This is a genomic window from Streptomyces sp. NPDC028368, from assembly GCF_055565615.1.
The window spans coordinates 171,181-345,028 of record NZ_JBVHTY010000009.1; the positions used below are offsets into that span (position 1 = coordinate 171,181).

Below are 173,848 nucleotides of genomic sequence, written 5' to 3' on the forward strand. Positions count from 1 at the left end.
TCTGCGCGTTGGACAGCCCGTCGGCGACGAGCTGGAGGACCTCGGTCTCGCGGCGGGAAAGGGCGGTGGCGGGGGTGCGCATGCGGTCCATCAGGCGGAGCGCGACGGTGGGCGCGAGGGCGGACTTTCCGGCGGCGGCGGTGCGAACGGCGGCGGCGAGCTCCTCGGGCGGGGCGTCCTTGAGGAGGTAGCCGGTGGCGCCGGCCTCGATGGCGGCGAGGATGTCGGCGTCGCTGTCGTAGGTGGTCAGGACCAGGACGCGGGGGGCGCCCTCGCGGGCGGTGATGGCTGCGGTGGCCTGGGAGCCGAGCATCTTGCCGCCGAACTGGAGGTCCATCAGGACGACGTCGACGTCGAGCCGGGCGGCGAGGCCGACGGCCCCTTCGGCGGTGGGGACGTCGGCGACGACCTCGAAGTCCGGTTCGGTCTCCAGGACGGCGCGCAGTCCGGCCCGTACGACGGGGTGGTCATCGGCGAGCAGCAGCCGGATGGTGGGGGCGCCTCCCTGCTCGAGCACAGGGGAATCCGCGGCGGTCACGAGGCGGCCTCCGGGGTGACGGGTGCGACGGGGCACGGCAGGGTGACGGCGATGGCGGTGCCCTCTCCGGGGGCGGATTCGACGGCGAGCGTGCCGTGCAGGGCGCGGGCACGGGCGCGCATGGCGGCGAGCCCGAAGCCGGTACCGGAGGCGGCCGCGGAGCCGGGAGCGGGGACCTTGGAGGGGACGAAGCCGGCGCCGTCGTCGACGACGTCCAGCGCGACCTCGGTGTCCATGTAGCTGAGGGTCAGCTCGACGCGGTCGGCGGCGGCGTGCTGGACGGTGTTGGCGAGCGCGGACTGGGCGATGCGCAACAGGGCGACCTCGTGCGGGGTGGGGAGCTCGGTGGGGGCGCCGGATACGTGGCAGTGCACGGCGAGGCCGGCGGCGTGGGCGGTGGTGGCGCAGAGCCGTTCCAGGGCGGCGGGCAGCGAGCCGGCCTCCAGGTCGGGCGGGCTGAGGGCGCGCACGAAGCGGCGGGCCTCGGCCAGGTTGTCAACGGCGGCGACGCGGGCCTGACGGACATGGCCGAGGGCCGTGCCGGGCCGCTCCGGCAGGGCGCGTTCGGCGGCCCGGAGCAGCAGCTGGATGCTGGAGAGACCCTGCGCGAGGGTGTCGTGGATCTCGCGGGCCAGCCGCTCCCGCTCGGCGAGGACCCCGGCGGCGTGTTCGGCGGCGGCGAGGTCGCTGCGGGCGGCGGTGAGCTCCTCGATGAGGCGGCGGCGGGCCTCGCTCTCCCGGTAGAGCGCCTCGTAACCGAGGACGACGGCGACCGCGACGGCCGCGCCGAGCGCGGGGCCGACGACCGTGCCGACGCCGAGCGTATGGGTGTGCCGGCCGAATCCGGCGATGGCGATGACGGTGGTGGCCACGACGGCGGGCAGCGCCGCGCGCAGCGGCAGCAGATGCATCTGTACGAAGAACAGCGGGAAGGCCAGCCAGACGCCGTCCGGGGTGAGGGCGAGCAGCACCATCCACAGGACCGTCACGGCCCCCAGCCAGAGGGCGGCGGCGGGGGCGGAGGTGCGGACCCGGGGCAGCGCGGGGCCCGCGGCGTAGAGGGCGAAGAGGGCCACGGCGGTGACGATGACGGCCGGGGCGTCGGCGGTGTGGTCGGCGACCGCCCGTACGCAGGCGAGCGCGAGCAGCGCGGCCACCATCAGGTGGAGGCAGGTGCGCAGCACCCGCAGCACGGGGGTGAGGGAGTGATCACTCCCGGTTCGTTCGGTCATGGCGTCTTCGGTCACGGCTTCTTCAGGCTAAGGGCCGGTCCGGCCCGCGGCATCAATCAAAAGGTGGAGCGCGGGCCGCATCCTTCGATCCCGGCGGACCACTCCCCGGCGCGATGCCCGATGCCGTGGCGGCGGGGAGTGTGGGGGCCAGCCGCCGGGCAGTGGGGTCCGGCGCCCGGATCCGAGGATGGCAAAGCCTGTGTTCGTCGCCTGGAGAGACCTGAGGTTCGCCAAGGGGCGGTTCGCCCTGATGGGCACCGTCATTGTGCTGATCACGGTGCTGGTGGGCCTGCTGTCGGGCCTGACGGCGGGCCTGGGCCGGGAGAACACCTCGGCGATCACCGGGCTGCCCGCCGACCACCTGGTGTTCTCGGCGCCCGCCGGGGGCAGCGCCGTCTCGTTCACCGATTCGCGGCTGCCGGAGCGGACCGTACGGGACTGGGCGCGGGTGCCCGGTGTGCGCGGCGCCGAGCCGCTGGGGATCGCCACGACGAAGGCGGAGGCGGGGAGCCGGACCGCGGCGGTGTCGGCCTTCGGGATACGTTCCGGGTCGCCGCTGGGGCCGGGCGGGGCGCCGGTCGGTGACGGCGAGGCGGTGCTGTCCCAGAAGGCCGCTGCGTCGCTGGGCGTACGGGCCGGGGGCTCGCTCACCCTGGGCGGCCGCACGGTGAAGGTGACGGCGGTGTCGGACGCGGCGATGTACAGCCACACGCCCGTCGTCTGGACGTCGCTGGGGACCTGGCGGCAGCTGACCGGCGGCTCCGGTGGCGCGACCGTGCTGGCGCTGTCCACCACCGGGGCGGCCGATCTGAGCGCCGCCGACAAGAGGCTGGGCACCGAGACCGTCACGGCCGGCGACGCCCTGAAGGCCATCGGCTCCTACAGCGCCGAGAACGGCTCGCTGCAGCTGATGCGCGGCTTTTTGTTCGCCATCTCGGCGCTGGTCATCGGCGCGTTCTTCACGGTGTGGACGATCCAGCGCAGCGGCGATGTCGCCGTCCTGAAGGCGCTGGGCGCCTCGACCCGGTATCTGCTCAAGGACGCGCTCGGCCAGGCCGTCGTCCTCCTGGTGACCGGTACGGGCCTGGGGACCGCCGTGGCGGCCGGGGTGGGCGCCGCCGTCGGGGGCACCGTGCCGTTCGTCCTCGATCCCGCCACTGTGCTGGTCCCGGCCCTGATCATGATCGCGCTGGGTGCCGTCGGGGCCGCGCTGTCCATCCGCCGCATCACGTCCGTAGACCCGCTGACCGCCCTGGGAAGTGCCCGATGAGCCTCGAACTGACCGATGTCACCCTGACCTACCCCGACGGCGGCGGCCGGCTGACCGCCCTGGACGCGGTCTCGCTGGCCGTACCGGCCGGCCGGATGACGGCGGTGATCGGCCCGTCCGGATCCGGCAAGTCGAGCCTGCTGGCGGTGGCCGCGACGCTGATCACCCCGGACCGCGGGCGGGTGGTGATCAACGGCACGGACACCGCGGGGCTGAGCCGCGGCGAGCTGACGACGCTGCGGCGCACCAGCATCGGCACGGTCTTCCAGCAGCCGAATCTGCTGCCGTCTCTGACGGCCGCCGAGCAGCTGCAGGTGATGGCCCACCTGGACGGCCGCTCGCCCCGTAAGGCCAGGCGGCGGGCGCTGGAGCTGCTGGCGGCGGTCGGGCTGCAGGAGCAGGCCGACCGGCGGCCGCACCAGCTGTCGGGCGGCCAGCGGCAGCGGATCAATATCGCGCGGGCGCTGATGAACGAGCCGGCCGTCCTGCTGGTGGACGAGCCGACCAGCGCGCTGGACCGGGAGCGGGGCGCCGCGGTGCTCGATCTGCTGACCACGCTCACCCGTCAGCGCGCGACCGCGACGGTGCTGGTCACCCACGACCGTTCGCATCTGGATGCGGTGGACGAGATCGCCGAGGTGCTGGACGGCCGGCTGAGCGCCCCGCTACGGGCGTGAGGCGGCGGGCCTGGGGGGGGGGGGCGGCAGGCTGAGGGGCGGCTAGCTCTCGCCGCCCTTGGCCGGCTCGTCGGGGGCGTGCGAGAAGAGCTTGAGCACGGGCACGCCGACCATGTGGCGGGCGCGGGAGGCCCAGTCGCGGTGGAAGAACTCCTCGACGAAGTGCGGCGCGGTCAGCACGATCACCTCGTCCGCATGCGTCTGGTCGACGACGGACCGCAGGAGGTCCAGCGGGTGCTCCTCGACCACCTGTCCGACGGCCTCCGCCCCGGTGGCGCGCAGCGAGGCCAGGGTGTGGGTCAGGGCGCGCTCGACGGGGAGCTCCGCCGTGATCTCCTCGCCCTCCCGTACGGCGTCGTCGAATTCGCCCAGTGCGACGTCGTCGATGGCCCGCAGCAGGACGTCCTGCTTGCCGCGCGGCTGCATGAGGACGACGAAGGATCCCTGCTCATCGCCGTGCAGGGTGCTCACAAACTCCACGTCGGCGGGCGTCAGAGGCTTCTCGATCATCAATACGCTCGTGAACACGGCGGACGCCCTTCTTCTCTTCGGGCCTCGCATGGCACGAAACCCACAGAAACCATCCTGCCCCGTCGCCACACGGGGCCTGTTGGCCTTTAGTGTGCCCAACGGAAGCTAAGCGGAACTGATAATTCCGATCATTGTCAGGACCGACGGTATCGGGTGAACAGGAACCCGGCCTCCTCCAGAACGGACGCCAGGACGAACCGCTCCGGAACCGGCACCGCGGGGCCGTTCATGACCCTCGGCGCATCGCCGACGGCGACCACCGGGGCCAGCGACAGGCACATCTCGTCCAGCGCCCCGGCCGCCGCGAACTGCCCCAGGAGCGACGGCCCGCCCTCGGTGAGCAGCCGGGTGTGCCCTCGCTCGGCCAGCACCCCGGCCACCCGCGCGGGATCCACGCCCAGCCCTTCGCCCGCGAAGAGCACCTCGGCGCCCGCGGCGCGCGCCTCGTTCACCCGGTCCGACGGGGCGGCGGCGCCGGTCAGTACGAGGGTGGGCACCAGGGGCGCGGTGAACAGCGGCAGCGTGAAGTCCAGGCCGAGGCCCGCGCTCACCACGGCGATGGCGGCGGCCGGGCTCTGGCCCGCGGCGGCCCGCCGGGCGGCGAACGCCTCGCGCGCGCGGGCCGGCCGGTAGCCCTCCTGCCGGACCGTTTCGGCGCCGACCACCACCGCGTCCGCCAGGCCCCGCAGGACGCCGAAGATCCGCATATCGGCGTCACCGGAGAGCGGCTGGGAGCGGCCTTCGTGATGGGCCGCGCCGTCCATGGAGGAGACCATGTTCGCGCGCAGCCAGCCGGTGCGGCCGGCCCGTACGGGATCGTCCGCCGCCGGATACGCATAGGCGTCGGCCAGCTCGTCCAGCGTCCACTCCCGGTCCGAGGTGTCCGCCGGCACCGGCCCGGACGTGGACTCGGGGGCGTCACTCGCCCCCGCGGACCGGCCGGTTTGCTGAGCGAATGGTGGATACAGGCATCGCATGGCGGCAGTGTGACATGCCTCGCTCACCGGGCCGAGGGGTGCCCGGGAGCGACTAGGCTGGACGGCTGTGTCGTCATCCCAGCCCTCGTCCTCCCAGCCCGCCCCGATAGCCGTAGCGCCGGCTGACGGGAGCGACGCGGCCCCCGCCGCGCTCACCGCACGCGCGCCGCATGTCCCGGCCGACCGCCTGGTCGCCGAGATGGTGCCGCCGCCGCGTTTCCAGGGCGCCCGCTTCGACACCTACATACCCGACCCGAACCAGCCCAGCCAGGACGAGGCCGTCCAGGTCCTGAGCGCCTTCGCCGCGAGCATCCACGACGGGGCGGGCGCGGGCGGTACGGCAAAGCGGCGCTGGTTCGCCAAGAAGCCCGCCGCCCCCAAGGGCCCGCGCGGCGTCTATCTGGACGGCGGCTACGGCGTCGGCAAGACGCATCTGCTCGCCTCCCTGTGGCACGCCACCTCCGCCCCGCCCGAGCGCAAGGCCTTCGGCACCTTCGTCGAGCTCACCAACCTCGTCGGCGCGCTCGGCTTCCAGCAGACCGTGCGCACGCTCGGCGACCACAAACTGCTGTGCATCGACGAGTTCGAGCTGGACGATCCCGGCGACACGGTCCTGGTCTCCACCCTGCTCGGCAAGCTGGTGGACGCCGGCGTGGCGCTGGCCGCCACCTCGAACACGCTGCCCGGCAAGCTCGGCGAGGGCCGGTTCGCCGCCGTCGACTTCCTGCGCGAGATACAAGGCCTCAGCGCCCACTTCCGTCCGCTGCGCATCGACGGCGAGGACTACCGCCACCGCGGGCTGCCCGAGGCGCCCGCCCCGTTCGACGACGAGACCGTCACCCGCGTCGCGTACCACACCCCCGGCGCCTCGCTCGACGACTTCCCCTCGCTGCTGGACCATCTGTCGAAGGTGCATCCCAGCCGGTACGGCGCGATGTGCGACGGCATACAGGCCGTCTGCCTCACCGATGTCCAGGCGGTGCCCGACCAGTCCACCGCGCTGCGTCTGGTCGTCCTCGCCGACCGCCTCTACGACCGCGAGATACCGGTACTGACCTCCGGCAAGGCCTTCGGCGAGCTGTTCAGCGACGAGATGCTGCGCGGCGGCTACCGCAAGAAGTACTTCCGCGCCATCTCCCGGCTGACGGCGCTGGCGCGCGACGCGGGGACGCTGGCGGCCGGTCAGGCGTAGTGCCGCGCCAGGGCGTGGAAGGCCTCCTTCGGCTCCCACGGCATACCGGGATACGTGGCTGACGGGGCCCCGTCGAGGACCTTCACGATGCCGTACGAACCCAGGTCCAGGTCGGTCCGCGGATCGTCGCGATGCGGCAGCGCGTAGCAGGCGAAGCTGAACCAGAAGGCGGTGTCGACGCCTTCCTCCTCGAAGAGGGGCAGCAAGTCGTCCATGTAGCGGACCTGTTCGCCCTCGTCCCGTACGGTCCCCGGCCGGACCGTGTCGTCCGCCTCGATCACCGTCCAGCCGGCCGCGCCGAGGTCGCCGCCGCCGCGGAAGGCGCAGCAGCCGACCTCGGTGATCACGACCGGCTTGCCGTGGGTGAAGTCCTTCCTGAGGTCTTCCCGGTAGGTGCCGGCGTTGCGGATGTTGCGGTAGGCGTCGACGCCGACGATGTCGAACGGGCTCCAGTCGATGTGCTCGATGGGGATCGAGGCATAGCTGAGGGGACCGCCGAACCGGGGGCGGACGGTCCTGGCGACCTCGCGCAGATACGCGTTGACGCGCTCCGGTATCGCGGCGAGCGCCGCCGCCCGTACCTCCGGCGCCGCCCGGAGCGTCTGCGTCCGGTCGTTGAAGGTCTCGCCGGGCAGAAAGCCGCGGGCGAACACGCTCAGCTCGCACCCCGTGGCGAGGACGACCTCGGCCCCGCCACGACGCAGCGCCTCGGCGCGGTCGGCGCACTCGGCGAAGTACGGGAGCATCTCCTCCTCCGTCATCTCGCAGGGGAACGGCGAGTACCAGACCGTCAGTCCGGCGGCGGCCGCGAACTCGGCCGCGGTGCTGATCCGTTCGGGGTCGCCGCCGGTGATGCGGACGGCGTTGCAGTGCAGGTCGTCGGCGATGATCCGCATTTCGCGCGCCACGATGCGGGGATCGAACGTGGGGCGGGTGGTGTCGCCGTTGGGGAACGTTCCGGTGTCGTACTGCAGACCCTTGCCGCGCATCGGCCCTCCATAAGGTGCGTCGCGTATCTTATCCGGGGAAGTAAGATACGCGTTGTGTCTAAAGAAGCCAAGGGCGGACCACAGCCCGCAGGACGCCGCCGCCGGGGCGCGGAGCTGGAGGCCGCTCTGCTCCAGGCCGCCTGGGAGGAGCTCCTGGCGGTCGGCTATCAGGAGCTGACGTACGAGGGTGTGGCGGCCCGTGCCCACACCAGCCGGACGGTGCTCTACCGGCGGTGGCCCCAGCGCCTCGACCTGGTCCTGGCCGCCCTGCGCCACCAGACACCGCCGCTGCCCCCGCTCGCACCGGATACCGGGTCGCTGCGCGGGGATGTGCTCGCCCTGCTGCGCGGCGTCGCCGCCCGGATGACCGACCTCGCACCGGTTCTCCAGGCGCTCACCGACGGCCGTATCCGCGACGGCGATCTCGGCGATTTCCTGGCGGAACGCACGCGGGACGGCGGCAGGGACGCGATGGCGGGCGTGCTCGACCGCGCGACGCGGCGTGGCGAACTCGGCGGCTCCGCCGTTCCCGCCCGCGTCGCCGCGCTCCCCGTCCGGCTCGTGGTCGGCGAGGTGCTGCTCACGCACCGCGCGCCTTCGGAAGCCGACCTCACGGAAATGGTGGACGAGATCTGCCTTCCGCTGATCGCCCATCACGGCGGGGCGAACGCCGCCGGGAAGCGGGATCACTGACCGGACCGCGCCGCTGGTTCCCGAAGGCCGGGGTGCGTGGTACACACAAGCGGGTCACATCACCTGTCCGCCAGCAGGGAGTTGCCCATGTCCGCGACACGACGTCAGATCCTGGCAAGAACCGGCGCGGTGGGGGCCACGATCGCCTTCGCCGGCAGCCTCTCGGAAATCTTCGCGGGGACCGCGACCGCCCAGTCCATGGGCACCAGCGGCTACGGACCGCTGGTCCCCGACCCCGACGGCCTGCTCGACCTGCCCAAGGGGTTCCGCTACAGGGTCCTCTCCCGGGAGGGCGATCCGCTCCCCTCCGGCGAGGGCAAGGTGCCCAGCAACTGTGACGGCATGTCCGCCTTCCCCGGTCCTCCCGGGCGCCGCGGCAGTACCTGCCTCGTCCGCAACCACGAGAACCGTACGCACTCCCGCTCCGCCGTCCCCCGGGTCCCTGACCTGACCTATGACCCCGGTGGCGAGGGCGGCTGTACGGCCCTGGAGCTGGACCGGGACAACCATGTCCGCTCCGAACGAGTCGCCATCGCCGGTACCTCCACCAACTGCGCGGGTGGCCACACCCCTTGGAACACCTGGCTGACCTGCGAGGAGACCGAATTCCGGGCCGGGGAGGAGAACTACACCAAGGACCACGGGTTCATCTTCGAGGTCGACCCCTACGACCCGCGGCGCACCGGAGCCGTACCGCTGACCGCGATGGGCCGCTTCCAGCACGAGGCCATCGCGGTGGACCCCGGCACCGGCGTGGTCTACGAGACCGAGGACGCCTTCGAGAAACCGTTCGGCCTCTTCTACCGTTTCCTGCCCGACAAGCCGATGGGCGGCCGCGGCTCACTGCGCGCGGGCGGCCGGCTCCAGGCGCTGCGGGTCCCCGGAGTGGCCGATCTGTCCACCGTCCAGCAGCCCGGCATCACCTTCGACCGCGTCACCTGGGTGGACGTCCCCGACCCGCTCGCCCGCCGGACCCCGATCCGCTTCCAGGACTTCGGCCCCCAGGGCATCACCCACGCCCAGAAGCTGGAGGGCTGCTACTGGGGCGGCTCGTGCGTCTACTTCGTCTCCAGCTTCGCGCACCGCGACGACGGCTCGGCGGCCGACCACTACGGCCAGGTCTGGAAGTACGACCCGAAGCGGCGCCGGCTCAGCCTGGTCGTGGTCTTCGGACCGGACACCGATCTGCAGCTCCCCGGCGAGTCCCCCGACAACATCTGCCTCGCGCCGAGCGGCGGCCTGATGATCTGCGAGGACGGGGCGGGCGCCCAGCATGTCTTCGGCCTCACCCGGCGCGGCGAGGTGTACGCGATGGCCCGTGGCCGCCAGAACATCGGCACCCCGGAGAAGCCGGAGTGGGGCGAGTTCGCGGGCGTGACCTTCGCCCCCGACAACCGGACGATGTACGTCAACTGCTATACGCCGGGGACGACGTTCGCGGTGACGGGTCCCTGGAATCACTGATCACCGGCATGGGGCGACCGGCCGCAGGCCCGCTCCGAGCCGTCGGCGCGTGGCCGTCAGCCGGAGCAGGCCGACCGCTGGGCTTCCTGCCACTCGCACACCGGGCAGAGCACGATGCCGGGGCGGTCGGCCGGATACTCGGTCGGCTTGCCGCACTGCACACAGTCCGCGTACGGCGGTCCCGCCTCGGGGCCGCCGTGCGCGGCGCCGCCGGGAGCGGCGCAGTAGCTGGTGTCGGCGTGCTCGTCGCTGACGCGGTCGGTGTCCGGCATGGCATCGAGCGTACGCCGGGGGCGCCCGGTCAGCTGCGCCGGGAGCTCAGCGCGCAGGCGGCCGCGACGGCCGCCGCCGCTATCGGGACGGTCCCGGCCAGCGGCAGCCACGGGATGCTGACCGTGCCGTGCGCGGAGCCGGTCACCAGGCCGGATACGGCGGCATTGGCGGGCGAGGCGCCCAGGACGGACAGCAGCAGCGCGGCGAGCAGCGCTGCCGGTATGGAGGAGCCGGGGCTGCGCAGGACCGGCCAGTTGCACAGCGCGCCGATCGCCGTACCCATCAGGACACAGGCCAGCGCGGTGAGCAGCGCGGCACCGGTCGCGGGCAGGAGCGGGACGGCGTGGTGGTCGGAGGAGCGGGGATCGGACACCACGGCGACGAACGCCGTACTCAGGAGGCCGAGCAGCAGCGCGGTGAACGTCGCGGTCAGCAGGCCGGCGAGATGGACGCGTCCGGGACCGGCCGCGGCCGCGGCGCAGTTGCGGGCGGCCGGTGGCTCATTGGTGACGCAGATCCGGGTCAGCCAGACGGCGATGGGCAGCAGCCCGGCGGCGGCGTAGCCGAAGGCGTCCAGGATGGGGCCGCCGGTCTGGATGCCGACGGCCACGAACGAGGCGTAGAGGATGACCGGCGGCAGCCAGCGGTGCGAGCCGATGAGCAGGGCCGCCTGATAGCGGAGCAGGGCGGTCATGGGCGGGGCCCCTCGTGGGAGTCGCGGTCGTGGGCGGCGCCGTGGCCGGGGTCCGCGTACGGAGCGCCGGGGGCGGGCACGGGCGGGGCGGCGGTGACGGAGCGGATGTGCCAGGGCGGGCGCGCCGTGAGCAGCGCCCGTAGCAGCGCGTCGGAGTGGGCGGCCGCCACGGTCAGCCGGGTCGTGCCGTCGGGGCCGGCCGAGGTCTGGGGTGCGCCGGGCAATCGGGGGACGGTGGGGCCGGAGTCCGGCGCACTGCCCGGCGCGCCCTCGACCTCGATGATCATCTGGAGGCCCGCGGCCGCCGCCGCGTCCTCGGCCCGGCCGCGCTCCTGCGGCACCAGCCGCCCGTCCGCTACGTGATAGCGCGCATCGGCCGCGCCGGCCAGGCGGCGCGGGTCGTGGTCGACGAAGACGACGGTGCCGCCGTCGGCGACCCGCTCGGCGACCGCGCGGTCGAGGACATCGCGCGCCCCCTGGTCCAGGCCGGTCCAGGCCTCGTCCAGGACGAGGAGCTCGGGCTCGGCGAGCAGCGCCTGGGCGACCGCGACCTTCTGGCTCGTTCCCTTGGAGAGTCTGGCCAGCGGGGTCGTGCCGTGCCCGGCCGCCTCGAACCGGTCGAGCCAGGAGGCCGCCCGCCGAGCCGCCTCGGGGTCGCGCAGGCCGTGGATGCGGCCCAGGTGGGTGAGGTAGCCGACGGCGGTGAAGGGCAGCGCCGCCGGGAACCGCTCGGGCACATACGCCGTGCGCGGGCGGCCGGTGATGCGTCCGGTGGTGGGCCGGTCGATGCCGGCGAAGAGGCGCAGCAAGGTGGATTTACCGCTGCCGTTGGCCCCCTCGACGCGCACCAGCGCGCGGGCGGGCACCTCGAGTTGAACCTCCCGCAGCACCCACGGCCCCCGCACCCCGTATCGCCGCCCGACCCCGTCCAGCCGCATCCTCTACGGCACCTCCCCCGTCCCCCGGAATTCCTTCACTCCCCCAACTCCGGCCGCACCCGGATTGGTTCCCCGCTCGCCCCCTCGATCCCCCGCGACCCCAGCCCGGTCCCCCCTCGATCCCCCGCTCAGTTCCCCGCGGACTTCTCCGGGCGCAGTTCACTCGGCCGTACGATCACGAAACCCTCGCCGTCCAGGCGCAGTTGGACGGCCTCGCCGGAGCCGCCGCGGAGCATCGAGCCAAGGCTCTGCGAGCGGTGCAGCGAGGTCTGCAGGGAGCTGCTCCAGCCGACCACCGCATCGGTGTCGACAAAGACCGGGGCCTGTGCGGAGACGGGTATGACGATGGGGTTGCCCTCACACATCACGCCGAGCTTGCCGGTGCCGCTGAAGACGGAGTTGAAGATTCCGCCACCGGCCATGCCGGCGCCCTTGACAACCTTGATCGCGTAGGAGAGGGACGGATCGAAGCACAGCACATTGCGGCCGTTGATGGTGATGCCGTCGGCGGGGGTGAGGTCCATGATGAAGCAGTTGGCGGCCTCGTGCGCGAACCACACCTCGCCCTGGCCCCGTACGGTCATCAGCGCCAGGCCCTCGCCGGTGACGGCACGCTTGAGGAAGTTGCCGACCCCCTGGCCCTGCTTCTCGAACTGCAGGTTTCCCCGATAGGCGATCATCGCGCCCTGCCGCGCGTAACACTCGCCGTTCACCGCGTACTTGATCGACTTCGCGTTCTGCTGCGTCATGCCGGGCGCGGTAGCCGGCTTGGCCATGTTCTCGGAAGCGAAGAGGTCACTGTTCATGGCCAGGATGCTAGGCCGTATCGGCCGGGCGGATGGCGGCAATCGCGTGGTGGACGACGGCTGGCAAACTGGGCCGAGTGACAGGAACCGATACCACCAGCCCCGACAGCCCCTTCCATCACGAAGAGACCGATCGGGACGCGGCGCCGCAGTTCGTCCTGCCGCTGGTCGCGCGGATCGAGCGGGCCGCGCCGCCGGCGCGTACGGACGCGCTGGAGACGGCGGCACGGGCGGTGCTGGTGCTGCTGTCGGACGAGCGGGCGGCCGGCGAAGGCGAGTGGGCCCAGGCGGTGCGCGACTGGGAGGACGCCCGGATCCGCAAGGTGGTGCGCCGGGCGCGCGGTGCGGAGTGGCGGCGGGCCGAGGCGCTGCCGGGCATCACGGTGACCGGCGGGCACGCCGAGGTACGGGTCTTCCCGCCGGTGCCTCTGGACGGCTGGCCCAAGGACCTGGCCCGGCTCCAGGTGTCGGGCACCGAGCTGGCGGACCCGGAGCCGCCGGCCGCGCCCGACACCGGCCGGCCGGTGCTGTGGTTCAACCCCGGGCTGGAGATGTCGGCCGGCAAGGAAATGGCCCAGGCCGGGCACGGTGCGCAGCTCGCCTGGTGGGAGCTGGGCGAGGAGGAGCGCGCGGCCTGGCGCGCGGCCGGGTTCCCGCTGGCCGTACGGACTGCGGAGCCGGCGGACTGGGACGCACTGACCCGCAGCGGGCTGCCCGTGGTCCGCGACGCCGGGTTCACGGAGATCCCCCCGAGTGAAACCGTCGTAGCTTCTGGGATCGACCGCATCCGCGCCCTGCCGCCCCGGCCACAATGAACCCCGCCCGGCGAGCGCCATGAGGCTCGGCCGGCGGGGCAAGCCATCGCCGTGCACGTTGGTGGTGTCGAAATGCCGGTCGCCGTACCCGCCCCCTCAGCACACCGCCGTACTGTGCCCCGGTGCCGCGCTCGCCTCGTCGAGGCCGAGGGGCGGCCCGGGATGCCGGGGCCCGAGCATCTGCTCACCCGCATCGTGACGATGAACGGCGCACTGGTATTCCCTGGCGTCGACGAGCCGCGCGGCTGGAACGATCCGGCGCCGCTCGGCATGGACGCCTGACGTCCGCGGGCGGACCGCGCCGGGCGGCCGGAACTCCGGTCACCCGGCCTCTCAAGCGGCCTCTCCCTTCGGTCCCGACGAACGAGGCCGGGTCCGTCTGGTGTGCAGGGCGGGGCGCAGAGCGAGATCACACCCGGGCCAACTCATGTACCCGAGTCGACTCTTGGGGTGGAGGGGAGCCACCGTGTCGGGTCTCTGCCGCGCCCACCACGGGCGTGACCCGCTATGACTGAGCGTCCTGGTTGGTCTCGTCGGCCTGGTTGGTCTCGTCGACCTCTTCGACCGACCAGGACGCTCACCTGCCAGTGCGTCCGCTTCAGTGCTGGACGGTGACGACGACCTTGCCGACCTGGCCATTGGCCTCCATATGACGATGAGCGTCGGCGATGTCGGACAGGTCGAAGACGCAGTCGATCACGGGTGAGAGGGCGCCGGTGCGCAGGCCGGCAGTGATGAAGGCGTGTGCTCGGCGGGTGCGGTCGGGATCCTGGGTGACGTGATGGACGCCGTAGCCATGGATGTTCAGCGGCCAAGCCATGGGCAGGGGGGCGGGGCGCGGATCGAGCCAGCCGTACACGATCAGAGCGCCGTCGCGGGCCACGAGTTGGGCAAGCTGGGCCAGTCCCGGGCCACCGATCGAGTCAAAGACACAGGCTGCGCCCTGCCCTGCGGTGATCTCCTGTACTCGGTCGGCCAGATCATCGCGGTCTGTCGCGATGACCTGGGCGGCGCCTGCTCGCAGCAGCTGCTCGGCCTTGGCCTCGGCGCGGGTCACGGCGATCGGTATGGCCCCGATCTGACCGGCGATCTGGATGGCGGCGATGCCCACGCTGCTGGAGGCCGCGGTGATGAGCACGTGGTCGCCCGGCCGGACCTTGCCGACCTCGATCAACGCGCCGTAGGCGGTGAGAGAGGACATCCACACAGCGGCCCCGGTGGGTGCGTCCATCCATGCCGGCCGGGGCAGCAATGCGTCCTCCCGCACGACGGCACGGTCGGCGTAAATGCCGTCCTCCGACATGCCGGCCCCGATGACCAGGACACTCACCGCGTCACCCGGCGCGAAGCGCGTCACATCCGGCCCGACGGCCTCGACCACCCCGGCAGCCTCGCTGCCCAGCCGCGAGCCGGGCAAGGTCGGCTGGTAGTAGTACCCGCCCCCACGGAAGAGCGCGTCGGCCCGATTCAGGCCGATCGCGTCGATACGCACCTGCACTTGGCTCCGGCCGAGCGTCGGGAGCGGCACTTCCGAGAACCGGAGGACGTCGGGACCGCCTATCTCGTCGAACAGCACCACATTCGCCATGTCGCCTCCTCGATTGTGAGCGCCTCACAAAAACCGTGCGCCGCTCAAGTTTCTTGCGGTGCACTGTAACGCAACGCTGTACGCTGACAACCATGGGACAGCAGACACTGGGGCGACGAGCACGGCTGAGAATCCAGACCACGGCCGAGATCAAGGCCACCGCGTTGCGGCATATGGCCGAAGGCGGGCCGGACGCCATCTCCCTGCGGGCGATCGCCCGGGAGATGGAGATGAGCGGCAGCGCCATCTACAGCTACTTCGACACCCGGGACGCACTGATCACGGAGCTGATCAACGACGTCTACACCGCACTGGTCGACCACGTGGAAGCCGCACGCGACGCGTTCCCGCCCGGTGATGCCACTGGCCGGATCATGGCCTGGGCCACCGCCCTGCGCGACTGGTCGCTGGCCAACCCGCAGGGCTTCCGGCTGATCTACGGCGATCCCGTGCCCGGCTACCAGATGCCCGACGGCGGCCCTGCCCCCGAAGCCGCCAAGCGCGCATGCATCGGCCTCACCGGATTGACCGCTGCGGCCTGGCCACACGCCAAGGCCGTCCAGGGCGGCGCTTACACCTGGGAGGACTTCGCCCCGGAACTGGTGGACACCGTCCGGCAAGACTTCCCCGACCTGCCGCCCGCCGCTCTCGCCCTGGCACTGCGCCTGTGGGGGCGCATGCACGGCCTGGTCGCCCTGGAGGTCTACGGGCACCTCAGCCCGCAGAGCCTGCGGCCCGGTGAGCTGTACCGGACGGAAATCCGAGACGTGATCAGGTCACTTGGGCTCTCACCTTCGCCCGGCGATCCGACGCCGAGCACATCACCGGCCAACTGAAGCGCTCCGTGGCCGCCTGCTGAACTTCGCGCCTGGAGGAGACAGCCGTCCGGCCCCGCGTCCGCGCGTACGGCGGCGGCTGAATCGGACCACCGGCAGGGTGCCGCTCGCGCTGGGTGCGGCGGTGAGGTTCGAGACCAGGTGCAGACCGAAACGGGACGGTCTCCGTACGGGCAGGAGATCCACCGCCCCGCGAAGGAAGCTCAAATCAACCTCTGAACACCGCAGGTACAGGGTTCGGCCCGCTGTCAGTGGCCATGAGTACCCTCACCACGGAGGGAGAGGGGGAACCATGGAGCGCCTTGGTACGGGTATCGGCTGGCGGCCGGAAATCGCCGCGGAGATTGCCCGGTTGCCCGGTGTCGACTGGGTGGAGGTCGTGGCCGAGAACCTCTGCCCCGGCCATCTTCCGCAGGCCGTACAGGAACTGCGCGAGCGCGGCACGACCGTCATCCCGCACGGGGTCTCGCTCGGCCTCGGCGGCGCCGACCGGCCGGATGCGGGCCGGCTGACCGCCCTCGCCGAGCGCGCCGAGGCGTTGGGGGCGCCGCTGGTCACCGAGCACATCGCGTTCGTCCGGGCCGGCGGGCCGCTCACCGCCTCGCCGCTGATGGAGGCCGGGCATCTGCTCCCGGTGCCGCGCACCCGCGACGCGCTGGACGTGCTCTGCGAGAACGTCCGGATCGCCCAGGACGCGCTGCCGGTGCCGCTGGCCCTGGAGAACATCGCCGCGCTCATCAACTGGCCGGACGAGGAGCTGACCGAGGGCCAGTTCCTGACCGAGCTCGTCGAGCGGACGGGGGTGCGGCTGCTCATCGATGTCGCCAACCTCCATACGAACCACATCAACCGGGGCGAGGACCCGGCCGTCGCGCTGGACGAGCTGCCGGTCGAGGCGATCGCGTACGTCCATGTCGCGGGCGGCGTGGAGCGGGACGGGGTGTGGCACGACAGCCATGCGCATCCGGTGACCCAGCCCGTGCTGGACGTCCTCGCCGAGCTCTGCGCCCGTACGACGCCGCCCGGCGTACTGCTGGAGCGGGACGAGGACTTCCCCGAGGGCGGGGAACTGGCCGGTGAACTGGACGCGATACGCGCCGTACTGAAGGAGGCCCGTCATGCCCAAGCGGCTTGAGGCGGTGCGGGGCGGGGCCGTGGCGGCCTCCGGCACCGATGCGGCGCGGCAGCGGCTGGCGCTGGCGCAGACCGCACTGCTGTCCGCGCTGGTCGCCGGGACGCCGGCCCCGGAGGGCTTCGACCGCAACCGGCTGGGGGTGCAGAGCCGGGCGCTGACCGCCAAGCGGGCCTCCGTCGTCGCCAAGGTCGCCCCCGAGCTGCCCGAGATCCTCGGCGACGGCTACCGAGCCGCCTTCCTCGGCTATGCGCGGCACCGCCCCATGAGCGGCGGCTACCGTCAGGACGCCCTGGACTTCGCGGCACATCTGCTGGCCGGCAATCGCCCCGAAGACCCGGACGCGCGGCGGCAGTTGACGCAATGGTGGCGGGACCGCGCGGGACCGAGGCCGCCGTCCGACGGGCCCGCTTCCCGGCTCGCCCGCGCCGTCCGGCTCGCGCTGCACAGGGGGTGAGGGGCATGTACACAACGGGGGTGTACGCGGCGGTCCTGGTGTCGTCGCTGGTTCTCGTCATCGGTACGGTCCGGGTCCGCCGGGCCACGCCGCGGGTCCGGCCGGCGGACGCGCCGACCCACGATGTCTGGGAGATGGCGTTTCTGGCCGGCGGCCCCGGCCGGGTGGTGGACACCGCGCTGTGCATGATGCACGCCGACGGCCGGGTGGCGGTCGGCGGCCCCGGGGTGGTGACCGTACGCCGGCCCGTCTCCCATGACGCGGTGGAGGCGGCCGTGCTGCAGGCGGTGGCGGGGACGCCCGGAGGGGCGCTGCCCACGCTGCGCACCACCGCCATGCAGAGCCCGGCGGTCCAGGCGGTCGGTGACCGGCTGGCGGCCCGCGGGCTGCTGCGGCATCCGCGCAACGGCAGCGGCTGGCGCCTGATGGCCCGGATCCAGACCGCGGCCTGTGTGGTGCTCTTCTTCGGCGGCTTTCTGCTGACGGTCATGGGGGTCACCGGGGACGCCGACCAGGAGATACCGACCGTCTTCGCGATCATGCCCATTCTCGCCCTGGGTCTGGCCGTGGGCTTGATCTGCAGGCAGGCGCTCAGCCGCCGGGTCACCAAGGCGGGCGCCTTCGCCCTGAAGGCCGCGCGGGCCGCCGAGGGCAGTCCCGGTGCGGCCGACGAGGCCGTGCGTGCCGACGGGACCATGCGGGCCATCGGGATTGCGGTGGCTCTCGGCGGTGTCGCGCTGATCGCGGACGAGGTACTGCGGGCGCAGCTGACGGAGGCTCAGCACGCCATGGCGTCCGCCGGCTCATCCTCCGCCGCCGGTTCGGCCGGCTCGTCCGGAAGCAGCTGCGGCTCGGGGACGTCCGGCGACGGCGCCTCCTGGTGCGGCTCCTCCGACGGCGGGTCGTCGTCCGGCTGCGGCAGTTCGTCGTGCGGCGGCGGAGGCGGTTCGAGTTGCGGTGGCGGCTCGTCGTGCGGGGGCGGGTCGTCCTGCGGAGGCGGTGGGGGCTGCGGCGGCGGGGGCTGCGGCGGAAGCTGACGCCGCGGCTCGCCGTACCCCCGTACCCAGCCCTTGCCCAGATGCTGAGAAACGGCGTGGCGGTCCGTGTCGGCCATCCCGTAGAACCTCCGCCATGTGGCTCCTCTTCCTGGTCGTCGCCTGGGCGGCGGCCGGCCTGTCCTGCGCACGTGTCTGCCGTGCGGCCCTCGCCGCCGCCCATGCCCCGCACCCGGCGCCCGACGCCGACCGGCGGCCCCCAGAGCTCACCCTGTACGAGACCGCCTACCTGGCCGGCGGCCCGCACCGGCTCGCCGATGTCGCGCTGGTGTCGATGGCCCGCCACCATCGGCTGCTGCTCGCGCACACCGGCTGGGCCTCGGTCGTCGACCCGGCCGGCCAAGATGCCGTCGAGCGCGCCGTACTGGCCGCCATCGGCCCCGACGGCCAGCGCCGGATACCGGCGATACGCGGCGCCCTCGCCGCAGCCGACGCGGTGCGGGCGCTCTCCGACCGGCTCGTCGCCGCGGACCTCGCGCTGCCCGCGCACGGCCGTTCGGGCGTCGGCGCGGCAGTCCGCCAAGTGCAGGGCGCCATCCTTCTGGTGCTGCTGACCGCCGGGGCGGCCATCTGGATGGCGCCCTCCGGCACCGAAAGCGGGCCGGTGCTCGCGTGGTTCGCGCTGCCGCTGGTCCTGACCACCGGCACCTGGGCGATGGCGCGCCTGGAGCTCCACCCCTACCCCAACTGGGCCACTCCGGCGGGCGAGCGGCTGCTGCGGCGGCACGAACAGGCCGGCTCCCCGGCCCTCACCGCGCTCGCCGTCCACGGCCGGGCCGCCCTCACCGACCCCAGGCTGCGGGCCGCCCTGCACTCTTCCGGGGCATAGCGCCCGACACCGGTGCCCGGTGCTTTACATCGGCAATCACCCACTCAAATATCCCTTTTGTATGCACACCGTGCGGCCCAGTGCACCGAGCCTCTCCTCGTGCGCCACGCATCCCGCACCCCACGAAGGGACGGCTCGTGAGAACACTTGCGTTGTACGGCACCATCGGGTCGCTGGTCCTGACCGCCCTCGCCACCGCCCCGGCCGGCGGTACCACCGCGCCACCGGTCGCACCGCCGGCCCCGGTGCCGCACCGGGTCGTCTTCGGCAAGTGCGCGCCGGTCGAGCATCTGCCCGCCACCGTGCAGTGCGGCAAGCTCGACGTCCCACTGGACTACGCCCGCCCCGAGGGCAAGAAGATCACCCTCACCGTCAGCCGGATCCGCGCCACGGTCCCCGGGGAGCGGCAGGGTGCCCTGGTCTTCAATCCCGGCGGCCCCGGCGCGAGCAGCATGGAATTCCCGCTCTACGGCGCGCTGCCCAAGTGGCGGCGCACCGCCCGCGCCTATGACTTCGTCGGCTACGCGCCGCGCGGCGTCGGCCGCTCGGCGCCGCTGTCCTGCCAGGACCCGCAGGAGTTCGCCAAGCAGCCCACCGACACCCAGCGCTATCCCACCGAGCAGTTCAAGCGGCAGAAGGTCGCTCAGGCGCAGGCATATGCGGAGGGCTGCGCCCGCAACGCCGGGGCGGACCTGCCGTTCTACAACTCCGTCAACAACGCCCGCGACCTGGACATGCTGCGGGCCGCGCTCGGCGAGCAGAAGCTGACGTTCATGGGCGCGTCCTACGGGACGTACTTCGGCGCCGTCTACGCGACGCTCTTCCCCGGCCACATCCGCCGGATGGTCTTCGACAGCGTCGTCAACCCCGACCCCCAGCAGATCTGGTACCGCAACAACCTCGACCAGAACGTCGCCTTCGAGCGCCGCTGGGGCGACTGGCTGCGCTGGGTCGCCGCGCACGACTCCACCTACCACCTCGGGGCGACCCCGAAGGCGGTGCAGCGCTCGTACGACACGGCCGTCGAACGGGTGCGGCGGGTGCCGGTCAACGGGAAGATCGGCCCGGCGCAGTTGCAGTCGGCTTTCCTCAAGACCGGTTACAACGACGCCTACTGGCCGATCAGCGCCCAGTCGCTCGCGGCGTATCTGCACGGCGACATGAAGCCGCTGACCACCCAGACGCTGCCCAAGGTGACCAACGCCAAGGCGGACGAGAACACCAACGCGGTCTATACCGCCGTCGAGTGCAACGACGCGCCCTGGCCGCGTGACTGGCAGACCTGGGACCGGGACAACACCCGGGTCGCGCGTACCGCGCCGTTCGAGACCTGGGACAACGCCTGGATGAACCTGCCGTGCGCCTTCTGGCCCGAGCAGATGGAGTCGGAGTCGGTCAGGCTCGAGGCCGCGATGGGCAGGGCAGGCGCCACCAGGGAAGGCGCCGGCGAGGATCTGGCGGACGCCTCCCTCCATACGGCGACGACCGCGGTCGACGGTGCGCTCGGGCGGCGCGGCCCGCTCGACATCCGTACGGCGCCCGGCGCACTTCCCCCGGTGCTGCTGCTGGCGGCCGAGCGGGACGCGGCGACCCCGTACACGGGCGCGGTGGAGCTGCACCGGCGGCTGGCCGGCTCCTCGCTGGTCACCGAGCGCGGCGCCGGTACCCATGGCATCGCGCTGGGCGCCAACGAGTGCGTGAACCGCTACACCGAGGCCTATCTGCTGGACGGAAAGGCCCCGGCGCACTCGGTGAGCTGCGCGCCGCGCCCCGAACCGGTGCCCAACCAGCAGCCGGAGGGCAAGAAGAAGTAACCGGCACGCAGCCGGAGCGGGAAGCAGCCGAAGAGAGCGCTACGGGCCGTCCCTCGGGGGGCGGCCCGTAGCGTTGCGTCAGGCGGCAGGTGTCAGGCCAGGCCCGCGACCAGCTCCGAGACCGGCTTGCGCCGCCCCGTGTAGAACGGGATCTCCTCGCGGACATGCATCCGCGCCTCGGAGCCCCGCAGATGACGCATCAGGTCGACGATGCGGTAGAGCTCATCGGCCTCGAAGGCCAGCACCCACTCGTAGTCGCCGAGCGAGAACGACGGCACGGTGTTGGCGCGCACGTCCGGGAAGCCGCGGGCCATCTTGCCGTGGTCGGCGAGCATACGGCGGCGGTCCTCGTCGGGGAGGAGGTACCACTCGTAGGAGCGCACGAAGGGGTAGACGCTCACATAGGCGCGAGGCTCCTCGTCGGCCAGGAAAGCCGGGATGTGCGACTTGTTGAACTCGGCGGGGCGGTGCAGCGCCATGTTCGACCAGACCGGCTCCAGCGTGCGGCCCAGACGGGTGCGGCGGAAGAGGTTGTAGGCCTCCTGGAGGGCGTCCGAGCTCTCCGAGTGCCACCAGATCATGATGTCGGCGTCGGCGCGCAGACCGGACACGTCGTATGTGCCGCGCACCACGACGTCCTTGGCGGCGAGCTGCGCGAACAGCTCCTCGACCTCGTCGGCGTAGCCGCCGCGGTCCTCGGGGAGGACGTCGCGCAGCTTGAACACCGACCAGAGGGTGTAGCGGATGACCTCGTTGAGGTCCTTCGCCTTCTTCCCGGCGTTCGGGGTCTTGTCGGGGGTGGTGGCGGGGGTCGAAGCGTCTGTCATGTTGTCCATTCTCACTCGCCGTCGGCGGCGCGCGGCGTCAGGGTGCCAAGGATCTCGTCCGCGGCGCGGCGCGCCGAGCCGATGCAGGCCGGGATGCCGACGCCGTCGTAGACCGCGCCGCACACCCGCAGCGGGCCCGGCGTCCCGGCGACGGCGGCGCGGATCCGCGCCACCCGGTCCAGGTGGCCGACGTCGTACTGCGGCAGGCCGTCGTACCAGCGGGTGACTGTGCTCGCCACGGGGCGCGCGGCCAGGCCGACCGCCGCACCCAGGTCGGCGAGCGAGAGACCGACCAGGTCGGCGTCGTCGCGCTCCAGGTCGGCGTCGTCCTGACAGCGGCCGATGGAGGTACGCAGCACGAACAGGTCCGGGTCGGCGTCGCCGCTCCAGCCCCATTTGTGGCCGGAGAAGGTGGCAGCCTTGATCCGGTGGCCGTCGACGGGCGGGACGAGGAAGCCGCTGCCGACGGGCACACGGTCCAGGTCCGCGCGGCGGAAGGCCATGGTGACCAGCGCCATCGAGGCGTAGTCGACGGTGGTCAGCTCGGTGGCGGCGGCCGGGCAGTCGTGGCTGAGGATGCGCGCCGCGTCGCCCGCCGGGGCGGCCATGATCACCGCGTCCGCCGTGAGCGGCCGGTCGCCGACGAAGACCTCCCAGCCGCCGTCGCCGGCCCAGCGCAGCTCGCGCACGGGCGCGTTGGGTACGATCTCGCCGCCGGCTGCACGCACCGCGTCGGCGACCGCGCCCGGCAGCGTCCCGATACCGCCGTCGATGCCCATGAAGACGGGCCCGTCGGGCGGTGCGGTGGCGGCCGCGCGCGCCTGGACAGCCCGGACACCCTCGAGCAGCGAGCGCTCGGTGCGGGCGGCCTCGAAGAGCTGGGGGACGGCGGCGCGCAGGGAGATCCGGTACGCATCACCCGCGTAGACGCCGCCGAGCAGCGGCTCGACGAGCCGGTCGACGACCTCGCGGCCCAGGCGCCGGGCGACATACTCACCGACGGCGACGTCCTCGCCGACCTCGGTGCGCGGCAGCTGGGCGTCCTGCTCGATACGGGCGAGCCCCGCCGCGGAGATCACCCCGGAGGCCGCGAGCGGGGCGAGGTCCCCGGGGACGCCCATGACATGGCCCTTGGGCATCGGGCGCAGCGCGTCACGGGTCCACAGCGACGCGGTGGCGGTGGTGGGCGGCTGCAGCCGGTCGCCGAGGCCGACGGCGCGTGCGAGGTCCACCGCCTCCGGCCGTCTGGCCAGCATCGATTCGGCGCCGAGGTCGACCGGTACGCCCTCGATGCGGCCGGCGCTCAGCTTGCCGCCGAGCCGGTCCGTCGCTTCCAGGACCGTCACCCGGGCGCCGCCTTCGAGCAGACGGTGCGCGGCCGCCAGGCCCGCGATGCCGCCACCGATGACGACTACGTGACCGACACCGCCGAGGCTGTCGATACTGCCGGGCGGCCGGACCGTACTGCTGTGCGCTGCGCTCATGTCTCCACTCTCTCAGAGCCCACTGACACGCCCCTCGGGGCCCACGGGCGCGACCGTGACCGGATCGCGATCTGCGGACGGCAACCCCGGGCCTCCTCCGTCCGTCGAAGAAGCACCATCAGCAGGCCACTTGGAGGGCGAGCAGCGCATGCGGGGAGCACGGGGAGTACGGGGAGCGGGGGCCGGGGGCTCGTCACCGGGGTATCGGGGGGCGGCTGCGGGGATGGTGCTGGCGGCGTCGCTGGCGGTGGCCGGATGCAGTGGGCCGAGCGGGGTGACCGCCGACTCGATGGCGGGGAGGGAGGCGGCGGTCGCGCCGTCGCGGGCGGCCTCCGGTGGCGAGCAGGGCGGCGCCGGTGCGGGGGACGCGGTCAAGGGCCGGGACGGGAAGGCGGCGAAGCTCGCCCCCGACCAGATCATCCGGACGGCCACCCTGACCGTGCAGACCAAGGACGTACCGGCCGCGCTGGCCAAGGCGCGGGCGGCGGTGGACGGCGCGGGCGGCTATGCCGCCGAGGAGAACACCGACCGGGACTCCGGGGGCCACGACCGGTCGCGGATCGTGCTGCGGGTGCCGCCGAAGGAATACGACGCGGTGCTGGGGCGGCTGGCCGGGCTCGGCAAGCTCGTCTCGCGCGAGGTCTCGGCGAAGGACGTCACCGGCCAGGTGGTGGACGTCGACAGCCGCGTCAAGACCCAGCGGGAGAGCGTCAACCGGGTGCGGGCGCTGATGGACAAGGCGACGTCGATCTCCGACATCGTCTCCCTGGAGTCCGAACTGAGCACCCGGCAGGCGAACCTGGAGTCGCTGGAGGCCGAGCTGAAGTCGCTCAAGGAGCGCACCGGCATGGCCACCGTCACCCTGCTGCTGCGGCAGCCGGACGCCGTCCCCGAGAAGAAGCCGAAGGACGACGACCCGACGTCCTTCGGGGATGCGCTCTCCGGCGGCTGGCACGCTTTTGTGACGGCCGTGCGCTGGGTGCTGGTGGCGATCGGCGCCTTGCTGCCGTTCGCGGCGGCCGCGGCGCTGCTGTACGGGCTGTGGCGGCTGGTCCACGGGCGGCTGCCGGCCGGGATCCGTGTCCGGCGGCGGGCGGACGGGGGCGACGGTCCCGAGGCCGGAGGTCCCAAGGCCGCGGACGGTCCCGAGGCGGCGCAGGAAGCGGGGGCCGATCCGGCGGACCACCCGGCGGCCGCCCCCGGGGCCGGGCAGTCCGGCGCGGCCGAGACGGCGGAGGAAGGTGACCGGGGACCCCGTTGACACCGGACAGCGGCGGGCAAAGACTCGGGGCCGGCGGCGACGATCTTCTTACCGGTTGTCGCTCGCCGGCCCCACCGACCAGCGAGCCGGGACAGCGAGGAAGCGCCTGATGACCGACCCACGCGTACGGGATGTCTACATCGTCGATGCCGTACGGACCCCCGTCGGCAAGTACGGCGGCGCCCTGGCCGGAGTCCGTCCCGACGACCTGGCCGCCCATGTGGTCAGGGCCCTGGTGGACCGCACCCCGGACCTCGATCCGGCGCGCATCGACGATGTCTGCTTCGGCGACGCGAACGGCGCGGGCGAGGACAACCGCAACGTCGCGCGGATGGCGGTGCTGCTGGCCGGGCTGCCGGTCACCGTTCCCGGTGTGACCGTCAACCGGCTGTGCGGGTCCGGCCTGGAGGCGGTCATCCAGGCCGCCCGCGCCATCGCGCACGGCGATGCGCACATCGCGGTGGCGGGCGGCGTGGAGTCGATGAGCCGCGCGCCCTACGTGCTGCGCAAGCCCGAACGGGCCTTCCCCGCGGGCCATCAGGAGATGTTCTCCTCGACGCTGGGCTGGCGGATGGTCAACCCGCGGATGGCCCCGGAGTGGACGGTGGCGCTGGGCGAGGGCGCCGAGCTGATCGCCGACCGGCACGGCATCACCCGCGAGCAGCAGGATGTGTTCGCGCTGGCCAGCCACCAGAAGGCAGCGCGGGCCTGGCGGGAGGGCGCCTACGACGCGGAGGTGGTGCCGCTGCCTGACGTGGACCTCGCACGCGACGAGACGATCCGGGAGGCCTCCTCCCTGGAGTCGCTGTCCAAGCTGAAGCCGGTGTTCCGTACGGCCGGAGGCACGGTCACCGCCGGGAACTCCTCGCCGCTCAACGACGGCGCCGCCGCGCTCCTCCTGGTCGACGAGGAAGGCTTGCGGGCCACCGGCCGCGAGCCGCTGGCCCGGATCCGCGCGAGCGCGGTGACCGGCATCGAGCCGCAGCTGTTCGGGCTCGGCCCGGTGGAGGCGGTGCGCCGCGCCCTGGAGCGGTCCGGTCGCGGCTTCGCCGATGTGTCGGCCTTCGAGCTCAACGAGGCGTTCGCCGCCCAGGCCTTGGGCTGCATCGGCCAGTGGCCGGAACTGGACCCTTCCGTGGTGAACCCCCGCGGCGGCGCCATCGCCATCGGCCACCCCCTGGGCGCGTCCGGCGCCCGCCTCGCCGGCTCGGTGGCCCACCAGCTCGCCGCCCTGGGCTCGGGCACGGGCCTGGCGGCGCTGTGCATCGGCGTGGGCCAGGGCATCGCCCTCGTGCTGGAGCGTTAGGCCGTGTCGGGAACGACACCGCTCGGCGGTGCCGCCGAGCGGGCGGACGCGCCGGCGCCGCCCCGCGGCCTGATCATTTTCCTGAACGGCACATCGAGTTCCGGGAAGTCGAGCATCGCCCAGGAGCTGCTGCGCACGCTCGACGAGCCGTGCTTCCACCTGCCCGTGGACGCCTTCCACGCCATGCGGTCCCGGCCTGAGCCGGCGCCGGACGCGCTGCGTGGCGTCCTCGAGCGCACCTGGCGGGGCTTCCACCGCGCGGTCGCCGGGATGGCCGAAGGGGGCAACAACGTCGTGGTGGACCACGTACTGAGCGAGCCCTGGCGGCTGCGTGACTGCCTTGGGCTGTTCGCTCCCGAGGACGTCGTCCTGGTGGGCGTGCGCTGTTCCCTCGAGGAGCTGCAGCGCCGCGAGCAGGCCCGCGGCGACCGCCCTCCGGGCCTGGCCGCGCGGCAGCTGGCGGCGGTCCACGCGCACGGGATCTACGACATCGAGTGCGACACGACCACCACCAGCCCCCAGGACTGCGCCAAGCAGATCAAGGACTTCTTGCCCCGGCGTCCGGCCCCCACCGCCTTCGAGCGGCTCAAGGAAAAGCTGTGAGGAAGAGGAGAAAGAGGAGGAAGAGGAAGCTGTACGGGATACGGACGGAATGCGGAATATAACGCCCCACTTTGCGACGTAACCTGATGGGGCGTCACATGAGGGAACGCATCGCAACACGGCGTAACGTGCTGAAACTGCACATGACATAGCCGGCGAAGGGACACCGATATGGCGGCGGAACGACTGGTGGTCATCGGTGGCGATGCGGCGGGCATGGCCGCCGCATCGCAGGCCCGGCGGCTGAAGGGGCCCGGCGAGCTGGCCATCACCGCGTTCGAGCGCAGCCATTTCACCTCGTACTCCGCCTGCGGCATCCCGTACTGGGTCGGCGGTGCGGTCGACGGGCCGGACGCGCTGGTCGCCCGTACGGCCAAGGAGCACCGCGCCCGGGACATCGATCTGCGGCTGCGCACCGAGGTCACCGAACTCGACCTGGACGGCGGCCGGGTGCGCACCCGTGATCTGGAGGACGGCGGCAAGGAGTCGTGGACCGGCTTCGACAAGCTGGTGCTGGCGACCGGTGCGCGGCCGATACGGCCGCCGCTGCCCGGTATCGACGCGCCGGGCGTGCACGGTGTGCAGAGCCTCGACGACGGCCAGGCCCTGCTGGACACGCTCAGCGCGGCCGAGGGGCGGCGGGCCGTGGTCATCGGCGCCGGCTATATCGGCGTGGAGATGGCCGAAGCGCTGATCAACCGCGGTTACCAGGTCACGGTCCTGGAGGCGCGGGAGCAGCCGATGTCCACCCTCGACCCGGACATGGGCGCGCTGGTGCACGGGGCGATGTGCGGGATGGGCATCGAGACGGTGCGCGATGCGGCGGTCACGGCGGTGCTGACGGATCCGGCCGGGCGGGCCCGCGCGGTCACCACGAACGACGCCGAGTACCCCGCGGACGTGGTGGTGCTGGGCATGGGCGTACGCCCCGAGACCACCCTGGCCGCCGCGGCCGGGCTGCCGCTGGGCGACTCCGGCGGGCTGCTCACCGATCTCGCGATGCGGGTCCGGGGCCACGACAACATCTGGGCGGGCGGCGACTGTGTCGAGGTCCTCGACCTGGTCTCCGGGCGCGAGCGCCATATCGCGCTGGGCACCCACGCCAACAAGCACGGCCAGGTCATCGGCACGAATGTGGGCGGCGGCTATGCGACGTTCCCCGGCGTCGTCGGTACGGCTGTCAGCAAGGTCTGCGATCTGGAGATCGCCCGTACGGGGCTGCTGGAGCGCCATGCCCGCGCCGCCGGGCTGCAGTTCGTCACCGCCACCATCGAGTCCACCAGCCGCGCCGGCTACTACCCCGGCGCCCGCCCGATGCACGTCAAGATGCTCGCCGAACGCCGCACAGGGCGGCTGCTGGGCATGCAGATCGTCGGCCGGGAGGGCGCGGGCAAGCGGGTGGACATCGCGGCGGTCGCACTGACGGCTGCGATGACCGTGGAGCAGATGACCACCCTCGACCTCGGCTACGCCCCGCCGTTCTCCCCGGTCTGGGACCCGGTCCTGGTGGCGGCACGCAAGGCCACGGCGGCGGTGCGGGCGGCGGGGGCCTGACGGGACGGCGGCCCGGACCTCACTTCTCGTCCGCCGCCTTGTCCCATCGCTCCGTCCACTCCAGCAACGTCTCGGCGGCCGGGGCGAGATTGCGCGGACAGGCCCAGGCGTCGAAGGGGTGGGCACCCTCGGGGGCCGGGAAGGCGTCGGGGTCGCAGAGGTGGGCGAGGTGGGCGCCGACCGCGTCGCCCAGCCCGTTCCCGGTTGCCGGATGCTCGCTGCGGTGCGGGCAGCTCACGGGCAGCGGCCCGGCGAGGGCGTCACGCAGGAGGGGGCGTATCTCGCGGTAGACGGACGGCGGTGGATCGGGGCAGGCCATGTCCAGGGCGCGGGTGACGGCCAGGAGGAGGAAAAGCCGTTCGCGGGTGTCACCGCTACCGCGCGCATGGCGGCGGGCGGCCCATAGCGCGAGGTCGTCGGCGTACCGCTCGTTGTCCGGGGAGGACACCAGCCGTTGCGCGATCTCCGCCACCGCCAGCTCCCCGTCCCCGCGCAGGTATGCGGCGTCCAGATGGTCCGTACGCCGCTCGCCGAAGAACCGCGCGCGGGCCTCGGTGAGCGGGCCGTGGGCCTCGCGGGCCAGGTCGCACAGCAGGACGGGACAGGTCCACGCGGCCGGCGGGGCTTCCTGGACACCGTCCTCGTACTCCTGCCGGAGCCGGGCGCGGCCGCCCGGGGTGAGGAGGTAGTAGCCGGTGGCCGCATCGGTGTCCGGGTCGTCCGCGAGTTCCGGGTGTTCACCGTCGGCGTGCGCACAGGACGCGCCGTCCAGCCTCGCCAGGGCGTCCTCAAGCGCCTCGATCGTGTCGTCGAACACCCAGCGCTGTCTGATCGTCCCCGAGGCGACGTGCCGGCAGGCGGCCCGGATCAGGACGATGTGCCCGGCGAGCGTCCCTTTGCTGGAGCTGCCGGGGATGCCGGTGGTGAGGTCGTACTGGGGGTCACCGGTGCGCGGATAGCCGTGCAGCACCGCCGCGAGGTCGCTGATGCGGCTTTCCTGGTACTGCGGCACGAGGTCCGGGATGCCCTCGACCGTACCCGGCGCGATGATCTCAGCGGCGATCCGCGCGAACATCGCGACGGTGTGCGGGCAGCGGTACTTCTCGGCGCTCTCGGTCCCTTCGGGCCCGGCGGCGGCCAGCCGGACCTCGTCGTCGTCCTCGGCCTCGAGGGCGTGCTCGTAAGGGTGTGTGGCGTGGTCGCACGGCGGGGCGTCCACGGCACCGGCCGCCGCCCGCAGTGCCTCGACGACCTCGTGAGCCACCTCGGCGCCGGCCCTCGTGGCCACGTAACGGGTCATCGAGAGCAGCCGGTAGACCTCCTCGTGGGCGCGCTCACCGCCGGGGTCGGCAGCGAGCGCGCGGGCGCTCGCAAGGACGACGGGATCCGGCACCTCGGCCGGGGCGCGCCTGTCGAGCCGCTCCTCGGCGGCGCGCATCTCGTCGAGGAAGGAGCCGATGTCGTCCTGTCCCGGCGGTGTCTCGGGCGTCGCGTTCACGATCTTTACGACGCCCGGCAGCCCCCTGGAGTTCCGCTCAGCGCGCCGTCTGCTCGTGCACGTACTCGACCAGGCGGGTCAGCGACTCCGGGTCGGTGGTCGGCAGCACGCCGTGGCCGAGGTTGAAGATGTGGCCCTCCAGGCCGGCGGCCGCGTCCAGGACCTCGCGGGCCTTGGTCTCGACGGCCTCGCGGGGGGCGAAGAGCACGGCCGGGTCGATGTTGCCCTGCAGGGCCTTGCCGGGGCCGACGCGGCGGGCCGCCTCGTCGAGCGGGACCCGCCAGTCGACGCCGACGACATCGGCGCCGGCCTCGCCCATCAGGCCCAGGAGCTCGCCGGTGCCGACGCCGAAGTGGATGCGCGGCACGCCGTAACCCTCGACGGCCTGGAAGACCTTGGTGGAGGCGGGCATCACCGAGCGGCGGTAGTCGGTGGGCGAGAGGGCGCCGACCCAGGAGTCGAAGAGCTGGATCGCGCTCGCTCCGGCCTCGATCTGGACCTTGAGGAAGGCCGCGGTGATGTCGGCGAGGCGGTCCAGGAGGTCGGCCCACAGCTGCGGGTCGCCGTACATGAGGGCCTTGGTGCGCTCGTGGTTGCGGGACGGGCCGCCCTCGACGAGGTAGCTGGCGAGGGTGAAGGGCGCGCCGGCGAAGCCGATGAGGGGGGTGCTGCCCAGCTCGCGCACCAGCAGGCCGATGGCCTCGGTGACGTAGCTGACGTCGCCGGGCTCCAGGGCGCGCAGCTGCTCCAGGTCGGCGCGGGTGCGGATCGGGTTCTCGACGACCGGGCCGATGCCGGGCTTGATGTCGAGGTCGATGCCGATGGCCTTGAGGGGGACGACGATGTCGCTGAAGTAGATCGCGGCGTCGACGCCGTGGCGGCGTACGGGCTGGAGCGTGATCTCGGTGACGAGGTCGGGCCGCATGCACGAGTCGAGCATCGCGATGCCCTCGCGGACCTTGCGGTATTCCGGCAGCGAGCGCCCGGCCTGGCGCATGAACCACACCGGGGTGTGCGGCACCGGCTCGCGCCTGCAGGCCTTGAGGAATGCCGAGTCGTACGTACCGGTCTGCTGCTGGCCCGCGGGCCCTACGTTGGCGCTCACGCCCCAAATCTTCGCATGCGGGGCCGCCTACCGATTCGGAAGGTTGCCCGCAATGACCGGCGCGCGCGGGCACACCTCCGAATGGGCGACGCGCGCACCGGGTGTCCTCCCGGGATGAGAGCCTCCTTCCGCCTAATCTTCCGGGCATGGCTGCGGCTCACGAACACCTCGCGGACAGCGCGGACGAGACCCCGATCCCCTTCCGTCAGGCGGTCGAGGCGCTCCGCGCGGCACGGCTGCGGCCGGAGATCGAGATCGACCCGACCCCGGCGCCCAAGCGGCTCGCCCCCTTCGCGTACGCCCTGGAGGCGGCGGTCGTCGAGCCCGGGGCGGGGCCGGACGGGGAGGAGACGGATCTGGCGGACGGGCGGCTGGTGCTGCTGCACAACCCGGCCGGTGACGATGCCTGGCAGGGCACCTTCCGCGTGGTGACGCTGGCGCGGGCGGAGCTGGAGCCGGAGATGGGCGCCGATCCGCTGCTGCCCGAGGTGTCCTGGTCGTGGCTCACCGGTGCGCTGGAGGCGCGCGAGGTGCACTACGGCGAGCCGAGCGGGACGGTGACCCGCGCCGCATCGCACTACTTCGGCGGCCTCGCCTCGCGCGAGCCCGCGACGCAGATCGAGATCCGGGCGTCCTGGACGCCGGCCGAGGGGCCGGGCGGGGTGCCGGACATGGCGGCGCATCTGGCGGCCTGGTGCGATCTGCTGTGCCAGGTCGCGGGCCTGCCGCCGGCCACCCTCGACATGGCCCCGCGCGGCGGGGTGGTGGCGCTGCCGCAGCGCCGCGGCCCGCAGCCCCGCTGACGGCGCTCCCCTCGCACACCGCCGATCATGTTCGCGCATGATCGGCGTCTTGGCGTGCCCAGGTGAAGGCCGGTGCACATTCGCTGCTCACTCGATGTTCACCCTTGATCGCTCAGGCGTCCGATTTGCCCGAATTGCCCCTAACTAAATCGTGATCAAAGTCTAAAGTCCCGCCGGATTGCTGCCGAAGAGGTCAGTGACCCTTCAAACACGGATCATTCCGGCTCTCCCCAGCCGGTTTCCGTCCCCCGCCACTCCCCCAGGAGGCCCGGTGTCTGTTCTCCTCGAGCAACCTTCGAGCCTGGTCGCCTACCGCCCGAACAAGCCGACGGCCATGGTCGTCGTGGCCGACCCTCGCGTCCGCTCCACCGTCACCCGCCACCTGTGGGCTCTCGGAGTACGCGACGTGATCGAGGCATCGTCCATCGCGGAGGCCCGTCCCCGCGTCGGCAACCCGCGCGACATCTGCGTTGCCGACGTCCACCTGCCCGACGGCTCCGGCCTCACGCTGCTGTCCGAGACCCGGGCGGCGGGCTGGCCCAACGGCCTCGCGCTGTCCGCCGCCGACGACATCGGCGCGGTACGCAACGCACTGGCCGGCGGCGTCAAGGGCTACGTCGTCACCGGCACCCGTACCAACCTCGGTCTGCCCGGCCGGCCGGGCGCCGCGCCGATCGGCGCCAACGCGGCCCGTATGCAGCGCCGGCCTCCGGGCGCCCCCGGGCACCCCGGTGGCTATCGCGAGCTGTCGGGCCGGGAGGTCGAGGTGCTGCGGCTGGTTGCGGAGGGCCAGTCCAACAAGGCCATCGGCGTCTCGATGGGGCTCTCGGCACTGACCGTCAAGAGCCATCTCGCCCGTATCGCCCGCAAGCTCGGCACGGGTGACCGGGCCGGAATGGTGGCGGTCGCACTACGCACCGGCATCATCCACTGACCCCTCAGCCCGACCGTCCCGCCCGTCGAGGGAACGTTCCCTCGACGGGCGGTGTGCATACACAGATACCCTTGACTGGTGACCGACGCCCAAAAGACCGCAGCAGACACGACACTGCGAGCATCCGGAGACTCGCCTCCGGACCCCCGACCGGCGCCGGTCCCGCTCCTGGAGCCCCGCGAGGGCATCCCCCCGGTGACCGCCACCGACGCGGCGCTCGCCGAGGTGATCGCCTCCTTCGCGGCGGGCCGCGGCCCGGTCGCCGTCGACGCCGAGCGCGCCTCCGGCTACCGCTACGGCCAGCGCGCCTATCTCGTCCAGCTGCGCCGTGAGGGCGCCGGCAGCGTACTGATCGACCCGGTCGGCTGCCCGGACCTCACGGCACTCGGCGAGGCCATCGGCGACACCGAGTGGGTCCTGCACGCCGCCACCCAGGACCTGCCCTGTCTGCGTGACATAGGGATGGTCCCCACCCGGCTGTTCGACACCGAGCTGGCCGGTCGGCTGGCCGGTTTCGCCCGGGTCGGTCTGGGCGCGATGGTCGAGAACGTTCTCGGCTTCGCCCTGGAGAAGGGCCACTCCGCCGTCGACTGGTCCACCCGCCCGCTGCCCGAGCCCTGGCTGCGCTACGCCGCGCTGGACGTCGAGCTGCTGGTGGACCTGCGCGACGCGCTGGAGGAGGAACTGGAACGGCAGGGGAAGCTGGAGTGGGCCCGGCAGGAGTTCGCGGCCATCGCCGCCGCTCCCCCGCCACCGCCCCGCAAGGACCCCTGGCGCCGTACGTCCGGGATGCACAAGGTCCGCCGGCGCCGCCAGATGGCCGTCGTACGGGAGCTGTGGACGGCCCGGGACCAGGTCGCCCAGCGGCGCGACATCTCGCCGGGCAAGGTGCTCGGCGACGGCGCGATCGTGGAAGCGGCGCTGAACCTCCCGCCGAACAGCCACGCGCTGGCCGCGCTGGCCGGCTTCGGCCACCGTATGGGCCGCCGCCAGCTCGAGCAGTGGCAGGCCGCCGTGGACCGCGCGCGTGCGCTGCCGGACAGCGAGCTGCCGCAGCCCGGACAGCCGCTCAACGGCCCGCCGCCGCCCCGCTCGTGGGCCGACAAGGACCCGGCCGCCGCGGCCCGGCTGTCGGCCGCCCGCGCGGCGGTGACGGCACTCGCCGAGAGCCTCAACCTCCCGCAGGAGAACCTGATCACTCCGGACACGGTGCGCCGGCTGTGCTGGGAGCCGCCGGCCGAGCCCGCCGAGGAGTCGGTCGCCGAGGTGCTGACGGGGCACGGCGCCCGCCCCTGGCAGGTCGAGCTGGTCGCGCCGATCCTCACCGAGGCGCTGCTGGCGAACGGCGAGTGACGTCACCGGCCGGCCCCCGGCCGGCCGGGACCATCGTCGTCCCGTTCCCGTCCTCGGCGGTCCCGGCGTCGGCGGACCGCGTCAGCGTGCCGCTGCCGGGGTCGCCGTCCGTATCGGTGTGTCCCCCTGCGTCACGGCACCACACCTTTTGGTGGCGATACGGCTACTTTGGGCGCGATATGCGCGTATCACGCCACCGCCTCATCCGGCCCCGCCCCCTTCACGAAGTGGCGACGGGGCCGTTCTCACGCGTGGCCACACCGCCGTTCCGGGGCTCTTGCGGTGTGATGTTCGCCGCTCCCGGCGGTGGGGGTGTGCAGCTTGGTTACCCGTAAGTAGCATGTGGGTGTGAAGCGTCCCCCGGGGCGCCCCGCAGCAGTGCCATCCCGCACCTGGAGGAGAGCCAACGTGCCTCGTACCGCTAGGGACGTCGTCTTCGTCGACGGCGTCCGCACCCCGTTCGGCAAGGCGGGCCCGAAGGGCATCTACCACGAGACCCGCGCCGACGACCTGGTCGTCAAGTGCATCCGGGAGCTGCTGCGCCGCAACCCGGACCTGGACCCGGCCCGGATCGACGAGGTTGCCCTCGCCGCCACCACTCAGATCGGCGACCAGGGCCTGACCCTGGGCCGTACCGCCGGCATCCTGGCGGGCCTGCCGCAGTCCGTGCCCGGCTTCTCCATCGACCGCATGTGCGCCGGCGCGATGACCGCCGTGACCAGCATCGCCGGTGGCGTGTCCTTCGGTGCGTACGACATCGCCATCGCCGGTGGCGTCGAGCACATGGGCCGCCACCCCATGGGTGAGGGCGTCGACCCCAACCCGCGCTTCGTGTCGGAGAAGCTGGTCGACCAGTCCGCCCTGTTCATGGGCATGACGGCCGAGAACCTGCACGACCGTCTGCCGCACCTCACCAAGCAGCGCGCCGACGAATACGCCGTGCGCAGCCAGGAGAAGGCCGCGAAGGCGTACGCCGACGGCAAGATCCAGGCCGACCTGGTGCCGATCTCGGTGCGCCGCACCAACGCCGAGGCGGGCGAGACCGGTTGGGGCCTGGCCACCGCCGACGAGCCGATGCGTCCGGGCACGACCCTGGAGAACCTCGCGGGCCTCAAGACCCCGTTCCGTCCGCACGGCCGGGTGACCGCGGGCAACGCCGCCGGTCTCAACGACGGTGCCACCGCCTCGCTGATCGCCGCCGAGGACGTGGCGCGCGAGCTGGACCTGCCGGTCAAGATGCGCCTGGTGGACTTCGCCTTCGCCGGCGTCGAGCCCGAGGTGATGGGCATCGGCCCGGTCCCGGCGACCGAAAAGGCGCTGGCCAAGGCCGGTCTGACGATCGATGACATCGGTCTGTTCGAGATCAACGAGGCGTTCGCCGTCCAGGTGCTGTCGCTGCTCGACCACTACGGCATCGCCGACGACGACCCGCGCGTCAACCAGTACGGCGGCGCGATCGCCTTCGGCCACCCGCTCGCGTCCTCCGGCGTCCGGCTGATGACCCAGCTGGCCCGGCAGTTCGAGGAGCAGCCGCAGGTCCGTTACGGCATCACCAGCATGTGTGTCGGCTTCGGCATGGGCGGCACCGTGATCTGGGAGAACCCGCACTTCGAGGGAGCAGGCAAGTGACCACCACCACTGAGCTGTTGAAGGGTGCGGCCGAGCTGTTCCCCGACGAGGTCGTGACGCAGGCGCACGTACGTCATCTCGACCTCCCCCAGGGCGCGGGCACGTTCGCGCTCATCACGCTGGACAACGGCCTGGACCACACCAAGCCGACCACCTTCGGCCCCCAGTCGCTGGCGAACCTCAACGCCGCCATCGACCAGGTGGAGAAGGAGGCCGCGGACGGCAAGATCGTCGGCGTCGGTCTGACCGGCAAGCCGTTCATCTTCGCGGTCGGCGCCGACCTCAAGGGCGTCGAGCTGCTCAAGCGGCACGACGACGCGCTGGCCATCGGCAAGGGCGGCCACGACGTCTTCAAGCGGCTGTCGGGCCTGGCCGTGCCGACCTTCGCGTACTACAACGGCGCGGCGATGGGCGGCGGCGTCGAGGTCGGTCTGCACTGCACCTACCGCACGGTGTCGAAGGCGCTGCCCGCCTTCTCGCTCCCCGAGGTCTTCCTCGGCCTGGTCCCCGGCTGGGGCGGCTGCGTCCTGCTGCCGAACCTGATCGGCGCGGACCGCGCGGTCTCGGTCATCATCGAGAACTCCCTCAACCAGAACAAGCAGCTCAAGGGCACGCAGGTCCACGACCTCGGGATCGCCGACGCGATCTTCGAGGGCGCGGACTTCCTCGAGCAGTCGCTGATCTGGACCGCCTCGGTGCTGAAGGGCGAGACCGAGGTCGTACGGCCCGAGATCGACCGCGGTGCGGCCTGGGACGCGGCCGTGGCGCGCGGCGAGGCCATCGCCGACGGCAAGGTGCACGGCGCGGCCCCGGCCGCCTACCGCGCGCTGGAGATCATCGCCGCCGCCAAGAACGGTGAGCTGCAGCAGGGCTTCGACGCCGAGGACCAGGCGCTGGCCGACCTCATCATGGGCGGCGAACTGCGCAGCGGCATCTATGCGTTCAACCTGGTGCAGAAGCGCGCCAAGCGGCCCGCGGGCGCCCCGGACAAGAAGCTGGCCCGTCCCGTCACCAAGGTGGGTGTGGTCGGCGCCGGTCTGATGGCCTCGCAGCTGGCGCTGCTCTTCGCGCGCCGCCTGGAGGTCCCGGTCGTCCTCACGGACATCGACCAGGCCCGGATCGACAAGGGCGTGGACTACGTCCACGGCGAGATCGACAAGCTGCTGCTCAAGGGCCGGGTCAACCAGGACAAGGCCAACCGCCTCAAGGGCCTGGTGAGCGGTCACCTCGACAAGGCCACCGCCTTCGGCGACGCGGACTTCGTCATCGAGGCCGTCTTCGAGGAGATGGGCGTCAAGCAGAAGGTGTTCGCCGAGGTCGAGGCGGTCGTGCCGGAGCACGCCATCCTCGCCACCAACACCTCCTCCCTCTCGGTCACCGAGATGGCCGCGAAGCTCCGGCACCCCGAGCGGGTCGTGGGCTTCCACTTCTTCAACCCGGTCGCGATCCTGCCGCTGCTGGAGATCGTGCGCGCCGAGAAGACCGACGACGCCTCGCTGGCCACCGCCTTCGCGGTCGCCAAGTCGCTGAAGAAGACGGCCGTGCTGGTCAAGGACGCCCCGGCGTTCGTCGTCAACCGCATCCTGACCCGCTTCATGGGCGAGATCCAGAACGTCATCGACGAGGGCACCCCCGTCGACGTCGCGGAGAAGGCCATCGAGCCGCTCGGTCTGCCGATGTCGCCGCTGGTGCTGCTGGAGCTGGTCGGCCCGGCGATCGGTCTGCACGTCTCCGAGACGCTGCACGGCGCGTTCCCGGACCGCTTCACCGTCTCCCCCAACCTGAAGGCGGTCGTCGAGGCCGGCAAGCGCGGCTTCTACGTCTACGACTCCGGCAAGCCGGAGCTGGACCCCGAGGTCGCCGCGCTCCTCAAGCAGGGCGACTCCGTCCTGACCGAGGCGCAGGTGCGCGACCGCGTCCTGGACGCCGTCGCCCAGGAGATCGGCCTGATGCTCGACGAGGGCGTCGTCGCCGAGGCCCAGGACATCGACCTGTGCCTGATCACCGGTGCCGGCTGGCCCTTCCACCTGGGCGGCATCACGCCGTACCTGGACCGCGAGGGCGTCTCCGAGCGCGTCACGGGCAAGAAGTTCCTGGCCCCGGGCGTCGCGAGCGTGCCCGCGTAAGCGGTCGCAGGAGGCCTCGCAGGAGGTGAGATGCGCGGGCCGTCCCGGTGGGGCGGCCCGCGCATCCGTGTGTTCACGGCCTGCGGCCGTGGCAGGCTGGCGCCATGGATTCCTTGGTCATTGTCGATGCCGCGAATGTGGTCGGCTCGGTGCCGGACGGCTGGTGGCGGGACCGGCACGGGGCGGCGGAGCGGTTGCGGGATGCGCTGCCGGCGTACGTCGAGGGCGGGCTGCCGGGGCTGGTGGCGCCGCCGCTGGAGATGGTGCTGGTCGTGGAGGGGGCGGCGCGCGGGGTGGCGTCCGTCGATGGCGTACGGGTGGAGTCCGCGGGCGGGAGCGGGGACGACCGGATCGTGGAGTTGGTGGCGGAGGAGGGCCAGGGGCGGGACTGTCTGGTGGTCACCGCGGATCGTGGACTGCGCGAGCGGGTCGAGGCGTTGAGGGCGCGGGTAACCGGGCCGCGCGCCGTCTGGGGCGGGCGGCGGGGCGGCCCCAGGGAGTAGGCGCGGGGCATGAGAAGGGGCCCGTACGGGCTGATGGCCGTACGGGCCCGGGGGTTGACGGGCGGGGTTACGGACGGGGGCCGGCCGTGCCCTCCTTGTCCTTCCGGCGCGAGCGGATGCCGAGGCGGCTGTGGGAGCGGCCGTACACGAAGTAGATGCCGAAGCCGACCACCATCCAGATTCCGAAGCGGATCCAGGTCTCGGTGGGCAGGTTGAGCATCAGCCACAGCGAGGCCAGGACGGACAGGACCGGGACGAGCGGGACGAGCGGGGTACGGAAGGAACGGGGCAGGTCGGGGCGGGAGCGGCGGAGGATGACGACGCCGATGGCGACGACCACGAACGCGAACAGCGTGCCGATGTTGACCAGTTCGGCCAGTACGTCGATGGAGGTGAAGCCGGAGGCGATGGCGACCACGACGCCCAGCAGGATGGTCGCCCGGTACGGGGTGCCAAAGCTCGGGTGGGACCGCGAGAAGACCCGCGGCATCAGCCCGTCCCGGCTCATGGCGAAGAACACCCGGCTCTGGCCGAGCAGCAGGATCATGCAGACCGAGGTGAGGCCGACGGCCGCGCCGAAGCTGATGATGTTCGCGTAGAAGGGATGTCCGAGGTCCTTGAAGGCGTCGGCGAGCGGGGCGTCGGTGGAGAGCTTGCTGTACTTCTCCATGCCGGTGACGACGACGGAGACGGCGACGTAGAGGATCGTGCAGATGGCGAGCGAGCCGAGGATGCCGCGCGGCACGTCGCGCTGGGGGTTGCGGGTCTCCTCGGCCGCGGTGGCCACGATGTCGAAGCCGATGAAGGCGAAGAAGACCACGGCCGCGGCGGCGAAGATGCCCATGGTGCCGAAGTTGGACGGGGTGAAGCCGAACATCAGCTGGACCAGCGGCGCGGCCAGCCCGCCGCCGCCCGTGGTGGGTTCGCTCGGCGGGATGAACGGCCGGTAGTTGGCGCCGCTGATGAAGAAGGCGCCGGCGATGATGACCAGCAGCACGACGGTGACCTTGATGCCGACGATCACGGCCGTCACCCGCGAGGACAGCTTCATGCCGAGGACCAGGATGCCGGTCAGGACGAGGACGAGGACGCAGGCGAGAAGGTCGAAGCCGAAATGCCCCTCGTGGGTGCCGGCCAGCCATGTGGGCAGATGCCACCCGGCGGAGTCCAGCAGGGAGCGGATGTAGCCGGACCAGCCGACCGCGACCACCGCGCAGCCCAGGGCGAGTTCGAGGATCAGGTCCCAGCCGATGATCCAGGCGGGCAGCTCGCCGAGGGACGCGTAGGAGAAGGTGTAGGCGGATCCGGCGACCGGGACGGTGGAGGCGAATTCCGCGTAGCACAGTGCCGCCAGTGCGCAGACCACGCCCGCGACGACGAAGGCGAGTGCGACGGACGGCCCCGCCTGTTCCTTGGCGATCTTGCCGGTGAGAACGAAAATGCCGGTGCCGATGACGACACCGACACCGAAGACGGTGAGATCGAGCGCTGAAAGGGACTTCTTGAGCGAGTGCTCCGGCTCCTCGGTGTCCTGGATCGACTGCTCCACAGTCTTCGTCCGGAACATGCCGCGATCGCGGCGCGAAATTTTCCCTGTGCCGTGCTGTGTGCTCATGGGCGAACCTCCGCCTGGACGACCCTCGCAACTCTCCTGAACTGACCGAGTCTCCGCAATGGGGAGAAACAGTCAGTGTCGGCGGGCCTTCGCACGGCGGTGATTCACCCGATGAGGTGTGGCGGCGGATATGCCGATGGGCCGGGCGGAACACCCGTACGGGTGGCCGGCCGGCCCATCGCGGTGCCGTGCGGCGGATCAGTCGCGGGCGACCTCGGCGGTCCGGCCGTTCGCGGCCTCCACGGGCTCGGCGTCGCCGGCACGGTTGTCGATCCGTGCGACGAGGCCCGTCACCTGGCGGGCGATGTCCGGCGCGGTGAGCCCGATCTCGACCATGACCTCCTTGCGGGAGGCGTGGTCCAAGAAGCGCTCGGGGATGCCGAAGTCGCGCAGCGGAAGGTCCACGCCGGCGTCGCGCAGCGCCTGCGCGATCGCCGAACCGACGCCGCCGGAACGGATGTTGTCCTCGACGGTGACCACGACACGGTGCTTGGCGGCCAGCCCCGGCAGCGCCGCGTCGACCGGCTTGACCCACCGCGGGTCGACGACGGTGGTGGAGATGCCCTGCTTGTCGAGCAGATCGGCGATCTCCAGGCACATCGGTGCGAGCGCGCCCACGGAGACCACCAGCACATCCGGCTTCGCGGCCTTGCTCTCGCGCAGTACGTCCATGCCGCCGGCCTTCCCGACCGCGGGAACGGCCGGTCCGACGACGCCCTTGGAGTAGCGCAGCACCGTCGGCGCGTCCTTGACCTGGACGGCCTCGCGCAGCTGGGCGCGCAGCTGCTCGGCGTCGCGCGGGGCGGCGAGCCGCAGCGTGGGCACGACCTGGAGCATGGACATGTCCCACATGCCGTTGTGCGAGGCGCCGTCGTCGCCCGTGACACCGGCCCGGTCCAGGACGAAGGTCACGCCGCACTTGTGCAGCGCGACATCCATCAGGACCTGGTCGAAGGCCCGGTTGAGGAACGTCGCGTAGACGGCGAATACGGGGTGTACGCCGCCGGTGGCCAGGCCCGCGGCCGAGGTGGCGGCGTGCTGCTCGGCGATGCCGACGTCGTAGATACGGTCCGGGAACGCCTCGGCGAACTTCTTCAGGCCGACCGGCTGGAGCATGGCCGCGGTGATCGCGACGAGGTCCGCGCGCTCCTTGCCGAGCCGGACCATCTCGTCGCCGAAGACGGAGGTCCAGCTGGCGGCCGCGGTCTTGACGGGCAGGCCGGTGTCCGGGTGGATCGGGCCGATGCCGTGGAAGCGGTCGGCCTCGTCCTGCTCGGCGGGCTTGTAGCCGCGGCCCTTCTCGGTGAGGCAGTGCACGATGACCGGGCCGCCGAACCGCTTGGCGCGGGCCAGCGCGGACTCCAGCGCCTCGATGTCATGGCCGTCGATCGGGCCGACGTACTTGAGGCCCAGGTCCTCGAACATGCCCTGCGGCGCGATGAAGTCCTTCAGGCCCTTCTTGGCGCCGTGCAGGGTCTCGTACAGCGGCTTGCCGACGACCGGCGTGCGCTCGAGGAGGTCCTTGCCGCGGGCCAGGAAACGCTCGTAGCCCTCGGTGGTACGGAGCGTCGCGAGGTGGTTGGCGAGGCCGCCGATGGTCGGGGCGTAGGAGCGCTCGTTGTCGTTGACGACGATGACGAGCGGGCGGTCCTTGGCGGCCGCGATGTTGTTGAGCGCCTCCCAGGCCATGCCGCCGGTCAGGGCCCCGTCACCGATGACGGCGACGACATGGTCGTCCTTGCCGCGCACCTCGTTGGCCTTGGCCAGGCCGTCGGCCCAGCCCAGCACCGTGGAGGCGTGACTGTTCTCGATGACGTCGTGCGGCGACTCGGCGCGGGAGGGATAGCCGGACAGGCCGCCCTTGGTGCGCAGGCCGGTGAAGTCCTGGCGGCCGGTGAGCAGCTTGTGGACGTAGGACTGGTGCCCCGTGTCGAAGAGGACCTTGTCCTTCGGGGAGTGGAAGACGCGGTGCAGGGCGATGGTCAGCTCGACCACGCCGAGGTTCGGGCCGAGGTGTCCGCCGGTCTTGGACACCGCGTCGACGAGGAAGGTACGGATCTCCCCTGCCAGCTGCTCAAGCTGCTCCGGCTCCAGCCGGTCCAGATCGCGCGGTCCCCTGATACGGGAAAGCAACGCCACCCCTGCCTCCTTGCGTTCTGCCTGCTGCCTGTGCCTGCTGCCGTGCATCGAGCTTGCCGATCAGATGAGTCTAATGTTCCGTCCGCTGAGCCGACGGCCGGGCCTTGCGATGTATGTCACCTGGGTGCTGCACCCAAACGGAGCCACCCGCGCACACGGACCGGCCCCCACCGGCGTATGCCTGGTGGGGGCCGGTCCGCGGTGGAAATCCGGCGCGGGCGTCTACCGGTCCTCAGGTGCGCCCGGTGCGCTGCTGCACTCGAAGAGCTACCCGGTCCTCAGGTGCGCCCTGCGGTCTTTTGGGTACGGCGGGAGACCGAGTCGATCACCACGGCGGCGAGCAGGACCGCGCCGGTGATCATGTACTGGATCTCGCTGGCCATGCCGAGCAGGTTCAGCCCCTGCTGGATCGCCTGGATGACCAGCATGCCCAGCAGCGCGGACCAGATCTTGCCACGGCCGCCGAAGAGGCTGGTACCGCCGATGACGGCCGCCGCGATGACGTTCATCAGCGTGTTTCCGGAGCCGAGGTTCTTCGTGGCGCCACCGGAGAGGCTGGCGATGAACAGTCCGCCGAAGGCCGCGAGCATCCCGGAGATCGCGAAGACGCTGATCCGGATCTTGTTGACGTTGATGCCTGCCCGGCGGGCCGCCTCGGCGTTGCCGCCGACCGCGAAGATCTGGCGTCCGTAGGTCGTACGGCGCACCACGAAGTCCGCGATGACCAGGACCGCGAGGAACAGCACCAGGGCCAGCGGCAGGCCACGGGCGCCGGCCGGCTCGTTGAGGACGTAGGCGACGACGAAGGCCATCACCGCGACCACGCCGGTGCGCAGCAGGATCTCGCTGAGCGGCCGCGACGGCAGCGCGGCGGTCTTACGGCGCTTGCTGTCCAGCAGCAGCGAGCCGGCGTAGGCGAGGACCGCGATCAGCGCGAGGCCGTAGGCGGCTGCCTTGTCCTCGAAGTAGTAGCCGGTGAGGTTCTCCACCAGGCTGCCGCTGGGCGTGTTGATGGAGCCTTCCTTGCCCATCATCCAGATCTGCAGGCCGCTCCAGCCGAGGAAACCGGCCAGGGTGACGACGAAGGCGGGCACGCCGACCTTGGCGAAAAAGAACCCGTGCAGGGCGCCGATGGCGATGCCGGCGCCGACGGCGATCAGGACCGCGAGGTAATCGTTGACGCCGTGGGTGACGCTGAGCACGGCCCAGACGGCCGCGCCGACGCCCGCCACCGAGCCGACCGAGAGATCGATCTCACCGAGCAGCAGGACGAAGACGATGCCGACGGCCATGATGCCGAGGCCCGAGGTGTAGACACCGATGTTGGCGAGGCTGTCGGCGGACAGGAAGCTGCTGTTCTTGAGCTGGAAGACGATCGCGATCACGATCAGGCCGATGACGACCGGCAGCGAGCCCAGCTCACCGCCGCGCACCCGGCGCTTGAAGTCGTTGAGATAGCCCGTGAAGCCCTGCTCGCGGACGAGCAGGCGGGGGTCGACGGCGGCCGGGGCGGTCTCGGTCTTCACTGCCTCGGTCTGCACGGCCCCGGACTCCTCGGCCGCACCCTTCTCGGCCACGGGCTTCTCGGCCCCGGACTTCTCGGCCGCGGGCCCCTTGGTGAGGTCACTCATGCTCCGACCTCCTTCTTCACCTGGTCCGTACGTGCCTTGCGGCGGGTGACGGCGTTGTCCGAGGCGCCGGTGATGGCGGCGACGATTTCTTCGTGGGAGGTGCCGTCGACGTCGAAGACACCGTTGTTGCGGCCCAGCCGCAGCACCGCGACCCGGTCCGCGACGGCCTGCACATCGGCCATGTTGTGGCTGATGAGGATGACGCCGAGCTCGCGCTCGCGCAGCCGCTCGACGAGGTCGAGGACCTGGGCGGTCTGCTCGACGCCGAGGGCCGCGGTGGGCTCGTCGAGGATGACGACCTTCGGGTCACCGATCAGCGCGCGGGCGATGGCGACGACCTGCCGCTGACCGCCGGAGAGCGCGGCGACGGGGATACGCACGCTGGGGATGCGGATGGACAGGGTGTCCAGCAGCTCCTTGGCGCGCTTTTCCATCGCGATCTCGTCGAGAACACCGGCGCTGCGGATCTCGTTGCCGAGGTAGAGGTTGGCGACGACGTCGAGGTTGTCGCACAGCGCGAGGTCCTGGTAGACGGTCGCGACGCCGAGTTCCTGGGCGTCGTGCGGCTTGTTGATGCGTACCGCCCTGCCCTCCCACTCGATGGCACCGTCGTCGACCGGGTGAACACCCGAGATGGTCTTGACCAGGGTGGACTTGCCGGCGCCGTTGTCGCCCACGAGGGCGACCACCTCACCGGGGTGGATCTCCAGGGTGACGTCCGTGAGTGCCTGGACGGCGCCGAACCGCTTGGAGATTCCGCGCAACGCCAGCACAGGCGTAGCGGACACGTGAATCATCTCCTTCGCCGCCGTCACAACGGCGGGGATGGTGGTGCGAAGAGCGCGGGGCTCTGCGAAGTGGGGGTGTGAACGGCCCGCGCCAAGGACGGGGCGGCGCGGGCCGGGGCCGGGGGCCGGGGGGCCTTTACTTGATGCCGGCCGCTTCGCAGGCCTTCTTGACGTCGCCGGTGCAGATCTGGCTCGCCTTGTAGACCTTGTCCTTGATGATCGTGGACGCGATGTTGTCCTTGGTCACGATCTGGGCGTCGTAGAGCTTGGCCGGGATGCCCTTGACCTCGCCGCTGAGGCTGTCGACCTTGGTGTCCGTCAGGGAGCCGATCTTCTCGCCCTTGAGCAGCTTGACCGCGATCTCGGCCGTGGAGTCGGCCTGCGGCTTGATCTGCTTGTAGATGGTGAACGCCTGGTCGCCCTTGAGGATCCGCTGCAGGCCCGCGAGCTCGGCGTCCTGGCCGCCGACCGGGACCTTGACGCCCTGCTGCTTGAGGGCGGTGATGATGCCGCCGGCCATGCCGTCGTTGCCGGAGTAGACGCCCTGGAAGCCGTCCTTGCCGAGCGAGTCGATGGCCGCGCCCATCTTCTTGTTGGCCTCGTCGGGCGACCAGTCCGGGATGTCCTGCTCGTAGCTGATCTTCTTGACCTGCTTGTCGAGGACGCTGTGGGCGCCCTTCTTGAAGAACGGCATGTTCGGGTCGGTGGGCGAGCCGTTGATCATGACGACATTGCTGTCCTTGGCCTTGTCGCCGAGCGCCTTGACCAGCGCCTGGCCCTGGAGGCGGCCGATCTTCTCGTTGTCGTAGGAGACGTAGGCGGAGATGTTGCCCTCGGCCAGCCGGTCGTACGCGACGACCTTGACGCCCTTCTTGGCGGCTTGGTTCACCCAGGACTTGGTGGCCTTGTAGTCGACCGAGTCCAGAATGATCACCTTCACGCCCTGGGTGATCAGCGCGTCGAACTGCTTCTTCTGGTTCTCGGTGTCCTGTGACGCGTTGTTGTACTGCACCTTGCAGTCGCTGCACAGCGCATTGATCTTCGCCTCGATCAGCGGGCGGTCGAAGGTCTCGTAACGGGTGGTCTTGTTCTCCGGCAGCAGCAGACCGATGGTCTTGCCGTCACCGCCGCCTGCCTTGGCGCCGTCACCGGCCTTGCCGCAGGCGGCCACGGAGAGTGCCATCGAGACGGCGGCGGTGCCTATAACGACGCGACGCGTCCAAACGTTCATTGGGGTTGCCTCCCTGACGTGGCCGCGTCGTTGCGGCCGAGGTGGCTGGAAGTCAACTCGGCCGCCAGCCCACCGTCAAGGAGTAAATTCTTAACGAGATGACAACGGTGCCATGCGTTAGCTGTGTGAACGCAGCGCTCTCACGCCAGGGCGGGTGCGTCCACGCTCTGCACGCCGTCGAGCAGGGTCGAATCGCCCATCTCGCTCAGCACCAGCGCGAGCGCGCCCAGCACCTCGGCGCGGCCGCCGAGAGTGCCGGGAACGATCCCCAACTGCCGTGCCGCGCTGGGAATTGCGTACCGCGATACCGACTCCCTGATCGGCGCCAGCACCAGCTCACCGGCCTCCGCGAGATCGCCACCGAGCACCACCCTGCTCGGATTGAGCAGATTGCACAGATTCGCCACACCACTACCGATATAACGGCCTACGTCCGCGATCACCCGTCGACAGCCGGGATCGCCTTCACGCGCCAGCTGCACCACCCGCGCCATGGTCAGATCCGCGCCATGGCTGGGCTGCAGCAGCGGGAGGACGTACCGGGCGGCGGTGAAGGTCTCCAGACAGCCGCGGTTGCCGCAGCGGCACACGGGTCCGGACTCGTCCAGCGTGATGTGCCCGATCTCGCCGGCGGTGCCGCCCGGCCCGCGGTAGATCTGCCCGCTGATCACCAGGCCCGCGCCGACACCGCTGGCCACCTTGATGTACGCCAGATCGGCGGCACCCCGGCCACCGCCCCACACCAGCTCGCCCAGCGCGCCCAGGTTGGCGTCGTTGTCGACGTATACGGGCACGCCGAGGCGGCCGGACAGCTCCTCGCTGGGGTTCGTACCGGACCAGCCCGGCAGAATCGCGGTCGACCCCAGGGTCCCGGATTCGACATCGATGGGGCCCGGCACGCCCAGGCCGACGCCGATGACCTTGCCGGCGTCGATCCCGGTCGCCTTGATCAACCGGTTGACCAGCCGCTCGGCCCGGTCGAAGCCCTCGGCCGCGGAGGCGTCCACATCGATCGGCTCGGCCTCCTCGGCGAGCACCTGGTGAGCCAGGTTTCCGACCGCCACCCGCAGATGGGAGTGCCCGAAGTCGACGCCCACGACGATGCCCGCGTCGCCCGAAAGGGAGACGCTGCGCGCCCGCCGGCCGCCCGCGGAGGTGGGGGTCACCTCGACGGTCCCGCCGTCCTTCAACTCGCGAACGATGTTGGACACGGTGGCCGCGGACAGCCCCGTGCTCCGGGCGATCTCCGCCTGGGTGAGTGAGCCCGCCATACGCACCGCCCGTACGACCCGCTCCAGATTGGCCCGGTGCAGCGAGGACTGCGACCCCGGAGTCTCCATCGACTCATCCACTCCCGCCTGGGGCGAACAGCACGACGACCGCCCGCCGCGCCGGGCCACGCCAGCGGGGCCCAGCACTGTCTCCAACATGTGAATCTAAGCTGACGCGTCTGGGCCGCCTCCCGTCAAGTCCTTGAGCGGCCAAGAGATCAAGCGGATATACGTGGGGAATGCCCGGGGCCTCCCGCGGCGAACCGGCGGGAGGCCCCAGTGACGCGCGGCCGCTATTTGAGCGCCCCGGCCGTCAGACCGGCCACCACCTGCCGCTGGAAGATGATGTAGGCCGCGAGCACCGGCAGCATCGCGATCGTCAGGCCGGCGAAGAGCCCCGACCAGTCCCCCTTGTACCCCTGGCTCACCGCCAGCGCCACCAGCCCCTGGGTCAGCATCTTCTTGTCCGGGTCGCCGACGTTGAGCACGGTCGGCAGCAGGTACTGGTTCCACTGCCCCAGGAAGTTGAAGATCCCGACGCTGATCAGGCCGGGCTTCGCCATCGGCAGCATCACCTGGAAAAAGGTGCGGGTGTGCGAGGCCCCGTCGATGAGCGCGGCCTCCGCCACCGATGTCGGCAGCGTTTTGAAGAAGCCGCTGAGGAAGAACACCGTGAACGGCAGCGAATAGGCGATATAGATCAGGATCAGTCCGTGGTACGTGTCCAGCAGCGTCATGTTCTTCATGACGAAGAACAGCGGGACCAGCGCCAGGATGACCGGGAAGCCCATGCCGCCCACGAACAGGAAGTACAGAAAGCGGTTTCCGGGGAAATCGAAGCGGGCCAGCACATACGCCGCCATCGACCCGAGCAGCATCGTGCCGATCAGCGAACCCCCCACCACGATGAGCGAGTTGAGGAAGTACTGGCCCATGTTCGCCTTGTCCCAGGCGCGGGCCCAGTTGTCGAAATGCAGGACCGCCGGGAGTCCCCAGGGCGAGCCGAAGATCTCGGTGTCGTCCTTGAAGGAGCTGACCACCGCCCACAGCAGCGGCATGGTGACCAGCAGACCCCAGATCACCAGGACGCCGTGCGAAAAGACATTGAGGACCCCGCCCTCACTGCTTCCGCCGCGGGTCTTCCTACCGCGGGGCGGCTCGGCGGGACCGGCGGGCGGCATCTCCTTCGTGACGCCCGGCAGCTCCGCGGGATCCGTCTGCGCACTCATCAGAACTCCAGTCGCTCACGTCGTCCCAGCCGCATCACAATGGCCGAGAAGATGAGGGTCACCAGCAGCAGGGAAACGCCGATCGCGGTCGCGTATCCGGCCTGACCGTCGCGGAAGGTCTTCTGGTACACGTACAGCGGAAGAACCTCGGTCGCATAGTCGGGGCCGCCCGGACCGACGCTCATGATCTGCACGAACGCGAAGGCCGAAACATCCAGGGCAAGGATGCCCATATAGATCCAGCCGGTCTGGACGGTGTCCCACAGCAGCGGCAGGGTGATCCGGAAGAACGTGTTCAAACGGTTCGCGCCGTCCAGCAGCGCGGCCTCGTAGAAGTCCTTCGGAATGGAGCTCATACCGGCGGAGAAGAGCACGACGTAGAAGCCGACATTGGCCCACACCATCGCACCCATCACGCACCACAGGGCGATCTGCGGGTCCCCCAGCCAGTCCGGCTGCACGTTGTCCAGACCGATCGCCTTGAAGAACGCGTTGAGCGCGCCGCTCTCCGGGTTGTACGCGAACTGGAACAGCAGCGCGACGATCGGGACGGACAACACCTGCGGGAAGAAATACAGAATCTTGTACGCGCCCGAGCCCCGTACGCCGCCGATCACCGCCTTCTTCCGCCGGCGGCCCCCGACATTGAGCATGAAGGCGAAGAAAAGCCCGAGCGACAGCGTCACCACCGGCAGCAGAAGCAGCAGCGTCACGCTGTTGCCCACGGCGGCCCAGAAGACATCGTCGTGGAAGAGCCGGACGTAATTGTCGAAGCCGACCATCTGCATGTCCGGACTCAGGCCGGTCCAGTCCGTGAAGGAGTAATAGATGGCCTGCACGAACGGCGAGATCACGAAGATCGCATAAATCGCCAGCGGGACGGCCAGGAACCCCGCGATGAAACGGTATTTACCGTGCTGCATGACTACCGATCCCGTTCTCTCCATGGGGGCATCTCCCGCACGTGGGGGTCCCCCGCGCGAACCAAGCCGAGCGTGGGGGAAAGCCGAGCGTGGGGAGGATGCCGCCGCTCGTGACGCGCCCCCGGCTATCGCCAGGAGATGCCCCCACGAACTCATCGGTCAGCGCTTGTACTTCTTGACACTGGAGTCGTCGCGGGTGTCGTCCGCGTACTTCTGGATCTTCTTTATGGCCTCGTCCGGCGTCATCCGGCCGGCCATCATCTCGCCCAGCGCGCCGACCCCGATCCGCTCCTTCTGCAGGGCCACATACCAGTCCTGCAGCCGCGGATTGACGATGTTCGAGCCGGCCTTCTGCAGCGCCGCCGTTGCCGAGGCCAGACCCGGCGGGAGCGTGATGCCCTCGGTGCCGCCGTTGAACGAGCAGAGCGAGGAGACCTGCTTGATGAAATTCTGCGCGGATTTCTTGCTGAGCATGACGCGCAGCAGTTCCATCCCGCCCTCGGAGTTCTTCGCCTTCCTGGGGACGATGTACGGCTCGCCGCCCGAGGCCCAGATCGCGCCGAACGGCAGCTTGTCCGAGGTGGAGAGGCTGGACGGCGCGCCGACCGCGAGGTCGAATTTCGGGTTCTTCGCGATCTGCTTGGCCGACTCGTTCTCCACCCACGATCCGTTGGGGATGAACAGCGCCTTGCCGTCGGCCCACGCCTTCTGCGACTGGAGGTGGTCCAGCCCCGGCGAGCCCTTGAGGACGTACCCCTTCTTGTACAGCTCGTAATAGGCGTCGAATGCCGCCTTGACCGCCGGGTCCTTCCAGGCGTTCGGCTCCAGATTGTCGATCCGCCGCAGCACCTCCGCACCGCCGATCTTGGCGATCATCGGGTACAGGCTGAAGGGCAGGTAGTAGGGGTACTTGCCCGGATAGGTCCAGCCCGCGATGCCCTGTTTCTTGGCCTTCGCGCACAGCGCGAGCATGTCGTCCCAGGTCTCGGGGTATTCCGCGTCCAGCTTCTGCAGATTCCCCTTGGAGTACCACACGCCGTACACCGTGTACGCGTAGTACAGGATCCAGGTCTCTTTACCACCGAACTGCCCCATCTCGATGACACCGGGGCGCAGCGTGTCGCGCACCTTCTTCTGCGGGTCATCGACCGAGGGGGCGTCCAGGAGCGGCGTCAGATCGCTGAGCTGGTCCTTGGCGACCAAGGTGCCGAAATCCATCTGTTCCGCACCGGAGTTGTCGACGAGATCGGGGGGATTTCCCCCGTTGAAGCGCGGCTGCAGCGTCGACTGAATCTTCTGCGTCGAGGAGAGCTTGACCTTGCCGGCGGCCTTGGGGAACGCCTTGGTGTACTCGGCCTGCGCGTCCTTGGCGTACTTGTCGCCGAATCCACCGTCGAAGATGACGACATCAAGCCCCGCGGATTCATTGACGGCGAGCGGATTCTTCGCCGTCTTCTTTCCCTTGGCGACCTTGTCACCGTCTCCGCTGGAGGCGCCGGCACACGCCGACAACATACTCATGGCCGGTACGGCGACGATCCCCAGGGCTGCGGCCCGCTTGACCAGATCGCGACGGTTGAATTCTGAGGTGGATCCCATGCTCAAGTCCTCGCCTTCTTCAGGACTCAGGCGGTGTACCGGAGCCACCCCGGCACCGCAGGTCAGATGAAGCTGAGTTGTACGGGATGTGCACCGGACGCGCGGGATACGCGCTAGAGAGACGCGGGGAAATCATCCATTCCCCCGCACCCTCCCGGATCCACGGCCCGGTCGCCCGGCCGCTCGGATGCCGACAGGTATAGTCCACTTCCGGCCGAAGGGGCAAGATCGAATGCAGGGTTGGACGGCGTCTTTCCCTAGTTGAGACCTCTCCGGCATGCAGGGCGGATCCCCTCTTGTCCGACGCGTCGGTTGCCCGGCCGGTACGACGACCCACCGGCCGCATCGGCACCCTTGACACCAATGCCCCCACCCCCCTTACTTATCTCTGCCTATCTCCACTCATCTCTGCGTATCTCAGCGCCATCCAACTGACAACGATGTCAACCACGTTGAGAGGGCTCGCGTGCGGCACAGACACCGGCACCGTCCATCGCGGGGATTCACCCGCCCCGCCGCCCTCGCGGCGGCCGCTCTGCTCGCCATCACCTTCCAGGGCCCGGCGCAGGCAGCGGCACCCCAAGCGCCTCCGGGGACAACGGAGTTCCGCTCCTCCTTCGAACCCGGCGATCCGTCGCCGACCTGGACCGACGCCGTCGAGACCGCCCCCGACGGCACACCCCGGGCCGCCGGCGTCACCCCGGAAGCCACCTCCGCGACACCCGGTATGACGAGCCGGCCCGACACCGGCCCCGCCGACTCCCCCACCGCCAAGCCGCACGCAGGATTCACCGGCACCCACGCCCTGCGCTACGCCGGCACCCACACCGGCCCCGCCCGCGGCTACTCGTACAACAAACTCTTCGACGTCAACGTTCGCGTCACGGCGTCAACGTCCCTCTCCTACAAGCTCTTCCCGCAGATGACCACGACCGACCTCGCCTATCCCGCGACCCATGTCGCCGTGGACCTGGCCTTCACCGACGGCTCCTACCTCAGCGACCTGCACGCCGTCGACCAGCACGGCGCCCCCCTGTCACCGCAGGGCCAGGGCGCTTCCAAAACCCTCTACGTCAATCAGTGGAACCACCGCGAGTCGCGCATCGGCGCGGTCGCCGCCGGCAAAACCGTCGACCGCATCCTCATCGCCTACGACGCCCCCGAGGCGCCCCGCACCGCACCGGCCTTCCGCGGCTGGCTCGACGACCTCACCCTCGCACCCCAGCCCCCGGAGAAGAGGCTCCCCCACCTCTCCGATTACGCCCTCACCACCCGCGGCACCCTCTCCAGCGGCAGCTTCTCGCGCGGCAACACCTTCCCCGCCACCGCCGTCCCCAACGGCTTCAACTTCTGGACCCCGGTCACCAACGCCGGCTCCTCCGACTGGCTCTATGAGTACGCACGGCGCAACAACGCCGACAACCTCCCCACCCTCCAGGCCTTCAGCGCCAGCCACGAGCCCAGCCCCTGGATGGGCGACCGCCAGACCTTCCAGGTCATGCCCTCCACCGCCGGCGGCACCCCGAACGCCTCCCGCACCGCCCGCGCCCTCCCCTTCCATCACGCCAACGAGACCGCGCGCCCCCACTATTACGGCGTCACCTTCGACAACGGCCTCAAGACGGAGATCACCCCCACCGACCACGCCGCCCTGATGCGGTTCACCTTCCCCGGCAACGACGCCAACCTCATCTTCGACAACGTCAGCAACAAGGGCGGCCTGTCCCTGGACACCGAGCACGGCGTCGTCACCGGCTTCTCCGACGTCAAGAGCGGCCTGTCCGTCGGCGCGACCCGGCTCTTCGTCTACGGCGTGTTCGACGCACCGGTCACCGGGGGCGGCAGGCTCGAGGGCGGCGGAGGCAAGGACGTCACCGGCTATCTCCGCTTCGCACCCGGCGTCGACCGCACCGTCACCATGCGCATCGCCACCTCCCTGATCAGCGTGGACCAGGCCAAGGCCAACCTGTCCCACGAAATCCCCGCCGACGCCACCTTCGCCGCCGTCATGCAGCGCGCCCGGTCCCAGTGGGATGCCCTCCTGGGCCGCGTCGAGGTCGAGGGCGCGAGCCGGGACCAGCTCACCACCCTCTACTCCAACCTCTACCGCCTCTACCTCTACCCCAACTCCGGCTCCGAGAAGGTCGGTTCACGCACCCGCTACGCCAGCCCCTTCTCCCCTCAGACCGGCCCCGACACCCCCACCCGCACCGGCTCGAAAATCGTCGACGGCGATATCTACGTCAACAACGGCTTCTGGGACACCTACCGGACCACCTGGCCCGCCTATTCTCTCCTCACCCCGAAACGCGCCGGGAAAATGGTCAATGGCTTCGTCCAGCAGTACAAGGACGGCGGCTGGATCTCCCGCTGGTCCTCCCCCGGCTATGCGGACCTGATGACCGGTACGAGTTCGGACGTGGCCTTCGCCGATGCCTACGCCAAGGGCGTGACATTCGACGCGGAGGCGGCCTACTCCGCGGCCGTCAAAAACGCCACCGTGGCCCCGCCCCACCCAGGTGTCGGCCGCAAAGGCATGAATACCTCCCCCTTCCTCGGCTATACGAGCACCGACACCCGCGAGGGCATGTCCTGGGCCCTGGAGGGCTACCTCAACGACTTCGGCATCGCGCGCATGGGAAAGGCGCTGTACGAGAAGACACACAAGCACCGCTACAAGGAAGAATCGGACTACTTCCGGCGGCGCGCCCAGAACTACGTCACGCTTTTCGACGACAAGGTCGGCTTCTTCCAGGGCAAGGACGCCAAGGGCAACTGGCGCCTCCCACCAGGCACGTTCGACCCCCGCGTCTGGGGCAACGACTACACCGAGACCAACGCCTGGACCTACGCCTTCACCGCACCCCAGGACACCCGGGGCCTGGCCAACCTCTACGGCGGCCGCTCCGCCCTCGCCCGGAAACTGGACGCGTACTTCGCCACCCCGGAAACCGCCGCCAAGGAATTCGCCGGCTCCTACGGTGACGTCATCCACGAAATGACCGAGGCCCGCGACACCCGCATGGGCATGTACGGCCACAGCAACCAGCCCGCACACCACATCGCCTATGTCTACGACGCCACCGGAGCGCCCTACAAAACCCAGCAGAAGGTCCGTGAGGCGCTCTCCCGCCTTTACCTCGGCAGCGAAATCGGCCAGGGCTACCCGGGCGACGAGGACAACGGCGAGATGTCCGCCTGGTACATCTTCAGCTCGCTCGGCTTCTATCCCCTGGTCATGGGCCAGGGCGAATACGCGGTCGGCTCCCCGCTCTTCACCAAGGCCACCCTCCACCTGGAGAACGGCCACGACCTGACCATCAGCGCACCCCGCAACAACGCCCGCAACATCTACGTACAGGCGCTCAAGGTCAACGGAAAGCCCTGGAATTCCACCGCCCTGCCCCACTCGGTGCTCTCGCGCGGCGGCACCCTGGAGTTCGCCATGGGTCCCAAGCCCTCGGCCTGGGGCAGCGGCAAGAACGCCGGACCGACGTCCCTCACCCACGGCGACCAGGTCCCCACCCCCGCACACGATCTGACCGTGCCGGGAGGCTCACCGCTGCTGGACAACACCTCGGATACGGACGCCGTCGTCGGCGCGGCCGCGGACCTGCCGGTGACCTCCGCCGGAAGCCGCGCCGTGCAGTACACCCTCGCCTCGTCCGAGCACCAACAGGCCCCCACCGGCTGGGTGTTGCAGGGCTCGCAGGACGGTTCGGCATGGACGGACCTGGACAAACGCGCCGGCGAGACCTTCACCTGGGACCACCAGACGAGGGTCTTCACCGTCGCCCACCCGGGTCCGTACGCGCACTACCGCCTTGCCCCCACCGGGGACGGGGCAACTGCGAGGCTCGCGGAGGTGGAACTGCTGTCCTGATACGGGGGGACGACGGCTGAGGGGCCGCTGGAAACGGCCAACGGGCCGCACCCCCTCCGAGGGGAGTGCGGCCCGTAGCTGCTCTGGGTGGTGCTTACTTGCGGATCAGCGACCGCAGCACGTACTGCATGATGCCGCCGTTGCGGTAGTAGTCCGCCTCACCGGGGGTGTCGATACGGACGACCGCGTCGAACTCGACGCCCGTGTCCGTCGTCACCTTGACGGTGCGCGGGGTGGTGCCGTTGTTCAGCTCGGTCACACCGGTGAAGGAGAAGGCCTCCTCGCCGGTGAGGCCCAGCGACTCGGCGGACGCGCCCTCGGGGAACTGGAGCGGGAGGACGCCCATGCCGATGAGGTTCGAGCGGTGGATGCGCTCGTAGGACTCGGCGATGACGGCCTTGACGCCGAGGAGCGCGGTGCCCTTGGCGGCCCAGTCGCGGGACGAGCCGGAGCCGTACTCCTTGCCGGCCAGGATGACCAGCGGGATGCCGGCGGCCTGGTAGTTCTGCGAGGCGTCGTAGATGAAGCCGACCGGCCCGCCGTCCTGGGTGAAGTCGCGGGTGAAGCCGCCCTCGGTGCCCGGCGCGATCTGGTTGCGCAGGCGGATGTTGGCGAAGGTGCCGCGGATCATGACCTCGTGGTTACCACGGCGCGAGCCGTAGGAGTTGAAGTCGCGACGCTCGACGCCGTGCTCGGTGAGGTACTTGCCGGCCGGGGTGTCGGCCTTGATCGCACCGGCCGGGGAGATGTGGTCGGTGGTGACCGAGTCGCCCAGCTTGGCCAGCACGCGGGCATCGGCGATGTCCTCGACCGGGGTCGTCTCCATCGTCATGCCCTCGAAGTACGGGGGCTTACGGACGTAGGTGGACTGCGGGTCCCACTCGAAGGTGTTGCCGGTCGGGACCGGCAGCGCCTGCCACTGGGCGTCGCCCGCGAAGACGTCCTGGTAGGACTTGTTGAACATGTCCTCGCCGATGGCGTGGGCCACAACGTCGTTGACCTCGGCCTCGGTCGGCCAGATGTCGGCCAGGTAGACCGGCTTGCCGTCCTGGTCGGTGCCGAGCGCGTCCTTGGTGATGTCCACCTTCATCGAACCGGCGAGGGCGTACGCGACGACCAGCGGCGGCGAGGCGAGGTAGTTCATCTTGACGTCGGGGTTGATCCGGCCCTCGAAGTTACGGTTGCCGGAGAGCACCGAGGTGACGGCCAGGTCGTGGTCGTTGACGGCCTTGGAGACCTCCTCCGGCAGCGGGCCGGAGTTACCGATGCAGGTGGTGCAGCCGTAGCCGACGAGGTTGAAGCCGACCTTGTCGAGGTAGGGGGTGAGCCCCGCCTTGTCGAAGTAGTCGGTGACGACCTTGGAGCCCGGGGCGAGGGTGGTCTTGACCCACGGCTTGCGGGTCAGGCCCTTCTCCACGGCCTTCTTCGCGACCAGCGCGGCGGCGACCATGACGTAAGGGTTCGAGGTGTTGGTGCAGGAGGTGATGGCTGCGACCGTCACCGCACCGTGGTCGATCTCGTACGTCGAGCCGTCGGGGGCGGTCACGGTGACCGGGTTCGACGGGCCGCCGTTGGGGTGGACGGCCGGGGAGTCGGAGGCCGGGAAGGACTCCTGGCCCGCCTCGTCCACGCTGTCGACGTAGTTGCGGACGTCCTGCTTGAACTGCTCGGCGGCGTTGGCCAGGACGATGCGGTCCTGCGGGCGCTTCGGGCCGGCGATCGACGGGACGACCGTCGACAGGTCCAGCTCCAGCTTCTCGGAGAAGTCGGGCTCGGCGGCCGGGTCGAGCCAGAGGCCCTGCTCCTTGGCGTACGCCTCGACGAGCGCGACCTGCTGCTCGGAGCGGCCGGTGAGCTTGAGGTAGTTCAGGGTCTCGTCGTCGATCGGGAAGATCGCGGCGGTGGAGCCGAACTCCGGCGACATGTTGCCGATGGTGGCGCGGTTGGCGAGCGAGGTGGCGGAGACGCCCTCACCGTAGAACTCGACGAACTTGCCGACGACGCCGTGCTTGCGCAGCATCTCGGTGATCGTGAGGACCAGGTCGGTGGCCGTCGTACCGGGCTTCAGCTCGCCGGTCAGCTTGAAGCCGACGACGCGCGGGATGAGCATCGAGACCGGCTGGCCGAGCATCGCGGCCTCGGCCTCGATGCCGCCGACGCCCCAGCCCAGCACACCGAGGCCGTTGACCATGGTGGTGTGCGAGTCGGTGCCGACGAGGGTGTCGGGGTAGGCCTGGCCGTTGCGCACCATGACCGTACGGGCAAGGTGCTCGATGTTGACCTGGTGGACGATGCCGGTGCCCGGGGGGACGACCTTGAACTCGTCGAACGCGGTCTGGCCCCAGCGCAGGAACTGGTAGCGCTCCTTGTTGCGGCCGTACTCCAGCTCGACGTTCTGCGCGAACGCGTCATTCGTACCGAACTTGTCGGCGATGACGGAGTGGTCGATGACCAGCTCGGCGGGGGCCAGCGGGTTGATCTTGTCGGCGTCGCCGCCGAGCTCCTTGACGGCCTCACGCATGGTGGCGAGGTCCACGACACAGGGCACGCCAGTGAAGTCCTGCATGATCACGCGGGCCGGCGTGAACTGGATCTCCTGGCTGGGCTGGGCCTGGGAGTCCCAGCTCCCGACCGCCCGGATGTGGTCGGCGGTGATGTTCGCGCCGTCCTCGGTGCGGAGCAGGTTCTCCAGCAGCACCTTCAGGCTGTACGGCAGACGGGCGGAGCCCTCGACCTTGTCCAGCTTGAAGATCTCGTACGACTCGTCGCCCACCTGCAGCGTGCTGCGGGCGTCGAAGCTGTTCGCCGACACGACAGTCTCCTTCATGCATGAATTCGCGCGTACCTCCGCGCTGTCACCAAATGCGGCTGCCACCACGTGGTGCCGTCACAGGTGCTTGCCCATCCGCTAAGGTGTGCCTAAGTTAGGCATGCCTTACTAGCGCGGCAGCGGTACGCCTCTTGGCAGATATCTCGATGTCGAGATAACTCTAATACATCGCCGCCTCGGGGTCATGCCCCGCCCGGGTGTCCCGTGACAGCAAACCTGGCCGCACCCGGACCGGACCACGGGGGACATCCCACGAAAAGGCTCATCGGATGGAACCTCGGGATCACCGCTCCGAGGATCACCGCTCTGAGGATCACCACTCTCGCGCTCTTCTCGGCGACAGCGGCATGCAGCCACCCGCACATCCAAAGCGCCTACGGCATCCGGAACGAAGGACTCACGGCGTGGGCGCAGCGGCCAGGCACAGCGGCCAGGCACAGCACCTTGACCGACCTCAGCGAAGAGTGAATGCCTGGACGGCGTTCACGCCTCGGCCGGGACCACGGCCAACGCATCAACCTCGACCCGGAAGGCCGGATTGACCAGCCCCACCACCTGCACCAGCGAGCAGGCCGGCGGACGGGCCGCGTCCTGGCGCTCATCCCGCACCCGGCGAAACGCCGGCAGATCCCGCAGATCGGTCAGGTACACGGTCAGCTTGACGATGTGAACCTACCCGCGGCCAACCTGCGAGGGGGGCCCTCGAGCCTGGGACAGGGCCATGAACACCGAAGCGACCCCCACCACCCACCACCCATCAACCCAACAGTGCTTATATAAGCACTGTTACGATGCCCGCATGGCCAAAGACCACTCCCGCGCCGCCTCACTCGATCCCACCCAGCACAGTCGCTGGCGGCCGCTGCGGCTTCTTCAGGCATCGATGGACGCGGACATCGACCGGATCTACTCCGAGGGCCGGATCGAGGGACTCAAGCCGAGCTTCGTCATGGAGTTGCTCCGGCTCCATGCCCGCGGGCCGATGACCATCACCGAACTGGCCGAGTCGGTCGGCCGGACGCATTCGGCACTCAGCCAGAAAGTGGCCGCGATGCGCGCGGCCGGCTGGGTCCAGACCGTGGCGGGCGACGACGCACGCAGCAAGAAGGTGACACTCACGGACGACGCCCGCCGCATCGCGGGCCGCCTGGCCGCGGAATGGCGTGCCACCGAGGCCGCCATCGCCGATATCGAGGCCGAGATCCCGTATCCGCTCACCCGGGTGGTCACCGACATCGAAGGGGCCCTGGAACGCAAGAGCTTCCACGACCGGATCGCCGAGAAGCTGGCGGAAGACCCCGCATGGGAGTGAGACACGCCCTGCTCGACGTCACCCCGCTGCGGTCGTCACCAGCGTTCCGACGACTGTGGATCGGCCAGACCCTCTCCGGGTTCGGCAGCCAGATGACGCTCGTGGCCATCATGTTCCAGGTCTGGCAGACGACGAGGAGCACCGCATGGACCGGCGCCGTCGGCCTGGCCCAGGCGGTTCCCCTCGTCGTGCTGGGACTGTTCGCCGGAACGGTCGTCGACTGTGTGGACCGGCGGAAGTTCTACCTGATCACGACGAGTGGGCAGGCGGTGTGTTCACTCCTTCTCGCCGTACAGGGCTTCCGCTTGCTCGGAGACTTCCCGGCCGCGGGTGTGCTGGCGCTGGTCGCGTGCCAATCCTGCTTCGTCGCCGGCGGCGGCCCGGCGGCCCGGACGTTCCTCCCCCGCCTTCTGCCCGAGCACCAACTGGCCGCCGGGCTGACGCTGAACCGGATCGCCTTCCAGGGCGCCATGCTGCTGGGACCGGCTCTCGGCGGGCTGACCCTGGCCGGGCTGGGTGTCGGCGGCTGCTATCTGACGGATGCGCTCACCTTCGCTGCGGCGTTCTGCGGTGCGTTCGGATTGCCGCGGATGAACCCTGACAACGAGTCGGCTCGGCCTGGTCTGCGCGGCGTCTCGGCCGGCCTGGCCTTCGCCGGCCTGGCCTTCCTGGTCCGCACTCCGGTCATCCGCGGAGCGCTGCTCACGGACCTGGCGACCACCGTGCTGTCGATGCCGATCAGCCTGTTTCCCTTGATCAACGCAGAACGGTTCGGTGACAACCCCCGCACTCTCGGGCTGTTCCTGACCGCCATCGCGGTCGGCGGCGTCGCCGCATCCCTCTTCTCCGGGACCTTCACCCGGCTCTCCCGGCCCGGCCTGGTCATGCTCGGCGGATCGGCCACCTGGGGTGCGGCACTCGCTCTGTTCGGCCTGTCGCCCGACCCGTGGTCCGGGCTGGCCTTCCTGGTTCTGGCCGGCGCCGCCGACACCGTTTCCGTGGTGTCCCGGAGCACCCTCGTCCAGCTGCACACGCCGAGCGAGCTGCTCGGCCGCGTCAGCGCCGCCGAACAGATCGCCGGACGGGCCGGGCCGGACCTGGGCAACCTGCGCGGCGGTCTCGTAGCGGACGCGACGTCCGGCGCGGCGGCCCTGGTCAGCGGTGGATTGCTCTGCATCGGCGCCGTCGTGCTGGTGTCGGCCACCACGCCGGGCCTGCGCTGGTTCCGCGCACTGTCTCCTCACCGGGCGGCAGCACCAACTGGCCAGTAGGGGTTGGCTCGCGGCTTGGTTGGGCGCTCGGTTCGCGGCTTGGTTGGGGGCCTGGTTGGGGCCGAAAGCCAGGTGCGGCGAAAGTCAGGTGCCGTCGCGCCGCTCCCGCCCTACGATCCGCTCCCATGACGACGCCTTATGTGCTCGACGGCAGGCTGATCCACACCCTGGAGGACTTCTGGCGGGTGATGGGCGAGGCGGTCAACGGTCCCGGCGGCTACTTCGGAACGAGTCTCGATGCCTTCGCCGACTGTCTCAGCGGTGGGTTCGGTGCACCCGACGATGCCGATTTCACCGTTGAGTGGCGCGATCACGCGTCGTCGCGGCGGGATCTCGGACATCCGGAGACGGCCCGCCAACTGGAGATCCGGCTGGGGCGCTGCCACCCCGCAAATCGCCCTCGGGTGGCGGAAGAACTGAACGCCGCCCGAGCGGGGCGCGGCGCGACGGTCTTTGACTGGCTGGTCGAGATCTTCGAGGACAGAGCCCCTGGGACGTTACGGCTGTGCTGAACCCAACGGTCCGGTGACCGGCGACCGGTGTCACTGCCACGGGCACGGCGCGCCCCGGCGGGTCGACCTCGGCCTCACAGCTGGTCCGATCAGGTCAGCCGGGGCGTGACGGGCACGCGGAACGGTCATTCCTCCGGTCATGAAGAAGACCGTCATCACCGCAGCCCTGGCGCTCTCCGCCGTCGTACTGGCCGGCCCGGCGCACGCCGACACCGGCCCCGGGGCGATGCCGAATGTGAAGGGCAAGGGCCTGGTCACCGCGTACCAGGAGCTGCACTACAACACCAGCGTCCGCTTCAAGGACGGGCTCGGCAGGGACCGCCATGTGCTGTGGCCCGCCTCCTGGAAGGTCTGCCACCAGCAGCCGGCCCCGGGGGCCCGCATGGACGAGCTGAAGATCACGCTGACCGTGGTCAAGAAGGACGAGAAGTGCGGCAAGGTGGCATAGCGGAATCGGCGACCCGGTGGGGGAACGAGGCCCGTGCGGCGTCACGGGTCAGGGCCCGGATCTGCCGCTCTCCGGCTCCGGCGCTCCGCCGAGGACCGCCCTCCGCGGGCCCGTAGGGCGCCGCCCCGTCACGTTCTCCCGCCGGGATCCGTCAGTGCGGTGACGGATGACATCAAGCAACGCACGAGACGCGGGGAAGCAAGGACACCAAGGAGAGCAAGGGGAGCACTGATGCAGGCACGTATGCGGTGCGCTGAGCGCCAAGAAGTCGGGGGAGACCGATGAGCGGCTGCACGCCGTGGCCTCGTGGCGGGAGGCGCCGTACTTCACCGATGATCCGCAGCTCGCCGCCGTGACCCTGATGATCGGCGTGACGAACCTCTTCAACCGCCTCAACGTCACCACTCGGCAGGTGGCGGGCGTGACCTGGTGGTCCGCCGGCTGGTTCGTTCGCCTGGTAGTCCGCCTGCCAGTTCGCGGGAGTCCGGTTCGGACGGCGTGATCATCCGCCAGGATGGGGTGACCGCGCCGGCCTGGGACGCCTTCATGTCACATGGGCCGGGGCTCGTTCGTCACTGCTGTGATGGACCGCAACGGAGGAATGTGCGCGATGGACGAGATCGGCAAGCAGACCGGCAACGGGGACGAGAACGAGGAGTTGGCCAAGCGGTTCGAGGAGAACCGCGGCCATTTGCGGGCGGTCGCCTACCGGATGCTCGGCTCGCTGACCGAAGCGGACGACGCCGTACAGGAGAGCTGGCTACGGCTCAGCCGCTCGGGAGCGGACGGCGTGGCGAACCTGGGCGGCTGGCTGACGACGGTCGTCGGGCGGGTGTGCCTGGACATGCTGCGCACCCGCAAGGCTCTGCGTGAGGACTCGCTGGACGCGCACGTTCCCGAGCCGGTCATCAGCCGCGAGGAGGGCATCGACCCCGAGCAGGAGGTGTTGCTGGCCGACTCGGTCGGGCTGGCGCTGCTCGTCGTCCTCGAAACGCTGGCCCCCGCCGAGCGGCTGGCGTTCGTCCTGCACGACATGTTCGCCGTCCCCTTCGACGAGATCGCCCCCATCGTCGAACGCACCCCGGCCGCCACCCGTCAGCTCGCCAGCCGCGCCCGCCGCCGGGTCCAGGGCACGGCCCCGGCACCCGACACCGACCTGCCCCGCCAGCGGGAGGTCGTCCACGCCTTCCTCGCCGCCTCCCGTAACGGCGACTTCGATGCACTGCTCGCGGTCCTCGACCCGGACGTCCTGCTGCGCGCCGACGTCGGCACGGTGTCCCCGAGGCTGTCGAAGGTGGTGCGCGGGGCGCGGGCGGTCGTGGAACAGGCGCTCATGTTCTCCCAGTACGCCCATTCCGCTCAGCCGGCGCTGGTGAACGGCGCGCCGGGCCTCGTCACGGTATGGGAGGGCCGGGTGTTCTCCGTCATGGGGTTCACGGTCACGGACGGCAAGGTCGTCGAGATCAATATCCTCGCGGATCCGGCGCGCCTGGAACGGCTCGATGTGACGGCTTTCCGGCCCGACAACTTTCTGACCTGACGACTTTCTGGCCTGACGGCTCCCAAGGCCGGCGACGGCGGGCATCGTCGATCCCGCTACCGCCCAAAAGACCGCCGCGGGCCCGGTCCGGGCGGCGACAATGCGGGTGTGCTGATCATGGAACCCGTACTGGAAACGTCCGAGGCCACGGCCGACTTCACGCTGTGGCCCCTGGCAGAATCGCCGCCCGCAGAAGGCTTCCTGGCCCTGACCGGCGGGCTGGGCGTACGGGAAGTGGGTACGGCGATGGCCGTGTTCGCCGCCTACAACGGTGCGCTGTGCGATGAGGACGAGCCGCCCGCCCAAGACCCGGCTGAGGTGATGCGGCGGCTCGTGGCGTCCGAATGCCTCATCGCTCCGGGCGGCATACGCATTCACGACTCCGCCACCGGCACCATCCTCCTCAACCCGGGCTGTTGCTTCGGGCTGGAAAGCTGGCGGGACTGGCTGGAGTTGACTCAGGGGAAAACCCCCTGGCTCGGCCATTCCCCCGAGCCGGATATCGACCGCCTCTTTCTCGCCTCGCGCTCGTTCCTCCATGATCTGCCGGATCTGCTGAGCGATGCACAGGAAAAGCTGCTGGAATTCCTGGGGCGGGTCGAGCGGTGGGCGGAGCGGTATGCGCCGTCATACGCCGCTGCTTTGGTGGCCAAGCTGGACGAAGAGCTGGGGGCCGGCGGGCCGTTGGTGCCGGAAGCGCGGCCACGGGAGGAACGCCCGTAGTCCCGCAGGTCGGCGCACCGGGCGGCGTGGGAGGGACGCCGTGCAGGGCCGGCCGACGGAACGCGGCTCGCGACGGGTTACGGGGACGGCGGCCCGGTCCTTCCGCCCCGCCCCTCATCTCCCCGTCAGCCCCACCCGCACCACCGTCACGATCTCCTCGTCCGAGAGCCCCAGTTGGCGTGCCTCGGCGATCAGCCGGTCGGCGGTCTCGCCGAGGCGGGCGCGGGCGGGGGATGCGGCGCCGGTGACCACCGCGCCGCGGCCGCGGCGGAGTTCGATCAGGCCCTCTTCCTTGAGGCGCTGATAGCCGCGCAGCACCGTATGGACGTTCACGCCGAGGGACGCGGCGAGCGCGCGGGCGGCCGGCAGTCGCTCCCCCGTGTGCACCGAGCCGTCGGCGATGGCGCCGCGGACCGAGGCCGCGATCTGGTCCCCCAACGGGACGGCGGAGCCGGGGTCGACCCGGAAAAGCACCTCAGCCTCCTTGCCGTACCCGCGCGCGGTCGAGATAGGTATTGAACAGTGCGGCGGCGGTGGCCGCGTCGTCGACCGTCACCACGAACTCCCGGCCATTGGTGAGCCGGAGCACCAGCCCGTCACCCGAACGGAGCACCAGGCCGCTGCGGCCGGACCGGACGCGATAGCCCCAGCCACCGAAGTCGGCGAACGGATCGATCTTCCGGCTGGTGGCCTCCTCGACCCGGTCCAGCGGGATGCGCCGGAAAGGGTACGGCACCAGCGTCGAGGCGAGCGCCAGTCCGCGCCGGTCCACGGTCACCCGGACGGAGGCAATCGCCCCGATCACCGGAGCGCCGATGAAGAGTCCGACCGCGGCGAGCCAGTCCAGCGTGAAACCGACCACCACGGAGGCGCCCAGCATCACCACACCCATGAGGGCCAGCAGCGGTGAACTGACGGAATGCGACCAGCCGGCCGTCTCGCCGCGCGCCAGGGCGAGCCGCTGCGCGTGCCCGACGGGCCGCTGGGACGTCGGCCGCTGGTCGGGGCCGGCGAGCAGCCAGCCGACCGCGCCGCACAGGAGGGCCCCGGCGATCGCCACCGCCGCCTGCCACGCCGGAAGCCGTACGTCCGCCGCGTCCGTGACACCGGCGTTGTCGAGCAGTGTCAGGCAAGCCAGGTAGCCGAACAGCGCGGCGATCCCCCATCCGACGGCTATCGCCCAGCGGGTGCCCGGTGCGGTACGGCGCAGATGGACGAAGACTCCCAGGCCGATGCCGAGGACGAGGAGCTCGATGAGCACCCAGGTCAGAAAGCCGTGGGTGGAGGAATATCCGTCGGTGCGGCCGTCGGGCCCGCCGAAGTGGGTGGCGAGGGGTTCGGGCAGCCGGTCGGACACCCCTGCATAGATGCCCGCGGTGGACGCGACGGCCGCGACGAAGGGGAATGCGGCCAGCCAATTCCGTAACGGACCGGCCGGGGTCTTGGGCGAAGCCGAGGACGACGTCGACGTCTTCTTGGCCTTCGTGGCGGCCATGGCAACCTCCAGTGGTGATTGTTCGCATAGTAGTAGAACAACCGGAAGAGAGGGAACGCAAGGGCGCAGGTGAGGGCGGGAGAGGAGGGGAGACGGCGTGACACATCTGGAGCCAACAGGCGATAGCGGAAAGGAGCATGATGTGTCGGGCATGACGGAAAAATGCGACAAGCGTCAATACAGGCATCCATCTCATATCTGAGATACGGTCAACCCATGGCAGACGACTACCTCGTACGCATCGGCAGGCTCATCCGTGACGCCCGACAGCACCGGGGCTGGACACAGACGCAGCTCGCGGACGCGCTCGGCACCAGCCAGAGTGCGGTGAACCGCATCGAACGCGGCAACCAGAACATCAGCCTTGAGATGATCGCTCGCATCGGTGAGGCTCTGGACAGTGAAATCATCTCGCTCGGCTACGCCGGGCCGATGCATCTGCGGGTGGTCGGCGGCCGCCGGCTGTCCGGCAGCATCGACGTCAAAACGAGTAAGAACGCCTGTGTTGCGCTGCTTTGCGCCACGCTCCTGAACGCCGGCCGGACAACTCTGCGCCGAGTGGCACGCATTGAGGAGGTCTACCGCATCCTCGAGGTGCTGGGCAGCATCGGCGTCCGCACCCGCTGGATCAACGACGGCAACGACCTGGAGATCATCCCGCCGGCCGAGCTCAACCTCGACGCGATGGACACCGAGGCGGCCCGCCGCACCCGCAGCGTCATCATGTTCCTCGGACCGCTGCTGCACCGGATGGACCACTTCAAGCTGCCGTACGCGGGCGGTTGCGACCTCGGGACCCGTACCGTCACGCCCCATATGACGGCACTGCGGCACTTCGGGCTGGAGATCACCGCGACCGACGGCACCTACCTCGGCGAGGTCGACCGCAGCGTCGCCCCCAAGCGCGCGATCGTCCTGACCGAACGCGGCGACACCGTCACCGAGAACGCCCTGCTGGCCGCCGCCCGCCACGACGGCGTGACCGTCATCCGTAACGCCTCCTCCAACTACATGGTCCAGGACCTGTGCTTCTTCCTGGAGGAGTTGGGAGTCAAGGTCGAGGGCGTCGGGACGACCACGCTCACCGTCCACGGCGTCGCGCAGATCGACCGGGACGTGGACTACGCGCCGTCCGAGGACCCGGTCGAGGCAATGAGCCTGCTGGCTGCGGCGGTTGTCACCGAGTCGGAGCTGACGATCCGCCGAGTGCCGGTGGAATTCCTGGAGATCGAGCTGGCCGTCCTGGAAGAGATGGGCCTCGACCATGAGCGCAGCACGGAGTACGCCGCCGACAACGGCCGCACCCGGCTGATCGACCTGACCGTACGCCCCTCCAAACTCCAGGCCCCGATCGACAAGATCCACCCGATGCCCTTCCCGGGCCTGAACATCGACAACGTCCCCTTCTTCGCCGCCATCGCGGCCAGCGCCCAGGGCCAGACCCTCATCCACGACTGGGTCTACGACAACCGCGCGATCTATCTGACGGACCTCAACCGCCTGGGCGCCCAGGTCAAACTGCTCGACCCGCACCGTGTGCTGGTCGAGGGCACCACCCGCTGGCGCTCCGCGGAAATGATGTGCCCCCCGGCCCTGCGCCCGGCCGTCGTCGTCCTCCTCGCGATGATGGCCGCCGAGGGCACTTCGGTGCTGCGCAACGTCTATGTCATCAACCGCGGTTACGAGGATCTCGCGGAGCGGCTGAACTCCATCGGCGCGCAGATCGAGATCTTCCGGGACATCTGATCCGACGGCCCCGGCCCGCGAGAGAGCGGGGGCCGGCCGCGCCGCCGGCCCCCGCTCCCCGCTCCCCGCCCCCGGCGCTCAGGCCGCGGCTGCCTGGGGCGTGAGCACCACGAACTCCGCGCCTGCCGGGTCGGTGCACACGGCCAGCCGGCCGACGCCCTCGGCGGTCTCCGGGCCCATGGAGACGCTTCCGCCGTGACGGGTCACCAGGCCGACCGTGGCATCGCAGTCCGCGGAGCCGAACACCGGGTGCCAGTACGGCCTTCCGCCGCCCTTCAGGAGATCGGCCGGGACGCCCATGATGCCGCCGTGCATCCGCTCCTCGCCGCAGCCCTTGGGGGCGATCAGGGTGTAGGTGCCGCCGCCACCGGGGAGGGCCATGTCCTGCGTGGTCCAGCCGAATATCGACTGGTAGAAGGCCTGCGCGGCGGGCGAGTCGGTGGTGTAGAGCTCGATCCAGCCGAGGCTTCCGGGACCGTCCGTCATCTCGAGGCCCGGGTACCTGCCGGGCTGCCAGATGGCGAAGTGCGCGCCCTGAGGGTCGGTGACCTGGGCGAACAGGCCGTCGGTGTCACCGACCTCGGACGGTGCCGTACGGACCGCGCCGCCGGCCTGCTCGACCGCCTTGACCGTGGCATCCGCATCCGGGGTGTTGAAATAGACGGTCCAGGCGGAGCGGGCGCCTTCCTCGGTGACCGGGCCGACCGCGCCGACGACCTTGCCGTCAAGGCGGAAGAGGGTGTACCCGCCCGCATCCTCGCTGTAGGGCGCGGCCTGCCAGTCGAACACGGCGCGGTAGAAGGCCTCCGCGGCATTGACATCGGGGCTGCCCAGATCGAGCCAGCACGGGGAGCCGGGGACGAAGTTAGTGGTGATCATGGCGGGCCCTTCCCTTCGCAATTCCCATTCCACGGTGACCAGTCCATCGAGTCCGTCCCGTCCGCGATGTGCGGTGCCCGGTGTGCAGCGCACGGTGTCCGGTCCGCGGTGCTCGTGCCGCGGGGTGCCGGCCGCTGTTTGCCACCCGGTATCCAGCCTGACATCCGCCACTGACAACCGCCCGTCGGCCGGTGCTCAGGCCCTGGTCCGGTACAGCTCCTTGGCGATGATGGAGCGTTGTACCTCGGTGGCACCCTCGTAGATGCGCGGTGCGCGGACCTCGCGGTAGAGGTGTTCGAGGAGATGGCCGCGGCGCAGGGCGCGGGCGCCGTGGATCTGGACGGCCGTGTCGACGACGTACTGGGCGGTCTCGGTCGCCAGCAGCTTGGCCATGGCCGAGCGGCGGGCGATGTCGGGGGCCGCCGTGTCATATGCGGAGGCGGCCGCGTACACCAGAAGGCGGGCGGACTCGACGCGGGTGGCCATCTCGGCGAGCTGGTGGCCGACGGACTGCAGGTTGCGCAGCGGGCCGCCGAACGCCGTCCGCGCGCCCGCGTGCGCCACCGCCGCGTCCAGCGCGGCCTGCGCCATGCCGACCGCGAAGGCGCCCACGCTCGGCCGGAAGAGGTTCAGGGTGGCCATCGCGACGCCGAATCCACCGTCGACGGAACCCAGCACATCCGCCCTGGTCACAGGCACCCCGTCGAAGACCAGCGTGCCGATCGGGTGCGGGCTGAGCATGTCCAGGTGCTCGCCGGTCAGGCCCGGCCGGTCGGCGGGGACCAGGAAGGCGGTGACGCCCCGGGCGCCCGCCGCGCCGCCGGTGCGGGCGAAGACGGTGGCGAAGTCGGCCTCGGGGGCGTTGGAGATCCAGCACTTCTCGCCGGTCAGCCGCCAGCCGTCGGGGCCGTCCGGCTCGGCGGCCAGGGACAGCGCCGCGGCGTCCGAGCCGGCGCCCGGCTCGCTGAGCGCGAAGGCCGCCACCGCCCGCCCGGCGGTCACCTCCGGTATCCACCGGGCACGCTGGGCCGCGGTCCCGGACTGCGCCACGGGGTAGGCACCCAGCCCCTGGAGCGCCAGCGCCGTCTCTGCCTCCGTGCACTCCTGGGCGAGGGATTCCCTCAGCAGGCACAGGTCCAGGGCGCGCAGAGCCCCTTCGGCGGGGAACAGGCGGCGCAGCAGGCCGAGTTCGCCGAGCGCGGCGACCAACGGGCGGTTCACCCGGCCCGCTTCCCCCTTCTCCGCCAGCGGGCGCAGCCGCTCGGCCGTCACCGCGCGCAGTTCGGCGCACCAATCCTGTTCGTCCGGTCCCAGCGCGAATACGGTCACGCGGCGGCTCCCTGGTAGCGGTCTGCCGATATCGCGGCCTAGGTACCGCGTATCGCGATCTGTTGACTGCCGTCACGAACACGTTACGCTGACGAAGGATCCGTACGGCAGTCCCTGAGCACCTCCCGAGTACCTCCTGAGTACCGCCCGAGCACTCCCGAGCACTCCCTCAGCAGTCCGCAACCCGGCCTTCGCCCGGTTCCCGTACCAGGCCTCCACAGTCCCCCATCCCTCCCCCGGCCGCTCGCCGGCCGCCTCGCCGCCAGGGGGCGCACCCGCCATGGAGCTACGGTCCTCGGCCCACGCCGACACCTTCGCGCGCGACCGGCTGCCGCCCCGCGAGCAGTGGCCGCACCTGACCGACCTGGGCTATCCGGACCGGCTGAACTGCGGCGCCGAGCTGCTCGACGCCACCATCGAGCGGCTGGGCCCGGACCGGCCCGCGGTGCGCGATGCGAGCGGGGTGGTCTGGACGTACGGCCGGCTGCGGGAGCAGGTCGATGCGATTGCCCATGCCCTGACCGGGCAGCTGGGCGTGCTGCCCGGCAACCGGGTGCTGCTGCGCGGCCCGACGTCGCCGTGGCTGGCCGCCTGCTGGCTGGCGGTGATGAAGGCGGGCGCGGTGGCGGTGACCGTACTGGCCACCCAGCGTCCGGATGAGCTCGCCACGATCTGCGGGCTGGCGCAGGTGCGGTATGCGCTGTGCGATATCCGCTGTGTGGACGACCTGGTCAAGGCCGAGGTTCCGGGGCTGCGGATCACCGCGTTCGGCGGGGACGGCCCGTATGACCTGTGGCAGCTCGCGAAGCCCGGAGCGGGGCCGTACGAGGCCGTCGCCACCTCGGCCGACGACGTCGCGCTGATCGCCTTCACCTCGGGTACCACCGGCCGCCCCAAGGGCTGTCTGCACTTCCACCGGGACGTGCTGGCGATCGCCGACACCTTCTCGGCGAAGGTGCTGCGCCCGGAGCCGGACGACATCTTCGCCGGCAGCCCGCCGCTCGGCTTCACCTTCGGCCTGGGCGGCCTGGTCATCTTCCCGCTGCGGGCCGGCGCCTCGGCGTTCCTGGCCGACTGGGGCGGGCCCGAGCGGCTGCTCGCCGATATCGCGGAGCACCGGATCTCGGTCCTGTTCACCGCGCCGACCGCCTATCGGGCGATGCTGCCCAAACTCGCCGAGTACGACGTCTCGACGCTGCGCCGCTGTGTGGCGGCCGGTGAGAATCTGCCCGCCGCGACCTGGCAGTCCTGGTACGAGGCGACGGGCCGGCGGATCATCAACGGCATCGGGGCCACGGAGCTGCTGCACATCTTCATCTCCGCCGCCGATGACGCCATCCGGCCCGGCACCACCGGGCTGCCGGTGCCGGGGTTCGAGGCGCGGGTGGTGGACGCGGGCGGGGTGCCGGTGCCGGACGGCGAACCGGGGCTGCTGGCGGTGCGTGGCCCGACCGGGTGCCGCTATCTTGCCGACGCCCGGCAGAGCGAGTACGTACGCGATGGCTGGAACCTCACCGGCGACACCTACATCCGGGAGCCCGACGGCTACTTCCGCTATGTCGCCCGCGCGGACGACATGATCATCTCGGCCGGGTACAACATCGCGGGGCCGGAGGTGGAGGACGCGCTGCTGCGGCACCCGGATGTGACGGAGGCGGCGGTGGTCGGGCGGCCCGACGGGGAGCGCGGGGCGGTGGTCGTCGCGCATGTGGTGCTGCGGGACGGCGTCCCCCACGGGGAGGACACCGTCGCGGCGCTGCGCGCCTTCACCAAGTCCCGGATAGCACCGTACAAATGCCCGCGCGAGATCGTCTTCCACACCTCGCTGCCGCGCACCCCCACCGGCAAGCTCCAGCGCTTCCGCCTGCGCGGGACCGCTCTAGAGTGACCCGGTGAGTGACCAGCAAGCGCAGCGCACCCCACGGTCCTTGATCGTCACGTTCTACGGCGCCTACGGGCGCGGCGGCCCCGGCGACCAGGGCGGCATCACCGGTCCGGTGCCGGTCGCCGCCCTGATCCGGCTCCTGGGGGTACTCGGCGTCGATCCGCCGTCGGTGCGCTCCGCCGTCTCCCGGCTCAAACGCCGCGGCCTGCTCGTCGCGGAACGCACGGCCTCCGGTGCGGCGGCGTACGGCCTGTCCGAGGCCGCCCGCCAGCTGCTGGAGGACGGTGACCGGCGGATCTACGAGCGGCCGGCCGCGCGCCTGGCCGACGGCTGGGTGCTGGCCGTCTTCTCGGTTCCCGAGGAGGAGCGGCACAAGCGCCATCTGCTGCGTTCCCGGCTGGCCCGGCTCGGCTTCGGCACCGCCGCGCCCGGCGTCTGGATCGCGCCCGCGCACCTCTACGAGGAGACCCGGCACACCCTGGATCGGCTCCAACTCGCCTCGTACGTCGATCTGTTCACGGGTGCGCATGCGGGCTTCGAGCCCACGGCACAGGCGGTGGCCCGGTGGTGGGATCTGGACGCCATCGCCGCGCAGCACCGCGCCTTCCTGGACGGCCATGAGCCGGTGCTACGGCAGTGGCAGCGTCGGCGCACGGTGCCCCCGGAGGGGGCGTACCGCGACTATCTGCTGGCGCTGGACGCCTGGCGCCGCCTGCCGTACGCCGATCCCGGACTGCCCTCTCCCCTCCTGCCCGAGGGCTGGCCGGGCGGGCACGCGGCCGAGGTGTTCGGCCGGCTGCACACCAAACTCCGGACGGCGGGCGCCCGTTACGTGCGGGAGGCGACGGACTGAGACGCCGGGCTCCAGGGGCTTCAGCGACGCCGCGGCGGCCCCGCCATCGCGGCGGCCGAGCGCGGCCGGGCGGCGGCGATCACGGAGACGACATCCTTGAAGGAGCTGCACATCCGGGTGCCGGCGACCCCGGCCAGCTCGCCGAACTTCCCGACGCCGTACGTCACCGCGACCGGCTCCATGCGCGCGGTGACCGCCATCCGCATGTCCCCCACGGTGTCCCCCACATACGCGCTCTCCCAGGCCGCGACCCCCAGCCGGCCGGCCGCCCGCAGCACCATCTCCGGGTGCGGCTTGCCGCGCCGGACCATGTCCTGCCCGATGACCGGGCCGACCAGGTCGCGGATGCCCATGACGTCGAGCAGCGCCTCGGCGCTGCGGGTGGTCTTGGAGGTGGCGACGGCCAGCTCGACGCCGTGGGCGCGCAGCGCGGACAGCCCCGCCGTGACGCCGGGGAAGAGCAGCTGCGGTCCCTGACACAGGACTTCGTAGGAGAACAGCTCGCGGTAGCGGTTGATGGCGGCCTGGACCCGGCCGTCGTCCTCAGGCTTGCCCAGCAGCCGGCCGAAGGCGGTGCCCGGGGGCTTGCCGATGGCGGCGACGGCCTGGCGTGCGGTGACCGAGCAACCCTGCTCCGAGGCGACTTTGACGAGCAGTTTGCTGATCGCGGGGAGGGTGTTGGCGAGTGTCCCGTCGAGGTCGAAGACAGCGGCCCTGATCGTCTCGCCGCCGGCGGCGCTCCGCACACCTCTGACGGGACGTTCGCGGAGTTCCGTGGATACACGCATGGCTGGAGACCTTTCCGGATTCCGGTGGATGCAGTGGCTCGGGTGGGGTGCTGGTTCGGCTTGCTCGAACGGCCTGCGGTCGACGGCGGACAGGGGCAGAGGCGGTCTCGTCATGGCGGACCGCCGTCCCAGCGGTACGCGACAGTCGATGCGGCTCATCGGAAGAGGATGTCCCGTTTATCGCCTCAGGAGATTTAAAAACCGTCCGCGCTGTTTGTCAATGTGCCTCCGTCACGGCTCATGGGTCGACACGACCACCACTCAAGGCCCAAACTGGGCGGCACACGGCGACGACGGACGGCTCGATCCGAGCCGGCGGCCCAGCGATGCCTTTACGCCGCGGCAAGCACTTCCGGCCAATCACTCGGAAAAGATAGAACCGCATGGTCGGTTTTTTTGTAGACTACAACCAGCTTGCAGCCGTACTAGAGACGGGACGGACACCGTGCCCACGCAGCATCGCGCCATCCAGAGCCGCCAGGCGCTCATCCGCTCGGCCGCAGAGACCTTCCTGGAGAAGGGAGTGCCCGCCGCGGGCATGGTCGAGGTCAGCCGCCGCGCCCGCCTGAGCAAGGGCGCGCTCTACTTCCACTTCACGTCCAAGGACGACCTCACCCTCGCGGTCCACGACAGCGCGCTCGCCACCCTGCAGGAGGTCGAGAGCGCGCTCGCCCGCTCCCCGCAGCCGCTGGTCCCCGCCGTGCGGGACTTCGCCGTCGAGCTGTTCGAGCGGGTGCAGGCCGATCCCGTGCTGCGCGCCGGGCTGAGGCTGCGGTCGGACACCGTCCCGGGGCTGGACATCCATGCCCTCGAGCACCGGTGGTACGCGCTCTTCCTCGACAAGGCGCTGGCCAATGGGGCGTACGGGGCGGCCTACGGTGGCGCCGAGCAAGACGGCGAGCCGGCGGCCGACGGCGAACCGCAGCGCACGGCCCAGCTGTTGACCACGGTCGTGACGGGCCTGCTGCATCTCGGCGGGGACGACCGCGCGTGGTGGGACAAGGACGCCATCGTCGCCCTGTGGGACCGGCTCGCGGTCACGCCGGCCGGGGGTGGAGCGGCGCTTGACGGCGTCCCGGCGACCGCCCCGGTCACGTCGGCCGCCCCCGTCTCACCGGTCTCACCCGTCTCACCGGTCTCACCGGTCTCACCGGCCGATGTGACGGCTCAGCCCGGCCTCACAGCTCGATCAGCACGGATCCGGTGTGACGCCCCTGGATGAGCTCGCACAGCGCGCGCGGCGCCTGCTCGATGCCCCGTAGCAGGGAGTGCGGGAAGACCAGCGAGCCGTCCCGCAGGCCGTGACCGAACTCCCGCGTCCATTCCTGGGCGAGGTCCGGGTGGGCGTGCAGCCCGAAGCCGCGCAGCGCCACCCGGCGCGTGATGATCAGCCCCGCGTCCAGCCCGACCGGGGAGGCCACCGAGCCGTCCCCGGCCAACTGGGTGGAGAGCGCCCCGACCAGCGCAAAACGGGCGTCGGGGCGGGCCGCCACGAGCGCCGCGGTGAGCTGCTCGCCGGCCACGGTGTCCAGCAGTACGTCGATGCCGTCCGGGGCCGCCCGGCGCAGCTGCCGCTCGATCGGCCCGGCGCCGCGCACGACGGTGTCGTCATAACCGAGTTCGGCGCGCAGCCGGACCGCCTTGCGCTCGGAACTGGTGCTGCCGATGACCCGGCCTGCGCCCAGCCGCCGGGCGATCTGACCGGCCAGGCTGCCCACACCGCCCGCCGCGCCGGTGACGAACACCGTGTCCCCGGGCCGGACCTCGGCCGCCCGGCGCAGCGCGCCCCATGCGGTGGCGCCCTGTGAGAGATGCGCGGCGGGGGTGGGCAGCGCATCCGGGTCGAGCCGCCGTACCCGCGACTCCTCGGCTACCGCGAACTCCCGCCATCCGTATGGGTGATGGACCAGCTCTCCGGGAGTGAAGCCGCCGCCGGGCGCCGCCACGACCTCGCCGACCGCCGAACCCCACAGCGCCTGGCCCGGCACGAACGAGGGCATCGGCAGCTCGGCACCGGTCATCTGCGTCCGCATCGCCGCGGTCACCGCCATCAGGCGGGTGCGCACCAGGACCTGACCGGGGGCCGGTTGGGGCACCGGCGCCTCGACGAGGTTGAAGTGATGGGGCGTCAGATCACTGTCGACGTGCGCGGCGAGCCGCACCTCCCGATGCGTGGCGGGCAGGGCGGTCAGCGACATCGGTCGGCTCCTCACACTCACGGGGGAACGGTGCCGGATTACTCCGCCGGACGGCGTCGCTATCCGATACCGCATGGTTGGCTTCTTTATCATGCGGAATGAGCCTGGGAGGCCCGGGGCGAGGGTTCCTGCTCAGAAACCACAACTCCAAGAGAGCATACGGAGAATGATCAGTGGCCAGGCAGGAACGCGCGGTGCGCACCCGGCGCGCCGTCCTCGAAGCAGCGGCCCACGTCATCGGCGCACATGGGTACCAGGCGGCCACCATGGCCGAGATCATCCGGCGGGCCGGGGTCACCAAAGGGGCCCTCTACTTCCATTTCACCTCCAAGGACGCGCTGGCCCGCGCGGTCGTCACGGAGCAGAGCCGGCCCTTCCTCCCGCAGGTGAGCGAGTCCCGGCTGCAGGACGCCATCGACTTCACCCACCGGGTGGCGCTGGCGCTGCGCAGCGACGCGTTGTTGCAGGCCGGGACGCGGATCGCGGTCGAGACGACCTTCAGTGAGGATCCGCTGATGCCGTACCGGAACTGGACCGACATCATCACGGCGATGTTCACCGACGCCCGGGGCAATGGCGAGCTGCTGCACAGTGTGGTGCCGGACCGGGCGGCCGAATTCTTTGTCGCCGCCTATATGGGCGTGCAGCTGTTCTCACGTGCCGCGACCAACCGCGCCGATCTGCCGGAACGCGTCACCGCCCTGTGGAGGCACACGCTTCCGGGGCTCGCGTCGCCCGGCGCGCTCAGTCACCTGGACCCGCACGGCCGGAGTGCTCCTACTCCCCGCTGCCGTCCCGCTACCGCAGGGTGAGGCGGGGTTTGGGGGCGTCGGTACGGCCGGTGGGCGGGGTGCGGCTGCCCGCCTGGTAGGGCATCGGCCAGGGGGCTCCGGGGCCCGCGTAGCCCTGTTCCGCGGCGGCGTGCAGGGTCCAGTGCGGGTCGTACAGATGCGGCCTGGCCAGCGCGCACAGGTCCGCGCGCCCGGCCAGGACCAGCGAGTTGACGTCGTCCCAGGAGGAGATGGCGCCGACCGCGATGACCGGTATGCCGAGGGTGTTACGGATGCGGTCGGCGAACGGCGTCTGGTACGAACGGCCGAACTCGGGGCGCTCGTCGGCCACGACCTGCCCCGTGGACACATCGATGGCATCGGCGCCGTGCTCGGCGAAGGCCGCCGCCATTGCCAGCGCGTCCTCGGCGGTGGTGCCGCCGTCGGCCCAGTCCGTGGCGGAGATCCGGACCGTCATGGGCCTGTCGTCCGGCCACACCTCCCGGACCGCGTCGAACACTTCGAGGGGGAAGCGGAGGCGGCCGGGCAGGGAACCTCCATAGGCGTCCGTGCGTTCATTCGTCAGCGGGGAGAGGAATCCGGAGAGCAGATATCCGTGGGCGCAGTGGAGCTCGAGGAGGTCGAAGCCACAGCGGGCGGCGCGGCGCGCGGCGGCGGCGAACTGCTCGCGGATGACGGTGAGTTCGCCCTCGGTCAGCTCGTGGGGACGCCGGCTGCCGGGCTTGTACGGGAGGGGGGATGCGGCGACGAGAGGCCAGTTGCCGTCGTCGAGCGGTTCGTCGATGCCGTGCCACATCAGCTTTGTGGAGCCCTTGCGGCCCGAGTGGCCGAGCTGGACGCCGATCGCGGTGCCCGGTGACCGCTCGTGCACGAAGTCGGTGATACGGCGCCAGGCCGCGGCCTGGTGCGGGGTGTAGAGGCCGGCGCAGCCCGGGGTGATGCGGCCCCGTTCGCTGACACAGACCATCTCGGTCATGACCAGGCCGGCGCCGCCCAGGGCGCGGGCGCCCAGGTGGACGAGGTGGAAGTCGCCGGGGACGCCGTCCTGCGCGGAGTACATGTCCATGGGCGAGACCACCACGCGGTTGCGCAGGGTGAGGCCGCGCAGCCGGAAGGGGGTGAACATCGGCGGGGTGCCGTCCGGGGAGCCGGATTCGCGCTCGACGGCCCGGGTGAAGTGCCGGTCGCGCAGCCGCAGATTGTCGTGGGTGACGCGGCGGCTGCGGGTGAGGAGGTTGAAGGCGAACTGGTGCGGCGGCTGGTCGAGGTAGGTGGCCAGCTCCTCGAACCACGCGAGGCTGGCGCGGGCGGCGCGCTGGGTGGAGGCGACGACGGGGCGGCGCTCCTCCTCGTACGCGGCAAGTGCGCTCGCTGTGTCCGGCTGCTCCTGGAGGCAGGCGGCCAGCGCGAGGGCGTCCTCGACGGCGAGTTTGGTGCCGGAGCCGATGGAGAAGTGCGCGGTGTGCGCGGCGTCGCCGAGGAGGACCGTATTGCCGTGTGACCAGCGGTCGTTGACGACGGTGCGGAAGGCGATCCAGCTGGAGTTGTTGGAGCGCAGTGAGCGGCCGCGCAGGGCGTCGGTGAAGGTCTTGGCACACCATTCGGCGGACTCGCGCTCGTCGGCCCGGTCGAGTCCGGCCGACCGCCAGACCTCCTCGCGCATCTCGACGATGACGGTGCTGGCGTCCGGCGAAAAGGGATAGGCGTGGAGCTGGGCGACACCGTGCTCGGTCTCGGCGATCTCGAAGCGGAAGGCGTCGAAGGCGAAGTCGGCGGCGAGCCAGATGTAGCGGCAGCGGTGAGTGGTCAGCTGCGGGCGGAAGGCGTCCGGGTGCGCGCTGCGGGTGGCGCTGTGCACCCCGTCGGCGGCGATCACCAGGTCGTACGAGCGGGCCAGCTCGGCGGCGGGCGGCGCCTCGGCGCGGAAGCGCAGGTCGATGCCGAGGTCGCGGCAGCGCCGGTGCAGTACGGCCAGCAGCCGGCGCCGGCCGAGCGCCGCGAAGCCGTGCCCGCCGGAGGTGAGGGTGCGGCCCCGGTGGACGATATCGATGTCGTCCCAGCGGACGAACTCCGCCTGGAGCGCGCGGTAGACCTCCGGGTCGGCATGCTCGATACCGCCGAGGGTCTCGTCGGAGAGCACGACGCCGAAGCCGAAGGTGTCGTCGGGGGCGTTGCGCTCCCATACGGTGATCTCGCGGGTGGGGTCGAGGCGCTTGAGGAGGGTCGCGGCGTACAGCCCGCCCGGCCCACCGCCGATGACGGCGACCCGCATTGCTACTTCCCCTGCCACTTCGGCGTCCGCTTCTCCGTGAAGGCGGCGTGGAATTCCGCGTAGTCGGCGCTGTTCATCAGCAGCGCCTGGGTGGCGGCGTCCATTTCGACGGCGGCGGCGAGCGGCATATCGAGCTCGGCGGTGAGCAGCGCCTTGGTCTGGGCGTGGGCGAGGGCGGGCCCCTGGGCTAGGCGCTCGGCAAGCGCCGCGGCCGCCCCGTCGACCTGCCCTTCCTCCGCCAACTCGCTGATCAGTCCGAGCCGTTCGGCCTCCGGTGCCCGTACGGTGTCGCCGAGCATCAGCAGCCGGGTGGCGTGGCCGAGGCCGATGACGCGGGGCAGCAGATAGGCCGCGCCCATGTCGCCGCCGGACAGGCCGACCTTGGTGAAGAGGAACGCGAAGCGGGCGGAGGGATCGGCGACGCGGAAGTCGGCGGCCAGCGCGAGCACCGCCCCGGCGCCCGCCGCGACACCGTGCACGGCCGCAATCACCGGGAACGGCGCCTCCCGCAGCGCCCGTACGACCTGCCCGGTCATCCGGTTGAAGTCCAGCAGCTGCCCGGTGTCCATCGCCAAGGTGGCGCCGATGATCTCCTCGACGTCCCCGCCGGAACAGAATCCGCGCCCCTCGCCACCGAGGACGAGGGCACGTACGGAGCGCTCCCTGGACAGCTCCGCCAGCAGATCCCGCAGATCCGCGTAGGCCTCAAAGGTGAGGGCGTTGAGCTTCTCGGGGCGCGCGAGGGTGACGGTGGCGACGCCGTCTTCCCTGGTCACACGGATGTGTTCCCAGGCGCTGGTGCTGTGGGCGGATCCTGCGAACGGGCTCATCGGTCTGCCTGCCCCCTTCGGCCGGACGGCTGGTGCGTGCGGTGGGCTGCGCTGGGTGTGCCGGGGCGTGCTGGGATGCTGCACTTTGAAGTTATCACTGGTTCGTTACTGTCGTCATGAGAACGCGATAACTCAGCGCCATGGGACAGGGCGCTGCACGGGACACTGCGCGGGGCGAGCGGAGCGTGCGGCACCCCTGAGTCGTCGCATCGCTGCGGACCGAGGCGGCCGGGGAGCGACGATCCGGCCGCGACCGCTTGGGCCAAAGGTCCCGACCGCCATGTGACACAGGTCCCACGGATCCCGGTCGCCCGGCCCTGCCCCCGCACACCGTGCGCTTTCTACCGTTGAGGCACCTCATCGGGCCTTCGTGAACGGATCAGCGTCATGCCTGACATGCCGGAATCGCCCCTCCCCCCTTCCTGGCGGATCGCCCTGCCGCACGCGCCCACCGCCGTCCCCATGGCCCGCGCACTGGTCCGTACGGCCCTGCTGGATCTACGAGCTGCCGTCGCAGGCCATACGGCCGAGCTCCTCACCGCCGAACTGGTCACCAATGCCGTCCAGCACTCCCGGGGAACGGGACCCATTCAGCTGGTGGTGGAGCGGGTGCCGGCCGGCTGCCAGGTGGAGGTGCACGACGGCGATCCGGTGCCGGGGGGCCGGCCGGCCGGCGCGCCGTCCGCCCTCGGCGGTCACGTCCCGACGCCGCGCCCCGGCCCGTATGGCGAACATCCCGGTGCGGGAATCGGCAACGACCGCGGCAAAGGCCCCGGCGGCAGCGAGAGCGGCCGCGGCCTGACGCTGATAGAGGCGCTCAGCTCGACCTCCGGCTGCCGGCCGACGCCGCACGGCAAGGCGGTCTGGTTCACCCTTCCCGCGTAGCCATGGCGGGAACCGCAGCCGCATCCGCATCCGCATCCGGGGACGCATCGGGAGCAGCCGCATCGGGAGCCGGGCCGGCGCTGCCCGCCACGACCGGGCCCGCCGCCTGCGCCAGCCGCGACCGCCGCCGCCCGTAACAGGCATAGACCAGCGCACCCACGGCCAGGAACACGGCGAACTGCAGCCAGGTCGCGAGCCCGGTCCCGTAGATCAGATAGACGCAGAAGCCGATACCGAGCAGCGGGCTGACCGGGAAGAGCGGCACCCGGAAGCGGCGCGGCAGATCGGGGCGGGTGCGGCGGAGCACCATCACACAGAGGTTGACCACGGCCATGATCGCCAGAGTCCCGATGGTGGTCAGGTTCATCACCACATCGAGCGGCACGACTGCGGCCGGGACCGCGAAGACGACGGCGACGATCCAGGTGTTGGCGACCGGTGTGGACGTGCGGGGCGAGATCCGCTCGAAGATCCGCGGGATCAGGCCGTCCCGTGACATCGACATCAGGATGCGGGTCTGGCCGTACATCACGGCGAGGACGACGGACGCGATGGCGACGACCGCGCCGAAGGCGATCACGCCGCCGCCGAGGGTCGAGTGGGTGACGTGGTTGACGATCAGCGAGAGCGCGGCGGGCCGGCCGGCGACCTGGTCGGAGGAGAGCGCGCCGATGGCGGCGACCGCGACCAGGCAGTACAGGACGGTGACCACGCCGATGCAGGTCAGGATCGCGACGGGGATGTTGCGCCGCGGGTTCTTGACCTCTTCGCCGGCCGTGGTGATCGCATCGAAGCCGATGTACGAGAAGAACGCGACGGAGGCACCGGAGGTGATCCCGGCGACGCTCTGCGGGGCGAACGGCGACAGGTTGCCGGCCCGGAAGGCGCTGAATCCGATCGCACAGAACAGCACCAGGACCGCGAGCTTGAGGACCGCCATCGCGGCGGTCGCGCGGGCGCTCTCGCGGATGCCGCGGACGAGGAGCAGCGCGGCGAGCAGCATCACGACCACGGCCGGGATGTTGACGATGCCGCCGTCACCGGGCGGACTGGAGAGCGCGGCGGGCAGCTGCCAGCCGGTCAGGCTACCCAGCAGCTCGTTCAGGTACTGCCCCCAGCCGACGGCGACCGCCGAGACGGAGATGCCGTATTCGAGCAGCAGACACCAGCCGACCAGGAAGGCGGTGCGCTCGCCGAGGGTGGCGTAGGCGTAGGAGTACGAGCTGCCGGACACCGGTATCGCACCGCCCAGCTCCGCGAAGGAGAAGGCGGTGAAGACGCAGGTGATGGCGGCGAGCACAAAGGAGACGATGACGGCGGGGCCCGCCTCGGCGACCGTGTCGGAGAGCCCGACGAAGATGCCGGTGCCGACGATGGCGCCGATGCCGAAACACATGAGCTGGAAGAGGCCCATGCTCCGCTTGAGGCCGTTGCCCTCGAGGTCCGCGCCGGATTCGGCGACGAGGAGGTCGGGGGACTTGATGCGCAGTCCGGACGGACCTGCAAGAGGCGCGGCGCGCAGCGCCTCCTTGGGGTGGTGGCGCAAGACGGGCGGGCGCATGGGTGGTTCTCTCTCTGGTGGTGCGGTGCGCGCGGCGGAGGGTGGGCCGCGCACAGACCGGGGTCCGGACCGGTGGGTCCGAACCCCGTGAGCGGCTCGATGGTAGCCGCTATGTCTGCATGATCGCCCGTTGAGCCGTATGGCTATGCAGGATAGGTCATGTGACGTTTCCTGCGATTCACCGCGGTGCGGCAGGATTGCATCACATTCCGCCGGATTTCATTCCGCCGAATTCAGCCCGCCGCCGCCCACTGAATCCCTACGAAGACCCCTACCGCCCCAGCGTCGCCACCAGCACGGCCTTGATCGTGTGCATCCGGTTCTCCGCCTCATCGAAGACAACGGAGTGCGCGGACTCGAAGACCTCGTCGGTGACCTCCAGCGACTCCAGCCCGTACTGCTCGTAGATCTCCCGACCGACCGCGGTGCCCAGGTCGTGGTACGCGGGCAGACAGTGCAGGAACTTCACATCCGGCTTCCCGGTGGCCCGCAGCACGTCCATGGTGACGGCATACGGGGCGAGCAAGGCGATCCGCTCGTCCCACACCTCCTTGGGCTCCCCCATGGAGACCCAGACATCGGTGGTGACGAAGTCCGCGCCGCGCACGCCCTCGGTGACGTCCTCGGTGAGCGTGATGCGGGCGCCGCTCCGGTCGGCCAGCGCGCGGGCCTGAACGATGACCGCCTCCTCGGGCCACAGCTGCTTGGGCGCCACGATCCGTACGTCCATGCCGAGCAGCGCGCCGGTGACCAGGTAGGAATTGCCCATGTTGTTGCGGGCGTCGCCGAGGTAGGCGAAGGCGGTCTCCTCCAGGGGGCGGCCCTCGCCGTGCTCGACCATGGTCAGTACATCGGCGAGCATCTGGGTCGGGTGCCAGTCGTCGGTCAGCCCGTTGAAAACGGGCACACCGGCGTGCGCGGCAAGCTCCTCCACGTCCGCCTGGCGGCTGCCGCGGAACTCGATGCCGTCAAACATCCGGCCAAGGACGCGCGCGGTGTCCTTGACCGACTCCTTGTGCCCGATCTGCGAGCCGGAGGGGTCGAGGTAGGTGGTCGAGGCCCCCTGATCGGCGGCCGCGACCTCGAAGGAGCAGCGGGTCCTGGTCGAGGTCTTCTCGAAGATCAGGGCGATGTTGCGGCCCTGGAGGCGGGCGATCTCGGTCCCGGCGCGCTTGGCTGCCTTGAGTTCGGCCGCGAGGCCGATCAGTCGGCGGAATTCCTCGGCGCTGAAGTCCAGCTCCTTGAGGAAGTGGCGGCCCGTGAGGTCTATCGCCATGGTGGACTCCTGGTTCGCGGCAATCGGGGACGGACGGATGCGGATCCTGGAAGTATATACGAGGGCACGTATCTCTATACGTAGCGTCTCTGCGCGTAGCGTCTCTGCACGTAGCGCACGTCGTATCTCTCTACGCCGCACCGTCCTATGCCTACCCGGCCCGCCGGGCGAGCCCGGACGGCCAGGTCCCGGTCGCGGGCCGCGCCTCCAGGACCGGCCCTCAGCCCATTCCCGGCACGGCGTCCCGCGTCACCGGGCAGCTCATACACCGCGGCCCGCCCCTGCCTCTGCCCAGCTCGCTCCCGGGAATGGTGATCACCTCGATGCCGCGCTTCCGCAGGAACGTATTCGTCGTGACGTTCCGCTCGTAGGCGACGACCACGCCCGGCTCCACCGCCAGCACATTGCAACCGTCGTCCCACTGCTCGCGCTGCGCCGAGTGCACATCCTGTGTCGGCGTCAGCACCCGGATGTCGTCCAGCCCCAGGGCGGCCGCTATCGCGCGGTGCATATGCTCCGGCGGATGGTCGGTGACCTTGAGGTCCTGTTCCCCCGAACCGGCCTCGATGGTGTACGAGCGGAGCATGCCCAGCCCCGCGTACTGCGTGAAGGTGTCTCCGTCGATCATGGTCATCACGGTGTCCAGATGCATGAAGGCCCGCCGCTTGGGCATGTCCAGCGCCACGATGGTACGCGCGGATCCCGCCGCGAACAGCCCGCGCGCCAGCAGCTCCACGGCCTGTGGAGTGGTCCGCTCGCTCATCCCGATCAGCACCGCCCCGCTGCCCAGCACCAGGACGTCGCCGCCCTCGATGGTCGAGGGGTAGTCGGCCTGGCCTTCGGACCACACATGGAAATCCGCGTCACGGAAGAGCGGGTGGTGCCGGTAGATCGCCTCGTAATGCACGGTCTCGCGCTGGCGGGCAGGCCAGCGCATCGAGTTGATCGAGACGCCGTCGTAGATCCAGGCGGAGGTGTCACGGGTGAAGAGGTGGTTGGGCAGCGGGTCGAGCAGGAAGTCGTCCATCTCCATGACGTGGAAGCGGACCGAGGTCGGCTCGGGATGCCGTTCCAGAAACTCCCGCTTGGTCATACCGCCCACCAGCGCCTCCACGAGCTCGGCCACCGGGAGCTCGTCGAAGGCCGCCCGGAGATGGTCGGTGGCCAGCGGCCCGTACTCCTTCTCGTTGAAGACCCGGTCAAGGACCAGCGACCGCGCCTCGGGGATCCGCAGGCTGTCCGCCAGCAGATCACCGAAGAGGTGGACGTCCACCCCACGGTCCCGGAGCACATCCGCGAACCCGTCGTGCTCGGCCCGCGCACGGCGCACCCACAGCACGTCGTCGAAGAGCAAGGCGTCCTTGTTCGAAGGCGTGAGCCGTTTCAGCTCGAGATCGGGGCGATGAAGGATGACCCGGCGCAGTTGCCCGGCCTCGGAGTCGACATGGAATCCCATCTCCCCATCTTGGCCGCTCCGGGGCGAGTACGAACCTCGTCGGGGGATGTCGGCCGATGATGACCGGGTGCGGGCGGAGAGGCGGACGGAGAGCGCGACGCTCGGGGTCGGCGTGATGCTCAGGACGCCGACCGGGGTTGCCGCGGTTTTCGCTTAGCCTCCTCCCAGTTTCGCCGCGGGCTTCCGCCGACCTGGCCCTGGACTTCCCCTGGTCTGGCCCTGGACTTCCCCCGGTCTGTCTCCGGCGTTCCCCCGGGGTTCTGCCGAGCCTTGTACGGCTCCCTTCGGCTCTCTTCGGCCCCCTTCGGTTTTCCTCCGGCTCCCTCCGGTGCTTGCTCCGTCGTCGGCGGGCCAGCCGGCCGACGGGCGCGTTGATCGCCGCCGATACCGTCCTCGTACCGGCCGGCCTCCTCGTGCCGGCCTCCGCCGACGTGCACGGCCATCCCCCGCCGAGCTCGTGACGGCGCTGCGCGAAGCCCACCGCCGCGGCGCGCGCCTGGTCTCGCTCGGTACGCGGCGCTGCTCGCCGAGCGCTACCTGGCCGTCACGATGGCCCCGGCGATCCTCCGTCGCGGTGGACCCGCCGGTCCTCTATGGCGACCACGGCGATGTGCTCACCGGCGCGGGCGCCACCGCCTCCATCGACGTCCGTCTGCCCTTGGCACGCAAGGACTTCGGCTCCGAGATCGCCAACTCCCGGGCCCGCCGGCTGGGCGTCCCCGCGCACCACCCCGGCGGCCAGGCCCAGTACGTCGAGACGCCGCTGCCCGAACCCGCGACGACTCCCTCGCCCCGCCGGGAACCACTTTCCTGCAGCAGCTACAGGCCCAACACATCGCCCGCACAGGCGAGTTACCCGAAGGCACCGACCTCGCGGTGGACCGAGTGGCGGAGATCAGCGGCCTGGGCACCGCCGTCGATCTCCGCCACCACTTCACCCGCACCAGGGGGCGCGCCGCCGGTCGACTACCGCCGGTCGTACCGGACGGCGCGGGTGGCCCCTGCGGCGTGCGGCGGACCGGTCCACCCGCAACCGCCGGTCCCTCCGCATCCGTCGCCGCCTCCATCCGCGGATCGCCGACAACCACCGACCGCCTACAACCGCGGGTCCACCGGCTCGGACTCCAGCGCGAGCACCGCGAAGACCGCCTCGTGTACGCGCCACAGCGGTTCGCCGTCGGCCATCCGGTCGAGGGCCTCCAGGCCGAGCGCGTACTCGCGCAGGGCGAGCGAGCGCTTGTGGCCCAGGTGGCGGACCCGCAGGCGCCGCAGGTTCTCCGGGCGGGTGTACTCCGGCCCGTAGATGATCCGCAGGTACTCGCGGCCGCGGCACTTGATGCCCGGCTGGATGAGCCGGCCGTCCTCGCCGCGTATCAGCGCCGCCAGCGGCTTGACCACCATGCCTTCGCCGCCGTCTGCGGTGAGGTCCAGCCACCAGGCGATACCGGCCGCGACCGATGCCTCGTCCTCGGTGTCGACGACGAGCCGGCGGGTCGGGGCGAGCAGCGCCGTACGGCCGCCGCCCGGCTCCGTGGCCACGGCCTCCGCCACGACCTCCGCCTCCGCCTCGATGAGCCGGTCGATCATGGCGAGCTGCTCGGTGTGCGCAAGCCCGGCCAGGCTGCGGCCCTGTACGGCGAGGATCTGGAACGGCGCGAGCCGGATGCCCGCCAACTCGTCAGATTCTGCCCCGGAGGGCAGTTCTGTGCCTGTCCCAACGGGCAGTTCCACGTCTATCCCGGAGGGCTGTTCCGCCTCCGCCCCGGTGGGCAGTTCCGCGCCGACGCGCCAGCAGTAGCGCCGGTAGGCGTCCGTGAACGCGGCGGCGTCCGAGGCCCGGTCACGCTGCCGGTCGAGCAGAGCCGCTACGTCGACGCCCCTGGCGGCGGCCCCCTCCAGCGCTCCGAGGGCGCCCGGGAAGACCGCTCCGGACGCCGCCCCGACGGCCGCGTACTGCTTGCGCAGCAGACCGGTCGCCTTCAGGGACCACGGCATCAGCTCGGCGTCCAGCAGCAGCCAGTCGGTCTCCAGCTCCGCCCACAGCCCGGCCCGTTCGGCACACTCGCGGACCCGCCGCAGAATGCGCTCGGTCTTCTCCGCGTCGTCGAAGAACGGCCGCCCCGTACGGGTGTAGAGCGCGCCCGATACACCCTGTGGCACCCCGAAGCGCTCGCGGGCCGCCGCCTCGTCGCGGGCGACCAGGACCACCGCGCGGGAGCCCATGTGCTTCTCCTCGCAGACCACCTCGCGCACCCCGTCCGCGCGGTAGGCGGCGAACGCCTCGACCGGGTGCTCCAGATAGCCTTCACCAGCGGTTTCGCCACCGGTCTCGGCCTTGGAGGTCGCACAGGGCGCCATCGTCGGCGGGAGGTACGGCAGCAGCCGCGGGTCGATCGCGAAGCGGCTCATCACCTCCAGCGCGGCCGCGGCGTTCTCCTCCTTGACCGCGAGCCGGCCCATGGAGCGGGTCTCCACGATCCGCCGCCCCGCGACATCGTTCAGGTCGAGCGGACGGCCGTCCGCACCGCCGGGCGCTTCCGTGGCGAGGGGCTTGGCGGGCTCGTACCAGACCTTCTCAGCCGGTACGTCCACCAGCTCGCGCTCCGGCCAGCGCAGGGCGGTCATGGTGCCGCCGAAGACGCAGCCGGTGTCGAGGCAGATGGTGTTGTTGAGCCAGTTGGCGCGCGGGGTGGGCGTGTGGCCGTAGACGACGGCGGCGCGGCCCCGGTAGTCCTCGGCCCATGGGTAGCGCACCGGCAGACCGAACTCGTCGGTCTCGCCGGTCGTGTCGCCGTAGAGCGCGAACGACCGCACCCGGCCCGACGTCCGGCCGTGGTACTTCTCCGGCAGTCCGGCGTGGCACACCACGAGCCCGCCGCCGTCCAGGACGTAGTGGCTGACCAGGCCCTGGATGAAGTCCGCGACCTCGGTGCGGAAGGTGTCGTCCTCCTTCCCCAGCTGCTCGACGGTCTCGGCAAGACCGTGGGTGTGCTGGACCTTGCGGCCCTTGAGGTATCGGCCGAGCTTGTTCTCGTGGTTCCCCGGCACGCACAGGGCATGGCCGGCTGCGACCATGCCCATCACCAGGCGCAGCACACCGGGGCTGTCCGGACCCCGGTCAACGAGGTCGCCGACGAAGACGGCCGTACGGCCCTGCGGGTGCGCGGCGTCCACGGCCCGGCCGAGCGCGTCGCGCTCCAGTGCATATCCCAGCCGGCCGAGCAGGCTCTCCAGTTCGGAGCGGCAGCCGTGGATGTCGCCGATGATGTCGAACGGGCCGGTGAGATGGCGCAGGTCGTTGAACCGCCGCTCGGTGACGATCTCGGCGGCCTCGACCTCCTCCGGGCCGCGCAGGAGGTGCACCTTGCGGAACCCCTCACGCTCCAAGTGCCGCAGGGAACGGCGGAGTTCGCGCTGATGGCGCTGGATGACCCGGCGGGGCAGCCCGGCTCGGTCGGCGCGCGCCGCATTGCGCGTGGCGCATACCTGTTCGGGTACGTCGAGGACGATCGCCACCGGCAGTACGTCGTGCTCGCGCGCCAGCCGCACCAGCTGGGCGCGGGCCTCGGACTGCACATTGGTGGCGTCGATGACGGTCAGCCGCCCGGCCGCCAGCCGCTTGCCCGCGATGTAGTGCAGCACGTCGAAGGCGTCGCCGCTGGCGCTCTGGTCGTTCTCGTCGTCGCTGACCAGCCCGCGGCAGAAGTCGGAGGAGAGGACTTCGGTCGGCTTGAAGTGCCGGGCGGCGAAGGTCGATTTGCCGGAGCCGGTGGCCCCGATCAGCACCACGAGCGACAGGTCGGGCACGGCGAGCGTGCGCGGCGCCCGCTCGGGCAGAGGCTGCGACTGCGGCTGGTGCCCGCTTTCCTGCTCGCGCCCGCTCTCCTGCTGGTCCTCGTGCTTGTGCTGGTTCTCGTCCTCGTACTCCGTACGGTCGGCGTCCGTCATGCCGCGGCCTCCTTCCCTCTCATCGAACTGCTGCTGTGCTCACTGCTACTGCTGTCTTCCTTGCTCCCGCCGTCTTCCCCGCTCCTGCCGTCATCGCCGGCGGCCAGGCGGAAGTGGGCGAGCTGGGTGGGCGGCCCGACCTCGGGGTCCTCCGGGCCCACGGGGCCGAAGGTCACCGCATAGCCGTGCCGGGCACCGACCTCCTGCGCCCATCGCCGGAACTCCTCCCGCGTCCACTCGAAGCGGTGGTCCGCATGCCGCACATGACCGGCGGGCAGCGACTCCCAGCGCACGTTGTACTCGACGTTCGGCGTGGTCACGACGACGCTCCGGGGTCTGGCCGCCCCGAAGACCGCGTACTCCAGCGCCGGCAGTCTCACCGGATCCACATGCTCGACGACCTCGCTCAGCACCGCCGCGTCATATCCCTTGAGCCTGCTGTCGGTGTACGCCAGCGACCCCTGGACGAGCCGTACGCGCTCCGACTGCCGCTCGGACATCCGGTCCAGCCGCAACCGACGGTGCGCCTCGTGCAGCGCCCGCATGGAGACATCCACCCCGACGATCTCGGTGAACTGCCGCTCCTTGAGCAGCGCACCGACCAACTGCCCCTGTCCGCAGCCCAGATCGAGTACCCGCGCCGCCTTGGCCGCATGCAACTCCTCCAGGATCGCCTCCCGCCGTTGTACGGCGAGCGGTACCGGTTTCTGCTCGGTGTCCACCTCCTCGTCCACCGCGTTGTCGATCTCCTCACCGTCCGCGTCGTCCGCCTCGGCGAGCCGTGCCAGCGCCAGCCGTTCAATGGCCTGGCGCGTCAGCGCCTCGCGCCGCGCGAGATAGCGGCCGACGATCACCCGCTGCTGGGGGTGATCCTCCAGCCAGCCCTCGCCGGCCCGCAGCAGCTTGTCGACCTCATCGGGCGCGACCCAGTAGTGCTTGGCGTCGTCCAGGACCGGCAGCAGCACATACAGATGCCGCAGCGCCTCGGCGAGCCTGCACTCCCCCTCCAGGACGAGCCGTACGTAGCGCGAGTCGCCCCACTCCGGGAACGTCTCGTCCAGCGGCAACGGCTCGGCCACCACCGTCCAGCCCAGTGGCTCGAAGAGCCCCCGCACCAGCTCGGCGCCGCCCCGGGCGGGCAGCACCGGCACCTCGATCCGCAACGGCATCGCCCGCTCGGTCAGCTCCGGCCGCGCCTTGCACTGCCCCTTCATCGCGCTGGAGAAGACGCCGCGCAGCGCCACCGCCAGCAGCGAAGACGCCGCGTACGGTCGGTCGTTGACGTACTGCCCGAGCGCCGAATCCGGTGCGCCACCACGGCCCTTGCCCTGACCCCGGCGGACCAGGGCGATGGGATCGACCTCCAGCAGCAGCGCCGCCGTGCACCGTTGCGCGTCGGCCTCTGGGTAGAGAACGTGCGCGACGCCGTACGCCGTCGAGAACTGCTGGGCGTTGTCGGGATGCTTATGCAGCAGAAATCCGAGGTCGGTCGCGGGACGGTCGGCGCTGCCGGTGGTGGTTATCGTCAAGAACACGCGTCCGAGTATGGACTCACATGCTCCGATCCCCCACCCGTTTTCCGGCAGTGCCCGCCCGTGACCGGACCCGGAATCCGCGGTCAGCTCAGCTGCGACTGCACCTGCGCGGAGATCAACTCCAGGTGATCCAGGTCGTCGAGGTCCAGCATCTGCAGATAGACCCGGGACGCGCCGACGGCGGCATACCGGCCGATCTTGTCGACGACCTCGGCGGGCGTGCCCGCGAGGCCGTTGGCCTTCAGTTCATCCACCTCCCGTCCGATGGCCGCGGCTCGCCGCGCCACCTCGGCGTCGTCCTTGCCGACGCAGGCCACAAGGGCGTTGGAGTACACCAGGTCGTCTCCCTTGCGCCCGGCGGCCTCCGCGGCCGCCCGCACCCGTCCGAACTGGCGCTCAGTGTCTTCGAGCGAGGCGAAGGGAATGTTGAACTCGTCGGCGTACTGAGCCGCCAGCTGCGGCGTACGCGTCGCGCCGTGCCCGCCGACCAGCACCGGCACCTTGCCCTGGGCGGGCTTGGGCAGTGCGGGCGACTTCTCCAGCTGGTAGTGCTTGCCGTCGTAGGAGAACTCCTTTCCTTCCTCGGTGGCCCACAGGCCGGTGATGATCGCCAACTGCTCTTCGAGCCGCGCGAACTTCTCCTTGGGGAACGGAATGCCGTACGCCTTGTGCTCTTCCTCGAACCACCCCGCACCCAGGCCGAGTTCGACCCGGCCGCCGGACATCTGGTCTACCTGCGCCACCTGGATGGCCAGCACACCCGGCAGGCGGAAGGTGCCCGCCGTCATGAGGGTGCCGAGGCGGATGCGCTTGGTCTCGCGGGCCAGTCCCGCCAGCGTGATCCAGGCGTCCGTCGGGCCGGGCAGTCCGTCGGCATTGCCCATCCGCAGGTAGTGGTCGGACCGGAAGAATGCGTCGAAGCCGAGATCCTCGGTGGCTTTGGCGACCGTAAGAAGGGTGTCGTAGGAGGCCCCTTGCTGGGGCTCCGTGAAGATTCGTAGGTCCATACCTCCATCCTGCACGCTGGACGGCGAGCCAACCGTCAGAGCGTGTCGATCACTGGGTCGGGTCACCGCAGCCGGAGCGGGCCGGCCGACGACGATGATGACGGCGCCAGGCGTGGTCGCGAGAGCGGTTGCTGCGGAAGCCGGAATGGCCGGCGCAGTGGCCGTGGCGGCTGCGGTAGCGGAGACGGGCGGGGCCGCCTCGGGCATGGGCGCGTGGGCACTACGGAACGAGGATGGCAACGACCGGCGCGCCTTTACCGGAAGGCATCTTGGACGGGCGTGGTCCGGGCAGGCCCGTCGGGTGTGTCGGATGTCAGGCGAGGTTCCGTTCGCGCGCCTCTAGTTTTTCCAGTATTCCGGCCACGTGGTCTCTCGACTCATCGGCCGTGTCCATGGCCTCGACGCAGGTCCAGTACGCCCCCTCCTCGTCTGCCGACGACACCACACTCACCAGTGCCTCGCACACCTCTTGCAGTAGTTGACACAGGCCGGTCAACGCGGCCTTGACATCGCGCACTTCGGACAGCTGGGCGGCCCGCAGCCCGCCAGTGGTCGGCGCCTGGCACAGCAGTCCCCCGCTGAACCGCCCGCCCGCGTCGCCCAAACCTCGAGCCCTGGACCGCACTTCATACGGCCCCGCTATCGCGAGATGGCTGCCTATCGCTTCGGCCAAGACTTGTGCCTGCCACGCCTCGACAACCACGTCCTGAATCGTGCTCGCCTGCGCCAGGCAGCGCCGACTGGCCGCGATGATCCGCACCGCGTCCATCCGCGCCCCCTCCCTTCACTGTCACTCGCCTTCACCCCGCACTCTTTCCACTACCCAGAGTGAGGGTGAACACCCAAAAACGCCAGAGGATTTCGCAAATCTGTGGACAAGCAAGGCGTTGTGGAAAGATCGATGACTCCGAAGAGTGACGATCGGTGCGCCCGGCTCCGCTCCTCCCCCTCGGGCCCCTCTGAACCCGCGAACAACACTGCCATCACAAGGCACTTGAATCTTCGACGACACTCCTGTCACACCGATCAACGTGATGCTCGTTGATCGCCTCCCGGCACGCGGCCGGGAGGCAGGGAAAGGAGTGAGGAGAGGAGAAGGGACGGCCCCTTCACTTCCCGCCCTCTCGCCCCTCGCTCCCCTGCGGCCGGTCCGGTCCGTCCTGCCGCGCCGGGCGGACCGGCGGAAAGCGCGACTCATTGCGCTCGATCTTCGCGGCAAGCGCCGTCAGCGCATCGATCCCCAGCGCCTCGCAGAACTGCAGAAGATAGGCCAGCACATCGGCGACCTCGTCCTCGACCCGGCCGGCCGCCTTCGGATCGGACATCACCTGCGCCGACTCCTCCGGCGTCAACCACTGGAAGATCTCGACGAGTTCGGCGGCCTCGACGCTGAGCGCCGCGGCCAGGTTCTTGGGCGTGTGGTACTGCTGCCAGTCCCGGGCGGCCGCGAATTCGGCCAGCCGTTGCTGGAGGGCATGAAGATCGTCACTCATGCCCCTAGGTGTAGCACCTGCACGCCGGGCAGCCCCTCGGCGACCGATGGGTCCCCCACCGCCCCCAGCAGCCGGACATGCCCGCGCTCGGCCATCCGTACGGCCAGCGACAGCAGCTCCCGCGCCTGCCGACGGTCCATACAGCGGTCGAGCCCGTCCGCCATGACCGTCAGCTGCTGATGGGCGGACGGGATCTCCCCCGCCGGATCCATCTCCAGCACCCCGGGCCCGGTGAGCAGGACCAACGCCAGCGCGAGAAACCGCATCTCACCGTCACCGAGCTGTTCGACGGGCATCATCCCGAGCGCGCCCCGGTCGACCAGAGCCTGCATCCCGGCAGCCGCAGGCACCTCCCGCGCCCCGCCCGCAGGGCGAGCCGTCCGCGTCGCCACTCCGCCCTGCGCACCCCGCCCCGCCTGCCCGCCGCCCGACGAATCCGGGGCCGCCGCACGCCCGGACGGCTGCTCCCCGGCCGCCCCGGCCCCGGCCCTCGCACCGGCCCCGTCGTCGGAGCCGCTCGCCTCTCGCGGCACCGCGTGCAGCCCCTCGACGGGCCCCGTGCAGGCGTCCCGTACCGCCGCCACCAGGAGTGCATGCCGCCGTGTGCACTCACGGCTCGTACGCTCCAGCACCGCCGCGAGGTTCTCGCAGGACGACCGCAGCCGCCCCTCGTCGGGCTCGCCGCCCCCGTCCCGGCCCCAGCCGCCGGCCGCCCTGCCCCGGCCCCCCGTCCGCTCCCGGGCCTTCGCGCCCCCGCTCCCCGCGCCCACCGTCGCCTTTGCCGCCTCTGGTTCCGGGGGCGTTCCCCTCCCCGTCTCCCGCATGGCCTCCGGCCGCGGATCGCACACGAAGGCGGACCGCAGGGCGACCACGACCTGCTCCGCCGCGGCCAGGACCAGTCGCTGTCCGGCCGTCTTGCCCGCGACGCGCAGCGGGAGGAGGGAGGTGCCCAGCCGGTCATCGGGCAGCGGCGCACGGGTGACGGGTGTCGCACCGGCCGTATGCCAGGCCGCCTGCACGGCGCGGCGGGCCGGGTCGGTGAGCGCCGTGGTGAGCAGCGTCTCACCGCCACCGGTCAACCGCTCGCCGACGATGCGGAGTTCGGGTTCGGCCTGAACGGCGAGATCGAGGCTGACGGGACCGGCCGGACCGTCGACCGTGCAGCCGATGCGGAAGCCGCGCCGTCCCTGTTCGTCGGGGCGTGCCCCCGCCGGAATGCACGCCGACGCGCCACCGGCCACCGCCCCCATCGCGTGCGCCAGGAGCTCTCCGCTGCCGAGCCGGGAGAGGATCTCGTACGCCTGCAACGCACTGGACTTGCCGCTGCCGCTCTCGCCGGTCAGCAGCGTCAGCGGGCCGATCGGCAGGGTGACGCCGCGATGGGTCTTGAAGGCGGAGAGCCGTAACTCGGTGACCGCCGGTCGTGCACTGTCAGTGTTCATACCGGGACGCTATGCAGCGGACCGGACGGAGAACCGTTACGCCCAACAGCTCTTCCTACGAACGGGGGACAGCTCCGGCGCGCGGTTCGGCAACCTCGGTACCGATCGGGGCGAGCAGGAAGACATTGGTGTCGACGCGGTGCATCCCGCTGCCGAGACCGAAGACGACACCACTGGAGAAGTCCAGGATGCGCTTGGCGACATCGGTGTCGGCGCTGCTGAGGTCCAGCAGGACCGGGATCTGCGCCATGAGGTACTCGGCGACCTCACGCGCGTCCGCGAACGTCTGGACACGGATGACCATGAACCGCCGTTTCTCCTCGGTCGGTTCGTCGTCGGGGAGGGCGCGGTGGTCGGGCCAGGACGGCCACTCACTGCTGCTGCGGAGCGGGACGACCTCGGCGAGCCCTTCCCACTGCTCGTCGGTGGCATCGGGGCCGTTCACCGAATCACCTCACTCAGAGGGTCGCTGGCTTTCTGCGGTATCTGCATCGCGCGAATTCTAGCGATAAACATACAAAGCTGGCCGGATGCGACACACGCGGCGTCACATCCCTGCCCCATCCTGCACCATGGCCCCTGACCTGTGCGGACAGCCTCGGCAGATCGTGCGTCGAGTTTCTGTGTGCCTGTTCATCCGCACTCGTGAGGGGAAGGGGTTCCGGCACACCTCCGCCCACGCGGCACAGGTCCTGCGCCGCCCGTGCAACCATCGAAAGCCCTTCGGTGTTTTTGTGAATGATGGACGAGACAGCCGAGCCACTCTGCGAACGCCTGGCGACGGATCTGGACGACGGTTTCACGGAACTGGTCCGGGTCCACGCCTCAGCGGTCCATGCCTTCTTGCTCCGGGTGACGGGAAACGCCACGGAGGCGGACGACCTGGGCCAGGAGACATTCCTGCGTGCTTACACGGCGCTGCAGGGGTACTCCGCGGAACGGCGCCGTGCGCTGCGTCCCCGTGCGTGGCTGATGACGATCGCCGCGAACGTGTGGCGCAACCATGTGCGCACCTGCATCCGCAGGCCCGTCGCCACCACTCGGGTGGAGGACTCCTGCGAGAGCTGGCCGGCCGAGGGGCCGGGGCCGCAGGAGCGGGCGGACACGGCCGCCGACCGGGCGCTGCTGGTCGCGGCGCTCGCTCGATTACCCGAGCGGGCCCGGGTGGCGGTGGTGCTGCGGCATGTCGTCGGGATGAGCTACGCCGAAGTGGCCGAGGTGCAGGGATGCCCGGTCGGGACGGTCAAGGCTCAGGTGTCGAGAGGGCTCGGCACACTGCGTGAATTGCTGGAACCAGAAGTCGCGTTGCTGAGGGAGGTGACGATGTGAACCGAGGTGGAGAATGGGCCACGCAGCCGGAGGGCGACGTGGAAGCCGCCCTGGCGGAGCTTGCCGGTCCGGCTCCGGGTGACTTCGCCGCGCGGGTGCTGCAACGGGTGGGAATCCCGAGGGACCGGTACGACATGTATCTGCACCTCGACGCGCCCGCCGGCGGGCTGTACGTCGCATACGGGGCGCAAGCCGTGACCGGAGCCGCGCTGGGCAGAACTCTGCCCGGACCCCAGGCGTTCGAGGAGGCGCACCTCGCCCGCACGGGACGGAGCGCGATCCCCACGACGCGGCCCCTGCCGGGGCTGCGGACCGCGCTGCGCACCGGGCGTGCCAAGAGCCTGCGGATCGATCTGCCGGAGCTCACCGAAGCGGAGCGGGCCGCGCTCGATGCGGTACGCACCATTCCACGCGGGCAGTTGCGGCCGCTCGCCTGGGTCGCGCGGGAGGCCGCGCTCCTTGACAATGCCGCGGTCACCGAGGCCCTGCTGGTCAATCCGGTGCCACTGCTGATCCCCTGCCACCGGGTCACGTTCGACGACGGCGGGCCGTGCGATCTGCGGTACGGCCCCATAGCGGGCGCGGCGCTGCGCAGCGCCGAGGGCATCGACGAGGAGTTGGTGGGGCTGTCGCGTTCGGGGACGGTGCTCCTCGGCAGTGACACCACACGGATCTACTGCCATCCCACGTGTGCCCACGCACGGCGGATCACCCGGCCCCATCAGGTGCCGTTCCGCTCGGCACGGGCCGCCCGCGAGGCGGGATACCGCGCCTGCAAGAGCTGCCGGCCGATAGCGGCGTGAGGCGCACGGCGGAGTGAGGTCCGCCGCGGAGTGAGGCCGGTCGCGGCGTGAGGTCCCTGGCGCCGGGCGGGAAACAGCGGCGTGCCGAAAGCCGCGGAACAAGGGACAGCCAGCCATGTCACCCAGCCGGGAGGAAGACGTCATGCATGCCAGGAGCCGCAGCGCAGCGAACGAAGTGGTGGGCGCCGTGGTCGTCGCGGAGCACCACACACCGATCGGGCGTCTGGCGCTCGCCGCCACCGATGAAGCCCTGCTCTACTGCGGCTTCTTCCCACCGGACGCCGTACGGCAGCGGCTCACGGCGGGTGCCCGGGAGTGCGTGGAAGAGGTCGGGGCCAGCCCCGGGCAGCTGGCGGTGATGGGCGAGACGCGCGGTCAGCTCGATGACTTCCTTGCGGGGAAGCGGCGCGCGTTCTCCGTTCCGCTGGACCCGAGTCTGGCCACTCCGTTCAGCAAGGAGGTCGTGCTGGCGGTCGCGGAGCACGTCCCGTACGGCGGGACGGCCACCTACGGGGAGCTCGCCGCCGCGGTGCACCGGCCCGGCTCCGCGCGGGCGGTGGGCAAGGCCCTGGGGGCGAACCCGCTGTGCGTCGTCCTGCCGTGCCACCGGGTCCTCGGTGCCTCGGGCCGGCCGACCGGATACGCGGGCGGTGTCCAGGCCAAGCGCTTCCTTCTCGACCTGGAATGTCAGGGCTGAGTGGGCGATGCGGCCACTCACCCGCCGAGCCCCAGTCGTACGGCGAACCCGATGAACACGGTCCCCACCACGGCCTCGACCACGCGCGCCGCGCCGGCGCCCGCGTCGGGCCGGCGCGCGGCCACCCGGCGGCGCAGCAGGTACACGGCGCCGCTCAGCAAGGCCAGCCACAGCGCCGCCAGCGACAAATGGACGGCGGCCAGCAGCGCGATGGTGCGCGCCGGGGGTGCCCCGGGCGGCACGAACTGCGGCAGGAACGCCAGCAGGAACAGTCCGACCTTGGGGTTGGCGCCGGTGCACAGCAGCCCCTGCAGCCAGCAGCGCCGCAGGGACACCGGGGACGGGCGGCCGGCGTCGGTGCCCGGCTTGTCGTCCGGCGGATGCGGGCGGCGCAGCGCGGACCGCAGGGCCCGTACGCCCCACAGCAGCATGACGGCCGCACCGCACCACCGGACGGCGGCGAACAGCTCGGGCCGGCCGGCCAGCACGAGGGACACCCCGCTGATGGCGAGCGCCGCATGGGCGGCCCCTGCCGTGAGCATGCCGGCCGCGGCGGCGAGCGCGGGAGCGCGCCGCCCGGTCCGCAGCACCAGCTGGGTGACCAGCGCCGCGTCGGGCCCCGGAGTGGTGATCACCAGAAGTGAGCTGCCCAGGAACCACCCGCTGATCATGGGCGGCTCCCGCGGCGCTGTGCAGCGCGGGCCCCTGGGGGCGGTGGACTCATGCCGCGTCCGCCTCCGGGTCCACGGTCAGCAGCGACTCGATCCGCCGGACCTCGGCATGATCGGCGTCGAGCTGGGCCGGGTCCTCGTGGGCGAGTACGGCGAAGCCGAGCGACAGGGTGCCCAGCAGGTCCTTGGTCGGGGCGATCCGGTCCCCGTTGCGGACCGGCACGGCCGAGACATGATGGCTTTTCACCTCCTCTATGGCATCGAGGACTTCGGCATTGCGGACCACGCCGGAGGACCGGCTGATCAGGAACACCACGCGCACCCGCCGGCGCAGCTCGTAACCGGCCGGCACGGGGCGACGGCCGGTGAAGTACGCCACCGCCCGGTCGACCTGGCTGTCTCCGGTCGCGGCGCGACAGAAGCGGGGGTGGCCGCCGCCGTGCGGCCGGGCGTTGACCTCGATCAGCCGCGGCCCGTCGGCGGTCATCATCACCTCGACATGCGCGGCTCCCCACCGGAAGCCGACCGCGTCCAGCACTCCCCGGGTGTAGCGGACCAGCTCCGGCACCTCGGGGCGGTCCTCGGGGACCCAGTCCATGGACTCGTACACCGCCATCTGCCCGCCGCTGTCGACCTTGCGGTAGCGGCACACATCCGTGACGGTGTGGGTGCCCTCGTGGCTGAAGACATCCACGACGTACTCGGTGCCGGTCGCATACTCCTGCACGAGCATCTGGTCGTTGCGGATCCCCCACTGGTTCAGCTGCCCGAGCTGGGCCTCGAACTCCTGACGCCAGCCGTGCCCGCCGGCGATCCGGGTCACACCGTCGGTGCTTGCGCTCTTCGGCGGTTTGACCACCAGGTCGTGGCCGGTAAGTCCCTCTTCGGCGAGCCAGGCGGCGACCTCGTCCGGATCGTCGGTGCACAGCTGCCGCAGCACCGGAAGGCCGGCCGCGGCAACGGCCTGCGACATCGCGTACTTGTGGCGCCGGGCCGGTGCCAGGGCCGGGACGTTCGCCACCTCGGGTACGACCTGGGCCGCCAGCCGGTCGGCGAGCTCCACGCCGATCTCGGCACCCGGCAGGACGCACCGCGGCCGCATCGCCCGCAGCCGGTCAGTCAGCGCCGCCTCGTCCCCGTCCCAGGTCAGGATCTCGTCGAAGTCCTCGGGGCGGAAGGACCCGGCGTAGGCCGGCGGGATCTGCGGATACGAGACGACCGCCACCGTCGGCACGCCTGCCGCACGGAAGGCCGGGGCGTACAGGCCTCCGGAGGAGAACGGATCGACGATGGCGGCGGGGCTGCCGGAAGGATACGGAGACACAGCTGCTGTTCCTTGTCCGCTCGGTGGATGGAGGGCTCGGGGTGCGGGTCGGCCGGCCGCGGCCGGGACCGTAGGGGCCCCGGCCGCACCGCGCGGTCAGCCCGCCAGGTCCGCCGACAGCGGGCGGTGCCCGATGCTGACCTCGGCCTCGGGCAGGCCGGGGAAGACCGCGGTGACGGTGTCGCCGCTGCGTACGGCGGGAACTTCCTGCCGCAGCCGGGTCAGCGACGTCTTGCGCTCGTGCCACGGGCACACCAGCCGGTTGCCCTCGGGGGCCAGTTCGGCCAGGTGCAGCGGGCCGCCGCGGTGCGGGCAGCGGGCCCGCATCACGAAGGAGCCCTCGTCGGTCCGCGCATACACATACGGTTCGCCGGCCACCACCGCGCAGTTGCCCCGGCCGGCCACGGAGAACGTCACTACATGCACTTCTTGTAGTCCCCCACCGAGTGGATCTGATAGACGCACTCCTCGGACTCGATGATCGCCCCGTGCAGCCGGTTGCGCTGGATGACGGTGCCTTCGCCCGCCTCGAGGATCTGGTGCGAGTCGAAGCCGGAGACGAACTTCATCGTGCCGGACACGATGTGGCACAGCTCGTCGCCGTCATGGCAGTGGGTGTTGGACAGTTCGCCGTACGGCTCGACGATGTCGGCAACCGGGGCGGTGACACGGCCGCTCGAGAGTGCGTCCCACACCGGCGCGTGCAGCTTCTTGAACTCGGGGCCGTTGTCCATCCAGGCGATCTGGGTGGCGAAGTCCTCGTCGGCGAGCTCCTGGATGCGGCGGTACTCCTCGATGCCACGGACGATCTCCGGGATGATCTGCTCGCCGTGCTCCGCGACCAGCGGGCGGATCAGCTTCTCCAGCGCCATCCGGCCGTGGTGCTGGTCGATGTGCACGTGCTCGGTGAAGTACTGGGTGTCGGCGCGGTCGCCGAAGACGTCCTTGAGCAGTGCGGTGGCCCGGCGGCAGAAGTCCACCAGCGTGGCCTCGGTGTAGTAGAGCGCGCCCACGTAACGGAAGAACAGTTCGTGGTTCTTGCCGAGGTAGTGGAAGTAGTTGTTCATCAGCAGGCTGCTGTTGAGGTAGTACTGCCAGTACCGGTGGACATCCGTCTCGAGTCCGACCGACTCCAGGGTGCGCTCGAAGAGCTGGCTGTGCTTGGTGTCGTGGACTCCGTAGCCGTACTCATCGATGATGATCTTGAACCACTCGGACTGGGCCGCGCCGTAGTAGCCGAGGACGTTGCGGATCATCGGTGAGGCCTCGGAGAGGAAGTCCGGGGCGAACTGGATGAGCCACATGCGGGCCGCGCGCTCGCGGTCGGTGGAGCCGGCGATGGCCTTTTCGGAGAGCGAAGGCCCGGCCGGTTCATGGGCGTTGAGCGACTCCAGGTAGGTTTCCAGGCTCTCGGCGGTCCACTTCCCGGAGGTCTCGACCTCCTTGTCGAGGAAGCCGAAGGCGTACCGCTCCAGGGCGGGCCGGATCACCTCGCCGAGAACCCGGTTGGTCGGGCTGTAGAAGCGCTTGAAGTCCTCCCACTTGCCCTCACCCTTCAGGCCGCCCTTGGGCAGGAAGACCAGGTCGGCCTCGTAGATGCTGGTCAGCAGGCGCTGCACGGCCAGGCTGCTGTAGTCCAGTATCTCGTCGCGGCCCGGGACCCGGTCGAGGTCCAGGTGCCGCAGCACCTGCGGGCGCAGCTGGCGCCGGTAGGGGTTGTCGCTGTTCTGCCACTCCTCGTTGTCGAGGTAGATGGGGTTGCTGGCGTAACGGACGACCGCGTCGCGCAGTTCCTGGCCGTGCAGCTCGAACGGTTCATAGGGGAACGGAGTGTGGCTCATCGGATCAGGTCGGCCTTCCTGTGAGATGGGTGCGGATGCTCAGCGTGCGGAGAGGCTGTAGTCCGTCCAGTGCAGCTCCACGTCCAGCAGGTCTCCCGGGCTGACGGGGACCGGCTTGTCGAACGGGATCAGCGCCTGCATCCAGTGGGACCCGACGTTGTCGGGAGAGTTGCGCAGTACGACTCCGGACCCGAGGTCCAGTTCGAACCAGGCGACCAGCGCGGTGGCCGGCCCCGCGGCGGTGGCGGGCACCCGGATCACCCGGCTCCCGGCCTCCAGCGGGTCGGTGAGCAGATCGAAGTCGAGCAGCTCGACGGGGCCGGAGAGGACCTCGTGCGGCCAAGTGTGCAGCCGTACGGGGAAATGGCCGCGGGTGGCGGCCATGTTCATCAGCGATACGTCGAATCCGCCGGCGTTGCCCACCCGGTTGAGGCCGTCGGCCACCTCGCTGTGGACGAGCTGGCCGTACACCCGCGCCGCGCCGGGGATCAGGACTCCGCCGGGGGCGAGGAGGTGCGTACGGGCATGGCGCATCGTGGGCAGCAGACCTTCGCCGATCAGTCCGCAGTCGACGATCTCGGAGATGAGGACATCGACCGGGCGCTCCAGGTCGCCGCCCATCTCCAGGTGGGTGGAGCGCTTGTTGACGACGGTGATGACATCGGACATCCCGTGCTCGGCGATGATCTGACGGGCTATCTCGGCGAGCAGCGGGTTCTCTTCGCAGGTGACGACCCGTCCGGCGCCGGCGCGGGCGGCGGCCATGGCCAGCAGGCCGGTGCCGGTGCCGATGTCGAGGACATGGGCGCCGGCCGGGATGCGGCGCTCCAGCGCCACGATGAGGGCGTCGTTGCGTTCGGTGTCGTTGAGCATGGCGAAGTGCCAGCGCGGGATCGTACGGGCGGCGATCTCGGCGAAGGCCGCGGAGTGCGGGGACAGGCTCTCGCGGGGCCGGGCCATGGCGTCGACCGTGGCGGTCACCAGCCGGTTCAGCTCCTGCGCCTGTGTCTGCAACGAGGCGAGCGCGAGACGCAGCCCCGGAGACGCGTCGAGGTCGAGCGCGGTGAATTCCTCGTCCCGGAATTCCGTATTCCCGTTGGTCAGGGAGTTGGCGGAAATACTCATGGCAGTGTGTGCACGCTCCTCCGGAATGAATTTCCGAATTGACGGCCGCTGGGGTGTGTATTGCCCATGGGGGCGAAGCGGGTCGTTCTCATCCTCAGGACACCATCCGCCGCGGGGGCCGGGCAAGGAACCTTTCGGAGTGCGGTCCTACTGCGGTACTTGGAGATTTCATGAAGGGCGGTGTGCGGGATTTGATGGAACTCCCTGCTGGTTACTCACGCGCACATGACCGTTCACTGATCGCTCATGTGCAATCAATCGGCCGGGCCATCACAAAAGAAATGGCGGCCTTGGGATTTCGGGCAGGCGTCATCCCGGCGCGCCGCCATGGGGCGTCGAACCGGGATGACGGGCAGGCGAATTCACCTGCCGGAAGAGGCGCCGGCCGGGTGCGGGCCGGCCTTGCTCAGTCGGCCCGGCCCAGGGCCACCGTATGGGCCGCCATGGCCAGGAGGGAGAGCGTGATGTGCCTGTACCAGGCGGTCCAGGTGCGGATCTCGTGCCGGTCGAGCCCGGTGTGCAGCCGGGCCGCGTCCAGGTGGCGCCGCGCCTGGCAGCGGGCGGATGCGGCCGTCACCATGACGTGGCCGCTGGTGCCCCGCGGGGCGTGCACCAGATAGCACTCGGTCCGCGGTGCGTCCGGGCGGCGGTGCAGCAGCAGTGAGCGGGCGAAGCCGTCGCGGAGGGTTTCCGCGGAACCCCAGTGCGAGGCGTCCGGCACCGTCAGCCGGGCCCATCGGCCGGGTGCGGCGCCGGACTCGCCCGGGGCTCCGGGCGACGGCCACCAGCGCTGCTTGGGGATGGCGGTGGTGACCGAGGCGGCGCCGAGCCGCCTGGCCGGCACGGCGAACACGTAGCCGATACCTGTCTCCTCCAGCCAGCGGCGCAGCGCCTCGTCCTGGCCGTAGTCCTGTCCGCCGCACACCCATTGGAAGGGTACGGACGAGTCCAGGGCGCGCTCGATCATCGTCCGGGCCAGCTCGGGTTTGGTCCGGTACGCGAGGCGCTCCTGGGGGACGCCGGCCTTGATGCAGCGTTGCGGATCGTCGGTCCAGGACTCCGGCAGCAGCAGTTCACGGTCCATCAGAGCGTCGCCGTGCGGGGAGATGTAGGCGGTCATGACCGCGGTCTGGCAGTTCTCGACGCGGCGGGTGAGTTCGGTGTACTGGCGGGCGGCGGCGACGGTCTTGGCGCCTTTCTTCAGGGCGTCCGTCTGCCCGAGGACGAGCATCGCCCCCGGATGGCCCAGGTTTTCCGAGAGGTAGCCGCGGACGGTGGCCTGGACCGCATCGGCATCCCACCGGGCGCGGGTGAGCAGTCGTTGCATCCGCCAGGGGGATGAGTCCCCGACCCGCTGGGCGAGCTGCCAGGTGTTGCTCCGTCCGCCGTCGGCGAGCAGGCCCAAGGCGTACTGCATGGCCTGCGCCCGTGGTTCGGGGCGGGCGAACAGCGGGCCGATCCGCTCCCCCAACTCGGCCAGGACCGCATTCAGTTGACTCCCGTCGGCGCGGGGACTCCGCCGCCCGACAGCGGCGGGCGGCTCCCAGCCGGTGTCCGCGGGCAGCGGGTCCGGCAGCCGGGCGGCGGCCGCCTCGGCGGGCGCGGGTTTTCGGACGGACTCCGTGGTGGATATTGCGGTCGGTAACACGGTATCCGGCAGTCTGGTAGCGCACTCGGTAACGATCACTAGAGCTCCTCCGTCGGGCGCACGGCCGTATGACCGCACGCCTGCTCTGGCGCGGTACGTGCTTCATTCCAGGTGGGGTGAATAACGATCAGCGGGCAGCAAGAAAGCGGACAGACGCCTTCCGGTATCCGCGGGCGGGCATGTTCGGTCACCCAAACCCCGGCAACTCCGGCCCAGTCCGTCGCGAACCCCCCGCTGCTTCAAATGGCCCGGTCGGCGACGGAAACAAACTATTCAGTCAGTTTGTTTCTTGATCGCCCGAAGCATGCCCCCCGCACACTTTTCGGACCAACCCCAGCGAACCTCACGTCCTGAATGCTCGGCAACTAAAAGATAGGTAAAGGAAAATTAAAGCACGAGTCATGGAAAGAGATCTTCAGGGGCCAAGTGGTGCAACATACCTGCAGGTAGGCGCACCGTCGACGGCTCAGCGGGCCGAGATATGCCCGGATCGGAGAAATGATCCCGTCGGTTTGTTTGACTCGAATGCCGTTCCTGAAGCAGGCCCTCCGCAACCTTCTGGGGCGCTGCGGTGTTCCAGAGGCGTAGGGCGGAGAATTGACGGCAGCGATCAACGGTGGGGCATGCGGGACCCCACCTCAGGAAACACCCTGGAAAGCTCTTTCCGGGTGACCGCGCGGGCCATCAGTGGCGCGGAGTGAATCCAGCCATATTCCATGGGCCGTACGGCGGGGAATCGGACGGCGGACATGCAGAAAAGGCCCGGCCCCCTGGAGGCCGGGAGCCGTCCAGGGGGCCGGGAGATCACGGCGGGAGATCGCGGCAGGAGATCGCCAAAGTAGATCAAGCCGGTGGATCAGCCCGATAGATCAGGCCGGCTGATGGCTCGCCAGGGAGCTTTCGACGTCGTAACCGTGAAGCCAGTCCTGCCGTTCCGGCGCGGGAGTGCCCATCGCCGCATCGCGCTCGTGCTGCGCCTCGCCGTCCGCCAGGTGGAACGCCGTGCTGTTGCCCCGGGAACGCTCCTGCACCAGCGTGGTCCGCGGCCTGCGCAGCGACTCGTAGCGCTGCAGTGCCGCGGGGAATTCCCCGGGGGCGGCGTCCCGTAGACAGGCCGCCAGGGCCACGGCATCCTCGATCGCCTGGTTGGCGCCCTGGCCCATGAACGGCAGCATCGGATGCGCCGAGTCGCCCAGCAGCGTGACGCGGCCGGTGCTCCACCGCTCGATGGGGTCGCGGTCGTGCAGCGCCCACAGGCTCACCTCGTCCGCCGCGCCGATGACCGACGTGACATCCGCGCACCACCCCTCGTAGGCCGCGGCCACGTCCTGCACCCGGCCCCGGCGCGACCACGACTCGTCACCGGAGCCGCTGGTGGGCACCGTCGCCACGAAGTTGACCAACCGCCCGCCCGCCACCGGATAGCAGACGAAATGCCGTCCCGGCCCCAGCCACAACTGCACCCGGGGCTCCGCCACCAGCGCGGGTATGCGCCGGCTGTCGACCAGCCCCCGGTAGACGGACTGGCCGGAGAACCGCGGCCGGTCGGCCACCAGAGCCTGGCGCAGTACGGAGTGGATGCCGTCGGCGCCGACGACCGCGTCCGCCACGGCCTCCGCGCCGTCCGCGAACCGCAGCACGACCTCGTCCGGGCCCTCCTCGGCCACGGTGCACCGGGCGTCCAGCCGCACCATGCCCGGCGGCAGCGCATCGACCAGCGCCCGGTGCAGATCGGCCCGGTGCATGGCGAAGTACGGAGCGCCGTACCGCTTCTCGCAGTGCTCCCCCAGGAGCCCGCGGCTGATCACCGATCCGTCGGCCCAGCGCCGGAACTCCATGGCCGCAGGCACCACGGCCGACGCGCGCAGCGCGGACTCCAGCCCGAGGCGGTGCAGCAGCCTGGTCGCGCTCGGCGCCAGCTGCAGGCCCGCTCCCACCTCCGCCAACCGGGGCGCCTGTTCGTACACCTGGCACTCCAGCCCGGCCCGGTGCAGCGCGAGCGCGAGCGTCAGACCCGCCAGCCCTCCTCCGACCACAGCGATGCGCGGCGGCGTGTCCTGCCTCATCGGCCCCTCCTCTACAGGCGCGGTGCCCCTTCAGGCACGGTCAACCGCAGAACACCGAAGAGCCCAACTCGGTTGCGTTCTCGGGGAAATTGGCCTCCCCGGGCGGCGAAGTACCGCTGTAGCCGCCAACTTCTTCTCCATTCGGCGCCGGAGCCCCGAGGATGTTGCTCCGGGCGCCGCCGGGACATAAGAATCTGTATCCGGCGGGAACGTACACGGGCTGAAGCCGGAGCGCTCCAAAATGCATTCATCCCGGCCTGCGTCGGCCCGTTTCCCAAGAGTTCATCATTCTCCGGGTCTTTATCAATCCGCAGTTGCGACTGACGGTTCCCGTATCACCCGTGCTTACGGAGGGTGCTGTGCCCCTACTACCTCTGAGCGGTAAATCGCTGCGCCTTACCCGACTTTCAAGGCCCGGCGACGGAAAATTTCTCATCGTACCCATGGACCATTCCGTGGCCGACGGCCCCATCGCCGACGCCGCCGGGTTCAGCCGGATCGTCGGTGACGTGGTGACCGCCGGTGCCGACGCCATCGTCGTGCACAAGGGGCGCGCCCGGACCATCGAACCGGCCCTGCTGAACGGCGCCGCCCTGATCGTCCACCTCAGCGCCAGCACTCCGCACGCACCCGACGGCGACGCCAAGGTCCTCGTCGGCGGCGTCGAAGAAGCGGTACGCGCCGGGGCGGACGCGGTCAGCGTGCACATCAACATCGGCTCGGACACCGAGCGGCGCCAACTCGCCGACCTCGGTGCGGTCGCCGCAGGCTGCGAACGCTGGGGCATGCCGCTGCTGGCGATGATGTACGCACGCGGGCCGCGCATCCAGGACCCCCGCGACCCCGCACTCCTCGCGCATGTCGTGAGCATCGCCGTCGACCTCGGGGCCGACCTGGTGAAGACCGTCGCGGCGGGCACGGCGGAGGACATGGCAGGCATCGTCGCCAAGACGCCGGTCCCGGTTGTCGTGGCCGGCGGCGCGGCCGACAGCCGTGGCCTCACCGAATTCGCCCACTTCGCGATGGACGCCGGCTGCCGCGGACTCGCCGTCGGCCGCCGGGTGTTCCACAGCCCCGACCCCGCGGAGGCGGTACGCGCACTGGCCGCCGCCGTCCACGAACCACGACCGGACACCGCCCCGAATTCAACCTCCCTACCCGAACTGGCAGGTGCGATGTGAAGTTCGCCTGGATTGACATTCGTTCCGTTTCCGCCGATCAGCGCGAGGCGCTGGTCGAGGCGGCCGTGCACGCCCGCATCGACGGCATCGTCGACGACGGACCGGAGATCCTGGCCACCCTCCCCCCGACCGTGCGCAAGGTGCTGGTCGCCAAGGGGCCCGGAGACGGGGCCGCCGCGGACTGGGACGGCTACGACGTACTGCTCACCGACGTCACGGACAACGGCGGTCTCGCCGTACTGCAGGGCCGCGCCCTTGAGGGCCAGGACTCCGTCGCCGCCCATGTGCCGGTCGTCGACGACGCCTCGCTGACCCTGGCGTGCTCGGCCGCACGGGCCCTGCCCTACACCGCGGTCACCTTCAAGGACCCCACCAAGATCCCGCTGGAGATCGTGATCGCCGCGGCCGACAAGGCCCCGGGGCAGCTGATCTGCCGGGCGGACTCCCTGGAAGAAGCGAAGATCATCCTCGATGTGCTGGAGAAGGGCTCGGAGGGCATCCTCCTCGCGCCGACCTCCGTGGCCGAGGTGCTGGAGCTCGCCGAGCTCCTCCAGACCGACACCCCGCCGCTGCAGCTGACCGAGCTGACCGTGGAGTCCATCGAGCACAGCGGACTCGGCGACCGGGTGTGCGTCGACACCTGCAGCTACCTGCACAAGGACGAGGGCATCCTGGTCGGCTCGTACTCCCACGGTTTCATCCTGTGCTCCAGCGAGACCCACCCGCTGCCCTACATGCCGACCAGGCCGTTCCGTGTCAACGCCGGTGCCCTGCAGTCCTACGTCCTGGGCACCGACAACCGCACCAACTACCTGAGCGAACTGGGCGCCGGCGACACCGTCCTGGCCGTCAGCACCACCGGCCGCACCCGCCGCGTCGTGGTCGGCCGCGTCAAGCTCGAGTCGCGCCCGCTGCTCACCATCAAGACCCGCGCCGACGACGGCACCCTGGTGAGCCTCGCCGTCCAGGACGACTGGCATGTGCGGGTGCTCGGCCCCGGGGACGCGGTGCGCAACGTCACCGAGCTCAAGAAGGGCGAGAAGCTCATGGGCTACCTCGCGACCGACCAGCGCCACGTCGGCTGGCCGGTGGGCGAGTTCTGCGTCGAGAAGTAGGCCAGCGCGCCGGCTCGGGCGCCCGCCGGTACGGGCCCGTCTCCCAGGGGCCCGTACCGGGGCACCCGAGCCGGCAGCGCGCTAAGTAGAGGGAAGTCGCACCATGGATGAACTCGCCTATCAGCCGGCCGCCCGCCTCGCCGGGATGATCCGCCGCCGTGAACTGTCGCCGGTCGAACTGGTCCAGGCCTGCCTCGACCGCATCGAACGCCGTAACCCGGCCGTCAACGCCTTCGTCACCGTCTGCGCCGACGAGGCCCTGGACGCCGCCCGGCGCGCGGAGCGCGAGGTGCTCACCGGCAACCCGCTGCCGCCGCTGCACGGTCTGCCCGTAGGCATCAAGGACCTCGACCCGGTGGCGGGGATCCGCACCACCCAGGCGTCCTACGCCTTCCAGGACACGGTGCCCGAAGCGAACGGCGTGAGCGCCGAACGGCTCCAGCAGGCCGGCGCCATCGTCATCGGCAAGACGAACACCCCGGAATTCGGGCACAAGGCCATCACCGACAACTTCCTGTTCGGGCCCACCAGCACGCCCTTCGATCTGTCCGCCAACGCGGGCGGCTCCTCCGGTGGCGCCGCCGCCGCCGTCGCCGAAGGCCTGGTGCCCATCGCCCAGGGGTCCGACGCGGGCGGCTCACTGCGCGTCCCGGGATCCCTGTGCGGGGTGTTCGCCCTCATGGGCACCTTCGGCCGGGTGCCCACCGTAGTGCGGCCCAATGCGTTCGGGCTGCTCAACCCCATGGTGTGCTACGGCCCGGTCACTCGCACCGTCGAGGACGGGGTGCTGATGTTCGAGGTGATGGCCGGCCCGCACGCCCGCGACCCCTATTCGCTCCCCGCCGCGCCCGAACGCCTCTCCGAGGCGCTGCGGCGCCCGCTCACCGGGCTACGCGTGGCCTACTCCCCCGACCTCGGCGGCTTCCCGGTCGAGCCCGATGTCGCGGCCGTCGTACGGGAATCGCTCGGGGCGCTCATCGACGACGGCGCCGAGGTCGTCGAGGTCGACATCAAACTGCCGCGTCCCCACCAGGAGTTCACGGCGCTGTGGCGGCGCATGCAGGCCGTCCGCCAGGTGGAGTTCCTCACCCGTATGCGGCGGGCCGGCGTGGACGTCCTCGCCCACCGCGACCGCATCGCCCCCACCTACCTGGAACTCCTCGAGATGGGAGCCCAGCCCTCGGCCGTCGATTACCGCCTCGAGGACGTCCTGCGCAGCGAACTCCTCGACTCGCTGGAGGACGTCTTCGACGAGTACGACCTCATCGTGAGCCCGGTGACCTCGGTGGCACGCATACCCAACGCCGCCGACCGCACCACCGTGGGCCCCTCCGAGGTCGCAGGCCAAAGCGTCAACCCGCTGGTCGGATGGTGCCTGACGGGCCTGTACAACTTCATCGGCAGCCCCGCCGCCACGGTCCCCGCCGGCTTCACCCCGGCCGGGCTCCCTGTCGGCCTGCAGGTCGCCGCGCGGCGTTTCGACGAGCCGCAGGTCGTCGCCGCATGCGCCGCCGTGGAACGCCGCCGCCCCTGGCACGAGGGCTACGAGCGCCTGGAGCTGCGGCGCGAGCGGGAAGGCTGAGTCACGGTGTCCCTCACCTCCCGTCGGGGCACCGACTGGTGGGGCGCCGGGCTGCTGGAGAACCGGCCGCCCGACGCCCCTTGGGCGGTCGCCCGCAGCGCGGTCACCTATGGTCAACTGCGCGCCCAGGTAGCCTCGTTACGGCACACCCTTCGGTCGTACGGCATCGGGGCGGGCAACACCGTCGCCCTGCAGGGCGCCCGCAGCTTCACCCAGATGTGGGCGCTGCTGGCGCTGTGGTCGTGCGGCGCCCAGGTGATGCTGATGGGGCCCGGCCTGCGCGGCCGCGAACTGGGCACGCTCCTGGACCGCTGCCGGCCCCAGTACCACCTGTCCTTCGACGCTCCCGGGTGGGCGGCAGGGACGTTCCACGACGAGTGCGAGGTCCTCGTCCGCCGGCTGATCGGCGGCCGGCCGGCCGAAACCCCGCACTGCCTGGTCCAGTTCACTTCCGGCAGCACCGGGATCGCCAAGCCGATCGGCCGCACGCCCGAGTCCCTCACCACGGAACTCGGGCGGTTCCGTGCGATCGGCGGGATGCCCCGGGCCGGTGAGAAGGCGCTGCTGCTGGCGCCGCCGGAGCACTCCTTCGGGCTGATCGGCGGTCTGCTGCATGCCATGAACACCGGAGCGGTCACGGTGTTCGCCCGGGACACGGGCCCCGAGGCAGTGCTCGAGGCCTGCCGCGCGCAGGGCGTCGATGCCGTCCTCGGGGCGCCCGCGCATTTCGCGGCCCTCGCCGCCCACGACGGCGTACCGCCGCTGCCTCGGCTGCGGGCGGTGATATCCGCCGGTGATGTGCTGGACCGGCAGGTGCCCACCCGCTTCGCCGAGCGCTTCGGGCTGCGGATCGGCCAGGCGTACGGCACGACCGAGACCGGCATCATCGCGGTCGACGCGGCCGGGGCACACGGGCCGGGCACGGTCGGGGTACCGGCGCCCGGGGTCCGGGTCCGGCTGGTCTCCGGGGAGCTCCAGGTTCGGCTGCCCGCTTCGCCGTATCTGGCGCCGGAAGAACCTCCGGCACGCTTCCTCGCGGACGGCGGGCGCGACCCGGGCGGCTGGCTGTGTACCCGTGACCTCGTCGAAGTCGATCCGGCCGGCGGGGCGCTGCGCCTGCTGGGGCGGCTCGATCCGCTGGCCGACCGGCGCGGGCTGACCGCCGGCGCCACTCAGCGCCAGGTCGCCGACCGCGCCGTCGTCCGGCATCTCGGCCGTGACGGCTCCCTCGCCATCTGAATCCGAAAGTGCATCCCGGGCTGCCTGTCGGCCCGGGATGCAACCGTTTCCGAACGGGCGGTGTTTCCCCTTTGCATGCCACTGAACCGGACGCTCCGCGTCACAGCGACTCCCTTTCCGTACTCACCCGAGCTGGAGGCCCCATGACCGAGGCAACGATGACCAAGGGAAAGGAAGACGACGACCCGGAGCGCCCCGCACGCGTACTCCACGTCCCCGCCGGAGAGGGCCCGACCGTCTGGGTCGACGGCGACACGTACACCATCAAGGCGAGCCATGCGAACACCGGCGGCCGACTGGCCTTCATGGAGGCATCCGTGCCTCCCGGCTGCGGTCCCTCCGCCCATGTGCACCGTGGCGAGGACGAGGCGTACTACCTGCTCTCCGGTGAACTCGAAGTCCTCGACTCGGGCCGTACGTTCACCGCCCAGCAGGGCGACTTCGTGTTCATACCGCGCGGGGTGACCCACCGGTTCAAGAACACCGGTCTGCACGTGGCCAAGATGGTCTTCCTGTTCACCCCCGCCGGATTCGACAAGTTCTTCCTCGAAGCCGGCGACCCGGCCCAGCCCGGCGTGCAGCCCCAGCCGTGGCCGGCAGAGCACTTCCCGCACATCGCCGAAATAGGCGCCCGCCATGGCTGGGAGCCAGGAGAAGAACCCGCCCGCTGACCCCGGCAGCCGCCAGAACCGCAGCCTCCGGCCCGAAGGCTGCATACGGACCACGTCCCCGCCGACCGTGCGCACACGCGAGGAGCGCGCGGGACGGAACGCAATGACAGCACGGAAGGTAACGATGGAAGAGACCGCGGCGACATCCCCGCCGGAAGTCGACAACGCCCCGCGCGCCGAGGCGCCCTCCGAGGGAAGCGAGCAGGGAGAAAAGGGCCTGCTGCCCATCGGTTCGACGCTGTCCCTGGGCGCCGTCATCGCCCTGCTCAGCACCACCATCGTGTCGGTGGGCATGGGACGCCTGGCCGAGGTGTTCTCGGTGCCCCTGTCCACCGTGCAGTGGGTGAGCACCGCCTACCTGCTGGCGATCGCCGTCGCCATCCCGATCGCCGGCTGGGCGATGGACCGCTTCGGGGAGAAGGCCCTCTGGCAGGCAGCCATCGTCGTCTACCTCATCGGCTGTGTGCTGGCCGCCGTCGCCACCACCGTCGGCACTCTGATCGGCGCCCGGGTCGTCCAGGGCATCGGCGGGGCCATGTTCGAGCCGATCATGCTCACGATGCTGGCCCGCGCGGCCGGCCCGAAGCGCGCCACCACCGTGCTGAGCATGGTCCAGATCCCCATCACGCTCGCCCCGGTCTTCGGGCCGATGGTCGGCGGCGTGCTCATGGACAACCTGGACTGGCGCTGGCTGTTCTGGTTCAACGTCCCGCTCGGCCTGCTGTGCGCCGTGCTGGCCCAGCGCATCCTGCCCACCGACCCGCCCCGTGAGGAGCGCGGTGTCTCCCGGCTCGATGTGAAGGGCCTGGCCCTGCTGCCCGCAGCGCTGGCCGGACTGCTGCTCGGCTTCTCCCAGCTGGCCAGCGGCGGCGGCATCGGCGCCCCGGTCGTCCTGGTCTCGTTCGGCGTCGGCGCGGTCCTGCTGATCGCCTACGTCGTTCACGCCCTCCGCATGCGGGGCGTCCCCCTCATCGATGTGCGGCTGTTCGCCACCGGCCGGTTCACCGCCGCCGCCCTGGGCTCGTTCCTGTTCGGCGCCTCGGTCTACGGCATGATGTTCCTGCTGCCGCTGTTCTTCCAGCAGGGCGGCGGCTTCGACGCATGGACCTCAGGTCTCCTGCTCGCCCCGCAGGGCGTCGGCACGGTCCTGATCCTGCCCGCCGTGGGACGCCTCGTCGCCCGGTTCGGGCCCCGTACCGTCGTGCTCGCCGGCATGGCGCTCGCGGCGGTCAGCACCATCGCGTACACCCAGTTCGACCCCGCCAACGACACCGCACTGCTGGTCGTCGCGCTCCTGGTGCGGGGCGTCGGCCTGGGCACCACGCTCGCCCCGGCGCTGTCCACGGGCTTCACCAGCATCGCCCCGGAGAACACCGGCCGGGCCAGCAGTGCCCTGATCGCCTCCATCCAGCTGGGCGGTTCGGTCGGCACGGCGCTGCTCGCCGTTGTCGTACAGCAGCAGCTGACCGACCGTCTGGGCCCGTCCGGTTCCGCCGCGTCGGTCGCCACCTCGCCCCATCTGGCAGGGCCGATCACCGAGGCGTTCGGCTCGGCCTTCTGGTGGACGCTCGGCCTCTGCGTGGTCGGCGCGATCGTCGCCCTCTTCCTGCCCAGCGCCGAGCGCGGGAGCACTCCGGCGGAAGCCTGACCCGGCGCGGCACGGCCGCCGCCATAACCAAGCCACCACCCGAGAAGACGCAACACCTGTCGATCGAAATACCTGTAAATCGAAATACCTGTGAGAGGACGCACAACGTGTTGGACACGCTCAACGGCAAGGTAGCTCTGGTCACCGGGGCATCCCGCGGCATCGGTGCGGCGATTGCGCAGCGCCTGGCGGCCGATGGTGCCGCCGTGGCACTCACCTACTCCCATTCCAAGGACCGCGCCGAGGAGGTCGTCGCCGGGATCCGCTCCGCAGGCGGACGCGCCCACGCCATCCAGGCCGACAGCTCAAAGGACGAGGACATCGCCGCGGCCGTCGACGAGACGGTGCGGGTCCTGGGCAGCCTGGACATCCTCGTGAACAACGCCGGCGGCGGCACCTTCGGCCCCGTGCAGGACCTGCCCATCGACGCCATCGACACCATGATCGATGTGAACATCCGTGGGGTGGTCGTCGGGATCCGGGAGGCGCTCCGGCATCTCCCGGACGGGGGCCGCATCATCACGATCGGCAGCATCAACGCCGACCGCATCCCCTTCCCCGGCGGTTCCGTCTACGGCATGACCAAGGCGGCAGTGGCCGGTCTGACCCGCGGCCTGGCCCGGGAGCTGGGCCCGCGCGGCATCACCGTCAACAATGTCCAGCCCGGTCCGACGGACACGGACGCCAACCCGGCGGACGGTCCGATGTCCAGCAGCATGCTCAGCTGGATGGCACTGGACCGGTTCGGCAAGTCCGAGGAAATTGCGGCGATGGTCTCGTATCTCGCCGGCCCTGAGTCCGGCTTTGTCACCGGCGCGAGCCTGGACATCGACGGCGGCTTCGGCGCCTGAGGCTCTTGACCGAGGTCCCGCTGCCGTCCCGCCCGGGGCAACCAGCTCCGGGCGGGACGGCATCACCGGGACGGCATCACCGAGGCCGCCTCACCGGGAAGGCATCACGGTGCGGCATCACGGTGCGGCAGGTGCACCTACGGCAGGCGTACCGACTGGCCGTGGTTGAAGCGGTTGCCCGGGTCCCATTTCGCCTTGACCTGCTGCATGCGGGGATAGTTGTTCCCGAAATACAGGGTGTGCCACGGCACTCCGGACGTGTTGTGCTGCGGGTCGTTGAGATCGATGTCGGCGTAGTTGATGTAGCAGCCGTCGGTGGTCTCGTCGAGGACCGGCACACCACCCGTCTTCTGGTATACGCCTTCATAGAAGGACCGCAGCCAGGAGATGTTGGCGTCGTCGTCGGCCGGGCTATTCCAGTACGTCTGGTACAGCAGCTTGAAACGTGAATCACGGTGCACGCTTGCGGTGTCTCCCGGCTTCACGCTGTTCACCGCACAGCCGAAGGAACTGAACTGCACCATGGCCCGCGGGTTTTCGAGATCCGTATGAGCCAGGTGCTCATACATCGCCTCGATCTGTGCGTCGGTCACATCCTGCTTGTTGTAGGCCGACTTGTAGTCCGCACGCAGCGTCGGGTCGACCAGCGTGCTGGTGGTGGTGCCGAAGTACCGCGTGGCCTGCAGCCATGGCAGCCGCTGCGGTTTGTGGTACTGGGGCATCGGCTTGTGTTCACCCATGGAGTTGGTGACGGGACCGTGCTCGATATCGACGCCTTCGGTCACCGCGGCGATATAGGCCTCCAGCAGCTTCTCCGCATTCGGAGTGGTGGCGTCGAACTGAGACACCAGACCGATCTGGCCGTTGGACTTGTGATTGAGCAGAAGGGAGCTCATCAGCCCGCTGTACGCACTGCCGGGCGCGGAGTTCTCGTCCGCAATGTGCCAGGCCGTGTAATTCCGGATGAGCCGGGTGAACGCTTCCTTGGTCATGTCCTCCCAGGGCCAGGCAAGGGCACTGATCAGCACCTCGCTCGGCGGCTTGATGAGCGCCTGCTCCGGCCGGCGGCCGGTGGCCTGCGGGGAGCGGAACCAATACCGGGTGATCACGCCGAAGTTACCGCCGCCGGCTCCGGTGTGGGCCCACCACAGATCGCGGTTGGGGTCGGACTCCTCGCGCGTGGCGACCACGGTACGGGCGGTGCCGTGAGCGTCGACCACGACGACCTCGACCGCGTAGAGGTGGTCGATGATCAGGCCGTTCCGGCGGGCGAGCATGCCCCATCCGCCACCGCTGACATGGCCGCCCACGCCCACCGAATAACACATGCCGCCGGGGACGGTGACGCCCCACACCTTGTACAGCCGCTCATAGACATCGAGCAGCGTCGCGCCGGCTTCCACAGCGAATGCGGAGAACCGGTCGTCGTAGTAGACCGAAGTCATCTCCGACATGTCGATCACTAATTGGGTTTCGGCGTTGAAGACGAAGTTTTCGTAGCAGTGCCCGCCGCTGCGGACCGTCAGTTTCTTGCCGGCCCGTACGGCTTCTTGCACCACGGTCTGCACCTGCTGAGTGGAATCGACCATCCGTACGGATTCCGGCCGCCCGACCCAGCGTTGGTTCATACCGCGGACCAGGTCCCCGTAACGCGGATCGGCCGCCCCGATCGTCGTCGCGGAAAACTCGGCCGCAGGAGGGTTCTCGGGCGTACGCCCCCTGGGCCCCCCGCCCCGTGCCTGATCCTCGTGTTCGTTCGTCATGATTGTTGTCGAGCCCTTCCTGAGTGAATTGCCCCGGACCTACTCGAACCCCTTGAGACAGGAATCCCTGCCGTCCGCAAAGCAGCAACGGACGATGGGCGCGAACGCCACCAGGGCCGAAGGTGCGACCGCCGCGATCACATGTCGTATCGCAAACAGAGAAAGCGCACGGAGCGCCAATGAACAGATCTCCCCCCGGATCCTGGACTCCCCCCAACACCCGACATGGGGAACTCAATGCCCCAGTCCTAAAAAGGAGTCACCGCGATAATGAGACGCGGGCCACAGGATTTCAAGCCGATCGGGGGTATCCCTGCGCAGTGTTTGCCATACCGACAAGAGGTCGTGACAGAACTGGCGCAAAACACCGCCCGGAGGGCGAAATCGGAGTTCCGCCCTCCGGCTACGGCACCTCAGTGGCGGCCGGGTGCCTGCTCGTCATGCTGTCCGGAAGACCCGCGTCGATGGCACCCCACCAGATGCGTATCGACCAGTCCGATGGCCTCCATGAGGGCGTAACTGGTGGTGGGGCCGACGAACCGGAAGCCGGATGACCGCAGTTCGGCCGCCAGTGCCTTCGACTCGGCGGTCTTGGTGGGCACTTCGGAAACCGTACGGGGCACCGGGGTGCGGCCGGGCTTATGGGACCAGATCAGCCGATCGAGCCCGCCGTTCTGCCGCAGGACCAGCACGGCGCGGGCGTTGGTGCGCGCCGCTTCGATCTTCGCCCGGTTGCGGACGATCCCGGCGTCGCCCATGAGGCGTTCGACATCCCCGTCCGTATACGCCGCCACGGCCTCCGGATCGAACCCGTCGAACGCCGCGCGGAAGGCCGGACGCTTGGCGAGGATGGTCAGCCAGCTCAGCCCGGACTGAAAGGCCTCCAGGGTGATCCGCTCGAAGAGCGCCTGTTCGCCACGGACCGGCAGCCCCCATTCGGTGTCGTGGTAGTCCCTGTTGAGCGGGTGCGAGACGGCCCACACGCAACGCCCGAGCCCGTCCTCCCCTACGACGGCTTCCCCTACGACGGCTTCCCCTTTCGCCGGACGGGCGGGTGTCTCGCTGCCGGTTGTACTGGTCACGCACTCACTCTCTTTCCGGGGCCCGCCCGCACCGGGCGGGCCCTCACGCTGCGCCGTCCCGGACCTTCCAGCGCGCGTACTGCCGGGGCAGACACACCGCGCACGGCCGGTACCCCGCCGCCACAGCCGTGGTTTCGTCGGCGAAGAAGATCCGGTGCCGTACGTAATGACCGCGGGCGATGGCGCGCAGCGCGGAGGGGCAGTCGAGCCGCCCGTACAGCTTTCCCGGCCGATAGCCGCCCAGAGAGCCGGGTGTGGCGCTCACGTAGGGACGGCCGTCACGCCCTATGAGCGTGTACGTCGCGTCCCCCGTGAGTCTCTCCATGGCGAAGCCGAGTCTGCCCGCACCGCACCCCAAGGTCCGGCGGTATTCGGACATCGTCCTAGCGCTCGGCATCCTCCGGGTACCAGCGCAGCTCAACGGTGTTGCCATCGGGGTCCGCTACGTAGATCGACTGCGCCTCGCCCCGCGCACCGTAACGGCCGACCGGGCCTTCCAGCACGGGGAAGATGCCCGAGTCGACGATTTCCTGCCAGTCCAGCGGCTCCACGACCAGGCAGATGTGGTCCACATTGGACTCGCCTCGGGGCCGGTCGACCAGATCGATGATCGTGGTCGGACTGACCCGGACCGACGGGAACGGGACCTTACCGGCCCGCCATTCGTCCACCCTGTCGGGCTCCAGGCCGAGCGGACCGCAGTAGAAGTCCAGCGCGCGCTCGACGTCCTGAACGTTGAGCACCAGATGATCGAAATCCTTGACTCGCATGGGGAAATGCAACCTTTCCATGGGGTGAATCGGTATCGGTATCGGTATCCGTAACAGCATCCGCCGCCGACCGTTCGGGATCGGCGGCAGATACGAGGAGGTGGTGACGGGCGAGGTCAGCCGAGGCGCGCCGTGACCTCACCGCCTGCGAGAGCCAAGCGGCCTGACGCTCAGGTGGTGACGCTTTCGGCCGTCTCCGCTGCCGGCGGTGGCGGTGGCGGGACCGTGTGCTCCTCCCCCAACTTCGCGCCGGTGGTGGTCAGCAGGAGGAGGTCACCGCCCGCGAAGGGGCCACCGACCCTGCCCTCGTTGGCTCGGAATTCCTCGATTATCGACTGGTTGAAGGGGTTGGACGACGGCTTTTTGGACCACGGCTTTGGGGTGGACGACGACTGCTTGGTCATGCGGTGTGGGTTCTCCAGACAGGCTGATGACGGCCTTCTAGCGGCCGGGTGCGCAGCAGTGCGGGTGGCGCGCCGCGATGCGGGTGAAGTGCAGGGATGCGGGTGATCTGCAGGCATGCAGGCGCTGTGCGGCACGTGGTGGTCGCGGGGTGGCCCTTGGCCCGGAACCGGGTGTCGCCAGGAAGCGGGGCGAACCGCCGGCCGCTGAGGCGGCGGCCTGAGGTGACGTACGGACGTCACATCGCCTCAGACACCGCAGACACCTCAGACACCGCAGACACCGCGACCATGGCAGACATGACAGACATGGCCATGTCAGACACCAGGAAGGGAACAGGAAGGGAAAGGGACGACGCGCGGACGCGCTCACATCGGATGCGGATGCGGATGCTCAGATGCGGATGATGCTCAGATGCGGGGTGCGGAGTATGAACTCATGGCGCGGTCCCTCGATGCATGGTGGTCGCCCAACACCGATCAGCCCACTGCTCTTTGGTCGGCGGCACGCGCCACGCGCCTCATTGCAGTCACCGTGGCGTCGTGTGTCAACGCGGAGCCCTGCGGTACCGGACCTGCGGTACCAGCCCAGCGGTCCCGGCTCTCCGGCCTGCGCGGCGGTCCTGCTGGCCTTGACGTCAGGGTCAAGGTCTACCGTCCATCGGAATCGGTCATGGACTTGCCGCAGGGAGGGTTCGCAGATGCGGATCGGCGATCTGGCACAGCGCGCGGGGACGACTACGCGCGCACTGCGCTACTACGAGTCGCGGGGGCTGCTCACCGCCGGGCGGGATGGCCACGGCTATCGCGAATACGGCGAGGACGATCTCCGGGTGCTGCGGCAGATCCAGGTGCTGCAGGATCTCGGTTTTGAGCTGGAGGACACCCGGCCGTTCGTGGAGTGCCTCCAGGCGGGGCATCCGACGGGCGACGCCTGCCCCGCCTCGATCGACGTCTATCGCAGAAAGCTCACCGAACTCGACCGCTGCATCGCGGAACTTCAGGACGTACGGGAGTCGCTGCAGCGGCAGTTGGGGCGTGCCCAGGCCGAGACGGATGCCGAGGCAGAGATAGAGGCGGAGGCAGAGGCAGAGGCAGCAGCCGAGGCAGGGGTAGCGGCCAAGGACAGCCTGATCGCTGGACCTGTACCGACGGCCGCCCCGCTGTGTGAGCTGTCGTCCTTCGGCCGGTCGGCCGCCCCCGTACCCCCACCACACCAGGAGCACTGATGCCGCAGACGTACGACGCCGCCGTTCTGTCCGTAACGGACGAGACCTTCGCAGAGGAGGTGCTGCGCTCGGAGCTTCCCGTCCTCGTGGAATTCACCGCCAGTTGGTGCGGGCCGTGCCGGATGATCGCGCCGGTGCTGGCGGCGATGGCCGAGGAAGAAGTGGGGCGCCTCAAGATCGTTGAGCTTGATGTGGACAGCAATCCGGTGACACAGAGCACGTACGGGGTGCTGTCGATGCCGACGCTGATGGTCTTCCGCGCGGGCGAGCCGGTGAAGTCGTTGGTGGGGGCGCGCCCGAAGCGGCGGTTGCAGCAAGAACTTGCGGATGTGGTGTGACGTGCGCCGTCGGCCACCTTGAGCAGCGGCCTTCGGGTTGCACTCCCTTGACAGCCATCAGCGGCCGGAGAGGCCTGAGGGGCTGAGTGTCCCGGTGGCCCCCGGGAAGCAGAGAAGTGCGGAATCCGGGGGGACCGGGGAACGGGGGAAGCATGGTGGGGATCGCGCCTGCGCCCATGTCAGTGTCCGCGGCTGCCTGTGGCAGCGCCGGACGGCGGATGAGGTGGCGGGCCGCCGGGCTCGCGTTAAGTCTGGTCCTCATAACGGCGCTGGCGGGGTGTTCGGCGGACGGAGGGAAGGACGGTGCCGCGGGCGGATCTGCGAGCCCGTCAGCCGCGGCAGCGCCGTCCGCCAGTGCGACCCCGGCCATTGAGCCCGCCGCCTATCGCCGCACGCTGACCACCGCGCTCGGACCGCTCAACAGTGCCCTGCGCGCGGTCGACCGGGCACACGAAGGCGGGGCGCTGAACAAGGCGCTGGAGGCTGCGGCCGGCACAGCAGAGGCTTCGGCCGAAGCGTTGGACGGCGCGCAGACCCCGGACAACGCCACCGCGGGAAACGGTCAACTTGCCGCCGCTCTACGCACATTGGCCGGCTGATCATCAACAACGGCACCGGCACCGACGCCGTGGTGACGCTGACCCGCGGCAAGCGGACGGCGTTCTCGGTGTATGTCCACCAGGGCGCCGATACGACCGTACGCAGCGTCAACAGCGGCTCGTACACGGTGTATTTCACCACTGGGGAGGACTGGGACGGCGGCAAGCGGTCCTTCACGCGCGGGTGCAGCTTCCAGAAGTTCGACGACACGGCGGACTTCCGGACGGTCCAGGTCGCGGGCGGGACGCAGTACACGGTGCTGAGCTTCACGCTGAACAAGGTGATCGGCGGCAATGCGACGACGAGCGAGGTTCCGCCGGGGCGGTTCCCCTCGTAACGGCACCTCGGCGGCAGACCCCCGCGGGGCGGCTGGGTATTGTGACGCGGCGTGGGCGACAGCACGATGTGGACTCTGGCGATCGCGGCGCTGACCGGGGGCACCGCGGTGCTCGCCAGCTGGGTCACCAGCCGCGGCAGCACGCGGGCCGCCAGGATCCAGGCGGAGATCGCCGCACGATCGCAGCGTGCCGAACGGCTGCGTGAGAGCCGCCGCGCCGCTTATCTCGATCTGATCGAACAGACCCACCTCATGGGCGAGTTGTTCTGGGAGATATCCGCCACGCTCCTCCTCCCGGACTCCACGGAACGCACCGCCGCCCTCCGCACGCAGTACGACCGCCAGGTCTCCGAGTACGTGAAGATCCGCCGCTGCGCTCGCGTCGTCGAACTGGAGGGCCCGCCCCGGGCGGCCGAGGCCGCGCTCGCCCTGCAAAAAGCTACCGGGCCTTTCCATGAGGCCCTCAAGGCAGGTCTTGACGGGGAACCGGACAGCCATCCCGCGTTCGACACCGCTTTCAGCCCTTTCTGGACGAAGTTGGAAGACTTTGTCGAGGCGGCCCGCGTCGCCCACCAGTGGGAGTGAGCGGCGGTAGGAAGTTGCAGCACGGACTTGCGGCAAGGACCTGCGGCACGGACTTGCGGCACGGACTTGCACCACGGAGTTGCGGAAAGAGATTGCAGCGGCATCCCGCACGCCCTGCGCAACATCTTGCGCAACGTCCCCCCGCCTCCGGTACGAGCATCGTGCGGAACTCCGCACCGCACGGCTGGGCCGCGGGGGCGGAAGTCCTCGGTCAGGCGCCGCAAAAAGGCCCGTAAACAGGCCGTTTTGGCGCCGGGGCGAAACCTCAATACGATCCGGCGATGATCATAAGAAAACGGCTGGCGGCCGGGGTGTGCGGCCTGCTCGCCGCCCTGGCCGTCGGACTCCTTCCCGGTTCCGCCGTCGCGGACGAGCCCGATGCGAAGCCATCCCCCAAGGTCGAGTTGGTGCTCGACGTCAGCGGCTCGATGCGGGCCCGCGACATCGACGGACAGTCGCGGATGTCCGCCGCGAAGCAGGCGTTCAACGAGGTGCTGGACGCGGTGCCGCACGAGGTGCGGCTCGGGATCCGCACCCTCGGCGCCAACTACCCCGGTGAGGACCGCAAGCGCGGCTGCAAGGACACCAAGCAGCTCTACCCGGTCGGCCCGCTCGACCGGACCGAGGCGAAGACGGCGGTGGCAACGCTCGCCCCCACCGGCTGGACGCCGATCGGACCGGCCCTGCTGGGCGCGGCCGATGACCTCAAGGGCGGCGACGCGACCCGCAGGATCGTCCTGATCACGGACGGCGAGGACACCTGCGCCCCGCTCGACCCCTGCGAAGTGGCGCGCGACATCGCGGCCCAGGGCATCCATCTCACCGTCGACACACTCGGTCTGCTGCCGGATGCCAAGACCCGTAACCAGCTCAGCTGCATCGCCGAGGCCACCGGTGGTACGTACACCTCGGTGCAGCACACCGGCGAACTCCGCGACCGGGTCCACCAGTTGGTGGACAGAGCAGCCCATCCCGTCGCGACCCCGGTGGCGGCCAAGGGCGCGCAGCAGTGTGAGGGTGCGCCCAAGCTCATGTCCGGGCTCTACAGCGACCGGGAGAAGTTCGCCGAGCACCGCTGGTACCGGGTGGATGTCCGGCCGGGGCAGGAGCTGCGGGCATCGGTGAGCGTCGGCGCGGACCGCGCGGTCAACAACGACTACGGGGTGTTGCTACAGGCCTCGACGGTCCATGGCCGGGAAATCGTGCGGGGCTCGGAGGCGGGCAGCGGACGGACCGATGTGATCTCGTCCGGGCTGCGTTACCCCAAGCCGCCGGCCGATGCCCCCGACGGCGCCGACAAGCCCGCGGCGGAGACCGTGTGTCTGCAGGTCAGCAACTCCTTCTCGGCGCCGGCCTCGGTCAAGACCGAGCCCGGTCTGCCGCTCGAGCTGACCGTCGACCTGGTGGACGCACCGCATGACGCCGCCGACGCGGCCTCCTTCGGCCTGGGACGCGGCTGGTGGCTGCTGGGCGCGCTGGTGCTGACCGGCCTGGTCGCCGGGCTGCTGTGGGGCTGGATCTCGCGCTGGCGCGTTTCCGTCTGGAGGACCAACTGATGCGTACCGTACGTGGGCTGACAGGCCGAGTACTGACCGGCCGAGTACTGACCGGCCGAGTACTGACCGGCCGTGTACTGGCAGGCCGGGTGCCGGCCGGACGAGCACTGGCCTCTTTCGTGGTGGCGGGGGCCGCGCTCTTCGGGGCGGCCGGCGTCGCCTCGGCGGAGAGCCCCACCCCGAGCTCCAGCGCCTCCGGTGCGGACGAAAGCGCCGACGGGCCGACCGAGGCGGGTACGTCGTTCCGTACCGCGACCGCGGTCCAGCCCGGCCGGCGGGCCACGGCCAGCGCCTCCACCGGCGACTACCTCTACTGGGTGGTCCCGGTGGACCAGGGGCAGCGGGCCACGGTGAAGGCCAAGGTGACGCTGCCCAAGGCCGCCCGGCACGGTGCCGCGACCTGGCAGCTCGATGTGTACGACGGGCTGCGGCGCCGCCAGCCGTGCCGGTACGGCGCCCAGACCCGGGCGGCGGCGCAGGACGCGGCCACCGTGGAGCTCTCCTGCACCCTGCGTACGGTCCGCGGCTGGGCGGAACCGTGGGCCAACGATCCGCTGCCGGGGAGCTACTACGTGCGGCTGACGGTCGTGGATCTGCCGCAGGCGGACCTCGGGCTGCCGGTGCACGCCGAGGTCCGGGCCGATACGGCCGATGCGGGCGGTGCGCAGGCCGTTGACGGCTCGCTCGCCGCGCCGCTCGTAGCGGGCGCGGGCGCCACGACACCGCAGGACGATGCGACACCGCAGGATGGCGTAACACCGCAAGATGACGCGACACCGCAGGATGACGCCAGCGCGTCGCCGGATCAGCCGACGGCCTTGGCCGGGCCGGACGACGGCTGGTCCTCCGGATGGTGGTCCGACCGCTGGATCTGGACGGCGGTCGGCGGGCTGCTCGCGGCCCTGGCCGGGATCGGGGGCTACTCCCTGACCCGCGGCTCGGGCCGTCCGGCACGGGTGCCGCCGGGCGCCTGAGACCTGCCACACCCCCCTACGGAAGTGACCGCGGCCCCGCGCCGCGGTCACTTCCGTAGGGGGTTCCGCGTCATCCGCAAGGGGATCGCCGCTCTCGGCCACGCCCTGCCCCGGACGGCATCCGGGACTCCGCGAGACCGCCCGCCGCCGTCCGGCGGCCCTCACCCCGGGGAGCGTGGCGACGAGGCAGGAGCGGGAGGAGTGGCTCACGTCGCGGGTGCGGAGGAAGGTAGAGGGTGTGGAACGGAGCGAGGCCATGAAGGACGTCATCACCGTCGGCCTGGACGGTACGCCCGAGTCACTGTCCGCGGCGCGATGGGCGGCGCAGGAAGCACGGCTGCGCAACGCCCGGCTGCGGCTGCTGCACGCGTGGGTGCTGCTGGCGCCGGAGCCGGCCCCCGGCACCCCCGACGAACAGGATCAGAACTACTGGCCGCACCGGATCATGACGGAGGCGCGGGAGACCGTACGAGCCCAGGAGCCGGACCTGCCGCTGGACGAGGCCCTGGTGACGAAGGACCCACTGGAGGGCCTGAAGGAGGCCGCCGCGGAGTCGGATCTGCTGGTGCTCGGATCCCGGGACCTGGGCCCGCTCTCGCGCTATGTGCTGGGCGAGATCGGTCTGCAGATGGTGGCGCGCACCGAGACCCCCGTCGTTCTCGTACGGGCCCGGCACGAAACGGCGGCGATCGAACGCAACGGCGATGTGGTGGTCGGGCTGAGCCTGCACGAGCCCTGCGAGGAGCTGCTGTCCTTCGCCTTCCACAGCGCCGCACGCCGGGGTGTCACGCTACGCGTCGTACACGGCCAGCACCTTCCGGCGCATGCGTACAACCGCGGTGGCGGTGTGGAGCCGTACGCGGCGGAGGTGGCGGCGAAGGATACGCAGCGGGACCTCGCCGAGGCGCTGCGGCCCTGGCGGGAGAAGTTCCCCGATGTGCGGGTGGACGCCCGGGTGGAGCTGGAGAGTCCGGCGCCGGCGCTGCTGCATGACGCGGTGGACGCCGGGCTGCTCATCGTCGGGCGCCGGCACAAGCGCCGGATGCTGGTGCCGCGGATCGGGCATGTGGTGCAGGCGGCCGTCCACCATGCCCCGTGTGCGGTGGCGGTGGTGCCGCACGAGTGACCGGCCGGCGGGACGAAGCGGGAGGCAGACCATGGCGACGACAGCGCAGTGGGACGTCCATCTGTACCTGTCCGAGGAGGACGGAACGACCAAGGCGCGGGTGGAGCTGGACACCGGCATCATCGCGCTCACCGGATACGGCACCGCCCGGTGCAGCCCCCAGGACGTGGATGTGCCGGTGATCGGGGACGAGCTGGCGGCCGGCCGCGCGATGCACGACCTGGGCGCGAAGCTGATCCGGGTGGCCGACCACGACATGGCGGGCATCGGCGCACCGCCGCCCGAGCGCGCGCCGCGGGAGGCGTACGGCTGGATGAACGAGATGGCCTGACGAGATGGCCCGAGGGAAAGCGAGCCGGCCTGCCGGCGACGTCCGGACGTGGACGTGGTGCCGGCGGGGCTGCGTGAGCGTCTGGCCGCGCTGAGCGGCCGCCCCGGCGCTCCGGCCGGTCTGCCGCTCGAAGCCGTGCTGCCGGTGGCAGTGAGCGGCCGGCGACGACGGCGCGTGGCGCGGTCACGCTCCGCCGGGCCCATGGGACCTGCGACGGTCGCTACACAGCGAAAGGCGGTGGTGCGCGATGCCGCTCCAGGCGTTCCTGTCGCGGTTCCGGCGCGGCCCGCTGCGGCGCGGCTGCGATGTGGCGGAGTCCTGGCTGGTATCGGCCACCGTGCTGCTGACGGTGGTCGCGGCCCCGGCTGCCGGGGTGACCGCGGCGAACGCGGTGGCCGACGCCGCCGCCCGGCAAAGCCGCGACCAGCACGGCGTCGCGGCCGTACTGACCGGAAATCCGCCCACCCCCGTCGGGGCCGACCCCACGGGCGGCGTCGGCGGCCGGGTGCATGCGACGGTGCGGTGGACCGCCGCCGACGGCACGTCGCGTACGGGAGAGACCACGGTGCCCGTCGCCCTGAGGGCGGGTGACCGGACCACGGTCTGGCTCAACGGGCACGGTGCACTGCTGCGGGACCCCGTATCCGGAGCGCAGGCCCTGGGGCAGGGCATCACGGTCGGCGCGGTGGCGGCGAGCGGCACCTGCCTGCTGTTCCTCGCCGTGGAGCGGGCCGGCGCCGCGCTGCTCAACCGCCGCCGTTACGCGCTGTGGGAGAAGGAATGGGCGGACAGCGACGCCCGGTCCCAGTGGGGCCGGCGCCGCGGGGCAGGCCCGTAGGCCGCCGGCCCCTCGCCGACGTCGATGAGCGGGCTCCAGCGGCATCGGGCCGCTGGGCTCCCCGCCCCTCAGGGCGACCGCTGTTCGAGGAGCGCCCGCGCGGCCCGTGTATGCGGATGCCTGGCGCCGAAAGCGCCCTCGCAGGCCCGCTCCGCTTCCTCGGCCAGCGTCCGCGCCTCGTCCCAAGTGAGTTTTTCCGGCCGGGACTTGGTGCCCACGGTACGGTCCAGAAAGCGCACCACCGGTGCCGGGAACATCCCCACACCCCGCGACCGGCTCGCGCCTTCTTCCCGCAGGGAGCGGACCGCCGCGGTCATCACCTCCGCATGGACGAGCCGGAGCAGCGCGGCGTCGCGCGGGTGGTCCCGGTCCAGTTCGGCCCGGTGCCGGTAGCTGAGGGCGTCGTGGGCCAGGGAGAGCGCCTCGTGCCACAGACGTTGGCGCCCCAGCGCGCGGGCACGCTGCATCTGGGCAAGCATGAACGCCGGGTGCAGCGCCCCCAGGACCCGCCACCGCAGGCCCACGGCCGAGTGCAGCAGCCGCTCGCTCTCCGCGTAGCGGCGCAGCCCGTACAGGGCGTCGGCCAAGGCGTGCTGCGCGTCGGCGATCTCCTCCAGCGCGTGACAGTCGGCCGAGGAGAGCCCGCTGGTGAACAGGCCTTCGGCGCTCTCCCGGAGGATCTCGGCGAGGGACGGTCCGACGCGGCCGGCCGGCGGCAGGCCGCGCCCGTCCGCCGTCTGCTCCGCCTGTGCGAGCACCGGGCGCAGCAGGGTTTCCGCCTCGTCGAAGTCCCCGCAGCCGACGCGGAGCCGGCCGAGTGCCAGGCCGTCCGCGATCCCGGCCGAGGGGGCCGACTCCGCGATCCGCAGGGCGAACGGCAGCGCGTCCTCGTAGCGCCCGCATCTCGTGTACGCGTCCCGCACCCGGCGTGCGGCGGCGGCCGCCCGCGCCGGGTCGCCGCCGGGGCGCCACAGCAGCGCGCTCACATGCACAGCGAGCAGGTCCAGGGCGGCGCCCTCGGGTGTGTGCAGCAGGGCGTGGACGAGCAAAGCGGCGGCGTACGTGGACAGTTGTGTGCGTTCCTCGTCCGTCAGTTCCCGGGCGTACTCCGCGGCATCCGCCAGGTCCGGCCGCACGCACGGAACGGCTTGCGGCCCGCCCGGCGCGTCCGGCAGCGCACCCGTCACGTCCGGTAGCGCGCTCAGCTCGGCCGCCACCCGGTCCGCCGGCAGCTCCGGCATCCGGACCAAGGCGACGGCCTCGGGAGACAGGACGGACACCGGCAGCGGGGCGTCGGCGAAACACGCCAGCAGATGCCGCAGCGAGAGCTGCCGAAGCGGGCGCCGGGCCGCCTCCCCCTGCTTGGGGGAGGCGTCGTGCTGACAGGTGATGTGCAGATCACGGGCGGCCTGATAGATCCGCGCCGTATCGTGCGCATCGGCCCGCCAGGACGCCTCCTCGCTCGTCAACCCTCCACCCGCAGGTCCCGCCCCGCCTGGTAGATCGTGGCGCCGCCGTCCGCGCGGGCCTGCAACTGCACACCACCCGCGGGGGTTTCGGACGGCAGCGTCCCGCGCGCCGCCTCCAGCACCCGCCGCAGCTCATCGGCGGCCTCCGGGTCGTCGCGCAGCACCCGGCGCAGCCGTCGCTGCCATTCGCCGACCAGTTCACGCTCCGTCTCCTCGCCGCCCGCCCCCGCTCCCCCGGCCTCGATGAGTTCGGCACGGGCCTCGTCGAGGTCCCGCCCGACGGCGTCGGCGTCCGCGGGCCGCAGCCGCCGCCACAACGCGACCACCCCGTCCCGGGCCTGCCCCCAGGCCTCGGTCACCATCAGCCCGACCAGCGTCGTACCCGCACCGGTAAGCATCGGATCCATCGTTCCACCGCCCCGTATCGCCCCTATCGACAACCGAACTCGTAGTCTGCAACGGCCGGTTGAGCCACTCAAGCCTCGCAGCTGGCGCACGGCGCGCCGGGTCGGCACCCGGTTCGGGGCGGCGGCGGGTGTGGCGTATGCGGGCTACAGGTTCCTGCTGCGGCTCGGCCGCGGGCGGTGCGCCAGGGATACGGCGTGAGCGGGCGCGGCCTTGCCCGGCCAACCGCGGCGCCATGCCGGTTTCAGCGGCGGGCCAGGCGCCGCCGGCCGACCTCCGCCCCGGTCACAAGCCGTACGGCACGCGACCTCGTCACCGCGGTCCTCGGCGGATCCCGACGAACGGGGTCGGCATTCGGTGAACCGTGGGACTCAGCGCTTTCCGGCACCGCTCACCGCTCACCGCTGACCGCTGACCGCTGACCGCTGACCGCCCACTGAGCCACGCCACACACCATGGCCGCGGCGAAGTCACCGATTCGGGTAGGCCCGTGCTCCAGTTGGCGTCGGCCGTTCTGCGGGCCGGTCGATTCGATGCTCGGCTGGCAGCACAAGCCGGCCACCGGCCTCCTTCGGTGTGCCCTTGTGTCTCGTGTCTTTGTCTCTTCGTGTCCTTGCGTCTTTGTGTCATCAGCGTGCAGGGAGCTGGATTCCGCCTGCCCGCGCAGCCCCACATCACCCCATCGCACCCCACCGCGCCCCACCTCGCCCCGCGAAGCCCCCCAGTAAAGGAGAGCAGTGACCACTACCTCAGTGCGTCCGACAGCGGTACCGGACACCGAGCGGATTCCCATGTCGCCGTTGTGCGCATCACGGGAAATCCAGGGCGGCATCCCCGCCGCATTCCCCCACACATCCCTGCACGAGAAGGACTGACGGCACCGTGGAGAACAACACCCGCAGGGAACACACCGGCGTCGAGCGCGCCCAGGCCAAGGCCTATCAGCAGCTCGCACGCGAAGTCCTGCTGATCGGCCCCGAGCCGGCCAATGAAGATCTGAAGCTGCGTTACCTCGACGTACTGATCGACAAGGGGCTGGCGCCGCCCGCCGCCCGAAAACGCGTACTGATCGTCGGTGCGGGCATCGCCGGGCTGGTAGCCGGCTCCCTGCTGAAGCGTGCCGGGCACGATGTGACGATCCTGGAAGCCAATGCGAACCGGGTCGGCGGCCGTATCAAGACCTTCCACGCCAAGAAGGGAGAGAAGACGCCGTTCGTCGATCCCGCGCAGTACGCGGAGGCCGGGGCCATGCGCCTGCCCAGCTTCCACCCGCTGACGCTGGCGCTGATCGACAAGCTCGGCCTGAAGCGGCGGCTGTTCTTCAACGTCGACATCGATCCGCATACGGGCAATCAGGACGCCCCCGTACCGCCGGTGGTCTACCGCTCCTTCAAGGACGGCAAGGTCTGGACGAACGGCGAGCCCAGCCCCGAATTCCAGGAGCCGGCCAAGCGCAACCACACCTGGATCCGCACCAACCGCGAGCAGGCCCGGCGCGCCCAGTACGCCAAGGACCCGTCCGCGATCAACGAGGGGTTCCACCTCACCGGCTGTGAGTCCCGGCTGACCGTCGGGGACATGGTCAACCAGGCGCTGGAACCGGTCCGCGACTACTACTCCGAGATCCGTAACGGCAAGCGGGCCAACAAGCCCTTCCAGCAGTGGCTGGACGGCTGGGCCGACGTCGTCCGTGACTTCGACGGCTTCTCGATGGGCCGCTTCCTGCGCGAGTACGCCGGGTTCAGCGATGAGGCCATCGAGGCGATCGGCACGATCGAGAACATGACGTCGCGGCTGCACCTCGCGTTCTTCCACAGCTTCCTGGGGCGCAGCGACATCGACCCGTCCGCCACCTACTGGGAGATCGAGGGCGGGAGCCGGATGCTGCCCGAGGCGCTCGCGAAGGATCTGCGGGACCAGATCGTGATGGGACAGCGGATGGTCCGGCTGGAGTACTTCGACCCGAGCCGGGACGGCCATCAGGGCGGGCTCGTGGGGCCCGGCCGGCCGGGCGGCTCCGCGGTCGCGATCCAGACCGTGCCCGAGGACGAGCCGTACGGCGAAATGGAGACCTGGACCGGTGACCTGGCGATCGTCACCATCCCGTTCTCCAGCCTGCGCTTCACCGCGGTGACCCCGCCGTTCTCGTACAAGAAGCGCCGCGCGGTCATCGAGACGCACTACGACCAGGCCACCAAGGTGCTCCTGGAGTTCTCGCGCCGCTGGTGGGAATTCACCGAGGCGGACTGGAAGCGGGAACTCGACGCCATCGACCCCGGTCTGTACGACTTCTACCAAGGGTCGGGAGAGGACCCGGCCGAGGCCGCCTTCGCCCTCCCCCAGGGCGTACGGGACCTGCCCACCGGGCTGCTCGGCGCACACCCGAGCGTGGACGAGAAACAGATCAGCCAGGAGCAGCTGGACTACTTCCGCAACTCCCCGCCGGCCGGCGGCGTACGGCCGGCCACCAACGCCTACGGCGGCGGATCCACCACCGACAACGCCAACCGCTTCATGTACTACCCCTCGCACCCCGTTCCCGGCAGCCCGGGAGGCGTGGTGCTGGCCGGCTACTCCTGGTCGGACGACGCCGCGCGCTGGGACTCCATGGAGGACGGCGAGCGCTACGGGTACGCGCTGCGCAATCTCCAGTCGGTGCACGGCCGGCGGATCGAGGTCTTCTACACCGGTGCGGGCCAGACCCAGAGCTGGCTGCGCGACCCGTACGCCTGCGGCGAGGCGGCGGTCTACACGCCGCATCAGATGACCAGCTTCCACCTCGACGCGATCCGGTCCGAGGGACCGGTCCACTTCGCCGGTGAGCATGTGTCCCTCAAACACGCCTGGATCGAAGGCGCGGTGGAGACGGCCGTACGTGCCGCCATCGCCGTCAACGAGTCCCCCGCGGCGCGCTGGGGCTCCGCCGCCGCGTCGGCCGAGGCGCTCGGCGGGCGCCGGGACGCAGCCGCGCCGTCGGACGAGCCGCGAGAGGAAGTGCTGACGTCATGACCACCACACAGACCTGCACCGTGGCCGAGTACCTGGCCATCCGGCTGGAACAGCTCGGCATCACCCATCTGTTCGGCGTCCCGGGCGACCACCTCGGTCCGTTCCTGTCGACGCTGCACGAGAAAACCACGGTCCGCTGGGTGGGCACCCCGACCGAGGGCGGCGCGGGCCAGGCCGCGGACGGCTACGCGCGGGTGAAGGCCGCCGATGCCGAGATCGCGCTCGGCGAGCAGGGCATCGGCGCGGTCGCGGTCACCTACGGCGTGGGCGCGTTCAACCTGCTCAACGCGATCGGCGGCGGCTACACCGAATACGTACCCCTGATCGCGATCAACGCGGCCCCCGCCTACGAGCAGTGGATCAACCAGCGGGCGATCGGGCTGCTCACCTCGCACATGTCCCAGCGCCCGGAGAGCAACCTGGACGTCTACCGGCAGGTGACGGTGGACGCCCAGGCCATCTCCCATCCCGGGATGGCGCCCACCCAGATCGACGGCGCCATCACCGCGTGTCTGTCCCATCGCAGGCCGGTCTACCTGGAGGTCATGGAGGACGTCTGGACGGCACGGTGTCCCGCGCCGCGCGGCCGTCTGACGCGTCGGGACCGGCCGCTCACCGCGCAGAACATGCGCATGCTCGATGCGGCGGTCAAGGCGTGCGTGCAACTGGTGCGGGACCACGAGAAGAAGCCGATCCTGTGGGCCGGCGAGGAGATCGACCGCTTCAACCTGTCCGAGGAATTCGAGAAACTGGTCCGCGATACCCGCATCCCGTTCTGCACCACGATCGGCGCCAAGTCCGTCGTCTCCGAGAACACCCCGGAGTTCTGCGGCGTCTACAACGGCAAGGCCAGCGATCCGGACGTGGCCAAGGTCTTCCACCACGCGAAGTGCCGCATCGGGCTGGGCTCGTGGGCGACCTCGAAGAACCTCGGCGGCATGAGGTCGATCGGCGAGGACTGGGCGGTCGCCGCCAACGAGGGAGTACAGGTCGGCGCCGCGTACTTCCCGGATGTGCAGCTCGCCCAGTTCATCCCCGCGCTGCGGGAGGGTCTCCTCAAGGAGTTCGGAGCCGGTGCCTTCGCCGCCGACTACTTCGCCGATGCCCACAAGGCGGGCCTCGACGTGCCCGCCGGCATCGGCGCCTATCTGGCGTCGCTGACCGGCGGCCCCTACCCGGAGACCGTGACCTACGACAGCTTCTTCCGGCACATCAACGCCTTCCTCGAGTCGGAGACCATCGAGGGCCCCGGTGCGCGCACCACCCCGTTCACCGTGGTCAGTGACGCCGCGTTCGCGCTGATCGGCTCGATGAATCTGCGGATGCCGGAGCGTGCCTCGTACGTGGCGCAGAACAGCTGGCTGTCCATCGGCTACTCGGTCGGCGCGGCCACCGGAGTGGCGCTGGGCCGCGGCAACTCAAGCAAACGCCCCCTGGTCTTCGTCGGCGACGGCTCGTTCCAGGAGACGTGCCAGGAGATGTCCACGCAGGTGCGGCACGGGCTGCGTCCGGTGGTGTTCGTCCTGGACAACGAGGGCTTCTACGGCATCGAGCAGATGCTCGTCCACCCCTGCTACTACAAGGACGGCGTACCGGACTCCGACGGCGCCGACTTCTACAACGTGCTGCACCCCTGGCGCTACGAGAAGCTCGCGGAGGTCTTCGGCTCCAAGAAGCACCCGATGCACGGCTTCGCCGTCGCCAAGCACAGCGAACTCGAAACGCTGCTCAAGCGGATCGCCGAGCCCACCGACGCGATCAACCAGGGCCCGATCGTCGTACGGGTGCAGTTCAAGCGGCACGACTACCCCAAGGCGCTCGCGTACAAGATCGCCGAAAACTGTCCGCCGCCCGTCGGCGCATCGTCGGAAGGGAATGCGGGATGACCCCGAAAGGAAAGCGGCAGGCGCCGGGGAGCGCCCTCCTCATCGACGACTCGGCCAAGGCGCTCCGGCACGCCATGAGCGGACTGTCCGGGCCGGAGGCCACCGGCTGGACCGGCGCCGTACGGCCCGCCGAAGCCCCCGGCCAGGGCGCGAAGGTGCTGGTCCTGGGGGCCGGCGTCGCGGGCCTGACCGCCGCGTACGAGCTGAGCGTGCTCGGCTATCAGGTCACCGTCCTGGAGGCGCAGAACCGCGTCGGCGGCCGCAACCGCACCGCACGCAAGGGCGACAAGCTCTACGAGCTCGACGAACGGGGTGACGCCAAGCTCACGCACACCTGCGCGTTCGACGACGAGCTGTACCTCAACCTCGGGCCCGGCCGGATCCCGTACCACCACCGCCGGGTGCTCATGTACTGCCGCGACTTCGGCGTGGAGCTGGAGCCGTACGTCATGGAGACCACCGAGAACCGCGTACGCCCACCCCATGCCCCCGTGACCTGGCCCAACCGCCGGGTGGCCAACGACACCCGCGGCTACCTCGCGGAAAAGCTCGCCGAGAACCTGCTCAGCCTCGATACCTTCACCGGTGAACTGCGCGCCCTGCTGCAGGTGTTCGGCGACCTGGACGGCAACGGCAAATACCGCGGCTCCACCCGCTCCGGCTATCTGGACCGGCCCGAGATCGAGGACTTCCCCGTAAAAGCCCCGCCGCTGTCCTTCGAGGACCTGGTGAACTCGGGCTTCTGGAAGGCCCGCTTCTACCAGCCGATCGACTATCTGTGGCAGGCCACGATGTTTCAGCCGGTCGGCGGCATGGACCACATCGTCAAGGCTCTGGCACGCGAGGCCAAACGGGCCGGCGCGACCTTCGTGCTCGGTGCCGCGGTCGAAGATGTCGAGATCATTGAGGGCGGCAAAGGCGTCGAAGTCAGCTACCGCAAGGGCGACGACGTATTCGGCGCGGAGGCACGCTACTGCGTCAGCAACATTCCGATCCCGGTGCTCCGCGACCTCCCCCTCACCAACTTCTCGACACCCTTCGACCAGGCGATCAACACCGTGAACTTCGAGGAGACCTGCAAGGTCGGCTGGCAGGCGAACCGCCGCTTCTGGGAAGGCGATCTCGGCGGCCTCGACGACACCGAAGGAATCTACGGCGGCATCAGCTGGACCGGCCACAACATCACCCAGCTCTGGTATCCGTCCAACGACTACTTCTCCGACAAGGGAACCCTGACCGGCGCCTACAATTTCCAGGAGCAGGCCCGCGTCCTCGGAAACCTCCCGACCCACAAACGCCTGGAGATGGCCCGGGAAGGCGCCATCGAGCTGCACCCGGAATTCGCCGACAAAAAGCTCGTGCCCGACGACAAAGGCGTATCCATCGCCTGGCACAAGGTGCCCTACCAACTGGGCGGCTGGGCGGCCTGGAAGCCGGAGAAGGAAGACCACAAAAAGGCCTACAAGCAACTGCTCCAGCCCGAGGGCACGGACGCGTTCTACATCACCGGCGACCAGATCTCCCCGCTGCCCGGGTGGCAGGAGGGCGCCATGATGTCGGCCCACTACGTCGTCCAGCAGATCATGGGAATCATGCCGCTCAGCGCGCCGGAGGAGGTCGCCGTACCCGACTCGGTCGCGCTGACGCAGGGTCTGCACTGACGCAGGATCTGCACTGACCGGCGGGAGGGGCGAGCGGCACCATCCACGTCTCCTCGGACGATTAGGATGCGGTCATGGCTGCCCCGGACCCCTCCCCCCGCACCCCACGGGATCCGGAACTCGGTTTCCCGCCACCCGGCGAGGTGCTGCACCGGCTCCGTACGCACAAGCGAATGTCGCTCCGCCAAGTGGCCGCGGAGTGCGGGCTGTCCGTGTCCTTCCTGGCCGCTCTGGAGCGAGGCGAAACCGATATCGCCCTGGAGCGGCTCGGCCGCCTCGCCAAGGTCTTCGACCACGATGTCGGCTCGTTCCTGGGTTTCTCCCGGGGGCGCGCCACCCCCTCGGTCTTCCCCCGGGAGAAGCAGGAGGTCCTGAACCGGGCCCCCGGCGTCGTCTACCGGGTGCTGCGCTCCCCGGAGCTGGGATATCAGGTCGTCACAGGCGACTTCGCGCCGCACAGCGGCCTCACCGAGGACCTTCAGCACGAGGGCTCCGACCTCATCACGGTCACCCGGGGCACCCTGGTGGCCCGGTACAACGGTGTGGACCATGAGCTGCGTGCCGGTGACTGCATCCAGTGGTCGGCCGGCCACCCGCACAGCTTCCGCAACGAGACCGACGAGCCGGCCCAGATGGTCGTTGTGCTGTTCTCCAGCCTCTACTGACTGCCGCTCTCCACCGACCTCGTTCGCTCCCCCCTCACCCCTCCCCTCCTCGCCCCTTCCCTCCCCAACTGCCCTGCGGACGCCCGTCCGTGGGGCTTTCCGCTGTCCGGGCCCTTCCTCTTCAATGCCTCGCTCTGAACTATATTTTGCTCTAGTGTGCAATTTACTGAACACGGCGAACACCCGAACACGCCGAACACACCACACACGGAGAGGGGCACCAGCGGTGCAGAGATCTCACCTGCCGATCGAGAGTTCCTTACGGCCCGCCGCCCGCGGCGCCGATCTGTCCGCCCGGGTAGCGCTCGTACTCGTCTGGAGTTCGGGCTTCATCTCGGGCAAGCTCGGCCTGCAGCACGCGGCGCCCTACACCTTCGCGGCGTTACGTTTCGCCCTCGCGGGCCTGGTACTGCTGGCCATCGCCGGGATCCGCCGCGAGCGGCTGCCCCGGGGACGCCCGCTCGTGCATCTGGCCATCGCCGGCACGCTCGTCCAGGCGGTGCAGTTCTCCAGCATCTACGTGGGCATGGACCTCGGCGTGCCCTCCGGGCTCGCGGCCCTGATCATCGCCCTCTACCCACTGACCGCATCACTGCTGGCGGTGCCGCTGCTCCACGAGCGGGTCTCGGCGGGACAGTACCTGGGGCTCGCCCTCGGACTCGGCGGAGTAGCCCTGGCGGTCGCCGAGGGGATCCACCTGTCCGGCGGCTCTCTGCTGGGCCTGGGATTCCTCACGCTGGGACTGCTGGGCATCTCGGTCGGCACCGTCTACCAGAAGCGGTTCTGCGGGCGGATGGAGCCGGTGAGCGGCAACGCCGTACAGCTCCTGACCGCCTCGCTGGTGGTGCTCGCACCCGCCGTCTTCGCCGAGGGCTGGGACGTGCACTTCACCGCCGCATACTGGCCCGCGCTGCTGTGGAGCGCGCTGATCAACTCCATCGTGGGCGTGGGCCTGCTCTACCGCCTTCTGCAGCGGCACGGGACGAGCCAGGTCAGCAGCCTGTTCCATCTGGTCCCGATGAGCACGGCGGCGCTCGGCGCCCTGCTGCTCGGGCAGCGGCTCGGGCCGCTCACCCTCGCCGGGCTCGCGCTCGCCACGGCCGGCACCCTCCTGACCCACCGCCTCCGCCGCGCCCCCTCACCGCGGGTCACGCAGATCGGGCTAAACGCGCCAAATCACCACAGCCTCAACGCCCAGGCGGCACCGCGTGAAGAGCGAAAGGAGCGGGGCGCTAGCATATGAGCACCGCCTAGCTCGAAAGTTAATTCTGTGACTGTCAACGACGACTCGTTCACCAACTGGAAGAACCGCGAGGAAATCGCGGAGTCGATGATCCCGATCATCGGGAAGCTGCACCGGGAGCGGGACGTCACGGTCCTGCTTCACAGCCGCTCCTTGGTGAACAAGTCGGTGGTCAGCATCCTCAAGAGCCACCGATTCGCCCGGCAGATCGCCGGTGCGGAACTCTCGGTCACCGAGACGCTGCCGTTCCTGCAGACTCTCGCCGCGCTCGATCTCGGCCCTTCCCAGATCGACATCGGCATGCTCGCCGCGACGTACAAGACCGACGACCGCGGTCTCTCGGTGGAGGAGTTCACCGCCGAGGCCGTCGCCGGCGCCACGGGTGCGAACAAGATCGAGAGCCGCGAGGGACGCGATGTCGTCCTCTACGGGTTCGGGCGCATCGGCCGCCTCGTCGCCCGCCTCCTCATCGAGAAGGCGGGCTCCGGCAACGGCCTGCGGCTGCGCGCCGTCGTCGTCCGCCAGGGCGGCGACCAGGACATCGTCAAGCGCGCCTCGCTGCTGCGCCGCGACTCGATCCACGGCCAGTTCCAGGGCACGATCACCGTTGACGAGGCGAACAGCACGATCATCGCCAACGGCAACGAGATCAAGGTGATCTACGCCGGCGACCCGTCGGAGGTCGACTACACGGCGTACGGCATCAAGGACGCCATCCTCATCGACAACACCGGTAAGTGGCGCGACCGCGAGGGCCTGTCGAAGCACCTGCGCCCCGGCATCGACAAGGTCGTCCTGACCGCGCCGGGCAAGGGTGACGTCCCCAACATCGTGCACGGCGTCAACCACGACATGATCAAGCCGGACGAGCAGATCCTGTCCTGCGCGTCCTGCACCACCAACGCGATCGTCCCGCCGCTGAAGGCGATGGCGGACGAGTACGGCGTCCTGCGCGGCCACGTGGAGACCGTCCACTCGTTCACCAACGACCAGAACCTGCTGGACAACTACCACAGCTCCGACCGCCGCGGCCGCTCTGCGCCGCTCAACATGGTCATCACCGAGACCGGTGCCGCCTCCGCCGTCGCCAAGGCGCTGCCCGACCTCAAGGCGCCGATCACCGGCAGCTCGATCCGCGTCCCGGTGCCGGACGTCTCGATCGCGATCCTCAGCCTGCGGCTCGGGCGCGAGACCACCCGCGAGGAGGTCCTCGACTACCTCCGCGACGTATCGCTGACCTCGCCCCTCAAGCGCCAGATCGACTTCACCACGGCCCCCGACGCGGTCTCCAGCGACTTCATCGGCTCGCGCCACGCCTCGATCATCGACGCCGGCCCCACCAAGGTCGACGGCGACAACGCGATTCTCTACCTCTGGTACGACAACGAGTTCGGCTACTCCTGCCAGGTCATCCGCGTCGTGCAGCACGTCTCCGGCGTGGAGTACCCGACCTACCCGGCCCCGGCGGTCTGATCTCGACAAACCGTCCGATCCGCTGCCGGTGGCAGGCGGAGCGACGGTGGGACGGCAGCCGATCCCGGTCAACATCCGGCTGCCCTCCCACCACCGCCCGCCACCTGCTACGGCTACCGGCTACCGGCTACCGGCAGCGGATCGGGGCCGTACGGTCGCACCGTCCGTCGGGTCCATCGGCGCCGTCGAGGTCGAGCTCCCGACATCGATGAACCACCCACAGCCCTCCGCCTGGCCTTCCTGCCGTAGCTCGCCACCGTGCGCACCCGGTCCGGTTGCCGGGCCGGCCGGCCGGCCGCCTCAGGTCATGTCCCGGCCCTCCCAACGATCCCGGAACCAGGCCAGCGTCTCGGACAGATGCTCCCGGTTACGGTCGTCGTCCAGCAGCGACAGGCGGAAGCTGGGCCGCAGTTCCAGCTTGCCCTCCGGGATCGAGACGCCCTCCATCCCGTTCAGCCGGTTGAGCAGCTCGGCGCGCAGCGCGCGCTCCGTGAAGGGCTCGCGGCTCGCGAGGTGCTGGAACACCACCTCCGCCACGCCGCCCCGCCCGCCGCCGGGATACACCGTAAGCGGCCACACCCCCGGCCCACCCGCCTGCCCCAGCATGAGGAACGCACTGGTCGTGACCTCGCCGGCGCCGTAACCGATCCAGCCCCCCAGCTTCTCCCAACGGGTGAAGAGCTCACGGACAGCGGAAACCGTCGCGGCGGTGTCATCCGCCGCAAGCTGGCGAAGGAACCGCGCGGCTCGGGTGTCCTCATCCTGCTGCTCCGTACCGCCCGGTGCGCCCGCCTCCGTCGTCTGGCCATCGGCACTGGCGAGGAGCAGGGCAAGGTCGTCCACGGTAAGTCGCTGGGCCGGGTCCGCGGCTCCGCTGACGGTGAAACCGACACCATCGGCACTGAGCCGGGCGCGGACGTCCCCGCCGTCCGCCCCGGACCACCGGAACCCGTCGGCGATCTTGCCGTCGGCGTTGAGCACCCGGTAGGCGTTGACCACTCCGGCGGTCCTGGCAAGGTGACTGCCCACGGCCTGGGCTCCGGAGCCGAGGAAAGCGGCGAGGTCTCCGTAGGACGTCCACGTGCCGTGCGGGAGCGCGGCGAGTACTTGATGGGCGAGGTGCCAGTCCCGGCTGCGCTCGGCGCGTCCGACCCCCCTCAGAGGGGCAGGCCACAGCCGGATGGCCCGGTCGGCGAGGTCGTCGGCTCGGGCCAGGATCTCCCGGGCCCCCCAGCGCTCGGTGGCGGCGATGCGACGGTTCATCTCCAGGTGACTGCCGTCGAGCAGCCCCTGCTTGCGCTCAAAGGGATGGTTCGACAGCTCCGAGTTCACGCCGGTCAGGGTCAGGTTGCCGAGCGTGTGCTGCAACCGGGAGTGCAGGTCTTCCGCGCTCTCGCCCTGCGCCGCGTCTTCCTTCAGCATCCGCATCCACGCGTCGCCGGGCGACTGCGGCATCACGTGCTCGATGGTCAGCTGCGCCGAGGCGAAGTCCACCGGCTCGGGGTGCCCGTGGCTCTCCTCCAGCCGCTGGAGCACCAGCCTGCGCTGGTTCGGCCGACCGTACTGGTAGAAGGGTGCGGTACGGATCTTCTCCCGCAGCTCTTCGTCATCCGGCCAGAGGCGGTTGTCGGCGGAGAGGAGCTGGTGGAGTCCGTCGGCGATGGGTATGTCGTGCGGCAGTTGAGCGGGCACGGCCTGGAAGATCCGGTTGAGGTTGTTCGTCGGCACCCGGCAGATCGTCCGCCGCACCAGGAAGCTCTCGATGTACGACATGGCGCGGGCTGCTTCCCCGGCGTCGAGCTCTCCTCGTTCCCGCCGGTCGAGCAGCAGCATGAGCGCGGGGTAGGTCACCACGGCCTGCCAGTCGTGCAACCGGCTCAGGTGCCCGCGGACCAGCGGGTCGGACTCCTCCTCCGGGCGGATCACCCTGCGGAAGTGGGCGCTGCGGCGGTGCAGTTCCTTGATGTAGGCCTCGATGTCCGCCTCGGTCTGTGTTGCGCCCACGTCCCGGCGCTCGAAGCGCTGCTGCTGGGCGGCGTACAGATCCTGGCGGCGCACCCGGTCGTCCCCGTCGAGCACCAGCTGGAGCCACATGAGCTGTTCGAGCTCGTCATTGCTCAGGCTGCCTTGCAGGGGCAGCCAGTGGGTCTCGTACACATGCTCACCGCGGGTCGGCAGGCGCATGAACAAGTAGTTGCGCAGCAGGTCTGCCTGACTGAGCTTCAGACCGGTGTTGTTAAGTGATTCGAAGATGCGGTGGACGTTGTCCCCTCGCTCGGCGGTCACCGACACCAGCGTGAGTCTGGAGGTGATCGCCTGCTCGATGCGCAGCACGTCCCCCGGGGCCGTCGGATCGTCCGCTTCGACGAGCTTGCGGCGGAAGAAGCGGTAGGCGGCGGCGACTCTGTCGCCCGTCGCGTGCTCCGACTGGACGCGGTGAATGTGCGCGGCGTACTGCGGCCTGTCCGCCTGGGTCGGCAGCAGACGGAAGTAGTCCTCGCCCTTCCTGCGCTTGTTGATGAGGTATTCCTCATCGATGCGCTCCGCCTCGTCCGGCTGCGATCCGACGATGTGGTCGCGGATGGCGGCCAGCGCGAGAGAGAGCGTGGTGAGCCGCTGCTGACCGTCGACGACAAGCCATCGTGGGAACGTCGCTTCGTTCTGCGGGGACGGGGCAAGCACGACCGAGCCGAGGAAGTGGGTGCTCACCGTCGCGCCGGACTCCACCAGCTCAGCCTGTTCGAGAATGTCGCTCCACAATTGGGCCAGCTGCTTCTCCGACCAGGAGTAGGTCCGCTGATAGAGCGGGACCTGGAACTGCTGAGCCCGCCCTTGCACCAGATCGGCGAACAATGTCTCTTTGGCCTGCATGCCGGTACCCGTCCTCCGATATCCCGCCCCGTCAGGGCCCTCTGACAGACGACGATATGGGCTGCCACTGACAACCGCGGGTGCATCGACGGAACCCGGCGCCCCAGTGCCTGTTTCACGCCAACCACCCGTGCGTCTCCGGAGAACAGGGCCACCGACAGCGTCCGCACCACTAGCCTCGCGAGCCCGGCGCGAGGCCCGCGAACTGCGGGCCGGGATCGCTGCCGCCGTGGTGCAGGCGCGGCTCGCGCGGGTCTGCCGTCCGGCGGATACGGGGCGGTCACGCCGGCGCAGCTGACCTGCAGTAATCGTTTGCCATCGCCTGTTGTCGTGGTCGAGTGCTCCCCCGAGCCAGAGAAATCGCAGGTCAGCGGCCCTTAGCCGCCCGCTCAAGAGTCACCACACACTCCACATGATGCGTCATCGGGAAGATGTCGCAAATTCCGACTTTCGGAAAACCCCAGGTCAGACCGCACTTTCGTCCCCATCCCCCTGCCCGAAACCCCCTTGGAGCGTCAAACGAGCGTCAGGCGACTGCGTCTGACCAGTCCCTAAGACGACGTTTCCTTTGGCGGGTAGCGTCGTTGTGTTGGTATGACGAGTCTTGCTGAGCATCTGGTCTCGGATGAGTTGTGGGAGTTGTTTCGGCGGGTGGCGCCGGAGACGGTGGTGGTACGCCCGCAGGGCGGGGGCCGTCGGCGAGCCGGGGATCGTGAATGCCTGACTGCGATCGTGTTCGTGGCCACGTCAGGCTGTTCCTGGCGGCAGCTGCCTCCGGTGTTCGGGCCGGCCTGGCCGACCGTCTACCGGCGTTTCGCGCGCTGGAGCCAGGAGCGTGTCTGGGCTCGTCTGCACCGCGTCATCCTCGACGAACTCGGTGCTCAGGGCGGATTGGACTGGTCACGATTCGCCGTTGACTCCGTCAGTGTCCGCGCCCTCAAAGGGGGCAACTGACCGGACCGAATCCGACCGACCGCGGCAAAGCAGGGTCGAAAATCCACCTCATCGTGGACCGGTCCGGACTGCCCGTCTCCGTTGCCATCTCGGCCGCCAACACTCATGACAGCCTGGCCCTGCAACCGCTGGTCATGGGGATCCCGCCCATCCGCAGCCCACGCGGACCGCGGCGACGCAGGCCGGCAAAGCTCCAGGCGACAAGGGCTATGACTATCCCTACCTGCGTCGATGGCTCCGCGAACGAAACATCATTCCTCGCATCGCCCGGCGCGGTGTCGAAAACTCGCAACGCCTGGGCCAACACCGCTGGGTAGTCGAGCGCACCATGTCGTGGCTCGGAGGGTGCCGCCGCCTCCACCGACGCTACGAACGCAAGCCCGAACACTTCCTGGCCTTCACCGCCATCGCGACCAGCCTCATCAACCACCGCCGACTCACCAACTGAAACGACGTCTAGGCACGCGCGTCTCTCGTGGATGCCGAGTGTGCTGTCGCCAGCACAGGCCCGAAAACGCTCAAGGCCGCTTCCTCATGTCCGAAAAGATGGCCTCCGACCGGCGTGAAACGCTGGTCGGGACGACAGGATTCGAGCCTGCGGCCCCTTGACTCCAGGATTGCGGGTGACCGGCACCGTCTGCGCATAACGGACAATTTCCGGGCGCATGTTGTGCATTGACGGGCATGCCGTGCGGTAACGCGCACATTGCACGGTTCCGAACCGGCCCCCAGACAGAGTCACCGCACTAGTCTCGACTGGGGCTGCCAGCCCCGATAGCGACCGACTTTCTCCGCTCCCCTGGCGCCCAGGATGCCTAGGAGAAAATCTTCGAGGTGACCGGATGACTCCGGTGACGCTGGTACTTCAGCAACACTTGCCCCTCGCTGTCTCTGTATCGCTCGAGCAACAACTCGCCGCGGCGTCCGGGAACGGGAACTCCCCCTGTCGCACTCATTCCCTCATGGGGCCGTGCAACTTTTTAGAGGCTGAAGGATCGACTTCGGTATGCACCACCGCCTGCCGTACTGGCACCCAGCCCCCCGTTCCCCTACTGCGCATGACCGCCGAGGACCGGTGCTCCCACCTGCACCCGGAGCGCCGCCTTGGGCACCGCTCCACCTACCGCCGCCTGCCGCAGGCCGGCCAGAAGCGTCGCCATGGCCCGCAGGCCATCTGGCACACCGTCGCCGGTCATGGACCGAAACGACAACCACCGCCCCCTCCATTCATTGCCGCAGTCGGAGTCAAGGTGTGTTGACATAGTCAACAGCACTTCACAGTCCATACTCTCACTTCTGGTGTACGCTCCCGCTAGATACCTTCCACCACGACGCGAGTGACGGGGAGCAGCAGTGGCACTGGAGCAGGTCGGTGGACGTTTCCGGATTACCGGTGACCTGGGTCGCGGAAACATGGGCGAGGTGCACCGGGCCGTGGACCTGGAGGCCGCACCCGCTTCGACGCAGTACGAGGTGGCGCTCAAGACGGTGCTGCGCAACCGCACCGGCCTGCTGGTCGAGGCTGCGGAGGGGAACAAGGAGACACAGCGCTTCCACCGCGAGGTGAAGATCATGCGCATGCTTTCCCAGGGTCACCCCAACCTCACCCATCTGATCGCAGGCGGCGTCGACGACGCACCGGGTGCCAGCGGTCTCCCTTATCTGGCAATGGAGTTGCTCGACGGCCACACCCTGGGCCTGCTTATGGATGAAGAGCCGCAGCTCCCGGTCTCCTGGGTCGCCGCGATCGGCGCGCAGATCGCGTCCGGCCTCGCCGCCGCGCACACGGCTGGCGTCGTCCACCGCGATCTAAAGCCGGCCAACGCGATGCTGCTCCGCGACGGCACCGTGAAGATCCTCGACTTCGGCATGGGCTCGATCGTCGACGACCCCGACCAGACGCGACTGACCAGCACCGGCGTGAGCGTCGGCACGGCACGGTACATGGCGCCCGAGCAGTTCCGCGCCGAGCCGGTCTCCGCCGCGGCCGATCTGTACGCGCTCGGCTGCGTCCTCTACGAGATGCTGATCGGCCGCCCCCCGTTCTCCGCGCGGACCGCCTACGAGCTGTCCGTGCAGCACCAGTACGACCCGCCGCCGCGGCTGACCATCGTCCGGCCCGATCTGCCGCAGGCCCTGGTGCGCCTGGTCTCCCGGCTCCTGGAGAAGGAGCCGGAGAACCGGCCGGAGAACGCCACCCTGGTCCGCGAGGCCCTGATCCCGCACGCGCTCGCCCCCGACGCGACGGTCGACCTGCTCGCCCCGGAGTGGACGGCGATGGACCCGGTGGCCCGGCTCCGCGCCGAGCTGCCGCAGCCCGCCGCCGTGAAGCCGGCCCCGGTACCGCGCCGTTCGCCCCGCCTGCCGGAGACCATGGACGTCTTCGGCATCCACAACAATCTGATCGAGGAGTACGAGAGCTTCACACGGAGCGCCACCGTCATCCGTGACGCCCGGATCGAGAACTTCGTCGAGGACGACCTGGCCTCGAAGTCGCAGTGGCCCGACCCCTGGCTCTCGCTGAATCCGTTCTTCGCCGACGGCGGCCAGGTCACCGATCTGGTCAGGGACGGGCTGCTGCATCCACGCTGTGCCGAGATCTTCCAGGCCGGCAAGAAGGAGGACGCCCGCCGTCCGGACGGCCGGCCGCTCACCTTCCACCGCCATCAGCGCGAGGCGATCGAGGCGGCCCAGGAAGGCGACTCGTACGTGCTCACCACCGGCACGGGTTCCGGCAAGTCGCTCTCCTACATCGTGCCGATCGTGAACCAGGTATTGAAGGAGCGGGACGCGGCCGCTCCGGGGGCTCCGCGACGGGTACGGGCGATCGTCGTCTACCCGATGAACGCGCTGGCCAATTCCCAGCTCAAGGAGTTGGAGAAGTACCTGCGGCACGGCTTCGGGGAGGGCCACGAGCCGGTCACCTTCGCCCGGTACACGGGCCAGGAGGACGAGGAGCGGCGCAAGGAGCTACGCCGGAATCCGCCGGACATCCTGCTCACCAACTACGTGATGCTGGAACTGATGCTCACCCGGCCGGACGACCGCGACGGTCTGATCCGGAACGCCGAAGGCCTGCAGTTCCTCGTCTTCGACGAGCTGCACACATACCGGGGCCGGCAGGGCGCGGACGTCGCGCTCCTGATCCGCCGGGTCCGCGAGGCATGCCGTGCGGGGCAGAACCTGCAGTGCATCGGCACCTCGGCGACCATGTCCACCGAGGGCACCTGGGAGGACCAGCGGCGGGAGGTCGCCCGGGTCGCGGGCCGGCTCTTCGGCACCACGGTGCTGCCCACCCGGGTGATCGGCGAGACGCTGGTCCGGGCCACCGATCAGCCCCCGGCGGCCGTTCCCCCCGAGCGGCTGCGGATGCCCGCGGCGCCCCGCGCGTACGAGGCACTCACCCGGGACCCCCTCGCCCGCTGGGTGGAGTCCCGGTTCGGCCTTGAGGAGGAGCCGGATACCGGGCGGCTGCGCCGCTGTGCGCCGCGCACTATCGAGTCGGCCGCCGAGGAACTGTCCACCGACTCCGGGGTCCCCGCCGACCAGGTCCGGGAGGCGATCCGCGCCACCCTGGAGGCCGGTTCCCAGGCCAAGCACCCGGTGACCGAGCGGCCCCTCTTCGCCTTCCGCCTGCACCAGTTCCTCTCCAAGGGCGACACCGTGTACACGACCCTGGAGAACCCGCTCACCCGCCCGCTGACCCGCACCTTCCAGCTGGAGCAGCCGGGCAGCGGCGGCATGCCGCTGTACCCATTGTCGTTCTGCCGGGAGTGCGGTCAGGAGTACCTCACGGTGTGGCGCACCGAGGGCCGTGACGGTGTCTTCCGTTACGAGCCCCGGCGTGGCACCTCGGCCTCCGGCGGCCGCGAGGGCGAGGGCTGTCTGTACGTCGGGGTGCCGGACGAGGACTACGTCTGGCCCGCCGATCCGCAGCGGGCCGTGGACGACCGGCGGATTCCGGAGTCCTGGCTGGAGCAGGATGCGAATGGTCTGACGGTGGTGAAGAAGACCTACCGGGAGCGGGTGCCCAGGCGCGTCGTCGTCGACCCTCTCGGCACGGAGAGCACGGAGAGCGGCAAGGGTCTCGAGGCGGCGTTCGTCCCGGCGCCGTTCCTGTTCTGTTTGCACTGCCAGGTGTCGTACGAGCAGACCCGCGGCCGTGACTTCGCCAAGCTGGCGACGCTCGACCAGGAGGGCCGCTCCTCGGCCACCTCCCTGATCTCGGCCTCCATCCTCAAGTCGCTGCGCGCGGTGCCGGAGAAGAGCCTGGACAAGGAGGCCCGCAAGCTCCTCACCTTCGTCGACAACCGTCAGGACGCCTCGCTGCAGGCCGGCCACTTCAACGACTTCGCGCAGGTCACCCAGTTGCGCGGGGCGCTGTACGCGGCGGTCGTGCGCTCCGGTGAGGAGGGGGTGCGCCACGACGACCTGACGGCGGCGGTGACGGAGGTGATGGGCCTTGCACCGCGCGAGTACACCGGTGTCGCCGACCAGCCGCCGTCCATGGAGCGCCGGGCGACGAAGACCTTCCGGGACGTCGTCGGCTACCGCCTCTACCGCGACCTGGAGCGCGGCTGGCGGATCACCATGCCCAACCTGGAGCAGACGGGCCTGCTACGCATCGACTACGAGGACCTGGAGTGGGTGGCCGCCCGCGCCGAGCGCTGGGAACCGGCGCACCCGGTGCTCCGCGAGATCGACGCGGAGCTGCGTGCCGAGATCGCCCGCACCCTCCTGGACTTCCTGCGCCGGGGCCTGGCCATCGATGTGCAGTACTTCCGGGACGACTTCGACGCATTGAAGGGCGCCAGCGAGGAGCGGCTGACCGGCCCTTGGGTCCTCAGTGAAAGCGACAAGCCGAATGTCGGCACGGCCTACCCGTACGGTTCCAAGCCCGGTATGGAGCGCACCGCCCTGTTCCTCTCGCCGCGCGGGAAGTTCGGCAAGTATCTGCGCCGGAACGTCCCCGCGCTGCGTGAGGCCCCGCAGGACGATGTGCAGGGGGTGATCGAGACCCTGCTCACCGTGCTCCGCGACGCCGACCTGGTGCGCGAGGTGGAGGCGGCCCCGGAGCGTTCGGGGCCGGTGTTCCGCCGGCGTGCGGCGGAGAAGCGCACCGGGTACCGGGTGTCGGCCGCCGCGATCGTGTGGCGGGCCGGCACCGGGGAGACGGGGGCGATCGACCCGCTGACCCGCACCTACAGCCACGGCGAGGGGCCGCGCGTCAATCCCTTCTTCCGCGATCTGTACCGCAACGCCGCAACCGAGCTGGCGGGGCTCTACGCCCGCGAGCACACCGCGCAGGTGCCGCCGGAGGACCGGCTGCTGCGCGAGGAGGAGTTCCGCACGGCCGAACTGCCGCTGCTCTACTGCTCGCCGACGATGGAGCTGGGCGTCGACATCTCCTCGCTCAACGCGGTGATGATGCGCAACGTGCCGCCGACGCCGGCCAACTACGCCCAGCGTTCTGGTCGTGCGGGCCGTTCGGGGCAGCCGGCGCTGGTGACCACGTACTGCGCGACGGGCAACAGCCACGACCAGTACTACTTCCGCCGCTCGGAGGCGATGGTCTCCGGCCAGGTCGCGCCGCCCCGCCTCGATCTCGCCAACGAGGACCTGGTCCGCTCTCACGTCCAGAGCATCTGGCTGGCGGAGACCGAGATGAAGCTCGGTACGGCCGTACCTGACATCGTCGACGTGGCGTACGACCCGGAAAGCGGGGACCGGCCCGATCCGCGGATGGTGCTGCCGCTGCACACGCACATCCGTGACAGGTCGCTCGACGAGGGGGCCCGGCGCCGCGCGGTCACCGCCGCACACAACGTGCTCGCGCCGCTGATCTCGGACTTCCAGGACACGACCTGGTGGTACGACGAGTGGATCGAGGACCGTATCGAGCGGGCCGCCGACAGGTTCGACAAGTCCTTCGACCGGTGGCGTGACCTGTTCCGGGCCGCCGTACTCGACCAGTACGAGCAGAACAAGCGGGTGGTGGACCACACGCTCAGCCAGGGCGAGCAGGGCCGCGCCCGCACCCGCCGCCGGGAGGCCGAGACGCAGACCAATCTGCTGCTCAACCGCTCCACCGACAACAAGTCGGTGATGAGCGACTTCAACCCCTACCGCTATCTGGCCTCCGAGGGCTTCCTCCCCGGTTACAGCTTCCCGCGCCTGCCGCTGGCCGCGTACATCCCACGTTCGGGCAACCGGCGCAACGCCGACGGCGACTATCTCCAGCGGCCGCGGTTCCTGGCGATCCGCGAGTTCGGCCCGGGTGCGCTGATCTACCACGAGGGCGCCCGCTACCAGGTGACCCGGATCCAGCTGCCGCCGGACGCCTCCGGCGATCTGGCGACGGCGGAGGCACGCCGCTGCGACACCTGCGGTTACCACCACCCGGTCCGTCCCGGCCTCGACCGCTGCGCGATGTGCGATACGGAGCTGACCGGGAAGCGCACCGGCCTGATCCATCTCCACACCGTGTACACCACCCCCCGCGAGCGGATCTCCTCCGACGAGGAGGAGCGGCGCCGGGCCGGTTTCCGGCTGGAGACCTCGTACGCCTTCCAGGACCACGGGGTCCGCAAGGGCCGTCTCACCTCGCAGGTGACGGACGGAGAAGGTGCCGCCGTCCTCGCCCTCGACTACGGCGATTCGGCCACGGTCCGGATCACCAACCTGGGCCGGGTCCGCGACAAGGAGGATGTGCAGGACGGCTACTGGCTGGACCTGGGCGACGGCCGCTGGCTCAACGACCGGGCCGCGGCGGACGCAGTGGAGGGCACCGGGATGCCGGTGGTCGACGAGGACGGCAACGAGAAGCGCCGCCGGAAGCGCGTCCTGCCGTACGTGGAGGACCGGCGGAACATCCTGGTGTCGACGCTGGACGAGCCGCTGCCGGAGCCGATCGCGTTCTCCGTCCTGTACGCCCTGGAGCGGGGCATCGAGGCCGCCTTCGAGCTGGAGGACTCCGAGCTGACGGCCGAGCTCCTGCCGCCGCCCGAGGGACCGCGCCGCCGGCTGCTCTTCACCGAGGCCGCGGAGGGCGGAGCCGGTGTGCTGCGCCGGCTGCGACAGGAGCGAGGGGCGCTGGCGAAGGCCGCCCGCGCCGCCCTGCAGATCTGCCACTTCGACCCGGACACCGGCGAGGACTTGGGCGGTCCCGAGGGCGGTGAGGAGTGTGCCCGCGGCTGCTACGCCTGTCTCCTGACGTACGGAAACCAGACCCATCACCGCCTGCTGAGCCGCCACGCGGCCCGCCCGCTGCTGCTGCGCCTCGCGGGTTCGCAGACCGAACGCGAGGACCGGGGCGAATCCCGGAGCGAGCAGTTCCACCGGCTGGCGGCACCCACCGCGACCGGGTCCGGCGGCCCCGCCCTGACCGGCAGCGATGGCCCCGCCGCGCCCACTCCGCTGGAGGCCGACCTCGAAGCCCTGATCGCCTCGGGTGATCTTCTCGGCTGGCTGAAGGCCAAGGGCTACCGGCTGCCGGACGAGGTCGACGTCCTGGTTCCGGAGGCCGCCGCCAAGCCGGATCTGGTGTTCCGTATGGACGGTGCCCGTCTCGCGGTCTTCGTCGACCTTCCCGACCACGGCGCCGATTCCACCCGGGACCGCGAGGCCGGCTACCGCCTGGAGGAGGCCGGCTGGGACGTGCTGCGTTTCCGGGCCGGATCCGACTGGGACGCCGTGGCGGACGACAACGCGACGTATTTCCAGACCCGTTGACCGTTACGTTCTCCCCGTCGATCCTTACGCTCACCGCCCAGGTCCCACCCCGACGACTCCACCCCGCCGACTCCGAAGGAACCGAGAGACCCATGAGCCCCACGTACACGGCCGGTTCGCTGGTGAACGCCCGCGGCCGGGAATGGGTGGTGCTCCCCGAGAGCGCCTCCGGCATGCTGGTGCTGCGCCCGCTGGGCGGCGGCGAGGACGACGTCGCGGCGGTCTTTCCCGCCTTCGAGGAGGTGCGGCCCGCCCAGTTCGCGGCGCCGAGCCCGTCCGACCTGGGTGACCAGCGGGCGGCCGGCCTGCTGCGGACCGCGCTGCGGATCGGTTTCCGTTCCGGGGCCGGGCCCTTCCGCGCGCTGGCGTCGATCGCCGTGGAGCCGCGCGCCTACCAGCTGGTGCCGCTGCTCATGGCGCTGCGGCAGCGCACCGTACGGCTGCTGATCTCGGACGACGTCGGCATCGGCAAGACCGTCGAGGCCGGCCTGATCGTCAAGGAGCTCCTCGCGCAGGGCGAGGCGAGCCGCCTCGCGGTGCTCTGCTCCCCCTCGCTGGCCGAGCAGTGGCAGGGGGAGCTGCGGGAGAAGTTCGGTATCGACGCCGAGCTGGTCCTCGCCTCCACCGTGTCGCGTCTGGAGCGCGGCCTGGAGCTGGGGCAGTCACTCTTCGATCGGCACCCGTTCACGATCATCTCGACGGACTTCATCAAGTCGACCCGGCACCGTGAGGACTTCGTACGGCACTGTCCGGACCTGGTGGTGGTGGACGAGGCGCACACCTGCGTCGCGGCCGACGACGCGCAGGGCCCGGCGTCCTCGTCCGCCAGTCAGCTCCGCTACGAACTGCTGCGGCGGGTCGCCGCTGACGAGGACCGGCATCTGCTGCTGCTCACGGCCACCCCGCACTCCGGCAAGGAGTCCGCGTTCCGCAATCTGCTCGGTCTCGTCCGGCCGGACCTGGCCACGGTCGATCTGGAGAGCCCGGCGGGCCGGGCCCGTCTCGCCGAGCACTTCGTCGCCCGTAAGCGGGCCGACGTGCGCCAGTACCTCACCAAGGAGGACGGTCTCGCCGACGACTCCCTCGTCGAGCGGACCGCGTTCCCCTCCGACCGGTGGACCAAGGACGAGCCGTACAAGCTGACCCCCGCCTACCGGGCGCTGCTCGACGACGCGATCGCCTACGCCGCGGACCGGGTGGAGACCGCCGGTCGCCAGGGCAAGCGGGAGGCCCGGATCGCCTGGTGGTCGGTGATCGCGCTGCTCCGGTCGATGGTGTCCTCGCCCGCCGCCGCGGCCCGCACCCTGGAGACCCGTTCCGAGTCCGCCGCCGCCCGGACCGCCGTCGAGGCGGACGCCCTCGGCGCCCCGCTGACCCGTGACTCCTCGGACAGCGACCGGCTGGAGGGCATGGACGTCGCGCCGGGCGCGGCGGAGAGCGAGCAGGGCGACCCGCGGCTGCGTGAACTCGCCACACGTGCGGCCGAGTTGTACGGTTCGGCGTCCGACGCCAAACTCAAGGCGCTGACCGCGCATCTCAAGTCGCTGATCGCGGACGGCTACAGCCCGATCGTCTTCTGCCGCTACATCCCCACCGCCGAGTATCTGGCGACGCACCTGGAGAAGAGGCTGGGGGCGAAGACGCGGATCGCCGCCGTCACCGGCACGCTCTCCCCGCAGCAGCGTCTGGAGCGCATCGAGAAGCTGGCCGCCGAGGACGCCGACGACCCGGCTGTCCGCCGGGTCCTGATCGCCACCGACTGCCTCTCCGAGGGCGTCAACCTCCAGCACGCCTTCGACGCGGTGATCCACTACGACCTGGCGTGGAACCCGACCCGGCACGACCAGCGGGAGGGCCGCGTCGACCGGTACGGGCAGAAGCGCGACCAGGTCCGCGTGATCACCATGTTCGGCGAGGACAACGGCATCGACGGCAAGGTCCTCGAAGTCCTCTTCGCCAAGCACCGGCAGATCAAGAAGGACCTCGGCATCTCGGTCTCCGTCCCGGACGAGACGGCCTCGGGCGTCACCGACGCGGTGGTCGAGTGGCTGCTTCTGCACGGCAGGCAGGGCACCCAGGAGAGCCTCTTCGAGTTCGACGGGCACCAGGAGTCGTTCGACCGGATGGAACGGGAGTGGAACTCGGCCGCCGAGCGCGAGCGGACCTCCCGTTCCAAGTACGCGCAGCGCGCGATCCACCCGGAGGAGGTGGCCCGCGAGGTCACCGCCGTACGCGCCGCGCTCGGCGGCTCCGAGGAGGTCCGCGACTTCGTCCTGGAGGCGCTGCGCGACCTGGAAGCCCAGGTCCGTGACCCCCGCGACGGCTCCGGCGACTTCGCCGCGCAGGTCGGCGGTACGCCGGCCGGCGTACGCGACGGTCTCGCGGCGGTGCTCGGGGGGCGGATCGTGGAGGAGGACCGGGAGATCCCGTTCCGCACCTCTCCGGCGATCGGGCGCGGCGAGGCGGCCCTGGTCCGCACCGACCCGGCGGTCGGCGCGCTCGCCTCGTACGTCCTCGACTCGGCCCTCGACGCGAACACTCCGGGCCCGCGCCCGGCCCGCCGCTGCGGCGTCGTCACCACCGACGCGGTCACCATCCGCACCACCCTGCTCCTGGTCCGCTACCGCTTCCACCTGACGCTGCCGTCCCGCACCGGGGAGCGGCAGATCGTCGCCGAGGACGCCCGGCTGCTCGCCTTCGAGGGCCTGCCGTCCCGGGCCCGCTGGCTCGACGACGACGCGGCAGCGGCGCTCCTCGGGACACGGGCCGCCACGAACACCCACGAGCAGCTGGCCCGCAACCAGATCACCCGCACCCTGGACGGGCTGCCCGAACTGTCCGGCCACATCACCGAGTACGGTGTCGCCCTCGCCGCCGACCTCGACGCCTCGCACCGCCGGGTACGGAAGGCCGACACCAGCGACCGTGCCGAGATCGTCCGCGGCCTGAAGGTCGTCCCGCAGGAGCCCGCCGACGTCCTCGGTGTGTACGTGTATCTGCCGCAGCAGCCCGCCGCCGTATCCGCCCCTCTCGTGACCGGAGCCGAAGCCTGATGTCCGCCGCCCCCCGCACCGCACCGGTCTTCACCGCCGTCACCACCGTCGGCGGGCTGCTCCCCGGCGACATGCTCGTCCGCATCGCCGAGGCACGGAACCTGCCGGGCACCAAGTCCGCGGACTACGGGCTGCCGGGCTCGGTCACCGTCCGCGACGAGGCCGAGCGCGCCTGGGAGTACCTCAAGCCGCTCTGGCGCGAACTGCGCGCCGCGCTGCCCGCCGCCCCGGAGACCGGCGCGCCCGCCGCCGACCCGACCGGCCGGGCCTCCTCCGACTGGCTCTCCCAGCTCTTCCGCAAGCTGGACTTCGGGGCGCTAACGGAGGTCGATCCGGAGGGCATCCCCGCCGACTCCGATACGGAGACTCGGTTCCGTATCTCGCACCGGCACGGGCCCGCGCTGCTCCACCTGATCCCCTGGAACCAGGAACCGGACAAGCGGCCGGCGGCCGGGCAGGTGCCGCCGCAGTCCCTCGTCCAGGACTGCCTCAACCGGACCGAGGCCCATTTGTGGGCGGTCCTCACCAACGGTCGAACGCTGCGGCTCCTTCGCGACTCGTCGTCGTTCGCGACGGCCGCGTACGTCGAGTTCGACCTTGAGGCGATCTTCGACGGTGAACTGTTCAGCGAGTTCGTGCTGTTGTACTGCGTGCTGCACGCTTCGCGGTTCGAGGTGGCGGAGGGGGCGGCGCCGTCCGGGTGCTGGCTGGAGAAGTGGCGGACCGAAGCCGTCACTTCCGGCGCCCGCGCCCTGGACCAGCTGCGGCTCGGTGTCCAGCAGGCACTGACCGTGCTCGGTACGGGATTCCTGCGGCATCCGGACAACGGCCGGCTGCGCGAGGACACCGACCCGAAGGCGCTGCAGGCGGCGCTCCTCCGGCTCGTCTACCGGCTCCTCTTCGTCTTCGTCGCCGAGGACCGGGACGCTCTGCTCGACCCGGCAGCGGACGAGGGGGCGCGGGCCGCGTACGCCCGGTACTTCTCCTCGGACCGGCTGCGCAGGCGGGCCCGGCGGCGCCAGGGCACCGCGCACGGCGACCAGTACGAGGCGCTGCGCCTGGTCCTCGACGCGCTCGGCATCGAGGGCGGCCGGCCCGAGCTGGGCCTGCCCGGCCTCGGCGGGCTGTTCTCGCGTACGGACGCGGACGCGCCGCTGGAGGGGCTGAAGCTCTCCAACGAGTCGCTGCTCCAGGCCGTCGGGTACCTGGCTCAGGTCCACGACCCGGGAGCGCGGCGGTGGCGGGCCGTCGACTACCGGCACCTGGACGCGGAGGAGCTCGGCTCGGTGTACGAGTCGCTGCTCGAACTGGAGCCGAAGCACTCGGCGGCGGACCGGTCGTTCGAGCTGGTCGAAGTGGCGGGCAACAGCCGTAAGACGACGGGCAGTTACTACACCCCGTCGTCGCTGATCGAGTGCCTACTCGACACCACCCTCGACCCGGTGATCGACGACGCGGTCAAGCGCGGCGAGCAGCGGGCCTCGGCCGGCGGGCGTCCCGATCCGGCGGACGACATCGTCGCGGAGCTGCTGGGCCTGACAGTGTGCGACCCGGCGTGCGGTTCCGGACACTTCCTGGTCGCCTCGGCGCGACGGATCGCCAAGCGGGTCGCGGCGGTACGCGAGCACAACCCGGAGCCGACGGTGGACGCGGTGCGGCACGCGCTGCGGGAGGTCGTGGCGCGGTGCATCTACGGCGTCGACCTCAACCCCATGGCGGTGGAGCTGGCGAAGGTGTCGCTGTGGCTGGAGGCGATGGAGCCGGGGAAGGCGCTCGGGTTCCTGGACGCGCATGTCCGGTACGGCAACGCGCTGCTCGGCACGACGCCGTCACTCCTCGCGGGCGGAGTGCCCGACGAGGCATTCGACGCGATCGAGGGCGACGACAAGAAGTACGCGGCCGCGCTCAAGAAGCGCAATAAGGCCCAACGCGGCGGCCAGGGCGACCTGTTCGCCGAATCCGAGGTCACGGTCCCCAGCAATGCACGCCTCGCGGCCCAGCTCAGCAGCATCACCAACGCTCCGTCCGAGGACCTCATCGAGGTCAACGCCCAGCAGGCGGCGTACGAGGATTACGTGACCTCCACCGCGTACACGCGCGACCGTGAGACGGCGGACACGTGGTGTGCCGCCTTCGTCTGGCCGAAGCAGCCGGGCGCGCCGGAGGCACCGACGCACGACCTCGTACGGAGCCTGCTCGCCGGGGACACGGCGGCGGTGAACGACGCGACGCTGACGGAGGTGCTCGCGCTGAGCGAGCGGTACCGGTTCTTCCACTGGCATCTGGAGTTCCCGGAGGTATTCGCCGTCCCGGAGTCGGGGGCGGGCGTCGATCCGGCGACGGGGTGGGCCGGCGGGTTCGACGCGGTGGTGGGGAATCCGCCGTGGGACAGCATCAACTTCCCCGAGACGGAGTTCTTCGCGGTACGCGCGCCGGACATCACGGCGACCAACAACACGGCGGCCCGGAAGAAGAAGATCCAGGCGCTCGGGGACGATCTCGACACCGTCGGGCTGTTCAATGAGTACGAGGCCGCCAAGCGCAGGGTGTACGGCGAGAGCCACTTCCTGCGCATCTCCGGCCGCTATCCCCTGACGGGGCAGGGAAACCTCAACCTGTACGCGCTGTTCGCCGAGGCAGACCGCATCCTGACCGGTGCCCGGGGGCGTACCGGTGTCATCGTGCCGACGGGTATCGCGACGGACGCGCGGACGCAGTATTTCTTCAAGGACCTGGTGTCGGCGGGGTCGCTGGCGGCGCTGTTCGACTTCGAGAACCGCAGCGGGCTCTTCCCGGCGGTGGACTCTCGCATGAAGTTCTGCGTGCTGTCCCTCGCAGGCCGCTCACTGCGTGAACCAGCCGCCCGATTCGCCTTCTTTGCCCATGATCCGGCGGAGCTGGAGGCCCCCGACAAGGTCTTCACCCTCACCCCCGAGGAGATCACCCTCCTCAACCCCAACACCGGGACCTGCCCGATCTTCCGTACCCGCCGCGACGCCGAGATCACCCTCGGCATTTACCGCCGGGTGCCGGTCCTTCTCAAGGAGTCGGACAAGGCGAACGGCAACCCGTGGGGCGTGTCGTTCCTGCGCATGTTCGACATGTCCCACGACTCCCATCTCTTCCGCCCCTCGCCCGCCACCGGCGAAACCCTCGACTCGATGCTCGCGGACGGCTGGCACCTCAACGGAAACGTACTGGTACGCGGAGAGGAACGGCTGCTGCCGCTGTACGAAGCGAAGATGCTGCACCATTACGACCATCGGTGGGCGACGTACACGGACGAGGGGGACACTCGCGACTTCTCGATTGCCGAGAAGCAAGTCCCTGACACTGTGCCGCTCCCCCGCTACTGGACCAGCGAGCAGAACATTCCAACCGGCGCCGTCGACAAGCACGGAGCCGAGCTCAAGGCGGATGGAGTGCAACAGCGGCTGGCGAATCGTGATTGGACTCGCAACTGGCTCCTCGGATGGCGTGATATCTGCCGTGCCACGGACGAACGCACCGCGATTTCATTTGTCTTCCCTAAGGCCAGTGCCGGAAACAAAGTGCCACTTATGACCGCTGACCGCTCCCCCTCAGAGCTGGCGGGGCTGATCGCTTGCCTGACCTCTTTTGTGTACGACTTCGCGAGTCGGCAGAAAGTAGGCGGCACCTCCATGAACTTCTTCATCTGGAAGCAGTTGCCAGCCCTCCCGCCAGAAGCGGTCGCCCGCCATTCGGTTACCGTCACCCCTCGCGTGCTCGAACTCACCTACACCGCACAGGACATGCGCCCCTTCGCCCGCGACCTCGGCGACACCGGCGCCCCCTTCCACTGGGACGAATCCCGCCGCACCGTCATCCGCGCCGAACTCGACGCCCTCTTCTTCCACCTCTACGGCATCACCCGCGACGACGTGTCGTACATCCTCGGCACCTTCCCCATCGTGAAACGCAAGGACGAAGCGGCCCACGGCACCTACCGCACCAAGGACCTGATCCTCGCCGAGTACGACCGCATGGCCGCCGCCGGTCTCACCCTGGATACCCCGCTCGACGAGAGCGACTCCGGCACGTACCGGTCCACGCTCACCCCGCCCCCAGGGCAGGGCCCGCGCCACCCGGCCCGCCAGGACGGCTGACGTCCAACAACGCGAGGGGCGCCGCCCGCTGAGCAGCGGACGGCGCCCCTCGACGTATCAGCGCTCCGACGCGAACCGCACGAACCGTCCCCACCCGTCGCGACCGACGGCAAAGGCCGGACGCGCCACGTCCTTGGAATCCCTTACGTGGACGGCCTGTTCGGCGATTGCGATCTCGACACAGTCATCGCCCTGACTGCCGCTGTAGCTGGACTTGAACCAGAACAGTTCCGCCGTACCGCTCGTCATCGCTCTCCTCGCAGTCTCTCCAAGAGGGCCCTGGTTTCCTGTGGATTGAGGGCCTGCGAGCGCAGTGTGTCATAGCGCTGGTGGAGGAGGCTCACCTCATTCGCGTCGGTGATGAGTCGGCCGCTCTGCTGCCCTTCGGCGTATCCGACCCGCCGCCGCTCCGGCGTCTCCAGCAGTCGCACCGGTCCATCCAGGCACGCGTGCAGCGCCGAGTCCAAGGGAACCACCTGCAAGGTCACGTTCCTCCGGGACGTCAGCTCCAGCACGTGATCGAGCATCCCCCGCATAGCCTCCGCGTCCCCGAACCGCCGCCGGAACACATGCTCCTCGACGATGAAGCTGAACAACGTCGTCGGCCGTTCCACCAGCATCCGCTGCCGTTCCGCCCTCGCCGCCAGCAGCGCTTCGAGCCGTTCGTCCGTCACCACCGGAATCGTGCCCTCGAACACCGCCCGCGCATACGCCTCCGACTGCAACAACCCCGGCACCAGCCGACACTCGTACGTACACAGACTCACCGCCGTCCGCTCCAGCCGCGCCCACTCCCGAAACCACGCCGCCAACCCCACCTCCCCCCGCGACAGATACGGCGCCGCCCTCCGCAACGCCCCCGTGTTCCCCGTCGCCTCCTCCCCCCGCTCCACGAACAACTCGTCCGGCATCCGCCGCCCCAGCTCCACCGACTCCACGGTGTGCTTCGAGAACCGCACCCGCTCCCCGAACTCCACCCGGCTCAGCCCCGCATGCTCGCGCAGCGCCTGCACGACCGCCCCGAACGTCCGCAGACTGTCCGACGGATGCGGTTCCCGTTCCCCCTCCGAGAACGCACCGGCCCCTTCTCCCACGATCGCCATCCGCCGCCCCTTCCCACCGCACGGTCAAACGCACTCAGCGTGACGGCGCACGCCCCGTACTGTCCACCCTGCGTGCCCGTACGGTGACCTCCCGTACGGGCCTCGCCTCTCGCCGCCCCGCCCCGCGCGGGCCACGCTGACCCCATGAATCACCCCGCACCCCAACTCACGCCTTACACCCGGACGTTCCGGCAGCAGTTGTCCTCCACCCGTCGCGGCGCACGTCTCGCCCGACTCCTCGCCGTCATCGAACTCCACGCCTGGGGCCTTCCTCCGGACATCACGGAACGTGCCGAACTCGTCGTCGCCGAACTCGCCGCCAACGCCGTCCTGCACGGCCGTGTCCCCGGCCGCAACTTCGAACTCGCCCTGACCTGCACCCCGTCGCCACTCCCCGGCCGCCTCCTGATCGAGGTCTCCGACGCCCGCGGCGACCGCCTCCCCCGAACCGCCGACGAGGACCCCGACCTCTCCGCCGGCGGCTGGGGCCTGTCCCTCGTCACCCTCCTCGCCGACCACTGGGAGACCGTGCCACGCCCGCCGGGTGGCAAGACCGTACGAGCGGAACTGGCCACTCCGTCCGGTATCTGACGGTCCGTTGACCGAGCCAACAGGCGCCACATAAGGTCAACCGCGCACCACGTGCACATGGGGGACCTGCTTGAACACCACCGACGCCACCCACATGCTCCGTCAGGCCGAACTCGATTACGGCACGGGTAATTTCGCGCGCACGCTCAACCTGCTGGACCGGATCTCCACAGACCGTCCCGGCCTCCCCGAGGACGACCGCGCCTCCTACCACGCACTGCGCGCCCTGCTCGCCGAACGCGCGGGCAACTGGCCCGAGGCGGTCCACCGCTGGCTCGCGGTGTTCGGCGGCACCCCGCCCACGAGCGGCGAGGACCAGCCCTGCGACATCGGCTGCGACTGCGACGTCCGCACCGTACTCGACACCCCGGACGCCACGTCCGGCGAGACGCCTTGCCTCTGCTGCCCGGCACACGCGCTGTGGCGCCTGGTGTGGCAGGCGGCCCGCCAGGGCGTGATCGGCGAGGTCCTCGACGCCGTCCCCGACCCGTCCGGGAACCGCCGCACCGCCCTGGTGCACGCGCTCGCGGTCGGCACGCTGAGGTCGCTCACCCAGAGCGAGAAGGTCGATCCGGCTCACGCGGTCTTCGCCATCGCCGTCTGGCACCTGCTGCTCGACGACGAGGACCCGCTCGGCTTCGAGAACCTGGTGACCGCCCGGCGCGGCACCGCCCTCGGCGCCAAGGACTGGCAGTCCGCGTGCGACACGCTGACGAACCGGATCCGTACGGCGTTCCGGTCCGTCGACGAACGCGACGGCCATGACGTCCTCGACGGCTGGGACACCGTCTGGAACGTCGAGGCGTACGAGTACAGCGGCGAGCTCGTCCGGGGCGAACGCGCCTATCTGCGGATGGAGGAGTGCTTCGGCAGCTGCGGAGACGCCTTCGACTGCCGGTGCCCGGTCGACACCTGGCAGCCGCCCACACCCGGCACCACTCCCCCGTGCCTGGGGCTGCTGCTCGGCGGCCGGCCCTGGGACGGCTCACCCGTCACCGTGGACAAGGCCGCCGAGCAGTTGGAGGTTTTCGGCGAACACCGCGCACTCCTCACCGCGTACACCCGCCGTCACGGCGAACCTGCCACCTGGCAGGCGGGGTCCGACACCCACAAGGCCTGTGCACCACTCCTCGCCAAGGCCCTGGCCGCCAGGGCACACGAGCAGTTCGAGAAGGGCGCGTGGCAGGACACTCTCGCCGACCTCACCTCGGCCGCCCGCCTCGGCTACGTCATCGACCATGGGCTGCACAAGATGGTCCGCAAAGCCGGACTCAGCGCGGGCCAGGACGGCAACGGCTACCAGCGGGCCACGCTCGTCCAGCGCATTTTCTGGCTGGAGTCCGCGCACGCGCTCGCTCCCGATGACACCGCCCTCGCCAAGGAGCTGGCAGCCGCCCTGGTCCGGCGCGGCACCGAAGCGCTGGGGACGAAGGACAGGAATCAGGGCCGTGCCCGCTTCCAGCGGGCGCTGTGCGTACGCCCCGGCGATCCGGTGGCACAGGACGCGCTGGACGCGCTGGATCTCGCCGACATCGCTTCCGTCGTCACGGGAAACAGGCGGGGCAAACAGCCCGGCCTGCAACGGGTCGGGGAACTTCTGCACCGCGGGTTCCGTGCGGAGAACCCGGCCGAGGATCTGCACGAGGTGTACTCCTGGTACTGCGACCGGATAATTGAACGGACCGCGCGGAAGGCGCTCGACGGGAAGAAGAGCGAGGCCCGTCGGGTCCTGCGGCAACTGCGGAAGGTCCGCCCCTCCGAGGACGAGTGGGGAGAACAGGTCGACGACGGTGACATCGCCCGCCTCCTGCACGACACGGCCGTCCGGCAGCTCGGAGCACGGTCCGGCGACTACACCCAGCAGGTGCCCCTGCTGCTCTCCGCCGCCGCGTCCTTCGCACAGCTCACCGGGGCGGAGGCGGAGTGGCAGGCACTGGAGATCGTCGTGCCGTTCGCCGGGGAACTGGTCGACACCGGACGCTGGTCCGAACTGATCGACCTCCAGGTCAGACTGCTGATCACGCCGGGCCGCTCCGCGGCGTACGACCAGCTTCTTGCCGTCGCATACCACCGGCGCGCCCGCGACCGCCGTGCCGACGGCGACCGCGCCGGTGCCGTACGCGACGAACGTGCCGCGTCCGCGCTGGGGTTGGAGACCGGCCGGCAGACCTCCCTCCCGCTCGAACCGATGATGTTCCCCGGCCTCTTCGACTCACCTGGAACACCGGACCCGGACGACCCGCCGTACATCCAGGAGACCCTGTGACCGCGCACTCCCGCACACCGATGCCCTCCTTCGGCCCCACCGTGTTCGAGCTCCTTCCGCATGCCCGGCTGGGCATCGGCCAGGGGGACCTCGCGAAGACGGCGGGCGTGGCGGTCTCCCGAGCCCGCCGCGCACGGGACACGGACCGCGAGCGCGCCCTGAAGGCCGCCCACGACGCGGCCCGCACCCCGGGCGACGCCCTCGTCAGCGAACTGCTCACTCCTCCCCTCCCGGCGTCCGCCGCTCCGAAAGGTCCCGCATCCAAGTGACCACTCCCCCGCCCGGCACCGACGAGCTGCGCAAACTGCGCGTTCGCGTCGCGGCCCTCTCCCGCAAACGCGAAGAGGCCGTGGCCCAACTGACCGACCTCCTCACCGCGTTGCTGCCACTCGACGATCTCCTCGCCGACACGGCACACCGGTCCGAGCAGTTCGGCCGCTCCGGAGCAGGCCGGACCGGACAGTTCGCAGCCGCCGTGCAACAGCAGACGGACGCCGCCCACCGGATGCTCCGGGCCGAACTCGCCCGCCACGGCGTGCATCCGATGGACCTCATCGGGAAGATCCCCGACCCGGTGGAGGCACGGGCGACGGGCGTCGAACCGCATCCGACCGCCCCCGAGGGAACCGTCCTGCGGGAGACCGTCACCGGCTTCCGCCACGGGACCGACTGCCTGCGCCGTGCCGATGTCGTCCTGGCCGTAGCCGGGCCCGCGCCGGCCACCGAACAGGGGGCACCCGCCAGGACCTCCGACGGCGGGGCCACGCGGGAGCGCCGGAACCAGCCGCGCCGCACCAGCCGCGCCCGGCGCCGGCAGCCGCTGCCTCGCAAGACTTCCAAGCGCCGCCGCTGAACCCGCTCCACACCACCCTTCCCGTCCCTGCCACCCGAAGGCCACGTCATGCCGTACCGCACACTCGGAATCGATCTCGGCACCACCAACTCCGTCACCGTCTGGATGGACGGCGGCGTGCCGGTGGTCCTCCCCAACCGCCACGGCGAGCAGGCGACGGTGTCCGCCGTCGGTACAGGCGCCGACGGGTCCCTCCTGGTGGGCAGTGAGGCGCTCGGCGTGCGCGACCACCTGCCCGGCTCCGTGATCACCGAGGTGAAGCGGCTAATCGGCCGCCGCCACGCCGACGCCGACGTCCAGCGGCTGCTCGACGAGCGGCCCGCGGACGCACCGCCGGTACGGGTGTCCACGGACGGCGGGGTCGAGATCCAGCTCGGCGCCCACTGGCTGACGCCCGTACAGATCTCGGCGATCCTGCTGCGACGGCTGCGCACGGACGCCGAGAACACCGCCGGCGAACCCTTCCCGCGAGCCGTGATTACCGTCCCGGCGTACTTCACAGAACCGCAGTACGCGGCGGTGCGGGAAGCCGGGGAGCTTGCGGGCTTCACCGTCGCACGGATCCTGCCCGAACCGACCGCGGCGGCCCACGCCTTCGGGGTGGAGCGCCTCGTCGAGGATGACGACGACATGTGCTCGGTGCTCGTGTACGACCTCGGCGGCGGTACCTTCGACGTGTCCCTGCTGGTCATCGGGTCGGGGTACTTCCAGGTGTACAAGCTCGGCGGGGACAAGTCGCTCGGCGGGGCCGACTTCGACTCCGCGCTGTGCCGGATGCTCACCGAGAAGCGGCTCGGCGGCCGTGACCTCTCCGGGACCGGCGACGCGGCACGGATCCGCGCCGCCGCCGAACGTAACAAGATCGAACTCTCGGATGTCACCGCAGCGGAGATCATCCTCGCGCCGCTCGGAAAGAACGGCGGCTCCTGGACGGGAGAGGTCACCCGCGACGACTTCGAGGAGCTGATCGGCGCCGAGATCGACCGCACCCTGGAGCTCACCCGCGGCGTGTTGCGCGACGCGTCCAGGACGACCGAGGACATCGACAAGGTCCTGCTCGTCGGCGGCTCGACCCGTATCCCGCTGGTCCGCCGCCGCCTGGCCGAACTGTTCGACGAGGAGAAGGTGCACAGCGGAATCGATCCCATGTCCGCCGTCGCGCTGGGCGCCGGCATCGAGGCCGGGCTCGCGTCCGCTCTCGCCTGCCCCTCCGAGCCGTGCCTGACCACCGGGATCCCGCTCACCGAGAGCGCCTGCCCCGACTGCGGCACCTCTCTGCTCGGCACGGCGACGGTCGACTGTCCCGGCTGCCATGTGCCCGCCGCCGAGGGGACCACGAGCTGTCCGGTCTGCGACGTCAGCCTCTCCGGGCTGCGGGCGGCCGCCCCCGTCGCGTCCCGCACCGCGTGCCCACACTGCGGCTGCCCGGAAAACTCCACCTCGGCCTCCGTGTGCCAGGACTGCGACCAGCCGCTGGATGCCGGGGGCCTGAAGTGCCCCCGGTGTCAGATGGTCAACGCCTCCGGTCTGACGGCGTGTTCGGCTTGTGACGCACTGTTCCAGACCGACCAGCCGGAGCAGGTCACCGCCCAGAACCTGGGACTGGCACTCGACGACGGCACCGTCGCGGTCCTCTTCACCGCCGGAACGCCGTACCCGACCGACTGGCAGAACATCGAGAACCTTCAGATCCGGCCGGACGGCACCACCGCGCTGACCTTCCGGATCGTCGAAGGACCGCACGAGAAGTCCCACGCTCGCAACGAGTTCTGCGGGGAGCACACGCATGTCTTCGACAGGGGCACTGACAGCGTCGAGCGGCTCACACTCCGGGTACAACTGGACGAGAACCGCACCGTGAACCTCGCCTACCGCATCGGCGACGGCGAGGAGCTGGGCGCGCGGCTGCGCCGCAGCGCCGTCGCCGACGGCATCGGCCGCGACGCCTCTCGGCTCCTCGACGTGATCCGTACCCATGGCGCCCATTTCGGCGGCGGGCTGACGGCGGCGGAGCACAGCGTCTTCGCCGAACTGACAGAGCAGCTCACCGCGATCGTGCGCGGTGAACCTCTCGGCCGGTCCCTTGACGGATTCCTCGACGAGGCTCGCGACACGGTGGAGACGTGCCGGGACGCCCGCGGCTGGTCGGCCAACGCGTCCGTCGCCGCGCGCCGGGGCCGGGAGCTGGGCCTCGGCGCGCCGGCCGAAGAGCTGGCCGACGCCCGGCGCGCCCTGGACGCGGCACGCGAGCGGTTGGATCTGCCCGCGATGCGGGCAGCGACGGAGCACGCCCGCAGCCTGTGGCGGCAGCTCGACACGACCACCTGGCAGTCCATGCTCGCCGCCCACGACGCCGAGCTCGGCCGCTTCCCGGAGTCCGTACGCCGTCCCGTCCTGACCGCCTGGGACGACCTGCGCGCCGCGGCCTCTCGCGGGGACTACGCCGCCCAGGACGCGCTGCACATGAAACTGAACGAGCTCGCCGGTCACTCGCAGGCGCCTGCCCCGGCGGCGCGCAAGCAGCGGGACAGCGCCCAGGTGTTCCCCGAGCGCCGGTAGCCGAACGGGCGTGGTGAGCGTCCAGCACACCGAACGTACCGATTGACACCGTCAACACGTAGGCTGGAACGCACTTCGTGCCACCCGAACCACCCGCGTCCCGGAAGGTCCCCATGCCGCAGCTCCCCGACCGTCTTCCCGGCTTCCCGGACTTCCGGATCACCCTGCCCAAGGACGCCGGGGAGGCTCGCGGCTTCCTGCTCGCCGAGCCCGGCGACAACGGCTCGCACAAGTTCCTGGTGACCGCGGGTTCGGCGGTGTCGGCGGAGGACTGGCCGGGGCTGAGCGACTTCGCTCGCCGGCTCCGTTCCGGACTGCGGGAGAACGGAACGCTGGCCGACGGTCCCCGCCCCGGCGCCTGGACCGCGTCCCGCGACATCGTGTGCAACTCGCCGTCCGCCGCGGCCTCCCTGGTCCTCGGCTACGGAGCCACCGGCCCCGGTACCTGGCGCAGCGCCGAGGACGGGCACCGCCTGGGCGACTTCCTGCCGCAGAGCTGGCGGGCCCCGCAGAAGGCCTGGCTGGTGCGGGGGAACAACGTCTCCGGCCACAACCTGGTCCGCCGGCTCTGGCTGAAGGAGGGCTTCGTCTCGCTCGACGCACCCCACCTGCCGCAGGTGGACGAGCCCGACCCGACCAAGAGCGTGCTGCGCCGCTTCGTCGAGGAGGGCTACGAGGGCTCGGCGACGTACCACCAGAAGCGCGGTCTCGTCGACGAACTGCACGCCTTCTTCACCCAGATGCGGATTGGCGACACCGTCGCCACCCTCAGCGACGGCCTGCTCCACCTCGGGCGGATCACCGGCGACCTGGTGCAGTCAGGCTCCCCCGGCGGGCTCTCCAACCTCCGGCGCACGGTGGCCTGGCAAGAGACCGCCCATCCGTACGAGGAGCTGCCGGAGGAGGTGCAGCAGAAGCTCTCCGCCCAGCACGACGTGGTCGACCTGACCCCCGTCCTGGAACAGCTCACCGCGCTCACCGGCGGCCCGGGGACCGCGCCGGAGCAGGCCGGGCAGGTCCTGGAATCCTCCGAGCAGCGCGTCCTGACCTTCCCCGAGGTCACCGACGAGTTCGCCCGGAAGCTTCTCGTCCACGACCGGTCCTTCCTCGACGAGCTGCGTGAACTCCTCCTCGACGAGCGTCAGATGGTTCTCTACGGGCCGCCCGGCACCGGAAAGACGTACCTGGCGCTGAAGCTGGCCGAGTACTTCGGCGGCGGCCCGGAACAGGTCAAGATCGTCCAGTTCCATCCGTCGTACGCGTACGAGGACTTCTTCGAGGGTTTCCGGCCGGTCGAGGACCCCGAGACGCGGGAGGTCGCCTTCCGGCTGACGGCGGGACCGCTGCGGGAGCTCGCCGACACCGCCTCGCAGGAGGGCAACCGGCATGTGCCGCACTTCCTGATCATCGACGAGATCAACCGGGCCAATCTGGCGAAGGTCTTCGGCGAGCTGTACTTCCTCCTGGAGTACCGCAAGCGCTCGGTGCGCCTGACCTACTCCGGGGACGACTTCGGGCTGCCGCCGAACCTGTACGTGATCGGCACCATGAACACCGCGGACCGGTCGATCGCATTGGTGGACGCGGCGATGCGGCGCCGCTTCGCCTTCGTGGAGCTCTCCCCCCGCGTGGAGCCCACTGCCGGCCTCCTCACCCGCTGGCTGAAGCGCGAGGGCAAGGACCCCGAACCTGCCCGCCTGCTCGACGCCCTCAACACGGCGATCGACGACCCCGACTTCGCCATCGGCCCGTCCTACCTGATGAAGCCCGGCCTATACCGCGAGGGCGGCCTCGACCGGACCTGGCGCACCAAGATCCTCCCCCTCCTTGAGGAGCACCACTACGGCGAGGGCATCGACATCGCCGCCCGCTACGGCCTGGACGCGCTGCGCGAGCGGACCCGGCGGTCATGAGCGGGAACGCGGCGGGCGGCGCCGCCCTGGCGCACAGTGACATCCCGGCCGCGACCACCGACGGCAACGCGGCAGACGACGCGGGCCCAGCATGCAGTTACATCCCGGGCGAGATCACGCTGCGGGAGTACGGCGCCGCCTTGTCCGTACCGCTGGACGCGGCCACCGGGCGGGCCCTCGTCGCGGCGCGATTCCTCGACGCCGCCGCGCCGGACCCCGAGCGGCCCGGACACTGGAGACTGCGGGCCGGCCACCAGGTCGGCGCGGTCCGGCTGCCGGGCGGGACGGTCCTGCGGATCGCGCCCAAGACACCGGTGGGGCGGCTGTTCTTCCTGCTCGGCTTCAGCCTCGACCCGGCTGGCGCCTGGCGCGACAGCCGTGAGGGCACGGTCAGCACCGGTGCGCACGACGAGGTGGTACCCGCGCTCGCGTACGCGGTGGAACGGCAGATCGACGGCGCGCTGCGGCAGGGGGTCCTCCAGGGCTACCGGGAGGTGGCGGAGTCCGCGCTGGTGGTACGAGGCCGACTGCGGGAGGCCGAGCAGATCCGGCTCCACTTCGGCCGCATGCCGCCCGCCGAGATCGTCTACGACGCGTACACCGCCGACACCGCCGAGAACCGCATCCTGCGCGCCGCGGTGGAACGGCTACTGCGGCTGCCGTCCGTTCCTGGGCCGGTGCGGCGCCGTCTCGCCCACCAGCGAATCCGCCTCGCGGACGCCGGTCCCCTGGTCCGCGGCCAGGACCTGCCGCACTGGCAGCCATCCCGTCTCAACTCCCGCTACCAGCCCGCCCTGCGGCTCGCCGAGGCCGTACTGCGCTCCACCTCGCCGGAGCACCGGACCGGCCCGCTCGCCCTGGACGGCTTCCTGCTCGACATGCACCAGCTCTTCGAGGACTTCGTGACGGTCGCACTGCGCGAGGCCCTCCGGGAGTACGGCCTGACGGCGCGGCTGCAGGACGTACACGCTCTCGACCCGGGCGGCCAGGTCCGGATGAAGCCAGATCTGGTGGTGTACGGCGTGGACGGCCGTACACCTGTCGCCGTCGTCGACGCCAAGTACAAGACCGAGAAGTCCCACCGGGCCCATGGCTACCCGAACGCCGACCTGTACCAGGCGCTCGCCTACGCCACCGTGCTCGGCCTGCGCGAGGCGCATCTGGTGTACGCGGCGGGCCGCCTGCCCGAGCGGACGACCGAGGTCCGCGGCACCGGCGGTCTGCGGTTGTTCCAGCACAGCCTCGACCTCACCTCGGAACCCGCGGCGCTGCTGCGGACCTTCCGGGAGCTCGCCGCCCGCCTGGCCGGGCCCACCGCCTGACACCCACGGAAAGGGGGCCCACGGCCCATGCCCCGACTCGCCTTCGCCCAGAGCTTCTGGGACGGATTCGACACCCTGGAGAAGCCGGTCAGAGCCGGCGTCCGCAAGGCCATGACGAAGTTCCAGGCCCTGACCGTGGCCGAGCTCAACGCTGACAAAGGTCTGCATCTGGAGTCCGTGGAGAACGCCCGTGACCGGCGGATGCGCACCATACGGATCACCGACTTCTGGCGCGGCGTGGTCCTCGCGCCGGACGACGGCAGCGATCTCTTCCTCCTCGTCCATGTGCTGCCGCACGACGACGCGTACACCTGGGCGGCGAAACGCCTGTACAGCACGAACAGCGCCACCCGCGGCCTGGAGGTACGCGACGCGGTCGCACTGGACGAGCTGACACCGCTGTACGAGACGGCCTCCTGCAAGGCGCCGAAGCTGCTGTTCTCCGGCGTCTCCGACGGAGTCCTGTGCGAACTGGGCATCGACGCCCAGGTGTTGCGTGCAGCGCGCTCGATGGCGGACAAGGCGCAGCTGGAGGCGTTCGCTACGCTGCTGCCCGAGGACCAGCTGGAGGTCCTCCAGTACCTCGCGGAAGGATTCTCGCCGGAGGAGGTCTACCGGGACGTGGTGGCCGTGCGCCGCCCGGTGGACGCGCCGCCCGAGCCGGACGAGGACCTGGCCACCGTCATCAGCAACACCACCGCCCGGATCCGTCTCGTCACCGGCCCGCAGGAGCTGGAGGAGATCCTGGCGAAACCGTTCGCGGCCTGGCGGGTCTTCCTGCACCCCTCCCAGCGGCGGGTCGCCCACCGCACCTCGTACGGCGGTCCGGTGCAGGTCACCGGCGGCCCGGGAACAGGGAAGACCGTGGCCGCGCTGCACCGGGTCCGGCACCTGCTGGGACGGTCGCCGGACAGCCGGATCCTGCTGACGACGTACACCAACGCGCTGGCCGCCGGACTGCGCGACATGCTCGGTCTTCTCCTCCAAGGCGACGAACTCCTCCTCTCCCGGGTCGATGTCACGACCGTCGACGCCTATGCCAACGGCGTGGTGCGGCAGCACACCGGCGTCACCCCGAAGCCGGTGGGCGACCGCGACCAGCGGCAGCTCTGGGAGAAGGCGGTCAAGCAGCTGGATCTGCCATTCCAGGCCCGCTTCCTGGCGCAGGAGTACCGTCACGTGGTGCTCGGCCAGGACATCCGTGATCTGGACGGCTATCTCGCGGCGAGCCGGCGCGGACGCGGCACCGGCCTCGGAGCGGCCAGGCGCGGGCTCGTGTGGAACGGCGTCGAGTGGTTCGAGAAGCTGCTGCAGGAGCGCGGTGCCACCACCCACCTGCGGGTCTGTGCCCGGGCGGCCGATCTGCTCGCCGCCGGCCCGGCCCCGTACGACCACGTCGTGGTGGATGAGGCACAGGACCTGCACCCCACGCAGTGGCGGGTGCTCCGGGCCGCCGTCACCCCCGGACCCGACGATCTGTTCCTCACCGGCGACCCGCACCAGCGGATCTACGACTCCCGGGTGTCACTCGGCTCGCTGGGGATCGCCACCGCCGGCCGCAGCTTCCGGCTGCGTCTCAACTACCGCTCCACCGAGGAGATCCTTGTCTGGTCGGCGCGGCTGCTCGCACCGGTCAGCGTGGACGCCCTGGAAGGCGACGGAACCGACTCCCTGGCCGGCTACCGCTCGCTGCTGCGCGGCCGCCGACCCGAGGCCGCCGGGTACGCCACCCAGCCGGAGGAGTACGCCGCCCTCGTAGACCGGGTGCGGGCCTGGATCGGTGAAGGGCTCGCACCTCACGAGATCGGGGTGTGCGCCCGGTTCAACCTGGCACTGGACGCGGCGGAGTCCCGGCTGAAGGACGCCGGGATCCCGGTGGTGCGGGTGAAGGGGCAGGTCGCCGCGGAGACGCCGGGGGTCCGGCTGGCCACGATGCACGCCATGAAGGGGCTGGAGTTCAGGGCGGTCTCCGTGCTCGGGGTCACGAAGGGAACGGTGCCCTTCGCCCGCGAGATCACCCCGCTGGAGACGGACGCACCGCAGCACGAAGCCGACCTCCTGCGCGAGCGCTGCCTGCTCTTCGTCGCCTGCACCAGGGCGCGCGAGGCACTGTGCGTGACCTGGACCGGAAGACCGAGCGAGTTCCTGCCGACCCAGGTGTGAACGGGTGGCTCCGGGGCTGCGGGGCCCCGGCACTGCGGCGGCTCCGCCTCCCAGAGCCGCCCCGCCGGATGTCCTCAGTCCTCGGGTGCCAGAGCGCCGGTGGCGAGTCCGTCGCGGGCCAGCTCGGCGAGCCGGCGACTGAGCTCGGACACGGCCCGCATCGTCGCCTCGAATTCGGTGAGCTCCCGGAAGGCCGCACCGTAGCGGCGCTGTTCCTCGATGGCCAGCTGCGGAATCCTGGCGCCCTTGGCCTCCAGCCGGTAGGTGCCGGAGGCACTGGTGGCACGGCGGGTGTTGGCCGGGCTGCGCAGGAAGCCCTGGAGGTAATCGGTGTCGAGCTGGTCGCTGGCTGAGACCGGCTCCGGGCCTTCGTAGGTCACGAGGCCTGCCCGGAGGAGTTCGGCGACGCCCGCCGTGGCACCGTCGAGCGAGCCTGCCCCCGTACCGGGCCGCAGCTGAGGCAGCAGTGCGGCCAGCCGGTGCAGCTGCTCCTCCAGATCGCCACGGAGGGCCGTGAACTCGCCGGAGTAGTCGCGGTGCACGGCCTGGAGGTGGCTGCCCGGGGTGAGGTCGACCATGTCGTCGAGGAGACTGATCGAAGGGACGTCCACGACCTGCTCGGGGCGGGGGGCGAGGCTGCCGTCGGGGTCGTTGGCGGTGAGGTCCACCATCCGCACCGTGGCCGGGGGGACGTCGGCCGGCCCGGGACGACGCAGAGTCCAGAGGTGAACGGGGAGGGCGTGCGAGGAAGCCGTGCCCGGCGGCAGGGCGACAACCTGGGTGAGGATGCCCCTGCGGACCAGCTCGGCCCTGATCCTTCGCCCGGCCTTGCGGTAGGCGACCGAGGCGGGCAGCACGATCACGACGTGCCCGCCCGGCGCGGTGTGTGCGTAGGCGTGCTGCAGCCAGGCGAGTTCGCCCTCCGCCTTGGACGGGGTGCCGAGTTCCCAGCGTGGATCGAGAAGGAGTTCCTCGCGGCCCCATCCGGTGACGCCCACCGGAGGATCACAGACCACGAGTTCGGCCCGGAGGTCGGGCCATCGATCGTCGCGGAGCGAGTCGCCCGTCTCGATCCGAGTGTCGGGCATCGAGGACAGGGCGGCACGGAGCCTGGCGAGCCGCGCGGAGTCGGCATCGGCCTCCTGCCCGCGGCAGAGCGCCCCGGTCTGCCCGGCGACGGAGAAGAGCAACAGACCGATGCCGCAGGCAGGATCGAAGGCCGTCGCCCCGGGCGGCAGCGGCGGCGCGAAGTGTCGTACGGCGAGGGCCAGGCGGGGGGACGTCACCTGATCCGACCCGGCGCGCCGTACGGCGTCGGCGAACCGTTCGGTCAGTGCGTTCACGACGTCAACGGGCCGCTCGGTTTCGGCGAGTGAACGGACGCGCGCCACGGCTTCTCGCGGCAGGCGCAACCCCGGCAGCCGTCGACCGTGCGCTTCGGAGAGCAGCTCGGCCACATCGGCGAGTCCGGCGATCATGTCCTCTCCGTAGGCGGCCCGCAGCTCCTGCCAGACCTGGACCTCGACCGAGACCTCCTGCCCCTTCCGCTGCTTCTCCAACCACGCCTGGACTTCGGCCAGCGCGAACAGAGGGCTGCTCGCCCCACCTCCCGAGGGCGCGGGGAAGTCCTCGTAGCGGCGCCGCCAGTTGGACACGGCGGCGCGGGTGACGCCGGCCAGCCTCGCGATCTCTGATCCGGTGACGAGGGGGCCGGTGGCGGGGGCAGCTTGGTCCGACATGCGGCCACCGTACACGCAGTGGCATGACCACGAGAACACCAGTATCGCGTTGACAACGTACACAGATTCCTGTCATCGTTCTGCGTATACAGGTGAGACTTCGTCAGCCTTCTTGCACCGCCCCCGCAGACGCTCGGAGAACTTCCCATGGCCACCCACACCGCAGTCCGCACCGTCTATCGACTCCCCACCGTCTCCCCGACCCCCGAGGCGATGTTCGAGGCCCTCGACCACGAACAGCTCGACCGGCTGGGAGCCGAACTGCACCACCCCGTGGTCCTCGGCGTGCCCGCGATCTACCTCACCTACGGCAAGGAGGAGGCCGCCGACACCTGGTGCGCCCCCAACGCCCGTACCACCGGAATCACGGTCTTCGAACCCGTCCGCCGCACCGGAGCCCTGCTGCTCCTCGCCGTCGACGGCCAGGTCTACGCCGTGACCTGCGGCAACGGTTACCGCCTGGTTCCCGATGCCCTCAAGGACAAGCGGTTCGGCCTCTGCTTCGCCATCCGCATGATCGACCCCCGGCACATCAGCGGCGCCGTCACCAAAGCGCTCGGCCGGCCGCGCACCGACATCTCCCTGGTAGCCGCCGGCACCTCGGTCCCGGCACTCGGCATCCGCGACCAGGCACGGGTGGTCCGCCACCTCGGCGGCCACCTCGACGACGTCCCGCTCACCCGAAGCCGCCACGCCAACGGCCGGGCCTGCACCGCCCAAGGCGGTGTCGGCCTGCGGCTCCCGCTCGGCATCGAGCCGGCCGACCTGGTCGAGGACCTGCGCACGATCACCCGGGTCTGCCAGGACGACATCCCGCACCCCGAGCTGGAATTCGTCGACCACATCGTCCCGGTCACCGACACCGTCACCCGCGCCGCACTCGAAGCCGCCCTCGACCGTCTGCTCGGCGCCCCCGCCGACGGACGGATCTCGTCCTCCGTACCCCTCGACCTGCACGAGACGTACGCCGAGGCCACCGCATACCGGACCTGCATCGGCAGCACCGAGGCCTACCTCTGCGACGACTTCGACCTGGAGTACGTCCTCACCCGGGCCAGGATCCACCGCCCCGGCACCCGTATCGCCGCCCTGCGCGACGGCACGGTGACCCTCCACCGCGACCCGTCGCCCAGATCCTCCGTCCCGCTGGCAACCACCCACGCCCTGGACTGGATCCAGGCCGATGTCTCCCTCGGTCCACGGACGTACTGCCTTCTGGACGGCGACTGGTACGAGCTCGGCGCCTGCTACATCGACTCCGTCCGAGACAACCTGCGACAGTTGTTCACCGATGCCGCCGCGTACGGCCTGCCGCACTGGCCCGAAGGCGCGAACGAACGCGCCTACAACCGAGCGGTCTCAAAGGCCCGGCCCGAATGGCTGTTCCTCGACGGCGAGTTCATCAATAACCCCCTCAAGCGCACCGACCGGGTCGAAATCTGCGACCTGCTGACTCCGGACGGTACCCTTATCCTGGTCAAGCAGTCCGGCTCCTCCGGCTCCTTCAGCCACCTCCTCGGGCAAGCACAGGTCGCCGTCGAACTCCTCGTCAACTCACCTGAGGCGCGCTGCCAGTTCGTCCGCCGGGTCGCACGGGACAGCGACAGGAGAATCAGGCTGGCCGAGGACTTCACACCTCGTCGGCTGGTCCTTGCGGTCCGGCACAAGTCCGGAGCCACCTTCACGCCCGACTCGCTTTTCGCCTTCTCCCAAATCACGCTCCACCAGACAGCAAGGGAGCTCACCACACGCGGGGTAAGTATCGAGGTCGTTCCCGTGCCGACGGCAGCCGAGATCGCTCGGACCACCGCGGCGTAACGGCACCCCGCACCAACGGTCCATCGACGCTCGCCGAGGCAGGCGTGCGCTGCGTGCCGAAAACCTGCTCGTCGGGCTCACCCGGGGCACGAATCGTCTGGAGCCCTCCGAGAACAGGGCTGTGACGTCGGCGGTGAGGACTGCACGGCGATTGCCCTCTGAGCGCCTTGACCGGAATTCCCCTTGGGGGTCCCGGGCTGGCCAGCGCATACAGGAATGCGCCCCGTCCTTTGGTGGCGGGTCGTTTCACGACCTCGACGTCGAATCCTCGGGCGACTCCGTGCTGGAAGACGCTGTGCTGGTGCCGCTGTCGGCCCAGACCTTCGTTACGCTGGGATGCGAGACTGCGGGCTCGTCGAACAGGCGTCTCGTTCCCAGGCCGGTCCGGGCGGCTCGACAGGCCGCGAACATAGGCTCGATCAACGTCCGTGGGTATCCGAGACGTCACTGCGATACGCGCGTCGAAAACTCACGAAGCACGCAACGATCCACCCTTGCCTCGGTCACCGCTAATAGCTCAGACAGTCTGCAAAACAGATCAGTTGCCCCCGTGGGGGACGCCTGACCAGTCGGAATCAGCGTCCCGAACGCTCAGCGTCGCCTACCTGCAGCGTCCCGTCGATACCGGCCACCTCGACGGCGCCTGGCCTGCCAAATAGAGCACCTGGCACCCCATCAGAACGAGCGTTAAATTAGCGTCACGATGCCTCGGGGAGCGTCATTGCAGCGTAAAGATATCACCCATAACGCCTGCACCACACATAATACACATCAACAAAACCGCAGGTCAGACGGCCTTCGCGACAGGCTCCAGAATCGCCACGCACTCAACGTGCGAGGTCATGGGAAACCCGTCACGGCGGCCGAGGCCGGGAGAAATTGCAGGTCAGGCGGGGTTTTTCGGCTCAGCGGGCGGGCTGACAGGGGCCCGGAGCGTCAAATGAGCGTCAAGGCCGATGCGCACGTTGTCTGTCAGACGGACTGCGCGCGGCTGACCGCCTACACGAACGGCGGCACCCAAGGCATCCAGGTCGGGCGGAAGAATCCATACGGCGGACGCGCACCGTGCAGGTGATGCTCGCTCGCCCTATCTTGGCCGTCCGCCCGCAGCTCGTCGAGTGGAGGCCGGAGCCGTGAAGTACGCGTTGGCGGAGAAGCAGGCCGCCATGCTTCGAGAGATCGCGGCTGCGCCCGATGCTGTCGCTGTCCCACCTGGCGGTATTCACACCGCTTCGGCGCTGGAGAAGCTCGGACTGATCAAGAGGACCTGGCGCGGTGGCAGGCACGTCGCGGTCGTCACCGCGGACGGCCGCTACTACCACGGCAAACACCCTCGGGAGGTGCAGGCAGAGAAGGAGCGTCTGAAGGGAGACGCCGACCAAGCCGCGCGTGCCCCTGCCGACGGAGCCGAGCTGACCTCTCGGTTGCGTTCCGCCTCGGGGAAGATCATCGTCTCTGATCCCGCCCCACGGACACGGGGGCGGTGGCAGGCTGCCTATTACGACGCACTCCACCACGGTCATGTGCCGGAAGGACACAAGCTGCGGTGGTCCGGTAGGCAGCGAGGCGACAGCGTCTTCACGCTGGTCGACGAGGCGGCCGAGAAGGCGGCCCAGCCTCCCTCGGTGCCGGCCATCGACGTACCCCAAGGCGTGGACCGCCCTCACCATCTGGTCCGCGCGACGCGTATGGCCCTCGGCAGGTCCCAGACCGTGGTCGATACCCGCGGCAGGCCCGAGGTCGTTCCCCTGTACCTGTCACGTCCGCTCGTCGACCGCGCCTTGCGGATCGTGCACGCACTCCTGACCGAGGCCGAGAACCGCGGCTATACCGTAGGGCCGCAGACCGACCTCCACGGTGGTGAAGCCGTGCACACGGTGACCATCGTCATTCGTGGCCGGGCCTTCCCACTCGCCCTCACGGAACGAACGACCAAGGTCCCACACGAACTGATCCCACACGAGATCCGTCGGCAGCAGCGCACCCCCTGGACACGTCTGCCCAAGTACGACGAGGAGTTCAACGGGCGCCTCACGATCGGCGCGCCCGCCGGAAGCTGGTGCCAGTATTCGTACTCGTACAGTGATGGTGCCCGATGGACGCTGGAGTCCCGACTGGGCGCCTTCTGCGCGACCTCGAAGACCTCGCGGCGGAAGCCGAACGCCGGCAACGGGAGAAGGAGCTCCGCGAGGCCGAGGAGCGGCGCCGGTGGTACGCGGCCGTTGCGCAGGCACGCAAGCAGCAGGTCGAGCAGCACCGGGCGAAGGTCCTGATCGAGCAGGTACGGGCGTGGCATCAGGCTAAGGAAAGCCGCTCCTTCTGCCACGCCGCCCGTGGACGAGCCGACGACGCATCGATTCTGGTGGACGAGCTGGGATGCCTCCGATGGGCCGAGGCGTAGGCAGCACAGCTCGACTCCCTCCGCAGCCCCCTCCGGATGCCGCCGGACCCGTCGGCCAGTCGTGAGGCTCTGCGAGACTTGTTGAAGGTCGACGCCTACGCCCACCCGTGGCCGTTTGACGCCGAGGGCCACTGGACGCGCTCCGAAGAAAATCCGGCCGACCCGCACCTGACCCTGGCATCGCCCACACAACGCCTTCGCCCCGTCCACGGAGGACAGGGCGAAGGAACGTTCAAGCAGCCATGGTCAGCGGAGCGTCCAAACGCTCCCAGGCGCCGAGCACGGCCTTGTGCGCGTCCGGCTGCAGGTGCGCGTAGCGCTGAGTGGTCTGGAAGCTCTCGTGGCCGAGAAGGTGCTTGGGCTTGATGCGCTTTGACGGACATCTGAGATCAGGGGTTCTGCCCCGGGAGGATGTCCATCATGGAGAGCATGGGGAAGAAGAAGCCTCGGCC

At 70.4% G+C, this 173,848-nt stretch carries 132 protein-coding genes and 4 pseudogenes (1 of these 136 cut by a window edge); 75 read left to right on the forward strand and 61 right to left on the reverse strand.

From position 1 onward, the window contains the following. Both ACZ4S3_RS22200 and ACZ4S3_RS22205 read right to left on the reverse strand, forming a co-directional pair. Positions 1-517, reverse strand: the 5' portion of a protein-coding gene (locus ACZ4S3_RS22200) for a response regulator (RefSeq protein WP_467936761.1). The gene continues 131 nt to the left of window position 1, outside the view; 517 of the gene's 648 nt are visible here — the first part of the coding sequence; it begins with the start codon at positions 515-517; its stop codon lies beyond the left edge, outside the window. A gap of 17 nt (positions 518-534) precedes the next feature. Next, complete coding sequence (locus tag ACZ4S3_RS22205; protein WP_467936763.1) at positions 535-1,770, reverse strand: sensor histidine kinase; 1,236 nt, start codon at positions 1,768-1,770, stop codon at positions 535-537. 199 nt (positions 1,771-1,969) lie between these two features. On the opposite strand from ACZ4S3_RS22205, the gene ACZ4S3_RS22210 reads away from it, so the two are divergent. Together ACZ4S3_RS22210 and ACZ4S3_RS22215 are read left to right on the forward strand one after the other, a co-directional pair. Further along, the gene (locus ACZ4S3_RS22210; RefSeq protein WP_467937017.1) at positions 1,970-3,040 is read left to right on the forward strand and encodes an ABC transporter permease; all 1,071 of its coding nucleotides are present in this window, start codon (positions 1,970-1,972) and stop codon (positions 3,038-3,040) included. Beyond that, entirely contained in the window at positions 3,037-3,717 is a 681-nt protein-coding gene (locus tag ACZ4S3_RS22215) for an ABC transporter ATP-binding protein (protein ID WP_467936765.1), read from the forward strand. The genes ACZ4S3_RS22210 and ACZ4S3_RS22215 overlap by 4 nt, the downstream gene beginning before the upstream one ends. Positions 3,718-3,759: 42 nt before the next feature. Here ACZ4S3_RS22215 and ACZ4S3_RS22220 read toward each other — a convergent pair whose 3' ends face one another. Together ACZ4S3_RS22220 and ACZ4S3_RS22225 are read right to left on the reverse strand one after the other, a co-directional pair. Beyond that, positions 3,760-4,227, reverse strand: coding sequence for an indole-3-glycerol phosphate synthase (locus ACZ4S3_RS22220; RefSeq protein WP_467936767.1), 468 nt, complete (start codon positions 4,225-4,227; stop codon positions 3,760-3,762). A 155-nt stretch (positions 4,228-4,382) separates the two neighbouring features. Further along, positions 4,383-5,225, reverse strand: a complete 843-nt coding sequence (locus ACZ4S3_RS22225; RefSeq protein WP_467936769.1) for a pyrimidine reductase family protein — start codon at positions 5,223-5,225, stop codon at positions 4,383-4,385. A 67-nt stretch (positions 5,226-5,292) separates the two neighbouring features. Here ACZ4S3_RS22225 and zapE point away from each other — a divergent pair, with 67 nt between their 5' ends. After that, positions 5,293-6,417: a cell division protein ZapE gene (gene zapE, locus ACZ4S3_RS22230; RefSeq protein WP_467936771.1), complete on the forward strand. Its 1,125-nt coding sequence runs from the start codon at positions 5,293-5,295 to the stop codon at positions 6,415-6,417. Here zapE and ACZ4S3_RS22235 read toward each other — a convergent pair. Further along, complete coding sequence (locus ACZ4S3_RS22235; protein WP_467936773.1) at positions 6,408-7,406, reverse strand: hypothetical protein; 999 nt, start codon at positions 7,404-7,406, stop codon at positions 6,408-6,410. The two genes, zapE and ACZ4S3_RS22235, sit on opposite strands and share 10 nt — an antisense overlap. 54 nt (positions 7,407-7,460) lie before the next feature. Here ACZ4S3_RS22235 and ACZ4S3_RS22240 point away from each other — a divergent pair, with 54 nt between their 5' ends. Beyond that, on the forward strand, positions 7,461-8,099 hold the full coding sequence (locus ACZ4S3_RS22240) for a TetR/AcrR family transcriptional regulator (RefSeq protein ID WP_467936774.1): 639 nt from the start codon (positions 7,461-7,463) through the stop codon (positions 8,097-8,099). An 87-nt stretch (positions 8,100-8,186) separates the two neighbouring features. After that, positions 8,187-9,563 carry an alkaline phosphatase PhoX gene (locus ACZ4S3_RS22245; RefSeq protein ID WP_467936776.1) on the forward strand — a complete coding sequence of 459 codons (1,377 nt, stop codon included), beginning with the start codon at positions 8,187-8,189 and terminating at the stop codon, positions 9,561-9,563. Between the two features lie 56 nt (positions 9,564-9,619). Here the strand turns inward: ACZ4S3_RS22245 and ACZ4S3_RS22250 are convergent, their stop codons facing one another. The 4 genes from ACZ4S3_RS22250 to ACZ4S3_RS22265 all read right to left on the reverse strand — a co-directional run bounded on the left by ACZ4S3_RS22250 (position 9,620) and on the right by ACZ4S3_RS22265 (position 12,274). Further along, complete coding sequence (locus tag ACZ4S3_RS22250; protein ID WP_467936778.1) at positions 9,620-9,835, reverse strand: hypothetical protein; 216 nt, start codon at positions 9,833-9,835, stop codon at positions 9,620-9,622. Between the two features lie 29 nt (positions 9,836-9,864). Next, complete coding sequence (locus ACZ4S3_RS22255; protein WP_467936780.1) at positions 9,865-10,530, reverse strand: ABC transporter; 666 nt, start codon at positions 10,528-10,530, stop codon at positions 9,865-9,867. Continuing rightward, positions 10,527-11,468, reverse strand: a complete 942-nt coding sequence (locus ACZ4S3_RS22260; protein ID WP_467936782.1) for an ABC transporter ATP-binding protein — start codon at positions 11,466-11,468, stop codon at positions 10,527-10,529. The genes ACZ4S3_RS22255 and ACZ4S3_RS22260 overlap by 4 nt, the downstream gene beginning before the upstream one ends. Positions 11,469-11,596: 128 nt before the next feature. Further along, positions 11,597-12,274 (reverse strand): AIM24 family protein, encoded by a 678-nt coding sequence (locus ACZ4S3_RS22265; RefSeq protein WP_467936784.1) that lies wholly within the window; start codon positions 12,272-12,274, stop codon positions 11,597-11,599. 32 nt (positions 12,275-12,306) lie between these two features. Here ACZ4S3_RS22265 and ACZ4S3_RS22270 point away from each other — a divergent pair, with 32 nt between their 5' ends. Next, positions 12,307-13,089, forward strand: a complete 783-nt coding sequence (locus tag ACZ4S3_RS22270; RefSeq protein ID WP_467936786.1) for a peptidyl-tRNA hydrolase — start codon at positions 12,307-12,309, stop codon at positions 13,087-13,089. Positions 13,090-13,203: 114 nt separating this feature from the next. Further along, a complete protein-coding gene (locus tag ACZ4S3_RS22275; RefSeq protein WP_467936788.1) occupies positions 13,204-13,371 on the forward strand; it encodes a hypothetical protein in 168 nt (55 codons plus the stop codon). A 316-nt stretch (positions 13,372-13,687) separates the two neighbouring features. On the opposite strand, the gene ACZ4S3_RS22280 is transcribed toward ACZ4S3_RS22275, so the two are convergent. Continuing rightward, positions 13,688-14,677, reverse strand: a complete 990-nt coding sequence (locus ACZ4S3_RS22280; protein WP_467936790.1) for a zinc-dependent alcohol dehydrogenase family protein — start codon at positions 14,675-14,677, stop codon at positions 13,688-13,690. A 92-nt stretch (positions 14,678-14,769) separates the two neighbouring features. Between ACZ4S3_RS22280 and ACZ4S3_RS22285 the strand changes: the two genes are divergently transcribed. From ACZ4S3_RS22285 to ACZ4S3_RS22305, 5 genes and pseudogenes are all read left to right on the forward strand, one after another. Next, positions 14,770-15,513: a TetR/AcrR family transcriptional regulator gene (locus ACZ4S3_RS22285; RefSeq protein WP_467936791.1), complete on the forward strand. Its 744-nt coding sequence runs from the start codon at positions 14,770-14,772 to the stop codon at positions 15,511-15,513. A 292-nt stretch (positions 15,514-15,805) separates the two neighbouring features. Further along, positions 15,806-17,102: pseudogene (locus ACZ4S3_RS22290) on the forward strand (MbnB/TglH/ChrH family RiPP precursor modification enzyme). Positions 17,103-17,107: 5 nt separating this feature from the next. After that, on the forward strand, positions 17,108-18,139 hold the full coding sequence (locus ACZ4S3_RS22295) for a TIGR04222 domain-containing membrane protein (protein ID WP_467936793.1): 1,032 nt from the start codon (positions 17,108-17,110) through the stop codon (positions 18,137-18,139). A gap of 94 nt (positions 18,140-18,233) precedes the next feature. Continuing rightward, a complete protein-coding gene (locus tag ACZ4S3_RS22300; protein WP_467936794.1) occupies positions 18,234-18,986 on the forward strand; it encodes a TIGR04222 domain-containing membrane protein in 753 nt (250 codons plus the stop codon). A gap of 137 nt (positions 18,987-19,123) precedes the next feature. Continuing rightward, complete coding sequence (locus ACZ4S3_RS22305) at positions 19,124-20,800, forward strand: alpha/beta hydrolase (protein WP_467936796.1); 1,677 nt, start codon at positions 19,124-19,126, stop codon at positions 20,798-20,800. Between the two features lie 92 nt (positions 20,801-20,892). On the opposite strand, the gene hemQ is transcribed toward ACZ4S3_RS22305, so the two are convergent. Next, entirely contained in the window at positions 20,893-21,627 is a 735-nt protein-coding gene (hemQ, locus tag ACZ4S3_RS22310; RefSeq protein WP_467936797.1) for a hydrogen peroxide-dependent heme synthase, read from the reverse strand. Between the two features lie 11 nt (positions 21,628-21,638). Next, positions 21,639-23,111, reverse strand: coding sequence for a protoporphyrinogen oxidase (gene hemG / locus ACZ4S3_RS22315; RefSeq protein ID WP_467936799.1), 1,473 nt, complete (start codon positions 23,109-23,111; stop codon positions 21,639-21,641). 223 nt (positions 23,112-23,334) lie between these two features. Here hemG and ACZ4S3_RS22320 point away from each other — a divergent pair, with 223 nt between their 5' ends. The 4 genes from ACZ4S3_RS22320 to ACZ4S3_RS22335 all read left to right on the forward strand — a co-directional run bounded on the left by ACZ4S3_RS22320 (position 23,335) and on the right by ACZ4S3_RS22335 (position 27,835). Continuing rightward, positions 23,335-24,372 (forward strand): DUF4349 domain-containing protein, encoded by a 1,038-nt coding sequence (locus tag ACZ4S3_RS22320; RefSeq protein ID WP_467936801.1) that lies wholly within the window; start codon positions 23,335-23,337, stop codon positions 24,370-24,372. A gap of 109 nt (positions 24,373-24,481) precedes the next feature. Then, positions 24,482-25,678, forward strand: coding sequence for a thiolase family protein (locus ACZ4S3_RS22325; RefSeq protein ID WP_467936802.1), 1,197 nt, complete (start codon positions 24,482-24,484; stop codon positions 25,676-25,678). A 69-nt stretch (positions 25,679-25,747) separates the two neighbouring features. Beyond that, positions 25,748-26,281, forward strand: a complete 534-nt coding sequence (locus ACZ4S3_RS22330; RefSeq protein ID WP_467937019.1) for a chloramphenicol phosphotransferase CPT family protein — start codon at positions 25,748-25,750, stop codon at positions 26,279-26,281. Between the two features lie 171 nt (positions 26,282-26,452). Beyond that, on the forward strand, positions 26,453-27,835 hold the full coding sequence (locus ACZ4S3_RS22335) for an FAD-dependent oxidoreductase (protein WP_467936804.1): 1,383 nt from the start codon (positions 26,453-26,455) through the stop codon (positions 27,833-27,835). A 19-nt stretch (positions 27,836-27,854) separates the two neighbouring features. On the opposite strand, the gene ACZ4S3_RS22340 is transcribed toward ACZ4S3_RS22335, so the two are convergent. Beyond that, positions 27,855-29,333 (reverse strand): hypothetical protein, encoded by a 1,479-nt coding sequence (locus ACZ4S3_RS22340; protein WP_467936806.1) that lies wholly within the window; start codon positions 29,331-29,333, stop codon positions 27,855-27,857. A gap of 37 nt (positions 29,334-29,370) precedes the next feature. Continuing rightward, positions 29,371-30,438: a uroporphyrinogen decarboxylase gene (gene hemE / locus ACZ4S3_RS22345; RefSeq protein ID WP_467936807.1), complete on the reverse strand. Its 1,068-nt coding sequence runs from the start codon at positions 30,436-30,438 to the stop codon at positions 29,371-29,373. 146 nt (positions 30,439-30,584) lie between these two features. Here hemE and ACZ4S3_RS22350 point away from each other — a divergent pair, with 146 nt between their 5' ends. From ACZ4S3_RS22350 to ACZ4S3_RS22375, 6 genes are all read left to right on the forward strand, one after another. Further along, positions 30,585-31,241: a DUF3000 domain-containing protein gene (locus tag ACZ4S3_RS22350; RefSeq protein WP_467936809.1), complete on the forward strand. Its 657-nt coding sequence runs from the start codon at positions 30,585-30,587 to the stop codon at positions 31,239-31,241. A gap of 271 nt (positions 31,242-31,512) precedes the next feature. Beyond that, entirely contained in the window at positions 31,513-32,175 is a 663-nt protein-coding gene (locus ACZ4S3_RS22355; RefSeq protein ID WP_016573641.1) for a response regulator transcription factor, read from the forward strand. Between the two features lie 78 nt (positions 32,176-32,253). After that, positions 32,254-33,528 (forward strand): HRDC domain-containing protein, encoded by a 1,275-nt coding sequence (locus tag ACZ4S3_RS22360; protein ID WP_467936812.1) that lies wholly within the window; start codon positions 32,254-32,256, stop codon positions 33,526-33,528. A 408-nt stretch (positions 33,529-33,936) separates the two neighbouring features. After that, the gene (locus ACZ4S3_RS22365; protein ID WP_467936814.1) at positions 33,937-35,157 is read left to right on the forward strand and encodes a thiolase family protein; all 1,221 of its coding nucleotides are present in this window, start codon (positions 33,937-33,939) and stop codon (positions 35,155-35,157) included. After that, positions 35,154-37,283, forward strand: a complete 2,130-nt coding sequence (locus tag ACZ4S3_RS22370) for a 3-hydroxyacyl-CoA dehydrogenase NAD-binding domain-containing protein (protein ID WP_467936816.1) — start codon at positions 35,154-35,156, stop codon at positions 37,281-37,283. Before ACZ4S3_RS22365 ends, ACZ4S3_RS22370 begins: the two co-directional genes overlap by 4 nt. 104 nt (positions 37,284-37,387) lie before the next feature. Further along, positions 37,388-37,786: an NTP pyrophosphohydrolase gene (locus ACZ4S3_RS22375; protein ID WP_467936818.1), complete on the forward strand. Its 399-nt coding sequence runs from the start codon at positions 37,388-37,390 to the stop codon at positions 37,784-37,786. 67 nt (positions 37,787-37,853) lie between these two features. Here the strand turns inward: ACZ4S3_RS22375 and ACZ4S3_RS22380 are convergent, their stop codons facing one another. The 9 genes from ACZ4S3_RS22380 to ngcE all read right to left on the reverse strand — a co-directional run bounded on the left by ACZ4S3_RS22380 (position 37,854) and on the right by ngcE (position 50,212). Then, the gene (locus ACZ4S3_RS22380; RefSeq protein ID WP_467936820.1) at positions 37,854-39,401 is read right to left on the reverse strand and encodes an amino acid permease; all 1,548 of its coding nucleotides are present in this window, start codon (positions 39,399-39,401) and stop codon (positions 37,854-37,856) included. A 198-nt stretch (positions 39,402-39,599) separates the two neighbouring features. Then, the gene (dxs, locus tag ACZ4S3_RS22385) at positions 39,600-41,540 is read right to left on the reverse strand and encodes a 1-deoxy-D-xylulose-5-phosphate synthase (protein ID WP_467936822.1); all 1,941 of its coding nucleotides are present in this window, start codon (positions 41,538-41,540) and stop codon (positions 39,600-39,602) included. 278 nt (positions 41,541-41,818) lie between these two features. Then, a complete protein-coding gene (locus tag ACZ4S3_RS22390) occupies positions 41,819-43,171 on the reverse strand; it encodes a sugar ABC transporter permease (RefSeq protein ID WP_467936824.1) in 1,353 nt (450 codons plus the stop codon). Then, a complete protein-coding gene (locus ACZ4S3_RS22395; protein ID WP_467936826.1) occupies positions 43,168-43,968 on the reverse strand; it encodes an ATP-binding cassette domain-containing protein in 801 nt (266 codons plus the stop codon). The genes ACZ4S3_RS22390 and ACZ4S3_RS22395 overlap by 4 nt, the downstream gene beginning before the upstream one ends. A 127-nt stretch (positions 43,969-44,095) precedes the next feature. After that, entirely contained in the window at positions 44,096-45,190 is a 1,095-nt protein-coding gene (locus tag ACZ4S3_RS22400; RefSeq protein WP_467936828.1) for a substrate-binding domain-containing protein, read from the reverse strand. Positions 45,191-45,330: 140 nt separating this feature from the next. Then, positions 45,331-46,530: an ROK family transcriptional regulator gene (locus tag ACZ4S3_RS22405; protein WP_467936830.1), complete on the reverse strand. Its 1,200-nt coding sequence runs from the start codon at positions 46,528-46,530 to the stop codon at positions 45,331-45,333. A 224-nt stretch (positions 46,531-46,754) separates the two neighbouring features. Then, on the reverse strand, positions 46,755-47,690 hold the full coding sequence (locus tag ACZ4S3_RS22410; RefSeq protein WP_467936832.1) for a carbohydrate ABC transporter permease: 936 nt from the start codon (positions 47,688-47,690) through the stop codon (positions 46,755-46,757). Next, positions 47,690-48,613 carry a carbohydrate ABC transporter permease gene (locus ACZ4S3_RS22415; RefSeq protein WP_467936833.1) on the reverse strand — a complete coding sequence of 308 codons (924 nt, stop codon included), beginning with the start codon at positions 48,611-48,613 and terminating at the stop codon, positions 47,690-47,692. Before ACZ4S3_RS22415 ends, ACZ4S3_RS22410 begins: the two co-directional genes overlap by 1 nt. A gap of 159 nt (positions 48,614-48,772) precedes the next feature. Continuing rightward, a complete protein-coding gene (gene ngcE, locus ACZ4S3_RS22420; RefSeq protein ID WP_467936835.1) occupies positions 48,773-50,212 on the reverse strand; it encodes an N-acetylglucosamine/diacetylchitobiose ABC transporter substrate-binding protein in 1,440 nt (479 codons plus the stop codon). A 466-nt stretch (positions 50,213-50,678) separates the two neighbouring features. Between ngcE and ACZ4S3_RS22425 the strand changes: the two genes are divergently transcribed. Then, positions 50,679-54,095, forward strand: a complete 3,417-nt coding sequence (locus tag ACZ4S3_RS22425) for a GH92 family glycosyl hydrolase (protein WP_467936837.1) — start codon at positions 50,679-50,681, stop codon at positions 54,093-54,095. 94 nt (positions 54,096-54,189) lie between these two features. Here ACZ4S3_RS22425 and acnA read toward each other — a convergent pair whose 3' ends face one another. Beyond that, a complete protein-coding gene (acnA, locus tag ACZ4S3_RS22430; protein ID WP_467936839.1) occupies positions 54,190-56,907 on the reverse strand; it encodes an aconitate hydratase AcnA in 2,718 nt (905 codons plus the stop codon). Between the two features lie 501 nt (positions 56,908-57,408). Continuing rightward, positions 57,409-57,591 (reverse strand): RidA family protein, encoded by a 183-nt coding sequence (locus ACZ4S3_RS22435; RefSeq protein ID WP_467937021.1) that lies wholly within the window; start codon positions 57,589-57,591, stop codon positions 57,409-57,411. A gap of 133 nt (positions 57,592-57,724) precedes the next feature. Between ACZ4S3_RS22435 and ACZ4S3_RS22440 the strand changes: the two genes are divergently transcribed. The 7 genes and pseudogenes from ACZ4S3_RS22440 (at position 57,725) to ACZ4S3_RS22470 (ending at position 62,731) form a co-directional block, all read left to right on the forward strand. Continuing rightward, on the forward strand, positions 57,725-58,237 hold the full coding sequence (locus ACZ4S3_RS22440) for a MarR family winged helix-turn-helix transcriptional regulator (RefSeq protein ID WP_467936841.1): 513 nt from the start codon (positions 57,725-57,727) through the stop codon (positions 58,235-58,237). Beyond that, positions 58,228-59,508, forward strand: coding sequence for an MFS transporter (locus ACZ4S3_RS22445; protein ID WP_467936843.1), 1,281 nt, complete (start codon positions 58,228-58,230; stop codon positions 59,506-59,508). Before ACZ4S3_RS22440 ends, ACZ4S3_RS22445 begins: the two co-directional genes overlap by 10 nt. Before the next feature lie 125 nt (positions 59,509-59,633). Further along, positions 59,634-60,020, forward strand: coding sequence for a barstar family protein (locus ACZ4S3_RS22450; protein ID WP_467936845.1), 387 nt, complete (start codon positions 59,634-59,636; stop codon positions 60,018-60,020). A 139-nt stretch (positions 60,021-60,159) separates the two neighbouring features. After that, positions 60,160-60,468 carry a hypothetical protein gene (locus tag ACZ4S3_RS22455; RefSeq protein WP_467936847.1) on the forward strand — a complete coding sequence of 103 codons (309 nt, stop codon included), beginning with the start codon at positions 60,160-60,162 and terminating at the stop codon, positions 60,466-60,468. Positions 60,469-60,715: 247 nt separating this feature from the next. Beyond that, positions 60,716-60,892 (forward strand): annotated as a pseudogene (locus ACZ4S3_RS22460) (carboxymuconolactone decarboxylase family protein); the annotation flags it as partial. Positions 60,893-61,051: 159 nt separating this feature from the next. Further along, positions 61,052-62,008, forward strand: a complete 957-nt coding sequence (sigJ, locus tag ACZ4S3_RS22465; RefSeq protein WP_467936849.1) for an RNA polymerase sigma factor SigJ — start codon at positions 61,052-61,054, stop codon at positions 62,006-62,008. 108 nt (positions 62,009-62,116) lie between these two features. After that, positions 62,117-62,731: a hypothetical protein gene (locus ACZ4S3_RS22470; protein ID WP_467936851.1), complete on the forward strand. Its 615-nt coding sequence runs from the start codon at positions 62,117-62,119 to the stop codon at positions 62,729-62,731. Between the two features lie 114 nt (positions 62,732-62,845). On the opposite strand, the gene ACZ4S3_RS22475 is transcribed toward ACZ4S3_RS22470, so the two are convergent. Both ACZ4S3_RS22475 and ACZ4S3_RS22480 read right to left on the reverse strand, forming a co-directional pair. Beyond that, a complete protein-coding gene (locus tag ACZ4S3_RS22475; protein ID WP_467936853.1) occupies positions 62,846-63,205 on the reverse strand; it encodes a GntR family transcriptional regulator in 360 nt (119 codons plus the stop codon). Position 63,206: 1 nt separating this feature from the next. Then, positions 63,207-64,226, reverse strand: coding sequence for a DUF1648 domain-containing protein (locus ACZ4S3_RS22480; RefSeq protein ID WP_467936854.1), 1,020 nt, complete (start codon positions 64,224-64,226; stop codon positions 63,207-63,209). A gap of 216 nt (positions 64,227-64,442) precedes the next feature. Here ACZ4S3_RS22480 and ACZ4S3_RS22485 point away from each other — a divergent pair, with 216 nt between their 5' ends. Further along, entirely contained in the window at positions 64,443-65,972 is a 1,530-nt protein-coding gene (locus ACZ4S3_RS22485) for a helix-turn-helix domain-containing protein (protein ID WP_467936856.1), read from the forward strand. A gap of 78 nt (positions 65,973-66,050) precedes the next feature. Here the strand turns inward: ACZ4S3_RS22485 and ACZ4S3_RS22490 are convergent, their stop codons facing one another. Continuing rightward, positions 66,051-66,851, reverse strand: coding sequence for a VOC family protein (locus ACZ4S3_RS22490; RefSeq protein WP_467936857.1), 801 nt, complete (start codon positions 66,849-66,851; stop codon positions 66,051-66,053). Positions 66,852-67,046: 195 nt separating this feature from the next. Continuing rightward, positions 67,047-68,180: an acyl-CoA dehydrogenase family protein gene (locus ACZ4S3_RS22495; protein WP_467936859.1), complete on the reverse strand. Its 1,134-nt coding sequence runs from the start codon at positions 68,178-68,180 to the stop codon at positions 67,047-67,049. A gap of 280 nt (positions 68,181-68,460) precedes the next feature. On the opposite strand from ACZ4S3_RS22495, the gene ACZ4S3_RS22500 reads away from it, so the two are divergent. Together ACZ4S3_RS22500 and ACZ4S3_RS22505 are read left to right on the forward strand one after the other, a co-directional pair. Further along, positions 68,461-70,068 (forward strand): AMP-binding protein, encoded by a 1,608-nt coding sequence (locus tag ACZ4S3_RS22500; RefSeq protein WP_467936860.1) that lies wholly within the window; start codon positions 68,461-68,463, stop codon positions 70,066-70,068. 4 nt (positions 70,069-70,072) lie between these two features. Beyond that, the gene (locus ACZ4S3_RS22505) at positions 70,073-70,918 is read left to right on the forward strand and encodes a PaaX family transcriptional regulator (RefSeq protein ID WP_467936862.1); all 846 of its coding nucleotides are present in this window, start codon (positions 70,073-70,075) and stop codon (positions 70,916-70,918) included. Between the two features lie 20 nt (positions 70,919-70,938). On the opposite strand, the gene ACZ4S3_RS22510 is transcribed toward ACZ4S3_RS22505, so the two are convergent. Next, the gene (locus ACZ4S3_RS22510; RefSeq protein ID WP_467936864.1) at positions 70,939-71,706 is read right to left on the reverse strand and encodes an HAD family hydrolase; all 768 of its coding nucleotides are present in this window, start codon (positions 71,704-71,706) and stop codon (positions 70,939-70,941) included. Between the two features lie 445 nt (positions 71,707-72,151). Here ACZ4S3_RS22510 and ACZ4S3_RS22515 point away from each other — a divergent pair, with 445 nt between their 5' ends. Then, the gene (locus ACZ4S3_RS22515; protein WP_467936866.1) at positions 72,152-72,928 is read left to right on the forward strand and encodes a TetR family transcriptional regulator; all 777 of its coding nucleotides are present in this window, start codon (positions 72,152-72,154) and stop codon (positions 72,926-72,928) included. Here the strand turns inward: ACZ4S3_RS22515 and ACZ4S3_RS22520 are convergent. Beyond that, positions 72,885-73,904, reverse strand: coding sequence for an MDR family NADP-dependent oxidoreductase (locus ACZ4S3_RS22520; RefSeq protein ID WP_467936868.1), 1,020 nt, complete (start codon positions 73,902-73,904; stop codon positions 72,885-72,887). The genes ACZ4S3_RS22515 and ACZ4S3_RS22520 overlap by 44 nt on opposite strands. A gap of 173 nt (positions 73,905-74,077) precedes the next feature. Between ACZ4S3_RS22520 and ACZ4S3_RS22525 the strand changes: the two genes are divergently transcribed. Then, positions 74,078-74,716: a ScbR family autoregulator-binding transcription factor gene (locus ACZ4S3_RS22525; protein ID WP_467936870.1), complete on the forward strand. Its 639-nt coding sequence runs from the start codon at positions 74,078-74,080 to the stop codon at positions 74,714-74,716. Here ACZ4S3_RS22525 and ACZ4S3_RS22530 read toward each other — a convergent pair. Further along, the gene (locus ACZ4S3_RS22530) at positions 74,703-76,967 is read right to left on the reverse strand and encodes a bifunctional salicylyl-CoA 5-hydroxylase/oxidoreductase (protein ID WP_467936872.1); all 2,265 of its coding nucleotides are present in this window, start codon (positions 76,965-76,967) and stop codon (positions 74,703-74,705) included. The genes ACZ4S3_RS22525 and ACZ4S3_RS22530 overlap by 14 nt on opposite strands. 2 nt (positions 76,968-76,969) lie before the next feature. Next, entirely contained in the window at positions 76,970-77,797 is an 828-nt protein-coding gene (locus ACZ4S3_RS22535) for an enoyl-CoA hydratase family protein (RefSeq protein WP_467936874.1), read from the reverse strand. Positions 77,798-78,184: 387 nt separating this feature from the next. On the opposite strand from ACZ4S3_RS22535, the gene ACZ4S3_RS22540 reads away from it, so the two are divergent. Then, complete coding sequence (locus tag ACZ4S3_RS22540) at positions 78,185-78,682, forward strand: ATP-binding protein (protein WP_467936876.1); 498 nt, start codon at positions 78,185-78,187, stop codon at positions 78,680-78,682. On the opposite strand, the gene ACZ4S3_RS22545 is transcribed toward ACZ4S3_RS22540, so the two are convergent. The 10 genes from ACZ4S3_RS22545 to ACZ4S3_RS22590 all read right to left on the reverse strand — a co-directional run bounded on the left by ACZ4S3_RS22545 (position 78,666) and on the right by ACZ4S3_RS22590 (position 92,845). Beyond that, positions 78,666-80,243 (reverse strand): amino acid permease, encoded by a 1,578-nt coding sequence (locus ACZ4S3_RS22545; protein WP_467936878.1) that lies wholly within the window; start codon positions 80,241-80,243, stop codon positions 78,666-78,668. The genes ACZ4S3_RS22540 and ACZ4S3_RS22545 overlap by 17 nt on opposite strands. A 271-nt stretch (positions 80,244-80,514) precedes the next feature. Then, entirely contained in the window at positions 80,515-81,519 is a 1,005-nt protein-coding gene (gene argF, locus ACZ4S3_RS22550) for an ornithine carbamoyltransferase (protein ID WP_467936880.1), read from the reverse strand. Positions 81,520-81,739: 220 nt separating this feature from the next. Beyond that, positions 81,740-82,975: an arginine deiminase gene (locus ACZ4S3_RS22555; protein ID WP_467936882.1), complete on the reverse strand. Its 1,236-nt coding sequence runs from the start codon at positions 82,973-82,975 to the stop codon at positions 81,740-81,742. Positions 82,976-84,070: 1,095 nt separating this feature from the next. Further along, on the reverse strand, positions 84,071-86,923 hold the full coding sequence (locus tag ACZ4S3_RS22560) for a polynucleotide kinase-phosphatase (RefSeq protein WP_467936884.1): 2,853 nt from the start codon (positions 86,921-86,923) through the stop codon (positions 84,071-84,073). Continuing rightward, positions 86,920-88,458: a 3' terminal RNA ribose 2'-O-methyltransferase Hen1 gene (locus ACZ4S3_RS22565; RefSeq protein ID WP_467936886.1), complete on the reverse strand. Its 1,539-nt coding sequence runs from the start codon at positions 88,456-88,458 to the stop codon at positions 86,920-86,922. The genes ACZ4S3_RS22560 and ACZ4S3_RS22565 overlap by 4 nt, the downstream gene beginning before the upstream one ends. A gap of 83 nt (positions 88,459-88,541) precedes the next feature. Next, complete coding sequence (locus tag ACZ4S3_RS22570; RefSeq protein ID WP_467936888.1) at positions 88,542-89,465, reverse strand: LLM class F420-dependent oxidoreductase; 924 nt, start codon at positions 89,463-89,465, stop codon at positions 88,542-88,544. Between the two features lie 313 nt (positions 89,466-89,778). After that, positions 89,779-90,234: a DUF6099 family protein gene (locus tag ACZ4S3_RS22575; RefSeq protein WP_467936890.1), complete on the reverse strand. Its 456-nt coding sequence runs from the start codon at positions 90,232-90,234 to the stop codon at positions 89,779-89,781. Positions 90,235-90,574: 340 nt separating this feature from the next. Then, positions 90,575-90,958, reverse strand: a complete 384-nt coding sequence (locus tag ACZ4S3_RS22580) for a nucleotide pyrophosphohydrolase (RefSeq protein ID WP_467936892.1) — start codon at positions 90,956-90,958, stop codon at positions 90,575-90,577. Continuing rightward, a complete protein-coding gene (locus tag ACZ4S3_RS22585) occupies positions 90,955-92,400 on the reverse strand; it encodes an AAA family ATPase (protein ID WP_467936894.1) in 1,446 nt (481 codons plus the stop codon). The genes ACZ4S3_RS22580 and ACZ4S3_RS22585 overlap by 4 nt, the downstream gene beginning before the upstream one ends. Before the next feature lie 55 nt (positions 92,401-92,455). After that, positions 92,456-92,845: a cell division protein SepF gene (locus tag ACZ4S3_RS22590; protein WP_467936896.1), complete on the reverse strand. Its 390-nt coding sequence runs from the start codon at positions 92,843-92,845 to the stop codon at positions 92,456-92,458. Between the two features lie 296 nt (positions 92,846-93,141). Here ACZ4S3_RS22590 and ACZ4S3_RS22595 point away from each other — a divergent pair, with 296 nt between their 5' ends. From ACZ4S3_RS22595 to ACZ4S3_RS22605, 3 genes are all read left to right on the forward strand, one after another. Continuing rightward, positions 93,142-93,729: an RNA polymerase sigma factor gene (locus ACZ4S3_RS22595; RefSeq protein WP_467937023.1), complete on the forward strand. Its 588-nt coding sequence runs from the start codon at positions 93,142-93,144 to the stop codon at positions 93,727-93,729. Beyond that, positions 93,726-94,532 (forward strand): Ada metal-binding domain-containing protein, encoded by an 807-nt coding sequence (locus ACZ4S3_RS22600; protein WP_467936898.1) that lies wholly within the window; start codon positions 93,726-93,728, stop codon positions 94,530-94,532. Before ACZ4S3_RS22595 ends, ACZ4S3_RS22600 begins: the two co-directional genes overlap by 4 nt. Positions 94,533-94,674: 142 nt before the next feature. Continuing rightward, complete coding sequence (locus tag ACZ4S3_RS22605) at positions 94,675-95,229, forward strand: methylated-DNA--[protein]-cysteine S-methyltransferase (protein ID WP_467936900.1); 555 nt, start codon at positions 94,675-94,677, stop codon at positions 95,227-95,229. Between the two features lie 17 nt (positions 95,230-95,246). Here the strand turns inward: ACZ4S3_RS22605 and ACZ4S3_RS22610 are convergent, their stop codons facing one another. The 7 genes from ACZ4S3_RS22610 to ACZ4S3_RS22640 form a co-directional block, all read right to left on the reverse strand. Further along, on the reverse strand, positions 95,247-95,900 hold the full coding sequence (locus ACZ4S3_RS22610; RefSeq protein ID WP_467936902.1) for a LysE family translocator: 654 nt from the start codon (positions 95,898-95,900) through the stop codon (positions 95,247-95,249). A 49-nt stretch (positions 95,901-95,949) separates the two neighbouring features. After that, a complete protein-coding gene (locus ACZ4S3_RS22615; RefSeq protein ID WP_467936904.1) occupies positions 95,950-97,224 on the reverse strand; it encodes an ATP-grasp domain-containing protein in 1,275 nt (424 codons plus the stop codon). Between the two features lie 96 nt (positions 97,225-97,320). Next, positions 97,321-97,641: a Rieske 2Fe-2S domain-containing protein gene (locus tag ACZ4S3_RS22620; RefSeq protein ID WP_467936906.1), complete on the reverse strand. Its 321-nt coding sequence runs from the start codon at positions 97,639-97,641 to the stop codon at positions 97,321-97,323. Further along, positions 97,641-99,065: an iron-containing redox enzyme family protein gene (locus tag ACZ4S3_RS22625; protein ID WP_467936908.1), complete on the reverse strand. Its 1,425-nt coding sequence runs from the start codon at positions 99,063-99,065 to the stop codon at positions 97,641-97,643. Before ACZ4S3_RS22625 ends, ACZ4S3_RS22620 begins: the two co-directional genes overlap by 1 nt. A 39-nt stretch (positions 99,066-99,104) precedes the next feature. Beyond that, positions 99,105-100,190 (reverse strand): 50S ribosomal protein L11 methyltransferase, encoded by a 1,086-nt coding sequence (locus ACZ4S3_RS22630; RefSeq protein WP_467936910.1) that lies wholly within the window; start codon positions 100,188-100,190, stop codon positions 99,105-99,107. A 406-nt stretch (positions 100,191-100,596) separates the two neighbouring features. Continuing rightward, the gene (locus ACZ4S3_RS22635; protein WP_467936912.1) at positions 100,597-101,838 is read right to left on the reverse strand and encodes an IS701 family transposase; all 1,242 of its coding nucleotides are present in this window, start codon (positions 101,836-101,838) and stop codon (positions 100,597-100,599) included. Positions 101,839-102,707: 869 nt separating this feature from the next. Continuing rightward, complete coding sequence (locus ACZ4S3_RS22640; RefSeq protein ID WP_467936914.1) at positions 102,708-103,904, reverse strand: FAD-dependent monooxygenase; 1,197 nt, start codon at positions 103,902-103,904, stop codon at positions 102,708-102,710. Positions 103,905-104,263: 359 nt separating this feature from the next. Here ACZ4S3_RS22640 and ACZ4S3_RS22645 point away from each other — a divergent pair, with 359 nt between their 5' ends. The 7 genes from ACZ4S3_RS22645 to ACZ4S3_RS22675 all read left to right on the forward strand — a co-directional run bounded on the left by ACZ4S3_RS22645 (position 104,264) and on the right by ACZ4S3_RS22675 (position 112,191). After that, on the forward strand, positions 104,264-105,085 hold the full coding sequence (locus ACZ4S3_RS22645; protein ID WP_467936916.1) for a 2-amino-3,7-dideoxy-D-threo-hept-6-ulosonate synthase: 822 nt from the start codon (positions 104,264-104,266) through the stop codon (positions 105,083-105,085). Then, the gene (locus ACZ4S3_RS22650; RefSeq protein WP_467936918.1) at positions 105,082-106,200 is read left to right on the forward strand and encodes a 3-dehydroquinate synthase II family protein; all 1,119 of its coding nucleotides are present in this window, start codon (positions 105,082-105,084) and stop codon (positions 106,198-106,200) included. Before ACZ4S3_RS22645 ends, ACZ4S3_RS22650 begins: the two co-directional genes overlap by 4 nt. Before the next feature lie 103 nt (positions 106,201-106,303). After that, entirely contained in the window at positions 106,304-107,782 is a 1,479-nt protein-coding gene (locus ACZ4S3_RS22655) for an amidase (RefSeq protein ID WP_467936920.1), read from the forward strand. Positions 107,783-107,788: 6 nt separating this feature from the next. After that, entirely contained in the window at positions 107,789-109,021 is a 1,233-nt protein-coding gene (locus ACZ4S3_RS22660) for a class I adenylate-forming enzyme family protein (RefSeq protein ID WP_467936922.1), read from the forward strand. A 143-nt stretch (positions 109,022-109,164) separates the two neighbouring features. After that, entirely contained in the window at positions 109,165-109,692 is a 528-nt protein-coding gene (locus ACZ4S3_RS22665) for a cupin domain-containing protein (RefSeq protein WP_467936924.1), read from the forward strand. Positions 109,693-109,816: 124 nt separating this feature from the next. Continuing rightward, a complete protein-coding gene (locus ACZ4S3_RS22670) occupies positions 109,817-111,340 on the forward strand; it encodes an MDR family MFS transporter (protein ID WP_467936926.1) in 1,524 nt (507 codons plus the stop codon). A gap of 110 nt (positions 111,341-111,450) precedes the next feature. Next, entirely contained in the window at positions 111,451-112,191 is a 741-nt protein-coding gene (locus tag ACZ4S3_RS22675) for an SDR family oxidoreductase (RefSeq protein ID WP_467937025.1), read from the forward strand. Between the two features lie 137 nt (positions 112,192-112,328). Here ACZ4S3_RS22675 and ACZ4S3_RS22680 read toward each other — a convergent pair whose 3' ends face one another. From ACZ4S3_RS22680 to ACZ4S3_RS22700, 5 genes and pseudogenes are all read right to left on the reverse strand, one after another. After that, complete coding sequence (locus tag ACZ4S3_RS22680) at positions 112,329-113,819, reverse strand: FAD-binding oxidoreductase (RefSeq protein WP_467936928.1); 1,491 nt, start codon at positions 113,817-113,819, stop codon at positions 112,329-112,331. Between the two features lie 548 nt (positions 113,820-114,367). Then, positions 114,368-115,036 carry a DNA-3-methyladenine glycosylase I gene (locus ACZ4S3_RS22685; RefSeq protein WP_467936930.1) on the reverse strand — a complete coding sequence of 223 codons (669 nt, stop codon included), beginning with the start codon at positions 115,034-115,036 and terminating at the stop codon, positions 114,368-114,370. 43 nt (positions 115,037-115,079) lie between these two features. Then, positions 115,080-115,361 carry a metal-binding protein gene (locus tag ACZ4S3_RS22690; RefSeq protein WP_467936932.1) on the reverse strand — a complete coding sequence of 94 codons (282 nt, stop codon included), beginning with the start codon at positions 115,359-115,361 and terminating at the stop codon, positions 115,080-115,082. Positions 115,362-115,419: 58 nt separating this feature from the next. After that, positions 115,420-115,806 carry a VOC family protein gene (locus tag ACZ4S3_RS22695; RefSeq protein WP_467936934.1) on the reverse strand — a complete coding sequence of 129 codons (387 nt, stop codon included), beginning with the start codon at positions 115,804-115,806 and terminating at the stop codon, positions 115,420-115,422. 218 nt (positions 115,807-116,024) lie between these two features. Further along, a pseudogene (locus ACZ4S3_RS22700) lies at positions 116,025-116,210 on the reverse strand (nitroreductase/quinone reductase family protein); the annotation flags it as partial. 698 nt (positions 116,211-116,908) lie between these two features. Here ACZ4S3_RS22700 and ACZ4S3_RS22705 point away from each other — a divergent pair. From ACZ4S3_RS22705 to ACZ4S3_RS22745, 9 genes are all read left to right on the forward strand, one after another. After that, on the forward strand, positions 116,909-117,436 hold the full coding sequence (locus ACZ4S3_RS22705; protein ID WP_467936936.1) for a MerR family transcriptional regulator: 528 nt from the start codon (positions 116,909-116,911) through the stop codon (positions 117,434-117,436). After that, a complete protein-coding gene (gene trxA, locus ACZ4S3_RS22710) occupies positions 117,436-117,774 on the forward strand; it encodes a thioredoxin (RefSeq protein WP_467936938.1) in 339 nt (112 codons plus the stop codon). The genes ACZ4S3_RS22705 and trxA overlap by 1 nt, the downstream gene beginning before the upstream one ends. 631 nt (positions 117,775-118,405) lie before the next feature. Further along, on the forward strand, positions 118,406-118,711 hold the full coding sequence (locus ACZ4S3_RS22715) for a hypothetical protein (RefSeq protein ID WP_467936940.1): 306 nt from the start codon (positions 118,406-118,408) through the stop codon (positions 118,709-118,711). A 51-nt stretch (positions 118,712-118,762) separates the two neighbouring features. After that, the gene (locus ACZ4S3_RS22720; RefSeq protein WP_467936942.1) at positions 118,763-119,296 is read left to right on the forward strand and encodes a hypothetical protein; all 534 of its coding nucleotides are present in this window, start codon (positions 118,763-118,765) and stop codon (positions 119,294-119,296) included. Positions 119,297-119,577: 281 nt separating this feature from the next. Continuing rightward, positions 119,578-120,852, forward strand: coding sequence for a VWA domain-containing protein (locus tag ACZ4S3_RS22725; protein WP_467936944.1), 1,275 nt, complete (start codon positions 119,578-119,580; stop codon positions 120,850-120,852). After that, positions 120,852-121,826 (forward strand): hypothetical protein, encoded by a 975-nt coding sequence (locus ACZ4S3_RS22730; RefSeq protein WP_467936946.1) that lies wholly within the window; start codon positions 120,852-120,854, stop codon positions 121,824-121,826. Before ACZ4S3_RS22725 ends, ACZ4S3_RS22730 begins: the two co-directional genes overlap by 1 nt. A gap of 238 nt (positions 121,827-122,064) precedes the next feature. After that, the gene (locus tag ACZ4S3_RS22735) at positions 122,065-122,952 is read left to right on the forward strand and encodes a universal stress protein (protein WP_467936948.1); all 888 of its coding nucleotides are present in this window, start codon (positions 122,065-122,067) and stop codon (positions 122,950-122,952) included. A 31-nt stretch (positions 122,953-122,983) separates the two neighbouring features. Continuing rightward, entirely contained in the window at positions 122,984-123,283 is a 300-nt protein-coding gene (locus tag ACZ4S3_RS22740) for a dsRBD fold-containing protein (protein WP_467936950.1), read from the forward strand. Positions 123,284-123,530: 247 nt separating this feature from the next. Then, positions 123,531-124,121 (forward strand): Rv1733c family protein, encoded by a 591-nt coding sequence (locus ACZ4S3_RS22745; protein WP_467936952.1) that lies wholly within the window; start codon positions 123,531-123,533, stop codon positions 124,119-124,121. A 68-nt stretch (positions 124,122-124,189) separates the two neighbouring features. On the opposite strand, the gene ACZ4S3_RS22750 is transcribed toward ACZ4S3_RS22745, so the two are convergent. Continuing rightward, positions 124,190-125,590, reverse strand: a complete 1,401-nt coding sequence (locus ACZ4S3_RS22750; protein WP_467936954.1) for a tetratricopeptide repeat protein — start codon at positions 125,588-125,590, stop codon at positions 124,190-124,192. Then, on the reverse strand, positions 125,587-125,997 hold the full coding sequence (locus ACZ4S3_RS22755; protein ID WP_467936956.1) for a hypothetical protein: 411 nt from the start codon (positions 125,995-125,997) through the stop codon (positions 125,587-125,589). The genes ACZ4S3_RS22750 and ACZ4S3_RS22755 overlap by 4 nt, the downstream gene beginning before the upstream one ends. Positions 125,998-126,877: 880 nt before the next feature. Between ACZ4S3_RS22755 and ACZ4S3_RS22760 the strand changes: the two genes are divergently transcribed. From ACZ4S3_RS22760 to ACZ4S3_RS22785, 6 genes are all read left to right on the forward strand, one after another. Beyond that, positions 126,878-129,004: a flavin monoamine oxidase family protein gene (locus ACZ4S3_RS22760; protein ID WP_467936958.1), complete on the forward strand. Its 2,127-nt coding sequence runs from the start codon at positions 126,878-126,880 to the stop codon at positions 129,002-129,004. Beyond that, a complete protein-coding gene (locus ACZ4S3_RS22765; protein ID WP_467936960.1) occupies positions 129,001-130,890 on the forward strand; it encodes an alpha-keto acid decarboxylase family protein in 1,890 nt (629 codons plus the stop codon). Before ACZ4S3_RS22760 ends, ACZ4S3_RS22765 begins: the two co-directional genes overlap by 4 nt. Further along, the gene (locus ACZ4S3_RS22770) at positions 130,887-132,551 is read left to right on the forward strand and encodes a flavin monoamine oxidase family protein (protein WP_467936962.1); all 1,665 of its coding nucleotides are present in this window, start codon (positions 130,887-130,889) and stop codon (positions 132,549-132,551) included. Before ACZ4S3_RS22765 ends, ACZ4S3_RS22770 begins: the two co-directional genes overlap by 4 nt. 74 nt (positions 132,552-132,625) lie before the next feature. Next, positions 132,626-133,216 (forward strand): helix-turn-helix domain-containing protein, encoded by a 591-nt coding sequence (locus ACZ4S3_RS22775; protein WP_467936964.1) that lies wholly within the window; start codon positions 132,626-132,628, stop codon positions 133,214-133,216. Between the two features lie 226 nt (positions 133,217-133,442). Continuing rightward, positions 133,443-134,459 carry a DMT family transporter gene (locus ACZ4S3_RS22780; RefSeq protein WP_467936966.1) on the forward strand — a complete coding sequence of 339 codons (1,017 nt, stop codon included), beginning with the start codon at positions 133,443-133,445 and terminating at the stop codon, positions 134,457-134,459. A gap of 27 nt (positions 134,460-134,486) precedes the next feature. Further along, positions 134,487-135,932 (forward strand): glyceraldehyde-3-phosphate dehydrogenase, encoded by a 1,446-nt coding sequence (locus tag ACZ4S3_RS22785; RefSeq protein WP_467936968.1) that lies wholly within the window; start codon positions 134,487-134,489, stop codon positions 135,930-135,932. Positions 135,933-136,232: 300 nt separating this feature from the next. On the opposite strand, the gene ACZ4S3_RS22790 is transcribed toward ACZ4S3_RS22785, so the two are convergent. Then, the gene (locus tag ACZ4S3_RS22790) at positions 136,233-138,803 is read right to left on the reverse strand and encodes a GmrSD restriction endonuclease domain-containing protein (protein ID WP_467936970.1); all 2,571 of its coding nucleotides are present in this window, start codon (positions 138,801-138,803) and stop codon (positions 136,233-136,235) included. A 594-nt stretch (positions 138,804-139,397) separates the two neighbouring features. On the opposite strand from ACZ4S3_RS22790, the pseudogene ACZ4S3_RS22795 reads away from it, so the two are divergent. The 4 genes and pseudogenes from ACZ4S3_RS22795 to ACZ4S3_RS22810 all read left to right on the forward strand — a co-directional run bounded on the left by ACZ4S3_RS22795 (position 139,398) and on the right by ACZ4S3_RS22810 (position 154,668). After that, positions 139,398-140,205: pseudogene (locus ACZ4S3_RS22795) on the forward strand (IS5 family transposase). A 965-nt stretch (positions 140,206-141,170) separates the two neighbouring features. Beyond that, positions 141,171-147,488 (forward strand): protein kinase domain-containing protein, encoded by a 6,318-nt coding sequence (locus tag ACZ4S3_RS22800; protein WP_467937027.1) that lies wholly within the window; start codon positions 141,171-141,173, stop codon positions 147,486-147,488. A gap of 92 nt (positions 147,489-147,580) precedes the next feature. Beyond that, positions 147,581-150,541, forward strand: coding sequence for a helicase-related protein (locus ACZ4S3_RS22805; RefSeq protein ID WP_467936972.1), 2,961 nt, complete (start codon positions 147,581-147,583; stop codon positions 150,539-150,541). Further along, complete coding sequence (locus ACZ4S3_RS22810; RefSeq protein WP_467936974.1) at positions 150,541-154,668, forward strand: Eco57I restriction-modification methylase domain-containing protein; 4,128 nt, start codon at positions 150,541-150,543, stop codon at positions 154,666-154,668. The genes ACZ4S3_RS22805 and ACZ4S3_RS22810 overlap by 1 nt, the downstream gene beginning before the upstream one ends. Before the next feature lie 57 nt (positions 154,669-154,725). On the opposite strand, the gene ACZ4S3_RS22815 is transcribed toward ACZ4S3_RS22810, so the two are convergent. Together ACZ4S3_RS22815 and ACZ4S3_RS22820 are read right to left on the reverse strand one after the other, a co-directional pair. Then, positions 154,726-154,917 carry a DUF397 domain-containing protein gene (locus tag ACZ4S3_RS22815; RefSeq protein WP_384386597.1) on the reverse strand — a complete coding sequence of 64 codons (192 nt, stop codon included), beginning with the start codon at positions 154,915-154,917 and terminating at the stop codon, positions 154,726-154,728. Further along, positions 154,914-155,771, reverse strand: coding sequence for a helix-turn-helix domain-containing protein (locus tag ACZ4S3_RS22820; RefSeq protein ID WP_467936976.1), 858 nt, complete (start codon positions 155,769-155,771; stop codon positions 154,914-154,916). The genes ACZ4S3_RS22815 and ACZ4S3_RS22820 overlap by 4 nt, the downstream gene beginning before the upstream one ends. A 144-nt stretch (positions 155,772-155,915) precedes the next feature. Here ACZ4S3_RS22820 and ACZ4S3_RS22825 point away from each other — a divergent pair, with 144 nt between their 5' ends. The 8 genes from ACZ4S3_RS22825 (at position 155,916) to ACZ4S3_RS22860 (ending at position 167,438) form a co-directional block, all read left to right on the forward strand. Then, a complete protein-coding gene (locus ACZ4S3_RS22825) occupies positions 155,916-156,362 on the forward strand; it encodes an ATP-binding protein (RefSeq protein WP_467936978.1) in 447 nt (148 codons plus the stop codon). Between the two features lie 70 nt (positions 156,363-156,432). Beyond that, positions 156,433-158,628: a hypothetical protein gene (locus tag ACZ4S3_RS22830; RefSeq protein WP_467936980.1), complete on the forward strand. Its 2,196-nt coding sequence runs from the start codon at positions 156,433-156,435 to the stop codon at positions 158,626-158,628. Further along, positions 158,625-158,897, forward strand: a complete 273-nt coding sequence (locus ACZ4S3_RS22835; RefSeq protein WP_467936982.1) for a hypothetical protein — start codon at positions 158,625-158,627, stop codon at positions 158,895-158,897. Before ACZ4S3_RS22830 ends, ACZ4S3_RS22835 begins: the two co-directional genes overlap by 4 nt. Further along, positions 158,894-159,481: a nucleotide exchange factor GrpE gene (grpE, locus tag ACZ4S3_RS22840; RefSeq protein ID WP_467936984.1), complete on the forward strand. Its 588-nt coding sequence runs from the start codon at positions 158,894-158,896 to the stop codon at positions 159,479-159,481. Before ACZ4S3_RS22835 ends, grpE begins: the two co-directional genes overlap by 4 nt. Before the next feature lie 48 nt (positions 159,482-159,529). Then, positions 159,530-162,040: an Hsp70 family protein gene (locus ACZ4S3_RS22845; protein ID WP_467936986.1), complete on the forward strand. Its 2,511-nt coding sequence runs from the start codon at positions 159,530-159,532 to the stop codon at positions 162,038-162,040. Between the two features lie 113 nt (positions 162,041-162,153). Continuing rightward, positions 162,154-163,953 (forward strand): AAA family ATPase, encoded by a 1,800-nt coding sequence (locus ACZ4S3_RS22850; RefSeq protein ID WP_467936988.1) that lies wholly within the window; start codon positions 162,154-162,156, stop codon positions 163,951-163,953. Next, on the forward strand, positions 163,950-165,275 hold the full coding sequence (locus ACZ4S3_RS22855; RefSeq protein WP_405745459.1) for an McrC family protein: 1,326 nt from the start codon (positions 163,950-163,952) through the stop codon (positions 165,273-165,275). The genes ACZ4S3_RS22850 and ACZ4S3_RS22855 overlap by 4 nt, the downstream gene beginning before the upstream one ends. A gap of 27 nt (positions 165,276-165,302) precedes the next feature. After that, entirely contained in the window at positions 165,303-167,438 is a 2,136-nt protein-coding gene (locus ACZ4S3_RS22860) for a UvrD-helicase domain-containing protein (protein WP_467936990.1), read from the forward strand. A gap of 74 nt (positions 167,439-167,512) precedes the next feature. Here ACZ4S3_RS22860 and ACZ4S3_RS22865 read toward each other — a convergent pair whose 3' ends face one another. Then, complete coding sequence (locus ACZ4S3_RS22865) at positions 167,513-169,177, reverse strand: N-6 DNA methylase (RefSeq protein WP_467936992.1); 1,665 nt, start codon at positions 169,175-169,177, stop codon at positions 167,513-167,515. Positions 169,178-169,324: 147 nt separating this feature from the next. Here ACZ4S3_RS22865 and ACZ4S3_RS22870 point away from each other — a divergent pair, with 147 nt between their 5' ends. Both ACZ4S3_RS22870 and ACZ4S3_RS22875 read left to right on the forward strand, forming a co-directional pair. Beyond that, complete coding sequence (locus ACZ4S3_RS22870) at positions 169,325-170,995, forward strand: TIGR04141 family sporadically distributed protein (RefSeq protein ID WP_467936994.1); 1,671 nt, start codon at positions 169,325-169,327, stop codon at positions 170,993-170,995. Positions 170,996-172,140: 1,145 nt separating this feature from the next. Continuing rightward, positions 172,141-173,268 (forward strand): hypothetical protein, encoded by a 1,128-nt coding sequence (locus ACZ4S3_RS22875; RefSeq protein WP_467936996.1) that lies wholly within the window; start codon positions 172,141-172,143, stop codon positions 173,266-173,268. The last annotated feature ends 580 nt before the right edge of the window (positions 173,269-173,848 follow it).

Coding starts and splice junctions, on each gene's coding strand:
- ACZ4S3_RS22530 (WP_467936872.1), bottom strand. CDS start 76,967: ATGCGGGTCGCCGTCATCGGCGGTGGGCCGGGCGGGCTGTACGCCGCG.
- ACZ4S3_RS22245 (WP_467936776.1), top strand. CDS start 8,187: ATGTCCGCGACACGACGTCAGATCCTGGCAAGAACCGGCGCGGTGGGG.
- ACZ4S3_RS22205 (WP_467936763.1), bottom strand. CDS start 1,770: ATGACCGAACGAACCGGGAGTGATCACTCCCTCACCCCCGTGCTGCGG.
- ACZ4S3_RS22670 (WP_467936926.1), top strand. CDS start 109,817: ATGGAAGAGACCGCGGCGACATCCCCGCCGGAAGTCGACAACGCCCCG.
- ACZ4S3_RS22605 (WP_467936900.1), top strand. CDS start 94,675: ATGCATGCCAGGAGCCGCAGCGCAGCGAACGAAGTGGTGGGCGCCGTG.
- ACZ4S3_RS22265 (WP_467936784.1), bottom strand. CDS start 12,274: ATGAACAGTGACCTCTTCGCTTCCGAGAACATGGCCAAGCCGGCTACC.
- ACZ4S3_RS22680 (WP_467936928.1), bottom strand. CDS start 113,819: ATGAACCAACGCTGGGTCGGGCGGCCGGAATCCGTACGGATGGTCGAT.
- ACZ4S3_RS22790 (WP_467936970.1), bottom strand. CDS start 138,803: ATGCAGGCCAAAGAGACATTGTTCGCCGATCTGGTGCAAGGGCGGGCT.
- ACZ4S3_RS22730 (WP_467936946.1), top strand. CDS start 120,852: ATGCGTACCGTACGTGGGCTGACAGGCCGAGTACTGACCGGCCGAGTA.
- ACZ4S3_RS22220 (WP_467936767.1), bottom strand. CDS start 4,227: ATGATCGAGAAGCCTCTGACGCCCGCCGACGTGGAGTTTGTGAGCACC.
- ACZ4S3_RS22805 (WP_467936972.1), top strand. CDS start 147,581: ATGAGCCCCACGTACACGGCCGGTTCGCTGGTGAACGCCCGCGGCCGG.
- ACZ4S3_RS22860 (WP_467936990.1), top strand. CDS start 165,303: ATGCCCCGACTCGCCTTCGCCCAGAGCTTCTGGGACGGATTCGACACC.
- ACZ4S3_RS22270 (WP_467936786.1), top strand. CDS start 12,307: ATGGCGGCAATCGCGTGGTGGACGACGGCTGGCAAACTGGGCCGAGTG.
- ACZ4S3_RS22740 (WP_467936950.1), top strand. CDS start 122,984: ATGGCGACGACAGCGCAGTGGGACGTCCATCTGTACCTGTCCGAGGAG.
- ACZ4S3_RS22490 (WP_467936857.1), bottom strand. CDS start 66,851: ATGATCACCACTAACTTCGTCCCCGGCTCCCCGTGCTGGCTCGATCTG.
- sigJ (WP_467936849.1), top strand. CDS start 61,052: ATGGACCGCAACGGAGGAATGTGCGCGATGGACGAGATCGGCAAGCAG.
- ACZ4S3_RS22585 (WP_467936894.1), bottom strand. CDS start 92,400: ATGAACACTGACAGTGCACGACCGGCGGTCACCGAGTTACGGCTCTCC.
- ACZ4S3_RS22480 (WP_467936854.1), bottom strand. CDS start 64,226: ATGGCCGCCACGAAGGCCAAGAAGACGTCGACGTCGTCCTCGGCTTCG.
- ACZ4S3_RS22845 (WP_467936986.1), top strand. CDS start 159,530: ATGCCGTACCGCACACTCGGAATCGATCTCGGCACCACCAACTCCGTC.
- ACZ4S3_RS22580 (WP_467936892.1), bottom strand. CDS start 90,958: ATGAGTGACGATCTTCATGCCCTCCAGCAACGGCTGGCCGAATTCGCG.
- ACZ4S3_RS22775 (WP_467936964.1), top strand. CDS start 132,626: ATGGCTGCCCCGGACCCCTCCCCCCGCACCCCACGGGATCCGGAACTC.
- ACZ4S3_RS22815 (WP_384386597.1), bottom strand. CDS start 154,917: ATGACGAGCGGTACGGCGGAACTGTTCTGGTTCAAGTCCAGCTACAGC.
- ACZ4S3_RS22705 (WP_467936936.1), top strand. CDS start 116,909: ATGCGGATCGGCGATCTGGCACAGCGCGCGGGGACGACTACGCGCGCA.
- ACZ4S3_RS22855 (WP_405745459.1), top strand. CDS start 163,950: ATGAGCGGGAACGCGGCGGGCGGCGCCGCCCTGGCGCACAGTGACATC.
- ACZ4S3_RS22255 (WP_467936780.1), bottom strand. CDS start 10,530: ATGACCGCCCTGCTCCGCTATCAGGCGGCCCTGCTCATCGGCTCGCAC.
- ACZ4S3_RS22665 (WP_467936924.1), top strand. CDS start 109,165: ATGACCGAGGCAACGATGACCAAGGGAAAGGAAGACGACGACCCGGAG.
- ACZ4S3_RS22300 (WP_467936794.1), top strand. CDS start 18,234: ATGTGGCTCCTCTTCCTGGTCGTCGCCTGGGCGGCGGCCGGCCTGTCC.
- ACZ4S3_RS22405 (WP_467936830.1), bottom strand. CDS start 46,530: ATGGAGACTCCGGGGTCGCAGTCCTCGCTGCACCGGGCCAATCTGGAG.
- ACZ4S3_RS22485 (WP_467936856.1), top strand. CDS start 64,443: ATGGCAGACGACTACCTCGTACGCATCGGCAGGCTCATCCGTGACGCC.
- ACZ4S3_RS22535 (WP_467936874.1), bottom strand. CDS start 77,797: ATGAGCCCGTTCGCAGGATCCGCCCACAGCACCAGCGCCTGGGAACAC.
- ACZ4S3_RS22455 (WP_467936847.1), top strand. CDS start 60,160: ATGAAGAAGACCGTCATCACCGCAGCCCTGGCGCTCTCCGCCGTCGTA.
- ACZ4S3_RS22325 (WP_467936802.1), top strand. CDS start 24,482: ATGACCGACCCACGCGTACGGGATGTCTACATCGTCGATGCCGTACGG.
- ACZ4S3_RS22510 (WP_467936864.1), bottom strand. CDS start 71,706: ATGCGTGTATCCACGGAACTCCGCGAACGTCCCGTCAGAGGTGTGCGG.
- hemQ (WP_467936797.1), bottom strand. CDS start 21,627: ATGACAGACGCTTCGACCCCCGCCACCACCCCCGACAAGACCCCGAAC.
- ACZ4S3_RS22335 (WP_467936804.1), top strand. CDS start 26,453: ATGGCGGCGGAACGACTGGTGGTCATCGGTGGCGATGCGGCGGGCATG.
- ACZ4S3_RS22225 (WP_467936769.1), bottom strand. CDS start 5,225: ATGCGATGCCTGTATCCACCATTCGCTCAGCAAACCGGCCGGTCCGCG.
- ACZ4S3_RS22610 (WP_467936902.1), bottom strand. CDS start 95,900: ATGATCAGCGGGTGGTTCCTGGGCAGCTCACTTCTGGTGATCACCACT.
- ACZ4S3_RS22350 (WP_467936809.1), top strand. CDS start 30,585: ATGGCTGCGGCTCACGAACACCTCGCGGACAGCGCGGACGAGACCCCG.
- ACZ4S3_RS22800 (WP_467937027.1), top strand. CDS start 141,171: ATGGGCGAGGTGCACCGGGCCGTGGACCTGGAGGCCGCACCCGCTTCG.
- ACZ4S3_RS22695 (WP_467936934.1), bottom strand. CDS start 115,806: ATGCGAGTCAAGGATTTCGATCATCTGGTGCTCAACGTTCAGGACGTC.
- trxA (WP_467936938.1), top strand. CDS start 117,436: ATGCCGCAGACGTACGACGCCGCCGTTCTGTCCGTAACGGACGAGACC.
- ACZ4S3_RS22540 (WP_467936876.1), top strand. CDS start 78,185: ATGCCTGACATGCCGGAATCGCCCCTCCCCCCTTCCTGGCGGATCGCC.
- ACZ4S3_RS22395 (WP_467936826.1), bottom strand. CDS start 43,968: ATGATTCACGTGTCCGCTACGCCTGTGCTGGCGTTGCGCGGAATCTCC.
- ACZ4S3_RS22320 (WP_467936801.1), top strand. CDS start 23,335: ATGGTGCTGGCGGCGTCGCTGGCGGTGGCCGGATGCAGTGGGCCGAGC.
- ACZ4S3_RS22810 (WP_467936974.1), top strand. CDS start 150,541: ATGTCCGCCGCCCCCCGCACCGCACCGGTCTTCACCGCCGTCACCACC.
- ACZ4S3_RS22630 (WP_467936910.1), bottom strand. CDS start 100,190: ATGAGTATTTCCGCCAACTCCCTGACCAACGGGAATACGGAATTCCGG.
- ACZ4S3_RS22640 (WP_467936914.1), bottom strand. CDS start 103,904: ATGAGGCAGGACACGCCGCCGCGCATCGCTGTGGTCGGAGGAGGGCTG.
- ACZ4S3_RS22280 (WP_467936790.1), bottom strand. CDS start 14,677: ATGGCGAATGTGGTGCTGTTCGACGAGATAGGCGGTCCCGACGTCCTC.
- ACZ4S3_RS22415 (WP_467936833.1), bottom strand. CDS start 48,613: ATGCAGCACGGTAAATACCGTTTCATCGCGGGGTTCCTGGCCGTCCCG.
- ACZ4S3_RS22235 (WP_467936773.1), bottom strand. CDS start 7,406: ATGCGCGGCAAGGGTCTGCAGTACGACACCGGAACGTTCCCCAACGGC.
- ACZ4S3_RS22820 (WP_467936976.1), bottom strand. CDS start 155,771: ATGGCGATCGTGGGAGAAGGGGCCGGTGCGTTCTCGGAGGGGGAACGG.
- ACZ4S3_RS22295 (WP_467936793.1), top strand. CDS start 17,108: ATGTACACAACGGGGGTGTACGCGGCGGTCCTGGTGTCGTCGCTGGTT.
- ACZ4S3_RS22625 (WP_467936908.1), bottom strand. CDS start 99,065: ATGAGCCACACTCCGTTCCCCTATGAACCGTTCGAGCTGCACGGCCAG.
- ACZ4S3_RS22545 (WP_467936878.1), bottom strand. CDS start 80,243: ATGCGCCCGCCCGTCTTGCGCCACCACCCCAAGGAGGCGCTGCGCGCC.
- ACZ4S3_RS22555 (WP_467936882.1), bottom strand. CDS start 82,975: ATGGGATTCCATGTCGACTCCGAGGCCGGGCAACTGCGCCGGGTCATC.
- ACZ4S3_RS22260 (WP_467936782.1), bottom strand. CDS start 11,468: ATGCGGCTGGACGGGGTCGGGCGGCGATACGGGGTGCGGGGGCCGTGG.
- ACZ4S3_RS22725 (WP_467936944.1), top strand. CDS start 119,578: ATGATCATAAGAAAACGGCTGGCGGCCGGGGTGTGCGGCCTGCTCGCC.
- ACZ4S3_RS22520 (WP_467936868.1), bottom strand. CDS start 73,904: ATGTCGCTGACCGCCCTGCCCGCCACGCATCGGGAGGTGCGGCTCGCC.
- argF (WP_467936880.1), bottom strand. CDS start 81,519: ATGGCGATAGACCTCACGGGCCGCCACTTCCTCAAGGAGCTGGACTTC.
- ACZ4S3_RS22745 (WP_467936952.1), top strand. CDS start 123,531: ATGCCGCTCCAGGCGTTCCTGTCGCGGTTCCGGCGCGGCCCGCTGCGG.
- ACZ4S3_RS22445 (WP_467936843.1), top strand. CDS start 58,228: ATGGGAGTGAGACACGCCCTGCTCGACGTCACCCCGCTGCGGTCGTCA.
- hemG (WP_467936799.1), bottom strand. CDS start 23,111: ATGAGCGCAGCGCACAGCAGTACGGTCCGGCCGCCCGGCAGTATCGAC.
- ACZ4S3_RS22500 (WP_467936860.1), top strand. CDS start 68,461: ATGGAGCTACGGTCCTCGGCCCACGCCGACACCTTCGCGCGCGACCGG.
- ACZ4S3_RS22440 (WP_467936841.1), top strand. CDS start 57,725: ATGGCCAAAGACCACTCCCGCGCCGCCTCACTCGATCCCACCCAGCAC.
- ACZ4S3_RS22410 (WP_467936832.1), bottom strand. CDS start 47,690: ATGAGTGCGCAGACGGATCCCGCGGAGCTGCCGGGCGTCACGAAGGAG.
- ngcE (WP_467936835.1), bottom strand. CDS start 50,212: ATGGGATCCACCTCAGAATTCAACCGTCGCGATCTGGTCAAGCGGGCC.
- ACZ4S3_RS22375 (WP_467936818.1), top strand. CDS start 37,388: ATGGATTCCTTGGTCATTGTCGATGCCGCGAATGTGGTCGGCTCGGTG.
- ACZ4S3_RS22870 (WP_467936994.1), top strand. CDS start 169,325: ATGGCCACCCACACCGCAGTCCGCACCGTCTATCGACTCCCCACCGTC.
- ACZ4S3_RS22770 (WP_467936962.1), top strand. CDS start 130,887: ATGACCCCGAAAGGAAAGCGGCAGGCGCCGGGGAGCGCCCTCCTCATC.
- ACZ4S3_RS22755 (WP_467936956.1), bottom strand. CDS start 125,997: ATGGATCCGATGCTTACCGGTGCGGGTACGACGCTGGTCGGGCTGATG.
- ACZ4S3_RS22865 (WP_467936992.1), bottom strand. CDS start 169,177: ATGTCGGACCAAGCTGCCCCCGCCACCGGCCCCCTCGTCACCGGATCA.
- ACZ4S3_RS22450 (WP_467936845.1), top strand. CDS start 59,634: ATGACGACGCCTTATGTGCTCGACGGCAGGCTGATCCACACCCTGGAG.
- ACZ4S3_RS22825 (WP_467936978.1), top strand. CDS start 155,916: ATGAATCACCCCGCACCCCAACTCACGCCTTACACCCGGACGTTCCGG.
- ACZ4S3_RS22380 (WP_467936820.1), bottom strand. CDS start 39,401: ATGAGCACACAGCACGGCACAGGGAAAATTTCGCGCCGCGATCGCGGC.
- ACZ4S3_RS22390 (WP_467936824.1), bottom strand. CDS start 43,171: ATGAGTGACCTCACCAAGGGGCCCGCGGCCGAGAAGTCCGGGGCCGAG.
- ACZ4S3_RS22215 (WP_467936765.1), top strand. CDS start 3,037: ATGAGCCTCGAACTGACCGATGTCACCCTGACCTACCCCGACGGCGGC.
- ACZ4S3_RS22595 (WP_467937023.1), top strand. CDS start 93,142: ATGGACGAGACAGCCGAGCCACTCTGCGAACGCCTGGCGACGGATCTG.
- ACZ4S3_RS22285 (WP_467936791.1), top strand. CDS start 14,770: ATGGGACAGCAGACACTGGGGCGACGAGCACGGCTGAGAATCCAGACC.
- ACZ4S3_RS22250 (WP_467936778.1), bottom strand. CDS start 9,835: ATGCCGGACACCGACCGCGTCAGCGACGAGCACGCCGACACCAGCTAC.
- ACZ4S3_RS22655 (WP_467936920.1), top strand. CDS start 106,304: ATGGATGAACTCGCCTATCAGCCGGCCGCCCGCCTCGCCGGGATGATC.
- ACZ4S3_RS22690 (WP_467936932.1), bottom strand. CDS start 115,361: ATGGAGAGACTCACGGGGGACGCGACGTACACGCTCATAGGGCGTGAC.
- ACZ4S3_RS22570 (WP_467936888.1), bottom strand. CDS start 89,465: ATGGACCTACGAATCTTCACGGAGCCCCAGCAAGGGGCCTCCTACGAC.
- ACZ4S3_RS22560 (WP_467936884.1), bottom strand. CDS start 86,923: ATGACGGACGCCGACCGTACGGAGTACGAGGACGAGAACCAGCACAAG.
- ACZ4S3_RS22400 (WP_467936828.1), bottom strand. CDS start 45,190: ATGAACGTTTGGACGCGTCGCGTCGTTATAGGCACCGCCGCCGTCTCG.
- ACZ4S3_RS22765 (WP_467936960.1), top strand. CDS start 129,001: ATGACCACCACACAGACCTGCACCGTGGCCGAGTACCTGGCCATCCGG.
- ACZ4S3_RS22575 (WP_467936890.1), bottom strand. CDS start 90,234: ATGGACGCGGTGCGGATCATCGCGGCCAGTCGGCGCTGCCTGGCGCAG.
- ACZ4S3_RS22850 (WP_467936988.1), top strand. CDS start 162,154: ATGCCGCAGCTCCCCGACCGTCTTCCCGGCTTCCCGGACTTCCGGATC.